At 55.4% G+C, this 230,686-nt stretch carries 187 protein-coding genes, 1 tRNA gene, 1 other RNA gene and 1 riboswitch (2 of these 190 only partly in view); of the genes, 58 read left to right on the top strand and 131 right to left on the bottom strand.

The features are described 5' to 3' along the window. From IEW12_RS15985 to aptA, 3 genes are all read right to left on the bottom strand, one after another. On the bottom strand, window positions 1-1,106 hold the 5' portion of the coding sequence (locus IEW12_RS15985) for an NAD(P)-dependent oxidoreductase (RefSeq protein WP_188567087.1). It extends 280 nt beyond the left edge of the window; only the first 1,106 of its 1,386 coding nucleotides appear in the window; it begins with the start codon at window positions 1,104-1,106; its stop codon lies beyond the left edge, outside the window. A 240-nt stretch (window positions 1,107-1,346) separates the two neighbouring features. Then, window positions 1,347-2,840, bottom strand: coding sequence for a CoA-acylating methylmalonate-semialdehyde dehydrogenase (locus tag IEW12_RS15980; RefSeq protein WP_188567086.1), 1,494 nt, complete (start codon window positions 2,838-2,840; stop codon window positions 1,347-1,349). Window positions 2,841-2,883: 43 nt separating this feature from the next. After that, window positions 2,884-4,200 carry an omega-aminotransferase AptA gene (gene aptA / locus IEW12_RS15975; protein ID WP_188567085.1) on the bottom strand — a complete coding sequence of 439 codons (1,317 nt, stop codon included), beginning with the start codon at window positions 4,198-4,200 and terminating at the stop codon, window positions 2,884-2,886. A gap of 207 nt (window positions 4,201-4,407) precedes the next feature. On the opposite strand from aptA, the gene IEW12_RS15970 reads away from it, so the two are divergent. From IEW12_RS15970 to IEW12_RS15960, 3 genes are all read left to right on the top strand, one after another. Next, window positions 4,408-5,937, top strand: a complete 1,530-nt coding sequence (locus tag IEW12_RS15970) for an aminotransferase-like domain-containing protein (RefSeq protein ID WP_188567084.1) — start codon at window positions 4,408-4,410, stop codon at window positions 5,935-5,937. Beyond that, complete coding sequence (locus IEW12_RS15965; RefSeq protein WP_308789138.1) at window positions 5,912-6,673, top strand: TetR/AcrR family transcriptional regulator; 762 nt, start codon at window positions 5,912-5,914, stop codon at window positions 6,671-6,673. The genes IEW12_RS15970 and IEW12_RS15965 overlap by 26 nt, the downstream gene beginning before the upstream one ends. Window positions 6,674-6,835: 162 nt before the next feature. Then, a complete protein-coding gene (locus IEW12_RS15960) occupies window positions 6,836-7,843 on the top strand; it encodes a LacI family DNA-binding transcriptional regulator (RefSeq protein ID WP_229751153.1) in 1,008 nt (335 codons plus the stop codon). 80 nt (window positions 7,844-7,923) lie between these two features. Here the strand turns inward: IEW12_RS15960 and IEW12_RS15955 are convergent, their stop codons facing one another. Then, window positions 7,924-8,472 carry a YggT family protein gene (locus IEW12_RS15955; RefSeq protein ID WP_188567083.1) on the bottom strand — a complete coding sequence of 183 codons (549 nt, stop codon included), beginning with the start codon at window positions 8,470-8,472 and terminating at the stop codon, window positions 7,924-7,926. An 81-nt stretch (window positions 8,473-8,553) separates the two neighbouring features. Here IEW12_RS15955 and IEW12_RS29180 point away from each other — a divergent pair, with 81 nt between their 5' ends. Then, a complete protein-coding gene (locus IEW12_RS29180) occupies window positions 8,554-9,492 on the top strand; it encodes a hypothetical protein (protein ID WP_188567082.1) in 939 nt (312 codons plus the stop codon). A gap of 430 nt (window positions 9,493-9,922) precedes the next feature. On the opposite strand, the gene IEW12_RS15945 is transcribed toward IEW12_RS29180, so the two are convergent. The 12 genes from IEW12_RS15945 to IEW12_RS15890 all read right to left on the bottom strand — a co-directional run bounded on the left by IEW12_RS15945 (window position 9,923) and on the right by IEW12_RS15890 (window position 25,581). After that, on the bottom strand, window positions 9,923-11,092 hold the full coding sequence (locus IEW12_RS15945; protein WP_188567081.1) for a ribonucleotide-diphosphate reductase subunit beta: 1,170 nt from the start codon (window positions 11,090-11,092) through the stop codon (window positions 9,923-9,925). A 163-nt stretch (window positions 11,093-11,255) separates the two neighbouring features. Beyond that, on the bottom strand, window positions 11,256-14,165 hold the full coding sequence (locus IEW12_RS15940) for a ribonucleoside-diphosphate reductase subunit alpha (RefSeq protein WP_188567080.1): 2,910 nt from the start codon (window positions 14,163-14,165) through the stop codon (window positions 11,256-11,258). A gap of 336 nt (window positions 14,166-14,501) precedes the next feature. After that, window positions 14,502-15,131, bottom strand: coding sequence for a 1,6-anhydro-N-acetylmuramyl-L-alanine amidase AmpD (gene ampD / locus IEW12_RS15935; protein ID WP_188567079.1), 630 nt, complete (start codon window positions 15,129-15,131; stop codon window positions 14,502-14,504). A 15-nt stretch (window positions 15,132-15,146) separates the two neighbouring features. Beyond that, on the bottom strand, window positions 15,147-16,676 hold the full coding sequence (locus tag IEW12_RS15930; protein WP_188567078.1) for a sigma-54-dependent transcriptional regulator: 1,530 nt from the start codon (window positions 16,674-16,676) through the stop codon (window positions 15,147-15,149). Continuing rightward, window positions 16,673-18,439, bottom strand: a complete 1,767-nt coding sequence (locus IEW12_RS15925) for a two-component system sensor histidine kinase NtrB (protein WP_188567077.1) — start codon at window positions 18,437-18,439, stop codon at window positions 16,673-16,675. Before IEW12_RS15925 ends, IEW12_RS15930 begins: the two co-directional genes overlap by 4 nt. A gap of 5 nt (window positions 18,440-18,444) precedes the next feature. Continuing rightward, entirely contained in the window at window positions 18,445-18,702 is a 258-nt protein-coding gene (locus IEW12_RS15920; protein WP_188567076.1) for a PP0621 family protein, read from the bottom strand. After that, the gene (locus IEW12_RS15915) at window positions 18,699-19,520 is read right to left on the bottom strand and encodes a cytochrome C assembly family protein (protein WP_188567075.1); all 822 of its coding nucleotides are present in this window, start codon (window positions 19,518-19,520) and stop codon (window positions 18,699-18,701) included. The genes IEW12_RS15920 and IEW12_RS15915 overlap by 4 nt, the downstream gene beginning before the upstream one ends. Window positions 19,521-19,657: 137 nt before the next feature. After that, a complete protein-coding gene (locus IEW12_RS15910; RefSeq protein ID WP_188567074.1) occupies window positions 19,658-20,998 on the bottom strand; it encodes a sigma-54-dependent transcriptional regulator in 1,341 nt (446 codons plus the stop codon). A gap of 34 nt (window positions 20,999-21,032) precedes the next feature. After that, complete coding sequence (locus IEW12_RS15905) at window positions 21,033-22,796, bottom strand: sensor histidine kinase (protein ID WP_229751151.1); 1,764 nt, start codon at window positions 22,794-22,796, stop codon at window positions 21,033-21,035. A 172-nt stretch (window positions 22,797-22,968) separates the two neighbouring features. After that, entirely contained in the window at window positions 22,969-23,766 is a 798-nt protein-coding gene (locus IEW12_RS15900; RefSeq protein WP_188567072.1) for an ABC transporter ATP-binding protein, read from the bottom strand. Between the two features lies 1 nt (window position 23,767). Then, window positions 23,768-24,589, bottom strand: coding sequence for an ABC transporter permease (locus IEW12_RS15895; protein ID WP_188567071.1), 822 nt, complete (start codon window positions 24,587-24,589; stop codon window positions 23,768-23,770). An 11-nt stretch (window positions 24,590-24,600) separates the two neighbouring features. Beyond that, on the bottom strand, window positions 24,601-25,581 hold the full coding sequence (locus tag IEW12_RS15890) for an ABC transporter substrate-binding protein (RefSeq protein WP_188567070.1): 981 nt from the start codon (window positions 25,579-25,581) through the stop codon (window positions 24,601-24,603). A 378-nt stretch (window positions 25,582-25,959) separates the two neighbouring features. On the opposite strand from IEW12_RS15890, the gene ffh reads away from it, so the two are divergent. Both ffh and IEW12_RS15880 read left to right on the top strand, forming a co-directional pair. Then, window positions 25,960-27,333 carry a signal recognition particle protein gene (gene ffh / locus IEW12_RS15885; protein WP_188567069.1) on the top strand — a complete coding sequence of 458 codons (1,374 nt, stop codon included), beginning with the start codon at window positions 25,960-25,962 and terminating at the stop codon, window positions 27,331-27,333. 256 nt (window positions 27,334-27,589) lie between these two features. Then, window positions 27,590-27,985 carry an SWIB/MDM2 domain-containing protein gene (locus tag IEW12_RS15880; RefSeq protein ID WP_188567068.1) on the top strand — a complete coding sequence of 132 codons (396 nt, stop codon included), beginning with the start codon at window positions 27,590-27,592 and terminating at the stop codon, window positions 27,983-27,985. Between the two features lie 130 nt (window positions 27,986-28,115). On the opposite strand, the gene IEW12_RS15875 is transcribed toward IEW12_RS15880, so the two are convergent. Continuing rightward, complete coding sequence (locus tag IEW12_RS15875; protein ID WP_371874546.1) at window positions 28,116-28,745, bottom strand: lytic transglycosylase domain-containing protein; 630 nt, start codon at window positions 28,743-28,745, stop codon at window positions 28,116-28,118. 5 nt (window positions 28,746-28,750) lie between these two features. Further along, window positions 28,751-30,487, bottom strand: coding sequence for a proline--tRNA ligase (locus tag IEW12_RS15870; protein WP_188567067.1), 1,737 nt, complete (start codon window positions 30,485-30,487; stop codon window positions 28,751-28,753). A gap of 218 nt (window positions 30,488-30,705) precedes the next feature. Between IEW12_RS15870 and IEW12_RS15865 the strand changes: the two genes are divergently transcribed. Both IEW12_RS15865 and IEW12_RS15860 read left to right on the top strand, forming a co-directional pair. Continuing rightward, window positions 30,706-31,335 (top strand): RNA pyrophosphohydrolase, encoded by a 630-nt coding sequence (locus IEW12_RS15865; RefSeq protein WP_229751150.1) that lies wholly within the window; start codon window positions 30,706-30,708, stop codon window positions 31,333-31,335. Between the two features lie 6 nt (window positions 31,336-31,341). Continuing rightward, window positions 31,342-31,860 (top strand): CNP1-like family protein, encoded by a 519-nt coding sequence (locus IEW12_RS15860; protein ID WP_188567066.1) that lies wholly within the window; start codon window positions 31,342-31,344, stop codon window positions 31,858-31,860. Window positions 31,861-31,933: 73 nt separating this feature from the next. Here the strand turns inward: IEW12_RS15860 and proB are convergent, their stop codons facing one another. From proB to rplU, 4 genes are all read right to left on the bottom strand, one after another. Then, on the bottom strand, window positions 31,934-33,052 hold the full coding sequence (gene proB, locus IEW12_RS15855; RefSeq protein ID WP_188567065.1) for a glutamate 5-kinase: 1,119 nt from the start codon (window positions 33,050-33,052) through the stop codon (window positions 31,934-31,936). A 295-nt stretch (window positions 33,053-33,347) separates the two neighbouring features. After that, complete coding sequence (obgE, locus tag IEW12_RS15850) at window positions 33,348-34,457, bottom strand: GTPase ObgE (protein ID WP_188567064.1); 1,110 nt, start codon at window positions 34,455-34,457, stop codon at window positions 33,348-33,350. A 223-nt stretch (window positions 34,458-34,680) separates the two neighbouring features. Beyond that, a complete protein-coding gene (gene rpmA, locus IEW12_RS15845; RefSeq protein WP_188567063.1) occupies window positions 34,681-34,950 on the bottom strand; it encodes a 50S ribosomal protein L27 in 270 nt (89 codons plus the stop codon). Window positions 34,951-34,994: 44 nt separating this feature from the next. Then, the gene (gene rplU / locus IEW12_RS15840) at window positions 34,995-35,306 is read right to left on the bottom strand and encodes a 50S ribosomal protein L21 (protein ID WP_188567062.1); all 312 of its coding nucleotides are present in this window, start codon (window positions 35,304-35,306) and stop codon (window positions 34,995-34,997) included. A 291-nt stretch (window positions 35,307-35,597) separates the two neighbouring features. Between rplU and ispB the strand changes: the two genes are divergently transcribed. The 8 genes from ispB (at window position 35,598) to yacG (ending at window position 43,957) form a co-directional block, all read left to right on the top strand. After that, the gene (gene ispB, locus IEW12_RS15835; RefSeq protein WP_268237243.1) at window positions 35,598-36,581 is read left to right on the top strand and encodes an octaprenyl diphosphate synthase; all 984 of its coding nucleotides are present in this window, start codon (window positions 35,598-35,600) and stop codon (window positions 36,579-36,581) included. 100 nt (window positions 36,582-36,681) lie between these two features. Continuing rightward, window positions 36,682-37,965, top strand: coding sequence for an HlyC/CorC family transporter (locus IEW12_RS15830; RefSeq protein WP_188567061.1), 1,284 nt, complete (start codon window positions 36,682-36,684; stop codon window positions 37,963-37,965). Between the two features lie 268 nt (window positions 37,966-38,233). Continuing rightward, entirely contained in the window at window positions 38,234-39,964 is a 1,731-nt protein-coding gene (pilB, locus tag IEW12_RS15825) for a type IV-A pilus assembly ATPase PilB (protein ID WP_188567060.1), read from the top strand. 18 nt (window positions 39,965-39,982) lie between these two features. Further along, entirely contained in the window at window positions 39,983-41,215 is a 1,233-nt protein-coding gene (locus tag IEW12_RS15820; RefSeq protein ID WP_188567059.1) for a type II secretion system F family protein, read from the top strand. Beyond that, window positions 41,215-42,081 carry a prepilin peptidase gene (locus IEW12_RS15815; protein ID WP_308789137.1) on the top strand — a complete coding sequence of 289 codons (867 nt, stop codon included), beginning with the start codon at window positions 41,215-41,217 and terminating at the stop codon, window positions 42,079-42,081. The genes IEW12_RS15820 and IEW12_RS15815 overlap by 1 nt, the downstream gene beginning before the upstream one ends. 14 nt (window positions 42,082-42,095) lie before the next feature. Then, window positions 42,096-42,737, top strand: coding sequence for a dephospho-CoA kinase (gene coaE / locus IEW12_RS15810; protein ID WP_188567058.1), 642 nt, complete (start codon window positions 42,096-42,098; stop codon window positions 42,735-42,737). A 239-nt stretch (window positions 42,738-42,976) separates the two neighbouring features. Beyond that, window positions 42,977-43,750: a cell division protein ZapD gene (gene zapD, locus IEW12_RS15805; RefSeq protein ID WP_188567057.1), complete on the top strand. Its 774-nt coding sequence runs from the start codon at window positions 42,977-42,979 to the stop codon at window positions 43,748-43,750. A gap of 27 nt (window positions 43,751-43,777) precedes the next feature. After that, the gene (gene yacG / locus IEW12_RS15800) at window positions 43,778-43,957 is read left to right on the top strand and encodes a DNA gyrase inhibitor YacG (protein WP_188567056.1); all 180 of its coding nucleotides are present in this window, start codon (window positions 43,778-43,780) and stop codon (window positions 43,955-43,957) included. Between the two features lie 14 nt (window positions 43,958-43,971). Here the strand turns inward: yacG and IEW12_RS15795 are convergent, their stop codons facing one another. The 8 genes from IEW12_RS15795 to IEW12_RS15760 all read right to left on the bottom strand — a co-directional run bounded on the left by IEW12_RS15795 (window position 43,972) and on the right by IEW12_RS15760 (window position 53,154). After that, a complete protein-coding gene (locus tag IEW12_RS15795; protein WP_188567055.1) occupies window positions 43,972-45,534 on the bottom strand; it encodes a sigma-54-dependent transcriptional regulator in 1,563 nt (520 codons plus the stop codon). 80 nt (window positions 45,535-45,614) lie between these two features. Further along, window positions 45,615-46,193 (bottom strand): helix-turn-helix domain-containing protein, encoded by a 579-nt coding sequence (locus IEW12_RS15790; RefSeq protein ID WP_188567054.1) that lies wholly within the window; start codon window positions 46,191-46,193, stop codon window positions 45,615-45,617. Further along, window positions 46,190-47,485, bottom strand: a complete 1,296-nt coding sequence (locus IEW12_RS15785) for a D-amino acid dehydrogenase (RefSeq protein WP_188567053.1) — start codon at window positions 47,483-47,485, stop codon at window positions 46,190-46,192. The genes IEW12_RS15790 and IEW12_RS15785 overlap by 4 nt, the downstream gene beginning before the upstream one ends. A 57-nt stretch (window positions 47,486-47,542) precedes the next feature. Then, window positions 47,543-48,664: an alanine racemase gene (alr, locus tag IEW12_RS15780; RefSeq protein WP_188567052.1), complete on the bottom strand. Its 1,122-nt coding sequence runs from the start codon at window positions 48,662-48,664 to the stop codon at window positions 47,543-47,545. Between the two features lie 369 nt (window positions 48,665-49,033). Continuing rightward, window positions 49,034-49,438 (bottom strand): NUDIX domain-containing protein, encoded by a 405-nt coding sequence (locus tag IEW12_RS15775; RefSeq protein ID WP_188567051.1) that lies wholly within the window; start codon window positions 49,436-49,438, stop codon window positions 49,034-49,036. A gap of 90 nt (window positions 49,439-49,528) precedes the next feature. Continuing rightward, window positions 49,529-50,398 carry an ATP-binding protein gene (locus IEW12_RS15770; protein WP_188567531.1) on the bottom strand — a complete coding sequence of 290 codons (870 nt, stop codon included), beginning with the start codon at window positions 50,396-50,398 and terminating at the stop codon, window positions 49,529-49,531. Window positions 50,399-50,457: 59 nt separating this feature from the next. Continuing rightward, window positions 50,458-51,696, bottom strand: coding sequence for a bifunctional glutamate N-acetyltransferase/amino-acid acetyltransferase ArgJ (argJ, locus tag IEW12_RS15765; protein ID WP_188567050.1), 1,239 nt, complete (start codon window positions 51,694-51,696; stop codon window positions 50,458-50,460). A 156-nt stretch (window positions 51,697-51,852) separates the two neighbouring features. Then, window positions 51,853-53,154, bottom strand: a complete 1,302-nt coding sequence (locus IEW12_RS15760) for a serine hydrolase domain-containing protein (RefSeq protein ID WP_188567049.1) — start codon at window positions 53,152-53,154, stop codon at window positions 51,853-51,855. A 108-nt stretch (window positions 53,155-53,262) separates the two neighbouring features. Between IEW12_RS15760 and IEW12_RS15755 the strand changes: the two genes are divergently transcribed. Then, entirely contained in the window at window positions 53,263-54,594 is a 1,332-nt protein-coding gene (locus IEW12_RS15755) for a winged helix-turn-helix domain-containing protein (protein WP_229751149.1), read from the top strand. Window positions 54,595-54,600: 6 nt separating this feature from the next. Here the strand turns inward: IEW12_RS15755 and IEW12_RS15750 are convergent, their stop codons facing one another. After that, window positions 54,601-55,743 carry an acyl-CoA dehydrogenase family protein gene (locus tag IEW12_RS15750; RefSeq protein WP_188567047.1) on the bottom strand — a complete coding sequence of 381 codons (1,143 nt, stop codon included), beginning with the start codon at window positions 55,741-55,743 and terminating at the stop codon, window positions 54,601-54,603. Window positions 55,744-55,796: 53 nt separating this feature from the next. Continuing rightward, on the bottom strand, window positions 55,797-56,993 hold the full coding sequence (locus tag IEW12_RS15745; RefSeq protein WP_188567046.1) for an acyl-CoA dehydrogenase family protein: 1,197 nt from the start codon (window positions 56,991-56,993) through the stop codon (window positions 55,797-55,799). A 168-nt stretch (window positions 56,994-57,161) separates the two neighbouring features. On the opposite strand from IEW12_RS15745, the gene IEW12_RS15740 reads away from it, so the two are divergent. Further along, window positions 57,162-57,998 (top strand): IclR family transcriptional regulator, encoded by an 837-nt coding sequence (locus IEW12_RS15740; protein ID WP_229751148.1) that lies wholly within the window; start codon window positions 57,162-57,164, stop codon window positions 57,996-57,998. A 27-nt stretch (window positions 57,999-58,025) separates the two neighbouring features. On the opposite strand, the gene IEW12_RS28860 is transcribed toward IEW12_RS15740, so the two are convergent. From IEW12_RS28860 to IEW12_RS15715, 5 genes are all read right to left on the bottom strand, one after another. Beyond that, window positions 58,026-59,621: a CHASE domain-containing protein gene (locus tag IEW12_RS28860; RefSeq protein WP_229751147.1), complete on the bottom strand. Its 1,596-nt coding sequence runs from the start codon at window positions 59,619-59,621 to the stop codon at window positions 58,026-58,028. 2 nt (window positions 59,622-59,623) lie between these two features. Next, window positions 59,624-60,397 carry a substrate-binding periplasmic protein gene (locus IEW12_RS15730; protein WP_229751208.1) on the bottom strand — a complete coding sequence of 258 codons (774 nt, stop codon included), beginning with the start codon at window positions 60,395-60,397 and terminating at the stop codon, window positions 59,624-59,626. 270 nt (window positions 60,398-60,667) lie between these two features. Then, on the bottom strand, window positions 60,668-62,383 hold the full coding sequence (locus IEW12_RS15725; RefSeq protein ID WP_188567044.1) for a cation:proton antiporter domain-containing protein: 1,716 nt from the start codon (window positions 62,381-62,383) through the stop codon (window positions 60,668-60,670). Between the two features lie 264 nt (window positions 62,384-62,647). After that, window positions 62,648-65,413 (bottom strand): preprotein translocase subunit SecA, encoded by a 2,766-nt coding sequence (gene secA / locus IEW12_RS15720; protein WP_188567043.1) that lies wholly within the window; start codon window positions 65,411-65,413, stop codon window positions 62,648-62,650. Between the two features lie 249 nt (window positions 65,414-65,662). After that, complete coding sequence (locus IEW12_RS15715; RefSeq protein WP_188567042.1) at window positions 65,663-66,616, bottom strand: M23 family metallopeptidase; 954 nt, start codon at window positions 66,614-66,616, stop codon at window positions 65,663-65,665. Here IEW12_RS15715 and IEW12_RS15710 point away from each other — a divergent pair. Next, window positions 66,596-67,180, top strand: coding sequence for a DciA family protein (locus IEW12_RS15710; RefSeq protein WP_229751146.1), 585 nt, complete (start codon window positions 66,596-66,598; stop codon window positions 67,178-67,180). The two genes, IEW12_RS15715 and IEW12_RS15710, sit on opposite strands and share 21 nt — an antisense overlap. 86 nt (window positions 67,181-67,266) lie before the next feature. Here IEW12_RS15710 and lpxC read toward each other — a convergent pair whose 3' ends face one another. From lpxC to mraZ, 17 genes are all read right to left on the bottom strand, one after another. Then, window positions 67,267-68,202, bottom strand: a complete 936-nt coding sequence (gene lpxC / locus IEW12_RS15705; RefSeq protein WP_188567041.1) for a UDP-3-O-acyl-N-acetylglucosamine deacetylase — start codon at window positions 68,200-68,202, stop codon at window positions 67,267-67,269. 165 nt (window positions 68,203-68,367) lie between these two features. Next, window positions 68,368-68,874, bottom strand: coding sequence for a peroxiredoxin (locus tag IEW12_RS15700; RefSeq protein WP_188567040.1), 507 nt, complete (start codon window positions 68,872-68,874; stop codon window positions 68,368-68,370). Window positions 68,875-69,177: 303 nt separating this feature from the next. Next, window positions 69,178-70,374, bottom strand: a complete 1,197-nt coding sequence (gene ftsZ / locus IEW12_RS15695; protein WP_188567527.1) for a cell division protein FtsZ — start codon at window positions 70,372-70,374, stop codon at window positions 69,178-69,180. 133 nt (window positions 70,375-70,507) lie between these two features. Next, the gene (ftsA, locus tag IEW12_RS15690) at window positions 70,508-71,740 is read right to left on the bottom strand and encodes a cell division protein FtsA (protein WP_188567039.1); all 1,233 of its coding nucleotides are present in this window, start codon (window positions 71,738-71,740) and stop codon (window positions 70,508-70,510) included. Between the two features lie 52 nt (window positions 71,741-71,792). Continuing rightward, a complete protein-coding gene (locus IEW12_RS15685; protein WP_188567038.1) occupies window positions 71,793-72,587 on the bottom strand; it encodes a cell division protein FtsQ/DivIB in 795 nt (264 codons plus the stop codon). Window position 72,588: 1 nt separating this feature from the next. After that, window positions 72,589-73,563, bottom strand: a complete 975-nt coding sequence (locus IEW12_RS15680; RefSeq protein ID WP_188567037.1) for a D-alanine--D-alanine ligase — start codon at window positions 73,561-73,563, stop codon at window positions 72,589-72,591. 3 nt (window positions 73,564-73,566) lie between these two features. After that, window positions 73,567-74,973 (bottom strand): UDP-N-acetylmuramate--L-alanine ligase, encoded by a 1,407-nt coding sequence (murC, locus tag IEW12_RS15675; protein WP_188567036.1) that lies wholly within the window; start codon window positions 74,971-74,973, stop codon window positions 73,567-73,569. After that, on the bottom strand, window positions 74,970-76,073 hold the full coding sequence (gene murG, locus IEW12_RS15670; protein ID WP_188567035.1) for an undecaprenyldiphospho-muramoylpentapeptide beta-N-acetylglucosaminyltransferase: 1,104 nt from the start codon (window positions 76,071-76,073) through the stop codon (window positions 74,970-74,972). Before murG ends, murC begins: the two co-directional genes overlap by 4 nt. After that, window positions 76,070-77,290 (bottom strand): putative lipid II flippase FtsW, encoded by a 1,221-nt coding sequence (ftsW, locus tag IEW12_RS15665; protein ID WP_188567034.1) that lies wholly within the window; start codon window positions 77,288-77,290, stop codon window positions 76,070-76,072. The genes murG and ftsW overlap by 4 nt, the downstream gene beginning before the upstream one ends. After that, the gene (gene murD, locus IEW12_RS15660) at window positions 77,290-79,251 is read right to left on the bottom strand and encodes a UDP-N-acetylmuramoyl-L-alanine--D-glutamate ligase (protein ID WP_188567033.1); all 1,962 of its coding nucleotides are present in this window, start codon (window positions 79,249-79,251) and stop codon (window positions 77,290-77,292) included. The genes ftsW and murD overlap by 1 nt, the downstream gene beginning before the upstream one ends. 75 nt (window positions 79,252-79,326) lie before the next feature. Continuing rightward, entirely contained in the window at window positions 79,327-80,496 is a 1,170-nt protein-coding gene (gene mraY, locus IEW12_RS15655; RefSeq protein WP_188567032.1) for a phospho-N-acetylmuramoyl-pentapeptide-transferase, read from the bottom strand. Between the two features lies 1 nt (window position 80,497). Continuing rightward, window positions 80,498-81,883 carry a UDP-N-acetylmuramoyl-tripeptide--D-alanyl-D-alanine ligase gene (locus IEW12_RS15650; RefSeq protein WP_188567031.1) on the bottom strand — a complete coding sequence of 462 codons (1,386 nt, stop codon included), beginning with the start codon at window positions 81,881-81,883 and terminating at the stop codon, window positions 80,498-80,500. Beyond that, window positions 81,883-83,388: a UDP-N-acetylmuramoyl-L-alanyl-D-glutamate--2,6-diaminopimelate ligase gene (locus tag IEW12_RS15645; RefSeq protein ID WP_229751145.1), complete on the bottom strand. Its 1,506-nt coding sequence runs from the start codon at window positions 83,386-83,388 to the stop codon at window positions 81,883-81,885. The genes IEW12_RS15650 and IEW12_RS15645 overlap by 1 nt, the downstream gene beginning before the upstream one ends. Before the next feature lie 20 nt (window positions 83,389-83,408). Then, complete coding sequence (locus IEW12_RS15640) at window positions 83,409-85,169, bottom strand: peptidoglycan D,D-transpeptidase FtsI family protein (protein ID WP_188567029.1); 1,761 nt, start codon at window positions 85,167-85,169, stop codon at window positions 83,409-83,411. Beyond that, window positions 85,166-85,441, bottom strand: coding sequence for a cell division protein FtsL (gene ftsL, locus IEW12_RS15635; protein WP_188567028.1), 276 nt, complete (start codon window positions 85,439-85,441; stop codon window positions 85,166-85,168). Before ftsL ends, IEW12_RS15640 begins: the two co-directional genes overlap by 4 nt. Further along, complete coding sequence (gene rsmH, locus IEW12_RS15630; protein ID WP_188567027.1) at window positions 85,438-86,409, bottom strand: 16S rRNA (cytosine(1402)-N(4))-methyltransferase RsmH; 972 nt, start codon at window positions 86,407-86,409, stop codon at window positions 85,438-85,440. Before rsmH ends, ftsL begins: the two co-directional genes overlap by 4 nt. Window positions 86,410-86,418: 9 nt before the next feature. Further along, window positions 86,419-86,847 carry a division/cell wall cluster transcriptional repressor MraZ gene (gene mraZ, locus IEW12_RS15625; protein WP_188567026.1) on the bottom strand — a complete coding sequence of 143 codons (429 nt, stop codon included), beginning with the start codon at window positions 86,845-86,847 and terminating at the stop codon, window positions 86,419-86,421. 667 nt (window positions 86,848-87,514) lie between these two features. Here mraZ and IEW12_RS15620 point away from each other — a divergent pair. Further along, window positions 87,515-89,716: a putative bifunctional diguanylate cyclase/phosphodiesterase gene (locus IEW12_RS15620; protein WP_188567025.1), complete on the top strand. Its 2,202-nt coding sequence runs from the start codon at window positions 87,515-87,517 to the stop codon at window positions 89,714-89,716. Here the strand turns inward: IEW12_RS15620 and IEW12_RS15615 are convergent. Together IEW12_RS15615 and rnpB are read right to left on the bottom strand one after the other, a co-directional pair. Next, on the bottom strand, window positions 89,646-92,840 hold the full coding sequence (locus IEW12_RS15615; protein WP_188567024.1) for an EAL domain-containing protein: 3,195 nt from the start codon (window positions 92,838-92,840) through the stop codon (window positions 89,646-89,648). The genes IEW12_RS15620 and IEW12_RS15615 overlap by 71 nt on opposite strands. A gap of 412 nt (window positions 92,841-93,252) precedes the next feature. Further along, window positions 93,253-93,591: RNase P RNA component class A (rnpB, locus tag IEW12_RS15610), an RNA gene on the bottom strand. 93 nt (window positions 93,592-93,684) lie between these two features. Between rnpB and IEW12_RS15605 the strand changes: the two genes are divergently transcribed. Next, entirely contained in the window at window positions 93,685-95,424 is a 1,740-nt protein-coding gene (locus IEW12_RS15605) for a thiamine pyrophosphate-binding protein (protein WP_188567023.1), read from the top strand. Between the two features lie 65 nt (window positions 95,425-95,489). On the opposite strand, the gene gcvA is transcribed toward IEW12_RS15605, so the two are convergent. Then, window positions 95,490-96,380, bottom strand: a complete 891-nt coding sequence (gcvA, locus tag IEW12_RS15600; RefSeq protein ID WP_188567022.1) for a transcriptional regulator GcvA — start codon at window positions 96,378-96,380, stop codon at window positions 95,490-95,492. A 267-nt stretch (window positions 96,381-96,647) separates the two neighbouring features. Here gcvA and IEW12_RS15595 point away from each other — a divergent pair, with 267 nt between their 5' ends. Next, complete coding sequence (locus IEW12_RS15595) at window positions 96,648-97,556, top strand: DMT family transporter (RefSeq protein ID WP_188567021.1); 909 nt, start codon at window positions 96,648-96,650, stop codon at window positions 97,554-97,556. 361 nt (window positions 97,557-97,917) lie between these two features. On the opposite strand, the gene IEW12_RS15590 is transcribed toward IEW12_RS15595, so the two are convergent. Next, window positions 97,918-98,175 (bottom strand): hypothetical protein, encoded by a 258-nt coding sequence (locus tag IEW12_RS15590; RefSeq protein WP_188567020.1) that lies wholly within the window; start codon window positions 98,173-98,175, stop codon window positions 97,918-97,920. A gap of 331 nt (window positions 98,176-98,506) precedes the next feature. After that, the gene (locus IEW12_RS15585; protein ID WP_188567019.1) at window positions 98,507-99,433 is read right to left on the bottom strand and encodes a substrate-binding periplasmic protein; all 927 of its coding nucleotides are present in this window, start codon (window positions 99,431-99,433) and stop codon (window positions 98,507-98,509) included. 83 nt (window positions 99,434-99,516) lie between these two features. On the opposite strand from IEW12_RS15585, the gene IEW12_RS15580 reads away from it, so the two are divergent. Further along, a complete protein-coding gene (locus IEW12_RS15580; RefSeq protein WP_188567018.1) occupies window positions 99,517-101,742 on the top strand; it encodes a TonB-dependent receptor in 2,226 nt (741 codons plus the stop codon). Window positions 101,743-101,804: 62 nt separating this feature from the next. Beyond that, window positions 101,805-102,491, top strand: a complete 687-nt coding sequence (locus IEW12_RS15575) for a Fe2+-dependent dioxygenase (protein ID WP_188567017.1) — start codon at window positions 101,805-101,807, stop codon at window positions 102,489-102,491. A gap of 24 nt (window positions 102,492-102,515) precedes the next feature. On the opposite strand, the gene IEW12_RS15570 is transcribed toward IEW12_RS15575, so the two are convergent. Next, window positions 102,516-103,274 (bottom strand): acetoacetate decarboxylase, encoded by a 759-nt coding sequence (locus IEW12_RS15570; RefSeq protein WP_188567016.1) that lies wholly within the window; start codon window positions 103,272-103,274, stop codon window positions 102,516-102,518. Window positions 103,275-103,283: 9 nt separating this feature from the next. Then, window positions 103,284-104,390, bottom strand: a complete 1,107-nt coding sequence (locus tag IEW12_RS15565) for a patatin-like phospholipase family protein (RefSeq protein WP_188567015.1) — start codon at window positions 104,388-104,390, stop codon at window positions 103,284-103,286. A gap of 283 nt (window positions 104,391-104,673) precedes the next feature. Between IEW12_RS15565 and IEW12_RS15560 the strand changes: the two genes are divergently transcribed. Both IEW12_RS15560 and IEW12_RS15555 read left to right on the top strand, forming a co-directional pair. Then, window positions 104,674-105,330 (top strand): DUF1345 domain-containing protein, encoded by a 657-nt coding sequence (locus tag IEW12_RS15560; RefSeq protein WP_188567014.1) that lies wholly within the window; start codon window positions 104,674-104,676, stop codon window positions 105,328-105,330. A gap of 102 nt (window positions 105,331-105,432) precedes the next feature. After that, entirely contained in the window at window positions 105,433-108,267 is a 2,835-nt protein-coding gene (locus IEW12_RS15555; RefSeq protein WP_188567013.1) for a tetratricopeptide repeat protein, read from the top strand. Between the two features lie 26 nt (window positions 108,268-108,293). Here the strand turns inward: IEW12_RS15555 and IEW12_RS15550 are convergent, their stop codons facing one another. Together IEW12_RS15550 and IEW12_RS15545 are read right to left on the bottom strand one after the other, a co-directional pair. Beyond that, window positions 108,294-108,989, bottom strand: coding sequence for a DNA-binding protein (locus IEW12_RS15550; RefSeq protein WP_188567012.1), 696 nt, complete (start codon window positions 108,987-108,989; stop codon window positions 108,294-108,296). Window positions 108,990-109,183: 194 nt separating this feature from the next. Beyond that, window positions 109,184-110,086, bottom strand: coding sequence for a polysaccharide deacetylase family protein (locus IEW12_RS15545; RefSeq protein ID WP_188567011.1), 903 nt, complete (start codon window positions 110,084-110,086; stop codon window positions 109,184-109,186). Window positions 110,087-110,291: 205 nt separating this feature from the next. Here IEW12_RS15545 and IEW12_RS15540 point away from each other — a divergent pair, with 205 nt between their 5' ends. Beyond that, the gene (locus tag IEW12_RS15540) at window positions 110,292-111,008 is read left to right on the top strand and encodes a hypothetical protein (RefSeq protein ID WP_188567010.1); all 717 of its coding nucleotides are present in this window, start codon (window positions 110,292-110,294) and stop codon (window positions 111,006-111,008) included. On the opposite strand, the gene IEW12_RS15535 is transcribed toward IEW12_RS15540, so the two are convergent. The 3 genes from IEW12_RS15535 to IEW12_RS15525 form a co-directional block, all read right to left on the bottom strand. Beyond that, window positions 111,009-111,815, bottom strand: a complete 807-nt coding sequence (locus tag IEW12_RS15535) for a tetratricopeptide repeat protein (protein ID WP_188567009.1) — start codon at window positions 111,813-111,815, stop codon at window positions 111,009-111,011. Between the two features lie 102 nt (window positions 111,816-111,917). Then, the gene (locus IEW12_RS15530) at window positions 111,918-112,217 is read right to left on the bottom strand and encodes a hypothetical protein (protein ID WP_188567008.1); all 300 of its coding nucleotides are present in this window, start codon (window positions 112,215-112,217) and stop codon (window positions 111,918-111,920) included. An 86-nt stretch (window positions 112,218-112,303) separates the two neighbouring features. Continuing rightward, window positions 112,304-114,490 carry a TonB-dependent receptor plug domain-containing protein gene (locus tag IEW12_RS15525; protein ID WP_188567007.1) on the bottom strand — a complete coding sequence of 729 codons (2,187 nt, stop codon included), beginning with the start codon at window positions 114,488-114,490 and terminating at the stop codon, window positions 112,304-112,306. 415 nt (window positions 114,491-114,905) lie between these two features. Between IEW12_RS15525 and IEW12_RS15520 the strand changes: the two genes are divergently transcribed. Next, window positions 114,906-116,525: a hypothetical protein gene (locus tag IEW12_RS15520; RefSeq protein WP_229751144.1), complete on the top strand. Its 1,620-nt coding sequence runs from the start codon at window positions 114,906-114,908 to the stop codon at window positions 116,523-116,525. A gap of 68 nt (window positions 116,526-116,593) precedes the next feature. Here the strand turns inward: IEW12_RS15520 and IEW12_RS15515 are convergent, their stop codons facing one another. The 8 genes from IEW12_RS15515 to IEW12_RS15480 form a co-directional block, all read right to left on the bottom strand. Further along, window positions 116,594-117,106 carry an ester cyclase gene (locus IEW12_RS15515; protein ID WP_188567006.1) on the bottom strand — a complete coding sequence of 171 codons (513 nt, stop codon included), beginning with the start codon at window positions 117,104-117,106 and terminating at the stop codon, window positions 116,594-116,596. A 52-nt stretch (window positions 117,107-117,158) separates the two neighbouring features. Next, window positions 117,159-117,929, bottom strand: coding sequence for an SDR family NAD(P)-dependent oxidoreductase (locus IEW12_RS15510; protein WP_229751143.1), 771 nt, complete (start codon window positions 117,927-117,929; stop codon window positions 117,159-117,161). A gap of 66 nt (window positions 117,930-117,995) precedes the next feature. Next, window positions 117,996-118,769, bottom strand: coding sequence for an SDR family NAD(P)-dependent oxidoreductase (locus IEW12_RS15505; protein WP_188567005.1), 774 nt, complete (start codon window positions 118,767-118,769; stop codon window positions 117,996-117,998). Window positions 118,770-118,780: 11 nt separating this feature from the next. After that, entirely contained in the window at window positions 118,781-119,215 is a 435-nt protein-coding gene (locus tag IEW12_RS15500; RefSeq protein ID WP_229751142.1) for an ester cyclase, read from the bottom strand. Window positions 119,216-119,293: 78 nt separating this feature from the next. Continuing rightward, window positions 119,294-119,929 carry an NADPH-dependent F420 reductase gene (locus tag IEW12_RS15495; protein WP_188567003.1) on the bottom strand — a complete coding sequence of 212 codons (636 nt, stop codon included), beginning with the start codon at window positions 119,927-119,929 and terminating at the stop codon, window positions 119,294-119,296. Window positions 119,930-120,003: 74 nt separating this feature from the next. After that, the gene (locus tag IEW12_RS15490) at window positions 120,004-120,981 is read right to left on the bottom strand and encodes a quinone oxidoreductase family protein (RefSeq protein ID WP_188567002.1); all 978 of its coding nucleotides are present in this window, start codon (window positions 120,979-120,981) and stop codon (window positions 120,004-120,006) included. 660 nt (window positions 120,982-121,641) lie between these two features. Next, entirely contained in the window at window positions 121,642-122,061 is a 420-nt protein-coding gene (locus IEW12_RS15485; protein ID WP_188567001.1) for a DoxX family protein, read from the bottom strand. Between the two features lie 106 nt (window positions 122,062-122,167). Beyond that, on the bottom strand, window positions 122,168-123,022 hold the full coding sequence (locus IEW12_RS15480; RefSeq protein ID WP_188567000.1) for a pirin family protein: 855 nt from the start codon (window positions 123,020-123,022) through the stop codon (window positions 122,168-122,170). Between the two features lie 149 nt (window positions 123,023-123,171). Between IEW12_RS15480 and IEW12_RS15475 the strand changes: the two genes are divergently transcribed. Next, window positions 123,172-124,062, top strand: coding sequence for a LysR family transcriptional regulator (locus IEW12_RS15475; protein WP_188566999.1), 891 nt, complete (start codon window positions 123,172-123,174; stop codon window positions 124,060-124,062). 24 nt (window positions 124,063-124,086) lie between these two features. Here IEW12_RS15475 and IEW12_RS15470 read toward each other — a convergent pair whose 3' ends face one another. The 13 genes from IEW12_RS15470 to IEW12_RS15410 form a co-directional block, all read right to left on the bottom strand. Then, entirely contained in the window at window positions 124,087-125,001 is a 915-nt protein-coding gene (locus tag IEW12_RS15470) for a LysR family transcriptional regulator (protein WP_188566998.1), read from the bottom strand. Between the two features lie 636 nt (window positions 125,002-125,637). After that, window positions 125,638-126,852: a cyanophycinase gene (locus tag IEW12_RS15465; protein WP_188566997.1), complete on the bottom strand. Its 1,215-nt coding sequence runs from the start codon at window positions 126,850-126,852 to the stop codon at window positions 125,638-125,640. Window positions 126,853-126,982: 130 nt separating this feature from the next. Continuing rightward, entirely contained in the window at window positions 126,983-129,694 is a 2,712-nt protein-coding gene (locus tag IEW12_RS15460) for a TonB-dependent receptor (protein WP_188566996.1), read from the bottom strand. Between the two features lie 192 nt (window positions 129,695-129,886). Continuing rightward, window positions 129,887-130,846, bottom strand: a complete 960-nt coding sequence (locus IEW12_RS15455; protein ID WP_188566995.1) for a MurR/RpiR family transcriptional regulator — start codon at window positions 130,844-130,846, stop codon at window positions 129,887-129,889. Between the two features lie 376 nt (window positions 130,847-131,222). Beyond that, a complete protein-coding gene (locus IEW12_RS15450; RefSeq protein ID WP_188566994.1) occupies window positions 131,223-132,611 on the bottom strand; it encodes a YfcC family protein in 1,389 nt (462 codons plus the stop codon). Between the two features lie 24 nt (window positions 132,612-132,635). Continuing rightward, window positions 132,636-133,763 carry a succinylglutamate desuccinylase/aspartoacylase family protein gene (locus tag IEW12_RS15445; RefSeq protein WP_188566993.1) on the bottom strand — a complete coding sequence of 376 codons (1,128 nt, stop codon included), beginning with the start codon at window positions 133,761-133,763 and terminating at the stop codon, window positions 132,636-132,638. 820 nt (window positions 133,764-134,583) lie between these two features. Beyond that, window positions 134,584-135,360: an enoyl-CoA hydratase gene (locus IEW12_RS15440; protein ID WP_188566992.1), complete on the bottom strand. Its 777-nt coding sequence runs from the start codon at window positions 135,358-135,360 to the stop codon at window positions 134,584-134,586. A 102-nt stretch (window positions 135,361-135,462) separates the two neighbouring features. Continuing rightward, the gene (locus IEW12_RS15435) at window positions 135,463-136,344 is read right to left on the bottom strand and encodes an alpha/beta hydrolase family protein (protein ID WP_188566991.1); all 882 of its coding nucleotides are present in this window, start codon (window positions 136,342-136,344) and stop codon (window positions 135,463-135,465) included. A gap of 192 nt (window positions 136,345-136,536) precedes the next feature. Further along, window positions 136,537-137,733: an acetyl-CoA C-acyltransferase gene (locus tag IEW12_RS15430; protein ID WP_188566990.1), complete on the bottom strand. Its 1,197-nt coding sequence runs from the start codon at window positions 137,731-137,733 to the stop codon at window positions 136,537-136,539. 133 nt (window positions 137,734-137,866) lie between these two features. Beyond that, entirely contained in the window at window positions 137,867-140,254 is a 2,388-nt protein-coding gene (locus IEW12_RS15425) for a 3-hydroxyacyl-CoA dehydrogenase NAD-binding domain-containing protein (RefSeq protein ID WP_188566989.1), read from the bottom strand. Window positions 140,255-140,330: 76 nt separating this feature from the next. Continuing rightward, on the bottom strand, window positions 140,331-142,121 hold the full coding sequence (locus IEW12_RS15420) for an acyl-CoA dehydrogenase C-terminal domain-containing protein (protein ID WP_188566988.1): 1,791 nt from the start codon (window positions 142,119-142,121) through the stop codon (window positions 140,331-140,333). A 145-nt stretch (window positions 142,122-142,266) separates the two neighbouring features. Next, the gene (locus IEW12_RS15415; protein ID WP_188567524.1) at window positions 142,267-142,872 is read right to left on the bottom strand and encodes a TetR/AcrR family transcriptional regulator; all 606 of its coding nucleotides are present in this window, start codon (window positions 142,870-142,872) and stop codon (window positions 142,267-142,269) included. Window positions 142,873-143,129: 257 nt separating this feature from the next. Further along, window positions 143,130-143,507 (bottom strand): RNA-binding S4 domain-containing protein, encoded by a 378-nt coding sequence (locus IEW12_RS15410; RefSeq protein WP_188566987.1) that lies wholly within the window; start codon window positions 143,505-143,507, stop codon window positions 143,130-143,132. Between the two features lie 415 nt (window positions 143,508-143,922). On the opposite strand from IEW12_RS15410, the gene IEW12_RS15405 reads away from it, so the two are divergent. Continuing rightward, window positions 143,923-144,591, top strand: coding sequence for a TetR/AcrR family transcriptional regulator (locus IEW12_RS15405; protein ID WP_188566986.1), 669 nt, complete (start codon window positions 143,923-143,925; stop codon window positions 144,589-144,591). Further along, the gene (locus tag IEW12_RS15400; RefSeq protein ID WP_188566985.1) at window positions 144,588-146,573 is read left to right on the top strand and encodes an acetoacetate--CoA ligase; all 1,986 of its coding nucleotides are present in this window, start codon (window positions 144,588-144,590) and stop codon (window positions 146,571-146,573) included. The genes IEW12_RS15405 and IEW12_RS15400 overlap by 4 nt, the downstream gene beginning before the upstream one ends. Window positions 146,574-146,909: 336 nt before the next feature. On the opposite strand, the gene IEW12_RS15395 is transcribed toward IEW12_RS15400, so the two are convergent. The 17 genes from IEW12_RS15395 to IEW12_RS15315 all read right to left on the bottom strand — a co-directional run bounded on the left by IEW12_RS15395 (window position 146,910) and on the right by IEW12_RS15315 (window position 165,755). Beyond that, window positions 146,910-147,707 (bottom strand): DUF429 domain-containing protein, encoded by a 798-nt coding sequence (locus IEW12_RS15395; RefSeq protein ID WP_188566984.1) that lies wholly within the window; start codon window positions 147,705-147,707, stop codon window positions 146,910-146,912. Next, window positions 147,704-148,867 carry a cardiolipin synthase ClsB gene (gene clsB, locus IEW12_RS15390; RefSeq protein WP_188566983.1) on the bottom strand — a complete coding sequence of 388 codons (1,164 nt, stop codon included), beginning with the start codon at window positions 148,865-148,867 and terminating at the stop codon, window positions 147,704-147,706. The genes IEW12_RS15395 and clsB overlap by 4 nt, the downstream gene beginning before the upstream one ends. 9 nt (window positions 148,868-148,876) lie before the next feature. After that, complete coding sequence (locus IEW12_RS15385) at window positions 148,877-149,713, bottom strand: endonuclease/exonuclease/phosphatase family protein (RefSeq protein ID WP_188566982.1); 837 nt, start codon at window positions 149,711-149,713, stop codon at window positions 148,877-148,879. A gap of 99 nt (window positions 149,714-149,812) precedes the next feature. Then, complete coding sequence (gene nudB, locus IEW12_RS15380) at window positions 149,813-150,274, bottom strand: dihydroneopterin triphosphate diphosphatase (protein WP_229751141.1); 462 nt, start codon at window positions 150,272-150,274, stop codon at window positions 149,813-149,815. Between the two features lie 229 nt (window positions 150,275-150,503). Beyond that, entirely contained in the window at window positions 150,504-152,309 is a 1,806-nt protein-coding gene (gene aspS, locus IEW12_RS15375) for an aspartate--tRNA ligase (protein WP_188566980.1), read from the bottom strand. 107 nt (window positions 152,310-152,416) lie between these two features. Further along, the gene (locus IEW12_RS15370; RefSeq protein WP_188566979.1) at window positions 152,417-153,040 is read right to left on the bottom strand and encodes a DUF502 domain-containing protein; all 624 of its coding nucleotides are present in this window, start codon (window positions 153,038-153,040) and stop codon (window positions 152,417-152,419) included. A 68-nt stretch (window positions 153,041-153,108) separates the two neighbouring features. Beyond that, window positions 153,109-153,468, bottom strand: coding sequence for an FmdB family zinc ribbon protein (locus IEW12_RS15365; RefSeq protein WP_188566978.1), 360 nt, complete (start codon window positions 153,466-153,468; stop codon window positions 153,109-153,111). Window positions 153,469-153,585: 117 nt separating this feature from the next. Beyond that, window positions 153,586-155,016, bottom strand: a complete 1,431-nt coding sequence (locus IEW12_RS15360; protein ID WP_188566977.1) for a high affinity choline transporter 1 — start codon at window positions 155,014-155,016, stop codon at window positions 153,586-153,588. Window positions 155,017-155,187: 171 nt separating this feature from the next. Continuing rightward, window positions 155,188-155,784: a methyltransferase domain-containing protein gene (locus IEW12_RS15355; RefSeq protein WP_188566976.1), complete on the bottom strand. Its 597-nt coding sequence runs from the start codon at window positions 155,782-155,784 to the stop codon at window positions 155,188-155,190. An 8-nt stretch (window positions 155,785-155,792) separates the two neighbouring features. Continuing rightward, window positions 155,793-157,352 carry a ubiquinone biosynthesis regulatory protein kinase UbiB gene (gene ubiB, locus IEW12_RS15350; protein WP_188566975.1) on the bottom strand — a complete coding sequence of 520 codons (1,560 nt, stop codon included), beginning with the start codon at window positions 157,350-157,352 and terminating at the stop codon, window positions 155,793-155,795. After that, entirely contained in the window at window positions 157,352-157,933 is a 582-nt protein-coding gene (locus IEW12_RS15345; RefSeq protein ID WP_188566974.1) for a ubiquinone biosynthesis accessory factor UbiJ, read from the bottom strand. Before IEW12_RS15345 ends, ubiB begins: the two co-directional genes overlap by 1 nt. 103 nt (window positions 157,934-158,036) lie before the next feature. Further along, entirely contained in the window at window positions 158,037-158,969 is a 933-nt protein-coding gene (locus tag IEW12_RS15340) for a Tim44 domain-containing protein (protein ID WP_188566973.1), read from the bottom strand. Between the two features lie 47 nt (window positions 158,970-159,016). Further along, window positions 159,017-159,751 carry a bifunctional demethylmenaquinone methyltransferase/2-methoxy-6-polyprenyl-1,4-benzoquinol methylase UbiE gene (ubiE, locus tag IEW12_RS15335; protein WP_188566972.1) on the bottom strand — a complete coding sequence of 245 codons (735 nt, stop codon included), beginning with the start codon at window positions 159,749-159,751 and terminating at the stop codon, window positions 159,017-159,019. A gap of 212 nt (window positions 159,752-159,963) precedes the next feature. After that, window positions 159,964-160,395 carry a gamma-butyrobetaine hydroxylase family protein gene (locus IEW12_RS15330; RefSeq protein ID WP_188566971.1) on the bottom strand — a complete coding sequence of 144 codons (432 nt, stop codon included), beginning with the start codon at window positions 160,393-160,395 and terminating at the stop codon, window positions 159,964-159,966. A 15-nt stretch (window positions 160,396-160,410) separates the two neighbouring features. Next, window positions 160,411-160,827 (bottom strand): HIT family protein, encoded by a 417-nt coding sequence (locus IEW12_RS15325; RefSeq protein ID WP_188566970.1) that lies wholly within the window; start codon window positions 160,825-160,827, stop codon window positions 160,411-160,413. 2 nt (window positions 160,828-160,829) lie between these two features. Beyond that, window positions 160,830-164,831 carry a DUF3683 domain-containing protein gene (locus IEW12_RS15320; protein WP_188566969.1) on the bottom strand — a complete coding sequence of 1,334 codons (4,002 nt, stop codon included), beginning with the start codon at window positions 164,829-164,831 and terminating at the stop codon, window positions 160,830-160,832. A gap of 432 nt (window positions 164,832-165,263) precedes the next feature. Beyond that, window positions 165,264-165,755, bottom strand: a complete 492-nt coding sequence (locus IEW12_RS15315; protein WP_188566968.1) for a YqaA family protein — start codon at window positions 165,753-165,755, stop codon at window positions 165,264-165,266. A 124-nt stretch (window positions 165,756-165,879) separates the two neighbouring features. On the opposite strand from IEW12_RS15315, the gene ilvA reads away from it, so the two are divergent. The 7 genes from ilvA (at window position 165,880) to rapZ (ending at window position 175,019) form a co-directional block, all read left to right on the top strand. Next, window positions 165,880-167,415, top strand: coding sequence for a threonine ammonia-lyase, biosynthetic (gene ilvA, locus IEW12_RS15310; RefSeq protein WP_188566967.1), 1,536 nt, complete (start codon window positions 165,880-165,882; stop codon window positions 167,413-167,415). 298 nt (window positions 167,416-167,713) lie between these two features. Next, on the top strand, window positions 167,714-168,565 hold the full coding sequence (queF, locus tag IEW12_RS15305) for an NADPH-dependent 7-cyano-7-deazaguanine reductase QueF (protein ID WP_188566966.1): 852 nt from the start codon (window positions 167,714-167,716) through the stop codon (window positions 168,563-168,565). Window positions 168,566-168,655: 90 nt separating this feature from the next. After that, window positions 168,656-169,228 carry a hypothetical protein gene (locus IEW12_RS15300; RefSeq protein ID WP_188566965.1) on the top strand — a complete coding sequence of 191 codons (573 nt, stop codon included), beginning with the start codon at window positions 168,656-168,658 and terminating at the stop codon, window positions 169,226-169,228. Window positions 169,229-169,445: 217 nt separating this feature from the next. After that, window positions 169,446-172,091: a sensor domain-containing protein gene (locus tag IEW12_RS15295; protein ID WP_188566964.1), complete on the top strand. Its 2,646-nt coding sequence runs from the start codon at window positions 169,446-169,448 to the stop codon at window positions 172,089-172,091. A 488-nt stretch (window positions 172,092-172,579) separates the two neighbouring features. Next, complete coding sequence (locus IEW12_RS15290; protein ID WP_188566963.1) at window positions 172,580-173,053, top strand: PTS sugar transporter subunit IIA; 474 nt, start codon at window positions 172,580-172,582, stop codon at window positions 173,051-173,053. Between the two features lie 82 nt (window positions 173,054-173,135). Then, complete coding sequence (hprK, locus tag IEW12_RS15285; RefSeq protein WP_188566962.1) at window positions 173,136-174,083, top strand: HPr(Ser) kinase/phosphatase; 948 nt, start codon at window positions 173,136-173,138, stop codon at window positions 174,081-174,083. Window positions 174,084-174,146: 63 nt separating this feature from the next. Further along, window positions 174,147-175,019, top strand: a complete 873-nt coding sequence (gene rapZ / locus IEW12_RS15280) for an RNase adapter RapZ (RefSeq protein WP_188566961.1) — start codon at window positions 174,147-174,149, stop codon at window positions 175,017-175,019. Between the two features lie 52 nt (window positions 175,020-175,071). Here the strand turns inward: rapZ and IEW12_RS15275 are convergent, their stop codons facing one another. From IEW12_RS15275 to mutM, 7 genes are all read right to left on the bottom strand, one after another. Continuing rightward, a complete protein-coding gene (locus tag IEW12_RS15275; RefSeq protein ID WP_188566960.1) occupies window positions 175,072-176,235 on the bottom strand; it encodes an ABC transporter permease in 1,164 nt (387 codons plus the stop codon). Next, window positions 176,232-177,038, bottom strand: coding sequence for an ABC transporter ATP-binding protein (locus IEW12_RS15270; RefSeq protein ID WP_188566959.1), 807 nt, complete (start codon window positions 177,036-177,038; stop codon window positions 176,232-176,234). The genes IEW12_RS15275 and IEW12_RS15270 overlap by 4 nt, the downstream gene beginning before the upstream one ends. After that, window positions 177,035-178,549: an alpha/beta hydrolase gene (locus IEW12_RS15265; protein WP_188566958.1), complete on the bottom strand. Its 1,515-nt coding sequence runs from the start codon at window positions 178,547-178,549 to the stop codon at window positions 177,035-177,037. Before IEW12_RS15265 ends, IEW12_RS15270 begins: the two co-directional genes overlap by 4 nt. A gap of 107 nt (window positions 178,550-178,656) precedes the next feature. Then, a complete protein-coding gene (gene mutY, locus IEW12_RS15260; protein WP_229751140.1) occupies window positions 178,657-179,799 on the bottom strand; it encodes an A/G-specific adenine glycosylase in 1,143 nt (380 codons plus the stop codon). Window positions 179,800-179,810: 11 nt separating this feature from the next. Beyond that, window positions 179,811-181,205: a class II fumarate hydratase gene (gene fumC, locus IEW12_RS15255; protein WP_188566956.1), complete on the bottom strand. Its 1,395-nt coding sequence runs from the start codon at window positions 181,203-181,205 to the stop codon at window positions 179,811-179,813. A gap of 218 nt (window positions 181,206-181,423) precedes the next feature. Beyond that, on the bottom strand, window positions 181,424-183,361 hold the full coding sequence (locus tag IEW12_RS15250; protein ID WP_188566955.1) for a dynamin family protein: 1,938 nt from the start codon (window positions 183,359-183,361) through the stop codon (window positions 181,424-181,426). A gap of 45 nt (window positions 183,362-183,406) precedes the next feature. Continuing rightward, window positions 183,407-184,228 carry a bifunctional DNA-formamidopyrimidine glycosylase/DNA-(apurinic or apyrimidinic site) lyase gene (gene mutM, locus IEW12_RS15245; RefSeq protein ID WP_188566954.1) on the bottom strand — a complete coding sequence of 274 codons (822 nt, stop codon included), beginning with the start codon at window positions 184,226-184,228 and terminating at the stop codon, window positions 183,407-183,409. Window positions 184,229-184,393: 165 nt separating this feature from the next. Between mutM and IEW12_RS15240 the strand changes: the two genes are divergently transcribed. The 6 genes from IEW12_RS15240 (at window position 184,394) to IEW12_RS15215 (ending at window position 189,831) form a co-directional block, all read left to right on the top strand. Further along, complete coding sequence (locus IEW12_RS15240; RefSeq protein ID WP_308789136.1) at window positions 184,394-186,223, top strand: tetratricopeptide repeat protein; 1,830 nt, start codon at window positions 184,394-184,396, stop codon at window positions 186,221-186,223. Between the two features lie 127 nt (window positions 186,224-186,350). Continuing rightward, entirely contained in the window at window positions 186,351-187,001 is a 651-nt protein-coding gene (lolB, locus tag IEW12_RS15235; RefSeq protein WP_188566953.1) for a lipoprotein insertase outer membrane protein LolB, read from the top strand. Further along, window positions 186,998-187,852 (top strand): 4-(cytidine 5'-diphospho)-2-C-methyl-D-erythritol kinase, encoded by an 855-nt coding sequence (gene ispE / locus IEW12_RS15230; protein WP_188566952.1) that lies wholly within the window; start codon window positions 186,998-187,000, stop codon window positions 187,850-187,852. The genes lolB and ispE overlap by 4 nt, the downstream gene beginning before the upstream one ends. A 71-nt stretch (window positions 187,853-187,923) precedes the next feature. Beyond that, a tRNA-Gln gene (locus IEW12_RS15225) sits at window positions 187,924-188,000 on the top strand. 146 nt (window positions 188,001-188,146) lie between these two features. Beyond that, window positions 188,147-189,103 carry a ribose-phosphate pyrophosphokinase gene (locus IEW12_RS15220; protein ID WP_188566951.1) on the top strand — a complete coding sequence of 319 codons (957 nt, stop codon included), beginning with the start codon at window positions 188,147-188,149 and terminating at the stop codon, window positions 189,101-189,103. 122 nt (window positions 189,104-189,225) lie between these two features. Beyond that, a complete protein-coding gene (locus IEW12_RS15215; RefSeq protein ID WP_188566950.1) occupies window positions 189,226-189,831 on the top strand; it encodes a 50S ribosomal protein L25/general stress protein Ctc in 606 nt (201 codons plus the stop codon). 106 nt (window positions 189,832-189,937) lie between these two features. Here the strand turns inward: IEW12_RS15215 and IEW12_RS15210 are convergent, their stop codons facing one another. Both IEW12_RS15210 and IEW12_RS15205 read right to left on the bottom strand, forming a co-directional pair. Beyond that, window positions 189,938-190,846: an AEC family transporter gene (locus tag IEW12_RS15210; protein ID WP_188566949.1), complete on the bottom strand. Its 909-nt coding sequence runs from the start codon at window positions 190,844-190,846 to the stop codon at window positions 189,938-189,940. A gap of 68 nt (window positions 190,847-190,914) precedes the next feature. After that, window positions 190,915-191,394: an Lrp/AsnC family transcriptional regulator gene (locus IEW12_RS15205; protein ID WP_188566948.1), complete on the bottom strand. Its 480-nt coding sequence runs from the start codon at window positions 191,392-191,394 to the stop codon at window positions 190,915-190,917. A gap of 170 nt (window positions 191,395-191,564) precedes the next feature. On the opposite strand from IEW12_RS15205, the gene IEW12_RS15200 reads away from it, so the two are divergent. Then, window positions 191,565-193,658, top strand: coding sequence for an aminotransferase class V-fold PLP-dependent enzyme (locus tag IEW12_RS15200; protein ID WP_188566947.1), 2,094 nt, complete (start codon window positions 191,565-191,567; stop codon window positions 193,656-193,658). 153 nt (window positions 193,659-193,811) lie between these two features. Here IEW12_RS15200 and IEW12_RS15195 read toward each other — a convergent pair whose 3' ends face one another. Beyond that, on the bottom strand, window positions 193,812-195,020 hold the full coding sequence (locus IEW12_RS15195; RefSeq protein WP_188566946.1) for a GIY-YIG nuclease family protein: 1,209 nt from the start codon (window positions 195,018-195,020) through the stop codon (window positions 193,812-193,814). 232 nt (window positions 195,021-195,252) lie between these two features. Between IEW12_RS15195 and IEW12_RS15190 the strand changes: the two genes are divergently transcribed. Continuing rightward, window positions 195,253-197,979 (top strand): polysaccharide deacetylase family protein, encoded by a 2,727-nt coding sequence (locus IEW12_RS15190; protein WP_188566945.1) that lies wholly within the window; start codon window positions 195,253-195,255, stop codon window positions 197,977-197,979. Between the two features lie 264 nt (window positions 197,980-198,243). Then, complete coding sequence (locus tag IEW12_RS15185; RefSeq protein ID WP_188566944.1) at window positions 198,244-198,468, top strand: hypothetical protein; 225 nt, start codon at window positions 198,244-198,246, stop codon at window positions 198,466-198,468. Window positions 198,469-198,587: 119 nt separating this feature from the next. On the opposite strand, the gene IEW12_RS15180 is transcribed toward IEW12_RS15185, so the two are convergent. The 4 genes from IEW12_RS15180 to IEW12_RS15165 all read right to left on the bottom strand — a co-directional run bounded on the left by IEW12_RS15180 (window position 198,588) and on the right by IEW12_RS15165 (window position 206,870). Then, window positions 198,588-200,903: a penicillin-binding protein 1A gene (locus IEW12_RS15180; RefSeq protein ID WP_188566943.1), complete on the bottom strand. Its 2,316-nt coding sequence runs from the start codon at window positions 200,901-200,903 to the stop codon at window positions 198,588-198,590. A gap of 88 nt (window positions 200,904-200,991) precedes the next feature. Continuing rightward, window positions 200,992-202,758, bottom strand: coding sequence for an ABC transporter ATP-binding protein (locus tag IEW12_RS15175; RefSeq protein ID WP_188566942.1), 1,767 nt, complete (start codon window positions 202,756-202,758; stop codon window positions 200,992-200,994). Next, window positions 202,748-204,499: an ABC transporter ATP-binding protein gene (locus IEW12_RS15170; protein ID WP_188566941.1), complete on the bottom strand. Its 1,752-nt coding sequence runs from the start codon at window positions 204,497-204,499 to the stop codon at window positions 202,748-202,750. The genes IEW12_RS15175 and IEW12_RS15170 overlap by 11 nt, the downstream gene beginning before the upstream one ends. A 241-nt stretch (window positions 204,500-204,740) precedes the next feature. Continuing rightward, complete coding sequence (locus IEW12_RS15165; RefSeq protein ID WP_188566940.1) at window positions 204,741-206,870, bottom strand: prolyl oligopeptidase family serine peptidase; 2,130 nt, start codon at window positions 206,868-206,870, stop codon at window positions 204,741-204,743. Window positions 206,871-207,358: 488 nt separating this feature from the next. Here IEW12_RS15165 and IEW12_RS15160 point away from each other — a divergent pair, with 488 nt between their 5' ends. Further along, entirely contained in the window at window positions 207,359-208,513 is a 1,155-nt protein-coding gene (locus tag IEW12_RS15160; protein WP_188566939.1) for a PepSY-associated TM helix domain-containing protein, read from the top strand. A 20-nt stretch (window positions 208,514-208,533) separates the two neighbouring features. Here the strand turns inward: IEW12_RS15160 and IEW12_RS15155 are convergent, their stop codons facing one another. Beyond that, the gene (locus tag IEW12_RS15155) at window positions 208,534-209,478 is read right to left on the bottom strand and encodes a M14 family zinc carboxypeptidase (protein ID WP_229751139.1); all 945 of its coding nucleotides are present in this window, start codon (window positions 209,476-209,478) and stop codon (window positions 208,534-208,536) included. A gap of 59 nt (window positions 209,479-209,537) precedes the next feature. Further along, the gene (gene metK, locus IEW12_RS15150) at window positions 209,538-210,716 is read right to left on the bottom strand and encodes a methionine adenosyltransferase (RefSeq protein WP_188566938.1); all 1,179 of its coding nucleotides are present in this window, start codon (window positions 210,714-210,716) and stop codon (window positions 209,538-209,540) included. Between the two features lie 235 nt (window positions 210,717-210,951). On the opposite strand from metK, the gene IEW12_RS15145 reads away from it, so the two are divergent. Both IEW12_RS15145 and IEW12_RS15140 read left to right on the top strand, forming a co-directional pair. Beyond that, window positions 210,952-211,827, top strand: a complete 876-nt coding sequence (locus IEW12_RS15145; protein ID WP_308789135.1) for a lysophospholipid acyltransferase family protein — start codon at window positions 210,952-210,954, stop codon at window positions 211,825-211,827. After that, a complete protein-coding gene (locus tag IEW12_RS15140; RefSeq protein WP_188566936.1) occupies window positions 211,824-212,687 on the top strand; it encodes an LpxL/LpxP family acyltransferase in 864 nt (287 codons plus the stop codon). Before IEW12_RS15145 ends, IEW12_RS15140 begins: the two co-directional genes overlap by 4 nt. A gap of 66 nt (window positions 212,688-212,753) precedes the next feature. On the opposite strand, the gene phhA is transcribed toward IEW12_RS15140, so the two are convergent. Next, on the bottom strand, window positions 212,754-213,638 hold the full coding sequence (gene phhA, locus IEW12_RS15135) for a phenylalanine 4-monooxygenase (protein ID WP_188566935.1): 885 nt from the start codon (window positions 213,636-213,638) through the stop codon (window positions 212,754-212,756). 80 nt (window positions 213,639-213,718) lie between these two features. Then, window positions 213,719-214,834 (bottom strand): 4-hydroxyphenylpyruvate dioxygenase, encoded by a 1,116-nt coding sequence (gene hppD, locus IEW12_RS15130; RefSeq protein ID WP_188566934.1) that lies wholly within the window; start codon window positions 214,832-214,834, stop codon window positions 213,719-213,721. 281 nt (window positions 214,835-215,115) lie between these two features. Here hppD and IEW12_RS15125 point away from each other — a divergent pair, with 281 nt between their 5' ends. After that, window positions 215,116-215,622 carry an Lrp/AsnC family transcriptional regulator gene (locus IEW12_RS15125; RefSeq protein ID WP_188566933.1) on the top strand — a complete coding sequence of 169 codons (507 nt, stop codon included), beginning with the start codon at window positions 215,116-215,118 and terminating at the stop codon, window positions 215,620-215,622. Window positions 215,623-215,628: 6 nt separating this feature from the next. Here the strand turns inward: IEW12_RS15125 and IEW12_RS15120 are convergent, their stop codons facing one another. From IEW12_RS15120 to IEW12_RS15105, 4 genes are all read right to left on the bottom strand, one after another. Then, window positions 215,629-216,342, bottom strand: a complete 714-nt coding sequence (locus IEW12_RS15120; protein WP_188566932.1) for a GNAT family N-acetyltransferase — start codon at window positions 216,340-216,342, stop codon at window positions 215,629-215,631. Between the two features lie 128 nt (window positions 216,343-216,470). Continuing rightward, window positions 216,471-217,712, bottom strand: coding sequence for a multifunctional CCA addition/repair protein (locus IEW12_RS15115; RefSeq protein ID WP_188566931.1), 1,242 nt, complete (start codon window positions 217,710-217,712; stop codon window positions 216,471-216,473). A 35-nt stretch (window positions 217,713-217,747) separates the two neighbouring features. Then, window positions 217,748-218,458, bottom strand: a complete 711-nt coding sequence (locus tag IEW12_RS15110; protein WP_188567521.1) for a glutathione S-transferase family protein — start codon at window positions 218,456-218,458, stop codon at window positions 217,748-217,750. 62 nt (window positions 218,459-218,520) lie between these two features. Beyond that, window positions 218,521-220,521, bottom strand: coding sequence for a transglycosylase SLT domain-containing protein (locus tag IEW12_RS15105; protein ID WP_188566930.1), 2,001 nt, complete (start codon window positions 220,519-220,521; stop codon window positions 218,521-218,523). An 80-nt stretch (window positions 220,522-220,601) separates the two neighbouring features. On the opposite strand from IEW12_RS15105, the gene IEW12_RS15100 reads away from it, so the two are divergent. Next, a complete protein-coding gene (locus IEW12_RS15100) occupies window positions 220,602-221,192 on the top strand; it encodes a 5-formyltetrahydrofolate cyclo-ligase (RefSeq protein ID WP_229751138.1) in 591 nt (196 codons plus the stop codon). A 61-nt stretch (window positions 221,193-221,253) separates the two neighbouring features. Here IEW12_RS15100 and metF read toward each other — a convergent pair whose 3' ends face one another. The 4 genes from metF to IEW12_RS15080 form a co-directional block, all read right to left on the bottom strand. Beyond that, window positions 221,254-222,087: a methylenetetrahydrofolate reductase [NAD(P)H] gene (gene metF, locus IEW12_RS15095; protein ID WP_188566928.1), complete on the bottom strand. Its 834-nt coding sequence runs from the start codon at window positions 222,085-222,087 to the stop codon at window positions 221,254-221,256. Next, window positions 222,087-222,428 carry a phage holin family protein gene (locus tag IEW12_RS15090; protein ID WP_188566927.1) on the bottom strand — a complete coding sequence of 114 codons (342 nt, stop codon included), beginning with the start codon at window positions 222,426-222,428 and terminating at the stop codon, window positions 222,087-222,089. The genes metF and IEW12_RS15090 overlap by 1 nt, the downstream gene beginning before the upstream one ends. A gap of 137 nt (window positions 222,429-222,565) precedes the next feature. Beyond that, window positions 222,566-223,990 carry an adenosylhomocysteinase gene (gene ahcY, locus IEW12_RS15085; RefSeq protein ID WP_188566926.1) on the bottom strand — a complete coding sequence of 475 codons (1,425 nt, stop codon included), beginning with the start codon at window positions 223,988-223,990 and terminating at the stop codon, window positions 222,566-222,568. 25 nt (window positions 223,991-224,015) lie between these two features. Beyond that, a riboswitch (S-adenosyl-L-homocysteine riboswitch) is annotated at window positions 224,016-224,097 on the bottom strand. A gap of 166 nt (window positions 224,098-224,263) precedes the next feature. Beyond that, window positions 224,264-224,806 (bottom strand): adenine phosphoribosyltransferase, encoded by a 543-nt coding sequence (locus tag IEW12_RS15080; protein ID WP_188566925.1) that lies wholly within the window; start codon window positions 224,804-224,806, stop codon window positions 224,264-224,266. Between the two features lie 260 nt (window positions 224,807-225,066). On the opposite strand from IEW12_RS15080, the gene IEW12_RS15075 reads away from it, so the two are divergent. After that, window positions 225,067-225,204 (top strand): hypothetical protein, encoded by a 138-nt coding sequence (locus IEW12_RS15075; protein ID WP_188566924.1) that lies wholly within the window; start codon window positions 225,067-225,069, stop codon window positions 225,202-225,204. On the opposite strand, the gene IEW12_RS15070 is transcribed toward IEW12_RS15075, so the two are convergent. After that, complete coding sequence (locus IEW12_RS15070; protein WP_188566923.1) at window positions 225,176-227,158, bottom strand: cation:proton antiporter; 1,983 nt, start codon at window positions 227,156-227,158, stop codon at window positions 225,176-225,178. The two genes, IEW12_RS15075 and IEW12_RS15070, sit on opposite strands and share 29 nt — an antisense overlap. Window positions 227,159-227,351: 193 nt before the next feature. Between IEW12_RS15070 and IEW12_RS15065 the strand changes: the two genes are divergently transcribed. The 5 genes in view from IEW12_RS15065 to lptB are tightly spaced (at most 22 nt apart) and all read left to right on the top strand, a layout consistent with a single transcriptional unit that may run on beyond the window. After that, window positions 227,352-228,392 (top strand): KpsF/GutQ family sugar-phosphate isomerase, encoded by a 1,041-nt coding sequence (locus IEW12_RS15065; protein WP_188566922.1) that lies wholly within the window; start codon window positions 227,352-227,354, stop codon window positions 228,390-228,392. Next, on the top strand, window positions 228,392-228,919 hold the full coding sequence (locus IEW12_RS15060) for a KdsC family phosphatase (RefSeq protein WP_188566921.1): 528 nt from the start codon (window positions 228,392-228,394) through the stop codon (window positions 228,917-228,919). Before IEW12_RS15065 ends, IEW12_RS15060 begins: the two co-directional genes overlap by 1 nt. Window positions 228,920-228,933: 14 nt before the next feature. Beyond that, window positions 228,934-229,578 (top strand): LPS export ABC transporter periplasmic protein LptC, encoded by a 645-nt coding sequence (gene lptC / locus IEW12_RS15055; RefSeq protein ID WP_188566920.1) that lies wholly within the window; start codon window positions 228,934-228,936, stop codon window positions 229,576-229,578. A gap of 22 nt (window positions 229,579-229,600) precedes the next feature. After that, window positions 229,601-230,185 (top strand): lipopolysaccharide transport periplasmic protein LptA, encoded by a 585-nt coding sequence (gene lptA / locus IEW12_RS15050; RefSeq protein WP_188566919.1) that lies wholly within the window; start codon window positions 229,601-229,603, stop codon window positions 230,183-230,185. Between the two features lies 1 nt (window position 230,186). Continuing rightward, a protein-coding gene (gene lptB / locus IEW12_RS15045) for an LPS export ABC transporter ATP-binding protein (RefSeq protein WP_188566918.1) crosses the window boundary here: on the top strand, window positions 230,187-230,686 show its 5' portion. Its footprint extends 244 nt past the window's final position; only the first 500 of its 744 coding nucleotides appear in the window; the start codon lies at window positions 230,187-230,189; its stop codon lies off the right edge, out of view.

Here is a 230,686-nt window from a genome sequence, read left to right as displayed (position 1 = left end):
TCGAAAGTTTCTCCCGTGCCCTTCAGTTTGCCATCAGCCATCTGTGTTTTCTCAAAGCGCATACCGCGCACGCGGCCGGCCTCATCCAGCAATACCTGCTGCGGCTGGGCCCAGGTGCGCAACCTGACCTGGTGCGCCTTGGCGATATCCTGCTCGTGGCCGGTGGCGGACATAGCCTCCACGCCGCGCCTGTATACAATAGATACGTCCTCCGCACCCAGCCTGGCCATTTGCACTGCCATATCGATGGCGGTGTTGCCGGCGCCTATCACCAGGCAGCGCGAAGCCAGCGGCAGGCTGCTCAGGTCTTCTGCCTGGCGCAGCACGGAGATATAGTCGACCGCAGCCATCAGACCCGGCGCATCCTCGCCGACCAAGCCCAGCTTACGGCTGGCGCCCAGACCCAGACCCAGGAAGACCGCATCGTAGTCCTGTTTCAATTGCTTCAGGCTCAGCTTGTCGCCCAGGATTTCGCCGTAGCGTATCTGTATGCCGCCTATCTGCAGCAGGAATTCGACTTCCTTTTGCGCAAAGTCGTCGGTCAACTTGTATTTGGCGATGCCGAATTCATTCAGGCCGCCCGGTTTTTGCAGCGCCTCGAAGATCACTACCTCATTGCCCAGCATCGCCAGCCGGTGCGCACAAGCCAGCCCGGCAGGGCCGGCACCAACCACAGCTACCGTGCGGCCGGTCGCCGCAGCGCGCTGGAAAGGATGTTGCGAAAACTGCATATGATCAATTGCATGCCTTTGCAGCAGGCCTATCTTCACCGGCTGCGCTTCGGCATCATGGTTGCGCACGCAAGCCTGTTCGCACAGTATCTCGGTAGGACAAACGCGTGAGCAACTGCCGCCCAGGATATTTTCCCGCAGGATGACCTGGGCCGCGCCGTTGATATTGCCCTGCGCGATATTGCCGATGAAGTTGGCCACATCAATGTCTGAGGGGCAGATGCGGGTGCAGGGTGCGTCGTAACAATACAGGCAGCGCTGGCTTTCTATCAGCGCCTGGCGCATCGTCAGCGGCGGCGCCAGATCGGTGAACTGCGCAGCGAGCGCTTCGTTGGTGGATCCGGCCTGGGCCAGATGTTGGAGAGACTCGATCATGTTTATATTCCTGGCTAGTAAATACCTGTTTACTCATCGCTACTGGAACCGTACTACCTGATACTTTGCTCGTGGACTGCAAGCTTGCCTACTGACAACGAATAAGCAAATCCTGTACCAACTTTTACCAACTGGTAAAAACTAATATTGCACCAAACTGCAGCGCTGTTGTGAAAATTTTTGGTTTTCAGCGCTGCGGTGTGGTGCTTTTACCGCACTGGATTGGGTCTGGCTCAGGACTTATTTCATTTGCGGGAAGGCAAATTCAGCGCCTGAGCTCTGGCTATCCGGCCAGCGCTGCATCACCGCCTTGACGCGGGTATAGAAGCGCACACCTTCCGGGCCATATACATGGTGATCGCCAAACAGGCTGCGTTTCCATCCGCCAAAACTATGGAAAGCCATAGGCACAGGCAAAGGAATATTCACGCCAACCATGCCTACCTGTATCTGGCGCACAAACTCCCTTGCCACGCCGCCATCACGGGTAAATACCGCGACGCCATTGCCATATTCATGTTTGTTGACCAGTTCCACTGCCGTGGCCACGTCTGGTGCCCGCAATACGCACAGCACAGGACCAAAGATTTCTTCCTTGTAAATTGTCATGTCTGCGGTGACATGGTCAAACAGTGTGCCGCCGACAAAATAGCCTGCCTCCCGCCCCGGTACCTTGTAGCCGCGCCCGTCCACGACCAGCGTCGCCCCTTCTTCCACGCCCTGTCCTATCAGACTTTCTATGCGTTTTTTCGCTGCTGCCGATACCACCGGCCCCATTTCTGCACCTGCAGCCATGCCGTCATTGATTTTCAAGGCCCTGGTACGCTGTGCCAATGCAGCCACCAGCTTGTCGGCCGCATCGCCGACAGCTACCGCAACCGAGATCGCCATGCAGCGCTCGCCGGCGGAGCCGTAGGCAGCCCCTGTCAGAGCATCCACCGCCATCTCCATATCGGCATCCGGCATCACCACCATATGGTTCTTGGCGCCACCCAGCGCCTGTACCCGCTTGCCGCAGGCAGTACCGCGGCTATAGATATACTCGGCAATCGGCGTAGAACCGACAAAGCTGATGGCCTGCACGTCGGGATGGTCCAGCAGCGCATCCACGGCAAGCTTGTCGCCCTGCACCACGTTGAAGACGCCATCCGGCAAACCCGCCTGCTTAAGCAATTCTGCATGCAGCAGAGAAGGCGAAGGATCGCGCTCGGAGGGCTTCAGTATGAATGTGTTACCGCAAGCCAAAGCGATAGGGAACATCCACATCGGCACCATTGCCGGGAAATTGAAAGGCGTGATGCCGGCGATAACGCCCAGCGGTTGGCGCATGGAACAGGCATCAATGCCGCGCGCGATCTGGTCGCTGAACTCGCCCTTCAACAATTGCGGTATGCCCACCGCGAACTCGACCACTTCTATGCCGCGCGCGACTTCCCCCTGTGCATCGGCAAAGGTCTTGCCATGCTCGCGGGTCAGTAATTCGGCAAATTTATCCGCATGCTGGCGCATCAGGTGCAGGTAGTTGAACAGCACGCGGGCCCTGGCCAGCGGCGGCGTATTGGACCATGCAGGAAATGCCGCCTTGGCGGATGCGACTGCCGCAGCAACCTCGTCCGCGCTGCCCAGCGCAACACGCGCTATGGCAACACCCAGGGCCGGATTGAATACGTCGGCATAGCGTCCGCTCTGCGTATCGACTCGGTTGCCGCCGATGAAATGGGTAATTGTTTCCATGTCTCTCTTCTATATAGTAGGTAAGGTCTAAATGTCCGGAATATCACGGCAGGGTTTTCAGGATGTCTCTGAGCTTGCCGAACAGCTCGTCGACATGCTTTTTCTCCAGGATCAGCGGCGGCGATAGCGCGATGATGTCGCCGGTCACCCGTATCAGCACACCCTGTTCAAAGGCCCGTTTGAAAGCCTCAAAGGCGCGGGCACCCGGCTTACCGGCGATAGGCGCCAGCTCTATGCCCGCGATCAGACCTATGCTGCGCAGGTCAACCACATGCGGCAGCCCTTTGAGCGAATGCACGGCTTCTTCCCAGTACCCGGCCATGCCACGCGCATGCTCCAGCACTTTCTGTTCCTCAAAAACTTCCAGCGTCGCCAGCCCGGCGGCGCAAGCCAGCGGATGGCCGGAATAGGTATAGCCATGGAACAACTCTATGCCAGCCGGACCATACATGAAGGCATCATGGATGCGCTGCTTGACGAATACCGCCCCCATTGGGACAGTGCCATTGGTCAGCCCCTTGGCGGTGGTGACCATGTCCGGCTCTACATCAAAGTAGTCAAATGCAAAGGGTGTCGTCAGGCGGCCGAAGCCGGTGATGACTTCATCGAAAATCAGCAGGATGCCGTGCTTGGTGCAGATTTCGCGCAGGCGCTTCAGGTAGCCTTTCGGCGGTACCAGCACGCCGGTGGAGCCCGCCACCGGCTCGACGATGACAGCGGCAATCGTTGACGCGTCATGCAGCGCGACAATGCGCTCCAGCTCATCCGCCAGATGGCTGCCCCACTCCGGCTCACCGCGGCTATAGCTGTTCTGCTCCAGGTTGTGCGTATGCGGCAGGTGGTCGACGCCAGGCAGCAGGCTGCCAAAAGTCTTGCGGTTGCCGGCAATACCGCCCACCGACATGCCACCGAAGCCGACGCCGTGATAGCCGCGTTCGCGGCCTATCAACCGAGTACGCGCCGCATCACCGCGCGCACGGTGGTAGGCCAGCGCAATCTTCAGCGCGGTGTCTACCGCTTCCGAGCCGGAGTTGGTATAAAAAAACTTGCCGAAGCGTTTATTGGTGTATTGATCCAGGCGTTCTGCCAGCTCGAAAGCAGCCGGATGCCCCATCTGGAATGAAGGGGCGAAATCCAGTTGGGCCACCATGGTTTGCACGGCCTGTACAATTTTTGGCTGCGCATGCCCCAGCGGTACGCACCATAATCCGGCGGCGCCGTCCAGCACGCTATTGCCGTGCACATCACGGTAATACATGCCCTCGGCCGACACCAGCAAGCGTGGATTGGCCTTGAAGTCGCGGTTGGCTGTAAACGGCATCCAGTAAGGTGCGAGGTCGGCGGGTTGTGATTCAAGCATGGATGGCTCCTGAAAGTTGAGGGCAACAGAGTTTGGAAAAAATATTTACCAATTGGTAAAACTATGGTGCAATAGTAGGCAGCAGACAGCGCTCAGCAACATATACAGGAGGCGAAAATCCAGCCAACCGTATTGGTAGCCGAAGCAGAACAGTTTGCCCGGCGAAGTAAATAGCGATGCTGCGGGACGGTGAATTCGGGAGCGGAAATGCAGGATACGAAGAGCGCAGAGGATAAGCACCAGGCAAGACGGGAGGACCAGACAGCGCAGCCCGCCTTGTCCGTCGCGCAATGGCCGCAGTTGATCATGGAGCGGGCCAAGCGCGGCGGCCTGGTTGAGCAGATCGTGGCAAGCATCAGCAAGCTGGTGCAACAGGGTGAGTTGCGCATAGGCAGCAAGATGCCGTCAGTGCGCCAGTTTGCGAAAAGCAATGGCATCAGCACCTTTACCGTGGTCGAGGCCTATGACCGCCTGGTGACCATGGGCCTGCTGTCTTCCCGCCGCGGCTCAGGCTATTTTGTCGCGCGCAGCGAACCAGGCCTCGCTCATCAGCCTGCAGCCGCCACGGGCAACCAGATACTGGCGACGACCATAGACGCACTCAGCACCGATTTATATAGCGGCGTAGCCGAAGCCCTGCCCGCCGGTTCAGGCTGGCTGCCGCCGGAATGGTATGGCGAGAGCACCATCCTGGATGCGGTCCGCCATGCGATGCGCATTCCTGCCTGCCGGCTGCGCGGTTATGGCAACCCTCTGGGTTTCCCTGCACTGCGCCAGCATCTTGCAGCGACACTGAGCGACGAATTGTTTGAGGTAGAGGCCGAGCAGATCCTGCTCACGCACGGCGCATCGCATGCGTTTGACCTGATCTTGCGTAGCCTGACCAAACCCGGCGATACGGTATTTGTCGAAGACCCCGGTTACAGCAACCTGATCTCTTTAATACGCCACCATGGCTGCATTCCGGTCGGCATTCCGCGCCGGGAGAGCGGCTTGGATCTGGATGTGTTGCTGCAACGGGTCGCCGAACATCAGCCCAAGCTGATGTTCGTCAATACCGTACTGCAAAATCCGCTCGGCACCTCGTTGAGCCAGGCGCAGGCGCACAAACTGCTGCAACTGGCGGAGCAGTTTGATTTCTGGCTGGTGGAAGATGATATCTACCGCGAGTTGCTGGCGCCGGCCTCGCGCAATGAAGCCTCATTGGCTGCACTGGACGGCTTGCGCCGTGTCATCCGGGTCGGCAGTTTTTCCAAGACCCTGTCGCCAACCCTGCGGGTAGGCTCGATTGCAGCGTCGGCATCGCTGGTGCCTGAACTGGTCAGGGTCAAAATGCTGGTAGGGCTGACGACATCGGAGATCAATGAAAGGGCCGTGTACCACGCGATTTCGGCCAGACCATATAAGCGCATGCTGGAAAAGCTGCGGCTGCAACTGAATACGGCGCGCGAGCGCAGCTTGGGCAATCTGCTGGACGCCGGCCTGACGCCGCTGGCCAGACCACGCGGCGGCATGTTCATCAGTGCCGGCTGGAGCTGCCCTCCGACGCCAGAATTCAACGGAAAACTCGTTTCAGACCTGGCGCTCAAGTCCGGCATACTGCTGTCGCCCAGCGATTTTTTCACGCTGGCGCCCGCTGAAACGGTGTGGTTCCGTTTCAATATCGCCTATGCCGATACGCCGGAACTACATGCTTTCCTGTGCAATACCTATGATAGATTCAACGCCCTATCCTGATCCGTATCCTGATCCGCCAGTTGCCGAGACCACTATGACCTTATCTGAATTGAACAAGCCTGCCCGCTCCGGCGCTGCGACCGGTGCCAGCGCCAGTACCAGGCGCATGATCAATCGCGACAAGCTGGAAGCAGACATCCTGGCGCAAGCGGTGCGGATATTCGCCGAATGTGGCTATGAAGGCACGTCAATCGCCACCATCGCCGAACAGGCAGGCTTGTCCAAGCAAAATCTGCTGTATTACTTCCCGAACAAACAGGCATTGTATAAACGCGTGCTGGATGATGTGCTGGACGAATGGCTGGAGCGCATGAACCTGCTGGCGGACGCCGGTAAGGAGCCGCAGCAGGTGCTGCGCAGCTATGTCGAGGCGAAGCTGCGTTTTTCCCGCGAGCATCCCTGGGGCTCCCGCCTGTATGCGATGGAAGTCATAGGCGGCGCGCCCATGTACGGCCAGGAAATCAAAAAGAAGCTGATCCCCTTGCTGCGCAAGGACATTGCCGTATTTGAACAATGGATTAGCGAGGGCAAGATAGCACCGGTCAACGCCACCCATCTGCTGTTCACGATCTGGGCCATGACGCAGTCCTATGCCGATTTTTCTACCCAGATGTGCCTGGTACTGAACCGCAAGCAACTGACACGCAGCGACTTTGCCGATGCCGAAAAACTGATTACCGACATGGTACTGGCGAGCATCAGCCTGAAGGAAAGCGCCCCGCCGTCAGCCGCATAAGTGCGCTCTGCGGGCGGCTCATATGCACCGCCAGAGTGCGGCTAAATGACGGATCGCAGCTTTCTCGCAAAAGAATTCGGTTTGCGGCAAGAATTCCCGCCAAAAATTTTGGTTTATCTGATTTCCTGAGTCATAATCTTGTCGAAGAAAGGCAGGGTATTTATGGCAACAATGAAACAGGTAGCGGAGAAGGCAAGAGTATCAACTACCACGGTATCCCACGTCATCAATAACACGCGTGTCGTCAGTAGCGACGTGCGCGAGCGGGTGCTGAACGTCATCCAGGAATTGCGGTATATACCCAGCGCGGTGGCGCGCAGCCTGAAGAACGACAGGACACATACGATAGGGATGATGATCCCCAATAACTCCAATCCCTATTTCGCCGAATTGATACAGGGCATAGAGGATGAGTCTTTCAAGCTGGGCTATAACATCATCCTGTGCAATTCCTATGACGACCCGAAGAAGCAGGTCGCCTATATCCGTGTCTTGATGGAAAAACGCATAGACGGCCTGATCCTGGTGTCATCCGGCTCCGATGCGGAACTGAGCCAGTTGCTGGACGATGAAAGCATCCCCAAGGTGCTGGTTGACCGGGAATTGACCGGCGTGGCAGCGGATTTCATTGAATCCAACCATGAACAGGGCGGCTACCTGGCGACCAAATACCTGCTGGACCTGGGCCACAGGAATATCGCCTGCGTCTCCGGCCCGCAAGACCTGCTGCCCAGCCGCGACCGCGTCAGCGGCTATATGAAGGCGCTGGCAGAAGCCGGCGTGGCTTTCCGGGAAGACAATCTGCTGCATAGCGACTTTACCAGCCAGGGCGGGTTCACCGCCTTCCAGCAACTGCTGGCGCTGGCCAATCCCCCCACTGCCATCTTCGTCAGCAATGACCTGATGGCAATAGGCGGCATTTGCGCGGCCAACCAGGCGGGAATCAAGATACCGGAAGAGTTGTCGGTGATAGGCTACGATGATATCGCGCTGGCGTCCTTCAGCACGCCGCCGCTGACTACCGTGGTACAGCCTAAATACGATATCGGCGTGCTGACAGCGCGGGTGCTGGTGGACAGGATCAATAACTCGGAACTGCCGTTTCGCCGTGAATTGCTGGCAACCGGCCTGACGGTCAGGCAATCCACCGCTCCGCTGAAATCCAGCTGAGAAGAGAGAACGGGAAGCTGAGAGACGAAAGACAGCGTAGCGCCTGAGGAATAGTCCTTTCCCAGGCGCGTTGCTAAAGCTTACAACATCAGGATGGCAGGCAGCATTTCGTTCAGGATGCGGTTCAAGACCTGCAGCAGGATCAGCGCCACCAGTGGAGAAAAGTCCAGCCCACCCAAGGGCGGCAGCAAGCGGCGCAAAGGCGACAGCAAGGGCTCGTTCAGCGCGCGGATAAACGGTGCAAACGGTGCATGCGGGTTAACCCAGCTAAATACGGCCTCGATCACCAGCAAGGCCATCAAACCATACAAAATCCACTGTACCAACCGGAATATGGCGACCAGGGCCAGGCTATAGAACGAAAACTGCGGCATCGCCCAGATATCAATCAGCGTGGACAGGAAGGCGACCAGAAAGGCAGCGATCAGGCTTGCCCAATCATACCCGGCAAACCCGGGGATCAATCTGCGTATAGGATGCACCAGCCAATCGGTCAGCTGATAGATGGACTGTGCCAATCCCATGGGTGGGCGCACTCTTTGTACCTGCATCCAGAACCTGAGTAGCAGGAAGCCCGCAAACAAGCCGGCGATGGTATCAACGACAAAGGTAAAAATTCCGTACAGCACAGCTTGCTCCTAAAAAAAACCCACTGGGTGACAGATATCACACAGTGGGTATTGTGCCTGAATAAGATCAGGCCTCCAAGCATGCTAAATTATGCTGGACGTGCACCTGTAGGGAAAGGCCATGCTGCTGTTGGGCTAACAACGGTCTTTGCATCAGGTGTAGCTGGCTTGGCCGCTGCTACTACAGCAGGTTTAGCTGCTGCTGGCTTGGCTGCTGCCGGTTTTTTAGCCGCTGCTGGCTTCTTAGCCGCTGCAGGTTTGGCCGCAGGTTTAGCTGCTGCCTTCGCTGCTGGCTTAGCTGCCGGCTTTTTTGCTGCTGGCTTAGCCGCTGCCTTTGCTGCTGGCTTAGCTGCCGCTTTTTTAGCTGCTGGTTTAGCTGCTGGTTTAGCTACTGCTTTTTTAGCTGCTGGCTTAGCTGCTACTTTTTTAGCTGCTGGCTTAGCTGCTACTTTTTTAGCTGCTGGCTTAGCTGCTGCTTTTTTAGCTGCTGGCTTAGCTGCTACTTTTTTAGCTGCTGGCTTAGCTGCTACTTTTTTAGCTGCTGGCTTAGCTGCTGCTTTTTTAGCTGCAGGTTTTGCTGCTGGCTTAGCTGCTGCTTTTTTCGCTACTGGCTTAGCTGCTGCTTTCTTAGCTACTGGCTTAGCTGCTGCTTTTTTAGCTGCAGGTTTTGCTGCTGGCTTAGCTGCTGCTTTTTTCGCTACTGGCTTAGCTGCTGCTTTTGCTGCTGGCTTAGCTGCTGCTTTTTTAGCTGCAGGTTTTGCCGCTGGCTTAGCTGCCGCTTTTTTCGCTACTGGCTTAGCTGCTGCTTTTGCTGCTGGCTTAGCTGCTGCTTTTTTAGCTGCAGGTTTTGCCGCTGGCTTGGCTGCTGCTTTCGCTGCTGGCTTAGCTGCTGCTTTTTTGGCTGCCGGCTTCTTAGCTGCAGGTTTCTTTGCTTCTGGTGGATATGGTGCTGTTGCCATTTTGTTTCTCCTTCACTTGAGATGGAAAAAATCAATTAAAAAATTAAAATCCGATCAATGAGACGAGCGGATTATTCATCGGCACAAACAGAATGTTGTTTGCGCTAATGAATTCGGCACCAGCTGAACTGCTGCATCCCCTCTATCGATGCAGCGCTTCAGCCATATTGGCTAATTTCCGTCCGTTAAATGCAAGGCTACTGCATCAAGGGTTAAGGCTTTAACGGGCGGCTATTCAATTAGCCAAAAAAAACGCCAGCACATGCTATGCGGGCGTCGGTATTCTGTATTACAGGCGGATTTTCCAACACCAAAACCGCAACACCCGGCCTTGCCAGGTATTGCGGCGAATTCAGAGCAGCGCTATTCGGTCTAGGACTGTCCATTCAGTTTGGTGAGGCCTCTCGCGTTTGGAGCCTGGAAATTTTGCTCAGGCTCTTCAAGGTGTGCAAACTTTGAGTGGTGCTTCAGAACTTTGGATTCCAAAAAAATTATTCCCAGTTCAGTGCTCCACCAGTTTGATACTCAATCACACGTGTTTCAAAAAAGTTGCGCTCTTTTTTCAGGTCTATCATTTCGCTCATCCACGGGAAAGGATTTTCTTCCTGCGGGAATAATGCGTCAAGACCGATTTGCTGTGCGCGGCGATTTGCAATGAATCTCAAGTATCCTTTGAACATCGGCGCATTCAAGCCAAGCACTCCACGCGGCATTGTATCCTCTGCGTAACGATATTCCAACTCTACTGCACGTAAAAACAACGATTTAATTTCCTCGCGAAACTCAGCGGTCCACAAATGCGGGTTTTCCATCTTGATTGTGTTGATCAAATCGATCCCGAAATTGCAGTGCATGGACTCATCGCGCAAGATGTACTGGTACTGTTCTGCCGCACCCATCATCTTGTTTTGGCGGCCCAGCGCCAGGATCTGCGTGAAGCCCACGTAGAAGAAAAGGCCTTCCATCAAACACGCGAAAACGATCAGAGACTTAAGCAGCGTCTGGTCTGCTTCGGTAGTGCCGGTCTTGAATTCAGGGTCGGTCAGCACGTCGATGAACGGAATCAGGAACTGGTCCTTGTCGCGAATCGACTCCACTTCGTTGTACGCGTTGAAGATCTCGGCCTCATCCAGGCCCAGAGATTCGACGATGTACTGGTAGGCATGAGTATGGATCGCTTCTTCAAATGCCTGGCGCAACAAATACTGGCGGCACTCAGGCGCGGTGATGTGGCGATAGGTACCCAACACGATGTTATTGGCAGCCAGGGAATCGGCTGTCACGAAGAAACCAAGGTTACGCTTGACCAGGCGGCGCTCGTCTTCCGTCAGGCCGTTCGGGTTCTTCCACAGCTCGATATCGCGCTGCATATTGATTTCTTGCGGCATCCAGTGGTTGGCGCAGCCGGCCAGGTATTTGTCCCAGGCCCATTTGTATTTGAACGGCACCAGCTGATTGACGTCGGTCTTGCCGTTGATAATACGTTTATCGGCGGCATTGACGCGACGCGCCAGTTCTGCCGGCGCAACTGCGGACTGCTTGACCACCAAAGCCGGGTTCAGGGCGACATCCTGCGTTTGCAGGCGCGACTGATAGGCATTATCCGGCTGGCTGGCTGGCCGCGGTGCGGCCGGTGCTACTTCATCATCCCAAGAGAGCATCTCTTATCTTCCTCTTCATTGCCGGGCCGGCGGTCAGACTTGCTGAACTCCGGCCTTGCTGTATTTCTATCTGCTGTGAAAGCCCGAACAGTTTTGCGCTGCACGGGCCTTCCTATTTTTTAGTACCTGTCTGCAACGCAGGCAGGCTTGGTCCCTTAGCCGATTACTGGCAAGCTTCGCACTCTTCAAAGCCTGCATCGCCAGGGCGCAGCACGCAGGCTGGGCCGTCGAGCTCCTGTTCTGCCGCAGCTACCGGTGCGCTGGCCATCATGCCGCCATTACCGCCGTCTACCGCTACTGCATTCAGTGCACCAGTCTTGCTGGTCGATTTTTCAGTATGTGTTGCGCCTATGGTACGCAGGTAGTATGTGGTTTTCAGGCCACGCAACCACGCCAGCTTGTAAGTCTCATCCAGTTTTTTGCCGGATGCGCCTGCCATGTAGATGTTCAGGGACTGGGCCTGATCAATCCACTTCTGGCGGCGGGATGCTGCTTCCACCAGCCAGGATGGGCTGACTTCAAACGCTGTGGCATACAGTTCACGCAGATCTTCAGGAATACGGTCGATTTTTGCCAGGCTGCCGTCAAAGTACTTCAGGTCGGCAATCATCACTTCATCCCACAGACCGCGCTCTTTCAGGTCACGCACCAGGTGTTCATTGATTTCAGTGAACTCGCCGGACAGGTTCGACTTCACATACAGGTTCTGGTAAGTCGGTTCGATACAGGCGGAAACACCAATAATATTGGAAATCGTTGCCGTAGGCGCAATCGCTACACAGTTCGAGTTACGCATGCCGTACTGTTTGATACGGTCACGGACCAGGCTCCAGTCCATGCTTGCCGACATATCCGCTTCCAGATAGCCGCCGCGCTCTTCGGCCAGCAGCTTCATCGAATCTTGTGGCAGGATGCCGCGATCCCACAGGGAACCACGATATGAGCTGTAACGGCCGCGTTCTTCCGCCAGTTCAGTTGATGCCAGGTAAGCGTAGTAGCAAACCGCTTCCATCGATGTATCGGCAAACTGTACCGCGTCGTTAGATGCATAAGGCACGCGCATCATATGCAGGCAATCCTGGAAGCCCATGATGCCCAGACCAACTGGACGGTGACGCAGGTTGGAGTCACGAGCCTTCTTCACTGCATAATAGTTGATGTCGATCACGTTATCTAGCATGCGCATCGCTGTACTTACAGTTTTTTTCAATTTGGCGTGATCCAGCTTGCCATCTTTCATGTGCGCCGGCATGTTGACCGAGCCCAGATTACATACGGCGATCTCGCTGTCGTTGGTGTTCAGCGTGATTTCTGTACACAAGTTGGACGAGTGTACGACGCCGACGTGCTGCTGAGGCGAACGGATATTGCAAGGATCTTTGAACGTGATCCATGGATGGCCGGTCTCAAACAGCATCGACAACATCTTGCGCCACAGGTCCAGCGCAGCCACTTTCTTGGACAGTTTCAGCTCGCCGCTGGCAGCCTTGGCTTCGTAGCCGGTGTAAGCTTGCTCAAAGGCCTTGCCGTATTTGTCATGCAGATCAGGAACGTCGGATGGCGAGAACAGGGTCCAGTCGCCTTTTTCCATCACGCGCTTCATGAACAGATCGGGGATCCAGTTGGAAGTATTCATGTCATGCGTACGGCGGCGGTCATCGCCGGTATTTTTACGCAGATCCAGGAATTCCTCAATGTCCATGTGCCAGGTTTCCAGGTAGGCGCAGACAGCGCCCTTGCGTTTGCCGCCCTGGTTGACAGCAACAGCCGTGTCGTTCACCACTTTCAGGAAAGGCACAACACCCTGGGATTTGCCGTTGGTGCCCTTGATGTGCGCGCCCAGCGAACGTACCGGCGTCCAGTCATTACCCAAACCGCCCGCATATTTGGCCAGCAAGGCGTTTTCCTTGATTGCTTCGTAGATACCATCCAGGTCATCGGCAACCGTGGTCAGGTAGCAGGAAGACAGCTGGGAACGCTGGGTGCCGGAGTTGAACAGTGTCGGCGTCGAGCTCATGAAGTCGAACGAGGACAGCAGGTTGTAGAACTCGATCGCGCGCGCTTCGCGGTTGATTTCGTTCAGCGCCAGGCCCATCGCCACACGCATGTAGAAAGCCTGCGGCAATTCAATACGGGTATCGCGGATATGCAGGAAATAGCGGTCATACAGAGTCTGCAGGCCGATGTAGCCGAATTGCAGATCGCGGTCGGCGACCAGCGCTTCCGCCAGTTTCTTCAGGTCGAACTGGGCCAGCTTGGCATCCAGCAGGTCTGCTTCTATGCCCTTCTTGATGAATTTAGGGAAATAGTCGACGTATTCGGCAGCCGCATCCTTTTGCGCTACTTCCTTGCCGAACACTTCTTTACGGACTGTATGCAGCAGCAGACGGGCTGTCACCTGGCTATATGCAGGCTCTTTTTCCATCAATGCGCGTGCTGCCAGGATGGCCGACTTGTACAATTCTTCTACAGGTACGCCGTCGTACAGGTTTTTCAGTGTCTCGGCCAGGATCGCTTCAGCGTCCACCAGTTTTTCCAGGCCTACGCAAGCTGCAGTGATCAGTGCGCGTACCTGAGCCACGTCCAGCGGCATGCGCTGACCGTCAACTACCATATACAGAGTAGGAGCCACGGTATCTGTCGCAACAGGTGCCTCCAGCGAACGGCGTTCTTCCATGCGCTTGGCGCGATACAGCACGTAGGCGCGGGCAACATCATGTTCGCCGGAACGCATCAAAGACAGTTCTACCTGATCCTGCACATCTTCAATATGGAAGGTACCGCCGGTAGGCTGGCGACGCACCAGGGCCGACACAACGCTGGAAGTCAATTGCTCCACCAGTTCGCGCACGCGCGCGGACGCCGCACCTTGACCGCCGTTCACCGCCAGGAAAGCCTTGGTCACGGCGATGGAAATCTTGGACGGTTCGAAACCGACTACTGCACCATTGCGGCGAATGATGCGATATTCGCTGTAGCCGGAGCTCTGCGCAGCCGCATTGTGGGCTGCTTGAGACGCGGCCGGTGTCAGGTCAGGTGTCGATGGGGTGGATATTTCAATTGAAGAGTGCATTTCGCCTCCAGGGTCAGCATTAATAAGTACTAAATCGGCAGCGTCACAAACTAGTTGCGGCCATTGCCGGATTAATCAATATAAACAAAGTGTTGCGGTGTATTGCAAAGCCGGATTTACTTCTTTTCCGGCCATTTTTTTGCGGATTACTTCATTTTTTTACTTCAGGCCGAAAACAAAAGCAAGATGGTAAAACAAATAAAAAACCACTAGATATAGTGGGCAAGCTTTGATTTGCACTAATTCTAGTGCCGCTATGCCGCTTATGCAACCGCTTTTTTTGCCAAAAAGAGAATTATTTAATCGATATAAAAGTCGCTGTGCCGATTGACTTTTTCAAAGGCCGAAAGGAAAGGTCGGTATCGCGTGAGTAAGCGCTAACCTTGACCCTGTGGCGAATTTTTCCCGATACAACTGCGCGTAGAGTTTCCAGTCGAAACAGGGGCCGGGGTCGGTCTTGCGGCCGGGAGCGATATGCTCATGTCCCACAATGTGAGTCAAAGGATAAGCCGAGGCCAGGGCCAGGCTCAACTCCGCCAGCGTCTCGTATTGCACTTCCTCGAAAGGCAGTTCATCGCTGCCTTCCAGTTCTATGCCGATGGAGAAGTCATTGCAGCCTTCACGCCCTGCAAAGGACGATTTTCCTGCGTGCCACGCGCGTTGCGCGGCCGAGACAAATTGCAGCAGCCTGCCGTCACGCCGTATCAGGAAATGGGCAGACACCTGCAAGCCGCGTAAAGACTCGAAGCTGGGATGGGCAGAATATTCCAGCCGGTTCTGGAACAGGTCTGCTATATAAGTAGTGCCAAACTGGCCGGCAGGCAGGCTGATATTATGGATCACCAGCAAAGAAATCGCGCTGTCCGGCGGCCGGGAATTGAAATTGGGAGAGGCTAGCCGCTCAGCGCCCTCGCACCAGCCGTCATCGCTGATCGCCAGGCCATGGTCTGGATCAGGCTCGCGCATCAGTCCATTCCTCGTTCATTCCTCATCGCCGATTTTCAATTTTTGTATCTGATAGCGTAGCTGGCGGAAGCTCACCCCCAGCAATTCCGCAGCCTGAGTGCGGTTATTGCGGGTCTTGAGCAATGCCCGCCGTATGACTTCCCGCTCTATCTTCTCCAGATAGTCGGGCAGGCTGCAAGGAAATTCCGGCATGGCAAATGCCGTCTCGGTCCGCAATTCCTGACTGGCAGGCGCAACCGGCATGTAGCTGCCGGCCTCCGCCACAAACTCCAGTTCCGGCCGCGATACCTCATCGGGCAGCGAAACGGGTTCCGCATCAGGCGCTGCATCAGAAATAGCAGGCAGCCCGGCGGCACGGCCGCTGCGCAGGGCCAGATCTTCCGGCTCTATAATGCCGTTATCGGCAAAGGCAACAGCCCTTTCCAGGATGTTTTCCAGTTCGCGCACATTGCCCGGAAAATCATAGTCCTGCAGCGCCTGCAACGCCCGGGCAGACAGCGCAATCCTGTCGCCTGGCGGGCTCAGACGTTTCAATATCGCTGCCGCAAGCTCGGCAATGTCCTCCAGCCGCTCGCGCAAAGGCGGCAAGCTCAACTCGATGACATTCAGCCGATAATACAAATCCTGCCGGAATTTGCCGCCTGCAACACAATCTGCCAGGTTCTGATGGGTGGCGCTGATAATCCTGACATCTACCGGTTCTTCAACGGTAGCGCCAACCTTGCGTACCCTGCGCTCCTGTATCGCACGCAGCAATTTGACCTGCATCGCCAATGGCAGATCGGCCACCTCGTCCAGCATCAGGGTACCTCCGCCGGCAGCCTGGAAGAAACCTTCCCTGTCATCCTGGGCGCCGGTAAAAGCGCCCTTGCGGTAGCCGAAAAACTCAGCCTCCATCAAGGTTTCAGGGATTGCGCCGCAATTGACGGCGATGAAGGGCTTGCCTGTGCGCACGCTATGGGCATGGATTTCACGCGCAGCCAGCTCCTTGCCGCTGCCGGACTCGCCGGTGATGATCACCGGCGCCATGCTGCGCGCCAGGCGGCTGATCTGGGCTCGCACCCCCTGGATGCCCGCCGAATTACCGATCAGCACCGAAGCGCTGGTAGTTTCCACCTCGGCAGATTCGGGCTGGCCGGGCGAAACATTGGCCGGAACTTCGTTCATTTGCAGTGCGGACCTGACCAGTTTGCGCAACTGGTCCAGCGCAACCGGCTTGGACACATAGTCGAAAGCGCCAGCCTTCAGCGCCACCACCGCATTATCTGCGCTGCCAAAAGCCGTGATCACGGCGATAGGCGTCGTCTTGTAACTGGCGCCAACCTCCAGCACCAGCTCCATGCCGGAGCCATCGGGTAAGCGCATGTCCGTCAATACCAGCGCATAGCTATTTTTTGCCAGGCAGGCCCGGGCCGCCTCGATAGATTCGGCACTGTCTACATCCAGGCCCATCTTGATCAGGGTAATTTCCAGCAATTCGCGCAGATGCGCCTCATCATCCACGACGAGTATGCGCGGCACACTGGGAGTATCTTTGGTGCTCATGGCTTATCGGCTAAAGAGAAATTGATCACAAAACGGCCGGTGGGAACAACATTTGCCGGCGACATGACCAGGAAAGTGGCTTGCGGCGGATCCTGAGGCTCGTCGACACGGTATTCATAGTCCAGCAGCGCATGGTTGTTCAGGCAAAGCTCGCGTGCCATATAGAGTCCCAGGCCCGTCCCTTTGCTCGACGTAGTATAAAAAGGTTCAAACAGGTGCGACCTCACTTCATGAGAAATACCCGGTCCGTCATCCTGGATGTGCAGTTCTTTCCTGTCGGGAGAGCTGGCACTGGCCCATATCCGTATGCTGGCCGGCGAATTGCTGGCATAGCGGGTCGCGTTCGATAACAGGTTCATCACAATCTCACGCAGGTGCATGGGGTCAAACTGTACTTTGAAATTGACACTGTGATCAACATAAATCAGGTTGGCCGCCAGCCCGCGCGTTTCATTCAGGTCCAGCACGATTTCCTGGATGGCCGGAATCAGCAAGAAGGGCTCGGGATCGGTTTGCGCCTTGCGGGACAGTTTGAGAATGTCCTCGATCAACTGGTTCAGGCGCAGCACATTATCATCGACAATTTTCAATAAGCGGCGTGCCTGCGTGTCTTGCGGGATATCTTCACTGAGCAAGGACGCCGCATAGGAAATTGACGACAGCGGATTCCTGACCTCATGGGCAATACTTGCGGTCAGCCGCCCCATCGACGCCAGTTTCAACTGCTGAGCCTGGTTTTCAATCTCTGATACATCCTGCATGAAGACTATGCTGTAAGAGCCCCTCCCCCGGCCTATGTCGGCAATGTCGTCATTGTCGACAGCGACGAATCTCAGCTTCAGGTGAGCAACAAAATCCCGTTTGCCGTCCCTGCCGGGCGTATCGGCGAGCTCATTATCCTTAGGTTCCTCGTAAAGCCTGATGGCCACCAGCGCCGTGTCGGGATCGGCCAAATCGGATTGCGGTTCAGCATGCCGCTGCCAGGCAAGCAGCGCATCCGAGATGGGTCTCAACCCGGCAGACTCCTGCAGCCTGGACTGGATTTCACTGCCGGCAATCAGGCCTCCCAGCATGCGTTCCGCTGCCGGATTGATTTCAAACAACCGGCCATCCCTGTCCACGACCAGCAAACCGTCCCCCATGTCGCTGATGACCAGACGGTTGATCGCTTGCTGGATCGCCAGCTCCTTACCGCGCCGCGCCGCCAGCTCTTCCTGCCAGATCAGCTTGCGCGCCAGCCGGTTGAGCACATACACAACAGCAAAAAAGGCTGCTCCATATAGCCCAGCCTGCGAAATTGAAATACCTTCACCCAGTTGCAGGGCCTGATATCCGCTTTCCAGCAGCAGGAACAGGGCAACGATAGAAGTAAAAAACAGGGCCCAGACCAGCGGTGCCAGCACGCCAGCACCTGCCAGCGGAAACAGATAAAGAATGGCCAGACCGTTCTTGGCGCCGCTAGCCCCTACATACAGTATGGAGATGACGCTAATATCTACCGCAGTTTGTGCTGCCAGTTGCAGCATGAAGCGCCGCGGCCAGTACATTTTCAGCAAAACAAAGCCTATCGCCAGAACCAGATAGATGGCGCAGGTCTCGCGGAACACCAGGGGCCCCAGCGACCAGAACAGGTGGGGGCTTTTCAGATTCAGATACAGCAATAAAACCAGGGCCACGACCACCCGCGACACGTTGAGCGTCTGCAGCGAGCGCCCGAAAGTAGCGCTATTAGGCCTGAAGGAAGGCGAAGGAAGCCCGGGCATCGGCTTCAATGAGCGTCTGCCTGGCTGGCGTGCTCTTCGCAACAATAGGTTTGCCGCCCCTTGTATACAGCTTCCGACGCCGGAATATACACCTGGCAGGCGGCGCAGCACACCATCGTTTCCGCCTCGCCGGCCCTGGTACCGTTACCGGCGGCAGGGGGAGCAGGTTTCTGTTCGCGTTCCGGAGAAGAAACAGTTTGTATTTTTTTCTTCAACGCCAGTATCACCAGCACAAACAAGGCCAGCCAAATCAATATCCTCATGCCAGGCTCCTGTGCAGCAGGACTTCCAGCACAAACCGGCTACCGACATAGGCCAGCAACAGAGTAAGGAAACCCGTCAATGTAAAGCTCAATACGGTTTTACCGCGCCAGCCGCGCCACTGGCGGCCAGCCAGCAAGATGCCGAACAGTACCCAGGACAGCAGCGACAGTATGGTCTTGTGGTCCCATTTGAAGGCAACCCCTAATACCTGCTCTGAAAAAATGACGCCGGACAGTACTGTCAGGCTCAATAACAGAAAACCGATCGATACCAGACGAAACAGGATTTTTTCCATCGTCAGTAAGGCCGGCAGGCGCTCCACCGCCGTAGTCAGCCGCGCATTCAGCCATTTGGCCGGCTTATTACGGCGGCGCATATGCAAGTGCGCATCCTGCAGTGTCATCACCAATGCGTGAAACGCAGCAATAGTTAAAGTACTGTAAGCCAGCAAGGCGATTGCTATATGCCATGGAAACATTGCGGTCTTGCCAGCCAGCGTGATGACGCTGCCCGGGAAGAATACCGGCAGGATGGCCATCAGCGACGCATTCGGCAATAGCAGTACGCGCAGGCCGTCCAGCGAAAAATTGCGGCTCTCCAGCCAGTACACCATCACCGACACCCACAACGCTGCAGAGAGCATCATGGCAAACCCGACCCGGACGGCATCCGGTGAAAACATGGTTTGCCAGAGCGCCAGGCCGTGTACCAGCCAGCCGGCGGCCGTCGTAACGGAGACTAGCAGGCGCTTTTGCGCAGGGATAAAGATGCAGCCCAGGTATAGTGCGGCTGCCAGAAACGAAAGATAGGTTTGCATGACACAAGTTTACACTATGTCAGCAATGAAATTCTATTCTCGCCATATTCTGCCTTGCCCACCCTCATTTCCTGTGTGATCAGCACTGTCCGGCACTATATGGTTGTAACGACAGGACTGTAAAAACAGGGTGCGTACTAGTCTGACCCGCGGGCCGCAGATAGTTGATATTTCTTCAGTTTGTCGTACAAGGTTTTTTTGGGGATACCCAGGCTCTCCGACGCAGCCGCAACATTGCCGGCTGCCAGTTTCATTGCCTCTGCGATCAGCGTCGCCTCAAAAGCATCCATCCTTCTTGGCAGGGTATCGGCACCGGCTGAAACGCCTCCCCTGCCTCCTTCCGCGTCCGCAGCGTCGTCATCCAGAACACCCAGCACCAGCTTGTCGGCAAAATTACGCAATTCACGCACATTGCCCGGCCAGTCGCGCTGCTTCCATAACTCCAATTGAGCACCTTGCCAATCCGGCACCTCTTTTTGATAGCGCAGCGCAGCCTTTTGCACAAAATGCGCCAGCAGCAGAGGAATGTCCTGCCTGCGCTCATTCAGGCGAGGCAAGCTGAGGCTGACGACGCTCAGTCTGTAATATAAGTCTTCACGGAAATTGCCGTCGGCGCTCATGGCCAGCAAATCCATCTTGCTGGCGGCAATGATGCGGCAATCCAGGTCTATCTGCGCATTGCCGCCCAGCCTTTCCAGGCGGCGCTCCTGCAATACCCGCAACAACTTCACCTGCAAGGCCAGCGGCATGCTTTCTATTTCATCAAGAAATACCGTCCCGCCATTGGCATACTCCAGCTTGCCTATGCGACGCTTCTGGGCGCTTGTGAAAGCACCCGCCTCGTGGCCGAAGATCTCGCTTTCAAACATGGACTCGGGCAAAGCGCCGCAATTGATGGCGACAAACTCCCCTTTGCGGCCGGAACAGGCATGCAATAACCGCGCGACGACCTCCTTGCCGGTGCCGGTGGCGCCATTGATCAGCACATCGGCCTGGGTAGGCCCTATGTTCTGGATGAATTTGCGCACTTTTTCTATCGGTGCGGATTGTCCTATCAGATCGGGCATGTCGGGGCGTGCCGCCAGCGTCTGCTTCAAGGCCCGATTTTCTATGACCAACCGGCGTTTTTCCTGCGCCCTGAGTGCGGTTTCCTGTAAACGCTCTGCTGCATACGGCTTTTCTATGAAGTCGTATGCGCCATTGCGCATGACGCTGACCGCCATGCTGATGTCGCCATGGCCCGTTATCACGATTACCGGCAAATCGGCATCGGTGGCCACCACTTGCGTCAGCACATCCAGGCCGGACAAGCCGGGCAAGCGCACATCAGTCACCACGATGCCGGCAAAGGCGGCGTGCAGCCATTGTTGCGCCTGCTCGGCACTGGCGCAGGCATGTACGGAAAATCCCGCCAATTCCAGCGTCTGTGCTGTCGCCAGGCGCACTGCCTGTTCATCTTCTATCAATACTGCTTGCATCTTTGCACCTTTATTTCTGACTTCACCTGCCCGGCTAGCCGGCCTGCCCCACAGGTATGGCTATAATGAATTCTGCCCCGCCGCCAGCGCTATTCCTCGCACTCAGCACGCCATTCATTGCCTGCACAATCGACGAAGAGATTGCCAGTCCCAAGCCCAAACCTTTGCCGGAAGGCTTGGTTGTAAAGAAAGGTTCAAACAGGTGCTGCACCGCTTCGTCCGGCAAACCAGGGCCGCTATCCAGTATCCTGACGATGGCTTTGCCCTGCTCGGTGCCGAGGTGGATATAGATTTTCTTGATGGCAGAATTCTCTACCGCATCCATCGCATTGCGCAGCAAGTTCAATAGCACCTGCTCCAGCCGCACCGGATCGCCCTGTATATGCAGCCCCTCACCCAAAGACAGCTCAAGTTGCACTGCCTGACGCTCAAATTCGCTGTGCAGCAGGCGCACTGCCGCATGAATAGCCTCCGTGACATCGACCGCAGATACCGCTTGCGGACTCTTGCGGGCAAAGCCTTTCAACTGCCCGACTATCTGCCCCATGCGTGCGCTGGCATGGCTGATATGGGCGAGATTTTCAGCGGCCTGTGCGACTTTCCCCTGGGACAAAAAGGTGCCGGCGTTATCGGCGAAAGCCCGGATTGCAGTCAGCGGCTGGTTCAGCTCATGCGTAATCCCGGCCGCCATCTGGCCCAGCATGGCCAATTTGCCAGCCTGCACCAGTTCATTTTGCGTAGAGCGCAGCAATAGCTCCGTTTCTTTCAGCTTGCCGTATTTTTGTTCCAACTGCTGGTTGGCCGTCATCAACTGGCCAGTGCGCTCAGCGATTTTATGCTCCAGCTCCTGCGCTGCTTGCTGTAACGCGACTTGCGCCGCCATACCCTCTTGCAAACGGCGGCGGCGCTGGTCATAGACACCCAGAAAAGCCGCAACGACGATCAGGACCAGACAGCAAAGCACGGAAGCCTGCAAGCCGGCGCGTATGGCTTTGCCCTCCGCCGGAAACAGCATCAATTGCCAGCCCAGCCGTCCTATGGGGCGGGCAACATATGCGCCAAAGCCGTCACGCTCCGCCTTGGGCAAGCTAAAAATCGGCATAATCCTGCTGCCGACATATTGCAGAGTATTGGCGATATCGCGCTGCACCACTTCATCCAGCATATGCAAACTGCGATATTGCCATGCGGTGCGATTGCTCAGGAATACGACGCCGTGCTTGTCGGCCAGCGCAATGGCCTCCTCGCTGCTGCGCCAGGCTTGTTCGAACTCATTCAGGCTGATCTTGACAGCGATGACACCGACAGGCGCAGTGGAACCGCGTGCCACACCGGCGGGATAAACGGGCTGCGCAATAAAGTAGCCGGGTATGCTGGTAGTATTACCAACCGCATAAAAACGCCCTGCATTCCCCTTGATAGCCTCGGTAAAATAAGGGCGGAAATTAAAGTTCTGGCCGACAAAGGTCTGCGGCATATCCCAATTACTGGCGGCAATAGTCAGGCCCTTGCTGTCCATCAGGTAGATGGCTGCCACTTTTGCATGCGCCTGGATATCTTTGAGCGTGGCGTTCAGGTTCTGCACCAGTCCGGCGTCTGCGGGGGAGGCCAATAGCTGCGAAGTCAGCGGCAGATAGGCGACTGAGTAGGGCAGTGTCTCATATTTTTCCAGCGTCGATTCCAGATCAAGGGCAATGATCTGCAATTGCCGTTCGGCAGCATAGCGATAGTCTTCGCGTGCTTTTTTGGATGCAAACAGATAAGCGGCAAATACCAGCGCAACCGCGATTGCTGCCATGCATACCAGCAGAGTTATACGCCTGGAAGCCGACATAAATTAATTTTTTCCTTTTTTACTGCGCTACCGCGTTACTGCTACGCCTTTTGCCGAGCGCCCGGCTCCGGAACAAGACATTCCGGAGCCGGTGGTACACCTATTACAATCTAACGCCGCTTGTGCTGGCAAGCCCTCAATCTACAGCCGCCATCTTGATCTCATCATTATGGTGGCGCTGCTGCTCTTCCATCACCAATTGCCCCAATTCACGCTTCAGTGCATTGAACTCGGCGGCAGAAGGATCGCGCAAGCGCGGCAGTTCGACCATGATGTCGCGCTTGACCGTTCCCGGGCGATAGGTCATCACAACAATGCGGTCTGCCAGATAGATTGCTTCTTCGATACTATGGGTAACGAAAATGATAGTCTTTTTCAACTCGGACCAGATGCGCAGCAATTCATCCTGCAAATTGCGGCGGGTCAGCGCATCCAGCGCACCAAAGGGTTCATCCATCAGCATGATCGGTGAATCCAGTGCCAGCACGCGGGCAATTGCCACCCGCTGGCGCATGCCGCCGGACAAGTCCTTGGGAAAACGGCGGCGGAAGTCGCTCAGGCCCAACATGCCCAGCAAAGCACCCACCTTCTGCTGTATTTCAGCCTTGCCGCTGCCCTTGATTTCCAGGCCAAAGGCGATATTTTCCTCTACCGTCATCCAAGGGAAAAGTGCATATTCCTGAAATACCATGCCACGGTCCGGTCCCGGCTTTTGCACCAGCTTGCCATCAGTAGTGATTGAGCCGGAGCTAGGCAGTGAAAAGCCGGCCACCGCATTGAGCAGCGTGGATTTGCCGCAACCGGAAGGCCCCAGCAGGCAGACGAACTGGCCCTGTGGGATTTCCAGGTTGATATCTTTCAGTGCCACCACTTCCTTGTCGGCAGTCTGGAAGACCTTGTTGACCGCGCTCACTTTAATCTGTGTGCCACTCATCTCAATTCTCCAGGCCGCGGTGCCAGCGCAGCAAATAATTATTCAGCTTGTTCATGCCCAGATCCAGCGCCAGACCGATGAAGCCGATAGTAAACATGCCTGCCATGACCTTGTCTGTCCAGGAATACTCGCGTGCTTCGTTGATACGGAAACCCAGGCCATTAGGCACGGCAATCAGCTCAGATACGATCACGATCATGAAGGCGGAGCCTATCGCAATCCTTACGCCCGCCAGGATATACGGCGTTGCAGCCGGCAGCATCACTTTCAGCAACAAGGTAGTGCGGCTGGCACCCAGATTTTGCGCGGCACGCAGATAAATGCTATCGACCTGACGCACGCCGGTGATGGTATTGATCAGCACCGGGAAAAAAGCGGCAATCGAGATCATGAAGGCCGCGGGAGGATTACCCAGGCCGAACCACAGCATGGCCAGCGGCGTATAGGCGCTGGGAGGGATGGGCCGCAGCACCTGTATCAGGATATATAAATACGAATACACCCTTTTGCTGGCGCCCATGATGATACCCAGCGGCAGGGCCAGGCCGCCGCCGATCAGGAAACCTATCAGTACCCTGTACATGCTGCCGGCAGCATCATGCAGCAGCTCACCCGATACCGCCCAGGAGAGCCAGGAGCCGGCCTCGGCAGTGTAAGGCTCGGCCGGCAGCAAATACTCTACCCAGCGGTGTGCCACCGCCAGCGGCGAAGGCAGCTTCAGCGGGCTGACCAGCCCCGCCGAGCAAACCGACTGCCATACCGCAATGATGACGGCCGGCACGATCAGGCCGACGACGATTCCGCGCCAATTCAACTTTGCCATCGACGGCTCCCTTACTTGACGCCGACGCTCTTTTTGGCGGCATCCAGCAGATCGGTTTTCACCCAATCCTTGGCAACAGGAGGCTTGGCCATTTTGCCTATGCCGTACTTGCTCATCACATCGGTCGTGATCTGGATGTGTTCAGGCGTGATGTCGTAGGAATAAGGTGAATTGGCGATCGCGTCGTTGAAGTCATCCTTAGTGATCTGGCCCTTGAACACGGTTTCACGCACATACTTTTCAGCCAGTCCCTTGTTATCGATGAACATCTTGGTCGACTCAACAAAGCAGCGCATGAATTTTTCTGCCAGCGGACGGCGCTCCGCATAAAATTTCTCGGTCATTACCAGAGTACGGATAGGTTCGCCGATGGGCGTGTCATAAGGTTTGATCACCTCCACGCCAAAGCCTTTATTGATTGCCTGCGAAGATTGCGGCTCCGACTGCATGATCGCATCCAGATCCTTGCCCAGCAATGCCTGGTTCAGGTCGGCAAATGCCAGGTACACAATCAATACGTCCTTGCCGGGCTTGTCCGATGCGGTCAACCCGTTTTGCGCCAGCTCGGAAGTCAGCAATACATCCTGGATCACGCCGCGGGTGACGCCGACTTTTTTGCCTTTCAGGTCTTTCACGCTTTTGATACCGGCGTCGGCACGCGCCACCAGGCGCACGCCGCCCTTGGCAAAACCACCGACGACATAAATAGGCGCGCCATTGGCACGCGCGGAAATGGCGCCTTCCGACGAAGCCGCGCCTACATCCAGCTCACCCGCCAGGATGGCCTGCATGATGTCCGGGCCTTTGGCGAACATATGTTCTTCTATTTTGATGCCGCATTTGGGAGCGATTTCCTTGATATACGAAACCGCGCCATAGTGGGCGAATTTCAGATTGCCGAGCCGGACAACTTCTTGGGCTTGCGCCGGGGCGCCGGCCAAAGCGGCAAATGCGGACAGCAAAAGGCTTACTGCGAATGTCTTTTTCAACATAAGGTCTCCATGATTTATTGTTTGTGCAACAGGTATAGCATGCTTTGTGCCAATACTATGATCAGATAATGTTTTACTAAGGCATTGATTATGCTGGCTTATCTGTACCAAAAACTGTCCGGCAATTCTGAAAAATCAGAATACTGAAGAAATTTTCTGATTTTCCGCATCATATCGCATTGGCAATCTCCCGGTTTCTCCATAAGAAACGCAGCCTGGCATTGGCCGCCAGCCGGGTATTTTTCAGTGGGAAGGCATCATCGGTTAAAATGACGGACTAGCTGGCCCGGCATTGCCCCTCTATATATAGTGTGCGTGCAACGCCGCCATCCAATTTTGTCCATGCTCCATTGACTTATTTTCAAGAAATACTCATCCATGCTCGATAATCTCACCCAACGCCTAGCCAAAGTTGTCAAAACCATGCGCGGCGAGGCTCGCCTGACCGAGTCCAATACCGCGGAAATGCTGCGCGAGGTGCGCATGGCCTTGCTGGAGGCCGACGTCGCCTTGCCTGCAGTGCGCGAACTGATTGCTCGCGTGAAAGAAAAAGCGATGGGTGAGGAAGTTATTTCTTCTTTGACACCCGGACAGGCGCTGGTCGGCGTAGTACAAAAAGAACTGGCCAGCATCATGGGTGCCGACCTTGGCGAAGATGCGTCGCAACTGAGTTTCGCGACCCAGCCCCCCGCCATTATTCTGATGGCCGGCCTGCAAGGTGCCGGTAAAACAACCACCGTCGGCAAGCTGGCGAAATACCTGAAAGAGCAGAAAAAGAAAAAAGTCCTGACTGTATCCGCCGACGTATACCGTCCAGCAGCAATAGGCCAGTTGCAGACCGTGACTGAACAAGTAGGCGCCGATTTTTTCCCTTCGCTGCCGACCGACAAACCAGTGGATATCGCACTGGCTGCACTGGACTTCGCCAAGAAGCATTATCACGATGTGCTGATCATCGATACTGCAGGCCGCCTGGGCATAGACGAAGCGATGATGCAGGAAATCGCTGCCTTGCACGCTGCGGTCAAGCCTATAGAAACCCTGTTTGTCGTCGACGCGATGCTGGGCCAGGACGCGGTCAATACCGCAAAGGCCTTCAATGATGCGCTGCCGTTGACGGGTATAGTACTGACCAAGCTGGATGGTGATTCACGCGGCGGTGCTGCATTGTCGGTACGTCATATCACCGGCAAGCCGATTAAATTTGCCGGTGTCGCAGAAAAGCTGGATGGGCTGGAAGCCTTCGATCCTACCCGCATGGCCAACCGCATCCTGGGCATGGGCGACATCCTGGCGCTGGTGGAATCTGCGCAAAAAGGCATGGACGTTGCAGCGGCACAGGACCTGGCGCAAAAGCTGAAAGTCGGCGGCAAGTTCGACATGAACGATTTCAAGCTGCAGCTGTCGCAAATGAAAAAAATGGGCGGCCTGTCCAATCTGATGGATAAACTGCCGGCGCAATTGCAGCAGGCAGCCAACGGTGCGAACATGGATCAGGCGGAAAAACAGGTGCGCCGCATGGAAGGCATGATCAACTCTATGACTCCTCTGGAACGCGCAAAGCCGGAACTGATCAAGGCCTCCCGCAAGCGCCGCATCGCCACCGGTGCCGGCGTGCAAATCCAGGAAGTGAATCGCATGCTGGCGCAATTCGACCAGATGCAATCGATGATGAAAAAGCTCAAGGGTGGCGGCATGATGAAGATGTTGCGCGGCATGAAGGGCATGATGCCGGGTCCAGGCAAACGCTAAACCCCGCTTTTTTACTCGTTTTGATATAACGGCGCCGGATCAGGCGCCGTTTTTTTCTTCGTTTTCCCCTCTGAAACCCCTCCGGTAAACACCCTTCATCAGCTTTTTTACGCTCGCCGTCGCTGCTGGCTGTGCTATAGGATACATTTTCAGCAAAAAGCAGCAAAAAACACTTGCATAGCCCGGAAAACCCCACCACTATTAGCGATGCGTGAAATGACGCATTTTCCACGATATTTGTGAAGGAGGCTTACAGATGGCAACAGCACCAAAACCACCAGAGGCAAAAAAGCCCGCTGCGAAAAAACCGGCAGCGAAAGCGGCTCCAGCTAAAGCAGCAGCTCCTAAAAAAGCCGCAGCAAAACCAGCAGCCAAAGCAGCAGCGAAACCTGCCGCAGCACGCAAGCCAAACGCCGCGTTCATGAAGCCAATGACAATTTCCCCTACTCTGGCAGCAGTGATCGGTGCAACACCAATCCCGCGTACAGAAGTCACCAAAAAAGTATGGGAATACATCAAGAAGCACAAGCTGCAAGATGAAGCGAACAAACGCAACATCAATGCTGATGACAAGTTGAAAGCTGTTTTTGACGGCAAGAAACAAGTCTCTATGTTTGAAATGACCAAGCTGATTTCCGGCCACCTGTCCTAAGCAACAGCAGGCGGTACCGCAGTTTCGTTGGGAGACTTATTGGGACCATCATCCCAATCCCAAACAAAAAAGCCCGCATCGCGCGGGCTTTTTTGTTTTTACTCTTCAGGAAGCTTGAGACCGGGACTCTCTAGGCTTTATATTCCCAGCGCTTCCAAGCCGCCAGCACTGCATTCGGATATTCCGGCTGGCCGCGGCTGCCGTTATATCTTCCCAGCGCCAGATACAGATTACCGCCTTCCATATCGATATACATGCGCAGGATTGCACAGCCATAGCGCAGATTGGTCTGCATCGCGAACAGTTTTTTTGCGTCATTGTCGCCTATCACGCGCGACCAGAATGGCATCACCTGCATATAACCGCGTGCGCCGACTACCGACGTCGCATATTTGCGGAACGCCGATTCCACCTGTATCAGGCCCAGCACCAGGGCCGGTTCCAGCCCTGCCCTCTTGGATTCATACCAGACTGTCTCCAGGAATTCCAGGCGCGTCTGGTTATCCGGCAGGCGTTTTTTCAAACGGCTGGACATCTCACCCAGCCACTGCAGATATTTGATCCGTTCATCAATGTCTGGAAAGCTGACACGCGGCGGACGCGACTCGCTGACGGCTTTCGCCAGCGCGACGCGTACCGCATCTGCCATTGCTTCTTCTTTCTGATTACCGGCAATTGCAGTACTGCTGATGGCGCCGAGCGCGGCGGCCAGCAGCAGATGCAGGGCTGAAGCCTGCAAGCGCCTACTTGAGAAATGCAACAATACTACTTCCCTTGCAGTTTCTGGAGAATGAAGGCCTGCATTTCTTGTACCGGTATATTGCTGGCAGCGGCATCGCGGCGGCCCAGATACTCCAGATTGCCTTCTTTCAGGCCACGGTCGCCGATCACGATGCGATGCGGTACACCAATCAACTCCCAGTCTGCAAACATCGCACCAGGCCGTTCGCCGCGGTCATCCAGGATGACGTCAACACCGGCAGCCAGCAGGGACTCATACAGTTTCTCAGTCTCGGCTTTCACGGCTTCGCTGCGGTCCATGCCCATAGGACAGATCACCACTTCAAACGGCGCAATGGCGGTAGGCCAGATGATGCCCTTGTCGTCAAAGTTTTGTTCTATCGCCGCACCCAGGATACGGGTAACGCCTATGCCGTAGCAGCCCATCTGCATCAATTGCGGTTTGCCGTTCTCGTCCAGGAAGGTCGCTTTCATATCCTGCGAATAGCGGGTGCCGAGCTGGAATACGTGCCCAACCTCGATGCCGCGCTGTATCGCCAGCACGCCCTTGCCATCCGGCGAAGGATCGCCGGCGACAACATTGCGCAAGTCAGCCACCAGCGGTTCCGGGATGTCACGGCCCCAGTTGGCGCCGGTGAAGTGGAAATCGGCTTCATTGGCACCGCAGACGAAATCGCTCATCAGGGCCACGGTACGATCGGCCACAATCTTGACCGGCAGCTTGGTATTGATAGGACCCAGGTAGCCCGGCGGCGTGCCAAAGGTTTCGATAATTTCTGCTTCGGTCGCAAAGCGGTAGTTGGCCAGGCCGGGAACCTTGGCAGCTTTCACCTCATTCAACTCGTGATCGCCGCGCAGCAGCAACAGCCAGATCTGTTTGCTGACTTTTTCTTTCTCTTCAGTCTCTACTGCCAGAACCAGGGACTTGACTGTCTGCTGCAGCGGCAGGCCAAGAAATTCCGCAACGTCTTCGCATTTCGCCTTGCCTGGAGTAGCAGTTTTTTGCAGCGCCGCCTGCGCAGGAGCACGCTCATCGGCCAGCGGCAGTGCTTCCGCGGCTTCCATATTGGCCGCGTAATCGGAGCTTGGGCAATAGACCAGCGCATCTTCACCGGTTTCGGCGATCACATGGAACTCATGCGAGCCGGATCCGCCAATCGCGCCATTGTCCGCTGCCACGGCGCGGAACTGCAGGCCGAAACGATTGAAGATACGGACATAGGCGTCGTACATCACCTGATAGGACTGCTGCATGCCGGCCAGGTCACGGTCGAAAGAATAGGCATCCTTCATCGTGAATTCACGGCCGCGCATCAAGCCGAAACGCGGACGGCGCTCATCGCGGAACTTGGTCTGGATATGATAAAAATTGATAGGCAACTGACGATAAGACTTGATATCCGCGCGCACGATATCGGTAATCGCCTCTTCCGAGGTCGGCTGGATAATATAGTCGCGGCCATGCCTGTCTTTCACGCGCATCAATTCCGGGCCCATCTTGTCCCAGCGGCCGGTTTCTTGCCACAGCTCAGCCGGCTGTACGATAGGCATCAGCATTTCTATTGCGCCGGCGCGATTCATTTCTTCACGGACAATATTTTCTACTTTGCGTATCACGCGCAAGCCCATGGGCATGTAGTTATAGATACCCGAACCCAAACGCTTGATCATCCCGGCACGCATCATCAGCTTGTGGCTGACGATTTCGGCATCGGCAGGTGCTTCTTTTAAAGTAGAAATAAAAAATCGTGTAGCGCGCATGACAATGATTCTTTTCAAAAATTGAGGGTTATAATCAACCCAATTTTAAAGGATTAGCTGGCTAATGCGCCCACTCTTTGCATATTTGATGACGGAAACTGCGTTTTATCTATTGAATAACGTGCCGAACAGAAGAAAAGCACCCTATTTATAAGCGCAGCGTCGCCCTCACATCCTCAGGGAAAGCCGTTTAGCCACAGAAAGTTTTGAGGTTGAACATGCTAGATCGTGAAGGCTTTCGGCCTAACGTAGGCATTATATTGCTTAACGCCAACAATGAGGTCTGGTGGGGTAAGCGCGTACGTGAACATTCCTGGCAATTCCCGCAGGGAGGGATCAAGTACGGCGAATCTCCTGAACAGGCGATGTACCGCGAACTGGAAGAAGAAACCGGTTTGCGGCCAGAACACGTCAAAGTCATCGGTCGCACCCGCGACTGGCTGCGCTATGAAGTCCCCGATCATTTCATCAAACGCGAAATCCGTGGGCATTATCGTGGGCAAAAACAAATCTGGTTTCTGCTACGCATGGTGGGCCGCGATTGCGATGTCAATCTGCGCGCCAGCAGCCACCCCGAGTTTGACGCCTGGCGCTGGCATGAATACTGGGTGCCGCTGGATGTCGTGATTGAATTCAAACGTGGTGTGTATCAATTGGCGCTGCAGGAGTTATCGCGCTTCCTGAACCGCTCCGACCATGGCAGCGCATCGCGCCAGACCAGCCGCTACCTGCGCCAGCAGCACCAGGCCCAGCCCTGCGACGACACAAAAGAATCGCAGCAATTACCGACCGTATCCGCTCAGCCGGCTCCGGCTGACAATACGTCCGATATAAAAAACGCAAAGTAATAATTTATGTTGAAAAAAACCCTGTACGTATCTGCCCTGATAGCGGCTAGTCTCTTTAGCGTGACTGCATCAGCCCAGCAATTGGGGGATGAGGATGAAATAGAAAAAGACTGGAAGGAAGTGGCAGCGCAATTGCCGGAAGCGCCCAAAACGGAAAACCTGGTGCCGTTTTACGATAGCGGAACCCAGTCTTTCGCTATCGATATCAAATCCATCATCGTCGCAAGCGACAATACCATACGCTACACGCTGGTATCGGTCAGCCGTGGCGGCGCCAGGAATATCAGCTACGAAGCGATACGCTGCGAATCTTTCGAGAAAAAGCTGTATGCATTCGGACGCCCTGACGGCACCTGGTCGCGCTCGCGGCGCAACGAATGGACGCCGATTTCCAGCCTGGGTGCCAACAAGCAACACACTAATCTGGCAGTCGATTATTTTTGCGAAGGCACGACAGTGGCCGGCAGGGCACCGGCCATCATCGAGCGAATCAAGAAAAATCAGCCTGTGATTAAGAATTACTGACAGCCGCAGACTAGGAATTCAAAGAAAAAAGCCTCCGTTCAGGAGGCTTTTTTACAATTCGGCAAGAGCAGCTCTACAACAAAACCAGATTATCCCTGTGAATCAGTTCGGGTTCTTCAACAAATCCCAGGATGGATTCTATTTCCGAGGATGGCCGGCGCTTGATGCGGCGCGCCTCGGCCCCGGCATAATTGCTCAGGCCCCGGGCGATGGCGATACCGGCCTCGTTATAACAGGTGACAACTTCGCCGCGGCCAAAATCGCCTTTCACTTCCAGCACACCTATCGGCAGCAGTGATTTTCCTTCGGCAGTCAATTTTTGCACGGCGCCGGCATCCAGCACCAGTTGCCCTGCCGTTTGCAGGTGATCCACCATCCATTGCTTGCGCGCCGCCAGTGGCGCCATCTCTGATACAAGCTGCGTGCCTATCGCCTCGCCATGGGCCAGCCTGACCAGCACATTGTCTTCCCGCCCCCATGCGATCACGGTATGCGTGCCGGATTTGGCGCCGCGCTTGGCTGCCAGTATCTTGGTCAACATGCCGCCGCTACCCAGGCTGGAACCGGCGCCGCCCGCCATCGCCTCCAGCGCCGGATCGCCCGCCCTGGCCTCATGCACGAATTGTGCGTCGGGATTCTTGCGCGGATCGGCGGTATACAAGCCGCGCTGGTCTGTCAGGATGATCAGCGCATCGCCCTCGATCAGGTTGGCCACTAGCGCGCCCAGGGTATCGTTGTCGCCGAACTTGATTTCATCGGTAACGACCGTATCGTTTTCATTAATGATGGGGACGATGCCAAAACGCAGCAGGGTAAACAGTGTCGAACGTGCATTCAGGTAGCGTTCGCGGTCGGCCAGATCGGCATGCGTCAGTAGAATTTGCGCCGTCCCCAGCCCATGTGCGCGAAAACTGGTTTCATAGATTTGCGCCAGCCCCATCTGTCCTACTGCGGCGCAAGCCTGCAGCTCATGGATGCCGGTAGGCCGCTTGTCAAAACCCAGCCTTTGCCGCCCTTCGGCAATGGCCCCTGAACTGACCAGCACAACCTCCTTGCCCAGCGCGCGCAACTGCGCTATCTGAGCAGCCCATTTTTGTATCGCGGCCTGGTCCAGGCCCTTGCCGTCATTGGTTACCAGCGAAGAGCCTACTTTGATGATCAGCCGTTTGGCTTGTTGGATGACAGAATGCATAGAAAATATGAAGTCCTGCTTGCGAAGTTGCGTATGAATTGGGCGGGCCGAAGCCTGTAATTTTTAAGCTAGCGTATTTAAGCTAGTGTAAACGCGATCATGCCGAATAAAATGCGCTTGGGCCAATATATCGGAGATGAGCTTGATTATGATGCCAGCACAAGGATAATGCGCTGTATTTGCCGGGCTGCCATGGTAAGGCTGCCGCGATGGATATTACGGGTACTGCCTTCGGCAGCGATACCTGTGTCACCGGTAGGTGAGCAGGCATTGCCGCCGAGGATGTCTGAAACTATCAGTCGACCACTTTGAAACGAGGATCGTCCGGGTCGATGGACATGATGCCCTGGGCTTCCTGCACCATCTGGGTTTCTTCGGAACGCTGCTCTTGCTGGCGCTTTTCTGCCAGGTAAGAATAGATCTCGGTGACCAGATCGTCGCAACCTTCGCGGTTCAGCGCGGAGATCTCAAATACCGGGCCTTTCCAGCCAAAGCGCTTGATGAAGTCTTTTACCTTTTTCTTGCGCTCATCTTCGTTCAGCACGTCCAGCTTGTTCAACACCAGCCAGCGAGGCTTTTCGTACAGGGACTCGTCGTACTTGCGCAACTCCTTGATCAGCGCCTTGGCTTCCTTGACTGGATCCACCGCATCATCAAATGGAGCCAAGTCGACGATATGCAGCAGCAAACCGGTACGCTGCAAATGCCGCAGGAACTGTATGCCCAGGCCGGCGCCTTCCGCTGCGCCTTCGATCAGGCCAGGGATATCGGCGATGACGAAGCTTTTTTCATGGCTGACACGCACCATGCCCAGATTCGGATGCAGGGTGGTGAAAGGATAATCGGCGATCTTTGGACGCGCATTCGACACCGCAGTAATGAAGGTCGATTTACCGGCATTCGGCAAACCCAGCAGGCCGACGTCAGCCAATACCTTCAACTCCAGCTTCAGTTCACGGCGTTCGCCTTCCTTGCCGTCGCTACGCTGACGCGGCGCACGGTTGGTCGAGGATTTAAAGTGGATATTGCCCCAGCCGCCTTCGCCACCCTTGACCAGCACGACTTCCTGGCCGTGTTCGGTCAGATCGGCGATCACTTCATCGGTGTTGCGGTCGGAAATCAGCGTGCCTACCGGCATGCGCAGGAAAATGTCGTCCGCGCCCTTGCCATAGCAGTCGGAACCGCGGCCGTTTTCACCATTTTTTGCCTTGTGCAGCTTGGAAAAACGGAAGTCCACCAGTGTATTGATATTACGGTCGGCCACGGCAATAATGCTGCCGCCCTTGCCGCCGTCACCGCCATCGGGGCCGCCGAAGGGCCTAAACTTTTCACGACAGAAGGAGGCAATGCCGTTACCGCCATCGCCTGCAATTACTTCTATTCGTGCTTCGTCGATAAATTTCATTTCTATCACCTAAAAAGAGCTTAGAACTCGTTTCATGAATGGCACCCAGGCTGCACGCTGCCATTTATGAAATAAGTTCCGATAAATCCGCTCCAGCCTATATGGCCGGTAAACCAGATTTATAAAGAGACTCTTGAAACTAAAAAGGCTCTACCAATGGCAGAGCCTCTATTGAACAAGGCTTACGCCTTATCTTGTAAAGCCTTCCGTAGCGGCTGCTTGCTTAAGCAGCTTCTTGAACAGCTTCTACGATCGCGTATTGGTGCTGAGAAGCACCTTTAATTGCGAATTTTACTTTACCGTCAACCAGTGCGAACAAAGTGTGATCCTTGCCCATGCCGACATTTTCACCAGCGTGTACGCGTGTGCCGCGTTGACGAATGATGATGCCGCCTGCATTGATAGCCTGGCCGCCGTAAACTTTAACGCCAAGTCGTTTTGACTCTGAGTCACGGCCGTTGCGCGTGGTGCCGCCGCCTTTTTTGTGTGCCATTTAAAGCTCCTTGTATCTACTATTCAGACTTTAACAATAACGGCTTAGCCGTTGATCGAAACGATTTGTATTTCAGTGTAATTTTGGCGATGGCCTTGACGCTTCTGGTAATGCTTACGACGACGCATCTTGAAAATTCTTACTTTGTCGTGACGACCTTGTGACAATACCGTAGCCTGCACCGTAGCACCGGAGACCAAAGGAGCACCAAACTTAATGGTGTCACCAGCGCCCAAAGCGAGCACTTGATCAATGGTGATTTCGGAGCCAATGTCTGCAGGTATCTGTTCTATTTTAAGTTTTTCACCAGCGACAACTTTATATTGTTTGCCACCGGTTTTTATGACCGCGTACATGTGAAACCTCATCAAATTATAAAAAAGGATTTTTCTTCCAGACCCAAAAATGCTACTTAAATCGGGAAAACCTCCAATTATACATAGACTTAGCTTTTCCGTCAAAAACAATCTGCAAATTTAGATTGGCTTTCTGTCGTTTAGTCAAGATTTGTTTTTTGCCATGTGTTTCAAACCTGGGCCAAGGGCGCTATTGATGCCTGAAGCGCACGTCAACGCCACGGGCATCGTATAATCTCGCTATTCTTTTCGATTTGCTTTATCGATCACGCATTTTTAGCAGGTACCACTTTGTCTGCCACAACCACTACCCAGAACCTCATCTCCGACACGATCGCTACCGACATGGCCGCGGTCAACCAGGTCATCAGAACCAAGCTGCATTCCGAAGTCCCTCTGGTTAACCAGATTGCAGAATATATTATCAGCGCAGGCGGCAAGCGCATTCGTCCGGTTTTGGTCCTGCTGGTAGCGAATGCCTATCAATATAAGGGCACTCACCATCACGAGCTGGCAGCGATAGTGGAATTTATCCATACAGCAACGCTTTTGCATGATGATGTTGTCGATGAGTCATCAATGCGGCGTGGGCGCAAGACCGCCAACGCGCTGTTCGGCAATGCGGCATCTGTACTGGTAGGCGATTTCCTGTACTCACGCGCCTTCCAGATGATGGTTTCCATCAATAATATGCAGGTCATGCAGATACTGGCAGATGCCACCAATGTGATCGCCGAGGGCGAAGTACTGCAGTTGCTGAATATGCATAATCCTGACGTAACGGAAGAACGCTATCTGCAAGTCATCCGCTCCAAAACAGCAAAACTGTTTGAAGCCGCAGCACAAGTAGGCGCCCTGATTGCCGGCGCCAATCCTGCACAGATAGAAGCGGCAGCAGAATACGGCCGTTCGCTGGGCACAGCATTCCAATTGATAGACGACGTACTCGACTATTCCGGCAATGCTGCGGACATAGGCAAGAATGTCGGCGACGACCTGCGCGAAGGCAAACCCACACTGCCTCTCATCTATTTGATGAAAAACGGTACTCCGGAACAACGCGAACTGGTGCGCACCTGTATAGAACAGGGCGATGAAAGCCAGTTCAATGCGATCCTGACGGCAATTACGCAGTCCGGAGCGCTGGACTATACCAAGGAAGAAGCGCACAAGGCAGCATCCAGAGCCGCGGCTGCAGTCGCCTCCCTGCCGGATAGTCCGTATAAAGAAGCTCTATTGGCCTTGAGCAATTTCGCCGTGGACAGAAACCACTGACAAGCCATGCCAGAGCCGGATACGCATCTCCCTTTTTATTGCAAGCTAGCGCCCCTCCCGGCTACTCCGGTTTTCTTCAACTTATTAGCTCAGACTCATCGTGAATAGCGTTCCTTTGTGGGTGCAACTCGTCTGTCTGGCAGGCTTGATCCTGCTATCCGCTTTTTTCTCGATGACGGAAACGGCCTTGATGGCGGCCAACCGGCATCGCCTGCGCCATCTCGCCAAACGCAACAACAAACTGGCAATTACCACGCTATGGTTGCTGGAACGAGTCAACAAGCTGCTTTCCGTAGTCCTGATCGCCAATACCGTCATTAATGCGCTGGTGACCGCCTTGGTGACTTCAATTGCCATCTCGGCTTTCGGCAACAATGACAAGGTAGTCACCATCGCCACGGGCATCGTCGCCTTCCTGCTCATCGTTTTTGCCGAAATTGCCCCCAAGGTAATAGGAGCAACCTACCCTGAACGCATCTCTTTGCCGGCCAGCCTGATATTGAAGCCTCTGATGGCAATAGGCCAGCCGGTGATCTGGTTCGTCAACCTGTTTGTTAATCTGCTGCTGGGAATCCTGCGCATCAATACCGGTGCTGCGGCCCGCGAGCATCGCCTGTCGCCTGAGGAATTGCGCTCTATCGTGCTGGAAGGCGGCAACTTCATCCAGCAAAAACATAAAAGCATCTTGCTGAATCTGTTTGATCTGGAGAGCATCTCGGTCAATGATGTCATGACGCCGCGCACTCAAGTGGAAGCCTTGAATCTTGCCACGCCGGTAGAGGAAATAAAACAGCAACTGGTCACCTGCTATCACAACAAGCTGCCCGTGTATGAAGGGGAGATCAACAAAATCATCGGCATACTCCATGTGCGCAAAGCGGCAGCACTATTGAGCAAGGGAGACGACCTGAGAACGGAGCATTTCCGTGAATTGTTGAGCGATCCCTACTTCATCCCTGAAGGCACCGACGTATTTACCCAGCTGCAGTACTTTCAGGAAAATCGCGAAAAGCTGGGCATCATCGTGGATGAATACGGAGAAGTATTGGGCCTTGTTACGCTGGAAGACATCATCGAGGAGATGATAGGCGAATTCACTACTTCCGTACCCGGCAATGCCGGCGTCGACAGCTTTCACTGGAGCGAGCAAGGCGAGTGCATGCTGGAAGGCGCAACAACCTTGCGCGACATCAATAAGCGCCTGCAACTGGACTTCCCTCTGGATGGGCCCAAAACCCTGAATGGCCTGCTATTGGAAATTTTACAAGACATCCCTGAAGCGAATATTTGCATCAAGATGCCCGGGTGCATCATTGAGGTGGTGCAAGTCCAGCATCAGGCGATCAAGATGGTTAAGCTAATACAAACCGTCAAATCCAGCTAATTCGCAACATTTCCTGTTTAAGAATTCCAGAAAGTGCGCCGGGGCAAAGGACAATTACCCTAAACACAAGAACAGTCTTATACTAGGAAAGTAGGAAATAAGTGCCGGAAAACCTCCTTAAATATGTAACAAAAGTAACAGAAGGCCGAAAACCCTCACTACTGAGGCTATAGGAGTTTCCGGGCAACAACACCCTGTATCAAGTAAGTGCTTTTTGCATTATCCTAGAGCAACTCTTTGTCTAGTACAACCTTATACCAAAGACCCTATGGCTGCAGTTTCTCCTAATTTGACCTTACAATCCGGCAGTTCCGGGCTGGCCCGCGCGCTGGCGCAGGCCAATATCCTGGCTACGGCACAGATTGATAATGTCAGCAAAAAGGCACAGACGGACAAATTACCGTTTATTGATGTCTTGCTGCAAAGCGGCTTGATCAATGCCCGCGACCTGGCCGCTTTTTGTTCTGAAGCATTCGGTTACCCGCTGGTTGACCTGGCGGTCGTGGACGAGAGCCTGCTGCCGGAAAAAGTTGTCGATACCAAGCTGATGCAAAGCCAGCGTATCGTTGCGCTGGCCAAGCGCGGCAACAAAATATCGGTAGCGCTATCAGATCCCACCAATGCTGCAGCGATAGACCAAATCAAGTTCCAGACCGGCCTGGGTGTAGAACTGGTGATCGTACAGCATGATGTGCTGACCAAGACCCTGGAAAGACTGAGCAAGACCTCCGAGCAGAGCTTGAATGAGCTCGCCGGGGACGACATGGAAATAGACTTCAATGAAGAAGAAGCTGTTCCCTCTGCATCAGCCGACGCAGCCGCATTGGAAATCGACGATGCGCCTATCGTAAAATTTTTGCAGAAAATGTTGCTGGATGCTATCAACATGGGGGCATCGGATTTGCACTTCGAGCCCTTCGAAAAGTTTTACCGCATCCGTTTCAGGGTCGACGGCGAACTGAAAGAAATTGCCCAGCCGCCCCTGGCGATCAAAGAAAAACTGGCATCGCGCATCAAGGTTATTTCCAAGCTGGACATCTCCGAAAAGCGCGTTCCGCAAGACGGCCGGATGAAGCTTATCCTCTCCGCATCACGCTCGATTGACTTCCGTGTCAGTACTTTGCCCACCTTGTTCGGCGAAAAGATCGTAATGCGTATTCTGGACGGCTCACAGGCGCAGATGGGTATCGATGCGCTGGGCTATGATCCGGATCAAAAAGAAATCTTGATGAATGCGATCACCCGCCCTTACGGCATGGTGCTTGTGACCGGACCGACAGGCTCGGGAAAAACCGTATCGCTCTACACCTGCCTGAACGTCATCAATAAACCAGGCATCAATATTTCAACTGCAGAAGATCCGGCAGAGATCAACTTGCCTGGCGTCAACCAGGTCAATGTGAATGACAGGGCCGGCCTGACTTTTGCTGCAGCACTGAAATCCTTCCTGCGTCAGGATCCGGATGTGATCATGGTGGGTGAGATCCGTGACCTGGAAACAGCCGATATCGCGATCAAGGCAGCGCAAACGGGCCACATGGTGTTCTCTACCCTGCATACCAATGATGCTCCCTCTACGCTGACACGTCTGATGAACATGGGCGTCGCGCCTTTTAATATCGCTTCATCGGTAATTCTTATTACTGCGCAAAGGCTGACCCGTCGCTTGTGCACCTGTAAAAAACCGGTAGAAATCCTGGACGAAGTCCTGCTGGCAGCAGGCTTCAAGGAAGAAGAGCTGGATGGCACCTGGAAGCCTTATCAACCGGTAGGTTGCGAACGCTGTAGCGGCGGCGGTTATAAGGGACGGGTTGGTATTTACCAGATCATGCCGATTACCGAATCGATAGAAAGAATCATCCTGGCCCACGGCAGCGCACTGGAAATCGAAAAGCAGGCCCAGAGTGAAGGTGTACGAACCTTGCGGGAATCGGGTCTGCAAAAAGTGAAGCAGGGATTGACCAGCCTTGAAGAAGTACTTGGATGTACCAACGAATAATAAAACTGGAGCAAGTGCATGGCCACGCAAGCAAATAAGCCGGCGAAAACAAGTCAGATCAAAGAATACCTGTATGCCTGGGAAGGCAAGGACAAGTATGGTAAAACCGTGCGCGGTGAAATTCGCGCAGGCGGCGAGGCTATCGTCAATGCCACGCTACGGCGCCAGGGGGTGCTGGTTACCAAGCTGAAAAAGAAATCCTACAGCTCCGGTAAAAAAATTACCGAAAAAGATATCACCCTGTTCACACGGCAACTGGCAACGATGATGAAGGCCGGCGTGCCGCTTCTGCAATCTTTTGATATTGTCGCCAAAGGCAATGCCAACCCTTCCGTATCCAAGCTTTTGCAAGATATACGCGGCGACGTGGAAACAGGTACCAGCCTGAACCAGGCCTTCCGTAAATTTCCGCTGTATTTCGACCCCTTGTTCTGCAATCTGGTCGGAGCAGGCGAGCAGGCCGGTATTCTGGAAGACTTGTTGACGCGACTGGCCATCTACAAGGAAAAGACCCTTGCGATCAAGAAGAAGATCAAATCGGCTCTGACTTATCCGATCGCGATTCTGAGTGTGGCGTTCATTGTAACGGCCATTATCATGATCTGGGTTGTTCCCGCGTTCAAGGAAGTTTTTAAAAGCTTCGGCGCCGACTTGCCGGCACCTACACTTGCCGTGATGGCGATTTCAGACTTTGTCGTCAAATACTGGTATCTGATTTTCGGCGGTCTTGGCGCCGGCCTGTATTTCTTCTTTCAATCCTGGAAGCGCTCGCTAAAGATGCAGCAAACGATGGATAGATTATTGTTGCAAGTGCCAATTTTTGGCGATGTGATACGCAAAGCGACCATCGCACGCTGGACCAGGACCCTGGCCACCATGTTCGCGGCCGGTGTACCGCTGGTTGAGTCCCTGGACTCTGTCGGCGGGGCATCCGGCAATGCGGTTTATCTGGATGCGACGGTCAAAATCCAAACCGAGGTCAGCACCGGTACCAGTCTTACCGTTTCCATGCAAAACGCCAATGTCTTTCCTAGCATGGTCACGCAAATGGTCGCCATTGGTGAAGAGTCCGGCTCGCTGGATGCGATGCTGGGCAAGGTCGCCGACTTCTATGAAGAAGAAGTCGATGAGGCGGTAGCCAACCTGTCCAGCCTGATGGAACCTTTGATCATGGTGATTCTGGGCGTGATCATCGGCGGCCTGGTGGTCGCGATGTATCTGCCTATCTTCAAACTGGGATCGGTTGTCTGATGATGGAGTTGGTTTTGTTTGCCGCGCCTGGCACCATACTGAGCGCGGCAATAGCAGGTATCCTGGGCTTGCTGATAGGTAGCTTCCTGAATGTGGTCATCCATCGCATTCCCAAGATGATGCAGCGCGAGTCGGATAATTATGTGGCGATGGAAAACGGCAAGGAACTGCCGCATACGGATCGCTATAACTTGATCGTCCCTCGCTCTGCCTGTCCGCATTGCGGACATCAGATCACAGCTTTAGAGAACGTGCCTGTATTCAGCTACCTGGTCATAGGCGGCAAATGCACGCAGTGCAAGGCGCCGATTTCCAAACGCTACCCACTGGTGGAAGCCTTCACCGGCGGCTTGTCAGCATTCCTGATCTGGCACTTCGGCAGCGGCTACGCCGGCATGGCCAGCCTGCTGTTTGCCTGGCTGCTGATCGCAATGACATTTATCGATGCCGATACCCAGTTGCTGCCGGACGACCTGACCTATCCATTACTTTGGTGCGGCCTGCTGATCAATCTGCATGGCGTGTTTGTGCCTTTGCAGGATGCGGTCATTGGTGCTGCAGCAGGTTATCTGCTACTGTGGTCCATCTATTGGCTGTTCAAGCTCACGACCGGTAAAGAGGGTATGGGCTACGGGGATTTCAAACTGCTGGCGGCGCTGGGCGCCTGGATGGGCTGGGGCATGCTACCCATTATCATCCTGTTGTCTTCCATCGTCGGCGCCATTGTAGGCGTGTGCATGATAAGCTTTACCAAGCATGGCAAAGACCACCCTATTCCATTCGGCCCCTACCTGGCGGCGGCTGGCCTGATTGCACTGCTGTGGGGTAAGACTCTCACGCAAAACTATATCGGCTTATCCTTTTAAGCAAAACCGGCACTATGAATGAGGCAGCGGCATTTACTCTGGGTTTGACGGGCGGCATAGGCAGCGGCAAAACGACAGTCGCCAACTTATTCGCCGACCTGGGTGCCAGCCTGGTAGATACCGACCTGCTTGCCCACCAGCTGACCAGCCCCAGTGGCATTGCCATCCCTGACATCATCCGCCAGTTCGGCCAGGACTTTATCCAGCAAGACGGCGCAATGGACAGGGCCAAAATGCGCGAGCAGGTATTTGGGCACCCTGAAGAAAAAGCCAGGCTGGAAGCCATTCTTCATCCACTGATACGCAGTGAAACCGAAAAAGCTGCGCGCGCCGCGACCGGCTCTTATATTATTTTTGTAGTCCCCCTGCTGGTAGAATCCGGTTCGTGGAAAAGTCGGGTCAGCCGGGTACTCGTTGTCGACTGCCCTGAGCAAACACAGATACAAAGAGTCATGTCCCGCAATGGCCTGAGCGAGCAGCAAGTGCGCGCAATCATGGCCGCACAAGTCAGCAGGGAAACGCGCTTGCAGGCAGCGGACGATGTCATCGCGAATGAAGGCGATATCAGCCAAATTTCCGCACAAGTCCGTGATCTGCACGCCAAATATCTCAAATTAGCGGAATCAGCTAAAACAAATCTCATACAACGTTTGTAATTTTTGTCAGCTTGGTTCAGAATCACGTGAAACGTGGTTGGCACTTTTTACAGAGGTCGGGGTTTGCTGGCATATAAATTGGGAGATGCGTTCAAACCGGCTTGCGGTTTGAATAGGCTGATAAAAACAACGCTGAAGAAAGTTGTTCCTTGTCGTTTGCCTGAATCAGCGAACCATTCAGTCTCTGTAGACCCGGTGTCTGGCCCTGCAATGTTGTAGCCCACTGCGCCCCCAATTATATGCACACAAACCCTACATCCATTGTTTACGAATACCCGTTCAATGAACGAATTCGTACCTTGCTGCGACTGGAAGACCTGTACGAAAAGTTCAGCTTCTTCCTGCACCAGCCAGACCCCATGCAACATCATGTCGCCCTTTCCACCATCTTTGAAATGCTGGAAGTAGCGGGCCGAGCCGATCTGAAGTCGGATTTGCTGCAAGAACTTGAACGCCAGAAACATACGCTGATCAGCTTCCGCTCCAATCCCAATGTGCAGGCAGACATGCTGGACCGCATCCTGGAAGACGTAGACAAGGCCAGCAGCGCATTGATGGCATCCCAGGGCAAGACCGGCCAGAACGTCAGGGATAATGAATGGCTGATGAGCATACGCGGCCGCACCATCATTCCCGGCGGCGCCTGCGAATTTGATCTGCCCAGCTATCATGCCTGGCAAAAAAATTCACCCGAGAAACGTTTTGCTGATATTTCAGCCTGGTTTGCACCGATTGCACCCCTGTTTGATGCGATCAATATCGTGCTGCGCCTGCTACGCGAATCCGGCGTAACAACCAAGGTGATCGCGCAAGCCGGCAGCTATCAGCAGATGCTTCAGGGCAAGATTTATCAGCTGTTACGCGTGAATGTTTCGCAGGAAATGGGGGCTATCCCTGAAATTTCCGCCAATAAATACATGTTGTGGATACGCTTTATGTCCCAAGATGGGGATATGAAACCCAAGGCGTTCGAGAGCGATATTCCGTTCGATCTGACCTTGTGCAATTTTTAAGATCTTAGTAATCAGGAACTGGTAATAATGGCTACTGTAGTTGACTGCCCTACCTGCGGCAGCAAAGTCGTGTGGAATGAAACAAGCAAGTTTCGTCCTTTTTGCTCCGAGCGCTGCAAGCAAATCGACCTTGGCGCGTGGGCCGAAGAGAAGTACACGATCCCCGCCGTGAATCTGCCTGAAGACCCCGAAGCCAAGGATATCTAGCCGCCAGAGACTGGCTAACGCTTGCCTTCCGGGATGCCGTGTTTGCGCAATTTGGCGGCAATCATGGAATGAGACGTGTCCAGCCGGGCTGCCAGCTTGCGGCTGGACGGATATTGCGGATACAGTTTTTCCAGCAAGGCGCGCTCAAACGCATTCACTGAAATCTCCCAGCTTTCTGCAGCATCCAGATTGACTTCATCGGCGCTAATGCTGTCCTCAGCCCAATCCAGGTCAGCCGCGTCCAGCACCCGCTCATCCGACATCGTAATCGCGCGGAATACGACGTTCTGCAACTGGCGCACATTTCCCGGCCAGCGATTGGACACCAGGGCCGCACAGGCGGAAGAATTCAATCTGCAAATAGGTTTTTGCGCCTGGGTGCAAGCTCGTTCGATAAAATGCCTGGCCAGCAGCAGGATGTCATCAGGGCGCTCCCTGAGCGCAGGCATTTCCAGATGCAGCACATTCAGCCTGTAAAACAGGTCTTCCCGGAACTGCCCCTCCTGCACCATTTTCCGCAAATTACGGTGCGTCGCACTGATGATGCGCACATTCACCTTTACTTCCTTGTCGCCGCCTATGCGCCTGAACTTGCCGTCATTCAAAAAACGCAGCAGCTTGGCCTGCAAATACAGCGACATTTCGCCGATTTCATCCAGGAATACCGTACCGCCGTCGGCCATCTCTATCAGGCCGGGCTTGCCGCCGCGCTGGGCGCCGGTAAATGCCCCGGCCATGTAGCCGAACAACTCACTCTCGGCCAGGCTCTCCGGCAAGGCTGCGCAATTCAACTCCAGGAAGGGCGCATTACTGCGGGCGCTGACGCCGTGGCAGGCCTGGGCCAGCAATTCCTTGCCGGTGCCCGTTTCGCCGGTAATCAGCAAGGGAGCATCGACCACCGCCACCCGCGCAGCACGAATCTTCAACGCGCGTATCTGTTCCGATTCACCGATAATAAGATGGAAGCCACCCGCCTCCGAGTGCTGCAATGCATGCAAGCGTCCTCCTATGCGGCGCGGCGCATGCAAGGTCAGCACCGCCCCAACCGCCTGGCCCAGTTTGGCAAGGCCAGCTGTAAACGGTTCAGAAACCGGCGTCACATCCATCAAAAAGGGTTCGCCGCTCAATATCACTTCTCGCGAGGGTACCCTGAAAGCACTGGAAATCAGCTCATTAAGCACCGCAGAATCTTCCATTAACTCAGAAAGATTCTTTTGGCAAAGCTCAGCCTCGCTCATCCCGGTCGCTGCAGCAGCAGCGGCATTCGCAATCACGATCTTGCCGCCGGCATCAATCGCCAGTACCGGATCCTCCATCACTGCCATCATCGTATCCAGGTTCAGGCGGCGGCGTATACCCGGCAAGATATCCACCACCTCGATATTTCCTACCCCGCGCACGCGGGCGCAATCCTGCTGCAGCGATGGCAGCATGAATTCCAGCAGTTCGGGGCTATCGATGTATATATTCGGAGGATCGACCTCAACCGCGACCACGTTCAGGCCGCGGCTTGCCAGCACCGCCAGGATTTCATGCGCGATACCGACGCGGTCTTTGAAATGGATATTAATGCGCATGGATTCGAAGAGGAAAAATGAGCATTAGCAAGATTCGCTTACGCCAGCTTGCGGCTGTCGCATTGGCGAATCCTGGTTCATCAATAGGGCTCAGGGATATAGCCGCGCGGACGCGCGTTATGCGAGCGAAATCCGGTCATCGATGTCAGACCACGCAAGCGCCCGAGGTCAAACTGTTCCAGTTGCTGCAGTACTGCACGGTTAACCGTCATCTTCACCTGCATCATCAACAAGTCCACGCTTTGCTGACTGGAGCTGCGAGACTTGCCCTTGCCGGCCTCTTCAGACTCCCCTGCGGCCTCGGCCTTGGCGCTGGCTTTTTCGGCGGCCTTCGCATTTGCCTTTTCTTCCGCCAATGAGAAGCAGCGGTAGATGTCTGCCAGGGTAATCACGCCATTGCAGTTGCGGCAATGCCAGCAGTCTTTTTCCTTGGCGTCGCGTGACACCAGGCCTTCCTTGCTCAGCGTGGTCAGGATAGAGCGCACGAGGCGCGGGGTCTTGCCGGTTGCCTGCGCCAGCGCTGCGGCATTCACGGTACGGGGCATGACCATGACGATTTGCGCAAGCAATTCGATCGCGATGTAGAAGCGCATGTTCAGGCTGGGGTCGGCAAAAATTTCTGTCGACGAGATCAGTTGCTCGCGTTCCAGTTGGTTCATGATTGCAGCTCCTTCGTTACGATGATAGGACGATTGATGCTGCCGTAACGATCCATGAACAAGCCCTGCGTCGCGATTTCAGCACGCTTGCCGCTGACGATATCGGCAATCAGGCGGCCAGAACCTGCCGCCATGGTCCAGCCCAGCGTACCGTGACCGGTATTGAGGAAAAGATTGCGGAAAGGCGTAGGCCCCACTACCGGCGTGCCGTCCGGCGTCATGGGACGCAGGCCGCTCCAGAACTCTGCCTTGGAGACATCGCCGCCGCCAGGGAACAAATCACTTACCGAATGCTCCAGCGTGTCGCGGCGGTCTTTGCGCAAATCCAGGTTATAGCCGGTGATTTCCGCTGTGCCGCCGACCCGGATGCGGTCGCCAAGGCGGGTAATCGCCACTTTATAGGTTTCATCCATGACGGTGGATTCAGGCGCTCTCTGCGCATCGGTAATCGGCACCGTGATCGAATAGCCCTTGATCGGATAGACCGGAATCTTGATGCCCAGTTCGCGCAGCAATATCGGCGAATAGCTTCCGAGTGCCAAGACATAGCGATCTGCAGTCATTGTGCCGGCTGAGGTCTGCACTCCGGTAATCTGGTCGCCCTCTTTCAGGATGCGCTGTATGCTGACGCCATACTGGAATTTGACACCCAGCTCCTCTGCCAGTTTGGCCAGGTTTTGCGTGAACTTGAAGCAGTCGCCGGTTTCATCGCCGGGCAGGCGCAACGCGCCGACAAATTTTTCCTGCACATTGGCCAGTGCAGGTTCTATTGCAAGGCAAGCTGCCTTGTCCAGCACTTCGTAAGGAACATCGTAGCGCTGCAAAATCGCCGTATCGGTCGCCGATCCTTCCAGCTGCTGCTGATTGCGGAATAACTGCATCGTGCCTTGCGTACGTTCATCGTAATGGATGCCGGTATCGGCGCGCAGTTCCTGCAGACAGTCGCGGCTGTATTCCGCCAGGCGCAGCATGCGGCCTTTGTTGATTTCATAGCGTTTGGTTGTGCAGTTCATCAGCATCTGCGTCACCCAGCGCCACATATGCGGATCCAGGCTGGGCCTGATGGCCAGCGGGCTGTGTTTCATCATCAGCCATTTGATGGCCTTCAGAGGCACGCCTGGGCCGGCCCATGGTGCCGAATAGCCGGGCGATACTTCGCCGGCATTGCCATAACTGGTTTCCAAACCCGCTGCAGGCTGGCGCTCGACCACCGTTACCTCATGCCCGGCTTTCGCCAGATAATAAGCCGACGCCGTACCAATTACACCTGCACCTAAAATCAATACCTTCATTTGTACTCCTCCAACAGCTTTTTTAAATTAGTTTGTATCGCTTACAGCCTGCTCTTATTAGGCAGGTTGGGCAGGCGTATCAATGTAGTGGCGCTGATAACGCAAACCCAGGCTGGTGAGAATCTCGTAGCCTATGGTGCCGGCGCGCTCCGCAACCTGGTCGGCAGTATTTTTTGCCGAGATCAGATCAACCAGGGCCCCCGGATACAGCAACTCCAGTGCGACATCGCTGACATCGAGCGTGACCGTATCCATGGATACATTACCCACCATGGGCACCGGCGTATCGCCGATAAATACCGTGCCGCGGTTGCTTAAGCTGCGCAGCCAGCCATCCGCGTAGCCTACTGCAACGGTGGCGATTCGCCGTACCTGCGTGCTGCGGTATGTTAGGCTATAGCCCACTCCGGTGCCGGCAGCGATTTCACGGGTCTGGATGATTTTTCCCTGCAGATGCGCTACCGGCTGCAACGGATTGTCTTCACCTGCGACCGGCGTCAGGCCATACAAAGCGGCACCAGGACGCACCAGATCAAAGTGGAAATCGGGGCCGAGAAAGATGCCGGAGGAATTGGCCAGCGTAGCCCGGCTCTGCGGCAATTGCCGGCGCAGAGCCTGGAAGCTTTGCAGTTGCTGCTGGTTCACCGGGCTTTGCTGGTTCTCAGCGCAGGCCAGATGGCTCATCAGATACTGCACCTGTATACCGTCGATAAAGCCGGGGTCAGCCAGCCAGGCTTGCACTTCCGTTGGCGACATGCCCATGCGCGACATGCCCGTGTCCAGCTGGATGATGGCGGGCAGCTCTTGCTGCTTTTCTTGCGCCAGATCGCGCCAGGCCAGAATTTGCTGGCAACTGTTCAATACCGGAATACAGCCATGCTCAAGAAACTCTGCCTCATAGCCCACAGGAGAACCATGCATGACATAAATGCTGGCGGCCTCAGGCAAGTGGGGCCGCAAGGCTATCGCTTCTTCCAGATGTGCAACGAAAAAGTGACGGCAACCTTCTTCAAACAGGGCTTCTGAAATACGCGCTGCACCCAGGCCATACGAGTCGGCTTTGACCGCAGCGCCGCACTGCGCAGACACCAGCTTGCTGCGCAAAAAACGGTAATTACTGCGCACCGCACCCAAATCAATCGTCAGTATTGCTCCCGCTCGTCCTGCTGGCTGCTGCATCTATACTTCTCCGTTTTGAATCTCACCGCTGCTCAAAGGCAAACCATTCATATACCGGCTGACCGGCTGACCAGCTGAATTTTCGATAGTTTGGTTTTTGTTATAGCAAAGCCCATGCCACAAAATTTTATTGAACAAATTCAATCGCTTAAGAAATTTTCATCGGAAATCAGCATTTTAAACTGTATGCATTTCAATACAGTCATTTTAAGCGCTTTCTCTGAACTAGAGTGCGGCTTCTATGCTGTAGCTAATATGGGACACTGTATCATTTTCAATACATCGTATTTGAAACGATACAGTACTGGACGGCAATAGATGAAAACGTTCTTGCAGCAGTCGGAAGAAGGTCGATAAATTGCCTGAGTGTTAGCAATCCTGGGCACGAAACGCATCCAGCCATTCCAGCAAGGGTATCGTGGCAGGCAACAAGGGATCCAGTTCCACACTTCCCTGCCATGCAAATGCCTGGCCTTCAAGACTCTGCGGCTCACCCTGCCATTCGCGGCTGATATAGAAGTGCAGGTGCACGTGGGCATGCGGATAAACGTGCTCTATACAGCACCAGGGTTCGGCAGACAGCACCTTGATGCCAAGCTCTTCCATCATTTCGCGCTTCAGCGCATCCAGGATCGCCTCACCCTGCTCAACTTTGCCCCCAGGGAACTCCCAATAGCCCTCGTAAGGTTTGCCGGCAGGGCGTTGACCCAGCAGCACATCCCCATTCGGTTTGAGCAATATGCCTACGGCGACATCAACAGGAGTTTGAGACATGAATAAACAATCAGCGGAAGAAAAGTAGAGAGGGCAAATGTGCCACCGAAGATCTGCTGCAATGGCAGCGGCGCATTCAGAATTAAGGGCTCAGGCTTCGGCCAGTTTGCCTGCATGGTCCTTCGCAAATTGCCAGGCAACCCGGCCAGAGCGTGAACCGCGTTGCAGCGCCCAGCGTAATGCATCGGCACGCGCTGCTTCTATTTGTTCGGCATTGCATCCCATGGTTTGCAGCCAATGCGCCACAATATCCAGATAATCGTCCTGCTTGAATGGATAAAAAGATACCCACAAGCCAAAGCGCTCAGACAGTGAAATTTTTTCTTCCACCGTCTCGCCTGGGTGCAGGTCGCCATCTTCACCGTGCTTGTAGCTGGCGTTATCGGACATCTTCTCCGGCAGCAAATGGCGCCGGTTGGAGGTGGCATAGATCAGCACATTATCGGATTGCGTTGCGATACTGCCGTCCAGCGCGACTTTCAAGGCCTTGTAGCCGGCCTCGCCCTCCTCAAAGGACAGGTCATCGCAGAAAATGACAAAACGCTCGGGACGTTCGGCGACCAGATCGACAATATCCGGCAAATCCGCCAGGTCGCCCTTGTCCACTTCTATCAGGCGCAGCCCCTGGTCGGCAAAGCGATTCAGGCAAGCCTTGATCAGTGAAGACTTGCCGGTACCGCGGGCACCGGTCAGCAATACATTATTGGCCGGTTTGCGATGCACGAATTGCAATGTGTTCTGCTCTATTTGCCGCTTCTGCGTAGAGATATTATGCAAATCATCCAGGGAAATGGCAGACGCATGCCTGACCGCCTGCAAATAGCCTTGGCCGCCGCGTTTGCGCCAGCGAAAAGCCGTGGCAGCCTGCCAGTCTGGCGCGCGGTGAGCCGCAGGAAGGATAGCTTCCAGGCGTGTCAACAACAACTCCGCCCGGGATAAAAACTGGTCTAATTGCATGATAGTGTCAGACAGGTGTCGGGCAAATTGCTGCGGCAGGCTAAAGCTGCCGCAGTGGCATATCAGGAACGGTAATCGGCATTGATGGAAACGTAGTCGTGCGACAGATCGCAAGTCCACACCGTCGCTTCCGCATTGCCGCGCGCAAGCTTCACGCGTATCGTGATTTCGCTTTGCTTCATCACGCGCTGGCCCTCTTCCTCGCGATAGTCCGGGTTGCGGCCGCCGTTCTTGGCCACCCAAACGTCATCCAGATACAAATTCAAGCGGCTGACATCCAGGTCATTCACGCCGGCATAGCCGATGGCCGCCAAAATACGTCCCAGGTTAGGATCGGAAGCAAAGAAAGCCGTCTTGACCAGCGGTGAATGGGCGATGGAATAAGCGATCTTGCGGCACTCCTCCACATCCAGCCCCTCTTCCACGGTGATGGTCATGAACTTGGTCGCACCTTCACCGTCGCGAATGATCATGTGCGCCAATTTCTGCGACAAAGCAATGACCGCGCTCGCCAGTGCCTTGTACTCAGGGCTGTCGATGTCATTGATTTCCAGCTCTGAAGCGCCAGTTGCAATCAGCATGAAGGAGTCATTGGTGGAGGTATCGCCGTCGATGGTGATGCAATTGAACGATTTGTCGGCCGCCTGCTTGACCAGATGATCCAGTACCGGTTGCGCGACCTTCGCATCCATCGCGAGATAACCCAGCATGGTTGCCATATTCGGCTTGATCATGCCGGCGCCTTTGCTGATCCCCGTCATGGTCACGGTCTTGCCGTTGATCACAACCGTGGACGAAGCTGCTTTGGGCTGCGTATCGGTAGTCATGATGGACTCTGCCGCCATGTACCAGTTATCTTCTTTCAGATTGGCAATTGCTTTTGGCAAACCGGCAGTCAGCCTGTCTACCGGCAAGGGTTCCAGAATCACTCCTGTAGAAAATGGCAATATCTGGGATGATTCACAACCCAGCAGTTCTGCCAGTGCCACGCAGGTAGCGTTGGCGGCCGCCAGGCCGGCGTCGCCGGTACCGGCATTTGCATTGCCGGTATTGACGACCAGCGCGCGTATGGGCGAACTGGAGATACGCAGCGCTTCCAGATGCGCCTTGCACACCTGCACCGGAGCAGCGCAAAAACGATTGGTCGTAAATACGCCTGACACGGTTGCGGTCGGCGCCAGGGCCATCACCAGTACATCCTTGCGGTTAGGCTTCTTGATGCCGGCTTCGGCATAGCCGAGCTGTATGCCGGCCACAGGTTTCAGGTCAGAAGCGATGGGGAGAGGGGAATTGACGGCCATGATAGTCCTAGCAATGAAATCAAGCCGTTATTGTAGGACATTTTGGAGCATTCCGAGCCACGAAGAACCATGCCGGGCAGAACTCGCCCGGCATGGTATGAACAAGGCGTAGGCAAAGCTAGCGCGGCAATCAGCCGGCCACACCCGCCGGACTCATCATTTATCCAGCGTACGCACCGCTTTTGCCAGTGCATCCCAGGCGCGCAGCGTCAAGGCCTGCGTCAGCCCGGCTCCCGCTACCGGGTGGGAAGACAGCTTTACCACGACCATTTCCGCCGCAGGATTGATATGTATCATCTGTCCATGTACGCCGGAGGCTTCAAACGCGCCATCGGTATTGTGCAGTATCCACCACTGATTATGATAGGAATAGCCGGGGCGGAAGCTCATGCCCGAGGCTTTGAATTTTTCTCTGTCGCCCCCCTTGCGCAGTTCGTCGATCACAGACCGGTCAAAAACGCGCTGGCCATTGAACTCGCCGCCACGGCGCAGCATTTCACCAAACCGCGCAAGGTCGCGCAAACTGGCATTCAGGCCGGCCCCCTGCAAGGGAGTGCCGACCGCATCCACCATCACATAGGCATCTTCCTGCATGCCCAGCCTGCTCCAGACACGTTCAGACAGCAGGTCGGCAAAGTGCTTGCCTGTCACCCGCGACACTATCCAGCCCAGCACTTCGGAATGGACGGTGCGATAAACGAATCCTGCCCCGTGCTCGCCTTCTTTTTTCAGGGTTTTCACGAATTCATAGATTGTTTTAGGGCCTGCATAGCCAGTGGGCACAGGCAGCAGATTGCTGGCATACAGATAGGGAAAGATCTCAGACGTAGGATCGGTATACACTTCGCGGAAGCGAACAGCCCCCGTCATGTCGAGCACCTGCTGAACAGTCATGTCACCCCAGGCGCTTTCAGCCAGTTCCGGCACATATTTGCTCACTACACTATTGGCGTCGATCTTGCCTTCATGGATCAGTTGTGCCGCCAGCAAGCCGGTAAACGACTTGGTCACCGAAAATAGCAGATGCGGAGTTTCCGCCTTCATTTGATTGCTGTAACGCTCGTAGACCACCCGGCCTTTGTGCAATACGATGAGACCATCGGTGTAGGTATTCTTTTGCCACTCGGCGACCGTAATCTTCTGCCCCTTGTCGTCCTCAAACACAAGCCCATCGAAATCCCTCGGAGCTGCCGGCAGCTCGGATACCGGCGAATTACCGCGACGGATATTCCGGGTAGGCACTACTTCCCGCGTATGCTGCAGCACCCAGCGCATTTGCGGGTATTTGCCACGGTTTTCGTTATTCACAATCTGGTCACCAACCGGCGGAAAGCTATTCATCAGCCCCAGTTTTTCCAGGCTCACGCTATCGGGTGGCGGCAAAATCGGGCTCTGTGCCGCTGCCCGTGCGCATAAGGTGAACAATGCCATTGCCGCCAATATTCCTTTCTTGCTCATAAGTCTCCTGTTTCTGTTGGTTTTATCTTTTTGAATAGCGGCATGGCCGCTTCGTGAGATCATAGACGTCATGCTTTTTCATATCCTGATCAAATCCTGATGGCAGCCATGTCCAGCCCTCACAAATCCGCCGCCCTGATTGCCGGGGACGACGGTTACGTTTACCTGGGACAGGAGATACTGGCGCTGCCGCCGAAAGAGCAGGCCGTGCTGCATCTGCTGCTGAGCAGTTCACCGTCGGTGGTCAGCAAGGATAGCTTTGCAGAAAGGGTATGGCCCGAGCATGGCATGTCGGATGAAAGTCTGACCCGCTGCATACACCGCTTGCGCCAGATTTTGCGGGACATTGGAGAGCCGGCGAAAGATATTCGCATTGAATCCAGCTATGGCCGCGGTTATCGTCTGGAGCTACCACAGAGTCCATCAAAGGCATCCGCTGCAAGCGGGCACCAGCGCCTGTTGTCGGCAGCCCAGGGCTCGCCGCAATTGACGGAGGCCCTGATGTTTGCCCGCAATCTCTACCTGCAGCGCACGCCGGCCTCGCTGGCGCAGGCGGGGAAGATTCTGCGCGAGACGATAGAGCAGGCGCCCGGCTACGCTCCGGCCAGGGTAGCTCTGGCAGAATGCCTGGCTGGAGGCAATAGCTGGGGTGTCGCTACCGAAATTAATTTGATACAAGAGGGATTGCAACATCTGGACACAGCGGAGCAATTCGCGCCCGAGGTGGCGGGCTTGCACTCGGCACGAGCCTATCTACTGGATAGAACCTGGCGTTTCCGCGAATCCCGCACTGCCTTCGAGCGGGCATTGCGCGACAATCCGCATGATGCAGACACCAATTTCCATTATGGCTGGCATCTGCTGGCAACCGGTCAGGCAGGCGCGGCATCCCTGGCACTGCAGCAGGCCGTCCGCCTACATCCCTACTCGGTACTGCTACGCGTCACCCTGGCCAGGGCATATGCGCATGTGGGCGATATGGATGGGGCCTTGCGGGAGGCACAGGCTGCTTGCGAACTGTCACCGGGAAACGATATGGCCGAGCTCTACCTGCTCGCCTTCCGCGCATTCCTGCAACCGCAAGAGGCGCTAGTGGAGCTGGTGGAGCATGCCTGGAAACTAGCGCTGTCGCCCTCCGCAATGACATTGGCGCCATCCATCCTGTCTTATGTGCTGGCCAAGGCAGGGAAAGAAGATGAGGCGCTGGAAATCATCGCAATCTGCACCAACTGCGGCAAAGGCAATGCCTGCATCCATGCCATGCATGCCGCCAGCTTACTGGTATTGAACCGGCCCGATCATGCAATGGCGCTGGTACAAAGCGCTGCAGAGGCCCATTGCGGCTTGCTGCCGGTACTGCTGCATGACCCAGCCAACGCAGAACTACGCCAGCACCCGGACTATGCCACCCTGTACCAGCGGGTCTTCAACGACTTGTAAATCGGCTCAGGCAAGCTGCCGTGCGTATTGCTCCAGATGGTGATCGGTGCTGCCGAATTGCAGTTCTATCGCCATCAGGCGCTTGAAGTAATGGCTGACGTCCAGCTCATCGGTCACCCCCATGCCGCCATGCAGTTGCACAGCCTGCTGGCCGACAAAACGACAGGCCTGTCCTATCACGACCTTGGCCGCAGACAGCGCTGCGCTGCGCGCCGCAGCATCCGCTTCCTCGCTGCGGACTGCAGCCAGATAACTCATCGAGCGCGCCTGTTCTATATGCAGCACCATGTCAGCCATCCTGTGTTGCAGTGCCTGAAATTTTGCGATAGGCGTACCAAACTGCTTGCGGTCCTTGGTGTACTGTATCGTTGCCGCCAGCAGCTTATCCAACGCACCTACCGCCTCGGCGCAGATCGCGGCCAGGCCAAAGTCCAATACCCTGCCCACTGCAGCCTCCGCATCTTCTAGCGCATCCAGCATCAAGGCAGCCGGCACAAACACCTGCTCCAGCCAGAGTTCACAGGCTGGCACGCCGTCCACCGTTGCATAGGGCAACTGACGCAAACCGGGCATATTGCGAGGAATCGCAAATACTGCCAGCCTCCCTGGTTGCCCCGATTGTCCGCCGGCCGGCAAGCGGGCACTGACCAGCAGGATATCCGCGGATGAGCCATGCGGCAGCATGCTTTTATGTCCGGTCAGCACAAAGCCATCACCCAGCGGCCACGCCTGCGTCGTAACGGCTTTCCAGTCGTAGCGGGTGGAGGGTTCGTCGTGGGCCAGCACCGCTATTTGTTCACCGCTTGCCAGCGCCGGCAGCAGGCTTGCGCATTGCTGCGGATTGCCGAGCAGCGCCACTGCTTTGCTAGCCATTACAGCACTGGCCAGATAGGGCTCCAGCACCAGCCCCTCGCCCAGCGCCGACATGACCAGCATGGTCTCCAGCGGCCCGCCTCCCATGCCTCCGTGCTCCTCGGAGATATTAATTGCCAGCAAACCGAGATCGGCAAAACCTTGCCAGATATCGCGGCTGTATCCTTCAGGCTGCTGCCTGAAACCCCTGCGCGCATCAAAGCTGTATTCCTTGCCGATAAAGCGCCGCGTTGTATCCAGCAGCATTTGCTGCTCTTCGCTATAACTGAAATCCATGATTGCTTCCTTGTCGTTCCGGGCTGATGTCTGAAGTTTTAGGTTCTATGCTCTTAAAGCCCCAGGATCATCTGCGCGATGATATTTTTTTGTATCTCGTTCGAGCCGCCATAAATCGACAGCTTGCGCATGTTCAGGTAATTGGCAGCCAGTGGCGTCGCATAGAAGGGCCCGGCCATTTCGCCCTGATAGCCGGCCGCCATCGCCTCGCGCCGCAAAGGCAGTGCATAGCTGCCGACGGCCTGGGTCAGCAACTCGGTGATGGCCTGCTGGATTTCAGTCCCCTTGATTTTCAATATCGACGCTTCGGGGCCCGGCGCACGCCTCTGCTCCTCTGCCGACAGTACGCGCAGATTGGTAATCTCCAGTGCCACCAAATCTATCTCTATCTGAGCTATCCGCGCAGAGAACAAGGGATCCTTGATCAGCGGCTTGCCGTTTTTCATTTCCAGCGCGGCAATACGTTTCAGCCTGGCCAGTTCGCGCTTGGCGATGCCTATGCCGGCGATATTGGTGCGCTCGTGGCCCAGCAGGAATTTGGCATAAGTCCAGCCCTGGTTTTCCTGGCCGACCAGATTCTCGGCCGGGACCCGCACGTTTTCCAGCCAGACCTCATTCACCTCATGCGCGCCATCCATCGTGATAATGGGGCGCACGGTAATGCCTGGCGACTTCATGTCAATCAGAAGGAAGGAAATGCCGCGCTGCGGTTTTACTTCAGTGTCGGTACGGACCAGGCAAAAGATCCAGTCGGCGTACTGGGCTTGGGTAGTCCAGGTTTTCTGTCCATTGACGATGTATGCATCGCCGTCCCTGACCGCCGTCGTTTTTACCGAAGCCAGGTCCGAACCCGAACCGGGTTCAGAGTAGCCCTGGCACCACCATTCCTGCCCGGATAAAATATTGGGCAAAAACCGCTGTTGCTGCGCCGCTGAACCGAACGCCATGATCACAGGCGCTACCATTTTCACGCCGAAGGGGATAATGCGGGGCGCGCCGGCAGCCGCGCACTCTTCTTCAAAGATGTATTTTTGTACAGCAGACCAGCCTGTGCCGCCAAACTCGCTGGCCCAGGAAGAGCCTCCCCAGCCCTGCTCATGCAAGGCGGCCTGCCAGCGCACGTAATCGTAGCGTTCCAGGATCAGCCCGTTCACTACTTTATGCTGGATATCGGCCGGCAATGATTTCGCAACAAACTCCCTGACTTGCCGCCTGAAGCCCTGCTCTTCCGCTGTGAAATTAAGATTCATAAGCCCTCGTCTTTGACACAACAAGCTTGCCGTTTCGGCAAGGTTCACCTGATGATTTTTAAATTCTGCAATGCAGAATTTAATTCCGAAATATGGATAAACTGTATTTGCTCTGATAAGCTATGTCAAGCGCACAAATAAGCAATCCCTATTTCAATATAAGCAAAGATGATGGATAAGATACTGACTGCATCGGACGGCCGCAGCGCCGGCAAAGCCAGCAATGCCAGCAACGCAAAAGAAGACCGGCATTTCGTCACCGCGCTGGCGCGCGGCCTCGATATCCTGTCCTGTTTCCGCTCCGGCGACAGGCTGCTGGGCAATCAGGAGCTCGCAGAGAGAAGCAGGCTGCCCAAATCCACCGTTTCGCGGCTGACCTATACGCTGACCAAACTGGGCTACCTCGACTATGTGGAGCATCGCGCCAAATACCGGCTGGGTTCCGCATCGCTGTCGCTGGGCAGCGCGATGCTGGCCAGGATGGATGTGCGCCAACTGGCGCGGCCGCTGATGCAGGAGCTGGCCGATTTCTCCCAGGGCATGGTATCGCTGGGCATGCATGACAGGCTGAGCATGATCTATGTGGAAAATTGCCGCAGCCAGACAGCGCTGACACTAAGTCTTGATGTGGGTTCACGCATACCGCTGGCAACAACCGCGATGGGGCGTGCCTATCTGGCAGAACTGGAGGATGCGGAGAGGGAACAATTGATGAGCAATCTCCGCGCTGCAGATGAATCCGCATGGGAGATCACGCACGACGGCATACTGCAATCGCTGCAGGAATATCAGGACCTGGCCTGCTGCACCTCATTCGGCAGCTGGCAAAAGGACGTGAACGCGATTGCTGTTGCTTTCAAACCTGGAAAAGGCATGGCGCCGGTGTCGCTGAATTGTGGCGGCCCGGCATTTAATCTGGCACCGGAATTTTTACTATCGGAAGTCAGGCCGCGATTGCTGGAGCTGGTGCAGCGTCTGCAACAATCGCTGGGGAACCACAATTAAAGTTGCGGACAAAAAAGCGCCGCCGGCCTAGGGCTGATACATCCTGACCATATTGCGTCCCAGCTCCTTTGCCTTGTACATTGCATTGTCGGCATTGCGGGATAACTCCACTTCGTCCGTGCCGTGCTCGGGATAGAGCACGATACCGGTGCTGGAAGAAACTTCCAGTACATGCCCGCCGGCCACCTCGAACGGCTGGTTCAGCGCGTGGCGGATTTTTTCCGCCACCAGCACCGCATCCTGCTCATGCTCAATCACAGACAATAGCACCACAAATTCGTCGCCGCCTATGCGGGCGACCGTATCGGATTCGCGCACGCAAGTCAGCATCCTGTCGGCAACGGCTTTCAGCAGCATGTCGCCGACATGGTGCCCCAGGCTGTCATTGACCGGCTTGAAATTATCCAGGTCCAGATACATCAGCGCCATGTGCGTCTTGTCGCGTCTGGCCTGTGAAATTGCATGATGGAGGCGATCCTTGAACATGGCCCGATTCGGCAAACCGGTCAACTCATCATACTGCGCCAGATAACGGAAGCGCGCTTCGCTGGCGCGCAGTTCACGCGTCATGTCCCGCGCCAGCGTCAACGCACGTTCGCGGCCGGTTGCGAGTTGCCAGGTCAGCAGAGTCAACAACAGGCTCAGCACGATGCCGCTCGCAGCAATGAATTTGGACTTGTCCTTGCCTATATGCTCGTCATATCCCGGCAGGCTATTCACCACGATGGTCCAGGTATGGCCGCCGTTGGTCACATATTCCGTCGCCATGATGCGTTCAGGGTCATGCGCCTGCAAGCGCTTGCCATCTGTGCGAGGCGCGGAATCATACATCAGCGTATCAGGCGTCGTTTCTACGCCGTCATAAATCTGGACATCGGTGGCAGCCTGGTTTTCACCATACAGGCTGGCCATCATGTCCTGTACGCGGAATGGCGCAAAAATCCAGCCGCGGATATTCGTCAGCCGCTCTGCCGGCGTATCGTTCGCAGATCCGGCCTTGTACAAGGGCAGGTACATCAGGAACTCTGCAGTGTCGGCAGCGGACGACTGGCGCCTGTCTTTAGCCAACACCAGCTTCGATGAAATAGCGGCATTGCCGGAGTCCCGCGCCCTGTCCATCGCCGAGCGCTGCCTCGGGTCTGCATACAGGTCCAGCCCCAGGGTTTCCAGATTGCGGCCCACAAATGGTTCCAGCTGCAGCACTGGCACATACATCGCATGCAAGCCCTGCGTGCGGATATCGTAATCGGCGAATCCGGCCTGGCGCATCTGCAGAATATGGCTCTCTTTTTGCGATGCAGGGACTGCCGTAGCGACTCCTATTCCCCCCATCCCGGCGTAATCCGCGCCAAGTTGCAGTGCGTTGACGTAGGCGGCAAAGTTCGCGCGAGTAATTTCGCCGGAGGCAGCGTACACCCCCTGCACGCCATGCAATACCTGTTCATAAGCCGCCATCCTTTGCTCAATGCGACCACTGACATCGCGCACATTAAAATCCAGCGACGCATGCAGATTGAGGAGTGTGTTATTTTTTTCATGCTGCCAGGCCAGAAAACTGACCGCCAGCGAGATGCACAAGACCAGCAGCACCAGGCCGTACTGGCGTAAGCGATGGAATTGCATACTCAAAAATTCACCATGGCGGTTGCCAGATCAGCATCGAAGTATTTCTTGAAAATACGCAGCATCGTGCCATCCGTGCGCATATCGGTGACCAGCGCCTGCCATTTACGGCGTTCTTCTACGGGCAAGGCCTTGTTCGACATGATCAATCCATGCGGGATAGCAGGATCTTTCGTCTCTATGATGGAAGTAAATTCACGTATCGAGGTATTCGATACCTGCGAATAATCAAAAGGTTCTATGATCATGCCCTGGATGCGATTGCTACTGAGTACCTTGTACAAAGGGTCCAGGCTGGACGCATAAGTCACGCGCTGCGCATCGTTCAAGCTATCCACCAGGCGGTTGGCATTGGTGCTATAACGGAAAGCGCGAATGACACCCAGACGCAAATTACTGTCGGCCTCGAAGTCCGACAATTGCCTGACCTTGCTGTCCTTGCGCACCAGCAGATAATACTTGTTGGAGAAATACCAGGCGAAGCTGGCAAACCTGTTTCTCTCTTCATTGGCAATACCGGACAGGCTGAAATCCAGGGCGCCGGATTCTATCAATTGCCATATCCTGGCACGCGGCATCAGCGTCATATTGATCTTGCAGCCGCTGCGCCGTATCAGCTCGTCGGCAATTTCCTTGTCTATGCCGGTTCCCGTCCTGGCCGAATACAGCAGCCCGTGATCGTGCAGACCAAGGGTCAGTGTACGAGAGCAGTCCGGGCCGCTCGGCGCAGCATACGCAGCCTGAGCTCCCAGCATTACCGCAAATATCAGCAGCATGAAAATAAAACGTGTCTGGCGCAGCATGCGTGGTGAAATCGGTATCTATGAAAATAGTCGGCAATAAGAAACTTGGCCGGGCATATATGGCTTGTACGGTCAATGCCTGCCCATATCTGCCCATGCTTGTCCAGCAAGCAGCGTACATTTGTCTGCTGCGGCAATTACATTTTGCCACAGCCATATGACAGCATCAGGACATATTTTCTTCTATTTGGGCGAGTCTGAAGGGCAGAAAAGCAAGGTAATCCGCCCCGGTCGTTTTCCGGTCTAGTGACCGGACCTGGCGACGGCTTCCTTTGCTGATTTTTTTGACAATATGTAGTTGGCCATATTCAGCGCCAGCTCGGTCTTGCCGACAAAAATTTTGCCCGCCCGCTCTTTCTGCAGCAGCGCAGCTTCTTCTTCGCTGGCAGTCCTGACCACGGTTTCTATTGCAGGATTCAAAGTCATTGCAATTTCTATCATCTGCCTTGCATGAAAGCTATCGGGCAGGCTGATGACCAGCATGCGCGCCCGTGCGATGTGTGCCTGTATCAGCGTCCCCGCTTCAGACGCGTCGCCGGCCACCGCATGCAAGCCCTGCTTGCGCAACTGATCCACCAGCTCCCTGTTTTGCTCGGCGATGACGACGGTATGCCCCTCTGCGCGCAAGGCATCGCTGATATATCTGCCTACGCGCCCATAGCCAACGATGACCACATGGGCCGACAAATGCTCGGAAGCGACGGTGGCGGGCAATTCGGCCAGCGGATCATCCCTGTGCTCCAGATCGCGCGCAAGTTGCGAGCGTGCGCGCAGCCAGGACTGCAAGGGCTGTATCAGCTTGAACACCATGGAGTTCAGCGCAATTGAAATAATGGCGCCGGCCAGTATCAGATTCTGTCCTTGCACAGGCAGAACACCGAGGGAAACGCCAAGGCCGGCCAGAATGAATGAAAATTCCCCTATCTGCGCCAGGCTGGCGGACACCGTCAGCGCAGTGTTCAAGGGATAGCGGAACAACATGACCAGCACAAAGGCCGCGAGCGATTTACCGACGACAATGATTACCACCACGGCCAATACCTGCAAAGGTTGCTGTATCAATACCATGGGGTCGAACAGCATACCGACCGAAACGAAGAACAGTACGGAAAACGCATCCTGCAGCGGTAAAGAATCTTCGGCTGCACGCAGGCTCAGCTCTGATTCGCGCAAGACCATGCCGGCAAAAAAGGCGCCGAGTGCAAACGATACGCCGAACAGCGTCGCAGAAGCACTGGCGATACCTACAGCGGCAGCAATCACGCACAAAGTGAAGAGCTCGCGCGAACCGGTGCGGGCCACGTGCCACAATATCCAAGGGAAAAGTTTGCGGCCCACCACCAGCATGAAGCCGATAAACAGGGCGACCTGCCCCATGGTCTTGGCCAGGGTCATCCAGATACCAGGGCCTTCGGCCCCTGCAGTGGATCCGCTGCCCATTGCCGCCAAGGGCGGCAACAATACCAGCACTAGCACCATTACCAGGTCTTCCACCACCAGCCAGCCCACTGCTATACGGCCATTTACCGAATCAAGCACGCCCTGACTCTCCAGCGCTTTCAGCAATACCACCGTGCTCGCAACGGACAGCGCCAGGCCAAAGACAATCCCTGCCCCCAGGCTCCAGCCCCACCAGCTCGCCACGCCGGCGCCCATCGCGGTAGCCACAATAATCTGTACGATGGCTCCGGGCAAGGCAATGCGTTTGACGGACAGCAAATCATCCAGTGAGAAATGCAGGCCCACTCCAAACATCAGCAGCATCACGCCAATTTCAGCCAACTGGCCAGCCAACGCCACATCGGCAACATAACCAGGGGTTGCAGGACCTATCAAAATTCCGGCAACCAGATAGCCGACCAATGCCGGCAACTTCATCCGCACAGCAATGAAACCCAGGATCAGCGCAAAACCAAAGGCGGCGGCGACAGTTGTAATCAGCGAGATATTGTGGGGCATAGGCGGGTACCACCTCCTTAAGTAATAGTGCAGCAGCGCCATTGAGGGCTGCCTTAAAGCGGCTATCGGCAAGCTCAGCCGATATCGGCACGATGTGCCTGTTGAAATCAATGCGATCGATGTGATCAATACTAGGTGGGGTCTTTACTGCAGCCGGCAGCAATCACCTGCAAATCATTATAAAGCAAGCAGCCTGAAAAACCGCCGCCCCAAACAAAAGGGGCAGAAACTCTGCCCCTTTTTATTCACCATTTCTACTGAAGCTTACGCCAGCTTACCGTGGCATTGCTTGTACTTCTTGCCGCTGCCGCAAGGGCAAGGGTCATTACGGCCGACTTTCAAACCGTGGTTGACCTCTGGCTCAGAGCGGTCATCTTCGGCATGGGCTGTCGGCGCCAGCATTTCTTCCGGCGTGGCATTCGCATCAAAGTCGGCGTGCTGGTAATGCACGTTTTCCAATGCAGGCTGCGCAAATTGCTCTTCCGCTGCCTCGATCTCTTCACGCGACTGTATGCGTACCGTGACGACGGTACGGACCACTTCGCTCTTGATCAGATCCAGCATCTGGCCGAACAGTTCAAACGCTTCGCGCTTGTATTCCTGCTTAGGATTTTTCTGTGCATAGCCACGCAAATGGATGCCCTGGCGCAGATGATCCAGCGCCGCCAGATGTTCACGCCAGTGGTTATCGATATTCTGCAGCATGACACTACGCTCGAAACCGCCGAATGACTCTTTGCCGACCAGTGCGACCTTGGCGTCGTAGGCAGCATCAGCCGCTTTCTGCACGCGCTCCAGGATGTCCTCGTCATTGATGTCGGCTTCTTCCTTCAACATTTTTTGCAGAGGCACGTCCAGCGCCCATTCGCCGGCCAGTGTCGCTTCCAGCGCAGGGATATCCCATTGCTCTTCGACCGACTCTTCCGGCACATAGGTGCGAACGATGTCCTGGAACATGCCTGCGCGCAGGGACGACATCAGTTCGGAAATATCCTGGGCTTCCAGCAACTCATTACGCTGCTGATAAATAACTTTACGCTGATCATTGGCAACGTCGTCATATTCCAGCAATTGTTTACGGATATCGAAGTTGCGCGCTTCCACCTTGCGCTGCGCCGATTCTATAGAGCGGGAAACGATGCCCGCTTCAATCGGTTCACCTTCCGGCATCTTCAGCCTGTCCATGATCGCGCGCACCCGGTCACCGGCAAAAATACGCAGCAGCGTATCGTCCAGCGACAGGTAGAAACGTGAAGACCCTGGATCACCCTGACGGCCGGAACGACCACGCAACTGGTTATCCACACGGCGGGATTCGTGACGCTCGGTACCGATGATGTGCAGGCCGCCGGCATTGACGACATGCTCATGCAGGGACTGCCATTCGTCGCTCAGCACCTTGGCTTTTTGCTGCTTTTCCGCGTCCGACAAGCTGTCGTCCGCTTCGATCAACTGCACCTGCTTCGCCACATTGCCGCCCAATACGATGTCGGTACCGCGACCGGCCATATTGGTTGCAATAGTAATGCCCTTAGGACGACCAGCCTGCGCAATGATTTCCGCTTCGCGCGCATGCTGCTTCGCGTTCAACACATTGTGCGGCAGCTTGGCCTTCTCCAGGATGCCAGACAACAGTTCGGAATTCTCAATCGACGTCGTACCCACCAGCACGGGCTGTCCGCGCTTGTAGCAATCCTGTATGTCTTTCAGCATCGCGCCGTATTTTTCCTCGGCGGATTTGTAGACCTGATCCTGCCTGTCTTTACGCTGCGAGGGACGGTTTGGAGGAATGACGACGGTTTCCAGTCCATAGATTTCCTGGAATTCGTAGGCTTCCGTGTCGGCCGTACCGGTCATGCCGGACAGGCGAACATACATACGGAAGTAATTCTGGAAAGTGATGGAAGCCAGTGTCTGGTTTTCGTTCTGGATCTTGACGCCTTCCTTCGCTTCCACAGCCTGGTGCAGGCCGTCGGACCAGCGGCGGCCTGTCATCAGGCGGCCGGTAAATTCATCGACGATCACGACTTCATTGTTCTGCACCACATAGTGCTGATCCTTGAAGTACAGCGCATGCGCGCGCAAGGCGGCGTACAGGTGATGGATCAGCGTGATGTTGGCAGCGTCATACAGCGACGCGCCTTCAGGCAACAGCCCCATCTGGGTCAGGATGCGTTCCGCGTTGTCGTGGCCTGCTTCGGTCAGCAATACCTGATGCGATTTTTCATCCTTGGTATAGTCACCCGGCACTTCGATGTGGCCTTTGCCATCCGGTGTTTCTTCGCCTATCTGCAAAGTCAGCAGCTTGGGCACTTCATTGATCTTGTAGTACAGGTCGGTATGGTTTTCTGCCTGGCCGGAAATGATCAGCGGCGTACGCGCCTCATCAATCAGGATGGAATCGACTTCATCGACCACGGCGAAATTCAATACGCGCTGAACCCTGTCCTTGGCTTCATACACCATATTGTCACGCAGATAATCGAAACCGAATTCGTTATTGGTGCCATAAGTGATATCGGAAGCATAAGCCAGTTGCTTGGCATCGTGATCCAGTTGAGACAGGTTGACGCCAGTGCTCAGGCCCAGCCAGCCGTACAACTTGCCCATCCATTCGGCATCGCGCTGCGCCAGGTAATCATTGACGGTCACGACGTGCACACCTTTGCCTGACAGGGCATTCAGGTAAGTGGGCAGGGTTGCCATCAAGGTTTTACCCTCGCCGGTGCCCATCTCGGCAATTTTGCCATAATGCAGAACCATGCCACCTATCATCTGCACGTCGAAGTGGCGCATTTTCAGTACCCGCTTGCTGGCTTCACGGCAGACAGCAAAGGCTTCCGGCAAGATTGCATCCAGCTCTTCGCCTTTGGCGAGGCGCGCCTGGAATTCAGGCGTTTTCGCTTGCAATTGCTCATCCGACAAGGCTTCAAGCTGCGGTTCCAGTGCGTTGATCTCACGCACGGTTTTTTGGTATTGCTTCAAGAGCCGCTGGTTGCGGCTACCGAATATCTTGGTCAGAAATGACATGCTATGAATGAACTGTGGATTAAGTAAGTACTTGAAAACGCTGCAAGAATTCGCAAGGCAAAATGGGCCGGGCTTGATCTAACAGCAACAAAAAGCAAATGCAGGCTAACTGATGATTTTACCATGCAGTGCCGGAAACATCAGCAGATACACGGTTTTCACTACAATTTGGCACATCCTGTCAGGCATAGCCTGATTCTTAAGCGACAACACCAAGGGCAATTGGTGGTGAAGCGTCTAAAATCAAGCTTATTTTTTGCTTAACTCTGCCAGATTGGCCTGGTTTGCACCGGCTTGCAGGAATTTATTCGGGTTTTGCGGTACGCCCTTCAGGTGTACCTCAAAATGCAGGTGGGAGCCGGTGGAGCGGCCGGTGGAACCTATGTCGGCTACATGCTGGCCGCGCTTGACGATATCCCCTACCTTCACATAGATGCGGGAGGTATGTGCATAGCGCGTCATGATGTCGCCACCATGATCAATCTCCAGCATATTGCCGAACTGAGGGTGAAATTCTGCCGCAATCACCACGCCGCCAGCAGCGGCGACTATAGGCGTGCCGGTAGGCGCCGGAAAATCGATGCCTTCATGAAAAGCGCTGCGCCCGGTGAACGGATCAAGCCGCCAGCCAAAGGTGGACGCGCTGTAAGTTACGTTCACCGGTTGTATCGTCGGCAAGAGCTTGGCCTGCACCTTTAGCCCCATCAGTTTGGTTTCAACCACATTCATGAAATCCGAGCGGTGCTCGACGTCCTTGGACATCGCCTCCAGCGCCAGTTGAAATTCCGACATGTTCAATTCCTTGGCAGGGCCCCTGCTGGACATTTCAACGCCGCCTCGGGCAGGCAGCTCCTTGAAATTGAACTCTTCCGGCTTGACGCCGGCCAGCCCCTGCACACGCTCGCCCAATGCATCCAGACGCATCAACTGGGCTTGCATTTCCCCCAGCTTGACCGCCATTGCAGCCAGGTTTTCTTTGAGGTACTTGTCTTTGGCATTGGGATCATTGACGGTCGCCGCCGGAACGAAATCGCGCAATAGCGGCACGTCCCCGCTCGCCAGACGCAAGGTTAGTGCCGCCATCATGGCGGAACACAGCATAATCAGGAAAAAGAAGGCGAAGGCCGAGAGCAGCACATGCCGGGTCGTCAAAGTGACCGATTTGGCTTGCGTGAAGCGGGAATGCATCAAAATTATCTGCATCAGTTCACTCCGGCAGCTGTACCCGGCATGACCGGGACAGGGCTTTGTGGTAAGGTTCCATCCATGCAGCCATCGTCACCTCCTCCATATAGAATCAACATCAAGCGCACGCGAAAACTGAATGTCACTAGCGGTGCGGCAGATTTTTTGCGCGCCAATGACAAAATCGCGCCCTTATTGCCTACCGTCAGGCGCAATGCTTCACTACAAAAAGATTGCGGGGCGATCCTGCCCGCGATGTTTGATGCTTGCGATGTTTTGCAATTAGCAGAAGGACAATTAACCTTGTCCACTCCCAATGCTGCACTGGCAAGCAGGCTAAAACAACAGTTGCCTAAATTGCAAGATGCTTTGCAGCAGCGGGGATGGCAGATTAACGCAATCCGAATCAAAGTACAAGTAAGAAGAATTGTGGAAAGATCAGCACCTGCCAAGCAGGCCCTGTTGTCGAATCAGGCGCTGAGAGCCTTCGACAATCTTGGAAGCAGCCTGGAAGACACCCCGCAAAATGCCGCTTTGATCGCGGCCCTGCAAAATCTGGTGAAACGGCATCAGCAAAAATAAGCGTACGGCTGGGTGCTATTTCAGGAATGTTTTGACAAGAAAAAAGGTCCGCAACAGGACCTTTTTTTATGAGCTTTTTACTGCAATTACGTCAACGCCCACTCACGATGCTCTTGCAGCACATACGATTCGGGAGCGTCGCTCAAAGTATCAAAGCTGACAATCTCATACGCATCCGGTTGTTCCAGCAAGGCACGCAGCAACTGATTATTCAGGCCATGGCCTGACTTGTGCGCGGTATAACTGGCCAGCAAAGGATGACCGATCAGGTACAGATCGCCGATCGCATCCAGTATCTTGTGGCGCACAAACTCATCGTCAAAACGCAAGCCATCCGCGTTCAAAATGCGATACTCATCCATCACGATCGCGTTTTCCATCGAACCGCCGCGCGCAAGGCCTATGCCGCGCAGCATCTCCACATCCTGCATGAAGCCAAAGGTACGTGCCCTGGCGACATCCTTCACGTAAGACACTTTGGCAAAATCGACCTCGGCGGTCTGGGTTGTGCCATCCACCGCAGGATGATTGAATTCGATAAAGAAATGCAGCTTGAAACCTTCAAAAGGATCCAGCCTCGCCCATTTTTCCGATTTGCCGCTGCCCTCGCGGATTTCCACCGGTTTCAGCACGCGGATAAATTTCTTGGCCGCATCCTGTTCCTGCATGCCGGCCTGCTGCAACAGATAAACGAACGACGATGCCGAACCGTCCATGATGGGAATTTCTTCTGCGCTGACGTCCACATACAGATTGTCTATGCCAAGACCCGCACAGGCGGACAACAAATGCTCCACCGTAGAAACTTTTGCACCTTCGTTAACCAGGGTGGAAGCCATGCGGGTATCGCCGACATTGGTTGCAAATGCGGGGAAGACAACCGGTGGGTCCAGGTCGATACGACTGAACACGATACCAGTATTGGGCGCAGCGGGGCGCAGGATCAGGTCAACCTTGGTACCGGAGTGAACACCGACGCCTATGGTTTTGACAAGTTTTTTGATGGTTCTCTGTTTTAGCATCGCACTATTATATAGTTTTGCCCGCTTCAAGATGCAAGGCCATTGCGTCAGTAGCCATTTAGCAACGCCGACAAGGCTCGCCAAGTAGCCTGGATGAATCGGGCATCGCTACCGCGCCATAAAAAAACGGCGCACCCGGCGCCGTTTCTTAAAGTCTCAAATGAATCAGGCCAATTGTGCCAGCAGGGTTTCTGCATTGGACACTTCAAACTTGCCCGCTGCTTCGATATTCAGTTGTTTCACTGTGCCGTCCACTACCAGCATCGAATAGCGCTGCGAACGAGTACCCATATTGAACTTGCTGAAGTCAGCATCCAGGCCCAGAGCCTTGCTGAAGTCGGCATTACCGTCCGCCATCATGCGCACGATGCCTGTCGATTTTTGTTCACGGCCCCACGCGCCCATCACGAAGGCGTCGTTCACGGAAATACACCAGATTTCATCCACGCCCTTGGCTTTCAGTTCAGCCGCGTGCTGCACATAGCCTGGCACATGCTTGGCAGAGCAAGTCGGTGTAAATGCGCCTGGTAGGCCGAACACGGCAATCGTCTTGCCCTTGGTCAGTTCGGACACCTTGAACGTATTCGGGCCGAGCGAGCAACCTTCGGATTCCACTTCAATAAATTCCGCCAGCGTGCCTTCAGGCAATTTGTCACCGATTTTGATGGTCATGTTTGACTCCTGTTTAAATTATGGGAAAAGCACTGGCAATCCATACGCTGCACCAATACGGCTTGGATACAGCATAGGAAAAATGCTCGGGCTGAGTGCTGGACGCCAGTATGCCTGAGTCTGCAATTTTGTGCAGAAAGCAAAACGCCGGCAAAGCCGGCGTCAAGGTTAAACTGGCGCTCTCAACAAGAACCACGCGCCAGGCGTAGCGAGCGGCCCGAGGTTGAGTTAAGAAGCGCAGCCGTACTTTAGTACGGTGAGCATCGCAGACTCAAGATCGGGCCGCGCAGTAGCCTGGAAAGCTTAATCGGCTTGCTTGCGCAGGAAGGCGGGGATATCGTAGGTCTCCATGCCGTTCTTTTCCAGAGCCCGCACCGTATCCGATGCCGATTCACGGCGCCATACTGCAGGTTTGGTCAAGCCTTCAAACCCTGCTGTCGTCGCTGCACCGGCAGTCATCGTGCCGGAAGCCATCATCGGTGTGCCCATTACAGGTTCGTTATGGGTACCTGTGCGCAGCACCGGTGTTTGCACCAGCTGGATGTTTTTCTTGCCGCGGCCCAGGCCGGTAGCAACTACGGTCACGCGGATATCGTCGCCCATGGTGTCGTCATACGCGATACCTTGCGCAATCGACGCATCCGGAGCGGCGAAGGCGCGTACTGCCGCCATCACTTCCTTGATTTCCTTACCTTTCAGGCTACGGCTGGCAGTAACGTTGACCAGCACGCCGCGCGCGCCGGACAGGTCGATGCCATCCAGCAGCGGCGAAGCAACGGCCTGCTCAGCAGCGATACGTGCACGATCGACGCCGGAAGCAGTCGCCGTACCCATCATTGCCTTGCCCTGCTCGCCCATGATGGTCTTCACGTCATTGAAGTCGACGTTGATGTGGCCAGGCACATTGATGATCTCTGCAATACCCGCTACTGCATTGTTCAATACGTCATCGGCATGTTGCAGCCATTCGATCATGCTGTCGTCTTCGTAGATCTCTTCCAGCTTTTCGTTCAGGATGATGATCAGCGAATCCACGTGCTGGGATAAAGCATCCAGACCTTCGTCAGCGATATCCATGCATTTCTTACCTTCGTAAGAAAATGGCTTGGACACCACTGCCACGGTCAGTGCACCCAGTTCTTTCGCAACCTGAGCAACAACAGGTGCGGCTCCGGTTCCTGTACCACCGCCCATGCCGGCAGCGATGAACACCATGTGCGCGCCGCGCAGTGCATCTTCGATGCGTGAACGTGATTCTTCAGCCAGCTTGCGACCTACTTCCGGTTTCATACCCGCACCCAGACCGGTCTCGCCGATCTGGATTACGTTATGCGCCTTGGATTGTGTAAGCGCCTGGGCATCCGTGTTGGCAGCAATGAACTCAACGCCGGACACACCTTTGTTGATCATGTGCTGTACTGCATTACCGCCTGCGCCACCGACGCCGACGACCTTGATCACGGTACCTTGTGTAGCGTTATCGACCATATCGAACTCCATCATGACTTCCTCCAAGTTGGCAGCTTTTAGTCGATAGGCATCACGGTAGTGACGACTAGCGACTAAATACTGCATATCACAACATTATAAAATGATTATGCAAAACTTAAGACTGTTTTAAAGCTGTTTACGACTAAAAATTACCCAAAAACCACTCTTTCATGCGCTGCCAGACTGCTTTGGCAGAGCCTTCCTGCCGCGTGACGATATGGCCACGGATGTACTGCTTCTTCGCCTCCAACAACAAACCTAAAACTGTCGCGTAACGCGGACTGCGCACCACGTCCGCCAACTGCCCTGCATAAGCAGGTATGCCAAGACGGGTAGGCTTCAGGAAAATATCTTCCGCCATCTCCACCATGCCCGGCATGATGGATGAACCGCCCGTCAGCACGATGCCGCTGGACAGCACATCTTCATAACCGGATTCGCGTACAACCTGATGCACCAGCGCGAACAACTCTTCCACCCGCGGCTCTATCACTGCCGCCAATGCCTGCCTGGACAGCGAGCGCGGACCGCGATCACCCAGGCCGGGCACTTCCAGCGTATCGGACGGATCAGCCAGCACCTGCTTGGCGACGCCGAAACGCAGCTTGATTTCTTCCGCCTCCGATGTCGGCGTGCGCAAGGCCATCGCGATATCGTTGGTGATCTGGTCGCCGGCAATCGGTATCACCGCGGTGTGGCGGATCGCGCCTTCGCTAAATACAGCGACGTCGGTAGTGCCACCACCGATATCGATCAGCACCACGCCCAGTTCTTTTTCATCCTTGGTCAGCACAGCCTCGGCCGATGCCATCGGCTGCAAAATCAGGTCCGACACTTCCAGCCCGCAACGGCGCACGCACTTGACGATGTTCTGCACCGCCGACACGGCGCCGGTAACGATATGTACCTTCACTTCCAGCCGTATGCCGCTCATGCCTATCGGTTCGCGCACATCGTCCTGGTTATCAACGATAAATTCCTGCGGCACGGTATGCAGCAATTGCTGATCGGTCGGGATATTGACTGCCTTCGCCGTCTCTATCACGCGCGACACGTCGGCGGCCATGACTTCCTTGTCCTTGATCGCGACCATGCCGCTGGAGTTGAAGCTGCGGATATGGCTGCCTGCGATACCGGTGTAGACATGCCTGATCTTGCAGTCCGCCATCAGCTCCGCCTCTTCCAGCGCACGCTGTATGGACTCCACGGTCGCCTCGATATTCACCACGACGCCTTTTTTAAGGCCTTTGGATTCGTGCTGGCCGAGTCCTATCACTTCATGGCGCCCATCAGGCATGACCTCAGCCACCACCGCAACAATTTTGGAGGTGCCGATATCGAGACCAACGATCAGATTCTTTGCATCTTTTGTCATGTCATCCCACTTGCATCAATAATTTTTACGATCACCGCAAATACTTCGCCAGCTACAGGCTTTTGCTCTTGGCACTCACTTCCGGCTTTCGCTTTCCCTTGGTCCCAAAACTCTGGCTGGATTTCAGGGCCAGCCCGTTCGGGTAACGCATGTCTACGCTTTCTATGCTTTCCTGCAAACTTGCCACCAATTGCGGGTATACCGTCAACAGCCGGTCCACCCTTTCCTTCAGTGTCGTACTGGTCTGCTCACGCCCCAGCTCGACCCGCATGCCGTTATTCAGCTTGACACTCCAGGCATAGCGATTTGAATACTGCACAGCATCCGGCGCCAGGCTGATCCTGGAAAACCAGGACTTCAAATCCTGATAGCGCGCCAGCACTTCCTTTTCACTGCCATCCGGACCGTCAAATGCAATCAGGTCCGCATCTTCTTCCGCCTCGGCCAGGTTGGCGCTGAACACATCGCCCTTTACCGACAACAAACGTCCCTGCTCACCCCAGGTGCCCAGTGCCGTGTGCTCTTCCAGCGTCACGATCAGCTTGTTCGGCCACTCCCTTTGCACGGAAGCCTTACTCACCCAGGGCACTGCTTCAAACGCCGTCCGCACCGAATCCAGGTTGGTCGTAAAAAAATTGCCCTTGATGCGCGGTATCGCTCCATCGCGTATCGTCAAGGTATTTACGTGCCTCAATTCTTCCTGCTGCACCGGTTCTATGCGTATCACCTTCAGCGTAAACATCGGCCGCTGTATCAGCCACCAGACACCCGACGCCAGCAGCAACAGCAGCAATACCGCAAATAGCGTATTGGCAACCGTGTTCAGCAGCTTGACGTCTTGCCACATACTATTGCTTGCTTCCCTTGCTCATTTTCAGGCGAGCGGTTTTCAGTATTTCCAGGCACAAGTCTTCATAGCTCATGCCGGTCGCACGCGCGGCCATGGGCACCAGTGAATGACCGGTCATGCCAGGCGAAGTATTGATCTCGATCAGGAAAGGCTTGCTGTCGGATGCCCTCAGCAATACATCCACCCTGGCCCAACCCTCGCAGTTCAATGCACGGTAAGCCTCTACTGCCATATCCTGTATCTCTGCCGTCAATGCAATATCGAGCGGTGCCGGACACAGATACTTGGTGTCATTGGTAAAATATTTATTCTGGTAATCGTAGTTACCCTGTGGCGCAACGATCTCGATAATGGGCAAGGCGCGCGCCTGTGCGCCGGTACCCAGGATCGTCACCGTCAGTTCGCGGCCGGTAATGAACTCCTCGGCCAGCACTTCATCGTCAAACTGGGCAGCCAGCGTATAGGCGTCATTCATCTCCGAATAGCCGTTGACCTTGGTAATGCCGATGGTCGACCCCTCGTGCGGCGGTTTGACAATCAGCGGCAGACCCAAGTCATCGGGAACCAGGCGCAATTCGGTTTCCGGCGTCAGCACCGCGTACTTGGGTGTGATCAAGCCATGCGAAAGCCAGATCTTCTTTGTAAAAATCTTGTCCATCGCAATGGAAGATGCCATCACGCCGCTACCGGTATATGGAATGCCCAATTGCTCCAACGCACCTTGCAGGCTGCCGTCTTCACCGAAGCGGCCATGCAGGGCGATGAATACGCGATCGAATTTTTCCGCGGCGAGCTCACCAAAGCTGCGCTCGGCAGGGTCGAAAGCATGCGCATCAACACCCTTGCTCTTCAGCGCATTCAGCACACCGGTGCCGGACATGATGGAAATTTCGCGCTCAGCGGAACGGCCGCCGAACAGCACGCCCACCTTACCCAGTTGCTTCACTTCATTTTGTGTAGTGTCGTCGCTCATGATCTACTTCTCTGTCGTTTGTGCCAGCTTGCCAGGAACCGCGCTGATGGAACCAGCGCCCATCACGATGACTACATCGCCGTCCTTCAATACATGCAGCAAGCTATCAGGCATGTCGTTAATATCTTCTACAAAAACCGGTTCGATTTTCCCCATCACGCGCACTGCCCGTGCCAGCGCGCGGCCGTCGGCCGCGACAATGGGCACTTCACCGGCCGCATAAACTTCGGCCAGCACTACCGCATCGGCAGTGGAAATCACTTTGACAAAGTCTTCGAACAAATCGCGGGTGCGGGTGAAGCGGTGCGGCTGGAAGGCCAGGACCAGCCTGCGGCCCGGATAAGCGCCACGCGCGGCAGCCAGGGTTGCTGCCATCTCCACCGGATGGTGGCCATAGTCGTCAACCAGTGCAAACTTGCCGGCCGAAACACCGTCCGCCTCAGGCAGGGCAATTTCTCCGTAGCGCGTGAAGCGGCGACCAACGCCATTGAATTCTGACAAGGCAATCTGCGTGTCCTTGTCGGCAACGCCGACTTCGCGCGCGATCGCAATTGCGGCGCAGGCATTCTGTACATTGTGCATGCCGGGCTGGTTCAGGCTGACCTGCATGTCTGCGTAGCCATCCTGCACCACGGTGAACTGCATCTTGCCGCCGACTGCTTCGGCATTCACGGCACGGATGTCGGCATCGGCATGGAAACCGTAGGTAACGATAGGCTTGGATACGAAAGGCATGATCTCGCGCACATTGGCATCATCCAGGCACAGTACTGCCACGCCATAAAATGGCAGGCGCTGCGTAAATTCTATGAATGCCTGTTTCAGCTTGGCAAAATCATGGCCATAGGTTTCCATATGGTCCGCATCGATATTGGTGATCACTTCTATCACCGGCAGCAGATTCAGGAAGGACGCATCAGACTCATCCGCTTCTGCAACGATAAAATCGCCGCTGCCCAGCTTGGCGTTCGCGCCCGCACTGTTCAGGCGCCCGCCGATGACAAAGGTAGGATCCAGGCCGCCTTGCGCCAGGATGCTGGCGACCAGGCTGGTGGTGGTCGTTTTGCCGTGCGTGCCGGCAATCGCGATGCCGCTCTTCAACCGCATCAGTTCGGCCAGCATCATCGCGCGCGGTACGATAGGCACATGCCTGGCTCGCGCCGCGACAACCTCAGGGTTATCCGACTTGACAGCGGTAGACGTGACAATCGCATCTGCGCCTTCGATGTTTTCCGCCACATGCCCCAGCATCACCTTCGCGCCCAGCGCGGCAAGACGTTGTGAGGCAGCATTCGAACCCAGGTCGGAACCTGAGATCGTGTAACCCAAGTTCAACAATACCTCGGCGATGCCGCTCATGCCCGAGCCGCCTATGCCGACGAAATGTATGTGTTTGACTTTATGTTTCATGCTAATTCTTCCAACACCTGTGCAATTGTTTCATTCGCCTGGCGCTGCCCCAGACCGTATGCGGTCTCTGCCATCGCCAGACATTGTTCCCTGGTCATGGCCTGCAATTGCCCGGCCAGACCTGCTGCATTCAATTCGTTCTGCGGTACATGAACCGCCGCTTTTTGCTGCGCCATCCACTGCGCGTTATTGCGCTGGTGCGAAGTGCTGGACGCCACAAACGGTATCAGGATGCTGGCTACGCCTGCAGCCGTCAGTTCCGATACTGTGATGGCGCCGGCGCGACAAATCACCAGATCGGCCTCCGCATAACGGCGCGGCATATCGTCGATAAAATCCAGTACTTCAGCCTGCACGCCAGCCGCGGCGTAGGCCTGGCTCAGCGCAGCAATATGCTGCTTGCCCGACTGATGCGTAACGACCGGCCTATGCTCGGCAGGAATCAATGCCAGCGCGGCAGGCACGCAATCGTTCAACACCTTGGCGCCCAGACTGCCGCCAACCACCAATATCTTCAATGCGCCGCTTCTGCTGCCATAACGCACTGCAGGCAGTGGAAGCTGACAAATTTCTTTCCGCACCGGATTACCGGTGACCTGCGTCTTTTTATCCACCGCGCCAGATGCCGACGGCAGGCCAAACAACAGCTTGCTGGCCAGCGGCCGCAAAGTCTTATTCGACAACAGCAAACCGGCGTCGGCGTTCATCAGTACGACCGGCCGGTTGCGCAAAGCCGCCATCACGCCGCCCGGCACCGTCACATAGCCACCCATGCCCAGCACCACGTCTGGCTTACGCCGGGACAAGATGCTCCAGCAGGAAAAAAAACTTCCCAGCAATTTGAAGCCGCCGGAAACCGTATGCATCAAACCCTTGCCGCGCATGCCGGAAAAGTCGATCGTGTCCATTTCCACGCCATGCCTCGGCACGATCTGCCCTTCCATGCCCTTGCTGGTTCCCAGCCAGGACACCTGCCAGCCGCGCGCCTTCATCGTCTCAGCAATCGCAAGGCCAGGGAAAATATGCCCGCCGGTACCGGCGGCCATGATCAGCAGCCTTTTGCCGCTACTCAAGACCTTCAAGGTTTGTGCCGGCTTCATACCCGGCCCCCGCGCATCAGCAAACGGTTTTCATAATCTATGCGTAACAAAATTGCCAAACCTATACAGTTAATCATTACACCTGAGCCGCCATAGCTCATCAACGGCAGGGTCAGGCCCTTGGTCGGCAGCAGACCCAGGTTCACGCCCATATTGATGAAAGCCTGCACACCTATCCATATGCCCACGCCCTTGGCAGTCAAACCGGCAAACGTCAGGTCCAGTGCAATCGCCTGGCGGCCGATTTCAAACGCCCGTTTTACAAGCCAGTAAAACAACAGCACGACGACCAGCACCCCTGCGAATCCCAGTTCTTCACCAATGACCGCCAGCAAAAAATCGGTATGCGCCTCCGGCAGGTAATGCAATTTTTCCACGCTGGCCCCCAGGCCTACGCCAAACAATTCTCCGCGACCAAAGGCGATCAGCGAGTGCGACAACTGATAGGCCTTGCCCAGCGCATTTTCTTCCACCCATGGATTCAGGTAGGCGAAAATCCTTTCGCGCCGCCACGGCGACAAAATAATCACCATGCTGAAAATGCCGACCAGCGTCGCCGCAATGCCGCCAAACCACACGCCATTGATGCCACCCAAAAACAGGATGCCCATCGCGATACATACAATCACGCCGAAAGCACCCAGATCCGGTTCCAGCAGCAATAGCAAGCCCACGACGCCGACTGCCGCTGCCATAGGCAGGAAACCCTTGGTCAGCTTGTGCATGTATTCCTGTTTGCGCACCGTATAGTCCGCGGCATACAGGACCACAAACAATTTCATGAATTCCGACGGCTGCAGGTTGAATACCTTGAACGACAGCCAGCGTTTGGCGCCGTTCACGCCTTTGCCCAAACCAGGCACCAGCACTGCCACCAGCAAGATCAGCGTCACGACAAACAGATAAGGCGCAAATTTTTGCCAGGTTTCCACCTTTACGCGAAACACAAACAGACCGGCAATCAAAGATACGCAGACAAACATCGCCTGCCTGACCAGAAAATGCGTGTTCTTGTAATTCGCATACTTGGGCGAATCCGGCAATGAGATTGATGCCGAATACACCATCACCATGCCGAACAGCATCAAGATCAGGGTCACCCAGATCAGAGGCTGGTCGTACTCCATCATCCGTGAGCGTTGGGCCAGATGTGACGCAGCAGGAGGCTCTGCCGAAAACGGCAGCCATTTGCTGAGTGACGTCAAAGCCAGTTTCATCAGTAGACCTCGCCCCTGGACAAGCCGATTTCCCTTACCGCGTCTGCAAATACTTGCGCCCTGTGCGCGTAATTGCGGAACATGTCAAAACTGGCACAGGCCGGCGACAGCATCACGATATCGCCCTCTGACGCCATTGCCGCAGCCGCCTGCACCGCATCTTCCAGCGACGCGAAATCTGTGATCTCTACTGCCGCATCCTGAATCGCCGCACGTATTTCCGCTGCATCCTTGCCGATCAGCAGCACCGCCTTGGCATAGCGCATCACAGGCTCGACCAGAGGTGAAAAGTCCTGGCCCTTGCCTTCGCCGCCTGCAATCAGGATCACGCGCTTGGCGCTGAACTGCAGTCCCGACTCCGCCGCCGACTCTTGCCCTATACCCTTCAAGGCCGCTACCGTCGCGCCCACATTGGTGCCCTTGCTGTCGTCTATATAGTCGACACCTGCTATCGTCGCAATCAATTCCACCCTGTGCGGCTCGCCCTGATACTCGCGCAGGCCGTGCAGCAAAGGCGCAAACGACAAACCTATCGTGCGGCACAGTGCCAGCGCGGCCAGCGCATTCGCGGCATTGTGCTGGCCGCGTATTTTCAAGGCGTCCACAGGCATCAGACGGCTGATCGTCACTGGCACTTCTTCCGCATTCTTTTTCTTGCGGCGGCCGGTCGGCTGTTCTTCTTCATCGGCAGCCGCCGATGCCAGCCAGGTCATGCCGTGTTCATTCAGCAAGCCCAGATCGCCGGCATGTTCAGGCTCGTTCACGCCAAAACTGATCGTGCTTGCCATAGGCTTGGCCATCGCCATCACCATGGCATCATCGCGATTCAGCACTTGCATTGTCTTTTCGCCGAAGATACGGGCCTTGTCCGCCGCATAGGCAGCAAGATCGCCATGCCAGTCCAGATGGTCTTGCGTAATATTCAATACAGTCGCTACGTCGGCCTGCAGGCTGAAGCTGGTATGTAACTGAAAGCTGGACAATTCCAGCACCCAGACCTGCGGCAAAGGATCAGCCATCTTCGGCAGCGGTTCAACAACTTCCACAAGCGCTGCAGCGATTACTGCCGGCACTGCCTCAACATCCGCTTCATCCAGTGCATCTGAGACCGGCTCCACCACGTCTGCCGGTTCGATTTCATCAACACCGGCTTCGTTTTCAGCAGCTTCATCGGAAATTGCCTCAGCCTCTACAGCTTCACTTGCTTTACTTGCTTCAGCGATGCTTTCTTCTGCATTCGCGCCCGGCTCTTGCTCCGGCGCCGGGAGTTCAGGCGCAGCCGGCTGTAATGCGCCTGCATCAGCGATCTCTGATGTCGCTTCAGCGGCAGTGTTTGCCGCAGCGGCTGCAATTGCCATCGCCGCCGCTTCTGCCGCCTCTGCTGCTTCTGCTTCTGCCGCCTCGGCAGCAGCAACTTCCGGATACTGCAGGTAAAACTCCTTACGCAGCTGTTCCTCGCGATCCAGTTCGTCACACAGTACATCCAGCACCGCGGGGCTGATATTGCCGGCCACCCTGGTACGCAATCCTGCACGCTGACACAGTAAGCCAACCAGGCTGGTGACCGTGGTCTTGCCGTTGGTACCGGTAATCGCTATCACTTTCGGTGTATAGGATTTTTCTATTTTCAGAGCAGCCAATGCCTGCGCAAACAATTCGATCTCGCCCCACAGCGGGATATTCCGTTGCCGCGCTTCCGGAGCCAGTGACGCCAATTCATGCAAAGGCGACAAACCGGGGCTGACTGCGACAAAGTCGATGTCATCCAGCAAACCTGCATTGAAATCGCCGCTGATAAATTGCGTTTCTTCAGACATCAGCTTCAACGCGCCCAGCCTGTCCGGCGCTGCGCGCGTATCGGCAACACGCAGGCGCGCGCCACAGCGCAGCAGCCAGCGCGCCATCGCCAGTCCGGATTCACCCAGACCCAGAACCAATACGTGTTTTCCTGCGAAACTCATCAAACCTATTCCTATCATTACTACATATCATTACTGCAATTACTTATTACCGGCCTAATCTTCTGTACCGATCGACTAGCGCAGCTTCAGCGACGACAATCCCACCAGCACCAGCATCATCGTGATGATCCAGAAACGCACGACAACCTGGGTTTCTTTCCAGCCCTTTTGTTCAAAGTGATGGTGCAAAGGTGCCATCAGGAACAGGCGGCGTCCTGCACCGAATTTTTTCTTGGTGTATTTGAAATAGCTCACCTGCAGCATCACCGACAGGGTTTCTGCAACGAAGATTCCGCCCATGATGAACAAGACGATTTCCTGGCGCACGATGACCGCAATCGTACCCAGTGCGCCGCCCAGCGCCAACGCGCCTACGTCGCCCATGAATACCTGTGCCGGATGCGCGTTAAACCACAGGAAGGCCAAACCCGCTCCCGCCATCGCACCGCAGAAAACCAGCAGTTCTCCAGCACCGGGAATATGCGTCAGCAGCAGATATTTTGAATAGCCGACGTGACCGGTCAGGTAGGCGAACAAACCCAGAGCAGAGCCGACCATGATGGTAGGCATGATCGCCAGTCCATCCAGGCCATCGGTAAAGTTCACCGCATTGCTGGTGCCGACTATCACGCAATAGGTCAGGAAGATGAAACCCCATACACCCAGCGGATAGCTGATGGTTTTAAAAAAAGGTACGATCAGATCGGCCTTGGGCGGCAAATCCAGATTAAATCCGGACTGTACCCAGGCGAAGAACAGACGCAGTACCTCTGCGTTGTTGGAACCGGACACCGAGAAGGCCAGATACAGGGCAGCTGCCAAACCTATCAGCGATTGCCAGAAATATTTTTCCTTGGACGACATGCCCTTGGGGTCACGGTAAACCACCTTGCGGTAGTCGTCTACCCAGCCCACAGCGCCAAAGCCCAAGGTCACGATCATGACGACCCAGACAAAACGATTGCTGAGGTCGGCCCACAGCAAGGTGGAAACGCCAATGGAAATCAGGATCAGAACACCGCCCATGGTCGGCGTGCCGGACTTGATCAAATGAGTTTGCGGACCGTCTGTACGCACAGCCTGGCCTACCTTCATGCGGGTCAGCGTGCGGATCACCGCAGGACCGGCGAAGATACCGATAGAAATTGCCGTCATCGCCGCAAACACGGCGCGGAACGTGATAAAACCAAAAACCCTCAGCAAGCCGAGATCTTGTTTAAAAAATTGTGCTAACCAAAGCAACATATTAGTGACTTCCTGTAGATTGTTGCGCTGTTTGTTGCGTTAAATGCTGGATCACTCTTTCCATCTTCATGAAACGCGATCCCTTTACCAGTACCGTGCTAGCGCTGGAAATACTTCCGTCCAGCGTAGCCAGCAACTGTTCAATACTTTCAAAATGTCTGGCAGCCGGTCCAAAAGCAGTAGCTGCATGCCGGGCCAGCGTGCCCAGGGTCAAGAACTGCCCTATGCCGCGCTGTTTTGCATAAGCACCGATCTCTTCATGGAAGGCCGTGCCGTCGGCACCGACTTCGCCCATATCACCAAGTACAAGAATGCTGGACGAACCGGCCTGGACCAGCACGTCTATGGCGGCACGCACTGAATCCGGGTTGGCGTTATACGTGTCGTCAATGACGCTGGCGCCGTTAAGCGCCTGCTTTTTCTGCAAGCGGCCATTCACGGGGCTGAACGCTTCCAGCCCGCGCGCAATGATGTCGTTGCTGATACCCACGCTGTGACTGCAAGCCGCAGCAGCCAGTGCATTGCGTACATTATGTAACCCTGCTGCGGCAAGACTGACGGCAAATTCCTGGCCGCCGATACGGATCTGCATATCGTTGCCAAATTGATTCGGCACGTAAGAAGCACTGACATCCGCGTCTGCCGACAGGCCGAAACTGACTATGCGGCGCTGGCCGCTCTCTTGCGCATAAGCGCGCCACAAACCTGTATAGGTGTCATCGGCAGGAAATACCGCCACGCCGTCTGCCGGCAAATGCCGCAGCACGCTACCGTTTTCTTCGGCAACGGCTTCCACTGTGTGCATGAATTCCTGGTGCTCGCGCTGCGCATTATTGACCAAGCCCACGGTAGGTTCGGCAATAGATGCCAGCAAGGCGATCTCGCCAGGATGGTTCATGCCCAGTTCTATCACCGCTACCTTGTGGTCGGACTGCAAGCGCAGCACCGTCATCGGCACGCCGATTTCATTATTCAGATTGCCGCTGGTCGCCAGACTATGTTCCGCACCGGCATAGGCAGCCAGTATCGATGCAATCATTTCCTTGACCGTGGTCTTGCCGTTGCTACCGGTCACGCCTATGACGGGCAATGAAAACTGGCGGCGCCAGTATCTGGCGATCTCCGCCAGCGCCATCTTGGTGTCCGGTACCACCAGCGCCGGAATAGTCAAACCAGCCGGAACATGCTCTACCACGACCGCTGCCGCGCCTTGAGCGACGACCTGGTCCAGAAAATCATGCGCGTCGAATTTTTCTCCGCGCAGTGCGACAAACAACTCGCCCTTGCTGACCTTGCGGCTATCGGTGCTGACGCCAGTTACCTGCGCGTCAGCAGTCGCTGAGGCGGACGTCAAACTGGCTTGTAATTGAAAAAGAGAGGCGCGCATTAGTTCGGCCTCTTCATATTGCCGCTGGTAGCAACGGTCGCCAATGCCAGCGAAGCATGTTCTTCATCGGAAAACGGCCACTTCTTGCCGTTGATGTCCTGATACGTCTCGTGTCCCTTGCCGGCCAGCAGCACCACATCATGGTCGCCGGCATGCTTGATCGCATACAGGATCGCGCTGGCCCTGTCTTCAATGACCTGTGCAGGTTTTTCCATGCCTGCAACAATATTGGCGATGATGTCGGCAGGCTTTTCGGTGCGTGGGTTATCGCTGGTCACGACGACGTGGTCGGCCTGCTCGGCAATCTTGCCCATTTGCGGGCGCTTACCCGGATCCCTGTCGCCGCCGCAACCGAATACGCACCACAGCTCGCCATGCCTTTCCTGCGCAACCTGCTGCAAAGTTTGCACTGTTTTTTCCAGCGCGTCCGGCGTGTGCGCATAATCGATGACCACCATTGCATGGCCCTGGGAACCCAGTTGCTGCATGCGTCCGGGTACCGACTCCAGCGTTTCCAGCGCATCCACCGCCTTGTTCCACGGTGTGCCTTTGGCCAGCAATACCGCCAGCACCGCCAGCACATTGCTGACATTGAAGCGGCCTATCAGATGGGTCTTGACCTGGCCGGAACCGAAAGGCGAATCGACATGGAAGGAGGTGCCATTGTGCTGGGTGCGCAGATTGCTGGCAGACAGCATGGCGACGCCTTCATGCACGGCATTTTCCAGCGTATAGCCGATCAAGGTCGTGGCCGACTGCCTGGCTTGCAAGCGCTGCACCAGGCTGTTTCCATATGCATCATCCATATTGATGACAGCGGTTCCCAGATCCGGCCAGTCGAACAGCGCAGCCTTGGCTTCCGCATAAGCATCCATGCTGCCGTGATAATCCAGATGATCGCGGGTCAGATTGGTAAAGACCGCGACGTCAAAATGCAGGCCATTCAAGCGCCCTTGCTGCAAGCCGATGGAAGATGCCTCGATTGCCAGCGCAGTCGCACCGGCATCGCGCAAGTCGGCTAGGCGGCGCTGCAATTGCACTGCATCCGGCGTGGTAAAGCCGGTCTCTTCCAGGTTGGCGACAGCGCCATCCCGGTACATGCCGACGCCGAGAGTCCCTACCACGGCACTGGGCTTGCCCAGTACCGAGAAGGCCTTGGCCAGCCACTGCGAACAGGAGGTCTTGCCGTTGGTGCCGGTCACCGCCACCGTCTGCATGGCCTGGTCCGGACGCCCATAATAGGCATTGGCGACAAAGCCCAGCAACTGCTGCAATTGCTGCACGCCCTTGTGCGGCACTGTCAGCGACTCGTCCCAATTGAAACCACTACTCTCATACACAATAGCAGCGGCGCCATTACCAATCGCCTGCTGGACATGCCGGCGGCCATCGCCGCTGCCGATAGGGAAGGCAAAAAATACATCTCCCGCCTTGATAGCGCGGGAATCGGAGCTCAGCTGCGCACCGGGTGCGACCTGCCTGAGCCAGTCTACTATTTCTGTCATTATTTTCTTGATATTAACCATTACATACTCTCCTGCACACTGGTTTCAGGAATGATGCTGGTCACGGATGAATCTGGTGGAACATTCATGGAGCGCAATACATTGGCAGTAATCGCCGCAAAGACCGGCGCAGCAACCACGCCGCCGTAATAACCGCCTACGGTAGGTTCGTCTATCATGACCGCCACGATCACGCGCGGATTGGATACCGGCGCAAAGCCGACAAAGTCGCCGACATATTTGCGCACGTATTTGCCGCCTTCTACCTTATGCGCGGTACCGGTCTTGCCTGCCACGCGGTAGCCGGCGATCCTGGCCTGGGTGGCGGTGCCGCCCGGCTGGGTCACTGTTTCCATCATGTTTCTTAATTCTGTCGCCACTTTTTCAGAGATCACGCGATGCCCCACCGGCGGCGCATCCAGCTTCTGGAAGCTCAGCGGGATCAGGTCGCCATTGCGCGCGAAGATGGTATAGGCGCGCGCGATCTGTATCAGCGATACCGACACACCATGGCCGAAGCTCATCGTCGCCTGCTCGATCGGTTTCCAGGTTTTGTAGTTGCGCAGACGTCCAGCCACGGCTCCAGGGAAGCCGAGTTTGGGGGGCTGGCCAAATCCCAGAGAAGTAAACATTTCCCACATCTCCTGCGGACGCATCTGCAGGGCCATCTTGGCGGTGCCGATATTCGACGACTTCTGTATGACCTGGGCCACGGTCAATACACTTTCCTTGTGCGCATCATGGATGACGGAAGGACCTATCATCATCACGCCGGGCGCGGTCTGGAATGGTGTTTCCGGAGTAACACGACCAGTTTCCAGCGCCAGCGCTACCGTAAACGGCTTCATGATGGAGCCCGGCTCAAAGGTATCCGTCATCACCCGGTTGCGCAATTGAGCGCCCGTCAATACAGAGCGGTCATTTGGATTATAGGAAGGCAAGTTCACCAGAGCCAGAACTTCTCCGGTTTTCACATCCAGCACGACTGCAGCGCCCGCCTTGGCATGGTGCTTTTCCACCGCTTCCTTCAGATGCGTGAAGGCGATGTACTGGATCTTGCTGTCTATAGACAGGGTCATGTCCTTGCCGTCGTGCGGCTCGCGTATCGACTCTATATCCTCGACGATACGGCCCAGCCTGTCCTTGATTACGCGGCGGCTGCCGGTTTTGCCAGCCAGGCTCTTTTCAGACGCCAGCTCTATGCCTTCCTGGCCTACGTCTTCCACATTGGTGAAGCCGACCACATGCGCCATCGCGTCGCCTTCTGGATAGAAGCGTTTGTATTCCTTACGGGTCTCGATGCCGTCTATGCCGAGGGCAACTATTTTGGCGGCAGTCTCCTGCTCTACCTGGCGTTTCAGGTACACAAACTGGCGGTCGGAATCCAGCTTCTTGCGCAACTCTGCTTCGCTCATTTCCAATAAGCCCGCCAGCGCGCGTATCTTTTCTTTCGGCGCCTCCAGCACATCATCCGGAATCGCCCACACCGCCTTCACCGGCACCGACGAAGCCAGTACCTGGCCATTCCTGTCGGTAATACGGCCACGGGTAGCCGGCAACTCCAGCGTGCGCGCATAGCGGCTGGCGCCCTGCTTTTGCAGAAAGTCAGTGGTCATGCCCTGCAGCCACAAGGCGCGCGCAATCAATGCGACAAACGCGGCGAACATAAGGAACAGCACCAGGCGCGAACGCCATACCGGCAACTTGACCGCCAGCAGTGGGCTGGACAGGAAAGGCACGCCTTTGCCGGCGGCTGTGCGAGATGTCGTAGAGCGGCTCATTTTGAGCCTCCGGCTGTCAGGTATTGGGTGCGGTCCGGCGTAACCGGCACCATGCCCAGCTCCTTGCTGGCATTTTCTTCTATCCTGGCGTGCTTGCCGAAGGTGGACTGGTCCAGCTTGAGTTGCGTCCACTGCAATTCATACTGTTTGGACAGGCTCTGCGCCCTTTCCAGCTCAATGAACAAGCGGCGCGCCTGATACTGGGAATTCACCAGCGACAAGGCGCTCAGCATCAGTGCTGCAGCCAGAACGAGGTTGAGGCGGGTGCTCATGCGCCGCCTCCATCATCTTTGGAGGGCAAACGTTCCGCCACACGCAATATCGCCGAACGCGCGCGCGGGTTGGCCGCCACTTCAGCATCGGAAGGCTTGATCTTGGTGATCAGCTTCATCTGCGGCTGCGGCAAATCCTTGGTACGAATAGGCAGGCGCCGGTCCGGCTGCGGTACGTTCACCTTGGAAGCGAAGAATTGCTTCACGATACGGTCTTCCAGCGAATGGAAGCTGATGACCGCCATGCGACCATGTGGCGCAAGGCGCTCATAAGCTCCCGCCAGACCTATTTCGAGATCTTCCAGCTCTTTATTGATGAAAATCCGTATAGCCTGAAAGGTGCGAGTTGCCGGGTCTTTGCCCTTCTCGCGAGTTTTGACGGCGTGTGCGACGATTTCGGCAAGCTGTCGTGTGCCAGAAATTGGCTCGACCTGCCGGCGAGCAACAATCGCCTTTGCAATCTGAAAAGCAAACCGTTCTTCCCCATAATCTTTTATAACCTCCCTGATTTTTAGTTCGTCTTCCGTTGCCAGCCACTCCGCCGCAGAGATTCCGCGCGTGGTATCCATGCGCATGTCCAGCGGGCCATCCGCCCTGAAACTGAAACCGCGTCCGGCATCGTCCACCTGTGGAGAGGAAATACCCAAATCCATCAGGATGCCGTCAACCTGCATCAACCCGCGATCCTGCAACTCCTGCGACATGGTCGCGAAGCTTTCATGCACGATAGTGAAGCGTGGGTCCTTGATCTCCTGGGCACTGGCGATGGCTTGCGTATCCTTGTCAAAGGCCAGCAGGCGGCCGCTCGGCCCCAGGTTTTCCAGTATTTTCTTGCTATGGCCGCCACGGCCGAAGGTTCCGTCCACATAGGTGCCGCCGGTGCGTTCACCGGTCAGGGCCAGGCCTTCGACGGCTTCGCCCAGCAGCACCGTCAGGTGCGTGAATTCTGCTGCTTTCTGAGTAATCATTGCGGTCAATCAGAAAGAAAAGTCACTCAGCACATCGGGCATGCCGTTGGCGATCGCTTTCGCTTCGTCTTCAGCCAGCTTTGCGGAATCCCAGATTTCGAAATGTGAACCCATGCCAAGCAGCATCACATCGCGCTGCAGGCCGATAGCCTGGCGTAGCTCGGGCGCGATCAGGATGCGTCCGGCGCTGTCCATTTCCACATCCGAAGCATTACCCAGGAATATGCGCTGCCAGGTGCGGGCAGACATGGGCCAGGAGGCGATTTGTTCGCGGTGGGATTCCCAGGTCGGGCGAGGAAACAACAGCAGGCAGCCGTGGGGATGGCGGGTCAGGGTAATACGGCCTTCGCACTGTACCGCGAGGGCGTCACGATGCTTGGCAGGAATAGACATTCTGCCTTTTGCATCGAGATTGAGTGCGGACGCCCCCTGGAACACGCTATTTACCTTTTAACCCTGAACTTTTATTCAATTATTTTGGTGCAGAGGATGAGTTTTTCCTCCACAAAAATACACTTTTTCACACTATCGCCCACTTTAGAGGATGCGTTACACCCGGTCAAGCGAAATCAAGTGGAGAAATGCGAATTTATTGAATGAAGTCAAGGACTTAGCGCATTTACTTAAATCATCAAAAAAGAAGAATATTCAAATAAATTAGAGACTTACATGAGATTGTAAATGTCACATCTCAGCTATAACCATGTGTTTTTACGCAAATTTACTCAAAACAATTGCAATTTAAACATTTAAATTCGTTAACTACGTGAATCTGCGGCAAACATGCTGGAAATTGCTGAAATGAAAAGTTCTATGCGGCAACTTTATTTAATCACTTCGCTTCTTTCTTGTGCAATTTTGCTCACTTTTTGCGTTTTACTATTTCACCTGCTGCACCTTATTTGGGCCTGCACGCAGACCACGGCGCAGCCGAAATGCGCATGGTCCGCTCCATTGCCCCTACCTGCTTCAGTAAGCCACCCACAGCACCACTATCCGACCTGTTGCATACCTCTCTTGCTTGCAGGCACATAGTTTGCTTGAGTCAACATAATATGCACCCTCAAATCCGCACCCTCACCTGATAATCGCGCCCAACTCCTCTATGTCAGCACTCTTTGCTAACAAACTCAGCCAATTTGATGAATCGGGAGTACTCAGCACCTTGCTGAACAATCTGGACGGCATGGTATTCCGCTATCGGAACGATGCGCTAAGCAGCATGGAACTGGTTAGTGCCGGCTGCCAGAAAATTACCGGCTACGCTGCGGATCACGCGCTCTACCTGAGCCGTTTGTCCTATGAGCGCCTATGCCATGCCGACGATCTGGACAAAATGCGCGAACTGATACGGGAGGCGCTGGAGCACCAGCTTCCCTATGAGCTTGAATACAGGATATTGCATGCAAATGGAGAATCACGCTGGCTATGGGAGCGCGGGGTGGGAGTATACAACGCTTCAGGCCGGCTGGAGGCTGTGGAAGGCTTAATTTCCGATATCACCGCGCGTAAAAAGGCCGACCAGGTCACGCTGGAAGTCGAACGGAGATACCGCAGCATCGTTGAGAATGCGATCGAAGGTATTTTTCAGTCGACGCCGCAGGGTTACATTTCCGTCAACCCTGCACTGGTGCGTATTTATGGCTATGGCTCGCCGCAGCAAATGATGGCGGAATTAAAACAGATTGATACCCAGCTTTACGTGGAAGCGGGCCGCCGCCAGCAATTCATGCAGTTGATGGAACAGCAAGGTTCGGTCACCAATTTTGAGTCACGCGTTTACCGCAAGGACCGCAGCATCATCTGGATTTCTGAAAATGCACGCACCGTCTATGACGAGGCAGGCAAGATCATGTTTTACGAAGGCACCGTCGAAGACATCACCGAGCGCAAACTCTATGAAGCTGAAATAGAGCACCGGGCCAGCCATGACATGCTGACAGGCCTGCCCAACCGCGCGCTGCTGTATGAAAGGCTGCAACAGGGCATCATGCAGGCGCAGCACCATAATGAGCGGCTGGCGCTGGCCTTCCTGGATATAGACCAGTTCAAATACATCAATGACAGCCTGGGCCACCAGGCCGGCGACCAGCTATTGCAGATCATGTCCGAGCGCCTGCTAGCCTGCATGCGCGACAGCGATACCGTGGCCCGCCTCGGCGGCGACGAATTCGTATTGATCCTGAACTACCATGCAGATGCCGACGAACTGGACTCCGTCATGCAGCGCATACGCAGCAGCGTCTCCCAGCCATGCCGCATCGAGGGCCGCGAACTGACCGTGACCTGCAGCATAGGCATCAGCATTTACCCCGGTGACGGCGACCAAGCCGACGTGCTGCTGAAAAATGCCGATGCAGCGATGTACAAGGCCAAGGAATTGGGGCGCGACAACTATCAGTACTATGCCGGCGTACTGACGCCGGCAGTAGCCGACAGGCTGGACCTGATGAACAAGCTGCGCATCGCGATTGAGGCACGCCAGCTGGCCTTGCATTACCAGCCGAAGATAGACCTGCTCAGCGGCCGCATCCACAGTGCAGAGGCACTGATACGCTGGCAGCATCCTGCGCAGGGCATGATATCCCCTGCCGACTTCATTCCGCTGGCAGAGGAAACCGGCCTTATCATGCCCATAGGAGAATGGGTCATTCATACCGCCTGCGCACAGGCCATGCAGTGGCTGATGCTGGGCCATCAGCCCATCCGTATCGCCGTCAATATCTCGCCGCGCCAGTTACATCACGGCGATCTGGCACAGATAGTCAAAACCGCACTGGATGAAACGGGGCTTCCTCCCAGCCTGCTGGAATTGGAAATTACCGAATCGATGATGATGCACAATATGGAAACCAGCATCGCCACCCTGCACCAGTTGAAGGCGATGGGGGTATATCTATCGGTAGACGATTTCGGCACCGGCTATGCCAGCCTCAGCTATCTGAAAAAATTTCCGGTCGACTGCCTGAAGATAGACCAGTCCTTTGTGCGCGATATCGCGATCGACAGGGATGATGCGGCCATCGTCAAGGCCATTATTTCTTTGGGACACATCCTGAATTTGTCGGTGATTGCCGAAGGGGTGGAGAGTTTGGAGCAGGCCAGCTTCCTTCAGCAAAACGCCTGCGATTGCGCGCAGGGCTACTATTTTGGAAGACCAGTGAGCAACGAAGCCTTTACGCTATTACTGGACACCCCCGCCAAACTAACGGACAAGGACCTCAACAAAGCAGGCCTCAAGCAGGAACAGCCTCAGTCTGCCTCTCCAGCAAAGCCACAAACTCATTCTCGGGAATCGCTTTACTGAAATAAAAGCCCTGATATTCGTCACAACTGGAATCGGCCAAAGTATATAGCTGGGTCGCGGTTTCCACGCCTTCAGCGATCACCTTCAGGCCCAGAGTGTGCGCCATCGCAACGATGGCCAGCACAATCGCCGTATCATTCGGATCTTCCGGAATATCCTTGATAAAGGAACGGTCGATCTTGACGCTATCGACCGGAAAGCGCTTCAGATAAGCAAGCGACGAATAGCCGGTACCAAAATCGTCTATCGATAAAGTAAAGCCCGCCGCCTTCAGGCCATCCATCAGCACGATCGCCTGGTCGCGGTTATGCATCACCATGCTCTCGGTAATTTCAAACTCGATCTGTTCCGGATTGACGCGCCAGAATTCCACCACGCTCTGCACGTCAGCCAAAAGATTGGCGTCATTGAACTGCGCGCCGGACAGATTGATTGCCACCCGGCCGAAGGACTTGTCTGCCGCCCGGAAAGCCAGCACATCGCGGCATGCGATATCCAGCACCAGCATGCCCAGGCGACCTATCAGCCCCGCCTCTTCCGCCAAGGTAATAAATTCACCCGGGAAAAGAATGCCGCGTTCTGGATGGTTCCAGCGTACCAGGGCCTCGGCTCCGACGATGCGTCCTGACGCGATATCCAGCTTAGGCTGGTAATACACGATGAACTCACGCCTTTCCAGCGCGCGCCGCAGACGCGCCTCAAACGCCAGACGCTCTACCGTATGCACATTCATTTCCGATGCATAGAATTGGTAATTATCCTTGCCGCGATTCTTGGCGCGGTACATCGCGATATCGGCATTCTTCAGCAATGTCTGCGCATCCTTGCCGTCGGCCGGATAGGTGGCTATGCCTATGCTGGCGCTGAGCTGGCATTCCTGGCCGCGGATATCGAAGGGCAGTGCGGACTCCACCAGCAGCTTGCCGGCAATGTCGCTCAGGTCCATCGGACTCTCATACTGATCCACCAGCAAGATGAATTCATCGCCGCCCACCCGGGCCACCGTATCGGATTCGCGCAGGCAATTCTTGAAGCGCCTGGCGATATTGCGCAGCACTGCATCACCCTCATCATGGCCGAAGGTGTCATTGATATTCTTGAAGCGATCCAGATCGACAAAGAACACCGCCAGTTGGGAACGATTGCGCTCCGCATGCGCCAGCGATTTGGCCAGATGCTGGTGATAAAGAAAACGATTCGGCAAGCCGGTCAGATCATCGTAATGCGCCAGCTTCAGGATTTTTTCTTCGGAGCGCCGGTCTTCGATGGCGATACTGGCGATATCGGTTGTGATGCCCATCAAGACCATGTCTTCGTCGCTGAGGCGAGCACGAGTCGTGAAGAACAGCGTAAACGTACCCAGCAACTGGCCATTCTTGCCCATGATGGGCCATGCGCCGCAGCTGGAGAAATCCGATAGCTTCTCCAGCCCATTGATGAACTGCATCTCAGGCGCAAGCTGCAAGTCTTCCAGCCACACCGGGCTGGCATTGATGACGGCTTCGCTCCATACGCCATTCCCCTTGCTGACCGGCAGGCCCTGCAATTGCGGCTTCAGGATTTCAGGAAAATTCCGGCCTATCAGGCGAGAGAAAGTGCGCTGATCATCATTTAACAGCTGTATGCCGCAGCGCCAGTGGGGATTGAGTTTTTCCACGAACTGGCATACCGCCTCCAGGATATTCGTCAACTCTTCGCCGCTGCCGATCAATTGCAACAGGCGATTCTGCCCTTCCAGCAAGCGCTCGGTATATTTTCGTGAATTGACATTGCGCATCACGCAAAAGAGCAGCATCTCACTCTCCACCTCAACCAGGCTGAGCGTGATCTCATTAAACTGCATTTGCCCATGCTTGTGCGTGGTCCATTCAAAGGTCTGCGGCGTACCTTCAAATGCCGCATCGACCAGCGTCGCCACCAGGTTGTCGCGCGGCATGTTGGGCAACTGGTTCACTCTTTGCGCATTCGGCGAAAACCCGCCTGCGCGCTTGCCTATGATATCGGCAGCGGACTCCACGCCAAACAAGGCGACCGCCGCCGGGTTGCAGTCCACATAGCAGTATTCACGGTTGATCAACAGGATCGCATCCTGCGCCTCCTGATACAGCAGCCGGTAGCGGTTTTCACTGGCCTTGAGCCGGGTGTTCGACTTACGCAAGTGGCCGATATGCCAGACCAGCATGCCTGCCAGCAGCAAGATGAAGCCTATGGTCAGCGCGGCAAAGAACGCTCTTTGCTTGAGCCGCTTGCTCCAGCTCGACAACACGCTATCCAACTCCTGCGCATAGACGACGGTGACCGGGAAGTCGGACATTCTTCTATAGGTATAGATCAGCTCCGTGCCGCCACCAGCCAGCGGTCGGTCTTGCAACACGCCCTCTGCAGATCCTGCGCGTATGTTGCGGGCGATCGCCGATGTGCCTACATTCAAGCTCAGCAGGCGCTCATCAAACGGCGAGCGGATGATGATATTGCCATCGCTGTCATGCAGGGAAATGCTGGCATCGCCATCTTTGGCAACCCGTTCATAGAATTCATTCAGGTACACCAGGTCTATCTCCACCTGGATCAAGCCCGCATAACGTCCGGCCGCATCATAGATATTCCTGGCAACCGGCAAGATCCAGCGGCCGCCCTGCGTCATTTTGACAGGCGCGCCGACCACGACGGCCTTGTGGTCCGGGTGCTGCAGCAGGAATTTTACATACTGCCTGTCGTTCAGGTCAGTTTGGTTGGCGGGGTACTGGAATGAAGTAGCCCATAGCTGGCCACTGGTATTGACGACAGCAATGGATTGCAGGAACTTCGAGTCCTGCCTTTGATTGACAAGTATCTGCCGTATGGCAGATTCATTGCTCAGTATTTCATCGCCTTCGTTCTTGATGCCTTCGGCGGCAGCGCCTATCGAACGGGTTGCATCCTGCAGGATGCGGCTGGCGTGCTCTTCCAGCACCCTGACCGCGAGATAGCTGTTTTCTTGCGCCGATGCCAGCGTCAACACCTTGTCTTTTGCAACCGCCCACCAGGTTTGCCCCAGGATGGCAATAATAATCAGGCCGACAATGAGCAAGAACACCGTCGTGGGCACATCTCGCTGCTCCCGACTGGCCGTACCTCTTTCCATGCGGATACCTTTATTTAATCAAAGGACTCGTGTGTGACAAATAAATCAAGATTATCGTTGGGAAACAAATCGCTCAAAGCGTGGAGCAAACAGGGAAAGGTCTTGCATTTACCCCTACTGAAAAGGGCGTGCAATTTGGATAGAAATGCATGTCTCGTTATTAATAATAGTTAAAGCATCCACTTTGACGTGTGCTTTTTTTAAAGTGTACCACCGGAAATTTCCCAATTACATTCTAATGCAGCTATACAACAAATCGATGGCAGAACGTATACACGCAAAAAAACAGGCGCAAAGACGGTAAACGATATGGAATGAGGGGAAGTTAAGAACAGAAGAGAACAGGAAGAGAAACGAAAACAGCAATGCTGGGAGGGCCGAGGCAAGAAAACCTGACTACGGATTAAAATAAAAATGAAGCAAGCCGGTAGGCCGGATTCTGTTACGGCACTCGGCATTGCTGCTTCGTGCTATGACAATCATTCCTCTAGGCGCTGGATTACTCCAGCGCTCAAGCTTTCTACCCGCACGCTCCGCGAGCAGCATCAATGCGTGCCTATTTGAAATTGCTCCGGGTGGAGGTTACCGCGTTTCACCGTAACTAAATACGCTCGTCTCTGTGGCCCTATTCCTCGCCTTATACCTTGCGGCTTTCAGCGTACGGCCGTTAGCCGTCACCCTGCTCTATGGAGTCCGGACCTTCCTCCCGCCTTAACATTACGATAAGGCCAGCGATTGTCTGGCTTGCTTCAGGCCGTATTGTAACAGCGCAGCCCTGCTCTTCCTAGCAATGCCTGCTGATAATCGGGAGACTCAACAAGTCAGGCCGTGTTTCTGGTAGCGTATGGCTTTCTACTTTACTTATTCTATTGTCATGCACAAATTGCGCTCTGGTGGTCAGCTGGTGGTAGATGCCCTGCAGGTCCATGGTGTCGATATCGTTTTTGGCGTGCCTGGCGAGAGCTATCTGCCGGTACTGGATGCACTGTATGACAGCGATATCCGCTTCATCATCAATCGCCAGGAAGGCGGTGCCGCTTTCATGGCGGATGCTTATGGAAAGATGACCGGCCGCCCCGGCATCTGCTTCGTCACCCGTGGGCCGGGCGCTACCAATGCAGCTATCGGTGTGCATACGGCCTTCCAGGATTCCACGCCCATGATCCTGTTCGTGGGCCAGGTGGGCAATGATTTTGTCGAGCGCGAAGCCTTCCAGGAAATTGACTACCGGCGCATGTACGGGCAGATGGCAAAATGGGTGGCGCAGATAGACCGTGCCGACCGCATCCCCGAATACATCGCCCGCGCCTTCCAGGTAGCCACCAGCGGCCGGCCTGGTCCGGTCGTGCTAGCACTACCGGAAGACGTGCTGGCAGCGAGCGCAGATATTGCTGACACGCGCCGCTATATGCCGGTGCAGGCGTCTCCTGCGCCAACGCAACTGGCCGAGTTGCGCACCCGCCTGCAAAGGGCGCAGCGCCCGGTGGTCATTCTGGGCGGCAGCGGCTGGAGTGAAGATGCATGCCAGGATATTGCCGGCTTCGCGGCCAGCAATCATTTGCCAGTCGGCTGCGCCTTCCGTTTTCAGGACCTGATGGACAATGCCCATCCCAACTACATAGGCGATGTGGGTATAGGCATCAATCCCAAGCTCGCTCAGCGCATCCGGGATGCCGACCTGGTCATCGCGATAGGCCCCCGGCTGGGCGAAATGACCACCAGCGGCTACAGCATCCTAGAAGCACCGGTGCCCCGCCAAAGCCTGATACACATACACAGCGATGCACTGGAACTGGGACGTGTCTATCAGGCCGACCTGATGATCAATAGCGGCATGCCGCAGATTGCCGCCGCGCTGAAAAGCATGCAGGCGGTCGACGCCAGTGCGTGGAAAGACAGCGTGCAAGCGGCAAAAACCGAATTGGCCGCCTACCAGACCGAACCGCCGATATTCAAGAGCAAGGAAACGCCGCTCAACCTGTGGCAGCTGGTGCAGGATCTGATGAACGTGGCAGCCAAGGATACGATCATTACCAACGGCGCAGGCAACTATGCGACCTGGGCGCACCGCTTCTATCGTTATGGCGGCTGGCGCACGCAACTGGCGCCTACGTCCGGGGCAATGGGCTATGGAGTACCCGCCGGTATTGCCGCAAAAATCATGCAGCCGGAACGTACCGTTGTTACCTTTGCCGGCGACGGCGAATACCTGATGAATGGCCAGGAGCTGGCGACTGCCGTACAGTACCGGGCCGGTGTCATCATCATCGTGTTCAATAATGGCATGTTCGGCACCATACGCATGCACCAGGAAAGAGAATTTCCCACTCGCGTTTCCGGCACGGAACTGCACAACCCGGACTTTGCAGCACTGGCCCGCGCCTACGGCGCTGCCGGCGAGGTGGTTGAAAAGACTGAAGAATTTGCACCGGCACTGCAGCGCGCGTTGGCGCATACGCAAACTACCAGCCTGCCGGCGCTGATAGAACTGCGCTACGACGGCAACCTGATTACACCAAACGCCAGCCTGGACGCGATACGCAATACTGCGCTGGAAAATCAGGCCAAGCTGGAAAAAATATAAACTCGCAATTAGCGCGCACAAGTTGGGCCAGGGGCTGGCGCAATTGCACCGGTCCTGGCCCTGCACTATTCCGCTGCCTTCCCTTCATCCAGCAGCCACAGGCGAAATAAATCCACCTCCTTGCGCAAGGGCGTATCGGCTGGATACACCAGGTAATAAGCAATCGGCACGCTGATCGCTGTCTTGAACGGCATGACCAAGCGCCCATCGGCCAGCTTCGCACTCACCAGGGATTTTCTCGCCAGGGCCACTCCGTGCCCGGCTACCGCGGCTTCTATCGCATTATTGGAATCTTCAAAAATCGGGCCCACTGAGCTATCGACCTGCGTCGCAGCAACTGCCTGCAGCCACATGCGCCAATCATCCTTGTGTACGTCATGCAGTAAGGTAAAACCCGCCAGCTCATCCGCTGTTTTCAGCCGTTTGCGCGCCGGCAGCAAGGACGGGCTGCAAACGGGATATAAGGGATCATCAATCAGCAACTCCGACACCAGGCCCGGATACTGTCCCATGCCATGGCGCACCGCGATATCCACTCCATCGTGGGCGAAGTCCACCAGCCGGTGCGTGGTGCTGATGCGCACGTCTATGCCGGCATGCCTGGCCTGAAAGCCCGGTAACCGCGGCAGCAGGTACTGCATCGCAAATACGGTAGTACAACTGAGCGTGACGACCGGCTCTGCCTTGGTCAGGGCCAGCCGCTCCGTTGCATCTTCTATTTGCCTGAATGCGGCCCGGATGCCATGAAAATAGCTGAGCCCCGCCTCGCTCAATGCGAATTTGCGGCCGCTGCGTTCAAACAGGATCACCTCCAGCATTTGCTCCAGCTTGCTGATTTGCTGGCTGATGGCAGCGGGCGTCACGTGCATTTCTGCCGCCGCGTGCTTGATGCTCAGATGGCGGCTGACGCACTCGAAACAATGCAGCGCATGCAGGGGCGGCGTTTTGCTCTTCATGATTAAGTTTTTCTATACCAAGTTCAGAAAAAATGATTTGTAGTAGTCCTGCTACGGTGTTCCAATGATAAGCCTAACATTAGTAATAGTTAATGGCATATCTAATAGCCCATTTATTTGTCGGAACTCATAGTGGCAGCTTTATCTGGCCAGGAAGTCTTTAGGTTACATGTCCGATTTCAGCCAGACACGCAGCGTCAGCCCATCTATGATGCTGAATAACATCGCTGCATAGATACATACAAAAAACATCAACGGAGAATCATTTTGAAATTAGCAGATTTAAGCCGGCTACTCGGTCTCTCGGCAATCTGGGGCGCGAGCTTCCTGTTCCTGCGCATCATTGCGCCCGTGATCGGCGCCATGCCTACTGCGTTTTTCAGGGTCTTGTTTGCGATGCTGGGTCTGGTGATACTGCTGCTGGCCATGCGAGTGAAATGGGATATGAAGGGCAAGCTGGGGGTGGCAATGACGCTGGGTGTGATCAACTCAGGCATTCCCTTCGTCATGTACAGTCTGGCCGCCAAGGTACTGCCGGCTGGCTATTCCGCCATCTTCAACGCCACCACGCCGCTGATGGGAGTGGTGATAGGCGCGCTGTTCTTCAGGGATAAATTGACCGTTGCAAAAGTCGCCGGCGTCTTGTTCGGCCTTGCAGGCGTGGCAGTATTGACCCGCACTGGCCCGGTAGAGATGACCGGCGATATCCTGCTGGGCGCACTAGCCTGCCTGGTGGCCACCGCTTGCTATGGCCTGGCCAGCTTCCTGACCAAACGCTGGATTTCCGACAAGGGCGGGCTGGACAGCAAGCTGGTCGCCTTTGCCAGCCAGCTTGGCGCCACCGCCGTGCTGCTGCCCTTCTTCGCCTATACCGCGATCAACACACCACCGCCCACCTGGGGTGATAGCGGCGTGTGGCTGGCACTGGCAGGCCTGGGTTTCATCTGCACCTCGCTGGCCTACATCCTGTACTTCAGGCTGATAGCGGATCTGGGGCCGGTAAAATCCTTGACGGTGACCTTCCTGATACCGCCTTTCGGCGTATTGTGGGGTGCATTATTTCTGGGAGAGCAGATATCGCTGGCGCATGCGGCTGGCGGCGCGCTGATAGGCATAGCGGTATGGATGGTGTTAAAACCGGCCAAGGCTCCGGTCGCGCAGCTCGCTACCAAGTAGCAAGGCTATCATTGCGCAATGATACAGTTGCGTAGGGGGGCGGCAACTAAAATGGTAACAAAAGCGGCAGCTCAGTAATCCCTCAGGCTGCCGCCTGTCCTACACATGCTTACGGGAAATTCCGATACCGCTGGACCATGTTGCCATCTAGCATGAAGGCATCAAGGATCAACTCGGGAGTACCGTATGTCCAAATATCCAATGACAGTATTCGTGACGATTCCGACGCTTGTTGCCGGGCTGATGGCCGTTATCTTGTGTGGCAGCGATTTTCTGCACCAGGCAAATATCCTGTTTTCGTTTTAAGTAAAAGGAACCAGCGATCCTCTGCCACACCTGACAGGCTTGGACCAGTATATGGCTATTGCTGTTCTGGGGCGGTCAAGGCGATGCCAGCCTGCGTCAGCGCCTCGGCGCCAGCAGCTTCGCATTTGACGCAATAGCGTTCTTTCATCTGCGTTTTGGTGCCCCAGTGCGACAAGGGCAAGTTGGCATTCATCGTCAATTTATCGCACAGCGATACCGACTTTGAGAGTGCAGTAGACAAGTGATAGAACTTGGTGCCCGCTACACCTTCAGTGATATAGAGCGCGTTCAGAGCGGATTTCAGTTGGTTCACGTTTGTATTCCAGTTTTTTGCATATTTTATTGCTTTTTACCAAGCATTTACATTCAGCAAAATTGCTTTACGGAATAAGTATACTACGGTACTCGCTTGTTGATCGGTTACGTTTTGGGAAACGGTGGATTTACTCTAATAATCATTAAAAATGATCAAAGCTGCTGTTTCGTAGGGGAAGCCAGCAATCATGCACAGTAGCACCAAGCAGCACTGAGCAGCAGCATCTCGTATCGCCAAAACAAAAACACCAGGCCACGGCCTGGTGTTTTGCTATCGACATAGGCAGGATCAGTTGGCAACAAAACTGGCGTCAAAAAAGCTTCTGCCGCTAAGGCCCTTTCAACGCTCGAGCCAAATCACCTGTTTTCCGTCCATTTGCAAGAGCCGCATTGATGCGCGCGATGAGGCCGTCATCCTTGTTCTTTGCGATACAAAAATAGATGAAATCCACCTGCAAGGGTTTGGGCAGTACGCTGAATGACACCTTGGCAGGCAAAGCCATGTCCTTGACCTCATTTGCCATGAAGGCATTGATACCGGCCTCTACCTCTTCCGCCGAGTCGGTCGAAAGTTGATATACCAATAAGGCATCCATCCTCTTGCTAAGCAGCTTCTTTAGCCTGGATGAGCGCGAAGAAATATCTTCCTCCACATGGAAGACCTTGTTTTTCGCGAGATCGAACTCGGGGCCATAACTGAATCCGCGTACCGCCCCTATCGACTTGCCCTTCAGGTCCTGGATCGAATTAAAAGAAAACCTGGAATCGCTGCGTGTCACCAGCCACAAGTTGTTGGCGTAGGCCGCTTCGGAGAAATGAAACCGGGCCAGACGATCGACGTTTTTTGACAAGCCCAGCACTATTCCCTCGCCGTTGGCCGCATTACTTTCCACGCGGGCCCAAGGGTACATCCTTATCTCAAATTTAACATTCAGCGCCTGCTCTAGATAGCTGAGCAAGGCACGCCTGGCTGGGGCCAACGCTCGCGGACTCCCTTTTTCATCCAATGCCTCACCAATCAGCAACACCACCTCTTTCGGAGCGCAATACGCAAAACCGTGACAAACATAGAAGCAAATGGCGAGTATGGCGTAACGAAGAGGCATTCGTTTTCTTTGGAAGGATTGCAATTGAAACAAAGAATAGATCTTACAAGCAAGCTTGGCACTGCGCAAAGGACTGGCATGTAACACCATGCGAAGCTGCTCTGCTTGATTAGCAACAATGACACAAAGAGAAACACAAACGATTCTCATTTAAATTACAATTACACTTCTTTTACCAATTAGCGCCGGAAATTTTGCGCTAATTCAAAGCACTTTATTAGAAAGACAATAAAATGATACGCCGTACCCCGATCGCAGCAGCCTTGTTCACTCTATTTGCCAGCCCTCTGCCTTTGCTAGCGCAACAGGCGACGCCTCAGGTAGCCGCAGGCGTAAGTTCCGCCTTGCCTGAGGTCGTTATCCAGGGGAGCAAAAATGATTTCGCGCCCGGTGCGGTTTCTCTGGGCAAGCTGCCTGCCGATATCCGCGATATCCCTCAATCGGTGACAGTCGTGAATAAGGCGTTGATGCAATCGCAGGGTGCAAACTCGATGGCGGATGCCTTGCGCAACGTCTCCGGCATAACGCTGGGTGGCGCCGAGGGCGGCCAAATCGGCAACAACGTCAACCTGAACGGTTTCTCTGCGCGCACCGATATTTATCTGGACGGCTTCCGTGACCGCGGACAGTATTTCCGCGACACCTTTGCTCTGGACTCCATTGAAGTATTGATGGGGCCCTCATCGATGCTGTTCGGCCGCGGCTCAACCGGCGGCGTGATCAACCAAGTCACAAAAAAACCGACGCTGAAACAGTTCACTGAAGTCGGCGGTTCCGTTACCACCAACGGTCTGGTCAGGGCAACCGTGGACTACAACACGCCGCTGTCGGAAACATCCGCGGTGCGCGTAACAGCCATGGCGCAGGACGGTGATGCAACAACGCGTGACCAGAGCAAGCTGCAGGATTTCGGCCTCGCGCCATCGGCCAGGTTCGGCATAGGCACACCGACGGAGATCACGCTGTCTGCCTTGCTGCAGCACAATCACGACATGCCGGATTATGGCGTAGGCCCGCTGAACGGCCGCCCTGCACCGGTGGACAGGAATACCGCGTACGGCTATAACGACGACCATACCGATTCCGACATCGCTGCATTGAACGCATCGATACAGCACAAGCTGACTTCGGATATCACGTTGCGCAATATGACGCAGTTCAACTACGTCAAAACCAGCGCGATTGAAACCGCGCCGAATACCATAGGCACCATTTCGGCCGCCGGCTTTATCGCGCTGACGCCGTCAGCGACCAGCAGCCTGCCGCTGTCCAGCCTGTATGAGCGCATCCAGAGCCATGACCGCGATATCCGTGACTATTCGGTATTCAACCAAAGTGAACTGTCTGCCAAATTCAGCCTGGGCGGCTCCAAGCATGATTTGCTGCTTGGGCTGGAACTGGGTCACGACGGCTACCGCAACCAGGGCTACTACCGTAACGGCACCTGCAACGGCGTGAACCTGAACCCCGCCGGCACCACTGCCGGCTATGTTGCCTGCGTGCCGCTGCTGAATCCGGGCAATGGCGATTCTCCGGCCAATGTGCCCACCAGCACGGGCAATCTGGCGGGAGGTTCTGCCAATACCGCGGCGACGTATTTCAACGACACGATAGAGCTGACACCGGAATTCAAGCTGGCAGGCGGCCTGCGCTATGATCATTATTCCGCCAGCATCACCAATTCCATCAACTCGCAGAACACCAAGGGCAGCACTACCCTGGGCTACGCGAGCCAGTCGATAGACTTCACCAGCGTGCGCCTGGGCGGCATCTGGCAGCCGGGCAAGACCCAGTCCTACTATGTATCTTATGGCACTTCGTTCAATCCTTCGCTGGAACAGCTGACCGGCACTACCGGCCAGCAAAACCTGGATCCGGAAAAAAATCGTTCGTATGAGATAGGCGGCAAATGGGATCTGGCGGACGGCAATCTGGCAGTGAATTCGGCAATATTCCAGATTCAGAAAGATAATGCGCGCAGCCTGGTCAGCACCGGCGTGTATGAATTACTGGGCACGGTGAGAGTGAACGGTTTCCGCGCCGGCGCTACCGGCCGCGTCAACAAGCAGCTGCAGCTGGCGGTCAACTATAGCTACCTGGATGCGAAGATCGCAGGCGCCTCAGCGCTCGATGGCACGCTGGGCAAGGTACCGGGCAACACGCCTAAAAACACGCTGACGGCGTGGACCATCTATGAAGTGGCCCCGCACTGGGAGCTGGGCGGCGGCCCGGTCTACATGTCTGAGCGCTTTGCCAATTCCACCGACACCGTACGCGTGGGCGGCTACACGCGCTGGGATGCAACGGCTGCCTACAAGCAGCCAAAATACGACATCCGCCTGAATGTCTTCAATCTGACCAACAAAATGTATTACGATGCGCTGATCCAGTCTGACGGCGGCCGCGCGGTTCCGGGTACCGGACGTGCAGCAATGCTGTCATTCTCCTATCGTATGTAAATTCTGTATGTAGATTCCGTATGTTGGTTTAACGGGTAAATGTTGATTGTTCAGAGGTGCCGATGCTGGTTTGTATTCCCAAAGTACTAGATGCTCAACAACTGGCGGCGGTGCGCTCCCTGTTGGCCCAGGCAGGCGATGCCTGGGTCGATGGCCGGGTCACAGCGGGTTATCAGGGGGCGCCGGTCAAATTCAACCAGCAGATAGACGAACGTTCGGAAGTGGCGCAACAATGCCAGCACATTATCCTGTCGGCACTGGAGCGCCATCCTCTGTTCATCAGTGCGGCGCTACCGAATATCGTCTATCCGCCCATGTTCAACCGCTATGGCGAAGGCATGCACTTTGGCGCGCACGTAGATGGCAGCGTGCGCATCCATCCGCATCATGGCCGCAAACTGCGCACCGATATCTCCGCCACGCTATTCCTGAGCGATCAGCAAGACTATGACGGCGGTGAACTGGAAGTGGAAGATACCTATGGCACGCATGCGGTCAAGCTGGACGCCGGCGACATGGTCATCTACCCGGCCACCAGCCTGCATCAGGTAACGCCGATTACACGCGGCATCCGCACTGGATGCTTTTTCTGGATACAGAGCCTGGTTCGGGATGACGGCCAGCGCGCGATGCTGTTCGATATGGACAATGCGATCCAGACCTTGAACCAGACCCAGGCCGAGGAAAGTGCCCGCCGTAAATTGATAGGCGTGTATCACAACCTGCTGCGCCAATGGAGCGAGACCTAAGCTAGGCGCAGCCTTAGGGCAAGCCTATTTCCGCCTGGATCCCGGCGGTGCCAGATAGTCGTAGGCGACGGTGCCGTAAGGCAGGGTCAGGTCCGCCAGGATATGCACGGCGGACAAGACCTCCAGCACCGGCAGTGCCGCCACCGGCGCCAGCGCATGCGGATTCAGTTGCAAGGCACCCGGGCCGCTCCAGGCTCCCTTGATGACGATATCCGTCAGGCTGTATTGCACCAGCTCGCAGATGCGCGGTGTACCGTCCACATGCGGAACCACCTTCAACAGGAAACTGGGCGTGGCCATGCTTTTTTTGACTGCCTCGCCATCCAGTGTCTTGTGCTTGAAACCCATGGTGCCGGTGGATACCCGGAAATCGCTATAGTCCAGCGTTCCTATCAAGGTATCCTTGTGTACGCGAAGTTCCGGGTCGCCCAGCTTCTTGGGGAAACCCCATAATTCGCGGCCGGCAGCAATCGGCGGATGATCGTTCAGATACATGCTGTGCACATAACCGCCCTCCACACCATCCAGGGTCACAGGTATCACCTGGCCCGATTCGCAATAGTGGCCGAAGCCGGTCGAATCCGGCATATTGATGAACTCGTACTTGACGATGGGATCGATCATTTTCAGCGGCGCCGGGATCATTTTCTGCAACAGCTCGGGATCTGTGCGGTAGGTGATGATCAGGTATTCACGGTCAACAAAGCGGTACGGGCCGGGCGGAAAAGCCGGATTATGCAGCGGCATCGCGAACGCATCGCGCAATACTTCTTCTTCAGTCATGGCAGTCCTTTACTCTTGGGGAAGCTCGTGTATCACCAGGCCGGCGTGCGGCGGCAAAGGCTGCAGCCATGTCTTGTGCTTCAAAGCACGCTGGCAATCGTGTATGCCTGCCTGCCAGCGAGCATGGATCGTCGCAGCGCTAAAGTCGATATCCTTGAAATACTGGTCCTGCGGCGCCGCCTTCATGATCAGGTTGACGACATTGACTGTATGGTCGCAGCCCAGTTGCATCAGGGCCTGCACGTCTTTTTTCTTGCGTTCTGCGGCGGGAATTTTCTCAGACAGCACGCGTATCGCTTTCTGCAAATCCCTGACCACCTGATACACTTCCAGCTGCTCTTGCGAGCGGCTCGCGTACTGTATGCTCTTGTAGCGGGCCAGCGCCTCGGCAATGGACTTGGGCCGCGTCTCGCTGGGGTCCCACAGATCCACCATGAAGCACAGCGCATCCCGGTCAACGCCGTCACCCAGGAAGACTGTCAGCGGTGAGTTGGAATAGATGCCGCCGTCCCAGTAGGCCTTGCCCTCAATTTCTATCGGCGGAAAGCCGGGCGGCAGCGCTCCGCTGGCCATGATATGTTCCGGCAGGATCTTGCCGTTTTTGCTGTCGAAGACAACGCTTTGGCCTGTATCGATATCAACGGCGCAAACGCTGATGCGGGTTTTACCGTTATTCAGGTAATCGAAATCAACGTATTTTTCCAGCGTCGTTTTCAACGGCGAGGTATCGTAGAAACCCATCTCTTTCAGCGGTACTTCGGTGTTGATGTCCGAGCTTGCTCCCACACGCGGCTTGAAGAACCCATCCACGCCGTTCATCAGGGTTCCCAGCGTATTCATCGAGTGCGTCAGATTGCTCAGCGGAGAAAAGGCGCCCCACCAATTGCTCATGCTCGGTGCCCAGGGAGCGAGGCTGTCCCAGAATGCCTTGAGCTGGGCCACGCGGAGCTCCGGCGGATTACCCGCAATCAGCGCGGAATTGATCGCACCTATCGACGTTCCTATCACCCAGTCTACGGTGACATCCTTCTCGTGCAGCTGCTGATAGACACCCGCCTGGTAGGCGCCCAATGCACCGCCACCCTGCAATATCAATACCGTATTTTGATTTGCCACGTCTTTCCTTCCAGAATTTGGTTCTCGGGTAAATCATGATCATGAGACGATGCATGAAGTGTGACATAAAGTGCACTCTTGAGAGCAGCCTCTGTGTAACGGCAAGTACCTGATGCGGCCAGTCATGGCTACGCCGCATATGAGATGCGTAACTGGATCATACCTGCATTTTGAATTTCTATTTGTCAGGATTTTGTCAGCATTGCGTCATGCTGCTGACAGCTTGGCGGAGCAATCTGGCTATATCTTCAGTATTCAGTAGTAACATCGGAAAATACCCATTATGTCTACCCTGCACAGAATCATCCGCACTCGTCCACGCCTGATGTCGGCCATCGCCTTCGGCATTGCGGTTACGCTATTGATACCGGCCAGCGTCAATCCCGTCACTCGCGCCCTGCTCGGCTGGAATGCCATTATCTGGCCCTACCTGTGTCTGATAGGCTGGCTGATGGCGCATGCCAGCCACGCCAGGATACGCACCATAGCAGAGAAGGAGCATCGCGGCGCCGCCGCCATCCTGGCCATCATGTCGATCGCCGCCGTCGCCAGCCTGGCGGCCATTGTGCTGGAGCTGTCGGCCATCAAGGACCTGTCCTTCAGTCACAAACTGCTGCATTACGCATTGACGGCATCTACCGTCTTTGGCTCCTGGTGCCTGGTTGCCGTACTATTTACTTTTCACTATGCGCTGATTTTTTATCAATCCAAAAGCCACCAGCACTGCCTGCGTTTTCCTGAGGATGAACAGAATCCGGATTATTGGGATTTCCTGTATTTCTCGTTCACGATCGCAGTCGCCGCCCAGACATCGGATATCACTGTGATGAGCAAGCCTATGCGTAAGACTGTGCTGGCGCAGTCGGTGCTGAGTTTTCTGTTCAATGTCGCTATCCTGGGGCTGACAATCAACATCGCGGCCGGTCTGGTCGCCAGCTAAACCACAGGCGGTGCGCCGTTACCCGGTTCGGCGCAAGCATTTCATCCTGAGCTTGGGGCGGTTCGGCTTGCCTGATACCTGCAGTCGTTTCAAGATATTCAAATGGATTTCATGCAATGGCACAAGCTGCCATTGCATGCTTGCATCCTTAGCAATTCACCAGTCTCACAAAATAACAAACTCCAGCAGGATAAGATTTCCTGGTGGCCGGAAGAATATGTTCAATGCCACTCGCTCACATGTCTGAGATATACTGGATCGCCAGGCTGGTACCGGCTTTCCACGGACGCGCCCTGTCAATCAGGCGCGACATTCTCATCTTTCATGAAAAAACAAACAATGCGCAACTGGATTAAGCAGCTCCTGTCGTCCCCCGCAGTAAAAGCTGATCCAACTCCGTCTAAAGCTCTGCCCGAAGCAAATAATGCTCCCTCTGTGGATCAAAGCATCCACCACAAGACGCAGGGAGATGCTCATCTTGGCGCAGGCAATTTCGCGGCGGCGGCGCAGTGCTATCGGCAGGCGATTGCCATTAATCCCAAATTTGCGAAAGCGTATAGCAATCTCGGTTTTGTACTGAGAGAGCAGCAGCAATACGATGATGCGATGCACTCCCTTACACAAGCGCTATCCATTGATCCGAGCAATGCCGACACGCATTACATGCTGGGAACCATATGCCAACTCAAGGGAAAGGTCGACCAGGCCTGTTCGCATTTCCGTCAGGCGCTGAAGCTCGTACCGGATTTTGAAGCCGCCTGTAGAGATCTTTGCCTGCTGCTTTCTCAATCTGGGCGTATAGACGAAGCAAAACAAGTAGCGACACAGGGACTCACATTTAATCCAAATTTCCTGGAATTGCACTTCTACCTGGGGAACTTGTATTACCAGGAGAATCAGTTTGATTCGGCGCTATCCAGTTTTCAGAGTGCGCTGGCCATTCAGCCGGATCATGCCGAAGTTCTCGCCAATCTGGCTTTGACTCATATCAAGAAAGAAAATTGGCATGAGGCGGTAACCATTTATCAGAAAGCATTGTCGCTTAACCCCAGATCAGACTCTTTGCACTACGACATTGCCTTGGCACTGCTAGCGCTGCAAAAGCCAGATGAGGCAATAGCACATTTCCGTGCGGCCCTCGGGATTAATCCGCAGCATATCAATGCACATATCAATCTGGGAGACGCTCTGCGGGCTCAAAGAAAATGGGATGACGCCATAGCGTGTTACCAAAATGTGCTGGCAATTTCTCCGCAAAATATCAATGCATCTATCAACCTTGCCGGTGTTTTGCGGGATGCAGGCCGGCTAGAGGATGCATCGGACTGCTTTACCAGGATCTTGCGCATAGATCCCTTGTGTGTCGATGCCCTTAACGGCATGGGTACCGTACTACGGGAACTGGGGCATCCGCTAGAGGCAGCGGCAAGCTGCCGCAAAGCGCTGTCAATCAAGCCTGATTACGCGGAAGCACACAATGCTCTCGGCCTGGCCCTGATGGAACTGGGCCAAACGAACGCGGCAGTACAGAGCCTTCGGCAAGCCTTGGCTATTAAACCCGATTTTTTTTCCGGGCATATCAATCTGGGAAAGGCCCTGAGTGAGCTTGATCTGCTGGAAGATGCCGCATCGAGCTATCGGCGTGCATTGGAACTTGAGCCTAATTCTTCTATTGCACATAGCAACCTCGGCAACGTATTGACTGGCCTGAAGCAAGCGGAGCAAGCCGTGCAGAGCTGCCGCCGCGCAATAGAAATCGACCCCAAATTTGCCGTCGCACACAACAACCTGGGCAACGCACTGACAGACCTCGGCCAGTGGGAACTGGCAGTGGCAAGCTTTCGCCGTGCGCTGGAAATCAAACCGGACTATGCCGATGCATACATCTATCTGGCAATGGCACTTAACTATGCCGGACAGTTTGAAGAAGCCTCCTTAAGTTATAAGGAGGCATTGAAGATCGACCCCAATCTCAGCAAGGCCTCGCTGAATCTTGGCATGCTGCTCCTATCACAAGGGAAATACGCCGAGGGCTGGCCTTACTACGAATCTCGTTATGCGCCATCCATCAAAGAATTCCATAGCACAATATCAGCGGTCTCCTCTTCTCCGCAATGGCAAGGAGAAGACCTGGCAGGTAAAGATATCCTGATTTTTGCCGAACAAGGCTTCGGCGACTTTATCCAGTTTATCCGCTACGCGCCCCTGCTCAAAGAACGTGGAGTCTCCAAGCTGAGTTTGTTCTGCACGCCTCCGCTCAAAGCCTTGCTGGAAACCGCAGCAGGCGTCGACACTGTCGTCACGGATATGGCATCTTTGCCTCCCCACCATTACTGGTCTTTCGCCTTGAGCCTGCCGCTGCACTTTGGAACTACGCTGGAGTCGATACCAGCCACCCTTCCTTATTTGCATCCACTGCCCAGCCGTATAGATAAATGGCAAACACGTTTGCCTCTGGCGAAATTTAAAGTAGGCCTGGTCTGGAAAGGTAATGCTGTTCACAAAAACGACGCCAATCGCTCGCTGCCCGGACTTGAGACGCTCGCTCCGCTGTGGAATATTCCCGAAGTCGCCTTCGTCAGCCTGCAAAAGTGGCAGGGAGAAACCGAGGCAGATACGGCAGCTTCCAATCAGGCAATCGTGTCGTTGGGGAAAGACATCGCCGACTTTGCAGACACGGCTGCCATCGTCGCCCAACTCGACCTGGTGATTTGCGTAGATACGGCTATAGCGCATCTCGCTGCGGCGCTAGGCAAGCCATGCTGGGTTTTACTGCCGGCTATAGGCACCGACTGGCGCTGGCACCTGGATAGGCCGGATTCGCCATGGTATCCGCATGTAATGCGCCTGTTTCGTCAGACAGAGCGCGGAGACTGGGCCAGCGTTGTGACAAAAGTCGCCGCTGCCCTGGAAGAAGAAGTGCGCGCAAGAATCTAAGGGCATCGCAAGAGCAAACGCCAGCCCTAGGTTCTCGCGCGCAGTACTTCTATCTCGGCCCGCAACGCGCTGCGTTCGGTATCCGAGGCAGCGAGCTGTGCTCGCAGCTCCCTGATTTCTGCCGCGAAATTGTCGCGCGCCGTGACAGCCCCGATCAGCTCCATCTCAGCCGCAAGACGGGCGTCGGACTCGGCCGCCGACGCGGTCACATTACGTTCGATCTGCAAGCGCAGATCCGTCAACTGACTGTCCTTGCCGTCAATGGCCAACCGGTCTTTTGCCTTGCCGACCAGCGCATCGGCCGCAACCTGGCGCGCATCGTTCAACCCGATTGTCAGACGCTCGACCGCTTCGCCTCGCTCAGCAGCCATAATCAGTGCCTGATCACGCTCGGCTTCCAGTTGCTCGCCCGCCTTCAGCAGTGCTTCCAGGTCGCGTGTAGACTGTACAAGCTCTCCGCGAACGCCGGCGCTGGCCTGTTCCGCAAATTGCTGCACCCAACGCCCCAGGTCGGCGAGGATAGTCTCCGGAATATCCGCCTTAGGCGTTTCGGCCCGCTTGGCGTGATTGTCACGCCATACGCTCAAATGCTTGTGGATGCCAATCGGCGAGCCGGTGCCAAGGAATCCGCGCACCGCATCAATACTTACCGGTTTGCCATCGTTCTGTATGCTGATCGCGGCCGCCGCGACCTCGTCAAATGTAACTGCCTGGTGTGCCATGTTCATCTCAATAGAAATTATGTTGCCGTACGTCAATATAATACATGACGAATTGAGATTGATAAATCTGCAGATAGCCACTGACCTGGCGTAAAGAAGCAAGCATAGCAAAGAGGCATTAGCGCGACCTTCACTAGTAAAAATGCAAATACTCCCCTGGTTAAGCGAAGCAGTCGTTCGGCTACTGACGACGCTCAGCGCAGGTATTTGGCAAACTCGGCGTCATTCAGCTTGCCGAATACATAACCATCCGCCAGCAGCCTTTTGACCAAGGCGTCCAGTTGTTTCAGCGTATTCGGATGAATCTCGTGCATCAGGATGATGCCGCCATTGTGTGCCCGCACCGATGAGATGACGTGCTCAAAGTAGTTGTCCCTGTTCTGCGCCAGCACGCCGCAGCTCAGTGCCTCCTTGGCATCGACCACGCCTTTATGATCAAAGGCCCAGTCGCAGGTATCCACGTGCCAGCCTACGATCTTGTAGCCGTGGGATTTCAATAGCTCGTTGGTTTCGCAAGAAGAATTTCCATAGGGGTAGCGGAAATAGTGCTCCTGCACCGTCTTTACCAGCACAGCAGAAGTCTTGTCCACTTCCGTTGCCTGCTCTGCCGCTGGAATATCGTGGAAGTTCGGATGGCTCCATGAATGGTTACCGATCAGTGCATGGTCCGATGCCTGGACCAGCGCCAGCAACTCGGGATGCGCCTGTACTTTTTCGCCGATCATGAAAAAGGTCGCCGGTACATTATATTTTTTCAATACCGACAGGATGTATTCAGTCTGCTCCGGTTCCGGCCCATCGTCGAAGGTCAGCAAGACCTTCTTTTCCGGCGGCGCTTCGGAAATCTCCGATTCATAGCGGCACTGATGGTGCAAGGTCTCCGTATCGCTGAAAAGCTTCTCCTCCAGCTTCTTCATCCTGTGCTTGCGGGTGACTTGGGACTCTTCGGCGGGAGTGTGTGCATCGGCCTGCGGGCTGGCCGGTACGCTTGCTTGAGTGGCGGCCGGCTGCGCAGTTTCTGCAACGGCGGGAAGCAGGATCGCCAGGGCGGCAAGGGAGATTGCAAAATAACGGATAGGCATTGAAGGCGTGGGCATACGATAGGAAGAAAGAAACGGCAGGCGTCAGGAATGCAGGCAGAATATCTGGATTTTTACAGCCTGTCGAAAATTCTTCCTGACCGATCGGGTTTCATTTCCACTCATGCACATCCCACTTTGTAAATTGTGCGGCCGCTGGCAACAAACGGCAAAAGATTTTCTGATAAGGTATGCATATCGCCCTCCCCTCCATTCAACGCACATGCAAATCATCTTCCGTTGCGACCCTGCACTGATCCCACTGCTGCCGCAACCAATCCCGGCCAAGCAAGCGCTGCCGGACTGGCTGCGGGCCATGCCAGCCAAGGCGTTTTCCGACATGCATGAACGCGAAATCCGCACCGTCAAGCAATGTCCTCCGTTTGTGGATGCCATGTCGCATGGCTTCATGATCCTGCTGCCTTGCGACATCCGGGTAGAGCACGGAACTTTCACATGGGATTGGGACCTGCCTCCTCTCAGCGTAGAAGAACACCCGCGTTCACCACTCAGCTTTCACGCTCCGGCGCAGATCATGGGTGCGCCATTTCACGATGGCCGCTCTTCCGCCATCAAATTCAATAGTTTCTGGACGATAGAGTTGGAGCCAGGCTGGTCGCTGTTCGCAACGCATCCGGTGAACCGCGACGATTTGCCTTTCCGGCTATTGAGCGGTCTGGTGGATTCCGACCGCTTTACCGATGCCGGTATCAATTTTCCCGCCATCTGGACCAAGCCGGATTTCAACGGGATATTACCCAAGGGTACGCCGGTGGCGCAGTGCTTTCCTGTGCCGCGAGCGGCCCAGACCCTGGTTTTTGAAGTGATGTCGCCGGAAAAAAGCAGCCGCTATACCAGCATCGTGTCGGAAGTGCTGACCACGCCCGGCATTTACCGCAAGCGCTTCCGCGCAAAACGCGGCGGCCCGGGTACGCAATAGTCACGCAGCCAATACGGCGCGCAATGCACTCAAGTCCAGCCATTGTTTCCCATGCGGGCTTGCAGCCAGGGCATTGGCGATGCGCGCGAAGCTGGCGGGGCGAAGCTTATAGGCCTTGCTATAGAAAAGCATCGCCTGGTCCCGCTTACCTTGTTCTTGCAAAACGATACCAAGATTTACCGCTGCCTCTGCATAGTCAGGCCTGAGTTCAAATGCCGAAAGAAAGGCGGCAGCAGCGCCTTGCATGTCTTGCATATCCTGCCGGGCCAGGCCGAGATTAAACCACGCTTCGCCCAGGCGGGGCTCCAATGCCAACGCTCTTTCCAAAGCTGTGATAGCCGTTTGCGCCAGGCCGGTTTGCTGAAGCACAGAGCCCAACGCGGCCCACGCAAGCGCGTTGCGCGGATGTAGATCGACCAGGCGCTCGAATAGCCGCTTGGCGACCATCAGATCACCCTGCTCCAGTATCAGCAGCGCACAAAGATAATTGGATTCAAAATCCGCCGGCGACAGCACCACTGCCTGCTGGCAATAGACGATTGCAGTGCCCAGATCGCCTTCGGCGCGTGCCACTTTACCGGCAATGACCAAGGCCGGAACATGATCCGGGCGCTGGCGCAAGCTGCAGCCGATGTGCTCACGCGCAACCGCCAACTGTCCCTGTTCTAGCGCTATCAGCGACAGCAACTGATGCGCCCCCGGGTCTCCGGTTTCTCCCTGCACAATCTGCAGGCAGATGTGCGATGCAAGCTCCATATTGCCTGCATTGAATGCAGCGACGGCGGCAGCGACTGTATCGGCGATCATGGCGTGCAGCTATAGCAGGTGGTAGATCGAAAGGAGTCCAATGCAAGAGATTCCCGAAAGTTGTGCTGCGCTAAAGAAGAGGGACGAAAGAACTTATTATACTTATTCTTTAAAGCTGCACATTTTATCGCACGTTCTCTCCAGTGATTCTTTGAGTCTTTCTATTTCATTTTTTTCAGCTTCTTCCAATTCCTTGATTTTTTCGGGATCAGTTTCTTCCTTTTTCTTTGCTTGAATTTTCACAAGTTTTGCTCTGAACCTATCATTGATAGCCTCAGGATCGTCAAACCGTATTGCAGTGCAGCGCTTGTAACATACCTCAGGTGTGGTTCGAGTTTGTGCGCCGGCATTCAGAGCGAGGAAAATGCTCGCAGCAAGAAAGATTCGCCTATCGAATTTCATGTTCATCCTTTGTTTTCAGTTTTTTCGTTAAAAACGAGCGCTGCTCCCGGACGTTCTGACCTATCCGTTTTTCCTTCTGCCTTCGCTTAGAGTTTCATTTCCAGGCGCATGCCGATGCGTCTATAGTCTGCACTGTGTGTCGTTTGCTGCAATGTTCCGTTAGCAGTCGCATACTCATCAACCCGCTCACGAGTTGACGGCAGTATGTTATTCAGACTCATCACCAAACGAAGATCGGGCTTGATCTGCCAGCTCGCGCTGCTATTTAGCGTGAATAAGCGTGATTGAAAGCTGCGCTGGGTCAGATTATTGCGCACCCAGTCGCCCGGCAGCCAGTTGGCATCGAGGTTCAATTTAAGCGGCCACCCTACCGCTGTATAGGCCAGGTTCAACTTGGCGTTCCACGGCGTCTGGCCGGCCAGCCGGTTGTCCGGGCCGGGAATGTCGCTTAATTCTGAACGAGAAAATCCCAGCTTACCGCTTACATCCAGCTTGGGCGACTCTTTCCAAAAATCGCGGACAGTCACGCGCGCGCTCAAATCGATACCCTCTATCCTGGCCTGCCCCAGATTCGCCGGGCGGAACACATAGCGCGGCACGCTCGCCCAGACGACGTCTTCGAGTATCAATTCGCTGCCGATTTTGCGGTCGATGTCGCGCCGGTAGTACTCCACGGATAATTCACTATTGTCACTTAAACCTTGCGTGTAAGAGAGGTTCAGGCCCAGTGCCCTTTCTGGCTGCAAGTTTGGATTGCCGGCGTTATCGGCAGTGTCGGGACTATTGGCACTGCACAACTGATTGGCATCGCAAGGGGCCAGAGAGTTGACACGCGGATGCAGCACCAACTGGCTGGAGGTAGGCGCCTGGAAGGTTCTAGCCAGGGAAGCGCGAAACTGGCGTTTGGTGTCACCAGCGATTTTTTTGACTACGTGGAAGGACGGCGCCCACATACGGAAATTTGCCTGGCTGCGCGTTACCCCTTCTTCCAGCTGAAAATCCTGCTGCTCTGCCGAAACGCCAAAATTAAACGCCAGGCTCTTATTCACACGCCAGTCATCTTGCGCAAACAGGCGAAGGGCTTTTTTCTCGACCGTACTCAAGGTGCCCAGCATAGTCAGGGTCGTATCCCGGCTACCGTTAATAAAATCTCCGTACGTGGTATCACTAGTGCTGTGGGTGAAGTTACCTCCCGCTTCCAGCTCATGCCCGCCTGAAAATTCGCTCTTGTAGTTCAGAGTAAAAAATTGGTTGTTGCTCTCTACCCTTCTACTTTGCACGCGGAGATCACTCGTTGAGGAAGGCCCGGTTTCCGAGAGTTGTGAACTTGAATTAGATGCAGCGACGTGATTTGCTTTAAGTTGCAATTCTATTCGGCTATCGCTCTCCGTCAGCAAGGTCCACCGCAAAGGAATGGAGTAGCTTGACGAAGTTTCTTTACTATTCTCTTGCGTAGAAAATGTCCTGCCGTCGGTCCACTGGCGTTGTTCATGCCCTTGTTGCGTCACGTTGATCTGGAGGCCCTCGGGAGAAAAAATGATTTTCTGATTAGGATTCAATTTCCAGGAAAATTCTCCCTGCCCCGTCACATATTCGAAAGTTGAAATCGACATTCGATCGCCCTGTAAAACGGGCTGGGAAGGTAATCCAGTTTGAATTAGCGTTTGCTGATAGCTGTCGGAACTCGGTTTAACACTGCGGTTTGCCGACAAGGAGAGATTAAAGCTCAGCGGCGTGTCACCCACTGCCTGATTATTTACCCACGCCAGATTGGCCGCATGGTGCCCAGCGGTTGAAGACCCACCGGCAGTTACTTGCGTATAGCGTGTCGGAGCTACTTTGCGCTGGATGATATTGATGGTGCCCGCAATGCCGAAAGGGCCGGTTGCCGCGGTGGCGGATTTAATGATTTCAATTTTTTCGACGTGCACCAGATCCAGTTCATAAGGATCTTTTCCTGAAGGCGGCATCCCGTCAATAAGGACTTGCGTATAACCCGGCAAGCCCATGAGCCCTAAACGGCCATCCTTGCCTATCGTGATTGCCGGTTCACGGCGCAAAATTTCTCCCACATTTTGCAATCCGCTATCGGCGATGGTTTTTGCACTAATGATGAGTTTGCCCGCAACAAAATCACGGCTCTTTTCAATATCGGTCTGTGCTCCATTGATGAGCACCTGTTGCGCGGACGACGGCTTTTTTTGTGTTTCCTCTGCGTAAGAAAGTGAATTGACCAGTAATAAGAAGCTGAAGCACTTTAAATAATTTTGCATGGATTTACTGTAAAAATCATAGCAAAGGCTGCTACGGTTTTGTTTGTTTTTCTACCGGCACAAACTCAAGAACAAAATCAAGAGAGCACCGCCTTATGAAGATCATGCTACTTACCTATGAATTACCTTACCGAACAGCGGATGCGAAAGAGGCGGCATCACACCTGAATCCCACCTGAAAATATTTAGTGCCAGGATTTTATTGCAAATGAAATAATGACATTTATTGTCAATATTACATTCACCTTGGTTGCTACACAAGCAATATAGATTGCGCTCAATGTCGGGCATCTGCGTGAGCGCACGAGAGAAATGCGTCCATGCGAGCCCCTGAGTAGGGCAAGGCAGTTGCCCTAATTAAAGATTTTTGCTTTGACGCCGAAAATGTATAAATAGACAAAAGCACGCACCGGCCATGACTTCACTTTCCTCGATTAACTCCAGTCCGGCACTCGGTGCACAGCGGCAGGCTATCGCTTCATCTCCTTCCACGGCAAAAAGTACTGCGACAGCCGCTACAGCGCCCGCGTCCATCGTCACGCTCAGCCAGTCGGGAGCGGCAGCTTCCGCACAGGACGGGGCCGGCATGCTGGAGGCCGCCAAGCAATTGGTATGGGAAAGCAAATCCAGTGACGCCCTTAGTTATCTGATGGCGTATAACTATACTTTTCAGCCCTCAGCCGGCCGGTTTGCTGGAATTGGCGCAGCCATGCTGGACCAGTTCAAAAGTGGAGTAACGCAAATATCGCAAACGGTGCAGCAGGGCTCACCCGCAACGCAATTGAATCCGTATGGCGGCGTTGTGCTGGATACCCCTGCGCCACTGCACGGTCTGGGCGACAACCAGATGACACTCAACATCACCACCAAAAGCGGCGTGAAGGTCAGCCTGTCCCTGGATAGCCGGGAAGACGGCATAGCAGTCCAGATGAAGAGCGACGGGGAATTGAGCGACGCGGAACGCGGCGCGCTGGCCAAGCTTGCCCAGGGCTTTCAAGACGCCATTGACGGCATCTCATCCGGCCAGCCGAAAATTGCACTCGACGGCCTCACCCAGTTCGATCCCTCGGTGCTGGCCTCGGTGGATTTCCATGCCAGCATCCAGCAAGGCGCAAACGCAAGCCAGTCACTGGATTTCCACGCGGACGCAGCAAAAAGAACGATGAGTCTGAACGGACCGGCGGGCCAGGCACAGGTCAGCGTGGATTTGAGTAGCCCGCTTGGGCGGGGCAGCCCGGCCCAGCAGAGCAAGGCGATCGCCAACTACCTGAAGCAATTTGACCAGGCCGGCTCTCGCGGCAAGGCCGACGCCTCGCTGATGGCAATGTTTAAAGACGCCTTCACCGAAATGAACAGCAGCTACGGAGCGTCTGCACAAGCACAGGCAGGGGCATTGCCATCCATCTCGCTGGAAGACCAGGATTACTCGATGCTGACCGGGCTGGCTGACTTTAGCGCGTCTGTCACCCAGGCAAAAACTTCGCCGAACCCCATGCGCCCCAGTGAAAAGGACAGTTTCTCGTATCAACTATCCCAGCACACTGAAATAAAAGGCCCCGACCAGGCAGACCGCTCGATTTCGCAAACCCAGCAATCCTCATTGCAGGCCAGCTACCACCAGCCCCCGTCGCCGAATGTACGCCTGGTACTCACCACCGCTGCCGAATCACAGAATTACAGCTATTACACCATCAATGACACGGCAAGCAGCAGCGTGGATATGGCCTATCAAAAGGGCATACTGGTCAAGGCCAATCTGACCCAGTCCGCCAGCCAGTCCACCCGCATCCAGAAATATGTGCATGGCCACCTGACGGATGACACGACCACGCCAAGCCAGACTACGCTCACGCAAGATCTGGTCAAAACGCTGATGCCGGATACCAAGAAAGATGAAACCAGAACGCCTCTGGAACGCTACCAGCGGCAGCAAATGCTGTCAGCAACCAACGACATGATTTTCCTGCAAACGGATCCGGCGCGTTTGCAGGACGAAAAGCAGGACCTGATGAAAACAGTGCTGATCAGAAAATGAAGATCGGGGCTGCGCCCCGACCTCAAGCTCAACAAGGCTAGAATCCCCAAGGATTTTTCTCCCTCCGATCATCCTCCGATTATTTCTTTAATCAGCGAATCTCGCACCAGATCAGCATAGGCTTTCCTGTGACGTCTCGTCGAAATATTTACGGTCAACTGTTTTCCCAAAGAGTGAAGGTTGACCAGCCCCCAATGCTCTTTTATTTTGTGGTCCTGGACTCGTATCACGTCAACGCTGTCAAAACGCAATCTCTTGTCTGTCGCTTCTACTCCAAGGAAAACTCCCAAGTGCGTTCCTTGAAACCTAGAATATGTTGTAACCATGGCCGCGATTTCCAGCTGCCAATGTACTTCTACGCGCAAATCAGGAAAGGCATGGCGCAGGCTTTGGTACCATGCTCGTATTGCTTTCCTATCGCCCGGTTTCTGATCATCCACAAAGTCGCCTTGCGGCGTGTGATCGATAAAGTCCGGCGCAAACAGTTCATTGAAGGAAGCAAATTCCCCCTCATTCAACAACTCGTGAATGCTGCGCCGAACTAGCGCTTTCGCTGTGTCGCCTGAGGGATATTCAAGCATGCTGACTCTCCAGACTTATCGATCGAATTTTCGGCGCAGGTATGTAGAAAATTCATATCACAGACAGCAATCCGCCATCCACCAGCAGCGATATGCCGGTGACATAACTGGACATATCCGAACCTAGCCAGACCACCGCATCTCCGATTTCCGAAGGCTTGCCCAGTCGGCGTAGCGGGGTGCGCTGACGAAATCCTTCCGCCGCCTCCGAAATGCCGGGTGCGGTGCGCAGCAGATGCGTGTCTATCGTACCCGGTGCCACAGAGTTGACCCGGATACCGTCCGGCCCTAGGGCATCGGCAAGCGCCTTGGCCATCAATACGACCCCGCCCTTACTGGTAGAGTAGGCGACTGTCATGCCGGCGCCAACGATGCCACCCATGCTGGCCATCAGAACGATGCTGCCGGACTTGGCGTTCGCCTTCATCTGCCGCGCGGCAGCTTGTGCGCTGAACAGTACGCCGTCCAGATTGACTGCCATCAGCCGGCGGTATTGATCTTCGGCGACATCTGCGCCGTCTTCATGCAAGCTAATTCCTGCATTGGCCACCATCACATCAACACCGCCGAATTCTGCAGCGGTGTCCACCAGGGCATCCACCTCAGCATACTTGCTGACGTCGGTGCGAACGAAGCGGGCCTCCACACCTAGTGCTTCAATTTCCGCCGTCGTCTGAGTGCCGCCTTCACGGGGTAGCTCGGTGACATCGGAAACGAGCACTGCTTTGGCGCCATGACGCGCGGCCTGGATGGCAATAGCACGGCCAATCCCGCTGGCGGCGCCGGTAACAATAACGACTTTTTCTTTTAAAAGATTACTCATTTTGATTTCCTTTTAAATTGTTCATCAGGCAATTGGATACCGTGCTCCCGGCGCCAAGTGCATCGATTAAAACTCGAACCCGCCTATGGTCATGCCGCCGTCAACCACCAGCATCTGGCCAAAGACATAGCTGGATTGCGGCGAGCTGAGCCACACCGCGGCTGCCGCTATTTCAGAGGGCTGTCCACCCCGCTTGGCAGGGATAGCCTTGCGGGCGAGTTCTGCGAAGGCCGGGTTTTGTGCGCTATTGGCAATCACCATCGGCGTTTCGGTCCATCCTGGCGCAATGGCGTTGATGCGGATATTTTGTGCTGCATTTTCCATCGCAGCGACGCGAGTCAGCCCCTGCACACCGTGTTTGGATGCGGCATACGCACTCATACCTCCAGGGCCGGTCAGAGCGGCAACAGAAGCCGTGTTGACAATCGTCCCGCCGCCACTACGCTTGAGCAAGGGCAATTCGTATTTCATGGCAAGGAACACACTGCGCAAGTTGACGCTCAATACGCGGTCAAAGTCATCCGTCGGATAATCCTCAAGCCGGAAGGTTCCGCCTGTAATACCCGCATTGTTAAATGCGGCATCCAGGCGGCCCGCTTCCTGGTCTATGCGCTTGATCAGCGCAGCCACTTCGGTTTCCTTGGAAACGTCTACGAGAGCAGCTTGAATTGTTCCAGCGGCTTCCCGCGCCAATTCCTGCGTCTCGCTCAGTCCCTTTTCACTCAAATCGGCCCCAAACACCATTGCACCTTGCCTTGCAAATAGTAGCGCCGCCTCCCGGCCTATGCCCGATCCGGCACCGCTGACAAGTACGACCTTTCCTTTGAATTCTTCCGACATGATGCGTCTCCTTATTTAGATGCCGCGAAATCGCCACCCAGCTGCTGCATCAGGGAAAACAGGTTTGCGACGCCCCAGTGTTCGGTGATCCTTCCATCTTGCACGCGCATCACATCGACGGTTTCGAAATGGATCTTGCGGCCAGTCGGCGCCACGCCCAGGAACTCGCCACGGTGAGTGCCGTGATAGGTCTTATAGGTCGTAACCCGGTCGCCATCTCCTGTTTGCCAATGGATAGTCGCGTGAAAGTCGGGAAAAGCTGTCCGCAGCACTTGATACAGGGCACGGGCGCCGGCTTTGTCGGGAGTACAGTTAGGTTGCGGCGTATGGTCAAGGAAGTCGTCGGCGAACAATTCGTCGAACAGGGCGAAATTACCGCCGCCCTGAACCTCCTCGGTGTTGCGGCGGATGACAGCTTTTGCAGCTTCTGTAATAGCGTTATTCATGTTCATTCTCCAATAGTCAAAAATTGAATTGCATTTTTCGCCGACGCGGCGCGCCGGCGGTGCTACGATTCCCAGCGATCAGCCAAGTTTGATCAGATTCACGGCGGGCAAAGGACCGCCAGGGAATTGCTGCAGTTTTCCACCTATCTCAAGTCCGCCCAGGTCGATCCGCGCAAAACCAAGGCGGTCAATCAGTTGGCCGACTATGTCTTTCGCAGCGGCGTCGTCGCCGGACATGAAGACCACCCGCTTGCCGCCGTCTTGCGCCGGGTCGCTTGCCAATACTGCAGCCAGCAAGGTGTTGAATGCCTTTACCAGACGAGCGCCCGGCAATAGGTCGCTGACGACCTGGCTGGAATTGCGGCCTCCCAGTTCGGCCAGACGGTAGCCCGGCAGCAGCACGGGGTTAGTGGCATCGATTACGATGCGTCCGTCCCAGGAGGGAAGATTCGCAACGGCTGAAGGTAAATGAGCCCAGTTGACACTGAGAAGAACGATGTCGGCCTCGGCAGCCTCGGAGACGCTACCGGCGCGCGCTTTCGGTCCCAATTCTTTTACGATGCCGGCCAGTGACTCCGGCCCGCGGCTATTGCTGAGTGTGACCGAGATGCCGGCCTTGATCAGTTGCTTGGCGAATGCCTGGCCGATGGCGCCCGCGCCTATGATGCCTACATGCAGATTGTTGCTATTTGCGGAGATGGATGGGTTTTTCATTTGGATTCCTTGTATTCGATCAATGTGTGCGTGTTTTAAAAGAGGGGATGACAGGTGAACAGACCTGATTGCAGTCAGGGAATCAGGATGGCTGACCCGGTAATGCGGCGCGCGGCCAGATCCTCATGCGCCTGCGCTACTTCGGCCAATGCATAAGCTGTGGCCTGCACTTCGCCAAATACCTTGTCGCGGTAAGCCTCGAACAATTCGCCGCTTGCCGCTTCCAGGCTGTTCCTGTCATTGACATATTGCGATGTGCTGGGCTGCACATAACGGATGGAGCGTGCGGTGATTGGAAGCATGTCGATCGGTGCCGGCGCACCGGAGGCGCTGCCCACGTGCGCCATGGTGCCGCCATCCCGCAAAGCGGAAACCGACTGCCTGAATGTGGACTTGCCGACGAACTCGTAAGCGACATGCACCCCTTGGCCCTGGGTGATGGCAGCGACCTTCTGCCCGAATTCCGGATCGCTATTGAGCAGCACATGTTCTATCCCGCCTTTTTTCACGCTGGCAAGCTTGGAGGGAGAACCGACTCCGGCGATGACAATCGCACCGCGTGCTTTCGCCCAAGCCGCGAGCAGGGAGCCAACACCGCCGGCAGCCCCTTGAACCAGCACGTATTCGCCTGGCTGCACGACATGAACCCGTTTCAGCAGCATCCACGCCGTGAGGCCTTTGGTCACCAAGGCAGCAGCTACACGCGTAGAAATGTATTCTGGAAGTTTGATCAGGACATCGGCAGCGATCAGCCTGACGTCGGAATACGCGCCGAAAGAAAAAAAGTAAGCGACGCGATCGCCGACTTTGACGTTCTCCACATCAGCGCCAACCGCTTCCACAACGCCTGCTCCTTCAATGCCCATATCAAACGGAAGGCGTACATCGAAAGTACCGTTGCGGAACATGGTGTCCACAAAATTCAGGCCGACCGCATCATGGCGCAAACGGACCTCGCCGGATCCGGGCGCGCCAATCGGCGCAGGAAGGGATTCATACCGTAGCGCACTGGGAGCGCCTTGTTCATAGATGCGAACACGATGTTGAGTCATGACTGTTCCTTGAAAGTAGGACGAAGCCAGGCTCAAATCCTGGTTTCGTATCAGGCCAGCGAAGCAATTTGCCTCGCTTTCAAGCTTTGATGAACCCAGTATATAGTCGCCACAATTGGTGATAAATGATGCATTCGATGCTTCATAATTCCCATATTGATGATAATTGTGGGGTATTAACTGACATCAATTGATCGGCAGATAAGCGAGAAAATCTCTGAGACGGGAGGCCACCGCTCTATAGCGGAGAGTTCATTGCTTGCCTCTTCCAGGACCACTGGGGAGCAGCAAGAACAATTTTTTGAGAGGATTCGAGACTAAATGTGCTCAGCAATGCTTAAACACCTTGGGGCAGAAATTGCCGCCTGGCTCATCGAGGATAAGTGGGTCGTGGCGACGAGAGTGACGTGGGGCTGTGGAATAATTTGTGAATCCACGCCTCTTTTGAAAGTAGCTCGTGCACCAGAGGGAGGTATCGACGGGGAGTGAGTTCTGAAATTAACTCAGCTCAAACTTTTTACAAGAACAGTCGACGAATTGATAGCAAAAATAACCAGCAGGCTGCTTGTTTGATTAAAACATAAATACAAAGAGCGGTATTGCACTACAAACGATTTTCCCCGGCCGAGGACGGCCGGGGATTTTTCGTAATGCCGGGAGTTACGCTGCCTGCGCTGCCAGTTTCGGGCTGCGAGCATCGAGGCTGAAGGCGCCTGCACCAAACGCTACCACTTGCAACAGGCCGCCCGCCATCGCCAGATTTTTCAGGAAATGAATCATTTGATTCTGGTCACCAAATGCATGGTGAAAAACAAGGCCGGTAACAACCGAGAAGATTGCCAGTACCAATGCTGTCAAGCGGGTTTTATAACCCAGTGCCAGCAACAGGCCACCACCGATTTCGGTAACGACTGCCAGGATGAATCCCAGTGTTGCGAACGGCAAGCCCATCGCTGCGATGTAGCCTATGGTCATAGTCGGCGCAGCGAGTTTGCCTACGCCGCTCAATAAGAAAATAAACGACATCAGCAGGCGGCCGATAACTGGGATCGAGGTTGGTGTTTTAAATGTGTTTGTCATGATAGCTCCTAAGTTTGAAATAAAATTAAAGTAAAATTTAAATAAGAAACATGCCCTGATTTTGCTTGACAGTGATGCCGCCGGGCCGACGGCATCACTGTAAAAATCACAGTTGGCCGGCTGCTCTAAATTGCGCGCCGATGCGCTGAATTTCTGCCTCGCCCTGGTTCAGGGCTTGCCTGCTGGTGTGCACCGAGTAATACCCCATGACCAGTTCATGCGGATGTTTGACAGCGGAGCCGATGACGAACTCGGTATCCCCCTCAGCCACAAACTCCAGCGCAGTATTGGACTCTTCAAAGATGGCGACATCTTTGTCCAGCACTGCACCCGCAACATGCAATTTGCCGCTGCTGTTAGATACCCAGCCGACGGTATGCTCTGCCGGTGGTTGATACCGCCAATGCTCGCCGTCGCGCAATTGCACATGCAAATAATTGATCGATGCACTTGTGCGGATTTTGCTTTTCGCACTGCCGTAAGAGCCAAGAATGACGCGTGCAGGGCCTTCCGACTCCACTTCTTCCGGCGCCATGTAATGGCTGTGTGCCGGGATGTTTTCATCCGCTTCCGGCAGAGCGATCCACAATTGAAATCCCTCCACCTGGCCTGCGTCGCCGGCGTTTCCACCGTGCCAAACACCACCGCCGGCGCTCATCCATTCCACACCGCCGACCGGTAGCGTTCCTTGGCGGCCGGTAGTTTCCCGATACTCCAGATTTCCGGAAAGAATGACGGTGATTGTTGCAATGCCGGAGTGCGGATGCATGCCCATGCTCGGACCACTCGACTTGAGCTTGAACAAGTCAAGGAATACGAACGGTTTGATCAACTCGCCCATATCGGAAGGGCTAACCAGGCGAGTAATCCCGCCATGGGTCTTGCCTTTGGTGCGATATAAAATTTTTCGTTTTGGCAAGCTTGCAACGGTTGCTGTAGCGCTTTCGGATATGACGTTCATTCGATTCTCCTGTTGTCTTAATTGCTGCAAATATTCCTGTCCGGCTCCACCGTGGTTCGTGCTGTGAAGCTGATGAGCGAATAATAGGCTCTAGTCAGTTATCGTAAAAGCCTATATATTTAGATGGTATGTATCCATAGGAGAGATATATGTTAGATGCGATGTCAATGGATCAACTGCGTACTTTTATTGCCGCAGCCGATGAAGGCAGCTTCTCTGCAGCAGGCCGCAAATTGCGCCGGGCGCAGTCGGTAGTGAGTCATACGCTGGCAAATCTGGAGCAGCAAGTCGGTTTTGCCCTATTCGAACGGACCGGCCGCTATCCCCAATTGACCGAGGCTGGCCGCGCCTTGCTGGCAGATGCCAGGATGGCGGCCGGCAGCATGGATGCCTTCAAGGCCAAGGCCCGCACGCTGGCAGAAGGATTGGAGCCGGAACTGGCAGTTGCTGTCGATGTGATGTTTCCGATTGCCCGTTTGACCGAAGCAGTGCGCGCTTTTCATGCGGCTTTTCCGACTACCCCGTTGCGCCTGTATGTAGAGGCGCTGGGAGCCGTTGTGCAACCGGTGCTGGATGGCCGTTGCCGCATAGGCGTCATAGGCTCATTGCCTGATGTGCCGGATGAGTGCGGGTCAGAACACTTGCTGAGCGTTCCTGCCGTCACCGTGGTTGCGCCTCAGCATCCTTTGGCCGCGGTTCGCGGCGCGATCCTGCGCTCAACAGCAATAGAGCACGTGCAGTTGGTGCTCACGGATCGCTCTACCCTGACGGAAGGCCGCAACTTCGGCGTCGTGTCATCACAGATCTGGCGGCTGGCCGATCTGGGCGCAAAGCATGCTTTCTTGCGCGCCGGATTGGGATGGGGCCACATGCCACGGCATATGGTGGAAGAGGATATACAGCGCGGGGATCTGGTTGAAATCGAAATCGAGGCCAGCCCCACGGTTGGCGTGGCATTCTCTATGCATGCGATACATCGCAAGGATGCACCGCCGGGACCGGCAGGACGCTGGTTTGTCAGCAAGCTGAAGCAGCATTGAATCCAGCATCCAGCCAGAGGCGCTTTATCTTATGATGGCGTAAGCGTTTGACTTGAAGAGCTCAACCATCCAGTCGACAAATACGCGTACGCGGCTGCTGAGATGCCGGTTGGCCGAGTAGACGATGGAAATCGGAACGGGTTCGGCCGTCCAATTATCCAATAGGGAAACCAGGCGGCCCGCTTCAATATGCGATTGGGCTGCGAATGCAGGAAGGTGAAGAATACCCAATTCTGCGAGGCCGGCAGCAAGCAATGCGTTGGTGTCGTTAACGGAAACAAAATGCCGGCCGCGCAAGGTGGCTTGCTCATCGCCGAAGTTCAGCACTACGGGCGATTGCCGGCCGGAGCCTGCAAAAAAATAGCGTATCAAGGTATGGCCACGCTCCAGATCCGCAGGATGTTCTGGAAATTCGCGCCCCTTCATATAGCCCGGTGCCGCACATGTCACGAAAGGCAGGTCGCCGATATGGCGGGCAATCAATGACGGGTCGGTCACTTTTCCTGCCCGCACCACGCAATCTATGCGATCACTGATCAGGTCAACCGGGCGATCGCTAACGCCTATATCCAATTGCAGATCGGGATAGCGTGCGTGAAATGACGCGAGTGCAGGAATAACCAGAAACGATGCCAGAGTCGCCCCCATATCCACCCTCAATCTTCCCCTGGGATTAGACTGCGCACTGGCCAGATCCGACTCGACTTCCAGCCATTCCTCCATCAGACGAGACATGCGTTCGTAATAAGCTGCCCCGTCATTGGTCATCGACACACGGCGCGTCGTTCGATTCAATAGCTTGACGCGAAGATGTGCCTCCAGGCTTTGGACCAATTTCGTCACCATGTTCCGGGGAACTTCCAGCGAATCCGCTGCCTTGGCAAAACTGCCCGTCTCTACCACTCGCGTAAAGGTTTTAACTGCGGTGAAATAGTCCATCTTTCTCTCCTACAATCCAAGGTATCGCAACTATACGCATAGCAGGAATAGATGCCTGCTTTATGACATTATTATCATCAATAATGACCCTTATACGATGGATAGGTCAAGGCAGCTCAGTGCGTAATAGGAAAGCCGAGCCCAACATAATCAATATGCGCACGGATGTGGAGTTGGCATTCGTCATTGGGGGCATTTCGAAGCGGTCCGCCCCTTATCTCCAAGCAACATCTGTGCGACATCTCAACTGGCACATGTCAGCCTATCCAGCTTGACATTCACGCCAACGGACGGTCTTTAGGAGGCCTAACTAAGACTTGATCCGCATAAAAAAAGGTCAGCCGCGTGGCTGACCTTTCCTATTTAATGTCGACATCTTCACCAGCATCTGGATTGACGTAAAGCGCCACGGAAGGTGAGGCCAGAATGTCTCAAAATAGTAAGCTTCAAAAACATTTGCCACTGATGTTGAGACCGATTGCCACGCAAGATAAGGTTTTCCGAAGTCTTTCCAAAGAAAATGAGATTTTCTGAGCTAACCACTTTTGAGTAAAAACAAGCAATTGTTAGACGTATTGGTCGCCGGATTCAGGGCAAACGGCTCCTGCACATATCTTCGCGTAGCTCGGACAGCCTTTATTTACCACGATATAGGGGAAAATTCATTTCGACCGGTCGAATATCCAGTCGTATATTCATAACGGTATAGGCTTCGGCCCCGGAAGCGCTGGAAAAATATCCAAGGCTCTCTGGTGTTCGCTTAAACAAAAACTCAAATCCGAGTTCAGGCATTGCACTTTGCGGCGACCCGAATGCCAGACCTGTCACTTGTTGTTGCCTGCTGTCTACTAACTTTTGCATCAAATCGACTACAGCAGTGTTGCCCAGGACATCGGCATAATACTTAACGTCCTCGTAGTAAGGTCTGTCGGGATCTACTTTCCCCTTTTCCTTGTCTGCCGCCACCGTAAGGTGCCTAGTATGAAAATTGAATTTATCTCCGCGGTCAAGATAGCTCAATTTAGCGTTCTGAATGTTAAAGTATTGCTGCTTAGGATCAGTCTTCGCTTCGGCAAGGTCAACAACGATCACTCCCTTATACCCCAATACCTCTAACTCATGCTGCGGGTTGATGACCATTGCTGTATTTTCATCGACCCCCAACCCCAGCTTATAATTTTTCTTGAGCATGGCCGGAATCATGCGAGCAAAGCGTCCTCGGACGATCAAATGCTGATCCACAAAAACCTCGGATCCAATAAAACCCAGCCCGGGAGCAATCTCCTTGCCATCGGTGATTCCCTGCTGTAGCGTCGGCAACACCTCTTTGGCATCATAAAACATGGTCTCGCTCATGATTGCCGCCCCCGCGCTGGAGCCCGCGACTACTCCGCCGCTGCGGTACATATCCCACACCGCCTGCAGCAAAGGCGTTCTGCCTCCATTGGGCTCCAGCAAAGCCTGCGTAATTCGGCCCTGGTCGCCACCAACGAAGTAAGCTCCTCCGGCACTGCGGACAGTAGCGGCCAAGACGGTATCACGGGCTACCGAGCGAAAATCAGTACTCGGGAATTTCGCCGACAGGGGGACCAGAAAAGCCTGGGCTCCATAGCCATTCAGCACATCAATAGTTGCCTGCCCCGAACGTTCGGGATTGGCTGCCGCAGTGGGAAAAACAGCAATCCGCGCCCCCTTCCCTCCAGCCAAATTAACGATACGTTGCCAAACCGGGACGTTGTCTATGCGCAGCGCTCCACCAATAATCACCAGCGAACCTTTGGTCTTTGCTTCTGCGTCTTTGGTCGCTGCAGCTATCTCCGCCGCTTGGGCACCGAAAAAAGCTGTCGCCATAGCGATTCCAATCCAAATTTTGCTGCTCCTGCTCTTCATTCGCACGTCCCCACATGTGATTACCAATCTGGTCAGAAAACGGCGCGGACATCTCTTCAATATTGTAAGGATGCCGCGCCGTCGGCCTTGATTACTTAAACGCGTAGTTCAGCGATGTATAGAAATAGCGGCCGCGCGGATCAGTGTAGTTAGGATCATAGCCCGCCAGAAAGCTATAGACCTGGTTTGACCGTGGCGGGTTGGTATCGAACAGATTTTTAATACCGACGCGCAAACGCAAAGCTTCAGACCATTTAAAACTGCTGCTTAAATCCCATAGTGAATAAGAACTGACACGATGTATCGAGCCATCCGGCAAAAGTGCCTGATCGTTGTATCCTTGATAGAAAGTCTGTTGCAATGTTGCTCCCCAAGGGCCACGCTCATAGTCAAACGTCAGGGTATGGCGCCAGCGCTGCACGACCTGGTCATTGGCAAACACTCCCACGCCATTGATCTCAGAACCACCGTTGTTTTCTTGGGTTTTATAGTCGATTACATAGGTGCCATTAAGTGTAATCCCGAATTTCCCCCAGCTGCTGGCAGGTAAGCGCCAGTCCAGGCTCAGATCAAGACCGGACGTTTTCAATGAACCGATGTTACGCAAACGGGAATCAATCGACAAGATGCGCCCTGGAATACCGGGTAAAGCTGGGTCGGGAACATCCCTGACGATATATGCTGCATTACGTGCAGGGTCATCAAAATACGAACCTTCGGGCGCTACAATGACGTCGGTTTTTTCTATGCGCCAGTAGTCGAGCGATGCAGTCAGGTTGCGATTAGGCTCAAATACCATACCGGCAGAGAATTGCTTGGATTTTTCCGGCTTCAGACCCGCTGTACCTCCCTGCAATTTATCAGGCTGTAGTCCGCAATAGTCTGGATTATTGGTATTGTCGATCGCCGCAGTCTTAATACATCCCAGCGCATCGTTATAGATACCGTTGGTTTGTCCAAGACGCGGCGGGCCATATAGGTCCGACAGGGACGGCGCCCGGAAGCCGGTTCCATAGGAAGCACGCACCACGACTTCTTTCACAGGATTCCAGCGCAGGCCCACTTTAGGGTTGGTGGTACTGCCAACGTCATCGTAACTATCGTGGCGAACGGCTAGCTGGGTTTCCAGATTTTTCAATATGGGAAAATTGAATTCCGCATATACAGCCTTCACAGTACGATCACCACTGAAAGCAGAGGCCGTTCCATCTCCCCTTATCTCGCCTGCAGCGAGCAGCGCGGAAGGAGTGAATGTCATTTTTTCCCGCCGGTATTCTGCACCTAAAGCGACTGCAGCATTGCCACCTGCCAAGGCGAAAAGGTCCCGGCTAGCCTTGATATCTGCCGAGTCGGTCGTGCCGCGGGAATGGCGTGCCGCGTCGCTGATCTTGGCGGCATTGAGCAAAGCGAGCCCGTCGCCACCAGAAGGACCGAATGGATTTATTTTTCCACTCAGGAAGGCTGAGTTGAAAACCGATGTTTTCACGTAGCCATTGATATAGTTATCATCCACAGTATTGACGCTGTGGTTAATCGCAGTGTCGTAGTCCCAGTCACCGGAGGTTCCTTTGGCACCTAGTAGAAGCCGGTCCGCCTTGGATTCAACCTCATTAGTCCGCGGACCGGCTTCCGTCAGGCGCATGCTGACGCGTAGTGGTGTCTGCCCTGTCGGAATCAGCGCATTAGGATAATACTGGCCTCCCAGCGGATAGTTTAAGTCGGTAATTGTCAACGGGCTGATGCGATAAGTGGTCTTCGTATCGCTATGCAAGGCTTCTGCAAAAAGCGTATGGTCTGCACTAACCGCTAACTGGCCGCGCGTTAATAGAGACAGGCGCTGGGACTCTGGGAATATTTCAGTATCGTGCATGTAGTCGTACAGGCAGGCCTTGCTGCCGACAAAACTGCCGGGTGCATATACGGTTGCCGGGGGATTGCAATTGGGCGCACTGGGATTCATTCTTGGACCTGTGGCACTTCCGCTCGGCTTGGTAAGACGTACATTGGCAGGATAGGTATTGGAGCTGCCCACATCCAGATTGATATCCGGCTGGTAAGCGGACCCTATCCAGTCACGCTGGGTGGAACGCAGGCTCTTGGTGTTCTGGTAGTCCAGTACTGCCATGACATTATATTTGTCGCTTGCAAGACTACCGAAACCGCCGGATACCGTGAGTATATCCTTGGCCGCGCCACCATGCTGAGTATCCCCGTAGTAGGCAGAAATCTCTGCTCCCTGGTAATCATTGCGGGTGATGAAGTTGATCACGCCGCCGATGGCGTCGGTACCGTAGATAGCCGAGGCGCCGTCTTTCAATACTTCTACGCGCGAAATCGCTGCCGCAGGAATGGAATTCAAATCAACACCCGCATTACCACCGGGCGAAGCAAAATTGGCCAACCGACGTCCGTTCAGCAACACCAGAGTGGAGGAAACGCCTATACCGCGTAGATTGGCGCCGTTGAATCCCCGCTGTCCCGAAATATCGCTAAAGCTGGCGCCGTCGGTGAGGCCGGCGGCACTGGCGCTAATCTTGGACAGAAGTTCGGCTGCCGTGGTTACGCCACTTTTATCGATGTCTTCACGTCGGATGATTTGCACCGGCAACGCCGTTTCAGCATCAATACGTTTGATTGATGAGCCGGTTATTTCCACTTTTTGTACCGGCGGATTTTGATCGCTAGTCTGCGCCAACGCGCTGGAATTGATCGCTACCAGTCCCACTCCGGCGCCAATAGCGCTCCGGACTGCCCACGACAAGGCCTTATATCTTAGTTGATGCTCTTTACGTCCGTGCTTCATTGCTTACTCCCATTTTTTTCATTTTTAAATTTGAAGGACAATCTGAACTACAAGCAGAATTCATAAACCAAAGCAAAGAAAAAACTACGAAATGCAACTACTTTTAAGGTGAAACATTTTTTTTAAGACGAGTTCGCCCCGGCTGCTTATAGCAACCCTTTTTCACTGGGAGGGGAAGAGAAGACCTAAGGTTTATTCATTCTTGCGCTTGGACTTTTGCCCTGCTGTTGGAACTTCGGCCCCGTGCAAATACGAGGACAGGGCCTCGGTCAGCTTTTGCGCTTTCTCGACATTCTTCTTGTTGGAAACCATCAGCTTACTGACCAGTGCTTCAATGACAGCGATTGCAGCACTGGAACTGCTAGGTAAAACCGGATGCGTGCTTGGTGCCAGCAACAAGTAATCTCCCAGGTTCGCTAGTGGCGACGCGGTAGAATCGGTGATGGAAACGATGGAGGTTGCATGGTCGCGGGCAAAGTGCGTCAGCTTGATTACGTCCAGCGCATATCGCGGGAATGAGATGACGATCAGCACATCCTTGTCGGATATCTGTGCCAGATGGCCGGCAGCCACCTCAGTTCCACCATATCCCACTACTTCAACTACGTGCTGACAAAACGGCTGCAAGTGCAGCGATAATATAGCCGCCAGATGCGCACTGAGGCCAAAACCCATGACATACACAGTACGTGCTTTGGTAATCACGTCCACTACGCCATCCAGCGTTTCCACGGATAAGCCCTGATTTGCAGAATCAGTGTTGGCGATTGCGTACTCCATGCTGGCAGTGGAGGGCGTGGTTGCATGATTCCTGCGCTCTATCGTGTTACGCAACTTTTCCACAGGCTGAAACAGATTTTGCAAAGTTTCGGCAACCTCGTTGCGCATCGCGGCGTAATTATTAAAGCCCACATCCCTCGCAAAGCGGCTGATCGTCGCCGTAGATACCTCGCAGCTGGCCGCCAGTTCCTCAATCCCCATCGCGGTGACCCTGACGTGGTTACGCAACAGGAAGTTGGCAATGCTCTGATAAGAATTAGACCCCTCAGACAGCATCTCCAACAGGGCTTTTCCGAGGCGTGTCTTGGCGAACGCCAGCTCGGGGCTTGCCGCTTCATTGAGAGAGTTTTTCTGCGTCGTGTTCTTGGCCATTGTCAATCGCGATAAATTAAAAGAATAAACAAGCTTCGCCTATTGAGAAGGCGAATCGATACGTACTATGCTGATCTTTACTTTATATGTGTTGAATACGAATATCAACGATATTTGAAAATAATTTTGCAAAAATAAATTTCATGTAAACTTTTTACCACATCAAGACGACCAGCAGCACGTCCTATTTCCTTCACCGGCGGACGCTCCGAGCAAATCAAGCCAGGCAAGATTGAAATATCCGAAAAACAAAAGTAGAACAACGCGCCGTCCCCCCCCGCAATCAAGGACGCCGAACCATACTCTATGATTTAGCACTCGGATGCGACTCATCCAACAGAGGGCCGGTCTAATATTGTCACAGGAATTCCGGCCTTCACTGCCAGTTGATAAAGTAGGGCGGAACAAGAAGCAGCAATGCCAGCAAAAGGTAGATCAACTGCAGCGGCAACATCCACCTGGCCCATGTAATCCAAGGTATGCGCGCTAGTGCCAGCACGCCTACGGTTACCCCTGACGTAGGAATGATCGGTGTTGAAAGCTCACCAAGCTGAAATGCAAGAATGGCCGTCTGGCGTGATACGCCCACCAAATCACTGAGGGGTGCCATGACGGGCATGGTCAGGGCGGCTTGCCCACTACCGGAGTGTACGAAAAAATTGATCACTGATTGAATCAGGTACATCTTTTGTGCTGAAAAAATAGGGTGCGCCGACTGCACCAGGGGCATCAGCGCGTGCAGTATTGTGTCGATGACGTGAGCTTCCCGGGCTAATATCAGCGTGCCCCTTGCCAGTGCAATGACCAGCGCAGTAGGGACCAGGTCTTTTGCTCCGAGCATGAAGGCTGAAACGAACTGATCCGCGTCCATACGGCTTACGACAGCGATCAGAATGGCCATCACGAGGAAAAGTGCGGCAATTTCCTCAATGAACCAGTTATATTGGATGACACCAAATACCATGCACGCGAGGCTGGCCAGGAATATCCACAGTACGACGCTGTGCGTACCGTTCATTCCATTGAAATCATCGAAATTGATTGCTGCATTTTGGCGCTTCTCAAGATCCAGCCCATAGGTTGGGCTCTTCTGTGGATTTTTCCGTATTTTGGCGGCGTACCACATGAGAAATGCGATGGTCGTAAATGTTATGACAGTCCAGACAAACAGGCGATACCCTATACCAGAAAAAATCGGTATTCCCGCGATACCCTGCGCAATGCCTACATTGAATGGATTCAGGAAGGCTGCAGCAAAACCTATCTGCGACCCAATAAAAGGAAGTGAGACACCAACGATAGAGTCGTAACCCAGCGCCAGTGCCAGTGGGACAAACAGCATACTGAACACGATGGCTTCTTCACTCATTCCAAAGGTCGCCCCGCCAAGGGAAAACAATGTCACAAACAAGGGAATAGTGGCAGCTCGGACAAATCGTGAATGGGTATGCGCCCGTGCAATGGATTTGATCAACATGTCCAGTGATTCTGTTTTTTGCACTACCGCGAAAGCGCCCCCTGTCACCAGTACGAAAACGATAATGAGCGCAGCCTCAACAAAACCCTTTACCGGAGCCATCATCAGAGCGACTGCACCTTGCGGATTGCTGCTGACGTAGTGGAAGGATGCAGGATCAATCAGTGACTTCCCATTGACCATGTGCATGTCGTACTTTCCACCGGGAATTAACCATGTCGCGGCAGCAATGCAGGCGAGAATGGAAAAAAGCAGGACGAAGGTATTCGGAAGCCGTAATTTTTTCATGCTGGAGACCCGGTTTTGTTCTATTTAAAGGCTCATCAGATTGCCGGTACGATAAGCCGTCTTTCCTGATATCTTTCCGATGTTCATGCCCCTCAATACGTGACGGTGTGCGGACCGGGCAAAAAAACGGCCCGCAACAGAAGCACGCACCTGGATAACCGAGCCGCTGACTGGATCGATGACGTCGGCGATCACGTCTCCCGCACGCACGTCTTCTCCGAGGGCTCTTTGGTAAACCAGGATTCCCGCCTGTGGCGCAAGTAAGGGCTCCACACCTTCCAAAGGGGTCGGCTGGCACATTGCCGGCGGTAAAACGACCGGTCCCGCTTGCTGAAGCCCCACCATGCCTTTTAATGCCAGAAACTGGATAATGCCCGCGGCATCGGCTCGTGCGGTATCGTAATCCACATCCATTTCACCACGCAGCTCCACGGTGGCCGCAAGGCAGGCAGATGGGATAGGGAACAGTCCTCTGTATGTTGCGGCTATTTCCCACCAGAGACGGCTGCATGCCTCATCAAACGGCTCCTGCCCCGCTTCGGAAGTTACCAGCACCGCGTGTGCGCCGAGAATGGCGGGCAGCGGCTCCAACGCGTTGGCAAGTGCAGTGCCAGTGTATAGATGAACCATCGCTTCATTGTCACAATGCAGATCGAGAACAATATCGGCGTCGATGGCTAGCCCAAGCAGAATTTTCTTCAGTGAATCAGAGTCGGTCATAGGATTCCAGCGTGCCACGGCCTGGCATGCTTGCTCACGAACAATCAAGATATTTGCTGCTTCATCCTGCCCCAATCTTTGCACGAGCAAAGGTGTAATCTCTGGCCCTACATGGCGGAAGCCACGATTGAAATTAATTCCAGTGGTCAAGTCAAACCGCCCAAAGGGGGTCCCCTGCACCGCCTGTGCCAGACCGAGGGGATTGGCCGCAGGCACCAATACAATCTCACCGTGCAGTCGCCCATTCGCCTCCAGAGAGGCAAGCTCTGCACGCAAGAATTGGGCAACCAGCATGCCAGGTACTTCATCCGCATGCAGCGCGGCCTGGATATAGACTTTCTTACCCTGGTCAAGCGGACCAAAGTGCAGGCTGACTAACTCTGCTGTTACAGGGCCATTGGCTCCCGTAATAGGATGTTTGAGGATTTGCATGTAAAAATCTCTAATCGTTATGACGAAGCCACAAAACGATTATGCACCATATTTTTCACAAAGTAAAATTGTGGAAAATAATTTACATTCCAGTTTTGCACAATCTATTGTTCTGCATTGCAACCTGAGCACTTGGGACAAACTGCTAATCTAAGTTCTACCGCACTTCGGTAGCTTGTCCAGCAACCGGTTAAGCAGAAAGGCCGCTAGTGTATTGATTTGCGCAGAAAACTGAGCCACTCTTAAAACGCAATCCTTCTTATCGTGATGAGTAGGCGATTGGGGCGATCGATGTGGCATTACCAGGAATTATTCGACGCCGGCACATTCGTGACTAGGTCCCATTGAGATATCCGCAGAAGGCTGGGCCTCTCACGAAATACCGTCCGGCGCGATCTGCGCTCGAAATCACCGAGCCGGCCTATGCTGAGCAGTGACGCACCTGTGCCATCATAAAATAAGGTTTCCAGCTTTCGGGCTGGTTAAAGACGCGGATAGGTAAAAACTGGAAGCAGCGATGCAGCCTGAAACAAAGCACCTGGAGCTTAAGAAATTGGAATTAGTGGGGTCGTACGACCGAATGACAATCTTTGCCAGGCAATGGAGAATGGGCTCAAACTGACCGAATCAGTTCAGCGAGCAAAAGAACATCAATGTCTTCAAAGGAAAAAATCCGCAACAATACGGATTTTTTCCTTGCAGCGACCTTGTTTTCTAGCACTTTCAGAGTACTTACAGCCTAAAACCTAAGCCTCAACTTCTGCGACATAAATCTCACTTACTGTGGCACTTTACGGTGCGACTTATCGCAAAAGATATCTCAAGAAAACTGCGAAAAATCCGGCTTGCGCTTTTGAAAGAAAGCAGTGAAAGCTTCTTTCGCTTCAGGCGCAGTCAGCATCGTGCCGAAGTTTTTATTTTCTTCTTCCATCTTCGCAATGATGACCGTTGTCTGATTGCTCTTCATCAGACGCTTGGTGGTGCGGATGGAGCTGGCAGGCAAGGCGACCAGTTTAGCGGCCTGCTTCTGTGCATAAGGCAGCAACTCTTCCAGCGGCAAGACCTTGGTTGCAAAGCCCATGTCCCACGCATCCTGCGCCGAGAAAGCCTCGCCCAGCATCAGTTTTTCTGCCGCCCGCGGATAACCGACGACTTGTTGCAACAGCATGCTGGACGCGAACTCCGGGCACAATCCCAGTTGCGTGAAAGGCATGGACAGCTTGGCATTGTCCGCCAGGTAGACCAGGTCGCAATGCAGCAGCAAGGTGGTGCCTATGCCGACCGCTGCGCCCGATACTGCAGCCACAACTGGCTTGCTGGATTGGCTCAGGGCCTGCATGAATTGATACACCGCAGGCACGCCGCTTTGTGCAGCAGCGCCCGGTGCATTTTTCATGAAATCTTCCAGGTCATTACCGGCAGTGAAAATCTCAGGCTTGCCGGTTATCAGGATGGCGCGCACCGTGGCGTCTGTTTCCGCATCCTTCAGCGCATCGGCCATCGCCTGGTACATTGCGGCGGTAATCGCATTTTTCTTTTCCGGGCGATTGAAGTTGATCGTCAATACGCCGTTTTCTTTTTGGGTCAAGATATCCATAGTAGTCCTTAATTCCTGTTCGTCTCTGTCGTCGTTGTAATAAAAACCGTGATTCAATCTTTGCGCTGCTTGGTCGATTGTTGGCTGCTGCCCACCTGCCTATTATGCCGCTTTATTGAGGGCCGGCGCTTGCAGCCAGTCCAGAGCCTGCTGCCATAGCGTGGTGCGGAATTGCGGGCGAAAAAAGCCGAAGTGGCCAATGCGCCTGGCGCCTACCTGCTGCGGTGAGATATAGCGGCGTTCCACAGGAGCATTCTTGTAGAAATCATGCAGGCTGTCTATGCTGCGCCGGCTCATCATTTCGTCATCGGTGAAGCTCAGGCTGAGTATCGGTGCGCGGATTTTTTCATAGCCGGCGCGGATAGGCGCGCCCTGTGCATCCACCACATAATGCGGGCTGCGGCACCACTGCGACCACTGGAAGATCACGCCCTTCGGCAAATCGCCGACCTTGCGCATTTTTTTACCCGGAAAATATCCCCACAGGCGCGTGTACAAAGGCACGGCGAAATACCACATGAACCAGACAAAGCGCTTCAGTTGCGGCGCATTGTCGCGCCAGTAGCCGCTGCCGGCACCAACGGTAATCAAGCCGTCAATCAGGTGATTGTCGGGCACCAGGCCGGGCAATTGTCCACCCAGGGAATGTCCTATCACCTGCAAGGGCACACCGGGTTGCCAGGCTTTGGCCGCCTGCAGCGCCGCATTGTAATCCAGCTCAGCCCAGTCAAACACCGTCGCATCAAAACCGCGCAGTGAATTACTGAAGCGCGGAGGACGGGACTCGCCCATGCCACGATAATCAAAGCTCAGCACCGCAATGCCATTCTCCGCCAGGAACTCGGCAAACGGCTGATAGAAACTCTGCTTCACACCCATCGCGGCCGGCAATACCACCACCACCGCCCGCACCTCCCCCGCCGGCGCAAACCGCGTCGCCGCCAGGCTCACGCCATCACGGGTAACAAGCTGAATACTCTCCACGCTGCCTCCAGTAAAAAACCGCACAGAAAAATCGTGTGCGGTCGTTGTTGTGGCTAAATTACGTGCCGCTGTGGATCGTTGTCAATCGTAGCGAGCGGCGCAAGGTCGCGTTGAGAAGCGCAGCTGTACTGAAGTACAGCGAGCATCGCAAACGCGAGATTGCGTCGCGCAGTAGATTGGCGGCGAACCACTCTACATGTTTTCGAAAATACCTGCTGCACCCATACCGGTACCCACGCACATAGTCACCATGCTGTACTTCTGCTTGTTCCTGCGCATGCCGTGGATAGCTGTTGCAGAACGGATCGCACCGGTGGCGCCCAGCGGATGGCCCAAAGCAATCGCGCCGCCCATAGGGTTGACCTTGGAAGGATCCAGACCCAGATCCTGAATTACAGCCAGTGCCTGTGCGGCAAAAGCCTCGTTCAATTCGATCCAGTCCAACTGGTCTTGCGTGATGCCAGCCGCGCGGCAAGCCGCAGGGATTGCAAACTTGGGACCGATACCCATGATTTCCGGCGGTACGCCACGCACTGCGAAGGATGCAAAACGCGCCAGCGGCGTCAGGTTGAATTCCTTCAGGATTTTTTCGCTGACCAGAATCAGCGCGCCTGCGCCGTCGGATGTCTGCGAGCTGTTACCTGCAGTAACGCTGCCCTTGGCGGCGAATACAGGTTTCAATTTTGCCAGGCCTTCCAGCGAGGTATCAGGACGTGCGCCTTCGTCTTTATTGACGGTGCGGGTCTTGATATCGATCTGGCCGGTGGCCAGGTTGGGGAAACGCTCGACGATGTCAAACGAAGTCATCTCAGCATCAAAGTAACCGGCGGCTTGTGCTGCCAATGCTTTCTGGTGGGAAGCCAATGCAAATGCATCCTGCGCTTCACGCGAGATTTTCCACTGGTTCGCAACTTTTTCACCGGTCAGGCCCATCCCGTAGGCCATGCCCACGTTTTCATCCTTCAGGATGGCCATGTTCATCGATGGATGGTGGCCCATCATAGGCACCATGGACATCGATTCAGCGCCTGCTGCGATCATCACATCAGCCTGGCCGACACGGATGCGGTCTGCCGCCATTGCCACGGCAGTGATGCCGGAGGCGCAGTAACGGTTGATGGTGACGCCGCCGATGGTGTTCGGCAAGCCTGCCAGCAACACGCCCATACGTGCCAGGTTCAGCCCCTGTTCGGCTTCCGGGAAGGAGCAGCCGACGATGGCGTCTTCGATCAGCTTAGGATCGAGGTTAGGCACCTGTGACAATGCGGATTGCAGCGCGCGCACCAGCAAGTCGTCCGGGCGCACATTCTTGAACATGCCGCGCGGCGCCTTACCGATAGGAGTACGGGTAGCGGCGACGATGTAGGCGTCTTGAAGTTGTTTTGTCATTTCATTTCTCCTGATTCATTCTTTACGTGCATAGAGGCTGTTGCGAACTGAGCTGACCCGGGGGTATTCATCACCAGGCCAGCAGCGCAACGCGCCAGGGTTGTTTCCCAATATTCGCAATAGTTTCTCAGGCTTAGTTACGTACAGGTTTTCCGGTCTGCATCATGCCCATGATGCGTTCCTGCGTTTTCGGATGGTTCAGCAATTCCATGAAGGCCTTGCGTTCCATGTCCAGCAGCCATTGCTCGCTGACCACGCTGCCCTGCTCCACTTCACCACCGGAAACGATCTCGGCGATCATCGTGCCCAGTTTGTAGTCGTGCGCAGAAATGAAGCCGCCGTCACGCATATTGATCAACTGTGCAGAAATGGTGGCCATGCCGTAACGGCCTGCTACCGGCACTTGCGCTTTCAGCGGCGGACGGTAGCCCGCGTCAAACATCGCGCGCGCTTCCACTTTTGCCACATGCAACAATTCATGGGCATTGAACACGATCACGTCGTCTGCAAACAGGTAGCCCATTTTCTGCGCTTCCAGCGCAGATTTGGAAACTGCTGCGGTCGCTGCATTGGTGAAGTAGTTCTTCAGGAACTGCAACAGGTCCGTGCCTTTGGCATCTTTCGCTGCACGCACTGCCGCTTCTTTCAAGCCGCCGCCGCCAGGAACCAGGCCCACGCCGACTTCCACCAGGCCGATGTAGGATTCGATCGAGGCAACGCGTTTTGCAGCATGCATCATCAGTTCGCAACCGCCGCCCAGAGCCAGTCCGGCTACTGCAGCAACCACAGGTACGTTCGCATACTTCAGCGCCATATGCGCTTGCTGCAGGCGGGAGATTGCCGGTTCGATAGCTTTCACGCCGCCGGACATAAACAGCGGCAGCATTGCCTGCAGATCGGCGCCGGCAGAGAAGGCACCGCCTTCGGCTGCGTCGGAATTCCAGATCACCAAGCCCTTGTAATTTTTCTCGGCTTCTGCAATCGCTTTTTCCATGCCGTCGATGACGCCTGGCCCGATAACATGCATCTTGGTCTTCAGCGACAGGATCAGCACTTCATCGTTCTGGTGCCAGATGCGTACGGAATCATCTTCAAATACAGTGGTGCCGGCAGTCTTGCCGTCAGCCACGCCCGCACCCAGTACTGGTGCGCGGAAAGCCTGGCGCTGGTACACCGCCAGTTCAGAACGCGGCACATAAGTCTTGCTGCTGGCGGACCAGGAACCTTCCGGCGTATGTACGCCGGTGCGGCCATCAAATACCCAGGCTGGCAAAGCTGCATTGCACAATGCCTTGCCTGCATCGATATCTTCCTTGACCCAGGTAGCAATCTCTTGCCAGCCGGATGCCTGCCATGTTTCGAAAGGACCGACATTCCAGCCAAAGCCCCAGCGCATCGCGAAGTCGATATCGCGCGCATTGTCGGCGATGGACTCCATGTGGAAGGCAATGTAGTGGAAAGCATCGCGGAAGATCGCCCACAGGAACTGCGCCTGAGGGTTGGTCGATTCACGCAGGGTCTTCATGCGCTTGACCGGATCTTTTTCTTTCAGCATGCGGGCAACAACTTCATCCGCCTTGGCGCCGCCGGCGACGTACTCACCTTTAGCGAAATCCAGGCGCTGGATATCCTTGCCTACTTTTTTGTAGAAACCTGCACCGGCTTTTTGACCCAGCGCGCCAGCAGCAACCAGCTTGGCCAGCACTTCCGGTGTTTTATAAACAGCAAAGAAAGGATCGCTTTCCAGGTTGTCCTGCATGGTCTTGATCACGTGGCCCATGGTATCCAGGCCCACGACGTCCGCCGTGCGGAAAGTGCCGGAAGAGGCACGGCCCAATTTTTTGCCGGTCAGGTCATCCACCACGTCTACGCTCAGTCCGAATTTTTCAGCTTCGTAGATGGTTGCCAGCATGCCGAAAATACCGACACGGTTGGCGATGAAGTTAGGCGTATCCTTGGCGCGCACAACACCTTTACCCAGGGTTGTAGTCAGGAAGCCTTCCAGTTGGTCGATGATTTCCGGGCGGGTGGCAACGGTAGGAATCAGTTCTACCAGATGCATGTAGCGCGGCGGATTGAAGAAATGCACGCCGCAGAAACGCGCTTTCAATTCTGCATCAAAACCTTCGGACAGTGCGGTGATCGACAGGCCCGATGTATTGGAAGCGAAGATCGCGTTAGGTGCAATGTAAGGAGAAACCTTCTTGTACAGGTCATGCTTCCAGTCCATGCGTTCCGCGATCGCTTCAATGATCAGGTCGCAGCCCTTCAGGATATCCAGGTTGTCTTCGTAGTTGGCAACTTCGATATACGCAGCGTCATCCTTGTTGCCCAGCGGCGCAGGGTTGAGCTTTTTCAGATTTTCGATAGCACGCAGTACGATGCCGTTCTTCGGGCCTTCCTTGGCCGGCAGGTCGAACAGCACAACAGGTACTTTGGCATTGACGCAGTGCGCTGCGATTTGCGCGCCCATCACGCCGGCGCCCAGTACCGCCACTTTTTTAACGATGAAATTAGTCATTTTTTACCTCATGTGTATCATGTGGAACAGCAGCACTACCGCTCTTGTTGATGAGCGGCAGCGCCTGCCATTTTGATTAGAACAGGTCTGCTTCCAGTGCCATCAGGTTGGCGGAACCGGAACGTGCCTGACGGATCAGCATCGCTGTTTCCGGCAGCAGGCGGCCGATATAGAAGCGCGCTGTTGCCAGTTTGGATGTATAGAAAGTGTCGCCGGAATCTTTTTTCTCCAGAGCGATTTTTGCCATTTGCGCGAAGAAGTAGGCATACACCAGATGGCCTACCACACGCAGGTAAGGTACCGCAGCAGCGCCAACTTCATCCGGGTTCTGGAAAGCCTTCATGCCGATTTCCATTGTCAGCTTGGTGACCTTGTCGCCCAGGTCAGCCAGCGGTGTGATGAACTCAGCCAATTCTTCATTAGTGCCGTTTGCTTCGACAAATGCCTGAACCTTGGCGCCGAACTTGCGCAGTTTTGCGCCGTTGTCCATCAGGATCTTACGGCCCAGCAAATCCAGCGATTGCACGGTGTTGGTACCTTCGTAGATCATGTTGATGCGGGCGTCGCGTACATACTGCTCCATGCCCCATTCGGAGATGAAACCGTGGCCACCGTAGACCTGCAGGCACTCGGAAGTGGCTGTCCATGCATTGTCGGTAATGAAGGCCTTGATCACCGGAGTCAGCAGCGCGACTTCGTCGGCGCAGTCTTTACGCACTTCTTCATCAGGGTGATTCAGTTCCTTGTCCAGTTGCAGGGCAACATAGCCGGTGAAAGCGCGCGCGCCTTCTGCATAGGCTTTTGCTGTCAGCAGCATGCGGCGTACGTCGGCATGCACGATGATAGGATCGGCAGGACGATCCGGCGCCTTGATGCCGGACAGGCTGCGCATCTGGATGCGGTCTTTTGCATATACCAGCGCGTTCTGGTAAGCCACTTCCGTCAAGCCCAGGCCTTGCATGCCCACGCCCAGACGGGCCGCGTTCATGAACACGAACATCGCGTTCAGGCCCTTGTTCGGACCGCCGATCAGCCAGCCGGTTGCGCCGTCCAGATTCATCTGGCAGGTTGCATTGCCGTGGATACCCATTTTTTCTTCGATCGCGCCGCAGAAAATTGGATTGCGGTCGCCGTTGCTACCGTCCGCATTTGGCAGGAACTTAGGTACGATGAACAGCGAGATGCCCTTGGAGCCTTCCGGAGCGCCTGGCAGGCGTGCCAGCACCAGATGCACGATGTTGTGCGACATGTCGTGTTCGCCGGCGGAGATGAAAATCTTGCTGCCGGTGATTTTGTAGGAGCCGTCGGCTTGCGGTTCTGCTTTGGAACGCAGCATGCCCAGATCGGTACCGCAATGCGCTTCAGTCAGGCACATGGTGCCTGTCCACTCGCCGGAGATCAGTTTAGGCAGGTACAGAGATTTTTGTTCGTCAGTGCCGTGCTCATGGATGCACTCGTAGGCGCCATGGGACAGGCCTGGGTACATGGTCCATGCCTGGTTGGACGAGTTCAGCATCTCGTAGAAAGAATTGTTCAGCGCCAGCGGCAAGCCCTGGCCGCCGTATTCTGGATCGCAGGACAGCGCAGGCCAGCCGGCTTCCACATACTGCTTGTATGCTTCTTTAAAGCCTTTTGGCGTCGTGACAGTATGATTGGCCTTGTCGTGATGGCAGCCTTCGCGGTCGCCGGAGTGGTTCAGCGGGAACAATACTTCAGAAGTGAATTTGCCGCCCTCTTCCAATACCTGGTTGATGATGTCGGCATCGATTTCTGCATACTTGGGCAAGTTCTTGAATTCATTTTCCACTTGCAGCAATTCATGCAAGACGAACTGCATATCACGCAAGGGAGCGACGTATTGACCCATGATTTTCTCCTGACAACCGTTTAAATAAGATTAAGTAAAATTGTTATAGCGAATAAATTAGCGAATAAAATTCCAGCGCGGTCTATTCCTGTTGCTGTTGCAGCTCACCCGGCCTGCTTCCGCAGGCACCGCCTATCCTGAGGGATCAGGCGTGTTCTGCAGCCTGCCGCGAATAGTTTTCGACCAGGCGTTCAAACCCGATCTGCGCCCTTTCCACACTGCCCGGCTTGCGCAAGAAACGCGCATCGTGGTGCAGCGCCAGGATCAGGCCATACATTTCATAGACTATCTGTTCCGGATCTACATCTTCACGCAGATGGCCCAGCTGTATCGCCTGGGTCGTCGCACGGCGCAGAGCGCCCTGCCACGCGTGTATCATGCCAACCAGTTCATCGCGTATCGGCCCTTGCCTGTCGTCGTATTCCGCCGCACCGCTGATGTAGATGCAACCGGAGGCGATTTCAACCGTGACGCGCTTAACCCACAACGCGAACATCGATTGCAGGCGAGGCAAGCCGCGCTCTTCCTTCATGCTGGGGTAAAACACTTCCTGCTCGAAATGGTGGTGGTACAGCTTCAGCACTTCGATCTGTAAATCTTCGCGCGAGCCGAAATGAGCAAATACACCTGATTTGCTCATATTCATCTTGTCTGCAAGCAAGCCTATCGTCAGCCCTTCTATGCCGTCACGGCTGGCTGCGTCCAGTGCCACATCAAGAATCGCTGCACGAGTCAGCTCACCTTTACGCATGAATTTCGATGTCATATTCATAATGCATTTAATCGTGTTGAATGATTCATAAAGGCATATTGGTGATGCCACTATGTGAATTAATCGAACGCTCGTACTATTAGGCACGGCGCTATAAAAGTCAAACCAGAAACGGCTATGTAGCCCCGTTTAGAGGAGAGTATCTACTTGTTTATTCGGAATTATCGGGATTTGTGGGGTTTCCGGCGTTTCCTTTCTGTTGGGAATGCTATTTCCGGCGGGATCTGAAATGGCGCTCAGTTTCTGGTGAAGTCCAGTTGACGCCGGTCGCGCTTGGTAGGACGGCCAGCCACAGAGGCACCCGGTTCGCGGTAATATTTTTTATCCTGCGCCGCCTTGGCGCGCTTTTCCGCGCTTTCTTCTGTCTCCTGGTACATGGTTTGCGCCACGGTGGCAGAGCCACGCACCTCCAGCACACGCAACACTTTCACTTCCCAGACTTGCTCCGCATGCTCTATCTGCAGCATGTCGTCCAGCTTCACGCCATGCGCCGGCTTTACCCGCTGGCCGTTCTGCAAAATCCGCCCCAGTTCCACTGCTGTTGTTGCCAGCGTCCTTGTCTTGAAGAATCTGGCTGCCCACAGCCACTTATCTAATCTGATGCTATCGCTCATTGGTTTTACCCGGTTTGACTCAGCTTGCCATGAATCGAAAGACCGCTGCAGGCTTTGCTTTCTGCTGCATGCCGCTGCATTTTTTAGCGCGATCATTCCATTTTCTGCACTGTATTTTAGCGCCCCTTCAAACACAAGACATTTATGCATGTAACGCACTGTGCGGGTGCATTGTGCGCTGCAAATGCTGCAGCGCGCATAGACAAAAGCTTGTACGAACGTACAATCAATTCGCCAAGCAAATGCTTTTCATTGACCTTGCCTATAGGCTGGTCCGCAATTGCAAAGGCGCAGTCGTCATCCGCATGCCTATCCGGCGAGATGGCGGTGACGGTTTTTGGTCGGGCCTGCCTATCCGGACCGGATAGCCTGTGCATCGCACCAACCACCCCGGATCTTCACAAGAAAGAAGCCGATGAGCTCAGTGAATGATTTAAGCGGAAAAAAGCGGGCTATCCTGGTCGCTGCAGAAAAATGCTTTGCGATGCAAAGCTATGAAGGCGTATCGATACGCGATATCGCCCATGAGGCACAGGTACCGATTGCACTGGTGGGCTACTACTTTGGCGCGAAGAACGAGCTCTACCACGCCATATATGAACATCGCAGTAGCTATATCGCAGAGCGCCTGTCTGAACTGCATAAGGCGCGCCTGCATACCGATCCGGACATGGCTGTCAGCGCGATCATCGCCGCCTTCATTACCCCCGTACTGAAATTGAATGAAGAGCCGGATGGCGTCAATTTTTCACGCATGGTCATGCGCGGCGTCATTGATCAGCATGAAGCCAGTGCGCGCATCACGCGAGAATTCTACGACCCCATGGCGAAGGAATTCATTGCAGCGCTCAGCAGCGCACTACCGGCGGCGCCGGTAGAAACCATATTCTGGTGCTACCAGTTTGCCTTGGGCGCCTTGCTGCACCACGTCGTCGATACCCGCATAGAAAGACTCTCCGAGGGCCGCTGCCCTGCCCGCAACGCCGCCGTGGCTGCGCCGCATTTGCAGCGCTTCATCACCGCCGGCATACGTGCGGCGGCGCTCTCTTCCACCTACACTCCCAATCAGGAATACCCCGCATGAACGATAGCAGCCTCAAGCTTTTATGGACGCCGTCCGCAGAACGCATCAGCAAGACACGCATGCACGACTATATGCAATGGCTGCAAAAGGACAAGGGGCTGCAATTCAGCGACTACAACAGCTTATGGCAGTGGTCCGTGGAGCATCTGGAAGAATTCTGGGAAACCGTGTGGCAGTATTTCGACATACACAGCACGCAGCCTTACACACGCATACTGGATACGCACAAGATGCCGGGAGCACGCTGGTTTGAGGGGGCGCAATTGAACCTGACGGAACAATTGTTCCGCTTCCACCGGGATGATGCAGAGGAGCAAAGGCCGGCAATCATTTTCCAGTCCGAACCGGATATTGCCGAAGGAAAGACCCACAGCATCAGCTGGAAAGAGATGCGCCGCCAGATCGCCTCGGTCGCGCACGCACTGCGCCAGATGGGTGTGCAGCGCGGCGATCGCGTCGCTGCCTATCTGCCCAATATTCCCGAAACCGTGATTGCCTTTTATGCCTGCGCCAGCATAGGCGCGATCTGGTCCAGCTGCTCGCCGGACATGGGCAGCCCCAGCGTACTGGACCGCTTTGCGCAGATCAACCCCAAGGTATTGATCGCGGTGGACGGCTACCGCTATGGCGGCAAGAATTTTGACAGGCTGAGCGTGGTGGAAACCCTGCAGCAGTCGCTGCCCAGTGTCGAGCATACAATTCTGCTGCCGGTGCTGCATACCGCGCTTCCCGCAGGGAATTTTGCTTCCTGGGACAGCCTCCTGCAGCATGAAGTCCCCATCCAGTTTGAGCCTCTGCCTTTCGACCATCCCTTGTGGATAGTCTATTCATCCGGCACCACGGGCATGCCCAAGCCTATCGTGCATAGCCAGGGCGGCACGTTGCTGGAGGCACTGAAGGGGCACGGGCTACAAATGGATCTGGGTGAACAAGACCGTTTCCACTGGTTTTCGACCACCGGCTGGATCATGTGGAACTCTCAAGTCACCGGCCTGCTGCTGGGCGCCACCATCTGCCTGTTCGATGGCAATCCCGGTTATCCGGACATGGGAACATTGTGGAAATTTGCGGCGCAAACCCAGGCCACGTTCTTCGGTGCCGGCGCCGCCTATTTCGCCAACTGCGTGAAGGCAGGCATAGAGCCGCGCAAGCTTGCCAATCTGGACCGCATACGCTCGGTAGGTTCCACCGGCTCTCCGCTATCGGAAGAAGGCTTTGAATGGATATACCAACAGGTCGGCAGCGACATCATGCTGGCCTCCATCAGCGGCGGCACCGATATCGCCGCCAGCTTTGTCGGCTCTTGCCCCATCATGCCGCTGTACTCCGGAGAAATACAGAGCCGCAGCCTGGGTATCGCGGTATATGCGATGGATGAACAAGGCAAGCCGCTGCATGATGAAGTAGGCGAACTGGTGGTCACCAAGCCTATGCCGTCGATGCCGCTGTTTTTCTGGAACGACGCCGGCAACCGGCGCTACCTGGACAGCTACTTCGACGTTTATCCCGGCTGGTGGCGGCATGGCGACTGGATCAGGATCACGCCACGCGGCGGCGCCGTCATCTACGGCCGCTCCGATACCACCATCAACCGCCACGGCATACGCATGGGCACCAGCGAAATCTACCGCGCCGTGGAAAGCCTGCCCGAAGTGCTGGACAGCTTGGTGGTGGACCTGGAATACCTGGGCCGCGAATCCTATATGCCGCTCTTTGTCGTGCTGCGCGCCGGGCTGCAACTCAATGAAGAACTGGTCACCGCCATCAAAACCACAATCCGCACGGCATTATCCTCGCGCCATGTGCCGAACGAAATTTTCGCCGTAACGGAAATCCCCCGCACACTGTCCGGCAAAAAAATGGAACTGCCGGTCAAGAAACTACTGATGGGCACCCCGATAGACAAAATCGCCAACCGCGACGCGATGGCAAACCCGGGAAGCCTTGGCTATTTTGAAAAATTTGCGGCAGCGCGAAGCTAAGAAACCAACAATCTGGTTTCGACGTTGCAGTTGCTTTTGAAGTTGTTTTTGATTTGCTTTTGACGTACCCCCGCTCGGACGCAGCATTTTGCGCTCTGCCGAAAATGGATTAGAAATGGGTGTTGTCTGAGCGCAGCGAGTTTCGCCCATTTCCCATTTTTGGCAGTGCGCAAAATGTGATGACGCGCAGCGTCATCACCCGAAGGGCAAGTCTGCGGTCGCCTTCTTCTTGCTTACTTCTTCTTGGCGAAGCAAGAAGAAGTAAGTAGCCGACGGGCTACCCCCGGCCAGCAATCCCAAGATACAACAAGCAGGCACCAAGTAAGAGAGCAAGCGCTAAGCCCCCACTATCCACCCCTCCAAGCTATCAAACTCCGGCAACCCAAACCCCTCATCCCTCCGCATCCAGCCCCACCCCGCGCTCAACCCACACAGCACTGCATCCAGCAAATCTCCACTGCCATCCGCAATCAACAAATCCCGAAACGACCCGCACACTAAAGGCACACCCAGCACATATTGCCCCGCCTCCAGCGCAGCAACAATCTCCAAGCGCCGCTGCACCCGCTCAGCCGTATGCTTGGCCTTGTCATCACTCTTGTAGGAAGCCCGCGTAATGCTCCGAGCCAGCATCCCCGGATAAGCCTCCAGCGCAATACGGTCATCCCCAGCCAGCATGCCGGGAATGGTCACTCCGGCATCCAGCAGACGCGGCGCACCGGCGTGCAGCATATATGCAACCGGAGGATTGACCCATTTCATCGACGGCGAAGAACCGGCGGGGATATCGGTAGCCCGGTGTGCAAATTTATTGCCCACGGGCCGTTCATCGCAGAACGCCTTGAAGATCAATCGCAATTCAGGCCGTGGTATTTCCCGCAGGTGACTTATCAGCTCGGCCCACTGCACCGGCCAGCCCAGATATTCAACCAGTTCGCGCGGAAAGGAGAAAGGCAGGTCGAAACCGGCCAGCCAGGGGCCGGGCCGGCGCAACCAGGCTTCAAAGGAAGGAAAATCATGCAAGTATTGCAGCGACTGCAGCACGAAAACATCATTCTGCATTACCCCGGTGGCTATCGTGATGCCTTTGCGCTTGGACGGTGCAGAAGTGAAGTCTACGCCGTGCAGTATCACGCATAGCCTCCCAGGGTCGCAATCCGCATCACGCTGCGATAAATCAGATAGGCAGTGCCATACCAGGCACGCTTGTACCAGGGCTTGTTATTGTAGTCTTCCGCAGCGATCAATACGCCGTCGGCAATACCCTGCTCCAGATGCGTAGTCAGCTCCTGCGAAAATGCAGCGTCCCTGATCACCACATTGGCTTCCTGGTTGACAAACAGGCTAAGCCCGTCAAAATTGCTGGAACCCACGGTCGCCCATTCCTCATCCACCACGGCCACTTTTGCATGTAATTGTGTCTTGCGATATTCGACGATCTTGACGCCGTATTTCATCAGCTTCGGATAATAGGAATGCGCAACCGCATCCTGCAGATGGAACTGACCGACACCGATGAGCAGCGTGACATCGACACCGCGCGAGGCGGCTGAGATCAACGCCCGCCTGAACTTACGGCCTGGCGCAAAATAAGGATTGGCCAGGATCGCCTTCTTCCTGGCCAGGCCCAATGCCTGCAAATAGGCGCGCTGTATGGTCGCCCTGTGCCTCAGGTTATCCCTGACGATAAAGGCAGCCAGGCTGGGTTCGTGTGACGCTACCTGCTCTTCGTCGCGCAGATTCAGCAGTAATTGCAGACGTGATTTCAAGCCCAGCTTGCCCATCCTCAGCCATTGCGCATAAATCTCCAGTTGTATCTGGTTGACCAGCGGGCCGGTTACGCGCACGGCAAAATCCCAGCGTGGAAACTCCAGCGGGATGGCCGCATCATCATCGGAGAGCATGTCGTCATTGATGTTCAGGCCGCCGACCAGCGCAATCTTCTGGTCGATCACGCATATCTTCCTGTGGGTGCGGGCCAGGCCGCGCCGGAACCAGGGATTAAAACGCCGGAACTTGACGCCGCCCCGGGCAAAAGTCTCCGTCAACGCTTTGGATTGATGATCGCCGCTACCCAGCCAGTCAGCGATTACCCTGACATTGACGCCGCGCTGGGCGGCTCTCTCCAACGCCGCCTGCACCTGCAGGCCGGTCGCATCGGAAGAAAAGATGTAGGTTTCGAGATGGATATCCTGCTGCGCCTGGTCGATATCGGCTATCAATGCGGCAAAGAACTCCGCACCGCAGTGCAAGAGCCGGACATCATTGCCACCGACAAAGTTCAGTTTGCGCATGCGTTGGTTTCAGGACTGGCGCGGAGAATATTCCAATGTTGCCACAATTGGCACGTGGTCTGATAGTTTTGTCCATGGTGCACCGCTCATTACCTGTGCATGCTCCACCTTGAAGCCGCGTACATACATGCGGTCCAGCCGCAGCCAGGGCAGGCCAGCAGGAAAAGTGCGGCCAGTCTTGATTTTGGGCTTGACGCCGCCGCCCAGGCCCGCCATCGCGGCAACACGCTGCGGCATGGAGGCAATGCTGGATGCGATGCCCCCACGATGCTTGCCATCGTCAAATACCTCGCTCACGCCCAGCTCGGCGTACAGCGTATGATTCAGGCTATTGCTCCAGTCGTTGAAGTCACCGGCGATGATCAGCGGCGCATCCGGCGGCAAACTGGTCTGTATCTCGCGTATCAGTGCCTGCACCTGCCGCCTGCGGCTGGCCGCAAACAGGCCCAGATGGATGACGAAACAGTGAATCTCTGCAGCAGGAGCACGGATCACCGTATGCAGGATGCCTCGCTGCTCATATGCATGGTCGGACACGTCATGGTTGGCCGTGGACGCAATTTCAAAACGGCTCAGCAGGGCATTCCCATGGTGGCCGTGTTCATAGACGGCATTCATACCGTAGGCAGAGTGCCGGTTTTCACCTGCCAGGAAATGGTGCTGCGCCTCTACCGGCCATTGCGTATGCTTGAATGCATGGTGATCGTGCTGGCCCTGGACTTCCTGCAGGAAGACCAGGTCGGCGTCCAGCATGTCTATCGCTTCCTTGATGCCGTGTATGCGGGCACGCCGGCCAAAGGCGGTGACGCCTTTATGGATGTTATAAGTGGCGATGCGCAGTTTCATTGAAGACCAGTTCCAGGATATTCGTTCAGTTAAATTCGCTCAGTCAAAAGTGTCAAAAGTACCGCCCGTTCTTGCCTGTCATGGCCTTCAGCTAAAGCACTAGCTACCGGCGGCGCCGACAAACCTGGGCAATTGCAGTATCGCTTCTGCATTCGACGAAGAAAAGCAGCGATCAGCCGCCTCGCGGTAAGGCAGCCACAGATACTGCAAATGTTCGCGCGGCGCCAGCGTCACCTCTATATCGCGCGGCACCTGCAGGCTGAACACATGTTCGGTATTCTGCGTAATGCCGGGCGCATAACGATGCCGCCACACCGGATAAATCTCATAAATATTCGACAAATTCCAGTCCAGCAATGCACCCGGCTGCGCGCTTGCGATGATGCCGGTTTCTTCCTGCACCTCGCGCCTGGCAGTTTCTGACAGGATTTCGTCGGGACTATCTTTTGATCCTGTTACCGACTGCCAGAAACCCGGCTTATCGGCACGTTCTATCAACAATACTTGCAGGTCCTCAGTGTGTATCACCACCAGGACCGACTCGGGAATTTTATAAGGCATTGTCATCCACAATAATGGCTTGGGAGCTGCAATTGCACTCCAACCCCGTTGCAGTATTGCAAGGCATTTTAAGCGTATTTTCTGATGCAATCAGTACGGTAGTTAGCACAAGCGGTCTGCAGCGTATCAAACCATGTCCAGCATGAAAAATAAAAGAAGCAAACAGCGATAAAAAAAGGCGCGGAATTCCGCGCCTTCATTATGCCATTGAAAACAGCATCCGGATTTATCAGGACTTGACGACCGGCTCCGGATTACGCAAACGGATATGCAATTCCTTCAGTTGCTTCTCATCCACTGGGGATGGAGCATGCGTCAGCAAATCTTGCGCGCGCTGGGTTTTCGGGAAGGCGATCACGTCACGGATGGATTCCGAACCTGTCATCATCGTCACGATACGATCCAAGCCGAATGCCAGGCCGCCGTGCGGAGGCGCGCCGTATTGCAGTGCGTCCAGCAGGAAGCCGAATTTCAGTTGCGCTTCTTCGGCATCGATCTTCAATGCGCGGAATACCTTGCTCTGTACGTCTGCACGGTGGATACGGACAGAACCGCCGCCCAGTTCCCAGCCGTTCAATACCATGTCGTAAGCCTTGGCCACGCACTTGCCCGGATCTGTTTCCATCAGGTCTTCATGGCCGTCTTTCGGGGCCGTGAATGGGTGGTGGGTTGCAGACCAGCGCTCATTCGCTTCATCGTATTCAAACATAGGGAAATCGATGACCCACAATGGCTTCCATACGTCATCGAACAGGCCGTTTTTCTTGCCGAATTCGCTGTGGCCGATTTTCACGCGCAATGCACCGATCGCATCGTTGACAACCTTGGCTTTATCCGCACCGAAGAAAATCAGGTCGCCGTCTTGCGCACCGGTTTGCTCCAGGATCTGTGTCAAGGCTGCATCGTGCAGGTTTTTCACGATAGGCGATTGCAGGCCGTCGCGGCCCAATGCTTTTTCATTGACCTTGATGTAAGCCAGGCCTTTGGCGCCGTAGATCGCAACAAACTGCGTGTATGCGTCGATTTCGGAACGTGGCATATTGCCGCCGCCCGGTACGCGCAGACCAACCACGCGGCCGTTAGGCATGTTCGCGGCGCCGGAGAAGACCTTGAAGTCCACATCCTTCATGACATCGGTCAGGTCGGTGAATTGCAGTTTGACGCGCATGTCCGGCTTGTCGGAACCATACAGGCCCATTGCCGTGTCGAAGTTCATCACAGGGAAAGGATTAGGCAGCTCGATATCCAGCGTGTTCTTGAACACCAGGCGTATCATGCCTTCGAACATGTCGCGGATTTCCTGCTCATTCATGAACGAGGTTTCGCAATCGATCTGCGTGAATTCAGGCTGGCGGTCAGCGCGCAGATCTTCATCGCGGAAGCATTTGGTGATCTGGTAATAGCGGTCGAAGTTGGCAACCATCAGCAATTGCTTGAACAACTGCGGCGATTGCGGCAACGCGAAGAATTCACCGGCATTCACACGGGAAGGCACCAGGTAATCACGCGCGCCTTCTGGCGTGGATTTGGTCAGCATCGGTGTTTCGATGTCGATGAAGCCATTGGCATCCAGGAACTTGCGCACTTCCATCGTTACCTTGTAACGCAGGCGCAGATTGTTTTGCATTTGCGGACGACGCAGATCCAGCACGCGGTGTGTCAGGCGTGTGGTTTCGGACAGGTTGTCATCATCCAATTGGAACGGTGGCGTCACGGATGGGTTCAGCACTTCCAGTTGCTGGCACAGAACTTCGATCTTGCCTGAGTTCAGGTTGGCATTGCTGGTACCTTCCGGGCGGTTACGCACCAGGCCGGTAATGCGCAGGCAGAATTCGCTACGGACGGATTCTGCGGCGGCAAATACGTCCGCACGATCAGGATCGCAAACAACCTGTACCAGGCCTTCACGGTCGCGCAAGTCGATGAAAATCACGCCACCGTGGTCACGGCGACGGTGCACCCAGCCGCACAGGCTGACGGTTTGACCGAGAAGAGCCTCAGTGGTGAGGCCGCAATAGTGGGTACGCATGGACATATCTAATTACCTGTCTTTGTTCAAAGTTATCAATTATTCCGGCAGGCCTGCCGCGGGTGCATGCCTGCGCTTATATTCGTGGTGTACTTGTATTCGTGGGTCTATCGTTACTGCAAAACTTCATCGTCTTTTTTGACCGGCAAGTGCTCTGGAGCAACGACACCCATCGATACGATGTATTTAAGCGCTGCATCGACGCTCATATCCAGCTCTATCGTATCCTCCTTAGGCATCATCAGGAAGAAGCCGGAAGTCGGATTCGGCGTGGTCGGCACATATACGCTGACATACTCGCCTTGCAAATGGTTGGCCACGTCGCCGCCGGGCACACCGGTCAGGAAAGCGATGGTCCAGGAACCCTGGTGCGGATATCGTACCAGCACTGCCTTGCGGAAGGCATTACCGGAAGAGGAAAACAGCGTGTCCGATACCTGCTTGACGCTGGAGTAGATCGAGTTGACGATGGGAATGCGGTTCAACAATGCTTCCCATACCGAGACCACATAGTTACCGATAAAGTTTTGCGTCAGCAAACCGGTAACGAAAATGATCAGCAGCGTCAGTATCGTACCCAGGCCTGGAATATGGAAGCCGACAACAGCTTCCGGCCTCCATTGTGCAGGCAATAGCAACAGGGACTGGTCCATCGTACTGATGATGGCGTTCAGCACCCACAGGGTGATTGCCAGCGGCACCAGTATCAACAAACCGGTAATGAAATATTTACGCATTACACTCGCCATTCTATTAAATTACATTGCAAACCCGTTGCAAACCCCCGCCAAGCCAAAAAAGACGCTCAGGCTGCCTTGGTGTCGCCACCTGCGCTGGTTGTGCTCGTCGAACTTGGGCTGGCTGCGCTGCTGCCTGCGCTGGCGGACTCACCGGAAGCAGAAGAACTGGATCCACCCGATTCCGAACTGCCGGTCCCTACTGCAGGCGCCGAAGTACCTGCTGCACCATTACTGCCATTGGCGCCGCCACGGAAATCAGTCACATACCAGCCCGAGCCCTTGAGCTGGAAACCGGCAGCAGTCACCTGCTTCTTGAAACTGGCCTTGCCGCAATTTGGGCAATCACTCAATGGTGCATCGGACATCTTTTGCAATACGTCTTTGGCAAAACCACAATCTTCACAGCGGTAAGCATAAATCGGCATATCTCGCCCCAAAAAAAGCTGATAAAACCCTGAATTATAAAGGTTTTTTGGCTTAATTTGCGCACTGCACAGCTTTCACTTCCTTTCGCCCCTGCTTTCCTTGGCGAGACGAGCCGCTCAGGCCTCCGCTGTTACCGGCTTGCGCACGAATTGCGGCAGCAGCGAACCCAGGATCATGCCAGCCAGACTGACAATGACGCCAACCAGTTGCGGTGGCCAATAGCCTTCCGGCGCCACGATCTCCAGGCTGATCCATACTGCGAGGCCCAGAATCATCGAGGCCAGCGCTCCCTGGCTGGTCGCGCGCTTCCAGTACAGGCCGAAAGCCAGCGGCACAAAGGCTGCAACCAAGGTCACCTTGTAGGCATTTTCCACCATCTTATAGATGCTGGAACCGGTATTCATTGCAAAAATAGTTACAATCGCAGTGAACACCAAGACAACAACACGCATCATGAACAGGAATTGCTTGTCGCTTTGCTTGGGCAACATTGCTTTCAGGATATTTTCCGAAAAGGTCACCGACGGTGCCAGCAACGTCGCACTGGCACAGCTCTTGATCGCCGACAGCAGCGCGCCAAAGAACATCACCTGTGCAAAAATCGGCACCTTGGTCATGATCAGCGTAGGCAGGATCAATTGCGAATCCTTGTCTATCAGGCTGGCGACCATTTTTGGATCGATCAATGTTGCAGAATAAGCCAGGAACATAGGGATAAAGGCGAAACAGAAATACAGTACGCCGCCCAGTACCGACGCACGTCCGGCGATCTTTTCATTCTTGGAAGAGGCCACACGCTGGAAAACGTCCTGCTGGGGGATGGAACCCAGCATCATCGTGATCCAGGCGGCAAAGAACCACAGCATTTCCTTGCCGGTTGGCGCCGGCCAGAACTCCAGCTTGCCGGCATTGCGCGCATGCTCGATCACCGTGCCCGCACCGCCCACCATGCCGGAAACTTCCCAGCCTATGTACAGCATGCCGATCACGATAATGATCATCTGGATGAAATCGGTAATCGCCACCGACCACATGCCGCCCATCAGCGTATATACCAGCACGCTGGCGGCACCTATCATCATGCCGACATTCATCGAAATGTCGCCGCCGGATACCACATTGAAAACCAGGCCCAGGGCCTTGATCTGCGCGGCAACCCAGCCCAGGTAGGAAATCACGATACAGATGGTGACCAGCACCTCGACCGCGCGACCGAATTTATTACGGTAATAGTCACCTATCGTCAGCAGGTTCATCCGGTACAGCGGGCGGGCAAAGAACAGGCCGACAAAAATCAGGCACAGCGAAGAGCCGAAAGGATCGGCCACGACGCCGCTCAGGCCTTCCTTGACGAAGGTGGAGGAAATGCCAAGCACGGTTTCAGAACCGAACCAGGTCGCAAACACAGTGGCCGTCACCACATACATAGGCAGCGAACGCCCGGCAACGGCATAGTCCTTGGAGTTATTCACATAGCGGGCGGCATACAGGCCTATCCCGACCGAGATGACCCAATAAAGTACGACGAACCAGATCAGAGTGTTCATGAGAGTAATTAGCTATAAGGATGGCCGCATGGCCGACTGTATATTTACATACGGACTGGAGCATCCAGCCCACAATGAAAAAACCCGCAACAATTTGCTGCGGGCATTATAAAGCCAAGCTGGAGGGATGCAATTAGAGTCTGGCCCCAACATCCTGATTCTGCCGCTAATTTAGCGCCTGCGCCACACTTTCCAGCGTTCTTTGCCCTGGAACACGGAAATCGAGTCTTCGACCTCCGCATCTTCGACCAGCTCAAACAGCGGATGTAGCAATTCATGCAACTCCTGCTCGGAGATGCCGAAAGGCGGCCCCTTGGTCGAATTATCAAAAAAGAAATACCCCGCCAGCAAACCGCCGGTTGACAGCAACTCGGCCCAGCGCGCAGCAATCTGCGGACGCATGCGGCGAGGCAACGCACATAGGAAAGCGCGCTCGTAGATCATGTCCAGCGCATGTGCAGGCTGGAACTGGAAAAAGTCCGCCTGCACGATGCGGTCTGCCCACTTGCCGACAGCGGCGCGCGCAGTGGCCACGGCTGCCGGTGAAAAATCGATCGCAGTCACATCCCACCCCGCCTCGGCCAGGAAAGCCGCCTCGTAACCAGCGCCGCAACCAGGGATCAGGCTGACCAGCGGCCTTGCAGATGCGCGAACAAAATTCTGCAGCGCCTGTGGGGCGCCGCCCTTGTCCCAGGGCGTGAATTCACGCTTGAAACGCTCATCCCAAAACTGGCTGACGGTAGGATCGCGGGTGTCGAAGGGTTCCACAGCTTGCCTTATACGTAGTACAGATGCAGGAACAATTGCGCTACCAGCGCACCGGCGATCATGCCGCCGCCAAAGTAAATGACGATGCGCAGCAGGCGGTTGGTTGTCCTTTGCTCGGCCAGCAGGCTAGCCAGGACGGCAGCATCATGCCGCGGTTCGCTGGCCAGGGTCAGGGCCTGATGCGCCAGGCGCGGCAATTGCGGGAAGATATGGCTGTAGCGCGGCGCTTCTGCCTTCAATTTTTCCAGCATGCCGCGCCAGCCGACCTGGTCGCTCATCCAGCGCTCCAGGTAGGGCTTGGCGGTTTTCCATAAATCCAGGTTGGGGTCCAGTTGCCGCCCCAGGCCTTCAATATTCAGCAGCGTCTTTTGCAGCAGCACCAGTTGCGGCTGTACTTCCACATTGAAGCGGCGCGAAGTCTGGAACAGGCGCAACAGCACCTGGCCAAAGGAAATGTCTTTCAGCGGACGATCGAAGATAGGCTCGCAACAGGCGCGCACTGCCGACTCCAATTCATCGACGCGGGTTTCCTTGGGCGCCCAGCCGGATTCTATATGCGCCTCGGCGACGCGCTTGTAGTCGCGGCGGAAGAAGGCCAGGAAATTCTGCGACAGGTAATCCTTGTCGAAATCCGTCAAGGTGCCGACGATGCCGAAGTCCAGCGCAATATAACTGCCGAAAGTATCCGCATCGGTGGACACCAGGATATTTCCAGGATGCATATCTGCATGGAAAAAGCCATCGCGGAACACCTGGGTGAAAAATATCTCCACGCCGTCGCGCGACAGTTTTTCCATGTCGACGCCGGCTTCCAGCAGCCTGGCGGTTTGCGAGATGGGAATACCGTTCATGCGTTCCATCACGATCACCGACGACGAGCAATAGTCCCAATACATTTCCGGCACCAGCAGCAGCTTGGACTCGGCAAAATTGCGGCGCAACTGGCTGCCGTTGGCGGCCTCGCGCATCAGGTCCAGCTCATCGTGCAGGTATTTATCAAACTCGCCGACCACTTCGCGCGGCTTCAGGCGCTTGCCGTCGGCCCACAACTTTTCCAGCCAGCCTGCAGCCACGTGCATCAAGGCAACGTCCTTGTCTATGGAGGCCTTCATGCCTGGGCGCAGCACCTTGACCGCCACTTTGCGGCCGTCTTTCAGCACTGCAAAGTGCACCTGCGCGATAGACGCAGAGGCAACCGGCGTGCGCTCAAACTCGGCAAACAATTGCTCCGGATGCGCGCCGAGGGATTTAGTGATTTGCGCAATCGCCAGATCGGGATCGAAGGGTGGCACCCTGTCCTGCAGCTTGGACAGCTCATCGACGATATCTTCCGGCAGCAGGTCGCGCCGGGTGGACAATACCTGGCCGAACTTCACAAATACCGGACCCAGTTCTTCCAGCGCCTTGCGCAGGCGTTCGCCGCGCGGCGCCGAGATATCGCGCCAGAAAATCAGTTGATCGATCAGCTTGGCCAGGCGCGGCACCGCCAGCCCGGATATGGCAATTTCATCAATACCGTACAGGATGACGATACGGATGATCTTCAACAAACGTAAGAATTTAAACACTAGCGCAGCCTTTCCAGTTTTTCGATGCGCTTGGTCAAACGCTCTACATCGTCACGAATCTTGTTTACATCATTGCCCAGTGCGCTTACTGCGGCGGGCCTTACCAGCATGGGATTCTCTTCCAGAAAATACTCGGCCAGATTTTCCTGCAGCTTCTGGTGGGTCTCTTTGACCGTCTGAGCTACCGATCTGGCGGCAGCCACCATGCGCACCGCCGCAATATCACCAAACAGCTTGCTCAAATCTTCTTCCGCTTCCCAGCGCAAGGTCTGGCCCAATTGCGAAATCGTGTTCGCAAATTCGGCATCCCCCTCCACCTTCACATAGGAAAAGGCCCGCTCGCGGTTTTGCGCGATCAAGGGCAGGTCGCTGGCCTTGATGATGATTTTCACATCCGGCTGCACATCGCCAGCAGCGCTTTCCACCAAGCCATCGGCGCTGACTTTTAATTTCAATGTCAGCAACTGGATATCGATAGCAGCGGTCTTGCCTGTGTGCTGGCGTAATTTATCCCTGGCCCAAGGCTCGGGGGCCAGCAAATGGTTAATGAATGGAGCGACAGTTGGTGATAGTGGAATCATGGGAGCTTAAATAAAAACCGCCCATGATGGCATGGGCGGTCTCAAGTTTAACAGCTTATCGCTGGATGCGGCATGGCAGAACTGGCAGCATGCGGCACAGCGGCTAGGACAGTTGCTGGATGCCGGCCAGTACCCAGCCGCCCTGGCCATTGAGCGGCTTCGCCAGATTCCACACTTCATTGAAGGGTTCCGCAGGCGCGTTGGCGGCTTCCTTGATCATGCCGGTGAACTTGATGCTGGCCAGATGATCGTTGCCCACCTGTTCCAGACCCAGCAATTCGGCGTCGATGGACACGACGTCCGTCACATTCGGGCTGGCTCCGCGCTCCTGTATCTGCAATTTGATTTCAGCATACATTTCCGGCGTTGTGAATTCGCGGATATCGTTGATATCGGCTTTATCCCAAGCGGCCTGCAGGCGAATGAAGTAAGTCTTGGCATTGCGCAGGAAGGCAGGCACATCGAAGTCGGCCGGCACACCCCAAGGGCCAGCAGCAGAAACAGCAGCGGCGGCAGCCGGCTCAGGCGACTGGTAAGCATAAGACTGCGGCTCTATGCGGGAGCCGATCTCGGGCGTAGCCGAGCCAGAGGCACCGGCATAAGCAGGCTGCTGGTAAGTGGAATACGACGAAGGCACTCCAGCCGGGCTAGGCTTGCGGAACATGCGGATGATGAACATCACCACCAGGGCCAGCAAGCCAAAAGTGACGATGGTACCCAGCATGCTGCTCAATGCGCCGCCAAAACCCAGGCTGGAAAACATCGCGCCCAGCAAGGCACCGCCGATCAGGCCCCCGACTATGCCTTTCCATGGGCTAGCAGGCTTGGGAGGCACCACAGCACCCGGTGCCGCCGCAGGGGCTGCGGGCGCAGGCGCGGGCCGTGCTGCATTGGAAGGAGGAGCTACCTGCCGCGATACATTGGAAGACTGGCGGCCTATTGAACCGCCGCCACCGAGACGCCTTGCGTCCGCATCGGAGACTGTCACTGCCAGCGCGCTGGCGACGACCATCATTGCAATAAAGAATTTTTTCATGATAAGAGTTACCGCCTGGCGCTACTGCTGGATAAAAGCTGCAGCGCTTAAAGTTTGATACCGGTGTGTAAAGCGGCCACACCTGCCGTCAGATTGTAATATTGCACGCGTTCCAGGCCTGCATCCTGCATCATGCCCTTCAGAGTTTCCTGGTCGGGGTGCATTCGTATCGATTCAGCCAGATAACGGTAGCTCTCGGCATCGTTGGCAATGCGCTGCCCCAGCCATGGCAATACGGAAAAAGAATAAACATCGTAGGGCTTTTGCAAGATCGCCGGAACTTTGGAGAATTCCAGCACCAGTAACTTGCCGCCCGGCTTCAGCACCCTGCGCATCTCTGCCAGCGCCTGGTCTTTGTGCGTCATATTGCGCAGGCCAAACGCTACCGTTACCCGGTCGAAATAATTGTCCTGGAAAGGCAATTTTTCCGCGTCACATAATAAAGTGGGGGTAATCAGGCCCTTATTCAAGAGACGGTCACGCCCTACCCTCAGCATGGATTCATTGATATCGGTATGCCATACCTCACCGGAGGAACCAGCCTGCTTCACGAATTCCTTGGCCAGGTCACCGGTACCGCCGGCAATATCCAGGACCTTGAAGCCGGGGCGCACTGCCGCCTGCGCAATCGTGAATATTTTCCACGCGCGGTGCAGCCCGGCGGACATCAGGTCGTTCATCACGTCGTATTTGGCCGCAACCGAGTGAAAAACTTCGGCTACTTTGTGTACTTTTTCGTCTTCTTCTACGGTCGTGTAACCGAAATGCGTAGTATTAGTCATGATTTTCACCTATGGAATGCGCGCATTATCCCAGATTTTGGGCCAAAACATGCCTAGTCTGCGTCTGGCAGCACACGCAGGGAGCCAAAATTACGAGAATGCCTGCCTGCATTGCAGGAATGTGCCCATTTGACCAATTTTGCGATAGTTTGTTGCTCAATCAACAAGACGGCCACTTAGCAGGAGGAATGCGTAAAATAAAGGCGTATTGCCTAGTGATTGTGCCCGCAGCCGCTCGCTTGCTGCACCATGGGCGTGTCGCGTCCGGCTTCCGGATCAAACCCTGCGACTTGCAGCCGGTTCAGATAGTCCTGCCACAGGCTGGCCTGGTTTTCACCCAGCCAGTACAGGTACTCCCAAGTGTAGATGCCGCTGTTATGGGCATCGGAAAAATGCGGTTGCACCGCATAGTGTCCGACCGGCTCCAGCGCTGTCAGGCTGACGTCGCGCTTGCCGGTTTGCAAGGTCTCCTGCCCCGGTCCGTGTCCACGCACTTCGGCGGAAGGCGAATACACGCGCAATAGTTCAAACGGCAACGAAAATTGGGCGCCGTCGTCAAAGCTGACATCCAGCACGCGCGATTGCGTGCGTACCGTCAACGCGGTAGGTGTGGGTCCCGGGGTACTTTGTTTGGAGCCTGTCATACTGTTCTCTATTCTTCAAGCCTGCAATTGCCGGATGATCTCGGCGCGCAACGCGGGCAATAGCGCCTGGCGCGTCGAGGTGTCCGGCACTTCCGGATGGGCAGCCGCCCATACCGGATTAGGGAAATGTGCATCGTCCTGGTAGCGCGGAATCACATGCCAGTGCAGATGCGGCACCATGTTACCAAAACTGGCGAGATTGATCTTGTGGGGCTGCATAACCTTGCGGATTGCCGTTTCCAGCTTCCATACTGCGTCCATGACTTCATTGCGTTCGGCAGCAGGCAGGTCCGTCATCTCTTTCACGTGCGCATTCCAGATCACGCGGCAAAAACCGGGGTAGTTTTTATCGTCGACCAGGATCACGCGCCAATTCGGGCTGGAGTACACCACGTCCCCCAGCCTGGGATTGCATAATTCGCAGTTGTCCATCGCTACACCAATACCCGCTCTATGCCGCCGTTGTTGGCACGCGCCACGTAGTCCGGCATCCAGTTTTCACCCAGTATGTGCTTCGCCATTTCCACCACGATATAGTCTGCCTCGGTGCTATTGTCGTCGTTATAGCGTGACAAGCCCTGCAGGCAGGCCGGGCAGGACGTCAGTATCTTCACTTCGCCGGTAAAGCCGTCCGCGCGCAGCTTGCTGGCGCCCTTGCTCATTTCCTCTTCCTTGCGGAAGCGTATCTGGGTCGATACATCCGGACGTGATACCGCGAGCGTACCTGCCTCGCCACAGCACCTGTCGTTCTTTTCGACCTTCTGGCCATCCACGGTCGTGATCAGCGCATTCACCGTCTTCAACGGATCCTGCAGCTTCATCGGGCTGTGGCAAGGGTCGTGGTACATGTAACGGGTGCCGCTGACACCGGCCAGCTTCACATCTTTTTCCAGCAGATATTCATGGATATCGATGATGCGGCAGCCAGGGAATATCTTTTCAAACTCGTAGCCCTGTATCTGGTCGTAGCAAGTACCGCAAGACACGACCACGGTCTTGATATCCAGATAGTTCAGCGTATTGGCCATGCGATGGAACAGCACACGGTTATCGGTAATGATCTTCTCGGCCTTGTCAAAATCGCCGGCGCTGCGTTGCGGATAACCGCAGCACAGGTAGCCCGGCGGCAGCACCGTCTGCACGCCGACATTCCACAGCATAGCCTGCGTGGCCAAGCCTACCTGCGAGAACAGGCGCTCAGAACCGCAACCGGGAAAGTAAAACACTGCTTCGGTATCGGCGGTGGTCGTTTTCGGATCGCGGATGATGGGAACCATCTTGTCATCTTCAATGTCCAGCAACGCGCGCGCGGTCTTCTTCGGCAGGTTGCCCGGCATCTTCTTGTTGATGAAGTGGATCACCTGCTCCTTGATCGGCGCCTTGCCTACCGAAGCCGGAGGCGCCTTGGTTTGTTTCCTGGCAAATTTCTTCAGCAGGTCATGGCCCATGCGCTGTGCCTTGAACATCACGCCCGTCATCACCTGGCGGGTCGCGTTGATCGTCGCCGGATCAGTCGCGTTCAGGAAAAACATCGCACCGGCAGTGCCGGGGTTGAAGGACTTCTTGCCCATCTTGCGCAGCAGATTGCGCATATTCATCGAGACATCGCCAAAGTCGATATCGACCGGGCAAGGCGTCACGCATTTATGGCAGACCGTGCAATGGTCGGCTACATCTTCAAACTCTTCCCAATGCTTGATCGATATGCCGCGCCGGGTCTGCTCTTCATACAGGAAGGCTTCCACCAGCAATGAAGTCGCCAATATCTTGTTGCGCGGCGAATACAGCAGATTCGCGCGCGGCACATGGGTGGCGCAGACCGGTTTACATTTGCCGCAACGCAGGCAATCCTTGACGCTATTGGCGATCGCACCGATATCGCTTTGCTGCATAATCAGCGACTCGTGCCCCATCAAGCCAAAGGACGGCGTATACGCATTGCGCAGGTCGGCGGCAAAGTCGGGCAGGTTCAGCAGCTTGCCCTTGTTGAAGCGGCCTTCTGGATCTATGCGCAGTTTGTAGTCGCGGAAGTCCTTGATCTCGTCTTCGGTCAGGAATTCCAGCTTGGTGATGCCTATGCCGTGTTCGCCGGAGATCACGCCGTCCAGCGAGCGCGCCAGCACCATGATGCGGGCCACTGCAGTGTGCGCAACCTGCAGCATTTCATAGTTGTCTGAGTTGACCGGAATATTGGTGTGCACATTGCCGTCGCCCGCATGCATGTGCAGGGCCACGAACACGCGGCTGCGCAATACCTTCTTGTGGATTGCGGTGCACTCATCCAGGATCAGGCGGAAAGCCGCGCCATTGAACATCTGGCGCAGATGCGCGCGCAGTTCGGTCTTCCAGGAGACCCGCACGGTACGGTCTTGCACGATACTGAATACGGTTGCATCCGGCTGCTTTTGCAGTCTCTCGTCAAACACGAAAGCCAGCTTGTCCAGGCCCAGTGCTATCAGCTCATCCCTGGCTTCCGCCAGCGGCTTGTCCAACTGGTTCAGCAAATAAGTCCAGCGGGCGCGGGTGGCATCCAGCAATTCAACCGCATGGCTGACCCGGTCTTCCAGCAATTCAGCGGCAGAAATATCGTCGCCATCGGCGTCTTCGCTCTTGCCCAGCGGCAGATTGCCCTTGGCAAAGAAGGCCGACAGTTGTTCCAGCAAGGCCAGCTTGTTTTGTATCGACAACTCAATATTGATGCGCTCTATGCCGTCGGTATATTCACCCATGCGATTGAGCGGGATGACCACGTCTTCATTGATCTTGAACGCATTGGTGTGCTTGGAGATCGCCGCTGTCTTGGCGCGGTCCAGCCAGAACTTCTTGCGCGCCTCCGGGCTGACGGCGACAAAGCCCTCGCCTACGCGGGTATTGGCAATGCGGATGACTTCCGATGCCGCCTGCGCGACCGCGTTTTCATCGTCGCCGACGATGTCGCCGAACAAGGCCATCTTCGGCAGTACGCCGCGCTTGGATTTGGTGGTGTAGCCCACTGCGCGCAGATAACGCTCATCCAGATGCTCCAGGCCGGCCAGGATGGCGCCGCCCTTTTTGGTTTCGCCGTCGAGGAAATCCTTGATCTCGACGATGGACGGTATCGCATCCCGTGCCTGGCCGAAAAACTCCAGGCAGACGGTGCGCGTATGCTTGGGCATCTTGTGCAGTATCCAGCGGGCTGACGTGATCAGGCCGTCGCAGCCTTCTTTCTGTATGCCAGGCAAACCCGCGAGGAATTTGTCGGTCACATCCTTGCCGAGGCCTTCCTTGCGGAATACCCGGCCCTTGATTTCCAGCTGTTCGGTCTTGAACGGCGTCTTCTCGCCGGGATGGGTCCATTCCAGCTTGAACTTGGCAAGTTCCACGTCATGGATCTTGCCCAGATTATGTTCCAGCCGGGTGACTTCCAGCCAATCGCCATTCGGGTCCACCATGCGCCATGAGGCTAGGTTGTCCAGCGCCGTACCCCACAGCACGGCCTTCTTGCCGCCGGCATTCATCGCGACATTGCCGCCTATGCAGGAAGCCTCAGCGGAGGTTGGATCCACAGCAAATACAAAGCCGGCCTTGTCGGCAGCATCCGATACCCGCTTGGTCACTACGCCTGCGCCGGAATAGATGGTCGCATACGGCTGGCTCAAGCCGGGCAATACCGTCATTTCGACTTCGCCCAACTGCTCCAGCTTTTCAGTGTTGATGACGGCCGACATCGGTGTCAGCGGAATCGCGCCGCCGGTGTAACCGGTGCCGCCGCCGCGCGGAATGATGGTCAATCCCAGTTCTATACAGCATTTGACCAAGCCGGCCATTTCATCTTCGGTATCCGGCGTCAGTACGACGAAAGGATATTCCACCCGCCAGTCGGTCGCGTCGGTAACATGCGACACGCGCGACAGACCATCAAACTTGATATTGTCTTTCGCCGTATGCCTGGCCAGCTTGCGGTTGGCCAACTTGCGCAGATCATAGGTCTGGCGGAATTCTTCAGCAAAATCAGCCACTGCCTTACGCGCAGCCTGCACCAGGGTTTCCACACTGGCGCTACGCGCTTTCGCATCCTCGCTGGTGGCGACATCCTGGCTATCAGCTTCATCCGTCGTGATGCGGCGTTTTTCAACCTCATGCAGGCGGTGGTTCAGCGCATCGATCAAGGCCTGGCGGCGCTTGGGATTGTCCAGCATGTCGTCTTGCAGGTAAGGATTGCGCCTTACCACCCAGATGTCCCCCAATACTTCATACAGCATGCGTGCAGATCGCCCGGTCTGGCGTTTTCCGCGCAAGGTATCCAGCAACTGCCAGGACTCTTCTCCCAGCAGGCGGATCACGATTTCGCGGTCGGAAAAGGAGGTGTAGTTATAGGGAATTTCACGTACGCGGGTGGGTACTGCGCCGTGTGGCGCATCTGCAAGTAGAGCCTGGATTTGTGCTGGAGCGTTCATCAATAGGTCTGTGGGTCTTTGAAGCGGCTGGGGTTCCTGGCGGCCGCAGACCTCCCCCGCAGTACATCGGCAATCCCGCAAAAAAGCATGCAAAACCACCAACCTGGGAAAAGAACCGCCGGCAATCTGCTGGGGCACCTCTAAAAGATTCATTCTAGCGTATTGCGATGCACCACGCCTTAACAGCCCTACACTTTTTACGCCATAAATAGGGAAAAAAGACGATTTTGCCTGAGAATATTTGGTGGCATTACAGGCAAATATTTTCGATAATTGACGGGGTATCTGCTTCTATTAAGTATTTCTTTATAGAAAATAGCCCTAAAAAAATTCGCATACCCCCAGCAGTATGCAAATTTTTACGCAGCAAGTGGCTTAAAGTGGTATTGGATTTTAAAATATTCTCTTATTTGCCTGCGCCGCTCACCGGGCCTAACCCAGCATCTCTGCCAGCTTGTGCCAAAAGCCATCCGGCACGGCCAGCAGCAGATAGGTCATCACGATATAACGCAGGAATTTGCCTATGGCCATATACATCACGCTGGGCCAGAACGGCATTTTCAGCCAGCCGGCCAGAGTGCAGATGGGATCCCCTATGCCCGGCACCCAGGCCAGCAGCATGGTTTTAGCGCCGAAACGGCGCAACCAGGCATACCAGGCAGTTTCCTGTTCCGCGGCAAACATCCGCTTGGCGCCATAGCCCATCCAGTAATCCACCACGCCGCCCAGCGTATTGCCGACTGCGGCGACCAGGATCACTTGCCAGAACAGCTCAGGGTTGGCCTTGATCACTGCGAATACCGCGGGCTCCGAGCCCAGCGGTAGCAAGGTGGCGGAAATGAAGCTGATGAGGAAGACCGAAGTCAAACCCACCTTGGGCAAGGCCAAAACACTCAACAGCCAATGTACTGCACTCTCTACCATGTTGCTTTACCACCAGTCTAAAAAGGCATCCATTATAATGAGCAGGCAACATTTATATTCCTTTAATCAGTAAAGGCAGTTTTTTATTGCCCAACATTGCTAATTTGCAATCTAAAATTCATCTATGACGACCGACTATCTTAAGAAAATCCTGACTGCCCGCGTCTATGACGTCGCCTTTGAAACGCCTCTGGAATTTGCGCCCAGCCTGTCGGCCCGCATGGAAAACCGAATTTACTTTAAACGCGAGGATATGCAGAGCGTGTTCAGCTTCAAGCTGCGCGGCGCTTACAACAAGATAGCTCACCTGACCCCGGCGCAACTGAAGCGCGGCGTGATTTGCGCCTCCGCCGGCAACCATGCGCAAGGCGTGGCGCTGTGCGCAGCCAGGATGAAGTGCAAGGCCGTCATTGTGATGCCGACGACCACGCCGCCGGTCAAGATCGATGCGGTACGGGCGCATGGCGGCGACAATGTGGAAATCGTGCTGCACGGCGAGTCCTATACCGATGCCTATGACCATGCGATCAAGCTGGAACAAAAGCAAAAGCTGACTTTCGTCCACCCTTTCGACGATCCCGATGTGATCGCCGGCCAGGGCACCATAGGCATGGAAATCCTGCGCCAGCATTCCGAGCCCATCCACGCTATCTTTGTCGCCATCGGCGGCGGCGGCCTGATTTCCGGCGTTGCGGCCTACGTGAAAGCAGTGCGCCCGGATATCAAGATCATCGGCGTGCAGACGACAGATTCGGATGCAATGTCGCGCAGCATCAAGGCCGGACGCCGGGTCACGCTGAATGACGTCGGCCTGTTCTCGGACGGCACCGCAGTCAAGCTGGTTGGCGAAGAGACCTTCCGCCTGACGAAACAGTATGTCGATGAAATCATCTTGGTCGATACCGATGCGGTATGCGCGGCGATCAAGGACGTTTTTCAGGATACCCGCAGCATACTGGAGCCTGCCGGTGCGCTGGCGGTTGCCGGCTGCAAAGCCTATATCGAACGCGCCAAAGCCGGCAAGCAAAGCCTGAAGAATGAGACCCTGGTGACCATTGCCTGCGGCGCCAACATGAACTTCGACCGCTTGCGTTTTGTCGCCGAGCGGGCCGAGGTCGGTGAAGCACGGGAAGCGGTGTTTGCCGTCACCATACCTGAAGAGCGCGGCAGCTTCCGCCGCTTCTGCGAGCTGGTCGGCGCGCGTAATGTAACGGAATTCAACTACCGCATTAGCGATGAAAAAGCGGCGCATATCTTTGTCGGCGTGCAAGTCAGCAACCGCGAAGAGTCGGGCAAGATCGCCAAGAATTTCGTCAAGCATGGATTTCCCACTCTGGACCTGACCAATGACGAACTGGCCAAGCTGCATATACGCCACCTGGTCGGCGGCAAGAGCGAGCTGGCGGAAAATGAGCTGCTGTACCGCTTCGAATTTCCCGAGCGCCCGGGTGCGCTGATACGCTTCCTGAACAGCATGGCGCCCAACTGGAATATCAGCCTGTTCCATTACCGGAATCACGGCGCCGACTACGGCCGTACCCTGGTAGGGCTACAAGTGCCTAAGAAAGAGATGAAGGACTTCAAGGAATTCCTGAACACGCTGGGCTATCGCTACTGGGATGAAAGCAGCAACCCGGCATATCAATTGTTTCTGGGCTGATTGCGAGTGTAACAATTTGCAATACTCGCCCCAAACCGCTGTACTTGGGGCGAGCATTGTCAACCTAAAGGAACTGTCAGCGTTTTTATCTGTCACAGAAGTGTGAAATTTAAATACCTAATACCCGGCACTACGATTCCCTTGCCAGTATCGTGCCTCCCCATGCTGTCGCGGCAAGCTTCATGAGTACGTTAGCGCACGGTGCCGTCTGTTCAAATCCGCAACAATGAGATGAACTCAGCGTTATCTCAGGCTCATAGAAGAACCGCTATATATTAAGCGCTATACATTAAGAATTATGACTACAAGCTCACACCCGCCAAGCACGCCGGAATTGTCACAACTGGGCAAGCCGTCCACCTACAAGGCCGAATACGATCCCAGCCTGCTGTTCCCTATCGCCAGGGACGGCAAGCGCCAGGAAATAGGTATCGCCGGCACTTTGCCGTTCTTCGGTGTGGATATCTGGAATGCTTATGAAGTTTCATGGCTGAACCTGCGAGGCAAACCGCAGGTGGCGATCGCGACGATTACCGTCCCTGCCGATTCTCCCAACATTGTCGAATCCAAGTCTTTCAAGCTGTATCTGAACTCCTTCAATCAGACCCGCCTCGCGGGTACCGAAGCGCTGGTCAATTTGCTGCAGGCTGATCTGTCCGCAGGCTTCGGTTCTTCCGTTCAGGTCACGCTCACTACGCCGGAAAATTTTTCCAAGCTGGGCATGCACGAAATGGAAGGCCTGCTGCTGGACCGCCTGGATATTGAAGTGGATTCCTATACGCCGAACCCGTATTTGCTGAAGGCGGATCAGCAGGAATCGCCAGTGGAAGAGGTCCTGGTTTCGCACCTGCTGAAATCGAATTGCCTGGTCACAGGCCAGCCGGACTGGGGTAGCGTGCAGATACGCTACGTCGGCGCGCCGATAGATCAGGAAAGCCTGTTGCGCTACCTGATCGGCTTTCGCGATCACAATGAATTCCATGAGCAATGCGTAGAACGTATTTTTACCGACATCATGCAGCATTGCCGCCCACAGAAGTTATCCGTGTATGCGCGGTATACCCGCCGCGGCGGCCTGGATATCAATCCATGGCGCAGCAACTTCACGACAGCGCAACGCCCATCCAATCAGCGTAACGCGCGTCAGTAAGCCCAGCCTAAAGTAGCAAGCGGCTGGCGGCACGCCTCACCGGGGCGTGCCCACTCACCTTTTTCGTCACTGCAGGGGCTGCTTATGCCTATGAAATTATTAAAAAATCTACCATTATTAATAACATTATTTTCTCTTTTTACCTTGCCGGCCATTAGCCACGCGCAACAGGCGACAGAAAGCCGCTGGGAAGAGGAAAAAGACCGTATCCATGAAATCATCGACGACGGCCAAACTTCGGTGCTGGTGTCGGGCTATGCCCACCATGGGCGAGGCACCTATACGGCCGAGCGCCTGAAGGAATTGAATGAGCGCGCCTGGGGCCTGGGCTATGCGAAGACGCTCCGCAATGAAAAGGATAATGAAGAAATCGTTTATGCGTTTGGCATCGAAGATTCGCACTACAAACCGCAGTTGATGGCCGGTTACGCCTACCAATGGGTCGCACCGCTGGGCGGCAACTGGGAAGCCGCAGGCGGCTTTACCGCGATGATGGTAAGCCGTCAGGATTATTTCCACGGAACGCCGTTTCCTGTCGTATTGCCACTGGTATCAGTAGGCACCAGAAGCACCAAACTGATGGCCTCATACGTACCGAGATTATCGAAAAACAAGGGCAATGGAGATGTGCTGCTGTTGTTTATGCGCTTCGATATCAAGTAAAACCCCGCAGTTTTCCTCTGAAACTGCGCGTTTTCTCTACTTTACTTCGCTTTTCATCAGATAGTTGCCTATTTGACATATATCAACAGCATATTAGAGGGATAATGCTCAGCAATAACTTGTTCCCTCTAAAAGCATCAGTTAAAGTAGCCCCGATTTACCTACTTCCACCTACTATGCACCTTCAACAAGTCTCGCTGTGAGCTCAATTATTTCTTTGAGCAGTAGTAAAAAGCCTTCCGTATCCAGCGGCAGTGATTGGCATGACACGCTGATCCAACTGAATCCGGACGCCATCTACGTTGTGGTCGATGGTGTATTGGCTTTTTCTAATCCGGCTGGCCTTGCCTTGCTAAAAGCCTCTGCGCCACAGCAGCTACTCGGTTTAAGACCTCAGTCATTCATGACGCCAGCCTGCCTGGCGCAGGCAAACAGTCTGTTTCAGGGCTTGCTGAAAGATGGCGCTCCCGTTACGGCCGAATTGCAGTGCAAGTGCCTGGACGGCAGCCTGGTTGACGTGGAAATCCGCGCCTGCAGTTTCATGCATAACAAAAAACAGGCGCTGCAACTGACAGCCAGGCAGATCAATACCCAGTTCAGCCGGTCTGCCGGCAGGGAAACAGTCCAGGCTGCGCAAAAAAATACTTCCCGGAGACTGGACTTGAGCCAGCCTGGGCAAGACACCTTGAATACCGTCGCACTTGACCGCCCGCTGCCGCTCATCCTTGAAGATATCTGCAAGCGCATGGAAAAATTGCTGGGCCATGGCGCGATCTGCTCGGTGATGCTGCTGGACGCGGAGGATGAGCATTTGCTGCCTGGCGCCGCGCCATCATTGCCGACAGAGTATTGGGAGGCAATCATCAACGCGCCGGTAGGGCCGGAGTCCGGCTCCTGCGGCGCCGCCATTTTCCATGGCCGCCCGGTGTTCGTCAGCGATATAGAACAAGATCCCCTGTGGCGAGATTATCGCGACATCGCGATGCAGCATGGCCTGCGCGCCTGCTGGTCGGTACCGGTAGTTACCGCATTTCAGACGGTACTCGGTGCATTCGCCATCTACTACCCGGCGCCGCGCGCTCCCAGCGACGCCGAGAAACAAAAAATCATCAGCGCGGTGGACCTGATTGCGCTGGCGATAGACAAAAAAAGGATGGAGCAAAGCCTGGCGGAAAGCGAAGAACGCTACCGCTCAGTCGTGACCAACCTGACAGAAGGCATCATGGTGGTCGCTCCCGGCGGGCAGATACTGACCTGCAATCCCAGCGCCATGCGCATCCTGAAGATAAGCAACCTTCACTCTACCGGTCGCCGCCACCGCTACTTCAAACGCATCATCAATGAAGACGGCTCGGAAAGAACGCTGGGCGACGATCCTGCCTCGGTGGTATTCAGGACTCGCACCCCCATCATGAACCTGTCGATAGGCATGGAATTGCGTGACCGTTCCGTTGCCTGGCTGCTGGTCAATGTCATGCCCATCATGGATAGCAGCAAGGAGACAGTGAATGCGGTCCTGATCTCTTTCACCGATACCACCGAGGTCAGGGAAACCCAGCGCCAGCTTCACTATATGGCATCGCACGATGCGCTGACCGGATTGCCGAACCGGCATCAGTTGAACCAGCGCCTGTCCCATGCACTGACCAATGCACGCAACAATAACCACCGGGTCGCCGTGCTTTTCCTCGACCTGGACAGGTTCAAGAACGTCAATGATACCGCCGGCCACTCTGCCGGCGACAATCTGCTGAAAGACGTCGCATCCCGCCTCAGCTCCTGCATCCGCACCAGCGATATGCTGGCAAGACTGGGCGGCGACGAATTCGTGATCGTGGCGGAAGCCTTCGACAATGCAGCCCATCTGAAAGAGATGGCAGAACGCGTGCTGGCACGCATACGCGAGCCGTTTTATGTGGAAGGCAACGAATACTATCTCGGCACCTCGATAGGCATCAGCGTCTTCCCGCACGATGGCGATGACTGCGCTACGCTGCTGCGCTGTGCCGATTCGGCGATGTACTACGCCAAGGAATCGGGCCGCAACAACTACCAGTTTTTTACCACCGAGCTCAATGTCAGGGCGCAGCACCGCTATGCACTGGAAAAGAACCTGCGCCGCGCTTTGGCGGACCAGGAGTTCCTGGTCTATTACCAGCCCAAGATCTGCCTGAAGACCTCGCGCATCGTCGGCGCGGAAGCGCTGATACGCTGGCAAATGCCGGACATAGGCATCATCGCGCCTAACGAATTCATTCCCATCTCTGAAGAAATAGGCCTGATCCTGCCGATAGGACGCTGGGTGCTGGAACAGGCTTGCCGCCAGACCCGCTTGTGGCGCGAAACGCTCGCCCCCGATCTGGTGGTCAGCGTGAACATATCACCGCGCCAATTCCAGGACCCCGGCCTCAGCAAGTTCATCCAGCAAGCGCTGGATGAGGCCGGCCTGCCGGCGCAAGGTTTGCAACTGGAGATCACCGAAGGCCTGTTGATGGGCGAAGCAGACATGCTGCTGCCGGTATTCAATGCGATCAAGGATCTGGGTGTCAGCATCTCGCTGGACGATTTCGGTACCGGCTTTTCATCCCTGTCTTATTTACAACGCTTCCCTATAGACAACCTGAAAATCGACCGCTCCTTTATCCGCGACATTCCGGAAAATCACGATTCGGTCATACTGACCAATGCCATCATTGCGATGGCAAATGCCCTGGGCATGAGCGTGACGGCAGAAGGCGTGGAAAAAGCGGACCAGATGTTTTTCCTGGCAGATTCAGGCTGCCAGCAGATGCAGGGCTATTATTTCAGCCGCCCAGTGCCTGTGGATGAATTTGAAAAACTGCTCGCCGCAAATAAGGCTTAGGGCCTGTTAACATTTAAATTGGGAGATGCGTTCCAAGCAAAACACGGGCTGGCAAGGCGCGCAACGCAGTTAAGGCTGGTGCCTTAACAAGGAGTGCAACGCAGTCCAGCACGCGTTTTGCTTGGAACCCGGAGGGAATGGGTCTAAACAGGCGCAGGGCGTTGTTGCAGCCCGCTGGCAGTATTCATACTGCGGCGCGGACTACGCCTAGCCCTGCACCTGTTTAGACCCATTCACACTCCCAATTTAAATGCTAACAGGCCCTGGCAAACGATTCAAAAAAAATTCCAACGACCTTTTTTTGGTACTAGGATAGAGAAACGAACGATTTCCCCGCCCGATATTAAGACTTGCGACAAGACTTGTCAGATGCACATGTGAATGTGTCCGAATGGAAAGACGGGGATGATTTTGGCTTGCATACACAAAAAAGAAGCCTATAATTTGTCAGACGCACATTTTGTGCGCCGCACCATTGATTTCGTATCATGACGAATATTGCAAAAATACTGCCTATAGGCAACGTATTGCTAGATCTTGAGGTATCCAGCAAGAAGCGGGCATTTGAACAAGCAGGCCTATTATTTGAAAATAACTGCAGCATTGCCCGCTCGGTTGTATCAGACAATCTATTTGCCAGGGAAAGACTGGGTTCCACGGGTTTAGGCCACGGGGTAGCGATTCCTCACGGCCGTATCAAGGGCCTGAAAGCGCCTATCGCCGCCTTCGTCAGGCTGGCGGAGCCTATCCAATTTGAATCCCCCGATGGCGAACCGGTCAACTTGCTGGTATTCCTGCTGATGCCGGACAATGTCACGCAACAGCATCTGGAAATCCTGTCTGAAATCGCCGAGATGCTGTCCAATGAGGATTTCCGCAACCTGCTGAGTGCCGAACCGGACGCTGCAGCAGTTCACGAAAAGATCATCTCCTGGCAGCCTAATCTGCAGTCCGTCGGCTAGCCGCCCCGTCGTAAGGCGGTAGCCGCCACAGTCCCGCTCTTAGCCCCTCCCACCTTCTGCCAAGCGATCCCTGTTAGCCAACATGCCATTACTGACCGAACTGACGATACAAAAAATCTACGACGACAATCGTGATTCCATGCAGTTGGGCTGGTTTGCCGGCTTTTCGGGCGGAGACAAGCAAATCACCGGCGATGCGACTTCTTCTGCCGACCAGGTCGGCCATTTGAACCTGATCCACCCGGGCCGCATACAGGTGCTGGGACATCAGGAGATAGAGTACTACAAACGCATTTCGCCCAATTCGCGCGCCAACCTGCTGAAAGAACTGGTTGCAGGCGCGCCGCCGGCACTAATGGTGGCGCAGGGCCTGGATGCCCCGGCAGAATTCCTGACCGTTTGCGACGACAATAATATCCCGCTGTTTTCCACCCCCTTGCCTGCGGCCCAGGTAATCGATTTCCTGCGCGTTTATCTGTCCAAGAAACTGGCACAGCAGATTACGATGCACGGCGTCTTCATGGACGTACTGGGAGTGGGAGTATTGATCACCGGTGAATCCGGTCTGGGTAAAAGCGAACTGGGCCTGGAGCTGATCTCGCGCAGCCATGGCCTGGTGGCCGATGACGCAGTGGAGTTTTCACGCATCGCACCGAATATGATAGAAGGCCGCTGTCCGCCGCTATTGCAAAATCTGCTGGAAGTGCGCGGCCTGGGCCTGCTGGACATCAAGGCAATCTTTGGCGAAACCGCGGTGCGCCGCAAGATGCGCCTGAAGCTGATCGTGCATCTGGTCAGGCGCAGCACGCTGGAAGAAAATTACGAACGCCTGCCTATCGATTCGCAAACCGAGGAAGTACTCGGCCTGCCGATCAAGAAAGTAGTGATTCCTGTAGCCGCCGGCCGCAATATCGCGGTATTGCTGGAAGCAGCGGTGCGCAATACCATCCTGCAACTGCGCGGCATCGATACATTGCAGGAATTCATGGAGCGCCAGCGGCGCGCGATGGATGACGGAATGGAACCGTAGGCGCATAATCCTGTCTATACTTCCGCCAGCGTAAGCGGCCCTTTACCTCCATACTGACACAGCATGCGCATCCTTCTCATTTCCGGTATCTCCGGCTCCGGCAAATCGGTAGCACTCAATGTCGTCGAAGACGCAGGATTCTACTGTGTCGATAATCTGCCCCCTAGCCTGTTGCCTGAATTGATCACGACGCTGGTCGGGGAAGGCATAGAGTCCGCCGCCATGGCGATCGATTCCCGTAGCGCCCACCTGCTGACCAGCCTGCCGGATACGATCAGCGCACTCAGGCAGGACCGGCATGAAGTCAAGATTTTGTTCCTGACTGCCAGCACCGAATCCCTGGTCGCGCGCTTTTCGGAAACCCGCCGCAGCCACCCGCTTTCGCATCGCCTGCAAAGGAATGTAGGGACAGACCGCCTGAGCCTGACCGAATGCATACAGGAAGAGCGGGAAATGGTCGCCGAGATCCAGGCGCTAGCGCATGTGATCGACACTTCCAACCTGAGCGCCAACAAATTGCGTGAATGGGTAAAGGACATCATACAGATACAGCATGCACCGCTGACACTGATGTTTGAATCCTTTGCCTTCAAGATAGGCGTGCCGCTGGATGCAGATTTCGTATTCGACGTACGCATGCTGCCGAATCCCTATTACGATCTGGAGCTGCGCGCGCTGACCGGCCGTGACGAGCCCGTCGTCACCTACCTGAAGAGCCAGGATATGGCACTGGACTTGTATGAGGATATCCGCAAGTTCATCGAGAAGTGGCTGCCGCTATTCAAGAAGGACAACCGCAGCTACCTGACAGTCGCAATAGGTTGCACCGGCGGCCAGCACCGCTCGGTATTCATGGTAGAACATCTCGCCAGCTATTTCCGGGACAAGGAGCAGGTACTGGTCCGCCATCGCCGGCTGGAGCAGATCCATCACTGAACTGCCCATCTGCGCCTGCCCCGCTATCACATAGCAAGCAGGCGCCGGAGCGCTATCCCATCACCACCCTGCGCATTTTCCTGGCGACATAGGCCAGGCTGACCACAGTCAATCCGGTACATACCAGCAGCGCAATCGCAATCGCCGCATAGCCCACCGCCTCGCCTTTCAGCACGTGGTTCATCATGATGTTTTGCGCCAGCACAGGCGCCCACTGGAACCACGCCGGTTCGCGCCCCGGATTGAAGGTCAGCGTCAGCGGCACCATGCTGACGACCAGGCTGAGTATCTGGTTGCGCACCTGCGCCTCCTTGTAGCTCTTGCAGTTCAGGGCCACGCCTATCTGTATGGCTGCAAGGCTGGCCGCCAGCGGCAGCAGCACCATCAGGAATCCCAAAGCTTCGCTGGCGCCGAACTGAAACTCGGCGCGCAGGGTTTCATTACGTATCAGCCATTGCGATGGAAAAAAACTCAGTACGGTCAACACTACCACCGTCATGCTGACGGTTGCCACCGCGCCCCATTTTCCTATTGCCAGTTGCCAGCCGGAGACCGGGTTCATCATCAGAGGCTCCAGCGAGCCGCGCTCCCGTTCGCCCGCCGTGGTATCGATCGCCGCATACATACCGCCGATAACGATGGCCATGATCAGCATGAAGGGCAGCATGCCGGTGATAGTCACTTTACGCTCTTCGGGCCGGCTGATCTGCCTTTCCTTGATGTCCACCATCTGCAGCACTTCCGGCGAGATGCCGCGCATCATCAGCCCCAGCAGTGCGTGCTCCTGCACATAGCTGTCCAGTATCTTGCGCAAGGGCCGCAGCCCGAACTGCGCCTGCGTATTGGAGGTATCGAACACCACTTCCAGCGTCACCTTTTCGCCATGCGACAGCTTGTCTTCAAAATCGCGCGGCACCAGCAATACCGGTTGCGTCAATTCCTTGCTGTGCAATTTTTTTTCATAGTCGGCCGGTGCCGGCTGGATCAGGAAGCCTTGCCGCAGGATGTAGTTTTCCAGGCTGGGAGCATACTGGATATCAACGGCAACCACAGTCCGCTTTATCTCCTGCGACTCGACCTGCGACAGCACTTCAGAAACAATCAGCAATAGCAAAGGCACGCCAAGCAGAGAACTCAGCAATACCACCAGCAGTGTGCGCCGGTCGCGCATCGCATCTATCATCTCCTTGCGGAATATGGCCAGTATCGCCTTCATTGCACGCCCTCCGCATTCCGTTCGACCGGCGTGGAAGGGTGCAGGAAGGCCAGCTTGACAAAGGCATCCTCAAAATCTGCCTTGCCCGCCTGCTGCAGCAACTCTTCCACACTGCCGCAAGCGACATCGCGGCCCTCGGCCACGACGACGACGTGATCGCACAGGCGCTCTACCTCCTGCATGATATGGGTGGAGAAAATAATGCATTTATTACCGCCCTCCGGCGAACGCAGCCAGCGCAAAAATTCGCGCAAGTGCCGCGTTGCCACGACATCCAGGCCATTGGTAGGCTCATCCAGGATGATGTTCTTGGGATCGTGCACCAGCGCACGCGCCAGCGCCGTCTTCATGCGTTCGCCCTGGCTGAAACCATCGGTGCGCCTTTCCATCAGCTTGCCCATTTCCAGCCAGTGCGCAAGCTGCTCGGCGCGATGCTCTACCAGCGCCTTTTCCATGCCATGCAAAATACCGTAGTAATGGATGTTTTCACGCGCAGTCAGGCGCGGATACAGGCCGCGGGCATCGGACAAGATGCCCATGCGGGCCAGCGATGCCTGCTGGCCAGGGACCACCTTCACGTCATCGACAATAATTTCGCCCTTGTCCGGCGCCAGCAGCGATGCAACCATGCGCAGGCTGGTGGTCTTGCCGGCGCCGTTTGCACCCAGCAAGCCGGTGATGGAACCGTCTTTCGCGGTAAAGCTGACGCTGTCCACCGCCTTGATGGTTTCTGTCGTGCGCTTGCCGAAGCTGAAACGGCCTTCCTTGATAAATTCCTTATGCAAGCCTTCAACCTTGATCATGGCTTGCCTCCATTGCCGGTAGCTCCGGCAGAGGCAGCTGTCATCGGCAGCGGTAGCTGCCAGGCCATGGGACGCGGAATCTGGCGTACGCAAGAAGTGTCCACTTTGTTCGCCTCTTGATCATCCTTCGCGTTCAGGTAGCGGTATGCCAGCTCGCGCAGGCAGCCTCCCTGCGACATCAGGCCGTGGCCGGCATTGTTCACAGACAAATGTATGGCCAGCGGACCCAGCGCCTCGGCAACATGCGCACCGCGCGGAGTAGGCGTCACCGGATCTATGCCGCCGCTAAGCAGTAGCACCGGCACCGGGCTTTTGGGTAACGTATAGAACTCCGCCGGTACATTACCGCGCGGCCATTTTTCGCAAATTTTCTTGTACATGCCATCCATCACGCGGGAAAAATCATCTGCGGCAGGCACGTCCGGCAGCCGCGCATATTCCTCTGCACACCATACCGAGAAATGCATGCCATACGCGATGCTGCCCTGCCCCGGCAAATTGGTGGCGCCACTCAGGGCGACCAGCGGCGCGTACTTCCCTTGTTCCGCCTGGGTCAACGCATAAGGCAGGCCGGATACATTCATCGGAGCATACAGTGACTTATGCACCATGCTGACGACCAGGTCGCGCGTCATCAGTATCTGCATCTCGCTGCCGAGGCGCGGATGCTGCAGCGTCACCTGGCGCGGCAAACCCGCCAGCAATTTACTCCAGCGCTCAGCCAGCCTGGGGTAGGCAGCATTGCAGCGGGCATCTTTAACGCAATCGGCGAATACCGCATCCAGCGCCAACTGCGCGTCGCTGGAAGGAAGGCGCGCATCCGGCGGCACCACGCCATCCAGGATGACGCGCCGCACCGACTGCGGAAACTGGCGCAGATATTCCAGTCCGGCGCGCGTGCCGTAAGAGACGCCGACCAGATTGATCTTGGCATAACCCTGCGCCTGCCTGACCGCATCCAGATCCTGCATCGCTATCGTTGTCGTGAATTGCTTCAGGTCGCCGTAAGGCAAGGCTTGCAGGCGGCTCAGGCATTTCTGTGAACTCTGGAAGGCCTGTTCGGCATCAAACATGTCTGCATTGTTTTCCAGTTCCGTGCAATTCAGCGGAGCACTACGGCCGGTGCCGCGCTGATCGACGAAAACCAGATCACGGCGCCGGTTCAGGCGGCTGAAGGCAAACTGCCCCCAGCCTGCCACGCTGATCGCGCTCTGGCCCGGGCCGCCGGCCAGCAGAAAAATCGCATCCGGCAACTTGTTCCTGTCCTGGGAGGGCACTACCACGTAATTGATGTCGATTTTCCTGCCTTCGGGGTGAGCAGGGTCCAGCGGCCGCTGCACTTTCCCGCATTGCACTTCTTGGGGAAAGTCAGGAACGCGGCAAGCCTTGGTTACCGCACCTTCGGCAAGGGCTAAACCAGGGAGGGTCGCGGCAACACTCAGTACGAGTCCGGAAAAAATCTTGGCAAACAAATCTGTCTCCTGCTTGCCCCACTGCAGGGGATGGGGCATTCTTTATATACGTGGCATCTAGTTAATACTACAACATCAGCCCGGACTATAAAACCAGAAGTAGGAGCACGCTGCAAAAATAATCTTTTTGGGCGCCGCTGAAAGCTCTAGCTAGCCGACCACAGGCTGGGCGCCAGCAAGGATTGCAGTAGTTTTTTTACCGGCGCAGGCAAGGGTGCGCTGTCAATCTGCTGCGCCGGATACCAGACATGCCTGTCCTCCGCCACCTGGACATGGCGTTTCGCCAGATTGAACTGTATCGGCGTCACGTTCAGCTTGAAATGCGTGAACACGTGGGCAAACGGCGGCAGCGCTTCGATAGAGGCGACGTCACCGAATTGCTGCGCCAGCCTGGTCACCTCGGGAAAAGCATCCGCCAGTTCAGCCTCGTTATCCTCATCCATGTCACGCATGCCATCCAGCTCCGGCAGCGACAGCAAGCCACCCCAGATACCGCTATCGGGCCGCTGTTCCAGCAATACCTGGCCTTCATGCAGCACCACCAGCATCACCGCCTGCTTTTCCCTCTGCTGCTTCTTCGGCTTGCGCACCGGCAGTTCGGCGGTACGTCCAGTCGCATAGGCGACGCAGCGTTGCTGGAATGGACATCGTACGCAGGCTGGGCTGCTGCGGGTGCATAAGGTAGCCCCCAAGTCCATCAGGCCTTGCGTATAGGCTTCTATGCCCGTTTCCGGCAGCAAGGCTTCGGCCCGGAGCCAAAGCGCGTCCTCCACCGGCTTTGAACCAGGGAACCCCTCCACGCTGAACACCCGCGCAAATACGCGTTTCACATTGCCATCCAGGATGGCTGCCCGGGTACCGTAGGAAAAAGCTGCGACCGCAGCGGCGGTGGAACGTCCTATGCCCGGCAACTCCTTCAGCAAGGCCGGATCGGATGGAAAGCGGCCATCATACAAAGCCACTACCTGCTGCGCGCATTTATGCAGATTGCGGGCACGCGTGTAATAGCCCAGGCCGCTCCAGTGCGCCATTACCTGCTCGGAACTGGCCGCAGCCAGATCCTGCACCGTGGGAAAACTCTCCAGGAAACGCTGGTAATACGGAATGACCGCAGTCACCTGTGTTTGCTGCAGCATGATTTCCGACAGCCATACCTTGTAGGCATCCCTTGTCTGCTGCCACGGCAGGCTATGCCTGCCGTGCTGCTTCTGCCAGCGGATAAGCTCGCCGGAAAAACTGGGGTCGGCGTAGCTTAGTTGCGTTGTGAATTGCGATGTTAATTGCGTCAAATTACTCAAGCTCAGGAATGGGTCATGTCGATGGGGATGATCCATTGCTCATACTGCTCCGCCGTCACATAGCCGGTCGCCAGCGCTGCTTCGCGCAAGCTGGTGCCTTCCTTGTGGGCTTTCTTGGCAATGGATGCTGCCTTGTCATAGCCGATATGACGGTTCAATGCGGTGACCAGCATCAGGTTCTTGTCCAGATTTTCCTTCAGCTTGGGCAGATTGGGTTCTATGCCGACCGCACACTGATCATGGAAGGCGTTGCAGGTGTCGCCCAGCAGTTCTATGCTTTCCAGTACGTTATGCACCATGACAGGTTTATATACATTCAGCTGGAAATTACCCTGGCTGCCGGCAAAAGCGACCGCTGCATCGTTGCCGAACACCTGCACGCACACCATGGTCATTGCTTCACACTGGGTAGGATTGACCTTGCCCGGCATGATCGATGAACCCGGTTCGTTTTCCGGAATATTCAGCTCACCTATGCCGCAGCGCGGACCGCTGGCCAGCCAGCGCACGTCATTGGCGATCTTCATCATCGCACCGGCCAGCGTGCGCAGGCTGGCAGACAGATTCACCAACGCATCATGCGCAGACAGGGCAAAGAATTTATTTTGCGCGGAACGGAAAGGGTAGCCGGTGATCTGCGCGATGCAGTGTGCGGCGAGATCGCCGAAACGCGGATGCGCATTCAGGCCGGTGCCCACGGCGGTGCCGCCGATTGCCAGGTCATATACGCCCGGCAAAGCTTGCTTGACAGCGTGCAGCGCAAAATCCAGTTGCGCCACCCAGGCGCCTATCTCCTGGCCCAGCGTGATCGGCGTGGCATCCTGCAAGTGGGTGCGGCCGGTTTTTACTATGCCCTTGTACTCGGCCGATTTGGCCGCCAGCGTATTGCGCAGGCGCTCCACCGCCGGGAACAGGTGCAGGTACAGTTGCTCTACGACCGCAATATGCATCGCAGTCGGGAAGGTATCGTTGGAGGACTGGCCGCGGTTCACGTGATCATTCGGATGCACGGGTGCCTTGCTACCCATGACGCCGCCGGCAATCTCGATGGCGCGGTTGGAAATCACTTCATTCGCATTCATATTGGACTGGGTGCCGGAGCCGGTCTGGAATACTACCAGCGGGAAGTGCTGGTCCAGCTTGCCGGCGATTACTTCGTCGGCCGCCTGTATGATGCTTTTGGCGACGTCGGCCGGGAGTTCGCCCAGCTCTGCATTTGCCTGCGCCGCAGCTTTTTTCAGTATCCCCAACGCGCGTATCATGGGCGGCTGCCATTTGAAGCGTGCTATGCCGATAGGGAAATTTTGTATCGAGCGCTGTGTTTGCGCGCCCCAATAGGCATCGCTGGCTACCTCGATGGCGCCCATCGAGTCTGTTTCTGTACGGTGATTTGACATAGGGATTCCTTGTAAGAGCATATCCAACATGTAGAACCCGCGAGAACCCGCTCAACCGGAAAACACCTCATCCTTACAGAAAAAGTATTTTCAATCGCAATCGGTGGAGGATATGCAGGCTTGTGCCTATGCGAGCAGTGGGTGGTTCCATACCCCGGTTCTGTAATCATAGTGCGGGATATTCCTGGCAAGGAACATCCCGCAGTACAGATTATGCCCTATGCCGCGACTTTCAGTGCGACCAGCTGTGCCGACAGCGCAGCTTTCAACTGGTTTTCGAAGTCGGTCATGATTTTCTTCTGGGCATCAATTTCAGCCTGCATCGCTTCGAAGCTGGCGATCTTGTCTTCCAGGCTGTCGGTGGCGACATTGATGCGCTGGATGGATTGCATGCGGTTTTTCAACTGTCCCTTATGCTCGCGGATCTGTGCTTCCAGCGGAGCCATCACAACTTTTTGCCAGGCTTCCACATCCCGGTTAGCTTGCAGGAAGCTTTGCTTGACGCGCGACGCGATGGAGTCAAAAAACTTCTGCATCAGGATTACCTGCGGCGTCGTCAGCATCGTCGCCGTCGTGAATTGCTTTTGATACACCGCTTCTATCGCTGCTATTTCCTTGATGTACTTATCGAGGGAAAACGGCATCGGCGCCGACAATGCCAGACCATGTTCGGTAGAGAACTTGCGGTACATGATGGCCATCATTTCCGAGATTTCATCGGTCTTCTTGTTGGAAGTCAGCAGATTGCTTTTCAGTTGCGCGAAGAAGTGCTTGACCGCATCGCGCAAACCTATGGACAAACGGCTCTTTTCCATCGCATCCCTGGATTTGCGTATCTCTTCACGCAAAATGTCCATGCCCAGGCTGGTATATACCTCGGTGCATAAACGTGTGAACACTGCGCGAGTGCCCTGCATCTTGATCAGGCTGGCGTCGAACTCTTTCTTTTCCGCATCGATACGCTTCATCATGTGATCGATGACGTTCTTGTTCTTGCCGCGCAGGCTCTTCAATTCCATCATCTGTTCTATCACGCTGCGGCTGCGCGAAGACATGACCGCATGGTGGGCACCGGTGATCTCGCCGACGTCCTTGCTCAACTGCGAGCGGATGATGTCCTGCTTGGCGGGAATCAGTTCATGCGACAGCGCATTTTCCAGCGTCGGCAGGCGGCTCCTTGCCAGCAATTCGGCATCCTTGTTGATTTTGGCAACCAGGCCTTTTTGCGCAGAAACAGGGAAAACCTGCTTTTCATCCAGCGACAGCGTATGGGCAACGGTGCTGATCTGGTGCGCGATCTGGCTTTCTATCTCTTCCGGCGTGCGTAACTCATCCCACATGCTGTCTATCTTGTTCAGCACGACCATGCGCCCTGCACCGCCGCCGATATGGTTGCGCCAGACGTCGATGTCGCTCTTGGTGACGCCGGTATCGGCCGCCAGGATGAACAGCACTGCATGCGCGTTAGGAATCAGGTTCAGCGTCAGCTCCGGCTCGGTACCGATTGCATTCAGGCCCGGCGTATCGACGATGATCAGGCCTTCTTTCAGCAGCGGATGCGGGAAATTGACGATAGCGTGGCGCCATTGCGAAATCTCGACCATGCCGTCTTCATCCACTTCCAGCGGCGCATCAGGATCGCTTTCGTCGAACAGGCCATAGGATTTGGCTACGTCCTTGGTGACTTTCTTGGTCAGGCTGACCTGCTTGAAGGCTTCCAGCATGCCTTCGCCCGAGCCAACATTCAGCGGCAGCACAGTCCATACGTGATGCTGTCCCTTATAGTCGCTGGTGGACTGCGCTTCGGCGCGGGTTTCTATCGGCAACAGGCGTATGCATGGAGGGATGGTTTCGTCGTACAGCAATTCTGTCGGGCACATCGTGGTACGGCCGGCAGACGAAGGCAGGATGCGTTGTCCATATTCGGCAAAAAAGATCGCATTGATCAATTCCGATTTGCCACGGGAAAATTCCGCCACAAAGGCAATAGACAATTTGTCATCAACCAGCCTTTCCAGCAGACGGTTGATGCGCTGGTCGCTGGCCGCATCGGCCAAATCGGATCCACTTAACCATGAGCGATACTGCTCCAGCGCAGTCACTACCCCCCTGCGCCAGTCGCTGTACTCCTGGAATCTTTGAACCAGATTACTCATGTTGCCCCCAATCAATCTTTATATATGCGAATCTAGCATCTCGGCTCATTTTTGACAATTAACACAGTAGAATGTCGTCCTCTGACCCTGTTTAAGTTGTCTGATTGCCGCACCACACACCCTGCAGGCTTCGCCGGTACGGTCATAAACGAAATAAGTCTGCTGGAAATAGCCGGTTTGCCCGTCTACCCCAATAAAGTCTTTCAGCGTACTCCCGCCCTTTTCTATCGCCGCCGCCAGGGTTTCACGGATTGCCTGCGCTAGCAGCACGTAACGCGCCAGACTGATGCGTTTGGCCGCGGTTTTGGGATTGATGCCGGCCCGGAACAGGCTCTCGGACGCATAGATATTGCCGACCCCAACCACGATATCCCCCGCTAGCAGCACCTGCTTGATAGGCGCACTGCGCTGTCGTGTCAGTTTATACAATAATTCGGCATTAAAGCGGGATTCCAGCGGCTCTACGCCCAGCTGCCTCAGCAACAGGTGGTTTTCTACATCGCCGTCTTCATTCGAGTGCCACAAAACTGCACCAAAGCGGCGCGGATCCGTCATGCGCAAGCTCTGCTCGCCGATGACGATATCAATATGATCATGTTTTTCAGCGGGCGTCTTGCTGGGCAAGACACGCAGATGGCCGGACATGCCGAGGTGAATCAGCACCGTACCGTGGGCAAACTCCAGCAACAGGTATTTGCCGCGGCGTCCCGCGGCCACGACGCGCTGATTCAGCAGCAACTCTTTCAGGTTTTCGGGGAAAGGCCAGCGCAGGCCGTCCCGGCGCGCTATCACGTCGGTCACCACACGCCCCGTCAAATGGGGAGCCACGCCCCGGCGGGTCACTTCTACTTCTGGTAATTCGGGCATAAGTCCTATCCTAAACCGCTGGGCCGGCGCCTGGAGAGTGCGCAGCCTAACAGATATATCAGTTTAAATCCCCTACAATTTGACACACAGAAAACCAGCGCGGCATAGCACACCGCCACGGCTTAGGCGTAAAATCAGACATCATCGACAAATCAGGATTTTGTTTTGAAAAATATTTTTTCACCCATTTTAACGTCGATAGCACCAATCGCAGTATCGGCCTCGCTGATACTGAGCGGTTGCGCCGGCATGAAGCCGGTCACCGAAGTTCCAACGGACGAAGCGCATCAGGCTTCGGATGCCGCCCATGCGGCGCTTGACGCAGAAAAAACCCTGAATGGCATCAGCCCGCCATCCAGCGAGGATCAGTTGCCTGCCGTCGAGCTAACCGATGAAATTTTTTACAAGTTGCTGACTGCCGAAATCGCTTATCAGCGAGGCAATTGGCAAGCTGCTTACATCACGATACTCAGTGTCGCCCAGCAAACCCGCGATCCGCGCCTGGCGCGGCGGGCATCCGAGATAGCGCTTTCAGTCAAGCAGCCGGGCGAGGCGATGACCGCGATACGCCTGTGGCGCGAGTTGGCCCCGAGTTCCAATGAGGCGACCCAGTACTACCTCGGCTTCATGGTGATGAACAATAACCTGGCAGAAATCCAGAGGGTTTTTGCCGAGAAACTGGCGAGTGCATCGCCCAAGCAGTATGGCGTAATCATGCTGCAGGCACAGCGCCTGCTGTCCCGCGCACGCGATAAAAATGCAGCGTTTGAGGCACTGCAGGCACTGGTGGAACCCTACAAGACTACCTACGAAGCGCATCTGGCACTGGCGCAAGGATCCTATTCCCGCGGCGACAACCAGGGCGCCATCCTGGAAGCGCAGGCAGCACTGGCGCAAAAACCGGATTCGCAACTGGCGATACTAACGATTGCACAAGCATCCGGACAACAGGAAGCCGCTACCGCAATGTCTGCGTTCCTGGCCAAGAACCCGGCAGCGCGCGATGTCAGGCTGGCCTATGCCAGCATCCTGATCGACCTGAAACAACTGGACAAGGCCACTGCCGAGTTCGAGCATTTGCTGCGCGACAAACCTGACGACGTCGGCGTGATGTATACGCTGGGCGTGCTGGCGATGGAAAGCAAGCATACCAAGGTGGCGGAGAAATACTTCAACGACTACCTCGGCGTACTGGAAGCCAATCCGGCCGAAGAACGCGACCCCACACCTGCACTGATCAACCTGGCCCAGATCGCCAGCGACCGCAAGGACGACAAGGCCGCGCTGGAATGGTTGTCGAAAGTGGATTCGTATGACGGCAGGAACGCTGCCTACCTGAATGTGCAGATACGGCGTGCGCAGATCATCGCCAAATCCGGCAAGCTGGCCGAAGCCAGGCAGTTCCTGAAAGAGGTGCCGGCGACAACGGACGACGACAAGATACAACTGGTGCAAGCCGAGGCGCAATTACTGAGGGAGGCCAAGCGGCCGCAGGAAGCCGGCAAATTGCTGGAAGAAGCGATACAACGCTTCCCCAGCAATCCCGACCTGCTGTACGACTATGCAATGATTGCCGAGTCCCAGCAAAAAGTAACGGAAATGGAAGCCTCGCTGAGAAAAGTGATGGAACTGGCACCGAATAACCAGCATGCATACAATGCGCTGGGTTATGCGCTGGCAGAACGTAATATCCGCCTCGATGAAGCATTGATCTTGATAGAAAAAGCACTGCAACTGGCGCCGGATGATCCCTTCATCCTGGACAGCCTGGGCTGGGTCAAATTCCGCCTGGCAAAACCGGAAGAGGCGGAACAGGCTTTGCGCCGCGCCTACACGCTGCGCCCTGATGCAGAAATCGCCGTGCATTTGGGTGAAGTGCTATGGTCACAGGGCCAGAAAGACAATGCACGCAAATTCTGGCGCGAAGCCAGGGCCAAGGACCCCGACAACGAAGTGCTGAAAAGCACACTGCAGCGCCTGAACGCCAAACCCTGATACTGCCCGTACTGCGCAGCCGGCAATAAGTAATCGCCAGCCGCTGCGCAATTCAGCATGGATCCACACCCGACTGCGGGTCCATGCTGAAATATCCACCATCTCACCCTACCGCAGGCACCGCTCTATGCAAGCACTCCTTTTCCGCAAGCTATTGACGTATACCCTATTTGGTCTGTTATCCAGCCTGTTACTGAGCGGCTGTGCCGGCATCGCCACCCGCGATGCTGCGCAAGCCGGTGCGCAACGTGTTTATCATGAAGACATAGAACTCAGTGGCCGCCTGCTGGTGCTGTATCAGCAAAATGACAAAGAGCAGTCCCTGCCCGGCAGTTTTGAATGGAAGCAAAATAAAGACAGCACGCTGGTAACCCTGCTCTCTCCGCTCGGCCAGGTGGTTGCGACGATCACGGTGGATGCCAGCGGCGCGACCCTGGTGCAGGCCAAGCAAGCGCCTAAGCACGCACAGAACCTGGACAGCCTGATGAACGAAACGCTGGGCTGGCCTATGCCCATCACCGGCATGCGCGACTGGCTGCAAGGCTTTGTTCGCAATGCGCAAGGTGAGCGCACTGCGATCTCCACCAGCAATGATGGAAGCACCCCTGCGGACGGCTGGCAATTGCGCTATGCGAGCTGGCAAGATGATTTCTCGCTGCCTAAACGGATAGACCTGAATCGCTATACGGCGCAAGCCGGCAATGTGGCGCTGAGAATAGTATTGAACCCGGCGGCCGATTCAGCAGCGCCTGCAGCGAATGAGCAAAAGACACCATGAGCCGCTCGCTGCTGAACTGCCCCGCTCCAGCCAAACTGAACCTGTTCCTGCACGTCACCGGGCGACGCGCCGACGGCTACCATTTACTGCAAACGGCTTTCCAGTTGATCGGCCATTGCGATGCGCTGGACATCGTCAGCCGCGATGACGGCATTATCCGCCGCTGCAATGACGTTGCCGAGGTTCCCGAGGAAAGCGACCTGATCGTACGCGCTGCGCGCCTGCTGCAAAACCATACCGCATGCAAGTACGGCGCCGACCTGACATTGCACAAGCACCTGCCCATGGGCGGCGGCCTGGGCGGCGGCTCTTCCGATGCTGCCACCACGCTGATCGTGCTCAACCATCTGTGGGAAACCGGCTTGAGCCGCCAGCAACTGATGCAACTGGGCCTGCAACTGGGTGCCGACGTACCTTTCTTTATCTTCGGCACCAATGCATTTGCCGAGGGTGTCGGCGAGGTATTGCAGGCGATAGTAACGCCGGACTGCTGGTATCTGGTGATAGAACCCGGCGTGCAGGTGCCGACCCCTGTAATATTTTCAGCAAAAGAGTTGACAAGGGACACAAAACCAATCAGAATAACGGACTTTTCCAGTCATTCAAAAATGTTTGGAAAAAACGATCTGCAAACAGTCGCTACTGCAATGTTCCCGCAAGTCGATGCAGCCATCAAATGGCTCTCTACTTACGGTGATGCAAGGATGACAGGGTCTGGAGCTTGTGTATTTTGTGCGTTTCCCGATGAAGCATCGGCAGACAAAGCACTAAGGCAGGTACCGGATTGCTGGAAGTCGTGGAAAGCAAAAGCGCTGCATAAACATCCTCTGGATTATTTGCTGCAGACGTAATAAAGACTTGGTCTAGCGTTAAAATCCCGCTAAAATAGCGGCAAATTAATACGACAGACAAACGGTTGTGTAGGGGAATCGCCAAGCTGGTTAAGGCACTGGATTTTGATTCCAGCATACCAAGGTTCGAATCCTTGTTCCCCTGCCATTAAATTAAAGCCGCCGCATAGACATGTGCGGCGGCTTTTTCAGTTTTAGTGCCCCGTATTCTTGCATAATTCCTAAGCCTGCCTTGATTGCCAGGGGCATTATGCAAGTATATCCCGCCTTAACTTTTAGCCAATAGGTCCCTTCATGGCACACGCACACGATAACATGATGGTTTTTACCGGCAATGCAAATCCCGCACTTGCCATCAGCGTTGCCAAACAGCTTGGCTTATCGTTGGGTAAAGCGAATGTTTCCAAGTTTTCCGACGGCGAAGTCATGGTGGAGATCAACGAAAACGTTCGCGGTAAAGACGTTTTCGTGCTGCAGTCCACTTGCGCACCGACCAATGACCACCTGATGGAAATCATCCTGATGGTCGACGCGCTGAAACGCGCATCCGCCGGCCGCATCACTGCTGCGATTCCTTATTTCGGTTATGCCCGCCAGGACCGCCGTCCGCGCTCAGCGCGCGTTGCGATCTCGGCCAAGGTAGTCGCCAACATGCTGGAAGAAGCCGGTGTCGACCGCGTATTGATCATGGATCTGCATGCAGATCAAATCCAGGGTTTCTTCGATATCCCTGTTGATAACATCTATGCATCGCCTATCCTGCTGGGTGACCTGGTTGCCAAGAATTATGATGATCTGCTGGTAGTGTCTCCTGACGTGGGCGGTGTGGTACGTGCCCGCGCACTGGCAAAACGCCTGAACTGCGATCTGGCCATCATCGACAAACGTCGCCCTAAGGCCAACGTTTCCGAAGTGATGAATATCATCGGTGAGGTAGAAGGCCGCAATTGCGTGATCATGGATGACATGGTTGATACCGCAGGCACCTTGACCAAGGCAGCAGAAGTATTGAAAGAACGCGGCGCCAAGAAGGTATTGGCTTATTGTACTCACCCTGTATTGTCCGGCCCTGCGATAGACCGTATTTCGCAATCGCCGCTGGATGAACTGGTCGTGACCGATACAATTCCGCTGACGGAAGCAGCCAAGGCTTGCAGCAAGATCCGTCAACTGTCTTGCGACAGTCTGCTGGCAGAAACTTTCCGCCGCATTACCAAAGGCGATTCCGTCATATCGCTGTTTGCAGATTAATTTAGAACAGGTTTTTCTCGCCCTGCCGCAAGGTGGGGCATTTTGTAGTATCCCCTGGTCGCGGGGGATCAACCCGCAAGACCGGCACTTTTAACCAGGCTTGCACATATTGGAGTTTCAAAATGAAAGTTATCGCATTTGCACGCAAAGAACAGGGGACCGGAGCGAGCCGCCGCCTGCGCAATGCTGGCCAAACACCTGGCATCATCTACGGCGGCCCTGAAGCGCCTGTAGCAATCACTCTGGACCACAATGCGCTGTACCACGCGTTGAAAAAAGAAGTGTTCCACTCTTCCATTCTGGATCTGGAAGTAGACGGCAAAGTAGAAAAAGTTCTGTTGCGCGACTTCCAAGTCCACGCATACAAGCAACTGGTTTTGCACGCTGATTTCCAACGTGTTGATCCTAACAAGAAGATCCACGTTAAAGTGCCTCTGCATTTCGTTAACGCTGACGTTTCCCCAGCAGTTAAACTGAACTCTGCAGTCATCAGCCACGTTGCAGTTGAACTGGACATCTCCTGCTTGCCAGCAGATCTGCCAGAATTCGTGACAGTTGACCTGTCCAAACTGGAAGCCGGTCAATCCCTGCACGTATCTGACGTTGTATTGCCAGCAGGCGTTACTGCTGTTGCTCACGGTGACAACAACCCAACGGTTGCTATCGCTGTTGTTCCAGCAGGCGCTACTGCTGCTGAAGCTGAAGCAACTGCAGAAGAAAAGAAATAATTTTTCTTTAGCTGAAGAAAAAGCCGCCTTGATGGCGGCTTTTTTTTACCTGATTACTTTATACGGCAAGATGCATGCGACCCACGCCATGCATGCTGGCGCTAAATCAGCGCAAGCCCATCCACAAGCCTGCCGGCACAAACAGCAGCGCCGCCAGATTCCCCAGCAATACGATGGAAGCCACCTTGTCCGGCTCTTGCTGGTACTGCTCCGCCACCATGAAGCAAAACACGGCCGGCGGCAATGCGGCAAACAGATACATCTGGCCGCGCTGTGCAGCAGTCAACGGCAATATCATCTCCAGCAGCAGCGCTACCAGCAAGCCCACCACCGGACACACAATCGCCCCCACCATGCCTATGCGCCAACTGGAAAAATTAATGTCCAGCATACGTACACCCAAGGCAAACAGCATGATGGGTATGCAGGCATCGCCGGTCATTTTCAGCGCTACGAACAAGGTGTCGGGAAGGTGGATATGCAGCAGCGCAAACACCATGCCCAGCATCATGGCCAGCATCATGGGGCTGAACAGAAATTTCAATGAAGACCCCTGGTGGTCGGGATGGCCCCGCTGGATAATCTTGATGCCCAGCGTGAAATACACCAGGTTGCAAGCCATGAACAGCGCCACCGCTGCAGACAGGCCATTGGCGCCAAAGGCCAGCGCCGCCAGCGGCAGGCCCATATTGCCGCAATTGTTATACATCATTGGCGGCACAAAGCTGCGCACGTCGTAACCCAGCAGGCGGGCTACCGGCCAGGCCAGCAGGCCGGAGCCCAGCGCGATCAGCACACCGGCCAGTATCAGCCACGCATTGTGGACCACATCAAAGTCCTTGCCGGCCAGTGCAGTAAATACCAGCAAGGGGCATAGCACATCCATGCTGACCCGATTCACCGCCACCATGTCGTCTTTGACGGAAGCGCCCTTGTAGCGCGCGTACACATAACCAAGACCGATCACGATAAACACCGGCAAGATAATGGCAAGAATGCGTTCAAATATATCCAATGCGTACTTTCGATCTCAATTTGTCGAAGAAGCGCGGCAAGCCCGAGCCCAGGTCCACGTAGTAAATATCAACTGCGCCCCGATTTCAATATCGCATAATCCAGCGGCAAGGCGGTCGTGCTTTTCAATACTTCCATCACAAAGCTGGAGCTGACGTCCTGCAGATCGGCCACTTTCACCAGCTTCTTGTACACCGCGTCGTAGCCGGCGATATCAGGCACATGCACTTTCAGCAAATAATCGATATCGCCGCTCATCCTGTAGATTTCCACTATCTCAGGAATGTCGCTGGCACCGCTGATAAAGCGCTGCATCCATGCCTCGTTGTGCTGGGCCGCCTTCAAGGCCACCATCACCGTCAAGCCCAGGTTCAGCTTGAGCGGCTCGCAAATGGCGACCTGGCGCTGGATCACGCCATCTTCCTGCAGCTTTTGCACGCGGCGCCAGCAAGGCGTGACCGACAAATGCACGGCCTGCGCCAGATCGCTCAGCGCAATACTTGCATCCTTTTGCAAAATTCCCAGAATTTCCAGATCTTTTTTATCCATATAGTCGATTTTATAGAAAATTTTTCTAATTAATGCAGCTATTTCACAAATATTTGGTAAAAATTTCTGCCTGATCGTTGCTACGATCTACTACATACAAACATCGCCTTTATGACGATGCAAAAACAGCAAGCCGGCTGCAACAAGTACCTTTAATTACAAGATCAGCAATGTCAGAAATTTACCTGGACCATAACGCCACCACTCCTGCACTGCCGCAAGCCGTGGAGGCTGCCTGCAAATCCATGGCCAGCGGCTTTGGCAACCCCAGCAGCACCCATACCACCGGCCTGCGCGCCAAGGCACAACTGGATGAGGCCAGGCAAAGGGCCAAGCGGCTGATCGGTGCCGGAGAGGGCCAGGTCGTTTTTACCAGCGGCGCGACGGAAGGCATACAAATCGCCGTGTTATCCGCGCTGGCAGAACTGCGCCTGCGCCGCTTTGCGCCTAACCCGCCCGGCTCGCTGTTGCTATACGGCGCCACCGAACACAAGGCTGTATCCGAGGCGCTGAAGCACTGGAACCAGTTCCTGGGCCTGGGTTGCCGCGTGGTCGCCATTCCGGTCGACGGCAACGGCCGTCACGATCTGGATTTCCTGAAAAAGCATGCGGCCGATGCAGCGATGATATGCACGATGGCCGTCAATAATGAGACCGGCGCAATCTCCGATCTGGCCGGCATAGAAAAGACCTTGCTGGACAGCGCCAGCCAGGCGCTGTGGCTGGTGGACGCGGTGCAGGCACTGGGCAAGATCAAGCTGGACCTGGCAAACACGCGGATAGACTACGCCACTTTCTCCGGCCACAAGCTGTACGCTCCCAAAGGCATAGGCATGCTGTATGCGCGCGCTGGTGCGCCCTACACGCCGTTGACCGTTGGCGGCGGACAAGAGTTTGCATTGCGCTCAGGCACGGAAAATACCGCAGGCATCGCCGCACTAAATGCCGTCATGGCACTGATGGAAAACAAGGACCCTGTTTTCCATGGCCACGACACATTGCACGGGTTTCGCAAAAGGCTGGTGGCAGCGCTCAGTGCAGCCTTCCCGGAGATCGTATTCAATTCGCCGCTGGATTTTTCTGTGCCGACCACGCTGAATTTTTCGGTACCGGGCATAGGCAGCAAGGAATTGCTCAACCTCTTCGACTCCGCCGGCATACGCGTCAGCTCGGGTTCTGCCTGCAGTTCCAGCAGCAGCGCCCCCAGCTATGTATTGCAGGCAATGAAGATACGCGACGACTACGCAAGTTCGGCCATCCGTATGTCTTTTGGACCTGCGACGACAGAAAACGAGATTACCGAAGCCGTCGCCCGCATCGCGCTGTGCGCTGAAGCTACGCGCCAAGCCGGCGGCTCCACCGACGTGCTGGCCAGCATACAGGATGGCCTGCTGCGCCTGGAAAGCGATGGCGTCTGCTGCTGGGTACTGACCGATGCCGCTGCACGCCGCTGTGTGATCATCGATCCCGTCAACGAGCTGAACGACAGGCTGGCGCGCTATGTGCACCTGCACGGCCTGCAGTTGACTGCCGTCCTGGTAACGGATTTGCACTCGCCGGCTGCCGAAGCACGCGATGCGCTAACTGCGTTGCTGTCTGTGCAGACGAGCGGTCTCAGCGACGCCCGCACCGACGCGCACGGCTGGCCATTGACCGGCACCAGCGTCCAGCAAGGCGAGACATTGGCCTTTGGAGACCAGGTGCTGGCCTGCTTGCGGGCCAGCGACAATGCGCGCATCTTCCTGGCAGGAAAAGCGATAGCGGAAAAATTGAATCCGGAGCAAGTGCAGTATGCGTTCATGGGCAAAACGGCAAGCACGCTGGCGGACAAGCCTGCAGTGCTGGAAATGCTGGCAGCAACATGCAATCAACACACTATCCTGTGCCCAGGCGATGCGCAAACCATGCTGTTCACCACGCTGGCGGCAGAGCGCGCGGTCCAGGCACCTGCAGGCAACATCGTCAATGACATCCATATCCATGCAGAGACCATCAGGAACCTGCTGCACGACCGCCCCGATACCTTGCTGGTAGATGTCAGGGAAGCCTATGAACACAGCTTTCTGGACGCTGAGCTGTTTGATGCGCCGGTGCTGAACGTCCCTCTGGCGCAATTGGCAAGCCGCGCCGGTGAATGGCTGCTTCATACAGACACGCCACTGATTTTCTTTTGCCGTAGTGGAGCGCGTAGCGATGCTGCCACGCGCTGCATGCGCCGTCTCGGTTACCAGCAAGTATGGAGTTGCGCGGGCGGCTTGACCTGACTAAAGTGAAACCTGACTAAAGCGAATCAAGTTAATCGGATCGACTTAAGCTGTTTTGAATATCGCCGGCGCCACCAGGGGTCGGCGATTTTTTTTGAGGGTATTCATGCAGGAAAGCAGGATTGCCGCGTTATCCCGGCACTCTTGGAGCGATTAACCGACTGCTGCAGCCTGTGCCAATTGCCTGCTCAGGCACTGGTTATATGCCCTTGGTCCATTCTGATATTTGTCCTGCGCACAGGCTGCCTGCATGCTGCGCTGGCGCGGTAAACTCAGGCGCGACATACCTTCCGGCCTTGATGCTGGATCAAAACCGGATACCTGCTTGCTGAGACAGGAATTGTAAGCCGCCAGCCCCTTCCCATAGCGTTCGCCCAGACAGGCATATTCCACCGAGCTCTTTTCATCCTGGTTCAATGCCGACATATCGGCCGGCCGTTTGGCAGGATCGAAAGCAGCCAGTTGTTTCATCACGCAACTACTGAAGGTATTGGAAGTGATTTTTCCGCTCGAGTTTTTATCGTTGGCCGAAATGCAGGCCATACCGACCGCACTCTTTTCCTGCTCGTTCAGCTTGGCCAGTATCGTGGCGTATTTGTCGTGCACCGGCGTCCTGCCGGCAGGCAGCGTGGTCGGCACCACGACAGGCAGTACTGACCCGTCACCCTGCGGGCTGGCGACAACGCGAAAACTGACTGCATTGGCATCTTCACCGCCAGTAAAACCGTTCTGCACCGCCGCGCTGGCATCTCCTGCATAAGCGGGCCTTGCCACAGCATTACTTGCATACAGATGATTACCGTCGGTCCAGGCACTAAATACCCATGCGATCGCCACCAGCGCCAGCATGCTGACGGCTGCGGTCATCCACAGATAGGCTTTCTTGAAGACACCGGTATGCGTGGTCTCATCGGCATCATGTTCTTCCCCGGCCAGTTCAATATCGCCCTGCAGATCATGATTCTTGATCTGGTCCAGTCTGGCCCGGTGGCGGTGCAGGATATCTTCATCGACGCCAGCGCAAATCCTGCCTATGATCTCTTTGGCACGATCCAGTTCCAGCTCGAAATAATCCTGCTCCTTGCGTCCCCGATGGCAGTATTGCAATTCCTGGAAAATCTGTTCCAGCGCGCCGCCGCAGTCGCGCGTGTGCACTTCAAATTCGCAGACGAAGGTGCCCGGTATCGTATTGTTGATATCGCGGTTCAGTTCCATCGCCTTGGACCAGCCGGAACGCCGCGTAGAGCCTATCTTGTAGACGCCCTCGCGCAAACCCTGGTTGGCCAGCAGATACACGATCCCCGGCACGCCATGATTGGCTCTGTGTTCACGATAGTTGCCTCTGTAACTTGGCGTCGTCATTCTTCACCTGCTGACAAAAAAAATTTCCTGGCCTACACAAAACGTGTCGGGCCTTGTATTGGGTCTCTTATGCAGTCTAAGACGATTTGGATTTCCCCTTGCTGGGAATAAAACGACGGAAACCCTTCTCTTTTTGCATTTGCGGGCACTTGCGCGAAATTCGCCTCATGCAAATTTGGACAGACTGATAAGATATTGCATCCTGACCAAATACTCGCCGCAGCCATTGCCTATGAACTATCGTCGTCCTTTAATTGCAGCAATTGCCCTGTCGCTGGTCGCAGCGGCCGGCTTTCTGGTTTACAAGAAATCAGATGCCGGCAAAAATACAGATCCGTCATCCGGCAATCCTGCAGAATCCTCCGCCCCCATTGCTGCTGTATCGGCAGAAATTCTGAATGGACCAGAGCAATTGCTGGCCGCGTACAGAAAAATTATCGTCCTGCTTGCCGACGAGAAAAATTTAAGTAGCAAGGAGAAAGCCGCTGCCAATCAGGTGGGCCAGTCGCTGTTTCACGAAAACCTTGCCCGCCTGGAAAAGATCAACGAACAGCAAAGACAATTGCAGACCCAGCCTGTGGCGCAGCGGGAAGCCAGCTACGACGCCTTGCTGGCCTATATAGAATCTGGCAAGGACTTGTACGATGCCGACAGGCTGGCGTTCCGTGAAGTATTGCTGAGCCTGCAAAAACAAGTTGCGGTGGAACAGACCTTGCCCGCTATCAAGGTCCACAAGCGTATCTCGGAAGACTTGACTGCGCTGGATGATATAGAGAAACAATACGACCAGGAACTAAAGGATATTTTCTCCCGCTTCGACAGCCGCGCCATACAGCCTAAGCGCGAGCGCTGGGATGATTACCTGGCCCATCTGCGCGGCATCTATACCCGTGAGCAGATCATGAAGGACTATGGCGTGATCGTGCCTTATGTTCCAACTGCAGAGGTCGCCGCACAGGATGCCAAAGAAAACAAGGAAGCCAGCAAGAGCAGCGAAATCTTCGGCAACGGCTTGCCGCCAAAGACCGTAGTGCTGAGTTTTGACGACGGCCCGCATCCTCGCTACACAGCAGAAATAGCGGCCATCCTGAAGCAATACAATGTGCCTGCCGTATTTTTTGAAGTGGGCAAGAATATAGGCAATGTCAATGCGCAGGGCAAGGAGAGCCTGGGCAATAATGCCAAGATCAGCCGCGACCTGCTGGCTGCCGGCTATGCCTTGGGCAACCATAGCTACAGCCACGCCTTGCTGTCCAAGCAAACCGGCAACAGCCTGCATGACGAGATCACGCAAACCGACCAATTGCTGAAGGCGGTCGATGCCAAGCGCTCGCCGCTATTCCGCTTCCCCTACGGCGCGCGCAACAAGGAAGGCATGGAGCTGCTGTCTTCCTTGGGCCTGCGCTCGGTCATGTGGAATATCGATTCGCTGGACTGGGCAGATCCGGTTCCCAGCTCCATCGCCGACCGTGTGCTGAGCTCGGTCAGCAAGGAACAGCGCGGCATCATCCTGTTCCACGATATCCACGAGCGCAGCATCAAGGCACTGCCGCTGGTGCTGGACAAGCTGATTGCCGACGGCTATAGCTTCGCAGGCTGGGACGGCAAGGAATTCACCGTCAGCAAGGACAATAAGCCCAGCACGGAAAAAACCAGCGTCAGCACCGGCTATCAGAATAGCTGGGCGGTCGTCATTGGCATCAACGATTATGCCAAATGGCCCAAGCTGCAATATGCGGTGCAGGATGCAAAAGCGATACGCGACACGCTGGTCAACCGCTTCGGCTTTTCCAGCGACAAGGTACTCACGCTCAGCAACGGCGAAGCCACGCGCAATAACATCATGGCCCTGTTCCATGACAAGCTGGCGCATGCACAACTGAAAAAAGATGACCGGGTATTTGTGTTTTTTGCCGGCCATGGCGCCACCCGCAAACTCAGCTCGGGCCGCAATCTTGGCTATATCATTCCCGTGGATTCCGATCCGGACCAACTGGCCTCCGATGCGATACCGATGACGGACCTGCAAAACATTGCCGAAAGCCTGAACGCCAAGCATGTGCTGTTTGTGATGGACGCCTGCTACAGCGGCCTGGGCCTGACGCGCGGCGGCGGCTCTTCCAACTTCCTGCGCGAAAACGCAAAACGCATGGGACGGCAAATGCTGACCGCCGGCGGCGCCGACCAGATGGTGGCAGACGGCGGCCCGAACGGCCATTCGATATTTACCTGGACCCTGCTGCAAGCCTTATCCGGCAAGGCAGACCTGAATGGTGACGGCATGATCACCGCAACCGAATTGGCAGCTTATATCGCGCCTGCGGTGTCCAGCGTGTCGCAGCAAACGCCGGCCTTCGGCAGCCTGCCTGGCTCGGAAGGCGGCGAATTTGTCTTCGAACTGCCGACCGAGACTGAATTCCTCAGCGCGCAAACCAGCCAGCTGCCTGCCGACGCCATTGCTATGAATACCAAGCTGGACAATGGCCGCAAGGCCGAAGTCGCAGAAAATAGCGGCAGCAGCGGCGGTACCATCACGATCAAGAATCTGCAGGGAGAGGAGCAGAAGATAGCCACTCCAAAGCAGGCTGATGCGTCTACCCGTCAACTGGCGCAGCGCGCGAATGACAAGGGCCTGCAGTTGTATAAGGAAAAACAGTATCAGGAAGCAGAGAAAGCATTTACCGAAGCCTTGAAATACCGTCCTGACTTTGGCCTGGCCGCCAACAACCTGGGCTTTGTGTATTACAAGCAAGAGAAATATGCGGAGGCAGCGCGCTGGTTTGAGAATACCTTACAGATCGATGCATCGCGCGCGATTGCCTACCTGAACCTCGGCGATGCCCGCGCCCATCTGGGCGAAACGGAGAAGGCGAAAAAAGCCTACAACAGCTTCCTGGAGCTGGCGCCGAACAATCCCAATGTGCCTTACGTAAGGGAGCAGTTGAAAAAACTGGGTTAGTGACAGGCGCTTGTGCGGCGCTGTCATCAGCGCGTCACAAGTTGATGTTAGCATCCGGAAAATCCGCTACTCCTCCAAAGGTTCGGATCTTAGCCCGCTGCTTGGTCAGCGGGTTTTTTTTAAGCTTTCCCATTTTCAATGTTTCCCCTGCTCCAGCATTTGCATCGCGCCTTCCTACACTCCGCTAAGCCATCGTCCTGCATACGATAACAACTTGAAAAGTTAATCTGGCAAGTCCCTTCACAGGCTGAGGCAGGATGAGTGATGAGCTACAAATTTGAACATACCGACGACGTCGAAATAAGCGAGCCCTTGCCGGATCAGGCATCCACGATAGAGCGCGATGAGCATACACGCACCCATTACCGCAATGACAGGGTGTCCTATACGCACAAAGAGCTGGAGCACGTGACTGAAAAACGCGAGTTGGCGCCGAGTAAATCTCTGAAGGCCAGCAAGCCGCGTTCATCGAGGGAGCTGCGCTGCTGATGTTTCGTTGCTGATATTTCCGTGCAGCCGGTTTTCTTAAGCCTCCTCTGCGGATCTCAATAAAAAAAGGAAGCGTCGCTTCCTTTTTTTACGTCCTACGATTTTATCGTCGCGCGATATTAGCCGGCAGGAGGCGTCGCCGCTGCTGGCGGCGTAGCCCCATCTGTAGGCGGCACATCCATATCCAGCGTCTTGATGCCGATGCCATTGCTGAACTCGTTGTACATCCAGTCGCCATCCATGAAGGACACGCCTTCCGGCAAGGCGCGCTGGGTTTCCGGCTTGCCGCTCAGCGCCTGCTTCATATAATCTATCCAGATAGGCATCGCCAGCGTAGCGCCGAACTCGCGCCCGCCCAGCGATTTGGGATCGTCGTATCCCATCCAGGCCACTGCAACGATATTCTCTGCATAGCCGGCAAACCAGCCATCCACGGCATCGCTGGTGGTCCCGGTTTTGCCAGCCAGGTCCTTGCGGCCCAGGCGTTGCGTTGCTGCAGCACCAGTGCCTGTCCTGACCACTTCACGCAGCAGCGTATCGACAATGTACGCATTGCGGCCATCTATCACGCGATTCTCTTCCTGCGCCACTGCCGGCGCCTTGGTCTCCGTGACCAGGGTGCCGCGCGCATCGGTCACTTTTTGTATCAGCCACGGCGTTACCTGATAGCCGCCGTTGGCAAATACTGCATAGGCACCCGCCATCTGTACCGGCGTTACGGAACCGGTGCCCAGGGTCAGCGTCAGGTTGGTCGGTTGCTTTGCTTCATCAAAGCCGAAGCGCGGCAGATACGAGTGCGCGTATTGCGGCGTGATCGCCCTCAGGATACGTACCGATACCACATTCTTCGATTGCGCCAGTGCAGTACGCATCGTGATCGGGCCGTCAAACTTGCCATCATCATTCTTGGGGTCCCAGGGCTGGCCGCCGGTATCGGCGCTGGTCAGCGGCATCGGGACGTCATTGATGATAGTCGATGGCGAAAAGCCCTTTTCCAGCGCAGCCGAATAAATGAAGGGCTTGATGCTGGATCCAGGCTGGCGCCAGGCACTGGTGACATGGTTGAACTTCTTGCGGTTAAAATCAAAACCGCCCACCATCGCGCGATACGAACCATCCTGCGAATTCAGCGCCACAAAGGCAGCATCCACTTCCGGCAACTGGCTGATCGCCCAGCGGCCCTTGCCATCCTGGCTGGCCCGTATGATTGCACCTACGCGTATCTTCAAATCGCGGTTGGCATTGGCCTGCAGCGCCTTGGCCGCAAAGCGCAAACCGTCGCCAGTGATTTCTATCGTATCGCCAGAAGCCGGCTCGGCACGTATCAGCTTGGGGCTGACTTCCACCACAACCGCAGACACCAGCATGTCATTGCTGGGGTGCTTCAGCAGCGCCTCGTCAATTGCATCGTCGCGGTCATCTTCATCCTTGGGCAATTCGATGAAAGCTTCAGGGCCGCGATAACCGTGGCGCTGGTCATAGTTCATCACATTGCGGCGCAGCGCGTCATAAGCAGCATCCTGCTCCGCCTTGACGATGGTTGTATATACCTTGAAGCCGCGGGTATAAGTATCATCCTTGTACTGCGCATACATATTTTGCCTGACCAGCTCGGCGACATAATCTGCATGCGCTTCAAATTGCTGGCTGCTGCTGATCTGGATTTTTTCGTCCAGCGCCTGCGTATACTGGGCTTGTGTAATATGCCCCAGATCCAGCATGCGTTTCAGCACCAGTTGCTGGCGCTGCTTGGCGCGGATGGGATTGACCGCAGGATTATGCCTTGCCGGATTTTGCGGTACGCCGGCCAGCATCGCCGCTTCAGCGATCGTCAGGTCTTTCAGCGGTTTGTTGAAGTAAATGCGCGCGGCACTGGAAAAACCATGCGTGCGCTGTCCCAGGTAGATCTGGTTCATATACAGCTCCAGGATCTGGTCTTTGCTCAGCGCGGCTTCTATCCTGTAGGCCAGCAATATTTCCGTCAGCTTGCGGGTCTTGGTCTTTTCCTTGGTCAGGAAAAAATTGCGGGCGACCTGCATCGTGATCGTGGAGGCTCCCTGATGATAGCCTGCGGTCAAAATATCGGTCATCAATGCGCGCGTGGCGCCCCTGAAGTCGATACCGCCATGTTCATAGAAGCGGGAATCCTCTATCGACAGCAAGGCATCCTTCATCACTTGCGGCACATCCTTGATGGCGACAAAATCCCTGTGTTCTTCGCCAAACTCGCCGATCAGCGCATTATCTGCGGTATACACGCGCAGCGGAATCTTGGGACGGTAGTCGGTAATGGCATCCAGCGATGGCAGGTTGGGCGCCAGCACCAGCAGCACATAGCCGATAATGAAGAGGAGCACCACGATACCGGCGCCCAATAAGGCAATACCCGCCTTGATCAGTCTGCGCTGTAAGGGGCTTTTGGAATCTGCTATCAAATCAACAACCTTTTTTGCTTGTTTTCTTGCTCATGGTGGAAATATTTCGCTTCGGCATTTTAGCCCATCAGGGCGGCGGACCCGCCGATTACTCCTCCAGCGCCTGTAACAAGTATAATTTTTGGTAAATTCCCTGTTCCAGCGCCATCAGTTGTGAATGGCTGCCCTGCTCTGCGATATGGCCATGATTCAGCACCACGATGCTGTCTGCATCGCGTATCGTCGATAACCTGTGGGCGATGGCGACCACCGTGACCCTGCCCCGTAATTCTGACAAGGCCAACTGCACTACCTGCTCGGTCTCGCTGTCGATATGCGAGGTCGCCTCATCCAGGAACAGGATGCGCGGCTGGCCAGCCAGCGCCCGCGCTATCGCAATCAACTGTTTTTGCCCGGTAGACAGGCGGGCGCCGCCCTCGCCCAAAGGCGTGTCGAAGCCCTGCTCCAGTTGCAGGATGAAATCGTACACGCGCGCGGCCTTGGCAGCGGCCATGATGGCTTGCTCGCTGATATCCCGGCCCATCGCAATGTTTTCACGCGCGCTGGCCGCCAGCAGGAAGGGATCTTGCGGCACCAGGCCCACGCTGGCACGGAATTGCTCATCGCTGAACGACGCCACCGGCGTGCCGTCTATCTGTATGCGGCCGGATTGCGCAGTGTAAAAGCGCAGCAGCAGGCTGAGCAGGGTGGACTTGCCGCTGCCGGTATGGCCGACAATGCCGTAAAAACTGCCTGCCGGGATGTGCAGGCTGACATCCTTCAATACCGGATCGGCGGGATCATAACCGAAGCCCACGTGCTGCAGGCGCAACTCGCCGCGGCTGATCTGCACATTGCTGCTGACTGCCTGCGTGGTGCTTTCATTAAGCAGCGTATTCACGCGCGCCGCCGATACCGTCGCCTGCTGTATCTGGCCGAACTGCAGCGTGATCTGTATCAGCGGATCGACCACGCGCGCAATATAGCTGACAAATGCATACAGCACGCCGACTTCCACGCCCGACAGGGTACGCGTACTGAAGCTGAAAATCACGATCACCAGCAATAGCGAATTCAGCAGATCCAGCGCCGGCCGCAACAACCAGGCATTGGCACGCAACTCATCCAACCGCGACAGGTAGTGCTGATGATTGGTGGCGGCAAAGCGCTCGCCGAAACGGCGCTCTGCATTGCTGGCCTGCAAGGCACTCATGCCATTGATGCTCTCGGCCACCTGCGCATTGATCTCGCTGCGCAAATGCCGGGCGCGCGTCACCGCTGGCGCACTCCAGCGCTGGTAAAACAGCACGATCAGCACCACGGCGGGAATCAGCGTAGTGACAATCAGCATCAGCCGCCAGTCCAGCCAGGCCATCGCCACCATCGCCCCGATAACCACGATAGAACTGTCCAGCATCACAAACAGTACCTGCACATACAGGTTCTTGACCGCTTCAGTATCGTTGGTGACACGGCTCACCAGTTGGCCGGTAATCGCCTTGTCGAAAAAAGCCATGGGCAGACGCATGACGTGGCCGTACACCTGTTCGCGCAAGCGGCGTACCGAGCGCATTGCCACTCCTGCCAGCCGCGTCAATTGCAGATAGCGCAGCCAGGTCGCCGACCAGCCTGTAATCACATAGGCCAACAGCAGCACTGCCACCCAGCCCCAATCCATCTGGTGCGGCAACAGGTAGCGGTCGATGAACGCCTTACCCAGCAAGGGGCCGAGCGCTTCCAGCCCTGCTGCTATGGACAGGAAGAAGATACCCAGCCATACATGTCTTTTTTCCGGCGCGGCCGCCTGCAGCAGCAATTGCACAGCCTGTTTTTTTTCGGAAGCGCTGGCATTCCTGATTTCGTTTTCAGGCTGCATCCAGGCTGGCCTCCAGTTGTTGATAACGCCATTGGGCCGCATACCAGCCCGCTTGTTCCAGCAGATAGCCGTGCGTACCCTGTTCTATGATTTTCCCTTCGTGCAAGACCAGGATATGGTCGGCGTCGGCCACTGCGCTCAGCCTGTGGCTGACGATGATTGCAGAACGCCCGGCACGCTGCTGCCGCAGTTGTTGCAGATGCTGCAGGATGCGGGTTTCGGTATCGGTATCGACCGCAGACAGTGCATCATCCAGCAAGAGCAATGGGCTCTCAGTCAGCAGCGCACGCGCGATCGCCACCCTTTGCCTCTGGCCACCCGACAGCGTCACTCCGCGCTCGCCGACCGGCGTATCGTAGCCCTGAGGGAAGCGCAGTATGTCTTCATGCACCGCCGCCAGTTCGGCGGCGTGCATTACCTGCTCGCGTGTGGCGTCTGGATTGCCCAGTGCAATATTGGTCGCGATAGACGCAGAGAACAGAAAGGGCTCTTGCGCCACCCAGTTGATCGCCGAGCGCAGCGTATGCAGCTTATATTCATCCAGCCTGTGGCCGCCCCAGCTCAGGCGTCCCTGCCGTGTTTCATATTGGCGCAACAGCAGGCGCACGATAGTGGATTTGCCGGAGCCGGTGTGCCCGACTATGCCTAAAGTCTTGCCGGGAGCCAGGCTCAGCGAAACTCCGCCCAGCGCAGGCGACTGCTGCCCCGGATAGGTAAAGACAACGTCATCCAGCCGTAGGCTGCCTTCCGGCGCAGACTCCAGCGTGCCGCCATCCTGTACCGACAGTTCCTGCGCCAGCACCGGCTCCAGGCGCCCCCAGGCAGCCTTGCCACGCTCCAGCAACGACAGCACCCAGCCGGCAGCAAACATGGGCCAGATCAACTGCCCCAGATACATGGAAAAGCTGGTCAGCACGCCTATTGTCATCTGTCCATGCCACACCAGATAGCCACCGAGGGCCAGGGTCAGCATGCCGGCAGTCGTCAGCGCAATACCGACTGCCGGTTCATAGGCAGCCTCCCAGCGTTGCGCAGACAGGCTGGCTGCCGCTGCCTGCTCCGCCAGCTCGGCAAACTGCTGGGCGCTGCGCTGTTCCAGCCCGAGGGCGCGCAGCGTGCGCACGCCTGCCAGGGTTTCCTGTACCTGATCATTCAGCCGGCTGAACCTATCCAGCGAATCGCGCGACGCGTCGTGCACATGATGCGTGATGTGCTTGAAGGCCCAGGCCATGAAAGGAAAAGGCAGCAGGGCAACCAGCGCCAGCCGCCAGTCCACGCCCAGCAGCATCATGCCTATCACCAGCGCAAAGGTCATGGAACCATCAAAGCCGGCCAGCATCGCTTCGCCGGATGCCATTTCTATCGCGTCTGCATCGTTGGTACCCAGCGCCATCAGGTCGCCGGTGCGCTGTTGCTGGAAGAAGCTAGGCCCCTGCAGGCTGAGGCGCTGATACAGACGGGTACGCAGTTCCACCCCAAGGCGGAAGGACGCGGCAAACAATTGCATGCGCCAGCCCACCCGCAGAAAATAGATGGTTACCCCCATCAACGCCAGCCAGGCCAGTTGGGTCACCAGCGCAGGCGTATCCAGCGTATGGGCCACCAGTGCATCGATGATGGCCCCTACCTTGCGCGGGATCAGCACGGTCAACACGGCGACCGAAAACAGCATTGCGCCGGCTGCCACATAGTGGCGCCAATGCTGGCGTATGAATTGTGCAAGTAGTTGATACAGCGTCATGCTTGATGATTATTTGGCTTGGTTTGCAGCTTCTTGAAGCCCGAATGGCAGCAATTTGCCAACGGAATGGGAAAGGAGAAGGATAACATCTTTACAAAAACAAAAATCCGCAGCCCTTGCAGGCTACGGATTTCCCTGGACCAATTTTAGACCTCTCACAGTGGATCTGGTTCCATCTATCGGCTAAGCTATAAATAAGCTGCAAATCAGCCGCAATAGAACCCGATCTTATCGGTCTACTTCATTGAGCCGCAATATTTGCGGCATTATCCGGCTTAAGCATATCCCATAGGAAAGTGTAAGTGATGGCCGACATATCCGCTCTCTGCGCATTGTTAGCCGCGCCGCCATGCCCACCCTCGATGTTTTCGTAGTACCACACATTCTGGTGGCCCTGTTCCAGCATCTTGGCGGCCATCTTGCGTGCGTGGCCCGGATGCACCCTGTCGTCACGGGTAGAGGTGATGAACAGTACATTCGGGTATTTCACTTCGGCCTTCACATTCTGGTATGGGGAATAGCGCTGGATATAGCTCCATTCGGCAGGCACATCCGGATTGCCGTATTCACCCATCCACGATGCTCCTGCCAGCAGCTTGTTGTAGCGCTGCATATCCAGCAGAGGTACCTGGCTGACGACCGCATTGAACAGATCAGGACGCTGGGTCAGCATCACACCTGCCAGCAGGCCGCCATTGCTGCCGCCCATTGCACCAAGGTGACGGGTGCTGGTGATCTTGCGCGCAATCAGGTCTTCCGCTACTGCGGCAAAGTCGTCATAGGCACGCTGGCGATTTTCTTTCAATGCGGCCTGATGCCAGCGCGGACCGAACTCGCCACCGCCGCGGATATTGGCAACGACATAGATGCCGCCCTTTTCCAGCCAGGCTTTGCCAATGCCGCCAGAATAGCTGGGAGTCAGGGAAATCTGAAAGCCGCCGTAGCCGTACAACAAAGTAGGATTGCTGCCGTCGTCCTTGCTGTCCTTGCGGCGTACGACAAAGTAGGGAATCTTTGTACCGTCTTTGGACGTGGCTTCATTCTGCGTCGTCACATAAGGCGATGCATCAAAAAATGCCGGCGTGCTCTTCAACTGCTCGCGCTCGTCGCTGCCTGCATGAGCCAGCACATACACACTCGGGGTCAGGTAATCAGAATAGCTCAGCGTATAGTCATCCGTTTTTTGCGGATCAAGTGCGCTGATATTGACTTGTCCCAGTGTAGGCAGATTCACCTGGCGCGACACCCACTTATTGCGTTCTATCGACCACTTGCCGCGCTCCAGCTTCCATTCAACCAGCTTGCCTTTGACATTGTCCAGCGATTGCACCAGCACATAGTTGCGAGTGATATCCAAACCGGTCAGGGAAGTGCGGTCGCTAGGCTCGAACAGTACCGCAAAATTGCGGTCGCCTTTCTGGAAGCGGGCAAAGTCGATAGCCAGCAGGCTGCCGGATGCATAGGTCTTACCGCCGGCAGTCCATGGCTCACGCAAGCTGACGATCAATTGCTTGCCGAAGAAATTGATGCTCGAGCGCTCCGGGACCGCCAATTTTTTCAGCTTGCCGCCTTCGATCAGATAATTTTCGGACGTGTAGAAAGTAACGCCGCGGGACACCAGTTCATGGTGAACGCCTCCATGGTCGCTGCTATATGCGGCGACGCTGATATCGGTCTTTTCACCTTCCAGCAAGGTCTTGGCAGAAGCCAGGGGCGTGCCGCGCTTCCACTCCTTGACGATGCGCGCATAGCCGGAGTCAGTCAGCGAACCGGGGCCGAAATCGGTTCCAACAAACAGCGTATCCTTGTCGCGCCATGCAATATTCACTTTCGCCTCAGGCAGGCTGAAGCCGTCTTTGACAAAGCTCTTGCTGGCCAGGTCAAACTCACGCACCACGACTGCATCGGCGCCGCCGCGCGACAATTCAATCAGGCAATGGTCATATGCAGGGTGGCGGCAGTTACTGGCCTTGTGCACCCAGTTTTCATTTTCTGCCTTGGCCAGTGCATCCAGATCCAGCACAGTCTCCCAGTTCGGCTGGGCCTTGCGGTATTCCACCAGCGTCGTCTTGCGCCAGATGCCGCGCGGATGTTCCGCGTCGCGCCAGAAATTGTAGTAATACTCGCCCATCTTTTCTACTGCGGGTATCCTGTCCTTGGAATCCAGTACCGTCTGCAGATCCGTGCGCATCTGGGCAAAACCGGCATCGCTTTCCACCTTGGCGCGCGTGATCTGATTGCGTCCCTTGACCCACTCCAACTGCTTGGCGCCACCAACGTCTTCCAGCCACTGATGAGAATCCAGGCTTTGAGCAAAGCTCATGCCGGATAGTCCAGCCAGACCGAGCGCAAGAACTAATTTCAATTTCATTGTTTTCCTTCATTTTTTCTTTATGCCGCACCAGATTCGGACGCGGGGCCGTTTGACGACGTTGTATTCCATGAGACTAGCATTAGGTTACACGCCAGTATCTCCAGAGGAAAAATCATTTTAATGTAGTCAAGGCAAGTAAAGCACTGTCATTTCCATCCTGTTTCAAAACTATGTTCAGAAATTTCGGGGGCTGCAAAATAAATCATGGATGCTCTGGTAAAAGCCGAGAAATTGCCCTTTGCAAGATAAATATTGATTGATAAGCATTCTCAATTATAATAAGACTGTGATGATGCTTTACCCATCGCGATAAAAAGCAAGAATACGGGTAAAGCCTGCCGTTTTAGAGCCAGCCGCGACATTCTCTCCCTCTGTCAGCCAGCCAATTTTTCATCCCCCTCCTCCTCGACTTCGCCCTGCGTCAGCCGAAATCAGCCGCCAAGCTGCTATAGTGCGCGCTTTGCTTATCAAGTCGATCACATATCATGCTGAAACGCTTCTGGTTCCAAATTCACTGGCTATTGGGTATTAGTGCAGGGCTGATACTGGCGCTGGTAGGGGCCACAGGCGGCCTGTATGCGTTTGAGGAAGAGATATTGCGTCTGCTGAACCCGGAAGTGACGCAAGTGCATGCTGGCCCCGGCCCCAGGCTGGAACCCGCTGAGCTGCTGGCTGCGCTAAAGCATAACCGCCCCTATGTCTCTTCATTGAATTTATCCGGTTCCGCCACCGATGCCGCAAGAATAGGCTTCATGCTGCCGATTGCCAGCAGCGACAAGAAAAAATTCGAACTGCAATACGTCAACCCGTATACAGCAGAATTGCTCGGTAAACCCGCCGGAGAAGATTTTTTCCGGTTTGTACTGAAGCTGCACCGCAACCTGGTGCTGGACGAAGCGGGACAGGCGATTACCGGAGCCTCTGCGCTGGTGCTGATTTTCATGTGCTTGTCCGGCCTGTATTTGCGCTGGCCCAAGGGCAAAGCCTGGAACCGGCATACATGGAGGAGATGGCTGATCCTGGACCTGCGGCGACAGGGGCGCAGCTTGCTGGCGGAGCTGCACGCCGTCTGCGCCACCTGGCTGCTGCTGATGTATCTGCTGGCCGCACTGACCGGACTATACTGGTCCTATGGCTGGTATCACGACTGGATCAATAGCCTGGCAATGCCCTCCGCACAAACCAAGCAGGTTGAGCGCGGAGCAGCAGGCAAGAAAAGGGATGCTCCCGCATCCGATGCGGCTGACAACAGGGAAACCGACCTGCATGCGGTCTGGCAGGCTTTCCAGTCGGAGGTCGCCTCGTACAACAAGCTGATCATGCTGCTGCCTTCACGTCCGGGCCAGGCAGTGCAGGTACTGTATGTCGATGATCACTCCCCGCACCGCTATGCCAACAACAAGCTGATGCTGGACGCGCACAGCGGTGCAATCCTGAAGCGCGAACCGTATGCGGATAAGGCAGCAGGCAGCAAATTCCTGGCCAGCATTTATGCGCTGCATTCAGGGAGTTATTGGGGTAGTGCGGGCATGCTGCTGATGATGCTGGCCAGCCTGGCGCTGCCTCTGTTTGCCGTCACAGGCTGGATGATGTATCTGGCGCGGCGTAAAAACCGCGCTGCCGGCACGCAGCCAGTCTAGGACACCCTTATTAGCGCACCTTAGCGCTGTAGCGCCAGCTTGCTTGCGCTGGGCACATTGCGCTTGATCCAGCCCAGCATGTCTTGCCAGATGCGCAGCACTTCCGCGTCCGGCGGCATGGTCTGCGCATTCGGCAATTCTATCGTGACGACGGGTATATCCTTGTGCAAACCGCTGTAATTGCCAAGAGAGCCAGGATAGACGCCGACCCGGTTGAACATCAGCCGGCCGAAGCGGCTGGGCGGCTTGACCGGGCCATCAAAATCCAGCACGCCGAAAGGCGCATGCACGGAGATAATCACGTCAGGCTTGAACTGCTCTATCGTATCGTGCACCCAGCGGCTCTCCGGTTCGGACAAGGGTGCAGAACCGGGATAACGGCGCGGATCGCTGGCGGTAACCCGGGCCCAATAGCGCGGGGCATCCTGCGCCCAGTTGGGTGTAGGGAAATTGCGGTTCAGGTCTACGCCGCGTGCGTTCATGCGACGCGGCTTGGCGGCCAGCAAGCCATCCGGGTTGACGATGGGTGCGACCTTCCACTGAAACTCCTGGGCGGAGGGTTTCTGTATCAATTCCAGCCACTTGAAAACAATCGCGCTGGAAGTCAGTTCGTCACCGTGGATACCGCCTATCAGCAGCACTTTCAAGGCCTGCCCATGTCCTTCGCGTCCTTTGCCGGCGGCTATTTCGCGCGCCAGGATGGGAAAGCCGTTTTGCGACAGGGCGCCGCTAGGCAGCAACTTGCTGTCGCGGCAGTCGCTGACGGAAATTTTAGGGAGACGCGCAGCCAGCGGCATACACCAGTCGCTGGCAGGCTGAGACGGGGAATTGTTGGCGGAATTGCCGGCGGCATGCGCAGGCATCCAGCCGGCCTGCAGGACCGATAAGCCGATGATGGAAATGGGGCGCAATATGGCGAGGCGGACACTTCGTGCCCGCGCTCTTGCCTGTATTAGCGTGGGCACGAACCCACCCTAGTCATTCCTCATGCTATGCCCATCCGCCAGGCTGATCAAACGCCTGATTACAGTCCAGCAGCGGCACGCAACTGGGTGACCTTGTCGGTACGTTCCCAGGTGAATTCCGGCTCTTCACGGCCGAAGTGGCCATACGTAGCAGTCTTAGAGTAAATAGGACGCAGCAGGTCCAGCATCTGGATGATGCCTTTCGGACGCAGGTCGAACAACTCGTTCACCAGTGCAGCGATTTGCGCATCCGGAATCACGCCCGTGCCTTCAGTGTAGACAGTCACGTTCATAGGACGTGCCACGCCAATTGCGTAGGCCACCTGGATCTGGCATTGCTTGGCCAGGCCGGCTGCAACGATATTCTTTGCCACGTAGCGTGCTGCATAGGCTGCGGAACGGTCTACTTTTGTAGGATCCTTGCCGGAGAAAGCACCACCGCCGTGCGGGCAGGCGCCGCCGTAGGTATCCACGATGATCTTGCGGCCAGTGAGACCGCAATCGCCTTGCGGGCCGCCGATGACGAAACGGCCGGTAGGATTGACCAGGAACTTGGTTTCCTTCAGCCATTCGGCCGGCAATACCGGTTTGATGATTTCTTCTATCACTGCCTCGATGAAGGACGGTTTCATCTTGCTGCCGTCGCTTTGTTCAGGGCTGTGCTGGGTGGACAGCACTACTGTATCTATGCTGTGCGGCTTGCCGTCAACATAGCGCATGGTGACCTGGCTCTTCGCATCAGGACGCAGGAAAGGCAGGCGGCCATCCTTGCGCAACTGGGCCTGGCGCTCTACCAGACGGTGGGCATAGTAAATCGGCGCCGGCATCAGTTCCGGAGTTTCATCGCAGGCATAGCCGAACATCAGGCCCTGGTCGCCGGCACCGATATTCAGGTGATCGTCGCTGGCCTGGTCCACGCCCTGAGCGATGTCATTGCTTTGCTTGTCGTAGGCGACCAATACCGCGCAGCCCTTGTAATCTATGCCATACTCGGTATTGTCATAGCCGATACGCTTGATGGTGTCGCGCGCAACCTGGATGTAATCCACGTTGGCATTGGTAGTGATCTCGCCGGCCAATACGACCAGGCCGGTATTGCACAGGGTTTCGGCGGCTACGCGTGAACGCGGATCCTGCTCAAAAACGGCATCGAGAATAGCGTCTGAAATTTGATCAGCAACTTTGTCCGGGTGTCCCTCGGATACTGATTCGGAAGTAAAAAGATAATCATTTGCCATCGCAGGCTCCTAGCTTATGGTTGACCATGTCGCAGTAATACGAGAACCTGCGACGCTTTAGCGAGACTTGTATACCGCCTCGCAAGTTGTCTGTTAACTCGGCGGTGAATGCTTTTGTAGATAGCGGATAGTCACTGGCGTGCTTACCGGTTGCTGTCTAACTGTGATATTTTACGCCTCTTATCCGTTTGCTGTCTAATCCCGGCGCGAATGCCCCTATTAAACCTACTACTATTTGACCGGTCTTATGCTAGTCGCGCTGTTCCGTTTCTTGTCCTTTTTTCCACTCCCGCTACTGCACGTGATAGGTGCGCTGCTGGGACGGCTGGTCTATATGGCATCCCCATCCTACCGCAAACGCTTGAAGGAAAACCTGGAGCGGGCCGGTTTTGGCAGCGAACTCAGCGTCGCGATCAAAGAAGCAGGCAAGAATGTGATGGAACTGCCTTTTGTCTGGTGCGCTTCACCGAAACGGGTATTGGCGACGGCCACGGTAGAAAACTGGGAACTGGTCCAGGCCGCTCTGGATGCAAAAAAAGGGGTAATTTTGCTGACCCCCCACCTCGGCTGCTTTGAAATCATCGCCCAGGCGATTGCAGCCCGCACCCGCCTGACTGCCCTGTACCGGCCGCCACGCAAGGCAGCCTTGCGGCCCCTGATCGAAGGCGCGCGCGCCCGCGAAAACCTGCTGCTGGCGCCGGCCAACCTGTCCGGCGTAAGAACCATGGCCAAGGCACTCAAGAAAAGCGAAGCCATAGGTTTGCTGCCTGACCAGGTGCCGCAACAGGGCGAAGGCGTCTGGGCCAATTTCTTTGGCAAGCCTGCCTACACGATGACCCTGTCCGCCAAGCTGCATACGATGACGGGAGCCCCGATCATCCTAACCTATGCGCAGCGCTTGTCCTTTGGCCGCGGCTACACAATACGCTTTGTCGCGTTCGAAGGCGATCTGGGCGGCACGGCAGAACAACAAGCAACAGCGATCAATGCCGCGATGGAAAAACTGATTGCGCGCTGCCCTTCCCAGTACTTCTGGAGCTACAACCGCTACAAGGCGCCCAAGGGTGTAGCCGGCCCCGGCGTTGAAAGCTCTGCGCAGGTGGACGCATGAGGCTGCTGCTGGGCTTTATGTGGCTGCTGCACTGGCTACCCTTGCCTGTGCTGGGCCGCCTGGGCAATGGCCTGGGTTCGCTACTGTTCAGGATCATGGCGCCGCGCCGGCATATCACGCTGACCAATCTGCGGCTGTGCATGCCGCAACTGTCCGAGCAAGAGCGCAAACAGCTCGCAATACAGCACTTCCAGGCCTATGCCCGAAGTGTGCTGGAACGCAGCATCCTGTGGTGGGCGCCGCTGGAACGCTTGAAAAAACTGATCGTCCTGGATCCCGCCTTGCCGGTGGCGGAAATACAGTCCGGCCCTACCATCCTGCTATGCCCGCACTTCGTCAGTCTGGATGTGGCGGGCGCCGCGGTGGCGATGGAAATCTCCATGAGCTCCATTTATACGCAGCAGCGCAATGAGGTATTCGACAAGGCCTTGCGCGACGGGCGCACCCGCTTCCGTCCGCAAAAGCTGCTGGCACGGGAAGCCGGGGTGAAACCCATCATCCGCGAACTGCGCAATGGCGGCGGCTTTTTCATGCTGCCGGACATGGACTTTGGCGCCAAGGATGCGGAGTTTGTGCCCTTTTTCGGCATCCCGGCAGCCACTTTAACGGCTACTGCACGTATCGCCTCGGTCACGAATGCCCAGGTTATTCCAGTGATAGCGACCATGCTTCCGAACTTCAAGGGATGGAAAGTCACCTTCCATCCGGCCTGGAAAAATTATCCTGGCGACGACATGGTAGCGGCGACCCGCTTCATGAATGAATTTATCGAAAAAGAAGTACTGAAAGCACCTGCGGAATATTTCTGGACCCACAAGCGCTTCAAGACAAGACCGCCGGGTGAGCCCGGCGTGTATTGAGATACAAGGCTAAACCAATACTAGTGCAGCAATGCCATGGCCCGCAAACTGGGCCATAGCGCCGGATCAGCTACCTGCCAGCAGATCCTTCTCACCAGGCAGCAAGGTGTTGGCCGGTAAGGCGTCCACCTGTTTCAGACGCTCATACATGGGCGTGAAGTCCGGTGCTGTATCCTCAAACAATTGCTTGAAGTCGCGGATCACAAAATAGGTCTCCTGATAGGAATCTATCTTGTACAGCGTGCGCATGCAGCGCTCCACATTCAACGGGATGTGGCGTGATGGCGTATTCTGCAGGCAGTATTCCAGCTCACCACCGGAAGACAATATGCCTGCGCCATACACCCGCAAACCCTGCGGGCTCTGGATCAGGCCGAACTCCACCGTGTACCAGTACAAGCGCGCCAGGTAATCCAGGCCGCCCAGCTTCATCGCCTTCAGGCCGCCCTTGCCGTATTCCTGCATATGGTCGGCAAATACCGGATCGAACAGCAGAGGCACATGGCCGAAATAATCGTGGAACACATCCGGCTCGACGATATAGTCAAACTCGGCCGGCGTGCGCAGCCAGACCGTGACCGGAAAACGGCGATTGGCCAGATGGTTGAAAAACGCCTGCTCGGGTATCAGGCCCGGCACGGCAACGATACGCCAACCGGTCGCTTTTTCCAGCGCTTCCGAAGTCTTTTCAAAATCGGGAATGCCGTCCGACGCCTTCAATGCGGCCAGCGCAGTAATGAATTCATCGCAGGCGCGGCCAGGCACCAACGCCTCTTGCCGCTTGTAAAGGCGGCGCCATAGCGCATGTTCTTCTTCGGTATATGCCGCCCAGTTTTGCTTGACCACATACTGCGCGTCGGCAGTGGAATAATCGCCGCGCAAGGCAGCGCCATCCGATTTTTCAGCGACGGTGGCCAGAAACTCTTCGTTGGAAACTAATGCGGTATCCATAAATTCTCTCTTTATCCAAAACAAAAAGGCTGACTGGGTGAATGATAGTTCCACCTGTCAGCCCCTGTCATCGCAGTATACTACGCTGTTGCCGTATCGTCTTTCAGCACGCCGCGGCGAATCTGATCCAGCTCTATGGATTCAAACAAGGCGCGGAAATTGCCTTCGCCGAAGCCCTGGTCGCCCTTGCGCTGGATGATTTCAAAGAAGATAGGACCGATCACGGTGGACGTGAAGATTTGCAGCAGCAGTTCACGCGTCGTCGCATTGCTATTGCCATCGACCAGGATGCGCAGGCGGCGAAGCTCTTCCAGGTTTTCACCATGATTAGGCAAGCGGCGGTCCACCAGATCGTAATAAGTTTCTATCGTGTCCTGGAATTCCACACCGTCGGCTTTCATGCCGGCCACGGTTTCATACACATTGTCGGTACCCATCGCGATATGCTGGATGCCTTCGCCGTGGTACAGATCCAGGTATTCGGAGATCTGGGATTTATCATCGGAAGATTCGTTGATGGGGATACGGATCTTGCCGCAAGGAGAAGTCATCGCCTTGGACTTCAGGCCGGTCAGCTTGCCTTCGATATCGAAGTAACGCACTTCGCGGAAGTTGAACAGGGATTCGTAGAAATCTGCCCATTCCTTCATGCGGCCACGATGCACGTTATGCGTCAGATGGTCGATGTAGGTCAGGCCGTGGCCCTTGGGATTGGAGTCCACGCCAGGGATGGCCACAAAGTCGGCATCATAGATGCTGATATTGCCGATAGCGCCGGGAACGCCGCCATCCTTGCCGTGCCAGCGGTCGACGAAGTAGATCAGCGAATCGCCGATACCCTTGATCGCAGGAATGTTCAATTCCATAGGACCGGTTTTGTTATCGAAGCCCCAGGCGCCCAGTTCCAGCGCGCGGTTGTACGCATAGGCGGCATCTTTGACGCGGAAGGCAATCGCGCAAACTGAAGGGCCGTGTTTGCGGGCGAAACGCTGCGCAAAGGAATCCGGCTCAGCATTGATGATGTAGTTCACATCGCCCTGGCGGTACAAGGTGACATTCTTGGTCCTGTGCTTGGCGATGGCGGTGAAGCCCATGCGCACAAACAATTCGCCCATCGCTTTTGGATCGGGTGCGGCATATTCGACAAATTCGAAGCCGTCTGTGCCCATAGGGTTTTCCCAGGGTTGAAAATCCATGCTTGTCTCCTCGGTGTGATCGTAACTGGTGCTAAATTATTTCTAAATGGTGGTCAAGGCCGGCCGGGATCAATCACCCCGGCATATCTGCAACAAATGCGCCCTTCAAGCAACCGGGTAGCAGGATTTGCTGGCGGTTCTGGCTCGTGATACGGGTCATTTTGTGTGCTGGCTAGATTTCTAGTATAGGCTGCAGTTCACGCCATATAATTGCAAAATAACCCAATAATTCTCTTTTTTGAGCAATAATATTGCTTCAAATATTTGAATAGTGGTGAAATATGGCTGCAGTTGAACTGGACAAGATAGATCGCAAGATCCTCGCCATTTTGCAGTCGGATGGGCGGCTGACGAATCAGGAGGTTGCCGAACGCGTCAACCTGTCGCCATCACCCTGCTTACGCCGCATCAAGCGGCTGGAAGAAACCGGGGTAATACGCAAATACGTGGCACTGCTGGAACCCGCCAAGATAGGCCTGGGGCTGCTGGCCTATGTGAATGTGCGCCTGGAAAAGCATAACGACACGCCCGGCAAAGGCGCGTCGCGCTCGCCACGCAATGATTTTGCTGCGTCCATCGAGCAATGGCCGGAGATTGTGGCCTGCTATGCGATGACGGGGGAAATGGATTACCTGCTGAGGGTGCATGTGGAAGACATGGACCACTTTTCGCGCTTCATGATGGAGACCCTGCTGCGCCATCCAGCGGTACTGGACGTGAAATCCAGCTTTGCCTTGCAACAGATCAAGGATACGACGGCGCTACCGGTCTTGAGCGGCCAATCGTAAAGACGGTTAATCGTCGCTCTTCATGCCCGGCAGGCTTTCCAGCCACTTGACCGCGGCGCGCTTGTTGGCCTTGATCGTATAATCCAGTGTCGCCACTTGCTCCTGTACCGCTTCTTTCAGCATGCTGGCAGCATCGGCAGGCAGCAGTTTCAGATAGGCATCCGCCTCGCCATATTCCCTGTGGATTTCCATGTGCGCCTTCTTGGCAATATGGATCATGGTCTGATTACTGGACAGGCAATGCATGTATAAAGTATCCACATCGGCATTGCGGCAATGGATGGCGCCGCGCTTGAACAGCCTGGAACCAACGCCTTTGCCGCGAGCGGAATCGGACACCGAAACACCGAATTCGGCCACCCTGTCCTTCTCCGTGGCCTCAACGCCATGCTCCAGCTTTTCACGCGGAGCAAAGGCAAGATGTCCTACGCCAACCACCTTGAAGTGGCTGTTGACTACCCCAAACACCTTGTCGCGTGAGAAATCGATACCTTCTACATATTTGGTAATCATTTCATCTGGCAAATAGGTGCCGAACCTTAGTAAGCGGTCACTTTCTTTCAGTGCCAGGAAATGCTTGAGAATGCGGTACCGGTCACGCTCCGACAGTTCTTTGACAAAGACCGTCGACTTTTTCTTCGGCGCTGGAGCAGGCGTAAGCGCAGGAGGAAGTCCCCCTGTTTCACCCGGCTTGCGCGGATAAAGGTCTGTCGCGTTCATCAATTCCTCCAGTCACCGATTTGTGCAGTGCACAATGCCATTGTAGGCGAAATCGGGCTTCATTTCCAGATGCCGCAGGGAAATTTTCAGTAAGGCAATTTTTGCAGGCGCTTAGTAATTGCAGGAATTCAAGACTTGATGCTTTCCACGTAACTCCGTACCGCCTCTATCCTCGCATTACGTATCGCCAGTGCTATCTGCTGCGGCTGGCCGGCATAGCCCTGTGCAATTTCGCCCGCCTTGACCTGCTGCGCAGCAGCCAGCGCAGCAGCCAGATAATCGTATTGCGGGAAACTGGCATCTGGCAAATCGGCACGGCCAAAGCAATCGCACTCCGATGCGCGCAGCAAATCCAGGAAACGCTGCGGCTTGCGGAAGGCATCGCTGCGTTCCAGCAAAGCAATAATCGTGTTCGGACGCAGTTCCAGCGCGCGGCTGATATTGCCATGGTCGCGCGCGGCCATCACCGCCAGATCGCGGCACTCGCTGGGCACTTTCAGGCGCTGGCAGACAGCCTCGACCAAGTCCACGCCCTTTTGCTCATGCCCATGGTGGCGCGGCCATTCGCTGGAGGGCGTAACCCCCTTGCCCAAGTCATGCATCAATGCCGCAAAACGCACTGGCAGCGAATAGGATTTCCCGGCAGCGTAATCGACGACCAGCATCACATGCACGCCAGTATCAATCTCCGGATGGTGTTTGGGCGGCTGCGGCACGCCCCATAGCGCGTCCAGCTCAGGCAAGATGCGCTGCAAGGCGCCGCAATCGCGCAATAAGTCAAACATGCGGGAAGGCCTGGCCTCCATCAGTCCTCGCGCCAGTTCCTGCCACACGCGCTCAGGCACCAGCGCATCCACCTCACCGGCCTGCACCATCTGCTGCATCAGCGCATTGGTTTCAGGAGCGACCACAAAATCATGCGGGGGCACAGAAAAGCGAGCGGCAAAACGCGCCAGCCGCAATATCCTGACCGGATCTTCGGCAAAGGCCGCTGACACATGGCGAAATACCCTGTCCTTCAGATCCTGCTTGCCGTTGAAAGGGTCCTGGATACTGCCGTCCGTCTCATCCAGCGCCATGGCATTGATGGTGAGGTCACGCCTGATCAAATCCTCTTCCAGGCTGACATCGGCATCGGTATGGAACACAAAGCCCTTATAACCGGGCGCAGTCTTTCTCTCGGTACGGGCCAGTGCATATTCTTCATGGGTCCTGGGATGCAGGAATACCGGAAAATCCTTGCCCACCGGCGTATAGCCCTGTGCCAGCATCTGTTCCGGAGTGGCCCCGACGACCACGTGGTCCCGGTCCTGCACCGGCAAACCCAGCAGCGCATCGCGTACCGCGCCGCCTACGATGTATGTCTTCAAGTCTCGATCCTTACTTAAGCTGGTTTTAAACCCGCTTAGGCCGGTGCATCCTGGCCTGGAGTGTCGTCGGTTTCGGCCTTTGCTTCGCGTATCCACTGCGCTACTGCAGGGTGCGCAGTGACGCGCTCCACATAGGCTTGCAAGGCGGGGGCCATTGATACCGCGTAGGTATTGAAGCGCATCACGACCGGCGCGAAGTAGGCATCCGCGATAGAAAAATCGCCGAACAGATACTCATGGGCGCCGTAACGCGACAGGCACTCTTCCCATATTTCAGAAATACGGCCTATGTCGGCCTGCGAGCCGGCGGTACGCCCCTTGCCCGGCAGACTGGCCTTGATATTCATCGACATATCGCTACGCAGCGCCTGGAAACCTGAATGCATCTCGGCGCAAATACTGCGCGCGACGGCACGTGCCGCCACGTCCTGCGGCCACATATTGTGCATAGGGAATTGCTCGGCCAGATATTCGCAGATTGCCAGCGAATCCCAGATCGTCATGCCATCCGCCAACAACACAGGCACCTTGCCGGCCATGGAATACTCCGCGATCTGCAGCGAGGTCTTGGCGCTGTCCAGCACTATGCGTATCTCTTCAAACGGAATGCCAAAGGCCTTCATTGCAACCCAGGGGCGCATGGACCAGCTGGAGGCATTTTTATTGCCGATTACCAGGCGCAGGCTGGACTTCTTATTGGAATCCAGCATCGCAGACAGCGTAGGGTCCAGCTCTGTTGTATTGATCATCGTGCTTGCTCGCCTAGTTATAGTTGCTTTCAGTTTTCGTCAGTTGCTGTACGTTGCTTTCAATCGTTGCTGTTTCCGGAAAGGTCTTTCGGCAAATCGCCGCTATCCGCTTCCATGCCCTTGGGTATCACTACCCCCAGGCGAGCTTTCAGCGACTGCGGTTTCTTTTCAAACAGCGCCGCATAATAGGTGGCGTTGGACAGCACATTCTTCACATAGCCGCGGGTTTCGCTGAACGGTATGGTTTCAGCAAAAATCGCGCCTTCCACCGGCCGTGTCAGGCTCGCGCGCCATGCACGCGGCCTGCCTGGACCAGCGTTATACGCAGCAGAGGCCATTGCCTGCGAGCCGCCGAGATCGGTCAGCACCATATTCAGGTAATTGGTACCCAGCGCGATATTGGTCTCTACATCATTGACCTGGTTCGGCACAAAATCACCCAGCCCCATTTTCTTGGCCACATAGCGCGCCGTGGAAGGCATGATCTGCATCAGGCCGGAAGCGCCTACATGCGAACGCGCGGTCATCACGAAACGCGATTCCTGCCGTATCAGGCCGTACACCCAGGCCATATCCAGCCCCAGCAGCTTGGTGGATTTGTACATCACGTCATTGAACGGCGTTGGATAACGCTGCGTGAAGTCCATTTCAGTCTTGGTGCGGTCAGAAGTGTTGACCATGCGGTCCAGCAAATTATTTTGCCTTGCCAGCTCGGCAGCAGCCAGGTGCTGGCGCTCGGTCATCTTGCGCAGCTCCCAATTCCACTCGCGGGTGCCTTCCAGCCTTAGATTCATCTGGTAAAACTTCAGCGCGCGCTGCAAGCCGGGATTTTGCGATACTGCATCCAGCTCGGCCTGCGCCAGCGGTTTGACCGTCACCGGCACACCGACCTTCTGGCCCATTTCCTCCAGGGATAGCTGCCCATAAAAATGGACCTGATCGGCGATGGTCTGGAACAGTGCTTGCGCCTCTTCGTTCTTGCCCTCGCTCTTCAAGACCCGGCCCTGCCAGTATATCCAGGTAGGCTCATTGCGCAAGGAGGCGGGCATCGCGGCGATCGCTGATTTAAGCGCCTTCCAGTCGCCGGCTCTCAGCGCCATGCGTGCACGCCATTGGTAAGCTTCCAGCGACAAAGGCGCGCCATCGGTCTGGCGCCAGTACTGCATAGACTCAGGCTGCAATTTCAGCGAAGCCTGCAAGCCTATCTGCCCCCAGGCCAGCGCCCTTTCCGCATCGGAGAATTTACCGGCATGCTTGGCCAGTGTCGCTGCGGCTTGCTGCGGATCATTCTTTGCATTGCGGCCCAGGGCGATGATATACAGCTCATGCGCGGCCTTGCCGCTTTCCGGCGGCTTGGTCAGGATCAGGCCCGGCTTTTCAAATGCCTGCGCAATCCTGGTGTCTTTCACCTGCAGATTCTTGGCCAGCCTCTGCGCCAGCGGCAACGCGCCGTTTTCAGAAGCCAGGCGGATCTGGTTCCAGATATCCTCCTGGCTGAACTGGCCGTTTTCCGACAGATAGGTCACCAGCGAGTAACAGCCATCGCCGTAATCACGCGCGGAAGTCAGCAAGGTGCGGGCTTCCGCTGCCACTTTCTGGTTCTTGATGGCCCGCGACAAGAGCGCGTAGCATTTCAGTTGCATATCGTCGGCGACAACGAACTGCGGATACTGGATATCGAAATTAGCCCAGTCGCCACGGTAGCCCAGCACCAGCAGCCAGTCATTGCGCAAGCGGTCGGCAATGGCACTGCCTTCATATTTGCTGATGAAAGCCTTGACCTCAGTGGCAGAGGCCGAGCGTATATGGGTTCTTAAGACGTAATACTCGACATACGAGGGAATTTCATAGTTGCCAAGATAGGACGCGTGCTCTTCCGCCTTGGCGGCATCGTCATGAAAAGACGCATCACGCAAAGCCATGAATCTATCGTCATCATTGACAAAACTGCGAGGACTGGCTGCGGGCTTGGCCGCATACGCCAGATTCGCCGCCGGCACATGACACAAACCTGCTACCATCACCATGCTAAGACTTGCAATTTTTTTCAGCGAAAACATGTTCTACGGCTCTCAATCTTGACGTTGTCGACAGTATGACACACCCAAATAGCATATCACGCCCTGTCTCTGCAGAAACTGTGGAACAGGCACTCGCGCTAAAACAAATTACCAGCCCCGACAAGGCCGCGTTGCGGCGCCAACTGCTGCAAAACCGGCGCGCGAGCGATGCAAGCGCGAGGCTGGACTGGGACCGGCGAATAGCCTCACACCTGCAGCAATGGTGCGCGCAGGAGCAGCCGCGTAGCCTGGGCGTATACTGGCCGATACAGGCAGAACCGGATCTGCTGGGGCTGTATCCTGCACTGGCGGAGGCTGGAATACAACTGGCCCTGCCTGTAGTGCAGGCCAAGGATGCTCCGCTTACTTTTGTGCAATGGACTCCGGGCGATGCGATGGAAAAAGACGGCTATGGCATCCCTATCCCGCTTGCGCGGGATACTGCAATCTGGCCTGACGCCTTATTGATTCCCTGCGTGGGATTTACCGCCGGCAAATTCAGGCTGGGCTATGGCGGCGGCTACTACGACAGAACGCTGGCCATCAAGCCCGCGGGCCTGGCAGTCAAGACGATAGGCATTGCCTACCAATGCGGCTTAGCGGAATTTGACGGGGAGCCACATGACGTGGCGCTGGATATGCTGATCACAGAAGCAGGTTGCCAGCGCTGAATAAAAAAACAGCAGGGCAGCAGCACTGCTGTCCTGCTGCCCTGCCGCCTGATACAAAATCTTAAACCTTTACCAGCCGCTGCCAGATGGCGGTCGTTGCAACCGCCTGATTCAATGAGTAGAAATGCAGGCCGGGTGCACCGCCAGCGAGCAGGCGTTCGCACAACTGGGTCACAACATCCAGGCCAAAAGCCTTGATCGATGCGGTATCGTCGCCGTAGCTGGCCAGCTTCAGACGCACCCATCGCGGCACTTCGGCGCCGCACATTTCTGAAAAACGCACCAATTGCGTGTGATTGGTGATAGGCATAATGCCGGCCACAATCGGGGTTGTGATACCGGCCTTCTGCGCCAGTTCCACAAATTGGAAATAGGCATCCGCATTGTAAAAATATTGCGTGATTGCCGCGTTTGCGCCAGCCTTCATCTTGCGGATGAAATTCTGCAAATCGTCTTGCGGCGAGCGCGCCTGCGGATGCACTTCCGGGTAGGCGGCTACTTCAATGTGGAACCAGTCGCCGGTTTCGGCACGGATGAATTCGACCAGTTCATTGGCATAGCGGAATTCACCGGAAGCGCCATAGCCGCTGGGGAGATCGCCGCGCAAGGCCACCAGGCGGCGTATGTCGTGCGACTTGTATTGCTGCAGGATCTCGCGTATTGATTCGCGGGTACCGCCGACGCAGGACAGATGCGGCGCGGCCTCGTAGCCTTCCTTGCGGATATCGACCACGGTGTCCAGCGTGCCCTGTTGCGTCGTGCCGCCAGCGCCAAAGGTGACTGAAAAATATTTGGGCTTCAGTTCTGCCAGCTTGGCACGGGTCACACGCAGCTTCTCGGTGCCCTCCGCCGTTTTCGGCGGGAAAAATTCTATGCTGAAATTATGTGCAAACATTATTGTTTGAGAAGTAAGGTGGACAAGGCCCAGGATATGACGCTGTACAACAGCGCACCGCCGACAGCAGCCCAGAATCCGGCCACATGGAAACCGTCTATCAGATTGGCGACACCCCAGAACATCAGGCCGTTAATGACAAAAATAAACAGGCCCATCGTCAACAGCGTTGCCGGCAAGGTCAGGATCAGCAAAATAGGTCGCAGCACGGTATTCACAAAACCCAGCACCACGGCCACGATCAGCGCGGTCATGAAGCTGTCTATCTGCACCGAGTGCATCAGATAGGGTAAAGCAAGTAAAGCCAGGGCATTGATCAACCAGGTTGCTAACAAGCGCATGCAGATCTCCGTATAAGAAAATAAATGGGTGAGTAGCCTACCTCACCCACAATCATATACAACAGTAACAGCAGCGGATACCGGCGACTGTTACTTAGTTACTTACTTGGCGCTAATTTAGCGCCAGGTTTTGACCATCAATAACGGTAGTGGTCAGCCTTGTACGGGCCGTTCTTGCTGACGCCGATGTAGGCAGCCTGCTCGTCCGTCAATTCGCTCAGTTGCGCATTGAGTTTCTTCAGTTGCAAACGAGCGACTTTTTCATCCAGGTGCTTAGGCAAAGTGTAGACGCCGACAGGATACTTGTCATTGTTCAGGAACAGTTCGATCTGAGCGATAGTCTGGTTGGCGAAGGAAGAGCTCATCACATAGGAAGGATGGCCGGTACCGCAACCCAGGTTCACCAGGCGGCCTTCTGCCAACAGGATGATGCGTTTACCGTCAGGGAAAATCACATGATCAACCTGGGGCTTGATATTGTCCCAGGTGTATTTCTTCAGTGAAGCGACGTCGATTTCATTATCGAAGTGGCCGATATTGCAGACGATGGCCTGATCCTTCATCTTCAGCATATGCTCGTGGCTGATCACGTGGTAGTTACCAGTAGTCGTTACAAAGATGTCGCCGTGTTCTGCAGCATAGTCCATCGTCACGACGCGATAACCTTCCATCGCTGCCTGCAGTGCGCAGATAGGATCGATTTCAGTTACCCAGACTTGCGCCGACAAGGCGCGCATTGCCTGCGCGGAGCCCTTGCCCACGTCACCGTAACCGGCGATCACGGCAACCTTGCCTGCGATCATCACGTCGGTGGCGCGCTTGATACCGTCTACCAGCGATTCGCGGCAGCCGTACAGATTGTCGAACTTGGATTTGGTGACGGAATCATTGACGTTAATGGCCGGGAAAGCCAGCTTGCCTTCCTTGTGCATCTGGTACAGGCGGTGCACGCCGGTCGTGGTTTCTTCCGTCACACCCTTGATGGCGGCCAGACGCTTAGAATACCAGTCAGGCTCAGTCGCCAGGTGCTTCTTGATCGCGTTGAACAGGCAGATTTCTTCTTCCGAGCCTGGATTGGCCAGTACGGAGATATCTTTCTCCGCACGCGTACCCAAGTGCAGCAGCAGGGTTGCATCGCCGCCGTCATCCAGGATCATGTTGGAATAGCCGCCGTCTTTCCATTCGAAAATACGGTGCGTGAATTCCCAGTATTCATCCAGGTTTTCGCCTTTGAATGCAAACACCGGCGTACCGCCGGCTGCAATCGCTGCAGCCGCGTGGTCTTGTGTCGAATAGATATTGCAGGAAGCCCAGCGTACTTGCGCGCCGAGTGCGTTCAGCGTTTCGATAAGCACCGCAGTCTGGATCGTCATGTGCAGCGAACCGGTAATGCGCGCGCCCTTCAATGGCTGGCTGGCGGCGTATTCTTCGCGAATCGCCATCAGGCCCGGCATTTCTGTTTCAGCAATCTTGATTTCTTTTTGACCCCAGCCAGCCAAGCTAATGTCGGCTACCAGGAAGTCTTGATCGGGTTTCTGCACGGGGGATATAGAGGCGTTCATCACGCCCTCCTTTCTTGTGAAAAAAGTAACGTGAGCGCAGTTGCATGTTCCAAGCCTGGCGAAATTGGAGAGGGCTCGCTAATTTCGTCGCAACGCTCCTTGGAATTGCAGAAGTATAGCGCAAATTCCAGTATGCAGAGGAAAAGCAGGCCTTTATGCTTGATTATTATTGATGAGTATTCTCGCTGGCAATAATTATGAAAATAATAAATAAAGCCGGCGCGCCCTTCAGGCAAACCGGCTTTATTTTGCTGACAAGCTCAGCCCATCCTATCAATGCCCGTCGAAGTCACATACGGTGTACAACTGCAGCCCGCTGGATTTCAGCAGCTTGGAGCCGCCCAGTTCCGGCAAATCGACGATGACCGCGCCTTCCACTACTTCCGCGCCCAGGCGTTCCAGCAGTTTCTTGCCGGCCATCATGGTGCCGCCGGTAGCGATCAGATCGTCTATCAGTACCACGCGATCGCCTGGCTTGCAGGCATCGGCGTGCAATTCTACGGTAGCACTACCGTATTCGAGTTCGTATTGTTCCGACAAAGTAGTGAAAGGCAGCTTGCCTTTCTTGCGGATGGGCACAAAACCGAGGTTGAGCTCATAGGCCAGTACCGAGCCTATGATAAAGCCGCGCGCATCCAGGCCCGCCACCATGTCCAGCTTGGCATCCATGTAACGGTGCACAAACAGGTCGATCAAGACGCGGAAGGTCTTGGGATCTTGCAGCAAGGGCGTAATATCACGGAACATGACCCCTTGTTGCGGCCAGTTTTCCACTGTGCGGATATGTTCCTTGATGTATTGGGATGCGTTTAACATCGCGTGATGTCCTTCTTTCGATTACTTCGGTTGCTAGAACTCATTTCATCAATAGGAGTGAGATGCGTTTGCCTTAAAAGCGGCGCTGGCAAGGCGTGCAAGGCGTCAATAGCGAGCTATTGACAACGAGTGCAACGCAGTCCAGCGCCACTTTTAAGACAAACCCTCCGGGAACGGCCCATTTGGGCGCATTGCAGCGTTGCGCCGCTAGCAAAGACGGCCAGTCTTTGCGTCGCGACGCGCCTCGCACTGCATCCCAAATGGACTCGTTCGCACTCGCTCCTATTGATGAAATGAGTTCTATTAAAAATGGCGTAAAAAAGCCTGTTGCATTTTCAAAAACACAACAAGCTATTTTGGCGGCAGGCGCTATTTTAACAGGCGATGCTCTGCCCTAGCGACAGCTTCTGCGATACCGCGCACCACAACCACGTCCCCCTCCTGCAAAACGATCTGCTGGGCCAGTTCCAGCCTTTGCTTGCCGCGTCGCACTGCGGTCACATCGACTTCCAGTTCTGACAGATTCAGCTCTTCCAGCTTTTTGCCCAGGGACTTGGCCCTTTCATGCAGAAGTACCGTGTGCAGGCGCACCTGCATGCTCTCCGGGCTGTCGCCGGCATCGCTGGCGCCGTGAAAATAGCCGCGCAGAGATTCATAGCGTTCGTCACGCGCCGCCTGCACCCTGTGCACGACGCGGCGCAAAGGCACGCCCAGCAACACCAGCGCATGCGAGGCCAGCATCAGGCTGCCCTCCAGCAGTTCCGGCACTACTTCGGTGGCGCCCGCCTCCCGCAATTTATTCAGGTCGGTATCGTCCTGGCTACGCACAATGACGGGCAAAGTCGGATTTAATTCGCTGACAAAATGCAGCACCTTCAGCGCCGACGCGGTATTGGTATAAGTCACAACCAGCGCTGCAGCGCGGTTGATACCGGCGGCCACCAGGCTCTCGCGGCGTGCTGCATCGCCGTAAGACACATTGGCACCGGCGATCTGCGCTTCGCGTATGCGGTCCGGGTCCAGATCCAGCGCGTGATAATCAATTTTTTCCTCGCTAAGCAGCTTGGCCAGGCTTTGGCCGCTGCGGCCGAAGCCGGCGATGATCACATGCTTCTTGGTCGCCATCGTGCGGGTCGCGATCTGGGTCAGCGCCAGCGACTGCATCATCCATTCATTGGCGGACAGCTTCATCACGATCGCATCCGACTTCGCCAGGATGAATGGCGAAGCCAGCATGGACAGTACCATCGAGGCCAGGATCAACTGCACCAGCAAAGGATCCACCAGTTGCAAGCCGCCGGCCTGGTTCAGCAGCACAAAACCGAATTCGCCCGCCTGCGCCAAGCCCAGGCCGGTACGCAAGGCAACGCTGGTGGAGGCGCCAAACAGTCTGGCCAGCGCGGTGATCAGACCGAACTTCAATAGCACGGGCCCCATCAGCAGCAACAGGATCAGCCAGCCATTGGCAATGACCAGCCTGACATTCAGCAGCATGCCTATCGTGACAAAAAACAGTCCCAGCAGCACGTCGCGGAAAGGCTTGATGTCCTCTTCCACCTGGTGCCGGTATTCTGTTTCAGAGATCAGCATGCCAGCGACAAAGGCACCGAGGGCCATAGACAAACCTGCATAATCTGTGATCCAGGCGGCGCCCAGCGTCACCAGCAGCAGGTTCAGCATGAACAATTCCTGCGAGCGGCGCTTTACGACGATGCTGAACCAGCGCCGCATCAGCTTTTGGCCGATGAACAGCAGCACAAACAGCACAAAGGCAGCCTTGGCACTGGCCCACAACAGGGTTTCCATTAAATTGCCGGAGTGCGAGGCCAGTGCCGGCACCAGGATCAGCAAGGGAACCACTGCCAGATCCTGAAATAGCAGCACGCTGATAATCTGCCGTCCATGCGGGCTTTCCAGCTCCAGCTTTTCAGTCAGCATCTTGGAAACGATCGCGGTGGACGACATCGCCAATGCGCCGCCCAGGGCAAACGAAGCTTCCCAACTGATATTGAATTTGAGCGGCAGGAAATAGGCCATCAGTCCGCCAAAGGCCATGGTCGCAACGATGGTCACCAGTACCTGCGCCATGCCCAAGCCAAACACCGCCTTGCGCATGGACATCAGCTTTTGCAGGGAAAATTCCAGGCCTATGGAGAACATCAAAAAAACAACACCGAACTCCGCCAGCTCATGCGTCGTCGCGTCGTTTTGCGCCAGACCCAGCCCATACGGGCCTATCAATATCCCGACTACCAAGTAACCCAGCATAGGCGGCAATTGCATCATGCGAAAAGCCACCACGCCGAGCACGGCAGCGCCCAAAAGCAGTAGTGTTGTGTCCAAGGCTGTCATGTTGCTTATTATTACTTAAATAATTCATTCACATTCAATTAATCCTCTGACGGACAATTACTAATACCGGATTAACTTGAGGTATTACCTCGACACATTACTCCGATATAAAGATATATTTGCAGTGCAGCAACACTCAATCTAAAGTATCTGGCAAAGTTTTTGCTTAACGAATTTCGTTTATACTTTCGGCATGAGCTCAATTACCAGCAATCTTAATGCCACCCCCAACAAATCCGGTGCCGTCACGTTTGATGCCGAACGTGCATTGGCGCTTGCCTGCGAGACCTTGCATGCCGAAGCCGAGGCCATCCAGTCCCTGAAACTAAGGCTGGCCGGTGAAGGCAGTGCCAGCTTTGCACAAGCGATGGCCTTATTGATGAATTGCCACGGACGGGTCGTCGTATCCGGCATGGGCAAATCCGGCCATATCGCGCGCAAGATGGCGGCGACCTTCGCATCCACCGGCACTCCGGCCATGTTTGTCCACCCCGGCGAAGCCGCGCACGGCGACCTGGGCATGATTACCCCCCAGGACGTGGTCATTGCCATTTCCTACTCCGGCGAATCCTCGGAGCTGGCGGCCATCATCCCGACCATCAAGCGACTGGGCACCCGCCTGATCGCGATGACAGGCAATGCCTCCTCCAGTCTGGCCGGCTGGGCCGATGTCCATCTGGACGTCAAGGTAGACAAGGAAGCCTGCCCGCTGAATCTGGCGCCAACCACCAGCACCACGGCAACGCTGGCGCTTGGCGATGCGCTGGCGGTCTCCATGCTGGATGCGCGCGGCTTCGGCGAAGAAGATTTTGCCCGCTCCCATCCCGGCGGCGCATTAGGCCGCCGCTTGCTGACCCATGTACGCGATGTGATGCGCACCGGCGAGGCAATACCGCAGGTAACGCCGGACACCCGTCTGACTACAGCCCTGCTGGAAATCACCAAAAAAGGCCTGGCGATGACTGCGATCGTGGACCACGACCAGCGCGTGCTGGGCGTGTTCACCGATGGCGACTTGCGCCGCCTGATGGAAAAAGTGCAGGACTTTTCACAAGTCATCATTGCTGACGTGATGCACAAAAATCCGCGTACCGTGCGTGCTGAGCAGCTGGCCGTGGAAGCTGTGGAACTGATGGAAACCCACAGAATCAACCAGTTGCTGGTGGCAGACGACTCCGGCAAGCTGGTCGGTGCGCTCCACATCCATGACCTGACACGCGCCAAGGTGATCTGATGAGTGCCTCCGATATCAGCAGGGCCGCTCAAATCAAGTTGATGATCTTCGACGTCGACGGCATCCTGACCGACGGCAGCCTGCATTTTGGGCCGGACGGCGAAATGATGAAGACGTTCAATGTACTGGACGGCCAGGGCATCAAGCTGCTGCAGCAGTCTGGCATAGCCACGGCGATTATCAGCGCACGTAAATCGCCTATCGTCTCCAAGCGCGCTGCAGACCTGGACATCGCCCATCTGCGCCAGGGCATCCATGACAAGAAAGCCGCTTTCCTGGAATTGCTAGCCGAATTGCATATAGCACCAGCGGAATGCGGCTTTATCGGTGACGACGTGATCGACTTGCCGGTATTAAGCCGAGTCGGTTTCGCCGCCAGCGTGCCGAATGCGCATCCGGAAGTAAAAGCACGGGTGCATTATGTGACCCAGGCGAGCGGTGGCCGTGGAGCAGCGCGCGAAGTGTGCGATTTCATCCTGAAGGCACAGGGTAAATATGAACAGGCGCTTGCGCCGTTCCTGGCGTGAGCAGGTGAGCTGACATGAGATATGTATTCACCGCCGATCGTTTCCGCCTGTGGCTGATGGTCGCCTTGCTGGCGGTCGTCGCACTGGGCAGCTTCTGGATACTGGAAGCGATGCGCAGGAATAATGAAGAGGGCAATTCGCGCTCCGCTCCGCGCACGACACCGGACTACTATGTGGAAAATTTTAATTTCATCCGGCTGTCCAATAACGGCAAGACCAACTACCACATCATAGGCAAGCGCATGACGCACCGGCCACGGGATGATGACTATGAGGTGTTTCAGCCGCAAATCAACAGCTTCGACGCCGACAAGGTACCGGTTACAGTCATCGCGGACCGTGCCGTCATTGCGCAAAAAGGGGCAGCCAACCAGGCGCCGAAAGATAGCGATGAGATCCATCTGTTCGGCAACGTCAGCGTGGATCGCCCCGACAGCCCGACGACAAAGCGTACCAGGCTGGAATCGGAGTATCTGCTGCTGCTTCCGGATATCAATATCATGAAAACCGACAAACCCGTAACGATCACGAGTGCCCGCGGTGAAGTGCATGCAATCGGCATGATTGTCAATAATGCGACCCAGGAAACGCAATTACTCAGCAAAGTAAAAGCGACTTTCAATAGCAACCCAGCCTTGTCGCGGCACCCGAACAAATAACGAGCCTTATCTTAGGACAATCATGACCCAACCTACTTTCGCACCTCTATCGAAATCACTGATCCTGGCTGCCTGTGCTTTTTTGTTTTCGGCCACTGCGGTTGCCGAACAGGCCGACAGGTACAAAAAAACAGATATCGAAGCGGAACATTACGCCAGTGACGATAGAAAAAAAATTACCGTACTAACGGGCGATGTCGTCGTTACGCGCGGAACGCTAACAATCAAATCAGCGAAAGCAGTCAACACAGAAACTGCGGAGGGCACCATGTTTGTCGTCTTGACCGGCGGCCCAGGCGGCCAAGTATTTTTCAGACAAAAACGCGATGGCGGTCCAGACCTGTGGGTCGAAGGCGTTGCCAGCAGGGTGGAATACGATGAAAAGACCGAACTGGTTAAGTTCATCACGAAGGCACACGTAAAGTATCTCGAAAATAAAAAAGTCACGCAGGAACAGGAAGGCGAATTTCTTTCCTATGACAGCAAAAACGAAAATTTCATCGGTGCCAATACAGCCTCGGGCCAAAGCGTCCCCGGGTCAGGCAGGATCAAGCTGACCATACAGCCAAAGCTGGAACAACCGAAGCCAGAAGAACAGAAAAAATAATATGACGAGTACTCTGATTATCAGCGGCCTGCAGAAGAAATACGGTGCGCGCCAGGTTGTGCGCGACGTATCACTGGAGGTTAAAAGCGGAGAAGTGGTTGGCTTGCTGGGCCCGAATGGCGCCGGCAAGACCACTTCGTTTTACATGATTGTAGGCCTGGTGCCATCGGATGCCGGCAAGATCGATGTCAATGGCACCGATATTTCGCATCTGCCTATCCACAAGCGCGCATTGTTGGGATTATCCTATCTGCCGCAGGAGGCCTCGGTCTTCCGTAAGTTGTCGGTAGAAGACAATATCCGTGCAGTGCTGGAACTGCAAAGGGATGAAGACGGCAAGTTTCTGGAAAAAACGAAAATCGAAGAGCGGCTGGACATGCTGCTGGCCGAGCTGCAGATAGAAAAAATCCGCGAAAACCAGGCACTCTCCCTGTCCGGCGGCGAACGCCGGCGCGTGGAAATAGCCAGGGCACTGGCGACCAATCCGCGCTTTGTGCTGCT

Source organism: Parundibacterium terreum (genome assembly GCF_014636315.1).
GTDB classification, from domain to species: domain Bacteria; phylum Pseudomonadota; class Gammaproteobacteria; order Burkholderiales; family Burkholderiaceae_D; genus Undibacterium; species Undibacterium terreum.
Note: the sequence above shows the minus strand (reverse complement) of the source record. Positions and strands in the feature narration are given on the sequence as shown.

Bases quoted from the DNA above. Each gene is read 5' to 3' on its own strand.
- IEW12_RS15980 (WP_188567086.1), bottom strand. From the start codon at position 2,840: ATGGAAACAATTACCCATTTCATCGGCGGCAACCGAGTCGATACGCAG.
- aptA (WP_188567085.1), bottom strand. From the start codon at position 4,200: ATGCTTGAATCACAACCCGCCGACCTCGCACCTTACTGGATGCCGTTT.
- IEW12_RS15970 (WP_188567084.1), top strand. From the start codon at position 4,408: ATGCAGGATACGAAGAGCGCAGAGGATAAGCACCAGGCAAGACGGGAG.
- IEW12_RS15965 (WP_308789138.1), top strand. From the start codon at position 5,912: ATGATAGATTCAACGCCCTATCCTGATCCGTATCCTGATCCGCCAGTT.
- IEW12_RS15960 (WP_229751153.1), top strand. From the start codon at position 6,836: ATGGCAACAATGAAACAGGTAGCGGAGAAGGCAAGAGTATCAACTACC.
- IEW12_RS29180 (WP_188567082.1), top strand. From the start codon at position 8,554: ATGCTAAATTATGCTGGACGTGCACCTGTAGGGAAAGGCCATGCTGCT.
- IEW12_RS15945 (WP_188567081.1), bottom strand. From the start codon at position 11,092: ATGCTCTCTTGGGATGATGAAGTAGCACCGGCCGCACCGCGGCCAGCC.
- IEW12_RS15940 (WP_188567080.1), bottom strand. From the start codon at position 14,165: ATGCACTCTTCAATTGAAATATCCACCCCATCGACACCTGACCTGACA.
- ampD (WP_188567079.1), bottom strand. From the start codon at position 15,131: ATGCGCGAGCCTGATCCAGACCATGGCCTGGCGATCAGCGATGACGGC.
- IEW12_RS15930 (WP_188567078.1), bottom strand. From the start codon at position 16,676: ATGAGCACCAAAGATACTCCCAGTGTGCCGCGCATACTCGTCGTGGAT.
- IEW12_RS15925 (WP_188567077.1), bottom strand. From the start codon at position 18,439: ATGCCCGGGCTTCCTTCGCCTTCCTTCAGGCCTAATAGCGCTACTTTC.
- IEW12_RS15920 (WP_188567076.1), bottom strand. From the start codon at position 18,702: ATGAGGATATTGATTTGGCTGGCCTTGTTTGTGCTGGTGATACTGGCG.
- IEW12_RS15915 (WP_188567075.1), bottom strand. From the start codon at position 19,520: ATGCAAACCTATCTTTCGTTTCTGGCAGCCGCACTATACCTGGGCTGC.
- IEW12_RS15910 (WP_188567074.1), bottom strand. From the start codon at position 20,998: ATGCAAGCAGTATTGATAGAAGATGAACAGGCAGTGCGCCTGGCGACA.
- IEW12_RS15905 (WP_229751151.1), bottom strand. From the start codon at position 22,796: ATGGCAGCAATCGCGGTTGCGCTGGTATTTGCCGCTTATCTGTTTGCA.
- IEW12_RS15900 (WP_188567072.1), bottom strand. From the start codon at position 23,766: ATGAGTGGCACACAGATTAAAGTGAGCGCGGTCAACAAGGTCTTCCAG.
- IEW12_RS15895 (WP_188567071.1), bottom strand. From the start codon at position 24,589: ATGGCAAAGTTGAATTGGCGCGGAATCGTCGTCGGCCTGATCGTGCCG.
- IEW12_RS15890 (WP_188567070.1), bottom strand. From the start codon at position 25,581: ATGTTGAAAAAGACATTCGCAGTAAGCCTTTTGCTGTCCGCATTTGCC.
- ffh (WP_188567069.1), top strand. From the start codon at position 25,960: ATGCTCGATAATCTCACCCAACGCCTAGCCAAAGTTGTCAAAACCATG.
- IEW12_RS15880 (WP_188567068.1), top strand. From the start codon at position 27,590: ATGGCAACAGCACCAAAACCACCAGAGGCAAAAAAGCCCGCTGCGAAA.
- IEW12_RS15870 (WP_188567067.1), bottom strand. From the start codon at position 30,487: ATGCGCGCTACACGATTTTTTATTTCTACTTTAAAAGAAGCACCTGCC.
- IEW12_RS15865 (WP_229751150.1), top strand. From the start codon at position 30,706: ATGCTAGATCGTGAAGGCTTTCGGCCTAACGTAGGCATTATATTGCTT.
- IEW12_RS15860 (WP_188567066.1), top strand. From the start codon at position 31,342: ATGTTGAAAAAAACCCTGTACGTATCTGCCCTGATAGCGGCTAGTCTC.
- proB (WP_188567065.1), bottom strand. From the start codon at position 33,052: ATGCATTCTGTCATCCAACAAGCCAAACGGCTGATCATCAAAGTAGGC.
- obgE (WP_188567064.1), bottom strand. From the start codon at position 34,457: ATGAAATTTATCGACGAAGCACGAATAGAAGTAATTGCAGGCGATGGC.
- rpmA (WP_188567063.1), bottom strand. From the start codon at position 34,950: ATGGCACACAAAAAAGGCGGCGGCACCACGCGCAACGGCCGTGACTCA.
- rplU (WP_188567062.1), bottom strand. From the start codon at position 35,306: ATGTACGCGGTCATAAAAACCGGTGGCAAACAATATAAAGTTGTCGCT.
- pilB (WP_188567060.1), top strand. From the start codon at position 38,234: ATGGCTGCAGTTTCTCCTAATTTGACCTTACAATCCGGCAGTTCCGGG.
- IEW12_RS15820 (WP_188567059.1), top strand. From the start codon at position 39,983: ATGGCCACGCAAGCAAATAAGCCGGCGAAAACAAGTCAGATCAAAGAA.
- IEW12_RS15815 (WP_308789137.1), top strand. From the start codon at position 41,215: ATGATGGAGTTGGTTTTGTTTGCCGCGCCTGGCACCATACTGAGCGCG.
- coaE (WP_188567058.1), top strand. From the start codon at position 42,096: ATGAATGAGGCAGCGGCATTTACTCTGGGTTTGACGGGCGGCATAGGC.
- zapD (WP_188567057.1), top strand. From the start codon at position 42,977: ATGCACACAAACCCTACATCCATTGTTTACGAATACCCGTTCAATGAA.
- yacG (WP_188567056.1), top strand. From the start codon at position 43,778: ATGGCTACTGTAGTTGACTGCCCTACCTGCGGCAGCAAAGTCGTGTGG.
- IEW12_RS15795 (WP_188567055.1), bottom strand. From the start codon at position 45,534: ATGCGCATTAATATCCATTTCAAAGACCGCGTCGGTATCGCGCATGAA.
- IEW12_RS15790 (WP_188567054.1), bottom strand. From the start codon at position 46,193: ATGAACCAACTGGAACGCGAGCAACTGATCTCGTCGACAGAAATTTTT.
- IEW12_RS15785 (WP_188567053.1), bottom strand. From the start codon at position 47,485: ATGAAGGTATTGATTTTAGGTGCAGGTGTAATTGGTACGGCGTCGGCT.
- alr (WP_188567052.1), bottom strand. From the start codon at position 48,664: ATGCAGCAGCCAGCAGGACGAGCGGGAGCAATACTGACGATTGATTTG.
- IEW12_RS15775 (WP_188567051.1), bottom strand. From the start codon at position 49,438: ATGTCTCAAACTCCTGTTGATGTCGCCGTAGGCATATTGCTCAAACCG.
- argJ (WP_188567050.1), bottom strand. From the start codon at position 51,696: ATGGCCGTCAATTCCCCTCTCCCCATCGCTTCTGACCTGAAACCTGTG.
- IEW12_RS15760 (WP_188567049.1), bottom strand. From the start codon at position 53,154: ATGAGCAAGAAAGGAATATTGGCGGCAATGGCATTGTTCACCTTATGC.
- IEW12_RS15755 (WP_229751149.1), top strand. From the start codon at position 53,263: ATGTCCAGCCCTCACAAATCCGCCGCCCTGATTGCCGGGGACGACGGT.
- IEW12_RS15750 (WP_188567047.1), bottom strand. From the start codon at position 55,743: ATGGATTTCAGTTATAGCGAAGAGCAGCAAATGCTGCTGGATACAACG.
- IEW12_RS15745 (WP_188567046.1), bottom strand. From the start codon at position 56,993: ATGAATCTTAATTTCACAGCGGAAGAGCAGGGCTTCAGGCGGCAAGTC.
- IEW12_RS15740 (WP_229751148.1), top strand. From the start codon at position 57,162: ATGATGGATAAGATACTGACTGCATCGGACGGCCGCAGCGCCGGCAAA.
- IEW12_RS28860 (WP_229751147.1), bottom strand. From the start codon at position 59,621: ATGCAATTCCATCGCTTACGCCAGTACGGCCTGGTGCTGCTGGTCTTG.
- IEW12_RS15730 (WP_229751208.1), bottom strand. From the start codon at position 60,397: ATGCTGCTGATATTTGCGGTAATGCTGGGAGCTCAGGCTGCGTATGCT.
- IEW12_RS15725 (WP_188567044.1), bottom strand. From the start codon at position 62,383: ATGCCCCACAATATCTCGCTGATTACAACTGTCGCCGCCGCCTTTGGT.
- secA (WP_188567043.1), bottom strand. From the start codon at position 65,413: ATGTCATTTCTGACCAAGATATTCGGTAGCCGCAACCAGCGGCTCTTG.
- IEW12_RS15710 (WP_229751146.1), top strand. From the start codon at position 66,596: ATGCATCAAAATTATCTGCATCAGTTCACTCCGGCAGCTGTACCCGGC.
- IEW12_RS15715 (WP_188567042.1), bottom strand. From the start codon at position 66,616: ATGCAGATAATTTTGATGCATTCCCGCTTCACGCAAGCCAAATCGGTC.
- lpxC (WP_188567041.1), bottom strand. From the start codon at position 68,202: ATGCTAAAACAGAGAACCATCAAAAAACTTGTCAAAACCATAGGCGTC.
- IEW12_RS15700 (WP_188567040.1), bottom strand. From the start codon at position 68,874: ATGACCATCAAAATCGGTGACAAATTGCCTGAAGGCACGCTGGCGGAA.
- ftsZ (WP_188567527.1), bottom strand. From the start codon at position 70,374: ATGGAGTTCGATATGGTCGATAACGCTACACAAGGTACCGTGATCAAG.
- ftsA (WP_188567039.1), bottom strand. From the start codon at position 71,740: ATGACAAAAGATGCAAAGAATCTGATCGTTGGTCTCGATATCGGCACC.
- IEW12_RS15685 (WP_188567038.1), bottom strand. From the start codon at position 72,587: ATGTGGCAAGACGTCAAGCTGCTGAACACGGTTGCCAATACGCTATTT.
- IEW12_RS15680 (WP_188567037.1), bottom strand. From the start codon at position 73,563: ATGAGCGACGACACTACACAAAATGAAGTGAAGCAACTGGGTAAGGTG.
- murC (WP_188567036.1), bottom strand. From the start codon at position 74,973: ATGAAACATAAAGTCAAACACATACATTTCGTCGGCATAGGCGGCTCG.
- murG (WP_188567035.1), bottom strand. From the start codon at position 76,073: ATGAAGCCGGCACAAACCTTGAAGGTCTTGAGTAGCGGCAAAAGGCTG.
- ftsW (WP_188567034.1), bottom strand. From the start codon at position 77,290: ATGAAACTGGCTTTGACGTCACTCAGCAAATGGCTGCCGTTTTCGGCA.
- murD (WP_188567033.1), bottom strand. From the start codon at position 79,251: ATGAGTTTCGCAGGAAAACACGTATTGGTTCTGGGTCTGGGTGAATCC.
- mraY (WP_188567032.1), bottom strand. From the start codon at position 80,496: ATGTTGCTTTGGTTAGCACAATTTTTTAAACAAGATCTCGGCTTGCTG.
- IEW12_RS15650 (WP_188567031.1), bottom strand. From the start codon at position 81,883: ATGCGCGCCTCTCTTTTTCAATTACAAGCCAGTTTGACGTCCGCCTCA.
- IEW12_RS15645 (WP_229751145.1), bottom strand. From the start codon at position 83,388: ATGACAGAAATAGTAGACTGGCTCAGGCAGGTCGCACCCGGTGCGCAG.
- IEW12_RS15640 (WP_188567029.1), bottom strand. From the start codon at position 85,169: ATGAGCCGCTCTACGACATCTCGCACAGCCGCCGGCAAAGGCGTGCCT.
- ftsL (WP_188567028.1), bottom strand. From the start codon at position 85,441: ATGAGCACCCGCCTCAACCTCGTTCTGGCTGCAGCACTGATGCTGAGC.
- rsmH (WP_188567027.1), bottom strand. From the start codon at position 86,409: ATGATTACTCAGAAAGCAGCAGAATTCACGCACCTGACGGTGCTGCTG.
- IEW12_RS15620 (WP_188567025.1), top strand. From the start codon at position 87,515: ATGTCAGCACTCTTTGCTAACAAACTCAGCCAATTTGATGAATCGGGA.
- IEW12_RS15615 (WP_188567024.1), bottom strand. From the start codon at position 92,840: ATGGAAAGAGGTACGGCCAGTCGGGAGCAGCGAGATGTGCCCACGACG.
- IEW12_RS15605 (WP_188567023.1), top strand. From the start codon at position 93,685: ATGGCTTTCTACTTTACTTATTCTATTGTCATGCACAAATTGCGCTCT.
- gcvA (WP_188567022.1), bottom strand. From the start codon at position 96,380: ATGAAGAGCAAAACGCCGCCCCTGCATGCGCTGCATTGTTTCGAGTGC.
- IEW12_RS15585 (WP_188567019.1), bottom strand. From the start codon at position 99,433: ATGAGAATCGTTTGTGTTTCTCTTTGTGTCATTGTTGCTAATCAAGCA.
- IEW12_RS15580 (WP_188567018.1), top strand. From the start codon at position 99,517: ATGATACGCCGTACCCCGATCGCAGCAGCCTTGTTCACTCTATTTGCC.
- IEW12_RS15575 (WP_188567017.1), top strand. From the start codon at position 101,805: ATGCTGGTTTGTATTCCCAAAGTACTAGATGCTCAACAACTGGCGGCG.
- IEW12_RS15570 (WP_188567016.1), bottom strand. From the start codon at position 103,274: ATGACTGAAGAAGAAGTATTGCGCGATGCGTTCGCGATGCCGCTGCAT.
- IEW12_RS15560 (WP_188567014.1), top strand. From the start codon at position 104,674: ATGTCTACCCTGCACAGAATCATCCGCACTCGTCCACGCCTGATGTCG.
- IEW12_RS15555 (WP_188567013.1), top strand. From the start codon at position 105,433: ATGGATTTCATGCAATGGCACAAGCTGCCATTGCATGCTTGCATCCTT.
- IEW12_RS15550 (WP_188567012.1), bottom strand. From the start codon at position 108,989: ATGGCACACCAGGCAGTTACATTTGACGAGGTCGCGGCGGCCGCGATC.
- IEW12_RS15545 (WP_188567011.1), bottom strand. From the start codon at position 110,086: ATGCCCACGCCTTCAATGCCTATCCGTTATTTTGCAATCTCCCTTGCC.
- IEW12_RS15540 (WP_188567010.1), top strand. From the start codon at position 110,292: ATGCAAATCATCTTCCGTTGCGACCCTGCACTGATCCCACTGCTGCCG.
- IEW12_RS15535 (WP_188567009.1), bottom strand. From the start codon at position 111,815: ATGATCGCCGATACAGTCGCTGCCGCCGTCGCTGCATTCAATGCAGGC.
- IEW12_RS15530 (WP_188567008.1), bottom strand. From the start codon at position 112,217: ATGAAATTCGATAGGCGAATCTTTCTTGCTGCGAGCATTTTCCTCGCT.
- IEW12_RS15525 (WP_188567007.1), bottom strand. From the start codon at position 114,490: ATGCAAAATTATTTAAAGTGCTTCAGCTTCTTATTACTGGTCAATTCA.
- IEW12_RS15520 (WP_229751144.1), top strand. From the start codon at position 114,906: ATGACTTCACTTTCCTCGATTAACTCCAGTCCGGCACTCGGTGCACAG.
- IEW12_RS15515 (WP_188567006.1), bottom strand. From the start codon at position 117,106: ATGCTTGAATATCCCTCAGGCGACACAGCGAAAGCGCTAGTTCGGCGC.
- IEW12_RS15510 (WP_229751143.1), bottom strand. From the start codon at position 117,929: ATGAGTAATCTTTTAAAAGAAAAAGTCGTTATTGTTACCGGCGCCGCC.
- IEW12_RS15505 (WP_188567005.1), bottom strand. From the start codon at position 118,769: ATGTCGGAAGAATTCAAAGGAAAGGTCGTACTTGTCAGCGGTGCCGGA.
- IEW12_RS15500 (WP_229751142.1), bottom strand. From the start codon at position 119,215: ATGAATAACGCTATTACAGAAGCTGCAAAAGCTGTCATCCGCCGCAAC.
- IEW12_RS15495 (WP_188567003.1), bottom strand. From the start codon at position 119,929: ATGAAAAACCCATCCATCTCCGCAAATAGCAACAATCTGCATGTAGGC.
- IEW12_RS15490 (WP_188567002.1), bottom strand. From the start codon at position 120,981: ATGACTCAACATCGTGTTCGCATCTATGAACAAGGCGCTCCCAGTGCG.
- IEW12_RS15485 (WP_188567001.1), bottom strand. From the start codon at position 122,061: ATGACAAACACATTTAAAACACCAACCTCGATCCCAGTTATCGGCCGC.
- IEW12_RS15480 (WP_188567000.1), bottom strand. From the start codon at position 123,022: ATGAACGTCATATCCGAAAGCGCTACAGCAACCGTTGCAAGCTTGCCA.
- IEW12_RS15475 (WP_188566999.1), top strand. From the start codon at position 123,172: ATGTTAGATGCGATGTCAATGGATCAACTGCGTACTTTTATTGCCGCA.
- IEW12_RS15470 (WP_188566998.1), bottom strand. From the start codon at position 125,001: ATGGACTATTTCACCGCAGTTAAAACCTTTACGCGAGTGGTAGAGACG.
- IEW12_RS15465 (WP_188566997.1), bottom strand. From the start codon at position 126,852: ATGGCGACAGCTTTTTTCGGTGCCCAAGCGGCGGAGATAGCTGCAGCG.
- IEW12_RS15460 (WP_188566996.1), bottom strand. From the start codon at position 129,694: ATGAAGCACGGACGTAAAGAGCATCAACTAAGATATAAGGCCTTGTCG.
- IEW12_RS15455 (WP_188566995.1), bottom strand. From the start codon at position 130,846: ATGGCCAAGAACACGACGCAGAAAAACTCTCTCAATGAAGCGGCAAGC.
- IEW12_RS15450 (WP_188566994.1), bottom strand. From the start codon at position 132,611: ATGAAAAAATTACGGCTTCCGAATACCTTCGTCCTGCTTTTTTCCATT.
- IEW12_RS15445 (WP_188566993.1), bottom strand. From the start codon at position 133,763: ATGCAAATCCTCAAACATCCTATTACGGGAGCCAATGGCCCTGTAACA.
- IEW12_RS15440 (WP_188566992.1), bottom strand. From the start codon at position 135,360: ATGGATATCTTGACCCAAAAAGAAAACGGCGTATTGACGATCAACTTC.
- IEW12_RS15430 (WP_188566990.1), bottom strand. From the start codon at position 137,733: ATGACAAAACAACTTCAAGACGCCTACATCGTCGCCGCTACCCGTACT.
- IEW12_RS15425 (WP_188566989.1), bottom strand. From the start codon at position 140,254: ATGACTAATTTCATCGTTAAAAAAGTGGCGGTACTGGGCGCCGGCGTG.
- IEW12_RS15420 (WP_188566988.1), bottom strand. From the start codon at position 142,121: ATGGGTCAATACGTCGCTCCCTTGCGTGATATGCAGTTCGTCTTGCAT.
- IEW12_RS15415 (WP_188567524.1), bottom strand. From the start codon at position 142,872: ATGCGTAAAGGTGAGCTGACTCGTGCAGCGATTCTTGATGTGGCACTG.
- IEW12_RS15410 (WP_188566987.1), bottom strand. From the start codon at position 143,507: ATGAGCGATAGCATCAGATTAGATAAGTGGCTGTGGGCAGCCAGATTC.
- IEW12_RS15405 (WP_188566986.1), top strand. From the start codon at position 143,923: ATGAGCTCAGTGAATGATTTAAGCGGAAAAAAGCGGGCTATCCTGGTC.
- IEW12_RS15400 (WP_188566985.1), top strand. From the start codon at position 144,588: ATGAACGATAGCAGCCTCAAGCTTTTATGGACGCCGTCCGCAGAACGC.
- clsB (WP_188566983.1), bottom strand. From the start codon at position 148,867: ATGCGCAAACTGAACTTTGTCGGTGGCAATGATGTCCGGCTCTTGCAC.
- IEW12_RS15385 (WP_188566982.1), bottom strand. From the start codon at position 149,713: ATGAAACTGCGCATCGCCACTTATAACATCCATAAAGGCGTCACCGCC.
- nudB (WP_229751141.1), bottom strand. From the start codon at position 150,274: ATGCCTTATAAAATTCCCGAGTCGGTCCTGGTGGTGATACACACTGAG.
- aspS (WP_188566980.1), bottom strand. From the start codon at position 152,309: ATGTCCATGCGTACCCACTATTGCGGCCTCACCACTGAGGCTCTTCTC.
- IEW12_RS15370 (WP_188566979.1), bottom strand. From the start codon at position 153,040: ATGCGTAAATATTTCATTACCGGTTTGTTGATACTGGTGCCGCTGGCA.
- IEW12_RS15365 (WP_188566978.1), bottom strand. From the start codon at position 153,468: ATGCCGATTTATGCTTACCGCTGTGAAGATTGTGGTTTTGCCAAAGAC.
- IEW12_RS15360 (WP_188566977.1), bottom strand. From the start codon at position 155,016: ATGAACACTCTGATCTGGTTCGTCGTACTTTATTGGGTCATCTCGGTC.
- IEW12_RS15345 (WP_188566974.1), bottom strand. From the start codon at position 157,933: ATGATTCCACTATCACCAACTGTCGCTCCATTCATTAACCATTTGCTG.
- IEW12_RS15340 (WP_188566973.1), bottom strand. From the start codon at position 158,969: ATGAAAAAATTCTTTATTGCAATGATGGTCGTCGCCAGCGCGCTGGCA.
- ubiE (WP_188566972.1), bottom strand. From the start codon at position 159,751: ATGACTAATACTACGCATTTCGGTTACACGACCGTAGAAGAAGACGAA.
- IEW12_RS15330 (WP_188566971.1), bottom strand. From the start codon at position 160,395: ATGACAGGCTCCAAACAAAGTACCCCGGGACCCACACCTACCGCGTTG.
- IEW12_RS15325 (WP_188566970.1), bottom strand. From the start codon at position 160,827: ATGGACAACTGCGAATTATGCAATCCCAGGCTGGGGGACGTGGTGTAC.
- IEW12_RS15320 (WP_188566969.1), bottom strand. From the start codon at position 164,831: ATGAACGCTCCAGCACAAATCCAGGCTCTACTTGCAGATGCGCCACAC.
- IEW12_RS15315 (WP_188566968.1), bottom strand. From the start codon at position 165,755: ATGGTAGAGAGTGCAGTACATTGGCTGTTGAGTGTTTTGGCCTTGCCC.
- ilvA (WP_188566967.1), top strand. From the start codon at position 165,880: ATGACGACCGACTATCTTAAGAAAATCCTGACTGCCCGCGTCTATGAC.
- queF (WP_188566966.1), top strand. From the start codon at position 167,714: ATGACTACAAGCTCACACCCGCCAAGCACGCCGGAATTGTCACAACTG.
- IEW12_RS15300 (WP_188566965.1), top strand. From the start codon at position 168,656: ATGAAATTATTAAAAAATCTACCATTATTAATAACATTATTTTCTCTT.
- IEW12_RS15290 (WP_188566963.1), top strand. From the start codon at position 172,580: ATGACGAATATTGCAAAAATACTGCCTATAGGCAACGTATTGCTAGAT.
- hprK (WP_188566962.1), top strand. From the start codon at position 173,136: ATGCCATTACTGACCGAACTGACGATACAAAAAATCTACGACGACAAT.
- rapZ (WP_188566961.1), top strand. From the start codon at position 174,147: ATGCGCATCCTTCTCATTTCCGGTATCTCCGGCTCCGGCAAATCGGTA.
- IEW12_RS15275 (WP_188566960.1), bottom strand. From the start codon at position 176,235: ATGAAGGCGATACTGGCCATATTCCGCAAGGAGATGATAGATGCGATG.
- IEW12_RS15270 (WP_188566959.1), bottom strand. From the start codon at position 177,038: ATGATCAAGGTTGAAGGCTTGCATAAGGAATTTATCAAGGAAGGCCGT.
- IEW12_RS15265 (WP_188566958.1), bottom strand. From the start codon at position 178,549: ATGCCCCATCCCCTGCAGTGGGGCAAGCAGGAGACAGATTTGTTTGCC.
- fumC (WP_188566956.1), bottom strand. From the start codon at position 181,205: ATGTCAAATCACCGTACAGAAACAGACTCGATGGGCGCCATCGAGGTA.
- IEW12_RS15250 (WP_188566955.1), bottom strand. From the start codon at position 183,361: ATGAGTAATCTGGTTCAAAGATTCCAGGAGTACAGCGACTGGCGCAGG.
- mutM (WP_188566954.1), bottom strand. From the start codon at position 184,228: ATGCCCGAATTACCAGAAGTAGAAGTGACCCGCCGGGGCGTGGCTCCC.
- lolB (WP_188566953.1), top strand. From the start codon at position 186,351: ATGCAAGCACTCCTTTTCCGCAAGCTATTGACGTATACCCTATTTGGT.
- ispE (WP_188566952.1), top strand. From the start codon at position 186,998: ATGAGCCGCTCGCTGCTGAACTGCCCCGCTCCAGCCAAACTGAACCTG.
- IEW12_RS15220 (WP_188566951.1), top strand. From the start codon at position 188,147: ATGGCACACGCACACGATAACATGATGGTTTTTACCGGCAATGCAAAT.
- IEW12_RS15215 (WP_188566950.1), top strand. From the start codon at position 189,226: ATGAAAGTTATCGCATTTGCACGCAAAGAACAGGGGACCGGAGCGAGC.
- IEW12_RS15205 (WP_188566948.1), bottom strand. From the start codon at position 191,394: ATGGATAAAAAAGATCTGGAAATTCTGGGAATTTTGCAAAAGGATGCA.
- IEW12_RS15200 (WP_188566947.1), top strand. From the start codon at position 191,565: ATGTCAGAAATTTACCTGGACCATAACGCCACCACTCCTGCACTGCCG.
- IEW12_RS15195 (WP_188566946.1), bottom strand. From the start codon at position 195,020: ATGACGACGCCAAGTTACAGAGGCAACTATCGTGAACACAGAGCCAAT.
- IEW12_RS15190 (WP_188566945.1), top strand. From the start codon at position 195,253: ATGAACTATCGTCGTCCTTTAATTGCAGCAATTGCCCTGTCGCTGGTC.
- IEW12_RS15185 (WP_188566944.1), top strand. From the start codon at position 198,244: ATGAGCTACAAATTTGAACATACCGACGACGTCGAAATAAGCGAGCCC.
- IEW12_RS15175 (WP_188566942.1), bottom strand. From the start codon at position 202,758: ATGCAGCCTGAAAACGAAATCAGGAATGCCAGCGCTTCCGAAAAAAAA.
- IEW12_RS15170 (WP_188566941.1), bottom strand. From the start codon at position 204,499: ATGACGCTGTATCAACTACTTGCACAATTCATACGCCAGCATTGGCGC.
- IEW12_RS15165 (WP_188566940.1), bottom strand. From the start codon at position 206,870: ATGAAATTGAAATTAGTTCTTGCGCTCGGTCTGGCTGGACTATCCGGC.
- IEW12_RS15160 (WP_188566939.1), top strand. From the start codon at position 207,359: ATGCTGAAACGCTTCTGGTTCCAAATTCACTGGCTATTGGGTATTAGT.
- metK (WP_188566938.1), bottom strand. From the start codon at position 210,716: ATGGCAAATGATTATCTTTTTACTTCCGAATCAGTATCCGAGGGACAC.
- IEW12_RS15140 (WP_188566936.1), top strand. From the start codon at position 211,824: ATGAGGCTGCTGCTGGGCTTTATGTGGCTGCTGCACTGGCTACCCTTG.
- phhA (WP_188566935.1), bottom strand. From the start codon at position 213,638: ATGGATACCGCATTAGTTTCCAACGAAGAGTTTCTGGCCACCGTCGCT.
- hppD (WP_188566934.1), bottom strand. From the start codon at position 214,834: ATGGATTTTCAACCCTGGGAAAACCCTATGGGCACAGACGGCTTCGAA.
- IEW12_RS15125 (WP_188566933.1), top strand. From the start codon at position 215,116: ATGGCTGCAGTTGAACTGGACAAGATAGATCGCAAGATCCTCGCCATT.
- IEW12_RS15120 (WP_188566932.1), bottom strand. From the start codon at position 216,342: ATGAACGCGACAGACCTTTATCCGCGCAAGCCGGGTGAAACAGGGGGA.
- IEW12_RS15105 (WP_188566930.1), bottom strand. From the start codon at position 220,521: ATGTTTTCGCTGAAAAAAATTGCAAGTCTTAGCATGGTGATGGTAGCA.
- metF (WP_188566928.1), bottom strand. From the start codon at position 222,087: ATGTTTGCACATAATTTCAGCATAGAATTTTTCCCGCCGAAAACGGCG.
- IEW12_RS15090 (WP_188566927.1), bottom strand. From the start codon at position 222,428: ATGCGCTTGTTAGCAACCTGGTTGATCAATGCCCTGGCTTTACTTGCT.
- ahcY (WP_188566926.1), bottom strand. From the start codon at position 223,990: ATGAACGCCTCTATATCCCCCGTGCAGAAACCCGATCAAGACTTCCTG.
- IEW12_RS15080 (WP_188566925.1), bottom strand. From the start codon at position 224,806: ATGTTAAACGCATCCCAATACATCAAGGAACATATCCGCACAGTGGAA.
- IEW12_RS15075 (WP_188566924.1), top strand. From the start codon at position 225,067: ATGGACTCGTTCGCACTCGCTCCTATTGATGAAATGAGTTCTATTAAA.
- IEW12_RS15070 (WP_188566923.1), bottom strand. From the start codon at position 227,158: ATGACAGCCTTGGACACAACACTACTGCTTTTGGGCGCTGCCGTGCTC.
- IEW12_RS15065 (WP_188566922.1), top strand. From the start codon at position 227,352: ATGAGCTCAATTACCAGCAATCTTAATGCCACCCCCAACAAATCCGGT.
- IEW12_RS15060 (WP_188566921.1), top strand. From the start codon at position 228,392: ATGAGTGCCTCCGATATCAGCAGGGCCGCTCAAATCAAGTTGATGATC.
- lptC (WP_188566920.1), top strand. From the start codon at position 228,934: ATGAGATATGTATTCACCGCCGATCGTTTCCGCCTGTGGCTGATGGTC.
- lptA (WP_188566919.1), top strand. From the start codon at position 229,601: ATGACCCAACCTACTTTCGCACCTCTATCGAAATCACTGATCCTGGCT.